Here is a 221,769-nt window from a genome sequence, read left to right as displayed (position 1 = left end):
TCGGCTACTTCGTCCTGTCGGACCAGGGCAGCGACGCCGGTGAGGAGGCCCCGGACCCGCTGGGCGTCATCGCCTACGGCCTGCTGATCGGAGCCCTCGTGCTCACGGCCGTCGCCCGGCCCTGGTCCATGGACTGGTCGGTGCTGTCGGGCACCGCGCACATGAACGGCACCCCGGTCGCTGCCGGCCTGCTGCTGGCATGGATCGTGCTGATCGCGACCGTCCTCGCCTACGTCACCGGCGTGCTGTCGGTGCGCCGGCTCTCGCCGCAGGTCGCGGGCGTCGTGGCCTGCCTGGAAGCGGTCATCGCGACCGTCCTCGCCTGGGTGCTGCTCGGCGAGCACCTCTCGGCACCGCAGATCGCGGGCGGCGCGGTCGTTCTCGTGGGCGCCTTCATCGCCCAGTCCTCCGCACCGGCCAAGCCCTCCCCGGACCCGGTGGCCGGCGGCGGCCCGGAACGCGAGTTGTCGGCCAGGGGAACGGCCGCCTAGCCGGAGCGGGTATGCGGAGAGGGGCCCACCCCCGTGCGGCCCCTCTCTCAATGATCAGCGTCAGTACGGCAGTTGGTGTCACACCCCGTGCCTGCGCGCCAGATGCGCACGCGCGGCCGCGTCACGCGGACCGCCTCGCTGCGTCAGCGCGGCCGCCACCCGCTCGTGCACCTCGGGCTTGTGGTTGGCGTACTTGAACTTCGCGCGGACGTCCACGACGTCGAGCCGTATCCCGCGCAGACCGGCGAGCATCCTGCCGTACGGCACCTCGCCCACCGCCACCCGCGCCGAGCCGCCCTCCGGCTGGAAGTGGTCGACCAGGTGGTTGAGCAGCTCGGCCTTCTCGGACGGCTCGTCCACCAGATGCGCGCGGCACCGGAGCTGGACCGCCGCGTAGTAGCTCGTCGGCGTTCCGTGCTCGGACGGTGTGCCGGGCATGGCCTGCCAGTAGCCCGGCGCGTACACGTAGTCGTCGACCACGCTCAGTACGACGTCCGGGTTCGCCTCCAGCGCCGGCCACAGCGGGTTGGGCCGGGCCAGGTGGGTGAGGACCTCGCCGCGCCCGTCGTCGTAGAGGAAGTGCAGCGGCTGGACGTACGGTGCCTCGCCGGGCAGGCCGTTGACGGCGAGCTGTCCGAAGTCGTGGACCGCAAGCCACCGCTGCCACTCGGTGTCGTCGCGTGCCGCGTCCCAGGGGTGGATCAGCATCAGCGGACCGCCAGGTAGTCGGGGAGCTCGATGCCGGGGGCCAGGTCCGCGTCGGCCTCGGGGCTGTCGTACCCCTTGCGCAGCGGGACGAGGCCGGCCCAGTGGGGGAGGGCGAGGTCCTCGGGCTCGTCGTTGACTCCGCCGGTGCGGAGCTTGGCGGAGACCTCGTCGAGGTCGAGGCGGATGACGGCGGTGGCCGCGAGCTCCTTCTTGTTCGCGGGGCGCGCGTCGGCGGCGCGGCCCGGCACGACGTGGTCGACCAGCGCGTCCAGGGCCGCCCGCTTCTCCTCCGGGTCCGTGACGTCGTGGGCGATGCCGTGGACCACGACGGAGCGGTAGTTGATCGAGTGGTGGAAGGCGGAGCGGGCCAGCACCAGCGCGTCGACGTGCGTCACCGTCAGGCAGACCGGGAGCCCCGGGTCGGCCTGTCCGGTCATCCGCAGCGGACGCGAGCCGGTCGAGCCGTGGACGTACAGCCGCTCGCCGACCCGCCCGTACAGCGTCGGCAGCACCACCGGCCGCCCGTCGCGCACGAAGCCCAGGTGGCAGACGTATCCCTCGTCGAGTATCGCGTGCACGAGTTCCCTGTCGTACGACGCCCGGTCCGCCGAGCGGGTGGGGACGGTGCGGTCGGTCGGCGTGTAGGCGGCGGGCGGCGACGTCGGCTGGGCGGTCCCCTGCATGGCGTTCTCCAGAACTCGTTGCTGCGTCTTGCGCGGCATATTGCACTAGTGCATAATCTGCTTTGTGCTAGGAGGATATCGGATCGAAGGGCGACGCGCAGCAGAGATTGCGGCGAGCGTCGAGCGCGCGGTGGGTTCGGGAGAGCTGGAGCCGGGGCAACCGCTGCCTCCCATGCGGGAGTTGGCGGTCGAGCTCGGGGTGAATCCCAACACGGTCGCGGCCGCGTACCGGATCCTGCGGGAGCGCGGGGTGATCGAGACGGCCGGGCGGCGGGGGAGCCGGGTGCGGTCGAAGCCGGCGACCACGGGCCGCGAGTACGCACGGATGGACGTGCCCGAGGGTGTGCGGGACGTGGCGAGCGGCAACCCGGACCCGGCGCTGCTGCCGCCGCTGGCGAAAGCCTTCGCGGCGGCCGCCGAGCAGGGCGACCGGGACCCCGTGCTGTACGGGGACGCCCTCATCGAGCCAGAGCTGGCCCGCATCGCCCGTGCGCGCCTGGACGCCGACGGTGTGCCGGACGGGCCGCCGGCCGTCGCGTCCGGCTCGCTGGACGCCATCGAGCGGGTGCTCGCGGCCCACCTCAAGCCCGGGGACACCGTGGCCGTCGAGGACCCCGGCTGGGGCAGCCTGCTCGACCTGATCCCGGCACTCGGACTGCGCACGGCCCCGGTCGGTGTCGACGACGAGGGGCCGCGGGCCGAGGACGTACGCCGGGCCCTGGAAGCGGGCGCCCGGGCGCTGGTCGTCACCGACCGCGCCCAGAACCCGACCGGCGCCGCGGTGACCGCCGCACGCGCGCGTGCCCTGCGGGCCGTGCTGCGGGAGCACCCGGAGACCCTGCTGATCGAGGACGACCACGGCCACGGCATCGTCGACCTGCCCCTGCACCCCCTGGCCGGCGTCACCCAGCACTGGGCCCTCGTCCGCTCGGTCGCCAAGGCCTACGGCCCCGACCTGCGCCTCGCCGTGCTCACCGGCGACCCGGTCACCGTCGATCGCGTGACCGGCCGGCACCGCCTGGGCCCCGGCTGGGTCAGCCGCATCGTCCAGCGGGCGGTGGTGCACCTGTGGACCGACGACGCCCTCGACCCTTCCGCGGTGGCGGCCGCCTACCGGGAACGCCGTGACCTGCTGATCGACGCACTCGCCGAGCGGGGCGTCGCCGCGCACGGCCGCAGCGGCATGAACGTCTGGATCCCGGTCCCCGACGAGACGGGCGCCGTCGCCCGCCTTCTGCACGCCGGCTGGGCGGTGTCCCCGGGAGCCCGCTTCCGCATGAGCGCCCCGCCCGGCATCCGCATCACGGTCTCCACACTCACACCGGAGGAGACACCCCTGTTGGCGGACGCGGTCGCCCGGGCCCTGGGACCGGCGCCCACACGTACCTACGTCTGAGCCGGCGCCGTCACCGCGGGGCCTTCGCTCACCGACGCTCCTTCCAACGCCCCCGCCGGTGGGCGCGTGGCGCGAACCCCGCGACAGCCATTCGCGAACCCCCCGCGACCGGCCACCTGGCCGCGCCGGCCACCCCGCCCGCTGTCACCGCGGGCACCCGGAACCAGACCGGCAGGCGCCGCGGCGAGCAATCCCCGCGACCGCCGCCCAGGTTGCCCCGGAGCCCGCGCGGGCCCGTGTCTCAGGGGCGACGGCGTACCCGGGTCAGTGCCGCACCCGCCAGGACGATCACCGTACCCACCGGGGTCGACCAGGTCAGGGACTCGCCGAGGACCGCCACGCCCGCGGCGGTGGCGATGACCGGGATGAAGTACGTGACCATCTGGGCCGTCGTGGGTCCGACCTCGGCTACCAGGCCGTACTGGACGAGCACGGCGAGGCCGGTGCCCAGGGCGCCCAGCGCGGCGATCGCGAGAAGGGGGAGGGCCGGGAAGCGGGTGGGGAGGGAGGTGAACAGCGGGGTCACCACGGCCAGTTGCGCGGTCGCCAGCAGCAACTGGGCGCCCGTCAGGGAGAGGTTCGAGTGGCTGGAGCCGGCCAGGGCGCGGCGGACGTAGATCCAGCCCACGGGGTAGCTCAGCGAGGCCGTCAGAGCCATCGCCGTGCCCGTGGCGTCCAGGCCGTGGAAGCCCTGCCAGGCGCCGAGGACCGTCAGGACGCCGAGGAAGCCGATGCCGAGCCCCGCGACCCGGACGCGGGTCGGCCGGTCCTCCGAGAGGGCGACCAGGGACAGGGCCATGCCCCACAGCGGCGAGGTCGCGTTGCAGATGCCCGCCAGCGTCGAGGGGATCGTCAGCTCGGAGTAGGCGAAGAGGGAGAACGGCAGAGCGTTGAGCAGGAACGCCGCGACCGCCAGATGCGCCCAGGTCCGCGCGCCCAGCGGCAACCGCTCCCGCTTGACCGCCATCGCCCCCGCGAGCACCGCCGTACCGAACACCAGCCGCCCCAGGGTGACTTGGAACGGCGCGTACCCCTGGGTGCCGACCTTGATGAGGAGGAAGCTGAAGCCCCAGATCAGGGAGAGCGTGCCGAAGCGCAGCCGCCAGTCGAGGGAGGGGCGGCGGGCGGCGGGGCGGGCGGGGGCCCGGGTGGTCGCGGTGGCGGTGGTCATGGCCGTAACGATGATGGACGGCACCTCGTAGCACAATCGAGAATTCGCGAGGAATATCTCGTAGCATCGCTTACATGTTGAACCTGGAGCGCCTGCGCACCCTCGACGCCCTCGCCCGGCACGGCTCGGTCAGCGGCGCGGCCGCGGGGCTGCACATCACGACCTCGGCCGTCTCACAGCAGATGGCCAAGCTGGAGCGGGAGGTGGGCCAGCGGCTGCTGGCCAAGAACGGCCGGGGCGTGCGGCTCACGGACGCGGGCCGGCTGCTCGCCGAACACGCGGCGCGGATCCTGTCGCAGGTCGAGCTCGCCCAGTCCGATCTGGAGGCGCAGCGCGGGCAGGTGGTCGGTGAGCTGCGGCTGGTCGCGTTCCCGACGGCCCTGCGCGGGCTCTTCCCGGCCGCCCTCGCCGCGCTGCGCGACGACCACCCGGCGCTGCGGGTGCGCTCGCGGGAGCTGGAGCCGGCGGAGGGCGTGAACGCGGTGCTCCGGGGCGACGCCGACCTCGCCGTCGTCCTGGACTGGTACAACAAGCCGCTGCCCATGCCCGACGGGCTGGCCAAGGCGCCGATCCTGGACGACCCCGTGGAGATCGCCATGCCCGCGGGACACCCGCTGGCCGGCCGGGACGACGTCGACCTGGACGACTTCAGCGAGGACGAATGGGTGGTCTGGCCGGAGGGCGAGTTCTGCCACGAATGGCTGCTCTACACCCTGCGCAGCAAGGGCATCGAGCCGCGCATCGCCCACCGAGCCGAGGAGCACCACACCCAACTCGCCCTGGTGGCCGCCGGGTTGGGGGTCTGCGTCGCGCCGCGGCTGGGCCGCGACCCGATGCCGGCCGGAGTGCGTGCCGCGCCCGTGCGGCACCGCGTGCACCGGTACGTCTACGCCGTATGGCGCGTGGACGCCGACCGCCGCCCGTCGATCCGGGCGGCGGTGGAGGCGCTGCAGGAGGCGGCGAAGAAGGCCGGCTGATCCCGACGCGCCTGCCTGTCCCCGCGCAACTCGCCTACGCGCCACCCAGCTTGCGGAAGTCCCAGGACACGATCTTCTCGGGCGTCAGCCGGATCCAGGCGTGCCGGCCGTCGTGCGGCATCTCCTCCAGGCCGAAGTTCTTGCGGGCGAACAAGGTCTCCGGGACGTCGAGTTCTGCGCGCAGTTCGCCGGTGCGCGGGAACTCGCCCACGAACTCCACGGTTCCCGACAGCTCCACGCCGCGCAGCTCGTCGTAGTCCTCGCCCGAGTCCACCACGATCGCGACCCGCGGGTCCCGGCGCAGGTCGGTCCACCGCTTGCTGCGCACCACCGAGTACAGCCAGACCGAGGTGCCGTCCCAGGCGAACCACAACGCGCTGACATGCGGGGCCCCGCCCGCCGACACGGTGGCCACCCGGCAGGTGCGCTGGCCGGTGAGGAACTCGTCCAGCTCGCCCGGCGTCATCATGATCTTGCGGCCGCGGCGCTGAGTGACGGTCATGCGTCCCCCTCTTCTCTCACGAAGTGCCAGAGGGTCCGGTGATCCTCTGACATCACGTCAGAAAAGCATGGGTCGTCTTCCGTCCATGCGCAATGGTCGCTACGCTCGCCCGCTCCAGCCGCCGGAGACGAGGGGGAACCGTGCCGTCCCGCGAACAGCTCAGCGAACTCCTCGATCCTGCCACCACCGTGCTGCTCACCGTCGAGTGCCAGCAGGGTGTCGTCGGCCCGGACAGCGCACTGCCCGAACTCGCCCTGGAGGCACGCCGGTCGGGCGTCCTCGCCAATGTGGCACGGCTCGTGTCCGCCGCCCACGCCGGCGGCGTCCAGGTCATCCACGCCATCGCCGAGCGGCGCCCCGACGGACGCGGCGCCAACCGCAACGCCCGCCTCTTCCGCGCCGCCGAACGGCTGCCCGTCCAGCAGCTGTCCGGCACCGCGGCGGTGCGGGTGGCGGCCCCCATCGAGGTCGCCGAGGAGGACCTCGTCGTACGGCGGCTGCACGGGCTGTCGCCGATCCAGGGCACCGACGTCGACCCGCTGCTGCGCAACCTCGGCTGCCGGACGCTCGTCGTGGCCGGGGTCTCGGCCAACGTGGCCGTTCCCAACACCGTCTTCGACGCGGTCAACCGCGGCTACGCGGTCGTGGTGCCCTCCGACGCCATAGCGGGAGTGCCCTCCGAGTACACCCCGGCGATGATCCGCAACACCCTCGCCCTGGTCGCCACGGTCGCGACCACGGCGGAGGTGCTGGGCTGCCTGGAAGGGCCGCGGCGGGCGCGGATCAGGCCAGCGTGATCGAGTCCCCGCTGACGGTGACGTTCTGGGCGGTGAGACCGGTGGTGGCCGGGCCCTTCTTCACGCTGCCGTCCGTCACGGAGAACTCGCTGCCGTGGCAGGGACAGACGATGACACCGTTGGAGATGCTGGAGACCGCGCAGCCCTGGTGCGGGCACTTGGTCGAGAATGCCTTGAAGGTGCCCGAGGCCGGCTGGGTGACCACCACGGACTTGTCCTTGAAGATCTTGCCGCCGCCCTCCGGGATGTCGGCGGTCTTGGCCAGGGCCGCGCCGCCGCCGGAGCCGGACGAGGCGCTCGCGCTCGCGTCGCCGCCGGCCGCGCCGCCGTTGTTCGCGTTCGCGCCGGCCTGGGTGTCCGAGGAGCTGGAGGAGTTGTCGTCGGAGGATCCGCACGCGGTCAGCGCGACGGCGAGTCCGGCGGCGCCGACCGCCGCCACGACGGTACGCCGGGCCGGCGCCGGGACGGGCTGGAGCGGTTCGCTGGTCGTCATGCTGACGGTTCCCTTCGTTGCGGGCTTTGTGGATCGTCCAGGGGTACGGCGTTCGCGCATGGGTTGTTCAGACGATGTCGAGATCTAAACGCGTTCGAGTTCAGGGCGGGGTAAACCGGAGCTGTCGGTTCGCTGTCGGCCAGTAACCTGGGGCGATGCTCAAGGAAGTGATCGCGACCCGCTTCATCACACCCCTGCGTGAGGGCGGCTCGCTGCCGGGACTCGTCGAGGCCGACGACTTCGGGACGTATGTGATGAAGTTCACCGGCGCCGGCCAAGGCCGCAAGACGCTCGTCGCGGAGGTGATCTGCGGGGAACTCGCCCGCCGGCTGGGCTTCCGGATGCCCCGCCTGGTCACGATCGGCCTCGATCCGGTGCTGGGTCTCGGTGAGCCCGAGCAGCAGGTACAGGACCTGCTGCGGGCGAGCGGCGGCACCAACCTCGGCATGGACTTCCTCTCCGGAGCCCTCGGCTTCGACCCGCTCGCCTTCGAGGTGAGCCCCGAGGAGGCCGGACGCGTCCTGTGGTTCGACGCCCTGATCAACAACGTCGACCGGTCCTGGCGCAACCCCAACCTGCTGGTCCGGCAGGGCGAGCTGTGGCTCATCGACCACGGCGCCACCATGATCTGGCACCACAACTGGCCCGGCGCCGACGCCTCCGCCGCCCGCCCCTACGACGCCTCCGATCATGCCCTCGCCCGCTTCCGCCCCGACCTCGTGGGCGCCGCCGCCGAACTCGGCCCCCGGGTCACCGAGGACCTCCTGGCCGAGGTCACCGCGCAGATCCCGGACGTCTGGCTGGCCGACGAACCCGGCTTCGGCACCCCGGACGGGCTCCGGCACGCCTACGCGCGCGTGCTGCTCGCCCGCGCCGCCGACGTCCACACGCGCGTGAGGGGAATGGAGGAGGGCAAGTGAGCGACCGCCACATCCACATGGCCGGCTCCGTGGTCGAGCGGCACATCATCCGCGGCAGCGAGGCCAACGACCGGGACGTCTTCGAGTACGCCCTGCTGCGGGTCGTGCCCCGCGTCGAACGCGGCGAGTGCATCAACGCCGGCGTGCTGCTCTACTGCCGCGCCCAGCGGTACGTCGGCGCCCGCACCCACCTCGACGAGGCGCGGCTGCTGGCCCTCGACCCGGGGGCCGACGTGGCCGGGATCCGGGCGGCGCTCGGGGCCGTCGAGCGCGTCTGCGGCGGGGGAGAGGGGGCGGGGCAGGCCGCGGGTGAGGACGCCGGACGGCGTTTCCGCTGGCTCGTCGCGCCGCGCTCGACGGTCGTCCAGCCCGGACCGGTGCACACTGGGCTCACCACCGATCCGGCGGCCGAGACCGAGCGGTTGCTCGACCTGCTGGTGAGGTAATGGATCACACCGCAGCCGCGTGACGTTGACACCGGGTGCCATGGCTTCTAGCGTCACGTGCGACGAAGGTACTAAGCGGTCGCTCACCGGGCCGCGGGTTCTCTCAAGGGCGAGGAGAAGCAGCAATGTCCACCACTGAGCAGCGGGTCGCCGTGGTCACCGGCGGAGCGCGTGGCATCGGCGCCGCCACCGCAGTACGACTGGCCGCCGAGGGTCGCGCGGTCGCCGTGATCGACCTCGACGAGGCCGCCTGCAAGGACACCGTGGAGAAGATCACCGCGGCCGGCGGCAGGGCCCTCGCGGTCGGCGCCGACGTCTCCGACGAGGCGCAGGTCGAAGCCGCGATCGCGCGCGTGGTCGAGGAGCTGGGCGCGCCGACGATCCTGGTCAACAACGCGGGCGTGCTGCGCGACAACCTGCTGTTCAAGATGAGCGTCTCCGACTGGGACACCGTCATGAACGTCCACCTGCGCGGCGCCTTCCTGATGTCGAAGGCCGTCCAGAAGCACATGGTCGACGCGGGCTTCGGCCGGATCGTCAACCTGTCCTCCTCCTCGGCGCTCGGCAACCGCGGCCAGGTCAACTACTCGGCCGCCAAGGCGGGTCTGCAGGGCTTCACCAAGACTCTCGCCAAGGAGCTCGGCAAGTTCGGCATCACCGCCAACGCCGTCGCTCCCGGCTTCATCGCCACCGAGATGACCAAGGCCACCGCCGAGCGCGTCGGCATGGGCTTCGAGGACTTCAAGGCCGCGGCCGCCACCCAGATCCCGGTCGCCCGCGTGGGCGAGCCGGACGACATCGCCAACGCCATCGCCTTCTTCACCGGCGAGGCGGCCGGGTTCGTCTCCGGCCAGGTGCTGTACGTCGCCGGCGGCCCCCTCGACTAGGTTCGACCAGGAGTAACGGACATGACTGAACTCTCCGGCAAGGTCGCCGTCGTCACCGGCGCCAGCCGCGGTATCGGCTACGGCGTCGCCGAGGCGCTCGTCGCCCGCGGCGACCGCGTGGCCATCACCGGCCGCAACGAGGACGCCCTGAAGGAGGCCGTCGAGAAGCTCGGGTCCGACCGGGTCATCGGCGTCGCCGGCAAGGCGCACGACCTGGACCACCAGACCGAGGTCGTCGAGCGCACGATGGAGGCCTTCGGCCGCGTCGACTTCCTGGTCAACAACGCCGGCACCAACCCGGTGTTCGGCCCGATCGCCGACCTCGACCTGGACGTGGCCCGCAAGGTCTTCGAGACCAACGTGATCTCCGCGCTCGGTTTCGCGCAGAAGACCTGGCACGCCTGGCAGAAGGAGAACGGCGGCGCCATCGTCAACATCGCCTCCGTCGCGGGCCTCGCGCCCTCGCCCTTCATCGCCGCCTACGGCGTCAGCAAGGCCGCGCTGATCAACCTCACCCAGCAGCTCGCGCACGAGTTCGCGCCGAAGGTGCGGGTCAACGCGATCGCCCCGGCCGTGGTGAAGACCCAGTTCGCCAAGGCCCTGTACGAGGGCCGGGAGGCGGAGGCGGCCGCCGCCTACCCGCTGGCCCGGCTCGGCGTGCCGTCCGACATCGGCGGCGCCGCCGCGTTCCTCACCTCCGAGCAGTCGGACTGGGTCACCGGCCAGACGCTCGTGGTCGACGGCGGCATCTTCCTGAACGCCGGTGTCTCCTGACAAAGGCGTTGCGATTGTAACGATCGGGCACCCGAGGGCGCCGTTTCCTTGACGGAAACGGCGCCCTCGTCGTGGTACGGGAAGGCCACGGGGAAATGACAACGTCGTCATAAAGATGCTGATCAACGGCCCTGTACGAAGCGGGTTGAACCGAAGTCGCACTGCGGTATGGTCTGCCGACCCTTGGTACGGCAGATCGAGGAGCGAGCGCGTGTTCAACCGGAACCGAGGCCTGCGGCAAACGGCGGCCATCGCATCCATATCGACCCTGGTGGCCGGGTGCGGCGTCCTCTCGTCGGACTCCTCCGACGGCACGGGACCGATCACCGTCGGGACGACGAGCGCCCCCAGCACCCTGGACCCGGCGGCGTCCTGGGACCAGTCCTGGGAACTGTTCCGCAACATCTACCAGACGCTGCTCAGCTACCCCGTCGGCGCGACCACCCCGCAGCCGGACGCCGCCGACGGCTGCCGCTTCACCGACAGTTCGAACACGACGTACAGATGCGAGCTGCGCCGGGGCCTTAAGTTCTCCGACGGACACGCCCTCGACGCCGCCGCCGTCAAGTACTCCATCGACCGCATCCGGAAGATCAACCTCAACGGCGGTCCCGCCGGGCTCCTCGGCAGCCTCGACCGGGTGCAGGCACTGGGCGACACGGAGGTCGTCTTCCACCTCAACCAGCCCGACGCCACCTTCCCCTTCGTGCTCGCCACACCCGCGATGTCCATCGTGGACCCCCAGAAGTACCCGGCCGCCGCCCTGCGCAAGGACGACAAGGTCGACGGCTCGGGGCCGTACACGCTGCAGTCGTACGAGGACGGCAAGAAGGCCGAACTCGTCCGGAACGGCAACTACAAGGGCTACGCCGACCGCAAGAACGGCGCGGTGACCATCCGCTACTACCGCGAGTCCGCCCCGATGGTCGCCGACCTGCGCAAGGGCACCCTCGATGTCGCCTTCCGCGGACTGGACGCCGACGACGTCGTCGACCTGCAGAAGCACGACGCGAACGGCAAGCTGCAGATCAACGAGGGCGCCGGCATCGAGATCAACTACCTGGTGTTCAACCCCAAGGACCGCTGGGCCGGCAACACCGCGGTCCGCAAGGCCGTCGCCCAGCTCGTCGACCGGGGCGCGATCGCGCACAAGGTCTACAAGGACACCGTCGAGCCGCTGTACTCCATGGTCCCGAAGGGGCTGACCGGCCACACCACCGACTTCTTCGACGACTTCGGCAACCCCAGCGTCACCAAGGCCCGCCAGATCCTCACCGACGCCGGCATCAAGCAGCGCGTTCCGCTCACCCTCTGGTACACCACCGACCGCTACGGCTCCTCCACGGGGCTGGAGTTCGCCGAGCTCAAGCGCCAGCTGGAGTCCTCGGGCCTGTTCACGGTCACCCTCAAGAGCCGGCCCTGGAAGACGTATGTGACCGGCTACCAGAAGGGCGAGTACCCGGTGTTCGGGCGCGGCTGGTTCCCCGACTTCCCCGACCCGGACAACTTCATCGCCCCGTTCGTCGGCGATCAGAACGCGCTCGGCACGCCCTACCCGGCGCCCGAGATCACCGGGCGGCTGCTGCCCGAGTCGCGCCGGCAGAGCGACCGCGCCGCCGTGGTGCAGGAGTTCGAGAGGGCTCAGCAGGTCCTCGTCCGCGACGCCCGGCTGCTGCCGCTGTGGCAGGGCAAGCAGTACGTCGCCGCCAGCGACGACATCTCCGGCGCGGAGCAGGCGCTGGACCCGTCGACGATCATGATGATGTGGCAGCTGTACCGCAAGACCAGCTGGTAGACGGGGTCCTTCGGCCATCGGCGGGCCGTTGTCAGTGGTCGCCTGTAGGTTCTGAGTCCTGGAAGTGACCGCACGCCGTTTTCCGCACATCGTAAGGACGTTGACGTGACCGACATCGCCATGCTGCCCGAGTCCTGGCGCGGGGTTCTGGGCGACGAACTGCAGCAGCCCTACTTCAAGGAGCTGACGGAGTTCGTCGAGGAGGAGCGGGCGCGCGGTCCCGTCTACCCGCCGCGCGAGGAGGTCTTCGCCGCGCTGGACGCCACGCCCTACGACAAGGTGAAGGTCCTCGTCCTCGGCCAGGACCCGTACCACGGCGAGGGCCAGGGCCACGGGCTGTGCTTCTCGGTCCGCCCGGGCGTCCGGATCCCGCCGTCGCTGCGCAACATCTACAAGGAGATGCACGAGGAGCTGGGCAGCCCCGTCCCGGACAACGGCTATCTGATGCCGTGGGCCGAACAGGGCGTCCTGCTGCTGAACGCGGTGCTCACGGTCCGCTCCGGCGAGGCCAACTCGCACAAGGGCAAGGGCTGGGAGAAGTTCACCGACGCGGTGATCCGCGCGGTGGCCGAGCGGCCCGACCCGGCGGTCTTCGTCCTGTGGGGCAACTACGCGCAGAAGAAGCTGCCGCTGATCGACGAGAGGCGGCACGTGGTGGTCAAGGGCGCGCACCCCTCCCCGCTGTCCGCGAAGAAGTTCTTCGGCTCGCGCCCGTTCACGCAGATCAACGAGGCGGTCGCGGCGCAGGGCCATGAGCCGATCGACTGGACCATCCCGAGCCTGGGCTGAGCACCGCCGGGCCGGTTCCGCGCCGAGCCGGCCCGGTGCCGCCTGCCCGTGATCGCCCGTGCCCGGGGTTAGCGTCGACCGGGACAGCCGACGAGTGGGCGGAGGGCGCGGTGGCCAAGGGACCGGAGCAGACGGCGTCGGACGCCGTGATGTCACGGATCGGGCAGGTCGTGATCCTGCAGCACGCGGGCGACCGCGAGGAGGCCCGGGACCGCTTCCTCGCCCTGTGGGCGGAGATCGGCGAGGACGGCGACCCGCTGCACCGCTGCACCCTGGCCCACTACCTGGCCGACGCCCAGGACGACCCGGCCGACGAACTGGCCTGGGACCTGCGGGCGTTGACGGCGGCGGAGGAGCTGACCGACGGGCGGCCCACCGAACACGAGAGCGCGCTCGCGGTACGCGCCCTCTACCCCTCGCTGCACCTCAACCTGGCGGCCGACTACGTCAAGCTCGGCCGGGGCGGCGCCGCCCGCACTCACCTCCACCGGGCCCGCACGGCCGCCGCGACCCTCGCCCACGACAGTTACGGCGACGGGGTACGGGCGGCCATCACCCGGCTGGAGCTGCGCCTCGGCGAGGACCGCCCCGGCGAGACGGGCTGGTGGGGGCCGCCCCGGCAGCGGCCCTGAGCGCACCGTGCCGGGGTCACCGCCCGTACGCCTGCCGGCAGATCACCGACTCCGGGCTGTCCGCCCGCCAGCCCCCGTACCTCTTGCCCAGGGCGCACACGTCGGCCTGGCTCTTGGGGACGGCCTTGGTCACGTCGGGGATCCCGCTGCCGGGCTGCTGCCCGTGCCTCAGCCCGGGATGCGCCGGCCGCGGGTGCGAGCGGGGTGCCGCCGGCCGGTCGACCGGTGCGGGCTCGCGCGCCGGATTCCGGTGCCGCTGAGGTGTCCTCGGCTCCGCGCTCCGGGACGGGCCGATCATCTCCAGGGCCTCCCGGGCCGGCGCCCGCACGATCTGCGGCTCCCCCTCACCGTCCGGGCGTGGGGCCGGCCGCTGGGACGGGGCCGCCGCCGGCGGGGCGGGCAGGGGTGGGCGCTGGACGGTCACACAGCCAGACAGGGCCAGGACGGCCACGGTGACCAGGAGCGTTGCGGTGGTCGTCGTTCGATGCACCCGCGCAACAATGGCGTCCGGAACGGCCCGGCGGACAGCGGATGAGCGCAGGATGCCCCGCACGGGTGATCTCCCGCCCCTTATGGCGGGCGCGGGGGCGTCCCGGCTGACGTCAGTCGCCGGTGGCGCCGTCGACGCGCTCGCGGATCAGGTCGGCGTGGCCGTTGTGCCGGGCGTACTCCTCGATCATGTGGGTGTAGATCCAGCGCAGGTTGAACTGCTCCCCGGTGCGCCTGCTGCGGCCCTTGGACAGGTCGTCCAGGCCGAAGCCCGCCGCGTTGCCGCGGGCGGCCTCGATCTCGGCCTGCCAGGTGGCGTGCGCCTCCGCCCAGGTGTCCGCCTCGGTCAGATGGAACTCGCCGTCCGGGTCCTCGTCGCTGTAGTAGATCGGCCCGGCGTCCTCGCCCACGAGGACCGAGCGGAACCAGCCGCGCTCCACCTCCGCCATGTGCCGCACCAGCCCCATCAGGGACAGCTCGGACGGCTCCACCGCGGCCGTCCTGAGCTGGGCGTCGGTCAGTCCCTCGCACTTCCAGGCCAGGGTCTGCCGGTGGTAGTCCAGCCAGCCCTCCAGCATGCTGCGCTCGTCGGCGGTGGTCGCGGGTTCACGGCGTTCGGTCGTCATGGCCGCATCCTTTCCCAACGCCCATGGACCCACCACCGAATTCCTCGACGGCTCCCGGCGCGGTCGGCCGGCATGGTCGAGGCCGATTCCACCGGGCCTGGAGCGGCGCCGTGGCCGCCGTATGCTTCCGGCAGGACCACGGCTAAGGAGAACACCCCGTGAAGGTGGGCTGCATCGGACTCGGTGACATCGCGCAGAAGGCCTATCTCCCGGTCCTCGCCTCGCTGGCCGGAGTCGAGCTGCATCTGCAGACCCGGACGCCCGCGACGCTCGACCGGGTCGGCGACGGCCTGCACCTTCCGCGGGACCACCGGCACGCGACCCTGGACGCGCTGCTCGCCCAGGACCTCGACGCCGCCTTCGTGCACGCGCCGACCGTGGCACACCCGGAGATCGTCACCCGGCTGCTGGAGGCGGGCGTGCCGACGTACGTCGACAAGCCGCTCGCCCACCAACTAGCCGACTCCGAGCGGCTGGTGGCGCTCGCCGAGCAGCGCGCCGTCAGCCTGGCCGTCGGGTTCAACCGGCGGTTCGCGCCCGGGTACGTCCAGTGCGCCGACCATCCGCGCGAGCTGATCCTGATGCAGAAGAACCGCATCGGGCTGCCGGAGGAGCCGCGCTCGATGATCCTCGACGACTTCATCCACGTCGTCGACACCCTGCGCTTCCTGGTGCCCGGTCCGGTCGACGACGTGACCGTGCGGGCCCGTGTCGAGTACGGCCTGCTCCATCACGTCGTCCTGCAGCTGTCCGGCGAGGGCTTCACCGCGCTCGGTGTGATGAACCGGCTCAGCGGTTCCGCGGAGGAGATCCTGGAGGTGTCCGGGCAGGACACCAAGCGTCAGGTGCTCAACCTCGCCGAGGTCGTCGATCACAAGGGCCAGCCCACCGTGCGCCGGCGCGGCGACTGGGTGCCGGTGGCCCGGCAGCGCGGCATCGAACAGGCCGCGCTGGCCTTCCTGGACGCGGTGCGCGCGGGCAAGGTGCTCAGCGCCCGGGACGCGCTGGCGACTCATGAACTGTGCGAGCGGGTGGTACGCGCGGTTCTGGAGCGGGCCGCCTGAGCCGTACGGCCCTCAGGCCCTCGGCCGCGCACCACAGCGCGAGGACGAGGAGGGAGCCGTGCACCGGCCAGTCGCCGTAGCGGACGTACGGGGTGACACCGTGTGCCAGCGGGATGTCGTACACCACGGCCTCGCTGTCGCTGGTCCCCGCCCACGAGCCGATCCGCTCCCCGCTCGGCCCGTACACCGCCGAGACGCCCGTCAGGGTCGCGTGCACCATCGGGCGGCCGGTCTCCGCGGCCCGCAGGGCGGCCAGCGAGGCGTGCTGCTCGGGGGCCCAACTGTGCTGGAAGGACGACGTCGAGGACTGCGCCACCAGGACGTCGGCGCCGTCCTCGGCGAGATGGCGGCTCATGTCGGGAAACGCCGACTCGAAGCAGACCATCGGGCCGACGCGAAGACCGTGACCGACGTTCATCACGACCTGTTCCGTGCCCCGCCTGCGGTCCTCGCCCGCCGCCTTGCCCACGGAGGTCGCCCAGCCGAGGAACCTGCGGGCCGGTATGTACTCGCCGAACGGCACGAGCCGCATCTTGTCGTAGCGGTCACCGGTCAGGCCGTCCGGGCCGACGAGCAGCGAACTCTTGTAGATGCCGGGCTTGTCGGAGCGGCGCGCGTCGACGTTGACGAGGATGTCCGCCCCGGTCGCGCGGGACAGCGCCGCGATCCGCCGCGCCAGGTCGGGCCGGTCGCCCAGGTCGTAGCCGACGCTGCTCTCGCCCCAGACGATCAGGTCGAGGTGCCGTCCGACGAGTTGCCGGGTCAGCTGCTCCTCGCGGGCGAAGCGCTGGTCGGCGCCCTCGATGACACCGGGCTGCACGACGGCCATCCGCACCCGGCGGTCGGCGTCGGGGCGCGGTGACCACACCCAGGCCGCGGAGGTCGCGGCGGCCGTCGCGACGATCCCGGCGACCGCCGGCACCCGGGACTCGCGCACCGACACCAGCACGGCGAGGGAGACGTTGACGGCCACCACGAGGAAGCTCAGCAGCCACACCCCGCCGACGGAGGCCAGCCGCAACACGGGCTCCACCTGCCACTGGCTGGAGCCGAGCATGCCCCACGGCCCGCCGAGCCCCTGCCAGGACCGCACCAACTCCACCATCAGCCAGCCCGACGGCAGCACGACCAGGGCGGCCAGGCCCCGCCCCGGCCCGGGCACCCCGCTCAGAAATCGCCGCACCAGCCAGCCCCACGGCGCCCACAGCGCGCCCAGGAGGGCGCCGATGACGAAGATGAACACGTTCAGGCTGGGCAACAGCCAGTGGTGCACAGCCACCATGTAGCCGAACCCGCCGGCCCAGCCGTCGTACGCGGCCCGCTTTCCCGTCGGCGCGGAGCGGATCAGCAGGATCCAGGGGACGAGAGCGACGTACGCGAACCACCACAAAGAGGGCGCGGGGAACGCGAACACGGGCAGGGCGCCGGCCAGCGCGGCGAGGGAGGAGCGCCGCCAGGGGGAGGCGAGCCATTCACCGAAGTTCCTCATGGAAGGCCTCCCTACCCACTGGTGGCTCCAGTGTGCGTCCTTTCGGTGATCCGGAACAGACGATCTGGATCGCGGGCGTGATCAGCCGGTGGTCCGCTCGGGCATGCGCCGCCACTTCTCCTGTACGACGACCTCGCGCAGCCGCCAGCCGTCGGACGTGCGCAGCAGACCGAACGCGTAGCGCCCGCCGCACACGAAGTCGGGAGCGGCCCCGTCGGCGTCGAACCGCATGGGGTTGACGTAGTCGGCCCGCACCCGCGCGGTGTCACCGGCGTCCTGGTCCAACGTCCCGAAGCGCACACGACGGTTGACGATGAGATGCTGGCGCATGGGGAACAGCCGCATGCTCTCGGCGAGCCACGCGGCGACCTTCTCCGCCTCGCCCTCGACACCGCCGGCCGAGCGGTAGTCGGCGCGTCCGTCGGGTGTGAACAGCGCCCGATACGCCCCCCAGTCGCCGTCGTCCACGGCCGCCGCGTAGTCGGTGACCACCTCGTCGACGGCCAGTCGGTCCATCACGGTCGCGAGCTCCACGCGCTGCGTCATCGGTTCAGTGTTGGGCATCGAGGAGGCCGGGCCAAGGGGCGCGAGGTGACAATCGGGCGTCGAACTCCCGCCGTTCCGCGCCTGGTTGGCCGGTCAGGGGGTCGGCGGCGGGCGTCGGGGACCGGGCTCCGCGGGGAAATACGGATGCGGGTGTCACACGGCCGTCCCTAGGCTGGCCCGACGGTGGAGACGAGGCGGCGTTCTTCCGGCCGCCGGCGGAGGGGAGACGTGCGGGGTATGACGAGTCGACTGTTCGCGATCTGCTTCAACGCCGCCCGGCCGTCGGACCTGGCGCGGTTCTGGTCCGGCGTCCTGGACTGGGAGTTGGCCGACGGTCCGGACGGCGGCGCCGAGGTACTGCCCCGTGACGGCGCCGGGTTCCGCATCCGCTTCCTGCCGAGCCGGGATCCCAAGTCCGGCCGGAACCGGGCGCACTTCGACCTGACGAGCGTCTCCCCGGAGGGGCAGCGGCAGACGGTGGCCAGAGCGCTGGAACTCGGCGCTTACCACATCGACGTGGGCCAGGGCCCGGAGGACGAGCATGTGGTGCTCGCCGATCCCCAGGGCAACGAGTTCTGTGTGATCGAGGCGGGCAACACGTTCCTCGCCGACACCGGCGTCATCGGAGCGCTGGCCTGCGACGGTACGCAGGAGGTCGGCTACTTCTGGAGCGAGGCACTGCGGTGGCCGCTGGTATGGGACCAGGATCAGGAGACGGCGGTCCAGTCGCCGAACGGCGGTACGAAGATCACCTGGGGTGGTCCTCCGGTGGCGCCGAAGACGGGCGCGAACCGGCTGTATCTCGAACTGGCCCTCCCCGCGGACGCCGACTGGGAGACGGAGCGCGACCGCCTGGTCTCGCTCGGCGCGAAGCACACCGACACCGGCGTGGGCGACGACGGCCGGATGCTGATGCTCGACCCCGACGGCAACGAGTTCTCCGTGCGAAGGTCTCGCTAGAAGGAATGCTCGGCCCTGACCGTGCCGGGGCGACCGGCGCTTCTCGGCGCCCCTCGGGTGCCCCTGGCACCTCTGGGGCGCCCATGGCGCTTCGAGACACGAACCGCCCGGCCGTGGCGCGGAACCGGGCCCCCCGTACGGCACCGTTCGACGACGGCTGGACGCTAGGCTGATCGATAATCGATCAACATCGCCCGAGGAGCTGTCATGGCACGTCCCGTCACGGTGGTCACCGGAGGCAGTAGGGGAATCGGCGCCGCGACCTGCTTGCGGCTCGCGGCGGACGGCCACGACGTGGTGATCGGGTACGTCCGCGATGCCGACGCGGCCGGGGAGGTGGCCGCGGGCGTGCGCGAGGCCGGCGGACGTGCCGTCGCGGTGCGGGTCGACGTGTCCGTCGAGGCGGACGTCGAGCGCCTCTTCGATACGGCGGAAGACGAACTCGGGCCGGTGACCGGGCTGGTGAACAACGCCGGTGTGACCGGGCTGCTGGGCCGTCTCGCCGACACGGACACGGCGACGCTGCGACAGGTCGTCGACGTCAACCTCCTCGGCACACTGCTGTGTTCACGCAGGGCCGCACAGCTGATGACGGCCCGGGGGAGCGGCGTCATCGTGAACGTGTCCTCGGGCGCCGCCACGCTCGGCAGCCCCGGCGAGTACGTGCACTACGCGGCGGCCAAGGCCGGCGTGGACGCGCTGACCCTGGGGCTGGCGAAGGAACTCGGGCCGGACGGCATCCGCGTCAACGCCGTCGCCCCCGGCGCCATCGACACCGAGATGCACGCGGCGATGGGCGATCCCGACCGGGCGCGGCGCATGGCGGCGGCGATTCCGCTGCGGCGGCCGGGACGGGCCGAGGAGATCGCCGCGGCCATCGCGTGGTTGCTGTCACCGGAGGCGTCGTACACGACGGGCGCCGTGTTGCGTGTGGCGGGCGGGCGTTGACGAGACCGGCCGGGTACGCGGCAAGAGCGGCGTGCCGCACCTCGCACCCGGCTCTCGCGCCGCAGGCCTACGCGGCCTCGATGACGTCGGCCCGGATGGCCTCCGCCCACTCGACCACCAGCAGCTCGTACTCCGTGCGCTCCTGAGCCGACAGGGAACCGCCCGCACGCAGCCAGAGCGCCCGGATCTGCTCGTTCACCTCGGCGGCAGACCGCACGGAACCAGGGGCCATGGATTTGCGGGACATGCCGACAAGCCTAGGGGCAAGCACTGACAGTGCGCTACCGGACGGCTACACATCCCGTATGTGATGGGTCACGGTTCCATGATCGCGACGCTTTTACTGACTGGGCGGTCAGTCAGCCGACTCCGCGGCGTGCGGGCTGAGCACACCCATGGTCACCAGGGCGATGATGACTATCCCGAGGGCGACCCGGTACCAGACGAACGGCATGAAGCTCTTGGTCGAGATGAACTTCATGAACCAGGCGATCACGGCGTATCCGGAGGCGAACGCGATCACCGTCGCGAACAGTGTCGGCCCCCACGACACATGGTCGCTCTCCATCGCGTCCTTGACCTCGAACAGCCCGGAGGCCAGTACCGCGGGGATCGCGAGGAGGAAGGAGTAGCGCGCCGCGGCCTCGCGCCTGTACCCCATGAACAGGCCGCCGCTGATCGTCGCTCCGGAGCGGGAGACGCCGGGGACCAGGGCCATGGACTGGCAGATGCCGTAGATCAGCCCGTCCTTCACGCCCAGGTTCTCCAGCGTCTTGCGCTGCTTGGGTGCCCGGTGCCTGCCCCCGGTCTCGTCGCGCGCCGCCAGCCGGTCCGCGACGCCTATGACCACGCCGATGGCGATCAGCATGGTCGCGGTGATCCGCAGGTCCCGGAACGGCCCCTCGATCTGGTCCTTGAACAACAGGCCGAGCACGCCGATCGGGATCGAGCCGACGATCACCAGCCAGCCCATCTGCGCGTCGTGGTCCCCCCGCCACTTCTTGCTGACCAGTGAGCGCGCCCACGCGGAGACGATCCGGCCGATGTCCCGGCGGAAGTAGATCAGCACGGCCGCCTCGGTGCCGATCTGGGTGATCGCCGTGAAGGCCGCACCGGGGTCCTTCCAGCCGGAGAAGGCCGCGGTCAGCCGCAGATGCGCGCTGGAGGAGACGGGAAGGAACTCGGTCAGCCCCTGGACGAGCCCGAGGATGAGGGATTCAAACCAAGACATGAAGGTACGGCGTCCAAGTGCTCGTCGTGGCAGGCGCGACGGAACGTCACGCCGCAGGGCGTGCTGATCACGGGTGTGCGGGGAAGCCTATCGGGGCGGCCCGCCGCGCTGGGCGACGGGTGCCCCGCCCCCGGCCGCGGGTGGTTGACCCGGCGAGGGGGCGGAGCTTACGTTTCCGGAGAGGAGAAAGCGCTTGCTGCGACGTCTCCCGGTAAGGCCGCCGTTCCCGGAGGAGTGCTGATCGCGTCCATGCCCACGCCCGACACCCATCCCCGCTCGGTGCCCTTCGCCGGTCGCCGCATCCGGGCCGCCCTCGTCGGCATCGGCGCCATCGGACGGGGCTCCCATCTGCCCGCCCTGGCCAGGCTCGCCGAGGAGGGCGAGACGGAGCTGGTGGCGGCGGTTGACATCGATGCCACGGCCGTCGAGGAGTTCAGCCGGGCGAACGGGATCCCGCACGCCTACACCGACCTGGAGCGGATGCTGCGCGAGCAGCGCCCCGACCTGGTGAGCATCTGCACCCCGCCGACCCTGCACCGCGACCAGAGCATCGCCGCGCTGCGCGCCGGGGCGTGGGTGTGGTGCGAGAAGCCGCCGGTGCCGACGCTCGCCGACTACGACGCCGTGGAGGCCGCGGAGGGCGGGGACGGCGGCCCGTACGCCTCGATCGTCTTCCAGCACCGCTTCGGTTCCGGCACCCGCCACGTACGGCGGCTGCTCGCCGAGGGAGCGGTGGGCCGGCCGCTGGTCGCGCACTGTCAGACGACCTGGTACCGGGACGCCGCCTATTACGCCGTGCCCTGGCGCGGCCGCTGGGCCACCGAGGGCGGCGGCCCGGCGATGGGCCACGGCATCCACCAGATGGACCTCCTGCTGGACCTCCTCGGGCCGTGGAGCGAGGTGCGCGCGATGGCCGGGCGCCTGGTGCACGACGTGGAGACCGAGGACGTCTCCACGGCCCTGGTCCGCTTCGAGAGCGGCGCCATGGCGACCGTCGTCAACAGCGTGCTGAGCCCCGACGAGGTCAGCCGGATCCGCGTCGACTGCGAGCGCGCCACCGTCGAGCTGACCCACCTCTACGGGCACTCCAACGCGGACTGGCGCATCACCCCGGCCCCGGACGTGCCCGGCGAGGAGGCCGCCGCCTGGCAGGACTTCGGCGCGGACGTGCCCAGCTCGCACCTGGAGCAGCTGCGGGAGCTCGTCGCGAGCATGCGGGCCGGCGAGCGGCCGCGCAGCAGTGGCACCGACGGGCGTACGAGCCTGGAGCTGATCGCCGCGCTGTACAAGTCGGCGTTCACCGACACGACCGTGAGGGCCGGCGAGATCGGCCCCGGTGACCCGTTCCACACGGCGATGCACGGCGGCGTGCCCGGCTGGGCTCCCGTCGTCGCCGTCTCCCAGGAGGTGTCCGCATGAGCGCCCTGCGCCTCGTCCACGCCCACGGCGACCGCATCACGGTCAGCGAACCGGCAACCGGTGTCGAGCTGTTGAGCTACGTCTACGCCCCGGAGGCCGCGTGGGAGGCCCCGAAGCCGTACCTCCACCCGATCCGCACCCTCGCCGGTGACGTCGTCACCGACTACCGGCCCAACGACCACCGCTGGCACAAGGGCTTGCAGCTGACCGCCTCGCACCTCTCGGGCGCCAATCTGTGGGGCGGCAACTCCTACGTCCATGGCGAGGGCTATCTCGAACTCCCCGAACGCGTCGGCTCGATGGCACACGTGGCCTTCGACGAGGTGGCCGTCCACGACGACCGGGTGGTCATCGCCGAACGGCTCACCTGGCACCCGTACAGCGGCGAGCTGTGGGCCGACGAGGAGCGCCGTGTCGAGATCCACGACGTCGACCGGGAATCCGGTTCCTGGGCGCTGACCTGGTCCAGCGCCATCACCAACCGCCGTGAGGAGCCGCTGCGGTTCGGCAGCCCGACCACCGCGGGACGCGAACTCGCGGGCTACACCGGCCTGTTCTGGCGCGGCCCGCGCGCCTTCCGGGACGGGCGGATCATCGGCCCGGACAGTGAGGGCCCCGGTCTGATGGGCGAGCAGGCGCCCTGGCTCGCGTACTCCGGAGAGCACGACGGCACCGACGGCCACGCGACCCTGGTCTTCGCGCACGCCCCCGAGAACGACCACCTCGGCAGCGCGGGCGCCCACCCCGCCCACTGGTTCGTCCGCAACGACCCGTTCGCCGCCGTGGCCCCTTCCTGGGCCTTCTACGACGAACTCGAACTCGCCCCCGGCGACACGCTCTCCCGCCGCTACCGCGTCGTCGTGGCGGACGGGGTCTGGGAGCGGGAGGAGATCGCCAAGTACCTGGAGGCGCACCCGTGGTGACCGCCGGCGGATTCACCGGACTGCCCGGAGGGGTGGCGGTGTCCCACCTGTCCGTCTACGACTGGCCCGCCGACGACGGGGTGTGCGGCGGAACCCCCCATATGCATCTGACCTGTTCGGAGGCGTACGTCGTCACCGGCGGCCGGGGCTCGGTGCAGACGCTCACGACGTCCGGGTACGAGGTCACGCCCCTCGAGCCCGGCACGGTCGCCTGGTTCACGCCGGGCGCCATCCACCGCCTGGTCAACGAGGACGAACTGCGCATCACGGTCCTGATGCAGAACAGCGGCCTGCCGGAGGCGGGGGACGCGGTCCTCACCCTGCCCCCGAAGTACCTGGCCGACCCGGAGACGTACGCCGCGGTGACGCGCATCCCGGCTCACGCTGCGGAGGAGGAACGCGAGCGGATCGCCCGGACCCGCCGCGACCTGGCCCTGGAGGGCTACCGCAGGCTGCGCGAGGCGACCGGCCCGGAGTCCCTGGCCGCCTTCCACCGCGCCGCCGCGGCCCTGGTCCGCCCCCGGCTGTCCGAGTGGCGAGAGCGCTGGCAGGCCGGCGCACAAGCGGCAGCGGCGGCCACGGGCGAGCAACTGACCCGACTGGAGAAGGGCGACGTCACCCACCTCACCGAGGCCGTCGTCCGGGCCGAACTCCCCTCGGAGTACGGCAAATTCGGGATGTGCGGTCGACTGAACGTCTACCCGGGGCCGTGACCGGGCGCCCCGATCATCCGGCGGGTAGCCTGGAGGCGTCGGCTGGGTCCAGCCTCGGGAGGCCCGATGAAGTACGTCGTGTTCTACGAGTCGGCCGACGACCTGGCCGCGAAGGCTCCCGCCCACTTCGCCGCGCACGCGGCCCGCTACCAGGAGTTCGTCGAGCGCGGTGAGCTGCTGATGATCGGCCCGTTCGCCAATCCCCAGGAAGAGGGCTCGATGGCCGTCTTCACCACGCGCGCGGCGGCCGAGGACTTCGTCGCCGGCGATCCCTTCGTCCTGCACGGCGTGGTCAGGTCCTGGCACATCCGGGAGTGGAACGAGGCCCTCGTCCCGTCCTGACCCCTGCCGGGGCTCCCGGTCCTAGGCCGCCGTCGGGCCCGAGACCGTCCAGCCCTCGGCCTGGGGGTGGGCCGTCAGGTCCTCGTGGTGGACCGGGGCGCCACAGGACTGGCAGGTGACGACGGGGATCAGTTCGTTGCCGCAGGTGTGCTCGACCACCATCGGGAGGTCGGTGCCGTTGCGGAGGTGGCGGTCGCCCCACTCCTTCAAGGTCATCAGAACCGGCTCCAGCTCCAGGCCCGCCTGCGTCGGCCGGTACTCGAAGCGCTGCGGGCGTTCGCTGTAGGCGCGCTTGGTCAGGACCCCGGCGTCGACCAGGCGGCGCAGGCGGGTGGCGAGGACGTCGCGCGGGGCGCCGATGTTGCGTACCAGCTGGTCGAAACGGCCGTTGCCCAGGCACACCTCCCGCAGGACGAGCAGGGAGTACTTCTCGCCGACGATCGCGAGCGCGTCGGCGATCGAGCAGGGGCGCGGGTCCTTGGGTGCGGCCATGCAGCCCAGTCTAGGGGAGGGTTTGATTTTCCAACTCACGGAGCTATGGTGAGTTTGGATTTCCTACTCACTGGTAGGGCTCGCTGGTGGGACTCATTGGTAGGCCTCACTGGCAGGCCCGCCTGCCGACCCTGCCGTGGAGGCCGCATCATGCGTGACGCAGTCATCGTCGAAGCCGTACGCACCCCGATCGGCAAGGGCAAGCCGGGCGGCGCCCTCGCGCACGTGCACCCCGTCGAACTCCTCGCCCACACCCTGCGCACGCTCGTCGACCGCGCCGGCGTCGACCCGGCGCTGATCGACGACGTCATCGGCGGCACCGTCGACCAGGTCGGCGAACAGGCCATGAACACCACCCGCTACGCCGTCCTGTCGGCGGGCTTCCCGGACACGGTCCCGGCGACCACCGTGGACCGCCAGTGCGGCTCCTCCCAGCAGGCCGTCCACTTCGCCGCCCAGGGCGTCATCTCCGGCGCCTACGACCTCGTCGTGGCCTGCGGGGTGGAGTCCATGAGCCGCGTGCCGATGTGGTCGAACGTGCCCTCGGGCAAGGACCCCTTCGGTCCCGGTGTCGCCGAGCGCTACCCGGAGGGCCTCGTCCCGCAGGGCATCAGCGCCGAACTGATCGCCGCCAAGTGGTCGATCGGCCGCGAGCAGATGGACACCTTCGCCGTCGCCTCCCACCGCAAGGCCGCCGACGCCTGGAACAACGGCCTCTTCGACGCCGAGGTCGCCCCCCTGGAGGGCGTCACCCGCGACGAGTGCGTGCGCCCCGGCAGCACGACCGAGGTCCTCGCCGGCCTGAATCCGGCCTACTGCGACCCCGGTTTCGCCGAGCGCTTCCCGCAGATCGAGTGGAACGTCACCGCGGGCAACGCCAGCCCCGTCAACGACGGCGCCTCCGCCGTCCTCGTCACGTCCGGCGAGACCGCGGCCCGCCTCGGCCTGCGCCCGCTCGCCCGTCTGCACAGCTTCGCCGTCACCGGCTCCGACCCCCTGCTGATGCTCACCGGTGTGATCCCGGCGACCGAGAAGGTCCTGCGCAGGGCGGACCTCACCCTCGACGACATCGACCTGTTCGAGGTCAACGAGGCGTTCTCCAGCGTCGTCCTGGCCTGGCAGCAGGAGACCGGGGCCGATCTCGCCAAGGTCAACGTGCACGGCGGCGCCATCGCCCTCGGCCACCCGCTGGGCGCGAGCGGCACCCGTCTGACGACCACGCTCGTGCACGCCATGCGCGCGCGTGGCGCCCGTTACGCCCTGCAGACCATGTGTGAGGCGGGCGGACTGGCCAACGCGATGATCCTGGAAGGCCTGTAGGAGTCAGGCCCCGCGCAGATGGTGCCGCTTGCGCCAGGCCACCACCGCCCCCGCCACCGTCGGCAGGGCGATGGCGGCCAGCGCGATCAGGAAGAGCGGCGAGGTCGGGGCCGAGGCACGGGCCCCGGCGACGACATAGGCGGCCGTGTTCGGGATCGAGCCCAGCGCGGTCGCCACCAGGAAGGGTGTCCAGCGCATACGGGAGACGGACGCGCAGTAGTTGACGCCCCAGAAGGGAAGCCCGGGGAACAGCCGCGCCGCGAGCATCGAGCGCATCCCGTGTCGGCTCAACTGGCCGTCCGCCGCCTTCAGCAACCGCCCGCGCAGCAGCGGCCGCAGGGCGTCCTGACCCAGCACCCGGCCCAGCCCGAAGGCGACCCCGGCACCCAGCACGGTACCCACCATCGACGTGGCCAGCCCGAGCGCGGAACCGAACAGCGCCCCGGCGGCCAGATTGAGCAGCGGGCGCGGTACGAACGCCACCGTGCACAGTCCGTACGCCACGGCGAACACGAGGGCTGCCGTCACGCCTCCCAACTGCGGTGGCCAGCCGTCCGCGAGCAGCCTCTGCGGCTCGAACAGCAGCACGCTCGCCCCGGCCGCGGTCAGCAGCGCGACCAGCAACGACAGCCGCGCCCAGGGCGACAGCAGCACTCTGCCGAGGCGTACGAGCGGCGGGACGGGTGCGGCGACGGCGGCCAGGGGCACCGGAACGGCGAGCTCCGCGCCGGCGGCGACCACGGGCGCGGGAACGCCGAGTTCCGTGGCGGCGGCCCGGGGAGAGGCCGTGGCGGTGCCCCCAGAGCGGGTGTGGGCATCGAGCATCCGGCGACACTAACCGACGGATGTGTGTGATCGCCGTATGGTTCGTCTTATGTGCGTCACAGACGCGGTCGCCACGGGTGTGCCGTTCAGCACACTCGCCGACACCGTGCTGGAGCGGCTCACCGCCACCTACGCGCCCGCCGCCGACCCGGAACGGGCGGCGCCCATGCGCGCGTACATGAAGGACGTGGCCCCCTTCCTGGGCCTCACCACGCCCGCGCGCCGCGCCCTGTCCCGCACCGTCGTCGCCGGTCTGCCCCGCCCCGACGAGAGCGACTGCACCGCGATCGCCCTGCGCTGCTGGCAGTTGCCCGAACGCGAGTACCACTACTTCGCCGTCGACTATCTGCGCCGCCACGCGCGCGTGTGCTCCTCGGGCTTCCTCCCGGTGGCCCGGCACCTGATCGCCACCACCTCCTGGTGGGACACCGTCGACCTGCTCGCCGCGCACGTCGTGGGCGCCCTGGTCGCTGCCGATCCCGCGCTCAAGGCGGACATGGACACGTGGATCGTCGACGACGACCTGTGGATCGCCCGCACCGCCCTGCTCCACCAGCTCCGCTACAAGGAACGCACCGACACCGAACGCCTCTTCACCTACTGCCTGCGCCAGTCCGGTCACCCCGACTTCTTCGTCCGCAAGGCGATCGGCTGGTGCCTGCGCGAGTACGCCAAGACCGACCCGGAGGCCGTACGGGCCTTCCTGGCACGCGAGCGCGGGCGGTTCGCGCCGCTGTCGGTACGGGAGGCGCTGAAGAACATCGGGGCCTGAACGCCCTTCGCGCGCGGGCGCCCTGAAAAACCATTCGACGCAGGACAGGGCGTCGGCGATGATCGATCCCATGTTCCGGCACGCCTTCCTCCTCGCAGCATCCGCAGTCGCGGATGCGCCGAAGGCTGCCGTCCTGATCCTCCTGGCCGCAGTCGACGGCGCCCGAAGCTGACCCTCTCCGGATCGTCCGGCGGACCCCGCAAGGGGAGGGTCGGCCACTTCCTGGGGTCCCGCGTTTCTTCACCGCTGAGAGGCTTCGAGGTACAGCCATGCCCAAGACGGCATACGTGCGCACCAAACCGCATCTGAACATCGGGACCATGGGCCACGTCGACCATGGCAAGACCACCCTGACCGCCGCCATCACCAAGGTGCTGGCCGAGCGCGGCACCGGCACCTTCGTGCCGTTCGACCGCATCGACCGGGCCCCGGAGGAGATCGACCGCGGCATCACCATCAACATCGCGCACGTGGAGTACGAGACCGACACCCGGCACTACGCGCACGTGGACATGCCGGGCCACGCCGACTACGTCAAGAACATGGTCACCGGGGCCGCGCAGCTCGACGGGGCGATCCTCGTCGTCTCCGCGGTCGACGGGATCATGCCGCAGACCGCCGAACACGTCCTGCTGGCCCGGCAGGTGGGCGTCGACCACATCGTCGTCGCCCTCAACAAGGCCGACGCGGGCGACGAGGAGCTCATCGACCTCGTCGAGCTGGAGGTCCGCGAACTGCTCACCGCGCAGGGGTACGGCGGCGACGCGGTGCCCGTCGTACGGGTCTCCGGGCTGAAGGCCCTGGAGGGCGACCCGCGCTGGACGGCGTCCGTCGAGGCGCTGCTCGACGCCGTGGACACGTACGTGCCCATGCCCGAGCGGTATCTGGACGCGCCGTTCCTGCTGCCCGTGGAGAACGTGCTCACCATCACCGGCCGCGGCACGGTGGTGACCGGCGCGGTCGAGCGGGGCGTCGTCCGCGTCGGCGACCGGGTCGAAGTGCTCGGCGCCGGTGTCGAGACCGTCGTCACCGGCCTGGAGACCTTCGGCAAACCGATGGAGGAGGCGCAGGCCGGGGACAACGTGGCGCTGCTGCTGCGGGGCGTGCCCCGGGACGCGGTCCGCCGGGGGCATGTCGTGGCGGCGCCGGGCAGTGTGGTGCCGGGCCGGCGCTTCTCGGCGCGGGTCTACGTGCTGTCCGCGCGCGAGGGCGGTCGTACGACGCCTGTGTCCACGGGGTACCGGCCGCAGTTCTACATCCGTACCGCGGATGTGGTGGGCGACGTCGACCTCGGTGAGGTCGCCGTCGCGCGGCCCGGTGACACGGTCACGATGACGGTCGAGCTCGGGCGCGACGTGCCCTTGGAGGCCGGGCTCGGGTTCGCCATCCGTGAGGGCGGGCGGACCGTGGGTGCCGGGACCGTGACCACCGTGGAGTGAGGACGAGGGGCGTGGGGGACTGCGGGGCCGCTGTGGCCGGCGCACAGCCCCCGCGCCCCTTCGCGGGGGCCGTCGGGCCCCACAATGAGGAGGTGACCGAACTCATCCCCGTCAGCAGGACCACCGACTTCGGTGTCGTCAAGCTCATGCCCGACGTCGATCGGGAGCGGGCCTGGCTGCTGACCGTCGACGGGGCGCCGCAGTCGTACGTGGATCTGGACGAGCCGGAACATCTGGAGTTCGAGTACGCGCGGCGGCTCGGGCATGTCCTGGACCTCGTCGCGAAACCGGGGCGTCCGCTGGATGTGCTGCATCTCGGTGGCGGCGCGCTCACGCTGCCCCGGTACCTCGCCGCCACCCGCCCCGGTTCGCGGCAGGACGTCGTCGAGGCGGACCGGGGGCTGCTGGAGCTGGTCGTGAAGCATCTGCCGCTCCCGGCCGGCGCCTCCATCGCCCCGCACGGCGCCGACGCCCGCGCCTGGCTGGAAGCGGCCCCCGCGGACTCGGCGGACGTCATCGTCGCCGACGTCTTCGGCGGCTCGCGCGTCCCGGCCCACATCACCTCCGTCACCTACGCCCGCGAGGCGGAGCGGGTGCTGCGCGGCACCGGCGTCTACCTGGCCAACCTCGCCGACTCCTCGCCGTTCGCCTTCCTGCGCTCCCAACTCGCCACGTTCGACGCGGTCTTCGAGCACCTCGTGCTGATCGCCGAACCGGCCGTCCTGCGTGGCCGCCGCTTCGGCAACGCGGTCCTCGTCGCCGCGCACCACCCCCTGGACACCGCCACCCTGACCCGCCGCACCGCCTCCGACGCGTTCCCCGCCCGGGTCGAACACGGGCCGGCCCTACGGGACTTCATCGCCGGGGCGCGCCCCGTACAGGACGAGGAGGCCGTACCCTCACCCGAGCCCCCCGACGGGGCGTTCGGTATCGGCTGAGGTGTCCGGGATCTCAGGGAGCGGCGGCCGGCCTGTCGCGCCGCTTCTGGGCGTCTCCTCGGTCGGATGGCAATTCGGTTCGGGGCTGGGGGAGTTCGTCGCTGGTGCGCGTTCCGGGCGGGACGAGGACGGCGTACCTTCACCCGAGCCCCCAACGGGGCTTTCGGTATCGGCTGAGGTGGTCGGGGTTGCGGGGAGGAGCGGCCGGCCTGTTGCGCCGCTACGGGCGCCTTCTCGGTCGGGGCGCAACTCGGGCCGGGTCGGGTGGAGTTCATCATCGGAGGCAGTTACCTCACCCGAGCCCCCCGACGGGGCGTTCGGTATCGGCTGGGGTGTCCGGGGTTTCCGGGAGGAGCGGCCGGTCGGCGCGGCGTAGGTTCCGTACGTCCGGTACCGCCAGGACCGCCGCCGTGACGACCACGATCAGCGCCGAGCAGCCCCACAACGCGGCGCTGCGCCCGAGCGCGGCCTCGGCCGGGCCGGCCAGGGCCGCGGCGAGGGGCATCAGCGCGATGGACCCGAACCAGTCGTAGGCGGAGACCCGGGAGAGCTTCTCCTCGGGTATCTCCTGGTGCAGCGCGGTCATCCAGCTCACCCCGAACACCTCCACCAGCGAGCCCGACAGGAACATCACCGCGCACAGCACCCCCACCGGCGCCGGTATCGCGAGGGCCGCCGACGGCAGGGCCATCGGGAAGACGCACAGGGTGCCGGCCAGCAGCAGTCGGCGGGGCTTCCAGCGGGTCATCAGCAGGGCGCCGGCCACCGTGCCCGCGCCGAAGAAGCCGAGGGCCAGGCCCCACGGGCCGGCTCCGCCGAGGTCGTCGCGGGCGACGAGCGGGCCGTAGACCGAGTCGGCGGCGCCGAGCACCGCGTTGGCGATCGAGAACTGCACGACGATGCCCCACAGCCAGGGCCGCCCGCTGAACTCCCGCCAGCCCTCCCGCACATCGGCGATCATCCCGCCGCCCGGCTCGCGCGGCGGGATGTGGCTGACGTCCAGGAAGGACCGCAGCGACCCGGCGACGGCGAAGGCCGCCGCGTCCGCCGCGAGCACCCAGCCCGGCCCGACCGCGGCGACCATCGCGCCCCCGAGCGCCGCCCCGCCCAGCCCCGCCCCCTGCATCGCCATCCGGAACAGCGCGAACGCGCGGCCGGCCTGCTCGCCCGTCACCGACGACATCAGCATGCCTTCGGCGGCCGGGCTGAAGAAGGCCTGGCCGGTGCCGCCGAGGGCGCTGAGCAGCATCATCTGCCACAGCCGGGGGTGACCGGCCAGGACGAGCGCCGCGAACACGGCCTGGGACAGGCAGTTGAGGGCGTTGGCCGTGACCATCACGCGATGCCGGGGCAGCCGGTCGGCCACCGCGCCGCCGATCAGCAGGAAGACCACCAGGGGCAGCGTGCGCGCGGCCGCCACCAGACCCACGTCACCGCCGTCACCGCCGGCCTCCAGCACGGCGAACGCGGAGGCGATCAGCGCACCGTTGCTGCCGAGGTTGGTGACGACCGCCGCGGCGGTCAGCAGACGGTAGTTGCGGCCGGTCCCGGCGGGTCCGCGAGGGCTGTCTGAGGCGTCGGCGGAGGTCACCGGCCGACTATCCCCGCCGTGACCCCCGCTTGCCAAACCGTTTCCGCGCCATACCGGAGGCCTCGTCGGCCACGGTCGCAGGCGTCGGGTCAGCCCCCGGTGGGCGGCTCCTTGGCCAGCCGCACCGTGCTCATGATCTTCATGACGGTCGCGTCCGGGACCTCTCCCTTGACGCCCGTCGCGCCATAGAGACTCCAGGCGACGAAGTCCCCGGCGGAGTTCTTGAAGCCGAAGGTGATGGCCTTGCCGTCACTGTCGCACTTGGACTTGCCGATCTGCGGGCTGTTCTTGGACCGGGCCCAGGCGTAGCTGCCCTCGATGCCGGAGGCCGTGGTGAACTTCTTGGCCGTCTTGTCGTAGGTGATGCTCTTCTTGTCCGGCTGCGTGTAGCCGCCGTAGACCCACCAGGGAACCTGGTTCACGGCGACCTGGTCGGTGCTCTTTGCGCCGTCCGCTCCCTTGGTGCCCACGGCGGCAAGCGCCGTGTCCTCCGTCCTGCCGTCCTTGTCGTCGTCGGAGGTGCACCACTTGGACTTGTAGTACGCCGGCGCGGACATGGTGATCAGCGGCTTGGCGCTCGCGTCCTTCTTGTCCTCGAAGCCGATGAGCATGGTCGGCGAGTCGACCTCCCAGTCGGCCGGGACGTCGAAGACGGTGCCCCACTTGGGGTTCACCACGACCTTCCAGCCCGCGACGGTCGCCTTCTCGGTGGTGCCGCCGCGTGGATCGTCGTCGGAGGCGGACTGGCTGGGCTCGGCGGACGTGGTGGGCGACTGGCTCGCCCGCCTGCCGTCGCCCGAACCGCCGTCCGCCTTGTCGTCGTTGCCGCCGCCCAGGACCAGTGCGCCGGTGACGCCCGCGGCCACGACCACGGCCGCGGCGGCCACGATCGCGACCAGCTTCGTCCTGTTGCCGCCGCCCCCGCCGCCGCTGGGCGGCTGCGGCGCGCCCACCGGTCCCGGCGCGCCCCACTGCGGCTGCTGCGGATAGGGGTTGGGCTGCTGGTATCCGGGCTGCTGGTACGGATTCGGCTGTTGGTACCCCGGCTGCTGGTACGGGTTGTGCTGCTCCTGCGGAACCGGCGGGACGGGTCCCTGGGGAGTCTGTCCCTGCGGGTTCTGCTCGCCCCCTGGCGGCTGCTGTCCTGGCCACATGGGCAGCAACCCTAGTGCCGTCCGGGACACGATTCGGTCACTGTGGCTCGTCAACGCCGTAGCAAAGGGCAGAGCGGCGCTCGTCACACCACTCTGGCCAGCCGGGCTACCCGTGGGTAACATCCGGTCATGAGCGCAGATCAGATGTCCGTCGGTGAGCTGCTGGCCGCGACGGTGCCCATGGCCCGGACCCTGAACCTCGAGTTCCTGGAGACCACGCCCGAGAAGGCGGTGGTGACCCTGCCGGACCAGGGTGAGTACCACAACCACGTGGGCGGGCCGCACGCCGGTGCGATGTTCACGCTCGGCGAGACCGCGAGCGGGGCGATCGTGCTGGCTGCCTTCGGGGACCAGCTCGCGCGGGCCGTGCCGCTGGCCGTGAGCGCGGAGATCGGGTACCGGAAGCTGGCGATGGGGGCGGTCACCGCGACCGCGACCCTCGGCCGCCCGGCCACCGACGTCGTGGCCGAACTGGACGCGGGACAGCGCCCGGAGTTCCCGGTGTCGATCGAGATCCGGCGCTCGGACGGTGCCGTCACCGGCGAGATGACCGTCGTGTGGACCCTGCGTCCCAACGGCTGAGCGCCGTCGCGGGATCCGGCCCGGGGTGTACGTCGTCCCCGGGCCCTTGCCGTGACCTCAGGCCGCGATCCGGCGGCGGCGCCCGGTGGTGGTGCCGGCCTCCAGGTCCGCGACGAACTCCTTGAGCCAGGCGACGAATTCGGGGCCCAGGTCGTCCCGGTCGCAGGCCAGCCGGACGACCGTGCGCAGATACTCGGCCTTGTCGCCGGTGTCGTAGCGCAGTCCGTCGAAGACCACCCCGTGCACCGTGCCGTCCGTTGCCAACTCCTGCAGGGCGTCGGTCAGTTGGATCTCGCCACCGCGACCGGGGCCGGTGCGCTCGAGGGTGTCGAAGACGGCCGGGTCGAGGACATAGCGGCCGATGACCGCGTAAGTGCTGGGCGCGTCCTGGCTGGACGGCTTCTCCACCAGGCCGGTGACCCGGACGACATCGTCCTCGCCGGTCGCCTCCACGGCCGCGCAGCCGTAGAGATGGATCTGCTCCGGCGGCACCTGCATCAGGGCCACCACACTGCCCGAATAGTGGTCGCGCACGTCCAGCATCCGGCTCAGCAGCGTCTCGCGCGGGTCGATGAGGTCGTCGCCGAGCAGGACGGCGAACGGCTGGTCGCCGACATGGCGGCGGGCGCACAGCACGGCGTGCCCGAGGCCGAGCGGCTCGCCCTGCCGGATGTGGTGGATGCCGGCCAGCCGGGCCGGGTCGCGCACGGCGTCCAGCCGTACGGCGTCTCCCTTGGCCGCCAGGGCCTGCTCCAGCTCGAAGGCGTTGTCGAAGTGGTCCTCGATGGCCCGCTTGTGCCGCCCGGTGACCATCAGGATGTCGTCGAGCCCGGCCGCGGCGGCCTCCTCGACGACGTACTGGATGGCCGGCTTGTCGACGACGGGCAGCATCTCCTTCGGGGTGGCCTTGGTGGCGGGAAGGAAGCGGGTGCCGAGTCCGGCGGCCGGTACGACGGCCTTGCGGACGCCGCGAACACCGCGGGCGGCGGCGGCAGCGGGGGCACTTGAAGAGTGGGGGGCGATCATGCAGCCCATGCTGGCCGACGGGGATGAGAGCCCGCCGAGAGAAACGTCGGAGCCCGCTGTGCGTCCGGTCCGACGGAGGCCCGGAGTTGAAGGTTTCGTGTGTCATTGACCCCCTGGCGTACACAACTCGGCGGGCAGGCGAACGCCCATTTCGAATGCGGGTGCGGATACCGTCGGTAACTTATCTGAAGTTGCTCATTTTTGAACTTTGGTCATCCGAACTTCTTGTTTCCTGTGCATCAATTGTGCGAAAGTGAGCGCCCTCATAGCGGTGAGTAACTGACGCCGCATAGGTATGCACCAATCAGGCACCTGCTTTCCGACGGACGTGCGCATTCCGCCTGCCGTCCTGCGGCTTGGAAGGAATTGGTTCAGTGCAATCCCCCTACCCCCCACGGCCTCCGTTCCCACCGCGCCCCGGCTCAGGGCCGGAGGAGTCCGACCGCAACCTCGTCGCGCAACTGGGCCAGGGTGTCAACGGTACGCGCGCGGGCGCGTTGCTGCTGGCCAGACACTGGCAGGCGACATATGACTACGCAGCCATATGCCTGGTCTCGACCGACGGTCCGGCGTCCATGGTCGCCGGCGCCGCGTTCCACCGGGTGCTCGGCCGGCCCGCTCCCGGCGCACTGCGGCCGCAACTGCTCCGAGCCGTCCGGGACACGGTCAAGGAGTGGGCCGCGGATGAGCGGATTTCTCTTCTGCTGCCGGAACTCCGCAAACCGACCGGAGGGCGCGGGCTGCTTGCCGCGCGCTCCGTGACGCCGGAAAGGCGACAGCTCACCGAACGGGCATTCCGTACCCTTCCCGGAGCCTCACAATGCCTGTTGTGGCACACCGAGGTGGAGGCGGAATCGATAACCATACCCGCCGGTCTGTTGGGCGTGGACGCGCCCACCGCCTCGGCCGCACTGGAGCAGGCGCGCGAGCAATTCCGCGCCGGCTGCGTACGCGCCCACCGGGAACTGGCGCCCGGCCGGGAATGCCGCTTCTACAACCGCCTCCTCGACGTCCCCATACGCCGGGGCGGCGCCCTGCTCCCGGACGTCCAGCAGCACCTGACGGAGTGCCGCTACTGCCGCCACGCCGCCGAGCAGCTCAGTCACTTCGAGAGCGGGCTCGAGGTGCTTCTCGCCGAGACCGTCCTCGGCTGGGGCGCCCAGCGCTACCTCGACTCCCGCCCCGGCCGCGGCGGGGACCGCGCGGTACGGCCCGGCCGTCCGGGCAGCGGTGGCCGGCACCGGCCCGCCGTGCCCCGCAGACACACCAAGGCCGTGGTCGTCGGGGTCGGCCTGACCGCCCTCGCCCTGCTCCTCACCGTTCTGGTCACCAAGGGCTGGTCCGACGACCACGGTGTCCCGAACGTGCGGGCCACCTGGAGCGCGGTGAGCAGCAGGTCCCTCGATCCGGCCCGGTCCGCCGGCGGCACCTCGTCCGCCGGATCACCCTCGCCCGCCTCCGCCGGGCAGTCCGTCGAGGTCGGCCGCGGCCGGCTCCGCAACCCCGCCCGTGGCCTGTGCCTCGACGCCGAGGGCGGCCGGATGGAGGCAGGGGTGGCGGCGGTGCTGGCGGCCTGTTCCTCCGCCGCGTCCCAACAGTGGTCGTACCAGGACGACGGCCTGCTGCGCAGCGACGCCGACCCGACCCTGTGCCTGGACGCCGACAAGCGCTCGCTGGTCCTCGCCGGTTGCGTCGTGCACGCGGGGAAGGTGCGCTACGACCTCACGGTGCGCGGGGAGTTGCTGCTGCGCGGCGGCGACGGACTGCTCGTCGCGGCCGGACAGGGCAGGCGCCCGGAGGTCGCCGAGCGGAACGGCTCGGCCGGGCAGCGTTGGGAGCTGGAAACCGGCGGCGACGTGCGCACCCCGGACGACCCGGCGAAGCGGCCCTCGCAGGAGCAGTCCGTGCCCGGCGCGACCCCGCCTGCGCCGCCCCCCGGCCGCGACCCGGGACCGGCGCCGCAAGACGAGCAGTACCGACCGAAGTTCGCCCAGGTCTACAGCGAGCCCCGGCCCGCCGAGCCGCCCGCCGCGATCGACCCCCCGCTCGACCAGGTCCGCACGCTGACCGCCGACACCCTGAACGCGGTCACGTCCGCCCTCGGGTCCGTCCTGAGCCGCACGGGTCCGGCCGGCCTGGGTTGAGGGAGCCGAACACCGAAGGGACAGCGGCAGTCGTTGTCCCACGGTGACGATGACGTCTCAGACTGAGACTCCTTCAACACGGTCTTCCGGCATGCTCGGGACGACGTGGCAGGGCGTGGTCCGAGGGGTGGGGACGGCATGGCGAAGCGGCCGTGGGGGCACCGAGAACGGCTCATGGCTCTGGGAGGGCTCGGCGTCCTGCTGACCGTGTGCGGTGCGGTGGCGACCATGACGGGTGCGCCGGCCGGCCCCGGAATCGCCCTTACGGGCGTGGTGCTCGGTGGCTGGGAGGCGTGCGGCCTGTGGCTGTGGAACGCCTGGCTCAAAGGAGCGACGAAGGGCACCTGACGCCGCTGACGGCGTCCACCCGCCGGACCGGACGCCGTCGGCGCCGCGTCACCTCCCGGGGTCACCCCTTCTCCGGCCCCAGCCGGATCCCGTACGCCGTTATCTTCCGGTAGATCGTCGCCCGGGAGATGCCCAGTGCCTTCGCCGCCTTCGCCTTGTCTCCGCCGTGGTCGAGGAGGGACTGGACGATCAGGTCGCGTTCCGTGGACTCCCACGCGGACAAGGGGTGTTGAGTCTGGGAGAGCAGGGACGGCGGGAGGTCGGCCTCCTCGATCCGAGGCCCTGAACAATGTGCCTGCGCGTAGCGGAGGGAGCCGTCGAGCTGCCGGACGTTCCCCGGCCACGGCGCGCGGGAGAGGGCCCGCAGCGCCCCGTCCGTGCATCGGACGCCTGTCTGGTCGCCTCCGTGGCGCCCCATCAGGAAGGTCACGAGCGCGGGGATGTCGGCCGTGCGGTGTCGCAGGGGCGGGACGGTGACCTCGGCGCCGAACCGCGCCCGTACCGCGGCGGCCGGATCGGCCTGCCGGGCCACGGCCGCGGCGTCGGCGGCCGGTGCCGCCTCGACGTCCGCGCCGGGCAGCCGAGGCCGGTCATGGGTGAACAGCGCGGCGACCCAGCCGGAGCGCCCGGCCGTGCTGCGCAGCACTCCGTCGAGCTGTCCGAGCACGCGGGCGGACAGCAGATGCAGGTGCCGCAGCACGACCGTGCCGCGGTCCTCGGCAAGGTCCTGGAAAACGGCCTGCAGCCAGGGCCCCGCGCCGCTCCTCGCGTCCACCGCGTCGTGCACGGCGATGGGCCCGGTCGGTGCGACTTGGCGGTGTACGGCCTGGACCAGCGCCTGCTTGCCCGTGCCCGCTTCGCCCTCCACCAGTGTCCAGCGTCCCAGCTCGCAGTGGCGGATCAATTGGCCGACGACGCCACGGAACACGGGGCTGGAACCGCTGATGCCGGCCAGCCGCGGCACGGGGACCACCGGGCGCGGGGCGGAGTCGACCCGCTCCGCGACCAGCCGCAGTTCGATCAGATACGCGGCCGGCTGTCCGTCGTGCGGATCACCCTCCACCCGGCGACCTCTCAGCTGCACGGTGCGCCCGTCGCTGAGGAGCATTCGCTGCTCGCGCAGCCCGGACGGCTCGGCGGCGAGTTCCCGCAGCCGCCGATGGTCGGCGGGGCCGAGCATCTCCGTCGCGGCCGCGTCGGCGAGCAGCAGACCGTCGGTGAGCGTGACCAGGGCCCTGCGCGAAGTCTGACGAGACGTCAAAAATGCTCGCAAGGCTGCTCGTTCGCGCTCCGAACCGATGTCGAGCAGGCGCTCCTCGATGTCGGCCGCGGCCTCCTGGACCAGTGCCACCATCAGCGGTGAGGCGGTGTGCTGCCAGGACGTCAGATCGATCAGACCCAGTACCCGGCCGCTGACCGGATTGCGGATGGGCGCCGCCGCGCACGACATCCGCTGCAGCCGTTCGGAGAAGTGCTCCGAGCCGAAGACCAGCGCCGTACGGCCGTCCTCGGCGGCGGTCCCGATGCCGTTGGTGCCGACGTGTTCCTCGGCGTAGCTGAAGCCGGGGGCGAGGCTGATGTCGTCGAGATGCCGGTGCAGTGCCCGGTCGCCGGTCCTGCGCTCACGCACCCGTCCCTTGGAGTCGGTCAGGATGAGGCACATCGGGGTGCCCTCCAGCGCGTCGGAGAGCCGGTCGAGGACGGGCCGGGCGGCCGTGGTGAGCCGGGAGTGCGGGTCGAAGTCGGCGTTGTAGGGGGCCTGGATGCGGTCGGCGTCCACGCCGAAGAAGCGGGAGCGCTGCCAGGAGTCGAGGATGAGCGGGCGCACCGCGGAGGACGAGACGTTTTCGCCCTGCAGGAACCGTGTCCGCTCACGTACGGGGTTGAGGTGCGGGACGAGACGGTCGAGGCCGCGCGGGGAGACGGTGTGCGACCGTCCCGTCGTCTTCGGGGGTTCCACGGATTCCACAGGTTCCATCGGCTCTGTGCCTTCTGCCGTGCGATGACTCTCGCGGTTCCGGTGTTGCCCGCACGCTAAGGCCGGGAGTCCGCCGGTGGCCATAGCCGGGTTGTGGCCACCGTCTCAACTTGAGACGCGTGGCCGCGCTGCCCGCCTCCACGATGGGCCGCACCCCGGTCACCGACGGCAGTGCGCCGCCACGAGCGCCGGGTGAACGAGGTCCCTTTCCTCCGTCCCGGCCGTGCCGGAGCCGGGGGAGTCCCATCGCTGCCGAGTCAGCCGGAGGAGTATCACCCGTGAGCCGACCTGGAGGACCACTTCGCCTCCGAGGAGATCAACGAGGGCGTGGGGTGCGGGAAGTCGTTCGCCGAGGCCTTCCCGGGGCTCGCCGACCCCGACCGCATGCAGGAGCTGCGCGCCGTACGGCACACACCGGCGCCGCCGATCTTCACGATCACGTCCAGCGGTGAGGAGATCACCGGGTCGGGCACCTCGTCGAGTTCGGGCCGGCGGTCGTAGCCGTGCAGTCGTACGGCCTTCATGACGCTTCCTCCCTGCTGCGGCTCACTTGCGTCCAGCCGGCGTAGCGAGTGGCCAGCAGGCCCTCGCAGAACTCGGTGTTGGCATCGATACCGACACCCGCGGTGCGGCTCATGCGCAGAGGTGGCGTTCCAGACCGGCGGAGGGTACGGCGCGCCCCTCGGCGTCGGTGAACAGCGGCGCCGACGCGTCCGCTGCGAGGCCGAGCAGGGCGCGCCTTCGGCGCAGCGTCACGGTCAGGCGCTCGGGCAGGTCGCCCAGGACCGCGTCGGCCAGCTGGCGGTGGGTCCAGCCGCGTTCCAGCAGCCGCTTGCCGAGGCGGGACCAGTGGCTGGACCGCGTGGCCGACTTCACCGCCGCCACGCGCGCCGAACCCGGAAACCTCTTCTTCGAGTGGTCCGTCGACACCTTCGATCCCCACCGCTTCGTCCTCCTGGAGGCCTTCGCCTCCCAGGAGGCGGGCGTCGAACACGTCAACTCCGAGCACTTCAGAGCGGCGATGGCCTGGATGCCGGACGTGGTGGCCGTGACGCCCGACATCATCAACGTCGAGACGTCCGGGCAGGGATGGGCACGGATGGCGGAGATCACGCCACGGTTGTGAATCGGCGTTCGTCGTCCGACAGCGCCCGCCCCCCGTCACCCGCCGAGTCAGTCCGCTGTGACCCCGGACGCGTCCTGTGCGCGCTGATCGTGGATGACCTGGTTGGCGATCATTTCGGGGCCGTAGGTGCTCGCCCAGCGCCGTAGCGCCGCGAGCGGGGGGACGGCGTCGCCCGTGATCTCCATGCTCGCGACCATGGTCCCGGGCGCCTCGACGGTAGGAAGACCAGTACCACCCTCGCGCCCCTGCGGATGACCTGGGATGCGGGAGAATGGGGCCATGTCGACGGCATCCGGAACCGGACTGGGCGCGATGATCCGCACATGGCGGGACCGGCTGCCCCCGTCGGCCGCCGCGCTGCCGACGGCCCGCGGGCGCCGGGCGGCCGGCCTGCGGCGCGAGGAACTGGCCGACCTCGCGGGAGTCTCGGTCGACTACATCGTGCGCCTGGAACAGGGGCGGGCCACGACACCCTCGGCGTCGGTGGTGGCGGCCCTGGCACGCGCCCTGCAGCTGTCCACCGCCGAACGCGACCACCTGTACCGGCTGGCGCAGCTCGTCCCGCCGACGGACGGCGCGATCTCCGACCATCTCCCGCCCGGCATGCAGCGCGTGCTCGCCCGGCTCGGGGACGTGCCGGTCGCCGTGTTCGCGGCGGACTGGCACCTGGTGTGGTGGAACCGCGCGTGGTCCACCCTGCTCGGCGACCCCTCCGCCTCACCGCAGCGGCTGCGCAACTTCGCCCGCGACAGGTTCCCGGTGGACGCAGGCCCAGCCCACCTCGCGCTCTGGCCGGTGACCGAGGCCGACCGCGCCGCCACCGACGCCGCCGTCGTCTCCGACCTGCGCCGGGCCACCGGCCGCTTCCCGCGGGACACCCGCCTGGCCGCGCTGATCCGTGAACTGACCGCGGGCAACAGGAAGTTCGCCGAGTTGTGGGCGACCGGAGAGGTCGCCGCGCACCGCGAGGACCACAAGAGGATCGACCACCCCTCAGTGGGGCCGGTCACGGTGGACTGCGACATCCTGACCGACGGCGACTCCGAGCTCAAGATCGTCATCATGACCGCCGTACCCGGCAGCGAGGACGAGACCAAGCTCCGGCTCACCGCCATCGCCGGCCCACCGGCCACCACGCACAACTGATCCGGCCCTTCCGTCGATCCACCGCGCCGTCTGCCCGAACCCCGTGCCTGGTACTGGCCGTCCCACCGTCGCGGAGGGCACTGATTCGCATCTCGTCACTGGCCGAGAGTGAACCGCGTCGCAGGCGCACATTCGCGCGATCGACTTGAAGGGAAACAACATGTCCGATCTTGAGCAGACCCTGCAGCGCATCGTCGACGAGAACGAGATCAGAGATCTCGTCGCCCGGTTCGTCGACACCTGCGTTCTCGGCAACCATGAGGGCTTCCGCGAACTGTGGGCCGAAGACGGCCTGTGGGAGATCGGAGCGCCGTTCAACGCTCGCGTCGAAGGCATGGAGGCGATCGTCGCCATGCTCCACAACCTGCGAGACGAGCGCACCTACTTCACGCAGTTGATCCCCACGGGCGTCATCGAGATCGACGGAGAACGGGCCAGCGCACGCTGGCCGGTTCGAGAGGTCGCTCAAGGCCCCGGGGAGACCTACTACGACAACCTGGCCATGTACGTCGACACCTTCACCAAGATCAACGGTGAGTGGAAGTTCGCCGGGCGCTCCTACAAGTACATGTGGCTGAACACGGAGCCCTTCGCGGGCACCGCGTTCGGAACACCGAGCGACGACTGACGTGCATGCCCAGGCGGGTGCCGCCCTGGTACTGGCAGTCCTACCGTCATCCAGGGCACTGGTTGTCCCTTCACCACGGTCCGAGAGTGGACGCATGACCACAACATTCATCACAGGTGCCAACAAGTCCCTCGGCCATGAGACCGCCCGTCGCTTGATCGACGCCGGTCACACGGTCCTGGTCGGCGCGCGTGATCCGGAGCGCGGCCGGGCGGCCGCCGACGCACTCGGTGCCCGGTTCGTGCAGATCGACGTGACGGACGACGCGTCGGTCGCCGCTGCCGCGGCCGACATCGCGGCTCGCGAGGGCGGCATCGACGTCCTGATCAACAACGCCGGTGTCTTCGGCCCGCACGTCCCCGCCGAGCAGCTCACGGCCGCCGACGCCAGCGCCGTGCTCGAGGTCAATGTCGTGGGGATCGTCCGGGTGACGCACGCGTTCCTGCCGCTGCTGCGCAAGTCCGGCCACCCGGTCATCGTCAACGTCTCCAGCGGCATGGGGTCGTTCTCGGCCACCCACGACCCCGAGCGTGTCGAGTCGAGGAACCTCGCGCCGCTCTACACCGCCTCGAAGGCCGCGGTAACCATGCTGACCACTCAGTACGCGAAGTCCTGGCCGGACGTGAAGGTGAACGCGGCCGACCCGGGCTACACCGCGACCGACTTCAACGGGCACAGCGGCCCGCAGACGGTGACCGAGGGCACCGACGCCATCGTCGAACTGGCCACCATCGGGGCGGACGGCCCGACCGGGACCTTCCGCGACCGTCACGGTGACCTGGCCTGGTGACACCCCGAGCCCCGGGATGTGCGCTCTGAGGGACGGCGCCCGGGTGGGCCGACCCGGTAGGCTTCCCGGCATGCGCCCCCGTGCGGCGCATGCCGGGAAGCCGGCTGTCAGGGTTCACGATCGGGGAGGAACCGGCGTTGCACGTCCAGGAGTGGCTCGACACGGTGCCCGCGGCTGCCGTCTACGCCGTGGTGGCGCTGGTCATCGGCCTCGAGAGCCTGGGTGTCCCGCTGCCGGGCGAGATCGTCCTGGTCTCCGCGGCCCTGCTGTCCTCCCAGCACTCCGGCATCAACCCGGTCGTCCTCGGCGCCTGCGCCACCCTCGGCGCGGTCATCGGCGACTCCATCGGGTACGCCATCGGCCGCAAGGGTGGCCGGCCACTGCTCGCCTGGCTCGGCAGGAAGTTCCCCAGACACTTCAGCGAGGGCCATGTCGCCACCGCCGAGCGCTCCTTCGAGAAGTGGGGCATGTGGGCCGTCTTCTTCGGCCGCTTCATCGCCCTCCTGCGCATCTTCGCCGGCCCCCTCGCCGGCGTCCTGCACATGCCGTACTGGAAGTTCCTGATCGCCAACGTCCTCGGCGGAATCTGCTGGGCGGGCGGCACCACGGCGGTCATCTACTACGTCGGCGTCGTCGCCGAGGACTGGCTGAAGCGCTTCTCGTACGTGGGTCTGGCAGCGGCCGTGCTGGTCGGTGTGGCGTCGATGCTGGTCGTACGGCGCAAGGCCAGGAAGGCGGCGGCGGAGCGGGAAGCGGCCGAGTCGGAGCCGGTCCCCGCCGCCGACTGACGTCCAGGACCGGCTGCGGCTGCCGCCGACTGACGTCCACGACGGGCTACGGCTTCTCGTGCACCTCCTGGTGCGCCTTGGCGAGTTCGGCGTAGAGCGATCCGTTCAGCGTGATCCCTTGGCGCTCCTCGTCCGTGAGGGGCCTCTTGACCTTGGCGGGCACTCCCGCCACCAGTGAACCCGGCGGCACCTGCATCCCCTGCGGCACCAGTGCCTGCGCGGCGACCAGCGACCCCTCGCCGATCACGGCGCCGTTGAGCACGGTCGCGCCCATCCCGACGAGGCAGTCGTCTCCCACGGTCGCCCCGTGCACCACCGCGTTGTGACCGACGGAGACCCGCTCCCCGACATGGACCGGGAACCCCGGGTCCGCGTGCAGGGTGCAGTTGTCCTGGATGTTGGCCTGGGCCCCGACGAAGATCCGCTCGACATCGCCCCGCAGCACGGCGCCGTACCAGACGCTCGCGCCCGCCGCCAGCGTCACGTCCCCGATCACCGACGCCGTCGGTGCGACGAAGGCCTCCCCGTCGATCCTCGGTTCCTTCCCGCCGATGCCCGTGATCAGTGCCTTGCCCGCCATCACCGCTCCACCTTCCGTCCTGATACCGGCACCGTAGGCGATGAGCGGCCGGGACGTGCTGCCGGGGCGGCACATCGCCTGTGGAGGGTGATGCCGGCCGGCCCGCGGGAGGCCGACCGTGGTGTCATGGAATTCACGACTCCGCGGCAGCGCTGGCTGGCACGGACATCACTGGTGGCCGGGGCCGCCGCGGTCGCGTTCCTCGCCGTCTACGGCGGTCTGCGGACCGTGGGCCTGCTGACCGTCGGACTGACCGGTACCGCGGTCACGTTCGTGGCCGTCTCGTGGGCGATCCGCCGGCCGGGCCCCGCCCGCCCGCTCGCCGTTCTGCTCGCCTTCGCCGCCCCCGTCTGGGTGCTGGTGGTCTACAACCGCGCCCATCTGGGCTGGGTCGTCGCCGCGACCTGGGCGCTGTGGCTGCTCGCCATCGCGACCGGCCGCGACGCCCTCGCCCGGACCGACGCGCCGCTCCCGCTGGCGGAGCGGCCGGCGCCGCCCGCCCGGCACGCCGTGTTGATCATGAATCCGAGGTCCGGGGACGGCAAGGTCGAACGCTTCCGGTTGCGTGAGAAGGCCGAGTCCCTCGGGGCACGGGTGGTGCTGCTGGAGGGCCCGGGCGAGACAGACGTCGCGGGACTCGCCCGCAAGGCCGTTGACGAGGGCGCGGACCTGCTGGGTGTCGCGGGCGGCGACGGCACCCAGGCCCTGGTCGCCGACGTCGCCGCGTCGTTCGGTATCCCGTTCCTGGTGATCCCCGCCGGCACCCGCAATCACTTCGCACTCGACCTCGGCCTGGACCTCGACGATCCGTCCGCGGCCCTGGACGCACTGCGCGACGGCGTGGAGTTGAGGGTCGACCTGGGCCGGGCCGGCGCCCGGCCCTTCGTCAACAACGTGTCGTTCGGCGCGTACGCCGAGGTCGTACGGAGTCCCGCCTACCGCGACGGCAAGACCCGGACCACCCTGGAACTCCTGCCGGACCTGCTCCTCGGCCACCCGGGTGCCGTCCTGCTCGCCCAGGCCGGCCGGACGGTCTTCACCGCACCGCAGGCCCTGCTGGTCAGCAACAACCGCTATGGCACCAGCGACATCGCCGGCCTGGGACGCCGGGCACGCCTGGACGGCGCGGAGCTGGGAGCCGTGGGCGTCGACGTGAACAGCGCCGCCCAGGCCGCCGGGCTGCTGCGCGGGCGGCGCGCCGCCGGACTGACCTGGACCACGGCCAGGCGCGTGGTCGTCGACGCCGACCGGCCCTCCCTCCGGGTCGGCGTCGACGGTGAGGCGCTGACCCTGCCCGCCCCCGTGCGCTGCGAGATCCGGCCCCGGGCGCTACGGGTACGGGTGCCTCGGCAGCGCCCGGGGAAGCGCGCGGCGCGACCGCGGTCGGCCTGGCGCCGACTCCTGCGGCTGAGCCGCCCGGCACTGCGACGCGGAAGCAGGACGCCGTGGACCCGTCCGAGCGGACCTGCCTGAGCGGACCTGTCCGAGCCCACCACCTTCGTCAGCCCGCGGCCGCCGCCTGGGACCTGCGGCTGCGGGCGATGGCCTTACCCAGTTCCCACAAGGCCAGCAGGGCGAGAGCCGGCAGCAGGGCCCAGCCGAACTGGCCCAGGGTGAGCGGTGTCGTACCGAGCAGGCGGTTGAAGACGTCCGTCTGGGTCGCAAGGACCGCGAGGACGAACTCGCCGAACATCGCCCAGTTCATCTGCCTGCTGTCGAACGTGTCCGTGGTCAGGGCCGTCTCCGTCTCGCTGCGGCACTCGACGGCGGCGACGATCAGGCACAGCGCGAACGAGGTGAAGGCGATGGAGTTGCCGACCGCGACACTGTCGAAGCGGACCTCGCCCAGCTTGATCAACGACAGCAGCCCGATCGTGATCGCCAGCCCGGCGAGAGCGACCGTGACCATCAGACCCGGCGTCATCACCGGTTCGCCGCGAGGCCGCGGTCTGCGGGACATCAGCCCGGGACTGACCCGGTCGAAGCCCAGCGCGAAGCCGAACGCCGCGTTGACGAAGAAGTGGATCCACAGCACCTGGGCCGGCGTGAACGGCTCACCGCCCGCGATGTTGAACAGGGACGCCCCCAGGAAGGTCAGCACGAACACGACCAGCAGAACCAGCACGAAGCGGATGTACTTGGTGAGGTTGTCGTAGATCTTCCGCCCCTGCTCCACCGCGAAGACGATCGTGGCGAAGTTGTCGTCGGACAGGATCAGCCGCCCGGCGTTCTTGGCCACCTCGGTGCCGGAGCCCATGGCGATCCCGATGTCCGCCGCCTTGATGGCCGGAGCGTCGTTGACGCCGTCCCCGGTCATGGCGACCACCTCGCCCTTCCTCTTCAGCGTGTCGGCGAGGAGCACCTTGTGCTCGGGGGCGACCCGGCCGATCACACCGATGCCGTCGATGCGGTCCAGCCGTTCCTGCTCGCCGAGCGCGGCGAAGTCGGAGCCGAGGACGGCCTCGCCCTCGATGCCGACCTGCTCCGCGATCGCGGCTCCCGTGACGACGTCGTCACCGGTCACCATCCGCACCCGGATGTTGGCCGCCCGCGCTCCGGCCACCGCCTTCCTGGACTCCTCGCGCGGCGGGTCCTCCATCCCGACCAGGCTGGCCACCCGCACCCCCGTGACCAGGGCGAGCAGGTCCCCGTCGGCGGCGAAGCCGGTCGGGTCGACGTCGACGGTGGCGGCGGCCATCACCCGGCGCCCCGCGCGTTCCATCCGCTCCATCTCCTCGTGGGCCCGCTTGTCGAGCTCGGAGTTCCAGGTAATGCTCGTGCCATCGCTCAGGGCCGTCGCCGCCCGTGCCATCACCGCGGGCGCGGCCCCCTTCACGAAGCACCGCACGACCGGCCTGCCTCGGCCGTCGGTCGCGGAGTGGAAGGTGGCCATCAGCTTGTACGAGGGGTCGAAGGGCAGCGTAGCCAGCCGTGGGAACCGCTCCCGGGTGGCCTCCAGGTCGAGGCCCGCCTTGTGGCACAGCACCAGCAGCGCCCCTTCAGTGGGGTCTCCCACCACCCGGCCGTCGACCAGCTTGGCGTCGTTCGCCATGAGATAGGGCAGGATCGCGTCCTCGATGCCCGAGGAACGGCCGACGGCGTGGTGGATCCGGCCCTCCAGTTCGTACCCGGAGCCCGAGACGGTGTAGCGGTCGAAGGCGTCCACGACCTCGACGGCCGTCATCTGGTTCAGCGTCAGGGTGCCGGTCTTGTCGGAGTTGATCGCCGAGGTGAAGCCCAGCGTCTCCACCGACGGGAGGTCCTTGACGATCGCGTGGTGCCGGGCGAGGTCCAGTCCGCCCAGCGACAGGATGGTCTGGGTCACCGTGGGCAGGGCCTCGGGGATGGCCGCGATCGCCAGTGACACGGCGGCGACGAACAGCGCGTCCCACGCCTCGCCGCGGGCCCGACCCAGGACGAACATCACGATCATGGTCAGACCGGCCGCGCTCGCGATCCACAGAGTCAGCCGGTCCAGTTCACGGGTCAGTGGCGAGGCCTCCCGCGGGGTGGCCGAGAGCATCCCGGAGATCTTGCCCAGTTCCGTGTCGGCGCCCGTGCCGGTGACGAGCATGACGCCACTGCCGTGGGTGACAGGGGTGTTCATGAACGCCATGTTCGTACGGTCCCCGGGCCCGAGCCCCGTACCCCGCACGATCGCGGTGTCCTTGGCGGCGGGTGTGCTCTCGCCGGTCAGCGCCGACTCGTCGATCTGCAGCGCGCTCGCGGCGACGAGCCGGCCGTCGGCGGGCACGTCGTCGCCGGCCGCGATCAGCGCGACGTCCCCGGTGACGACCTCCTCGGCCGGTATCTCCGTCTCCGTCCCGTCCCGCCGCACCCGGGCCGTCGCCTTCATCATCGACTTCAGGGCGTTCATGGCGCTCTCGGCCTTGCCCTCCTGGCGCATGCCGATGACCGCGTTCAGCACGGTCAGGACCAGCAGGAGTACGGCCGTGCCCCACTCCTGGATGGCCAGCGACACGATCGCCGAGGCGACCAGGATGATCTGCATGTAACTGCGGTACTGGTCCAGCAGACGGCGCCAGCCGGGCCGGGGCTGTTCCTCCGGCAGGGCGTTGGGACCGTCGCGGGTGAGCCGCTTCGCCGCCTCCGCGGCGCTGAGTCCGGACCGGGGGTCCACACCGAGGGCACTCGCCACGGCCTCGGGCGACTGCGCGTACCACGGCTCGGCAGTCATCGGGCCGCCCTGTTCCCCGTCCGCCGGGGAGGTCGGGGAACCCGGGGAGCTCGGGGAGGTCATTGGCCGTGCCCGCCCTTCCGCTGGGCCACCGAGGCGGCGTACGGATCGGCCGGTGCGCCGGGCGGCGCCTCGGCCTCCAGGTCCTCCTTCACCATGGACAGTTCGTGCCGGGCCTTCTCGCCGACCTCCGGGTACCGCGGGTCGATGTCGATCAGCGTGTGGGCGAGCACCGCGGCCGCGCAGATCCTGGCGAACCACTTGTGGTCGGCGGGTATGACGTACCAGGGGGCCCAGCGGGTGCTGGTGGCGGACAGCATGCGGGAGAACGCGTGCTGGTAGTCGTCCCACCAGGCCCGTTCACGGACGTCCGAGGCCGAGAACTTCCAGTTCCGTTCGGGTACGTCGATCCGCTTGAGGAAACGGGTGCGCTGCTCCTCCTTGGAGAGGTTCAGGAACAGCTTCACCACGCGGAAGCCGTTGTCGTAGAGATACCGCTCCCAGTCGTTGATCTCCCGGTAGCGCCGCCGCCACACGCCCTTGGCCTTCGCCTCCTCCGGCAGCCGCTGGCGCTCCAGCAGTTCGCTGTGCACCCGCACCACCAGCACCTCCTCGTAGTGCGAGCGGTTGAAGATGCCGATCTCACCGCGCCGGGGCAGCCGGCAGGCGTAGCGCCACAGGTAGTCGTGGTCGAGTTCCTCGTTCGAGGGCACCCGGAAGTTCGCCACGTGAACGCCCTGGGGGTTCACCCCGGTCATCACGTGCCGGATGGTGCCGTCCTTGCCGCCCGCGTCCAGGGCCTGCAGGCAGAGCAGCACCCCGTATCTGCCCTCGGCGGCCAGTCGGCGCTGGTAGTCGGCCAGCAGGGCGACGCCCGTCCGCAGCAGCTCCTGGCCTTCCTTCTTGCCGCCGATCCCGCCCTTGAAGCCGGGGTCGAAGTCGGTGGCGAGATCCACCTTCGACCCCGGCTTCACCCGCAGCGGTGCGATGAACTCGGCGATGCGCTCGGCCCGTTCGTCCGTCATGGTGGTCGCCCGGCCCGTCAGGAGGGCTCCCGGTCCCGCTCCACCACGCACAGTGCCCAGATGACGAAGGCGTACAGCGCGATCAGGGTCAGGGACCAGAACGGGTAGTAGGGGACGTCCAGGAAGTTCGCGACGATCGCCAGCGCCGCGATGCCCACGCCCAGCACGCGTGCCCAGGTCGCGACCACGACGAGGCCGAGGCCCACGACGAGGGCGACGGTTCCGACGGCCAGATGGATCCAGCCCCAGCTCGTCAGGTCGAACTGGAAGGTGTAGTTGCGGGTGTTGAGGAACACGTCGTCGTTCGCGACGGCCATGATGCCCCGCACGATGTCGAGGATGCCGCCCATGATGAGCAGGACGGCACCGAGCGCGGTCAGTCCGCTCGCGGCCTGCTGGACGCCCTCGGAGCGGTGGTGCTTCACAGCGGTGGTGGCCATGGCTGGGACCTCCGTCCCTGGATCGGCCGCCGGTCGCGGCCCTGCTCCTCCACGCCTACTCCGTCGTCACCCGTTCCGCGTCACCTTCTAAGGGTGATGCCGTCCGGCCGGAGACCGGGCACCTCGACGGTCGCACTGCTGCGGTGGGGTGAAGATCACAGCTCCTCGACCTCATAAGGGCGGCGAACGCTCAGTACGGTGACTGCGTGCCGAAGAGCAAGAACACGTTCTCATCCTGGTGGCGGAGTCTGACGCAGCGCGCCGTCCACGCGGGCTGGGCCTGGGTGCAGCGCACGGGCTCGGTGACGGCCGAGAGCCCCGGCCGCTTCCGCTTCGGCGCCCTCGGCGCGCACACCCGTCTGGCCTTCCCGCTCGGCACCGTCTTCGGTGAACCCTGGATCCACCTCGGCTCCCACTGCATCGTCGGCGAGCAGGTCACCCTGACGGCGGGTCTGATGCCCGACCTCGACCTCGGCCCCGAACCGATCCTCCGCATCGGCGACGGCGTGGTCCTGGGCCGTGGCAGCCATGTCATCGCCGACACCACGGTGACCATCGGCAGCGACTGCTACTTCGGGCCCTATGTGTACGTCACGTCAACGAACCACTCCTATGACGATCCGCACCAGCCGATAGGCAAGCAGTGGCCGCGCATGGAACCGGTGGAGATCGGCCCGGGCTGCTGGATCGGCACGAACGCCGTGATCCTGCCCGGTGCGAAGATCGGCCGGAACGTGGTCGTGGCCGCCGGCGCGGTGGTCCGCGGTGTCGTGCCCGACCATGCCGTGGTCGCGGGCGCGCCCGCCCGGGTCGTACGGCGCTGGACACCTGCCGACGGCTGGCAGCCGCCGCTCAGGACGCCCGCGCCGGTGCCGATCCCCGACGGCGTGACGCCGGAGCAGCTGTGCGCCCTCTCGGAACTGGACGACGAGGCGGTGGCGCGGCTCGCGGAACTGGACGCCGAGCCCTCCTGACTCAGCCCGTGGCCAGCAGCAGCGTGCCGACCAGGGCGAGGCCCGCGCCCGCCGCCTGGACCGCGCGGAGCCGTTCGTGGAGGACGCCGCGGGCGGCGAGGGCGGTCACCACCGGATACAGGGAGGCGAGCACGGCGGCCACCGTGACGGGACCGTGCTGGGCCGCCACCGAGTAGGTGCCGTTCGCCGCGACGTCCGCGAGCCCGACGAAGGCGAGGGCCGGCAGCGCGGCCCAGGGGAAGCGGCCACCGGGGAGAGCCTCGCCGCCCCGCTTCACGGAGACGTACAGGGCGACACCGCCCCCGAGCACGTTCGTCACGCGCTGCACGAACAGGGCGAGGAACAGGCCGGTGACGGTCGTCGACGCCTCCGCGATCAGCGCGAACACCGTGCCGAAACCGAGCGCCGCGATCAGCGTGAGCATGATCGCCCGGCGCTGCACGGCGGCGCCCCCGAGCTGCGGACCGCCCGCGAGCACCACACCGGTGACGGCGACGGCGATCCCGGCCACCTGCGTCAGACCGGGGCGCTCGCCGAGGAACAGGCCCACGCCGACGGGGACGGCAACACTCAGGGTCGCGAGCGGCGAGACGACCCCCATCGGACCCAGCGCGAGCGCCTTGTAGAAGGAGATCATCGCCACCGGCCCGGCGAGGCCCGCCGCGAAGGCGAACCACAGCCGCGGCCCGGCCTCGCTCCAACCGCCCGTGGCCACGACGATCGCGCCCAGCACGGCCGCCGCGATCGCCTGCGAGACGACGACCACCGTCAGGGCCGGGATGCGCCGGGTGAGCAGTCCGCCGCCGAAGTCGGCCAGGCCCCAGAGCAGGCTCGTGGCCAGGGCGAAGAATGCTGTCACGGCTCGCCTCGCAGTACAGTTCGGTGAACGATCGGGTGCACCTCACCGTAGTCCAGTGCGATGGACCCTGTCATTCAAGATATTGACCTCCCGGTCATCCAGGACAGTGACCTCCCGAGAATTGGACATTGGACGGAACGTGTCGGACCTCGACCTGCTGAACCAGTCGCTGGCGCGCAACGTCAAGCGCTGGCGCAATGAGCGCGGCTTCACCCTGGACGCGCTCGCCGCCCGGGCCGGCGTCAGCCGGGGCATGCTGATCCAGATCGAGCAGGCCCGCACCAACCCGAGCATCGGCACGGTCGTGAAGATCGGCGACGCCCTCGGCGTCAGCATCACCACCCTGCTCGACTACGAACAGGGCCCGAAGGTCCGGATCGTCCCGGCCGACCAGGTGGTCCGGCTCTGGCACACCGACGCCGGCAGCTACAGCCGGCTCCTCGCCGGCACCGAGGCGCCCGGACCGCTGGAGATGTGGGAGTGGCGGTTGATGCCGGGGGAGGGCAGCAGCTCGGATCCGCACCCCGCCGGCACGGTGGAGATCGCCCATGTCACCGAGGGCGAACTGACCCTCACCGTCGAGGGCGCCGAGTACCGCGTCCCGGCCGGTGCGAGCGTCACCTTCGAGGCCAACGCCCCGCACGCCTACGGCAATCAGGGCGAGGTCCCCACCCGGCTCGTGCTGGCGGTCTCCGTCCCGCCCGTCCCCTGATCGGGCACCGGTGGTCCTGTTAGCGTGCCGTCATGGACGCACCCATCGGACACTTCGACACCGCCCTCCCCGCCCCCGACGCCCTCGGCGAACTGACCACCCCGGTCGCCGCCGCCGTACGCGACTGGAGCGGCAGCGTCCCCGCCGAGCAGATCGTGTACGTCGACACCGATCCGCAGTGGGCCGACACCGCGGTCTTCGTCCAGCACTACGGGCAGGAGCTGCTGGAGAGGTCGGCGAACTGCGTGGTCGTCGCGGGCAAGCGGGGCGGCGGGACGACGCTGGCCGCGTGTGTGGTGCCGTCCACGACCCGGGTCGACGTCAACGGCGTGGTGCGCCGCCAACTCGGCGCCCGCAAGGCCTCGTTCGCGTCGATGGACACGGCCACGGGGGAGAGCGGCATGGAGTACGGCGGCATCACCCCGATCGGACTCCCCGCCGACTGGCCCCTGTTGATCGACTCGGCCGTCGTCGACCTGCCGTACGTCCTGGTGGGCAGCGGCCGCCGCAGGGGCAAACTGCTGGTCCCGGGCAAGGCCTTCGCCGAACTGCCGGGGGCCGTGGTGCTGGAGGGGCTCGGGGTGGCCTGACCTCGAGTACCTCAAACACCACGCCCCGGGCGCGCAAGGGGACGGTCCGACTTCAGGCCGCGGTGTGGTGCGCCAGCGCCCGGTGGGGGTCCTCCTCGCCCGGGGCCGGTGCCGGGTCCGCGTGGACCAGGGCCGCCGTCAGGCGCGGTACGGCGTGCAGCAGGGCGTGTTCCGCGTCGACGGTGATGCCGTGGGCCTGCCGTACCGTCGCCTCGCCGTCCACCACGACCGCCACCTCGGCGCGCAGCCGGTGCCCGATCCAGCGCAGCCGCAGCTCACCGACCCCGCGCACGCCCGGCACCTCCCGCAGCGCCTGCTCCGCCCGGTCCACCAGGGCCGGGTCGACGGCGTCCATCACCCGCCGGAACACCTCGCGCGCCGCGTCCCGCAGCACCAGCACGATCGCCGCCGTGATCGCCAACCCGACGACCGGGTCGGCCAGTTGCCACCCCAGTGCCGAGCCCCCCGCGCCCACCAGCACGGCCAGCGAGGTGAACCCGTCCGTACGGGCGTGCAGTCCGTCGGCGACGAGCGCGGCGGAGCCGATCGAACGGCCGACCCGGATCCGGTACCGCGCCACCCACTCGTTGCCCGCGAACCCGGCCAGCGCCGCCACCGCCACCGCCGGGACATGCTCCACGGGCCGCGGATCGAGCAGCCGGCCGACCGCAGCCCATGCCGCGAAGGCGGCCGACGCGGCGATCGTCAGCACGATCACGATCCCGGCGAGGTCCTCGGCCCGCCCGTAGCCGTAGGTGAAGCGCCGCGTCGCCGCCCGGCGCCCCAGTACGAAGGCGATCCCGAGCGGTAGGGCGGTCAGCGCGTCGGCGGCGTTGTGCACCGTGTCGCCGAGCAGCGCCACCGATCCGGACAGGACGACCACGACCGCCTGGACGAGCGCGGTCGCGCCGAGGACGGCGAGCGAGACCCAGAGGGCGCGCATGCCACGCAGCGAGGACTCCAGGGCGGAGTCCAGCTTGTCGGCGGTCTCGTGGGAGTGGGGGGTCAGCAGATGGCCCAGTCGGTGGCGCAGGTTCGCGCGCCGGTGAGGGCGCTCGTGGCCGTGACGGTGTTCGTGAGCGGACTCGTGGCCATGGTGGTGTGCGTGGTCATGGTCATGCGCGTGGTCGTGCCGGTCGCTCACGTCGGTTCCCTTCCGGTGTCGCGGGAGTGGACGCGGGACGCCCACGACGCCATTATGTGCGTATGAGCGCACGCATGCACCTATCAACTGCGCACGATGCGCATCCGCGCACCCCGGGCGAGGAGCAGTTCGCGCTCGCCGCCGAACTGCTCGCCCTGCTCGGCGACCGCACCCGCCTCACCCTGCTGCACGCCCTGACCTCGGGTGAGGCCGATGTCACGACCCTCACGGAGGCATGCGGCGCGGCCCGTCCCGCCGTGAGCCAGCATCTGGCGCGGCTGCGCCTGGCGGGCCTGGTGACCACGCGGAAGGAAGGGCGGCGGGTGATCTACTCACTGCCCGACGGGCATCTGCGGCGGCTGGTGGACGAGGCTCTGAACGTGGCCGACCACCGGCTCAGCGACCGGCCCCTGCACGACTGAGGCGGGTCACCGGGGGGTCGTGCCGAGGTACTGCTCGGCGAACGCGGCCGCCGCGGCGGGGGACTCGAAGAGGCGGCGCAGCCGGGCCAGGGTGGTGCCCGCACGGTAGGGGTCGCCGGACGACGTGCCGTGGTACACCTCCGACAGCCACTGCGAGAACTCCTGGTAGTCCCACACCCGGCCCAGGCAGGCGTCGGAGTAGCCGTTCAGGCCGCCCGGTTCGCCCTTGGTGAGGTACTCCACGAGGCCGTCGCCGAGCAGGAAGGCGTCGTGCAGGGCGAGGTTCATGCCCTTCGCCGCGATGGGGGCGGTGAGGTGGGCGGCGTCCCCGGCGAGGAGGAGACGGCCGAACACCATGGGTTCGACGACGTAGTTGTGCATGTCGAGAACGCGTTTCTCGATCAGCCGGCCCTCGGTCAGCGGGGGCCGGTCGGCCGCGCCGAGGCGTTTCTGCAACTCGGCCCAGACCCGCTCGTGGGACCAGGTGTCCGGGTCGTCGCCGGGCGGGCACTCCAGGTAGTAGCGAGTGACCTCCGGGCTGCGGGCCATGTGCCCGGCGAAGCCGCTCGGATGGACACCGAAGACCACGCAGTCGCTGGACGGCGGCGCCTCGGCGAGCAGCGCCAGCCAGCCGACGCCGTAGTCGTGCCGGGCGATCCGGGCCCGCCGCGGCAGTACGGTCCGCGTCACTCCGCGTGCCCCGTCGCAGCCGGCGACGAACTCACAGTGCACCAGCACCCGTTGTCCGGTCTCCGGGTCGAGGTAGGACACGGTCGGCCGGTCCGAGTCCAGGCCGTGCAGCTGGACCTCGCGCACGCCGAACCGTATGGCTCCGCCGCGCACGTCGGCGTACTCGCGCACGAGGTCGGTCACCAGCAACGGCTGCGGATACACGAAGTGGTGCTGCCCCGTCAGTTCCCGGTACGAGAAGCGGTGCCGCTGCCCCTCGAAGCGGAACTCGCACTCGGTGTGCAGCTGCGCGTGGTCCAACAGGTTCTCCGCGAGGCCCCGTTGCTCCAGCCCGCGCACCGCCCACTCCTCGATCACCCCGGCCCGGGGCCGCCGTTCGATGAACTCCCGGGTCTCGGTCTCCAGGACCAGACAGTCGACCGAGGCGGCCCGCAGGATGTTCCCGACGGTGAGACCGGCGGGCCCCGCGCCCACGATCACGACCGGAAAGCGCTGCGGGGAGGGCGAGTTGGCGTCCTGGGCGGGGAGAGTCACCCGAGCATTATGACGACGGCCCGCCGGCCACGGCAGGGGAGCCGCGGCCGGCGGGCCGGTCGGACAGGGAGGGGGCGGGTCAGTGCGCGGGCGCGTCCGTGACCACGACCTCCTCGATGCTGCGCTCGATCTCCTCCGGGCGGGAGGCGGTCGCCCGGGCCCAGTAGTAGATGCCGAGCGAGAACACGGCGATGATCAGGATGTCCCACCACAGACCGATGGCGCCGCTGCCGCCGAAGCCGCCCTCGGCGGAGATGAGGCCCAGGCCGATCAGGTAGACGGGCAGCCACTGGGCGGCCTTGAAGTCCATCCGCGGCGCGTCCGGCTGGTTGGTGGCGTTGGCCCACCAGGCGTAGCCGCCCAGCAGCAGATAGCCGAGGACGACCGCGATGCCCAGCCGCCACAGGGTGTCCCAGCCGGCCCAGTAGATGATCAGGTTGGCCACGATGAAGGACAGCGGCGAGATCACCTTGCCGGCCGGCAGCCGGTACGGGCGCTCGTGGTGCGGCAGCCGGTCGCTGAAGACGCCGTACGCGAGCGGCGCGCCCGCGTACATCAGGACGCTCGCCGAGGTGATGAAGCCGACCAGTTCCTGCCAGCTCGGGAACGGCAGGAAGCACACCACGCCGGTCACGAACGAGATGATCAGGCCGAACCAGGGCACGCCCCGCTTGTCGGTCTGGGCGAAGATCTTCGGCGCGTAGCCGTTCTTGGCCAGGCCGTAGGAGACACGGGAGGTGGCGGTGGTGTAGATCAGGCCGGTGCCGCCGGGGGAGATCACGGCGTCCGCGTACAGGATGAAGGCGAGCCAGCCGAGACCCACCAGGGTGGCGAGGCCGGCCCAGGGGCCGCTGATGCCCGGGAAGTCGAGGTGCGCCCAGCCCTTGGCGAAGGTGTGGTGCGGCAGCGCGGCGATGAACACGACCTGCAGGGCGACGTAGATCACGGCGCCGATCGCGACCGAGCCGAGGGTCGCCCGGGGCAGGTCCCGCTGCGGGTTGCGGCTCTCGCCGGCCAGCTGGATGGCCTGTTCGAAGCCGAGCAGCGCGAAGATGATGCCGCTCCCGCTGATCGCACTGAGCACGCCCTTGGCGCCGAACGGTGCGAAGCCCTCCGAGGTGAAGTTGCCCGTGTGGAAGTTGCCCACGGCGACGATGAAGATCGCGGCCAGCGGCACGGCGATCTTCCACCAGGTGGCGGCACTGTTGGTGTGCGCCAGGGCCCGTACGCCGAAGAAGTTGACCGCGACGAACACGGCCATGAGGGCGACGGCGACCACGAGACCGGAGAGCGTGAGGGTCTGGTCCTTGTGCTGCAGACCCTGCGCCCAGCTCCAGTGACCGGCGTAGCCGATCATCGCCTCGACCTCGATCGGCGCGACCGTCGCGGCCTGCAGCCAGGAGAACCAGCCGAAGGACAGGCCGGCCAGGCCGCCGAAGGCGTAGTGCGGATAGCGCGCCGTGCCGCCGGCCACGGGGAACATGCCACCGAGCTCGGCGTGCACGAGGGCCAGCAGGACGATGGCCACCGCGCCGATCAGCCACGAGATGATCGCCGCGGGCCCGGCCGCGACCACGGCCTTCTCGGCGCCGTACAGCCAGCCGGAACCGATGATCGAACCCACGGATGCCCACATCAGACCGATCAGTCCGACGTCCCGCCGCAGGCTGGTGGGACCCCTGGTGCCCTCTGCCGAGGTCTGCTCGACGCTCACCATATTTTCAGCGACCTCTCACAAGTTGAATAGAACTTTTCAGTGCGTGCGACGTCGCAGATTACGAATCACCGGCGGACAGCAGAAGACCCATGGTGAAGTTTTGACCAACGCCGGGTGCGTTCCTGGACGGCGCCTCAGCCGCTCTGTGCGCACGAAAAACCCCTGTGACCAGTGCAACTGTTCACAGGGGCGGGGTCGGGAGCCCGGGCCGGCTAGGCGAGGCGGGGTATCTCGATCGCGGGGCAGCGGTCCATGACCATGTCCAGTCCGGCGGCGCGGGCGCGCGCGTACGCGGGCTGGTCGATGACGTCGAGCTGGAACCAGACGGCCTTGGCACCCTTGGCGACCGCCTCGTCCGCGACCGCTCCGGCGAGGTCGCTGTTGACGAAGACGTCGACGACGTCCACGTCGAAGGGGATCTCGGCCAGGGAGGCGTAGCCCTGTTCGCCGTGGACCGTCTCCGCCTTGGGGTGCACCGGGACGACCCGCTTGCCGAAGCGCTGCAGCACCTGGGCGACGCCGTACGCCGCGCGCCGCTGGTTCGACGAGAGGCCCACCACCGCCCAGGTGTCGCCGAGTTCGGTGAGGATCCTGCGAACCGTTGCCTCGTCGCCGTACACCCGGGCCTCCCTGAGCCGTCGTGAAGTGCTGTCGCAGGCGACAACCGAAGCCCTCGCGTGGGCATTCCTGAACCCCGGCACGCCCTTCCACGACGGCGACGAGGAGCCGTCGAATCCCCCGCGCGTGTCCGGAATCCGCGCCGGATGCCTGCGCACGCGCGTGTGCCCGCCTACGCTCACCCCGTGCTGCGCATCACCGACGCCCGAACCCGCCAGTCCGTCGAGGCCGCCCCCGCCCGCAGGGGGCTGACCCGGATCGAGGCTCATGTACCGAGCTTCGACACCGGCGCCCTGCGCGTGCTGCTCGTCGCCGATCTGCTCGTCCGCGCGCTGGAGCTGGGCGGTACCCCGGCGTGGGGGGTGCTGACCGGCGAGCGGGAGCAGTCGGAGCTGCGGGCCGGGTCCGCCGCGCTCGGTGTGCGGCCGTTCGAGGACCGCCGGGACGTCGGTTCCGGACTCGGCGAGGGGCAGGTCGTCCATGTCGTCGCCGAGGGCGGCGCCTCCCCCGAAGGGCTCAGGGTCGTCGTCGCCCCGGTCGACCCGGAGGAGCCCGGCGTGACCGAGGGCGCCGATCCGACGGCGCTGCGCCTCGCCCTGATCTCCCGGCGCCACGGCGAACCCGTGCGGCTCGACCGCGCAGCCCTCGCCGACGCCCACGCCACCCTCGTACGCTGGCGGCACGCGGTCGCCGCCTGGGCGCGGCAGCCGTCACGGCCCGTCCCCGACGAGGCGCGCACCCGCCTCCGTACCGCATGGGAGGACGATCTGAACATCCCCGCCGTGCTCCAGGCACTGACCTGGGTGGAGACCTCCGCCGACCTGCCGGAGGGCGCCCGCTTCGAGACGTACGCCTATGCCGACCGGCTCCTCGGCCTCGAACTCACCCGCGACCTGGGGTCCCCGTCGTGATCGCGCGCGCCGGAGCCGGTCCGCTGCGCCGCCTCGTGGTGCTGCGGCACGCCAAGTCGGCCTGGCCGGACGGCGTCCCCGACCACGAGCGCCCCCTCGCGCCGCGCGGCAGACGTGACGCGCCCGCGGCCGGCCGCGCACTGGTCGAGGCGGACTGCCTGCCCGACCTCGCCCTGTGCTCCACCGCCGTACGCGCCCGCCAGACCTGGGAGCTGGCCTCGGCCCAGTGGGGCACACCGCCGCCCGTACGGCGTGACCCGCGGCTGTACGCCGCCGATGCCACCGATCTGCTGGGGGTCGTGCACGAGGTGTCGCCCGAGGTGGAGACGCTGCTGCTGATCGGGCACAACCCCGGCCTTGAGGACCTGGTCCTGGAACTCGCCGGGGACAGCCTGGACGACGCGCTGGACGAGGTACGGACGAAGTTCCCCACCTCGGCGATCGCCGTACTGGCCTGGCACGGCACCAGCTGGCGGGCCCTCGCCCCCGGCACCGCGCTGCTGACCGGGGTGATCGTGGCGCGTGGCAAGAAGGACCGCTGATCACCGGCGACGACATCGGGGGCAGGTACCAGCCTGCGCGTCGGCGCCCAGGTAGCGTCACTCGTCTACCGGAACGGGTGGGGTGGAACCGTGGTCGATGTCGTGCGTGTCATGGAGGCGCTGGCCGAGCAGGGCGTCACGGTGCTGTTCAAGGCGGATGCGGAGCGTATGCGTGACGGAGTGCGGCCGTGGACCTTCGTCGCGAGCGGTGCTCCCTTCCACCAGAACCTGCTCGTGCGTACCGATGCCGCCTCGGTGGAAGCGTGTCTGGAGATCTGCCTGCCGCAGTTGCGCGAGCGCGGACTGGTCGTCCCTGGGTGACGACCCGGTTGACTAGGCTGACCGGATGCAGGACGAGTACCGCACCGTCGCGCGCGCGGGTGTGCATGAGATCGAGGTCAACCGGTCGCGCTTTCTGTGCGCGCTCGCTCCGGCGGGCAGCGAAAAGGAGGCGCAGGACTTCATCGCCGCCGTCCGCAAGGAGCACGCGGACGCCACCCACAACTGCTGGGCCTACGTCATCGGCGCCGACGCCTCCGTCCAGAAGGCGAGCGACGACGGCGAACCGGGCGGCACCGCCGGCGTCCCCATGCTGCAGATGCTGCTGCGCCGCGAGATGCGGTACGTCGTCGCCGTCGTCACCCGCTACTACGGCGGCGTCAAACTCGGTGCGGGCGGCCTCATCAGGGCGTACGGCGGCGTGGTCGGCGAGGCCCTGGACACCCTCGGCACCCTCACCCGCCGTCGCTTCCGGCTCGCCACGGTGACCGTCGACCACCAGCGCGCCGGCAAGGTCCAGAACGACCTGCGGTCCACGGGACGCGAGGTGCGGGACGTGCGCTACGGCGAGGCGGTCACCATCGAGATCGGCCTTCCGGACGCCGACGTGGACGCCTTCCGCGCATGGCTGGCCGACGCCACGGCCGGGACGGCGGGCTTCGAACTCGGCGGAGAGGCCTACGGAGACGCCTGACGTACGTACGGGACGAAACGGCTTTAACGGATAGGAACAGTACGGTTCATGACGGGCCGATACGGGAGTAACCACCCGTGATGTCGGACCCGGCCGTTAGTCTCGGGGATCATGAGACTGCTGCACACTTCCGACTGGCATCTCGGCCGGGCGTTCCACCGGGTGAACATGCTCGGTGCCCAGGCCGAGTTCATCGGCCACCTCGTCACGGCCGTGCGCGAGCACGCCGTGGACGCCGTGGTCGTGTCGGGAGACGTGTACGACCGCGCGGTGCCGCCGCTCGCCGCGGTCGAGCTGTTCGACGACGCCCTGCACCGCCTCGCCGACCTCGGCGTGCCGACCGTGATGATCTCCGGCAACCACGACTCGGCCCGCCGCCTCGGCGTCGGCGCCGGACTCATCGGACGCGCCGGTATCCATCTGCGCACCGAGCCCGCGGCCGGCGCAACGCCGGTGGTCCTGGCGGACGAGCACGGGGACGTGGCCTTCTACGGTCTGCCCTACCTCGAACCCGCCCTGGTGAAGGAGGAGTTCGGCGTCGAGAAGGCGGGACACGAGGCGGTGCTCGCCGCCGCCATGGAGCGCGTCCGTGCCGACCTCGCCACCCGCGCGCGCGGCACGCGCTCCGTCGTCCTCGCCCACGCCTTCGTCACCGGCGGCGAGGCCAGCGACAGCGAGCGCGACATCACCGTCGGCGGGGTCGCCGCCGTACCCGCCGGTGTCTTCGACGGCGTCGACTACACGGCCCTCGGCCATCTGCACGGCTGCCAGACCATCACCGAGCGCGTCCGTTACTCCGGCTCCCCGCTGGCGTACTCCTTCTCCGAGGCCGACCACCGCAAGACGATGTGGCTCGTCGACCTCGACGCCCACGGCGCCGTCACCGCCGAGCGCATCGACTGCCCGGTGCCGCGCCCGCTGGCCCGCATGCGCGGCCCGCTGGAGGATCTGCTCGCCGACCCGGACCTCACCCGGCACGAGGACGCCTGGGTCGAGGCCACCCTGACCGACGCGGTCCGCCCCGCCGACCCCATGGCCCGGCTCACCGAGCGCTTCCCGCACACCCTGAGCCTCGTCTTCGAGCCCGAGCGGGCGCCGGACGACCCAGACGTCTCCTACGCCCGGCGCCTCGCCGGCCGCAGCGACCAGGAGATCGCCGAGGACTTCGTCGCCCATGTGCGCGGCGCCGGACCCGACGAGCGCGAACAGGCCGTGCTGCGGAACGCCTTCGACGCGGTACGCGCCGACGAGGCCGTGCGGGAGGTGGCACGGTGAGGCTGCACCGGCTGGACATCACGGCCTTCGGACCCTTCGGGGCCGCCCAGTCCGTCGACTTCGACGAACTCTCGGCCGCCGGCCTGTTCCTGCTGCACGGCCCGACCGGGGCCGGCAAGACGTCGGTTCTGGACGCCGTTTGCTACGCCCTCTACGGGACGGTCCCGGGAGCCCGCCAGAGCGGTCAGGGCCTGACCCTGCGCAGTGATCACGCGGCGACGGCCACCCGCACCGAGGTCACCCTCGAACTGACCGTCGCCGGACGCCGGTTGGCGGTCACCCGGCAGCCGCCCTGGGAGCGGCCCAAGAAGCGCGGCTCCGGCACGACGCTGGAGAAGGCGCAGAGCTGGCTGCGCGAGTACGACACCACGACGGCCGCATGGAAGGACCTCAGCCGTTCCCACCAGGAGATCGGCGAGGAGATCACCCAGCTGCTCGGTATGAGCCGCGAGCAGTTCTGCCAGGTCGTGCTGTTGCCCCAGGGCGACTTCGCCCGCTTCCTGCGCGCCGACGCCGAGGCGCGCGGCAAGCTCCTCGGCCGCCTCTTCGACACCCACCGCTTCGCCGAGGTGGAGAAGCGTCTCGCCGAGCGACGGCGTGCCGCGGAGGCCCGGGTACGCGAGGGCGACGCCGAACTGCTGGCCGACGCGCACCGCATGCAGCAGGCCGCGGGCGGTTCGATGGAACTGCCCGAACTCACGCCGGGGGAACCGGGGTTGGCGGAAGCCGTCATCGCGGCCGCCGCCGTCGCCCGCACCACCGCCCGCGAACAACTCACGATCGCCCACCTCCGCCTCACCTCCGCGGAGTCGGCCCACGCGGCAGCCGAGCGAGTGCTGGACGACGCGCGCGAACTGGACCGGCTGCAGCGTCGGTTCACCGAGGCACGCGAGCGTGCCGGGCGGCTGGAGGAGCGCGCCGACGCCCACCGGGAGGCCCAGGCGCGCATGGAACGCTCCCGCAAGGCCGAAGCGGTGGCACCGGCGCTGGACCTCCGGGAGGCCACGGACGCCGAGCACCGCAGGGCGGCGGAGGCGGAGGCACGCGCGCGTGCGCTGCTGCGGAACATCCTGGAGCCGGCGGAAGGACTCACCGACGCCGGTGCCGTCGGTCTCGCCGCCGCCGCTCGCCGTGCCGCCGAGGAACTGGGTGGTCTGGAGTCCGCGCGACGAGCCGAACAGCGGCTGGCCGAGCTGCTGAAGGAGCGGGAGGGGCTGGAGCGGCAGGAGCGGGCCGACGAGGACGTCCTGCAGGAGGCCGAGGCATGGCTCGCCGGGTGGGACCGGACGCGCACGGCACTCCGGGGTGGTGTCGAGTCCGCGCAGGAAGCCGCCACCCGGGCCGAACAGCTGGCGGTGCAGCGCGACCCCGCCCGCAGGCGCCTCGCCGCCGCCCGGCAGCGCGACCAGCTCGGCCGGGACGTCGACGACGCCCAGCGGCAGGTGCTGGCCGCCACGGAGTCCGCGCAGAAGGCGCGCGCCGAATGGCTCGATGTGAAGGAACAGCGGCTGAACGGCATCGCCGCCGAGCTGGCCGCCCAGCTCACGGACGGTGCGCCCTGCGCGGTCTGTGGCGCTGTCGAACATCCCGCGCCCGCCCGCATGGACGCCGGGCACGTCGGCCGGGAGACCGAGGAGCGTGCCCTCGCCGCCTACCAGCACGCCGACGAACAGCGCACCGAGGCCGAGCGGCGCCTGGGTGTCGTACAGCGCGCCCTGGCCGCCGCCCAGGGCGAGGCCGGCGACACCCCCACCGAGCAACTGGCCCTCCAGGCCGATGAGTTGGAGCGGCAGTACACGGAGGCCCGCGCCGGAGCCTCCGCGCTGTCCAGCGCTCACGAACAGCTGCGGCAGGCCGAGCAGGAACGCGACCGGCGTGTCTCCGCCCAGCAGGACGCCGCCGTACGCGCCGCCTCCCGGGTCGCCCGCCGGGACACCCTCGACCAGGAACGGGCCGCTCTGGAGGCGGAGTTGACGCAGGCCCGCGGTGCCGCCGGGAGCGTCGCCGCCCGCGCCGCCCAGCTCGAACGCCGGGCCGCCCTGCTCACCGACGCCGCCGACACCGCCCGCGCCGCCGAGGACACCGCCCAACGGCTCAAGGACGCGGACGCCCGGCTCGCCGACGCCGCTTTCCGGGCCGGCTTCGAGACCCCGCAGGCGGCGGCCGCCGCGCTCCTCGACGACCACGCCCACCGCGAGCTGCAACGCCGCCTGGACGCCTGGCAGTCCGAGGAGGCCGGCGTACGCGCCGTCCTCGCCGAGGCCGACACCGCGGCCGCCGCCCAGCAGCCGCCCGCCGACCTCGCCTCGGCGGAACGGGCCGCCGGGTCCGCGAGGCCGCCTCCGCGCGCGACGCGGCGGCCCGCCGCTGCACCGAACTCGACCGACTCTCCGCTCGCTCGGCCGCGGGGCTGCGCCGGCTCGCCCCGCTGCGGGAGGAGTACGACCGGGTGGCCCGTCTCGCCTCCCTCACCGCCGGCACCTCCGCGGAGAACGACCGCAAGATGCGCCTGGAGTCGTATGTGCTGGCGGCCCGCCTGGAGCAGGTCGCCGCCGCGGCGACGGTGCGGCTGCAGCGCATGTCGTCCGGCCGCTACACCCTCGTCCACTCCGACGACCGCACCGGACGCGGCCGCAGCGGTCTCGGTCTGCACGTCGTCGACGCGTGGACCGGTCGGGAGCGGGACACCTCCACGCTGTCCGGCGGCGAGACGTTCTTCGCCTCGCTCGCCCTCGCCCTCGGGCTCGCGGACGTCGTCACGGACGAGGCCGGCGGGGTCCGCCTGGACACCCTCTTCATCGACGAGGGCTTCGGCAGCCTGGACGACCAGACCCTGGACGAGGTGCTGGACGTGCTCGACTCACTGCGCGAACGAGACCGCAGCGTCGGCATCGTCAGCCATGTCGCCGACCTGCGGCGGCGTATCCACGCCCAGTTGGAGGTGGTGAAGGGCAGATCGGGGTCGACGCTGCGGCAGCGCGGTCACTGACCGAGCGCGCGGCGCGGCAGCGGCGAGGAGTACACGACGCTCGTCGTCACCGAGCCGAGGGTGCCGATCTTCCCCGACACCTCCTCCAGGTGGCGCATGGAGCGGGCGGCGACCTTGATGACGAAGCAGTCGTCGCCGGTGACATGGTGCGCCTCGAGGATCTCCGGCGTCACGGCGACCAGATCGTGGAACGGTTTGTAGTTGCCGTTGGGGTACCGCAGGCGCACGAACGCCAGGATCGGCAGCCCCAGCCGCTCCGGGTCCACCACGGCCGCGTATCCCTGGATGACACCCGCCTCCTCCAGCCGCCGCACCCGCTCGGTGACGGCGCTCGGCGACATGGAGACGGCCCGCGCCAGCTCGGCGTAGCTGGCCCGTCCCTCCCGCTGCAGGGCGTCCAGGATGCGCCAATCGGTGGCGTCCGGGGAATACGCGGTCATCTCCGATGGATAGCAGGGGAATCCCCGGCGAATCAAGGGATGCGCCGGGGAACCGCACTTCAGAGGGCGGACGTCCGCTCGTAGATTTCAGGCATGACCACCGACACCGCGAACCCCGTCCTCCGGGTCGCCCCCGCCGCCCCGGCGCAGGCCGCCGCCTACTTCCGCGCGAGCCTCGCCTTCCACGCCGACGTCTCCGACGTGGCCGCCGCGCTGGCAGCCGACGGCGGTCCCGGCTTCGTCCTCGTGGACTCCCGCTCCACCGAGTCCTGGGCCCAGGGCCACATCCCCGGCGCGCTCCACCTGCCCACCGCGCTCATCCCCGAACGGGCCGAGCTGCTCCTCGACAGGTCCGTGCCGGTCGTCGCGTACTGCTGGGGCCCGGGCTGCAACGGCGCCACCCGCGCCGCGCTCGCCCTCGCCGAACTCGGCTACCAGGTCAAGGAGATGCTCGGCGGCTTCGAGTACTGGGCGCGGGAGGGCTTCGCGTACGAGACCGGAGGGGGCGGGGAGCGCCGGGCGGCGGACCCGCTGACGGCGCCGGTGCGGGGCGGAGAGCCAGTGCTATGTCACATGCCACGGCCCGCGGCGCCGACCCCGACCGACTGCGGTTGCTGACCCCCGACCGTCCCGGGCGACTGTGACGGATGGGGGGAGTGCCCCCTCCGTGCGCGACCGCTGCGGGTGCCTCGGTGCGGGACCGCTGCGGGTGGCCCTCCGGTCGCGCCGGAGCGGGTGACCCAGTGCGTGGCTGCTGCGACCGCCCCACGAACGTGCTCGCTGTGAACGACCCCCTGCGTGCGCGGCCGCAGAGGGTGCCCCCGAGCGCGGCTGCAGCGAGTGCTCCCGAGCGCGGCTGCAGCGAGTGCTCCCGAGCGCGGCTGCAGCGAGTGCAGCCCCCGAGTGTGGCGGGTGCGAGTGACCCCAGAGCGCGACCGCCACGGGTGCCCCCTGAGCGTGCCGCGGCGGGTGACCCGGTGCACGACCGTGGCGAGTCACCGCTGAACGCGCCACGGCGGAGTGACCCCAGAGCGCGACCGCTGCCTGTGACCCCCTGCGTGGGCGACCGCTGGGGGTGCCCCCTGAGCGTGCCGCGGCGGGTGACCCGGTGCACGAGCGTGGCGAGTCACCCCTGAACGCGCCACGGCGAGTGATCCCGAGCGCGGTGGCTGCGAGTGACCCCAGAGCGCGACCGCTGCCCGTGACCCCCTGCGTGGGCGACCGCTGGGGGTGCCCCCTGAGCGTGCCGCGGCGGGTGACCCGGTGCACGACCGTGGCGAGTCACCGCTGAACGCGCCACGGCGGAGTGACCCCGAGTGCGCCGGTGCGAGTGATCCCAGAGCGCGACCGCCACGGGTGTTCCCGAGCGTGCCGCGGCGGGTGACCCGGTGCAGGACCCCGGCGCGTCACCCCCGAGCGCGCCGCGGCGAGTACCCCTGTGCGACCGCGGCGGGTGACCCCGTACGCGACCGCGGCGAGTCACCCCCCGTCGTGCCCCGGCGAGTGCCCCGCGCGCGGCCGCCGGTAGTGACCCCAGAGCGCGATCGCCGCCAGCGTCCCCGAGCGCGATCGCCGCCAGTGACCCTGCGCGTGGCCGCCGCGAGTAGCCGCTGCGGAGGCTTCGCGGATGACGAACACCGGCGATCCTCGTACACGCCCCCGGCGTGTACGGTTCTGCGCCATGGTGCGATACGCGGATCCCGGAACGCTGGAGTGGGTCGAGTCGGGCGGGGGCCCGCTCATAGCCGTGCCGGAGACGGTGCTGCCGTTCTGGGCGGGCGCCGACGGCGAGGAGGCCGCCTCCGACTACGACCGCGCCTGCGAGGTCGACGGCGTGGTGGGACTGCTCCGGGTCGGTGACTCGGCCGCCCTCGTCCTCGGCGATGAACCGGCCTCGACCGCCTATCTGCCCGAGCACGCGGCCTTCGTGCGCTGGTGCGCCGCCAACTCCGAGGACGAACTCCTGGCCGGCGTCCCGGCCGCCCTCGCCACCGCGGACTGGAAGGACGAGGTGAGCTGGGACGTGCCGGGCACCGTCGTCCTGTTCGACTCCGCCTGGCCGGGCAGCGAGACGGAGCGGACGGAGAGCCTGAAGGTCGCACTCGAACCGGGCCGCTACGCGGTCCGCGCGGCCAACGTCCAGCCGGGGCCCGAGACCTGGCTGGGCCTCGTACAACTGCGGCGGATCGAGAAGGGCTGACAGCGGCGGCCCAAATCCACGTGCGGTCCGCGGGCAACGTCCGGATCATGGTGGCCCATGCCCCCACTTCCGCAGCCCGCCCCCGAAGACCTGCGCCGTGACCCCCTGCCGCTGCACGGCCGCACCGCCCTGGTCACCGGCGCCAGCAGACGCGACGGCATCGGACATGCCGTCGCCCGGCGGCTGGCGGCGTACGGCGCGAGCGTCTATCTCCACCACCACGTGCCGCACGACGCAGCCATGCCCTGGGGCGCCGACCGGCCCGAGGACGTCCTCGCCTCCGTGCGCTCCGCGCTCGGCGATCCCGAGGCGCGGGTCCTCGCGGGCCCCGGCGACCTCACCGACCCCGCCGCGCCCGCCGAGTTGATCGCGACGGCGGCGTGCGCGCTCGGCGGTCGGCTCGACATCCTCGTCGCCAACCACGCCCTCAGCGGCAGCGACGGCACCCTCGACACGATCGACGCCGCGATGCTGGACGCGCACTGGGCGGTCGACACCCGTTCCGTGCTGCTCCTCGTCCAGGCGTACGCCCGTCTGCGGGGTCAACTCCCCCCGCGCACACCCGGCGGACGCGTCGTGATGATGACCTCCGGGCAGGACCTCGCGGGCGGTATGCCCGGCGAGATCGCCTACGCCCTGCAGAAGGGCGCGCTCGCCTCCGTCACCCGCTCCCTGTCGACGACGCTCGCCGAGCACGCGATCACGGTGAACACCGTCAACCCCGGCCCCGTGGACACCGGTTACGCGACCGGCGAGGTCCACGAGGCCGTCGCCGCCCGCTTCCCAGCCGGCCGCTGGGGCTTGCCCGACGACCCGGCCCGCCTCATCGCGTGGCTGGCCACGGACGAGGCGGACTGGATCACCGGTGAGGTCGTCAACTCGGAAGGGGGCTGGCGGCGTTGATCACAGACCGGCCAGCTCGTCCACCAGGTCGTCAAGGCCCAGCGAGCCCTGCGAGAGCGCTGCCATGTGCCAGGTCTTGAGGTCGAAGGCGTCGCCCTTGCGCTCACGCGCCTTCTCCCGGCCCAGCAGCCAGGCGCGTTCGCCCAGCTTGTAGCCGATGGCCTGGCCCGGCATGGACAGGTAGCGGGTCAGCTCGCTCTCCACGAAGTCCGCGGGACGGCTGCTGTGCGAGCCGAAGAACTCCTGCGCCAGCGCGGGCGTCCAGCGCTCCCCGGGGTGGAAGGGGGAGTCGCCCGGGATTGTCAGCTCCAGGTGCATGCCGATGTCGATGATCACACGGGCGGCCCGCATCATCTGCGCGTCCAGGTAACCGAGCCGGCGCTCCGGGTCGGTGAGGAAGCCCAGCTCGTCCATCAGCCGCTCCGCGTACAGCGCCCAGCCCTCGGCGTTGGCGCTGACCATGCCCACGCCGGCCTGGTAGCGGGAGAGGTCCGCGGCGACGTGCTTCCACTGCGCCAGCTGGAGGTGGTGACCGGGCACGCCCTCGTGGTACCAGGTGGACACCAGGTCGTAGACGGGGAAGCGGGTCTGGCCCATGGTGGGCAGCCAGGTGCACCCGGGGCGTGTGAAGTCGTCCGACGGAGGCGTGTAGTACGGCGCCGCCGCGCTGCCGGGAGGGGCGATCCGGGACTCGACCCGCCGTACCCGTTCGGCCAGGTCGAAGTGGGTGCCGTCCAGCTTCTCGATCGCCTCGTCCATCAGGGACTGCAGCCAGCGCTGGACCTCCTCGACGCCCTCGATGTGCGTGCCGTGCCGATCCAGGTGGGCGAGTGCCACCCATGGGGTCTCGGCGCCGGGCAGGATCTTCTCGGCCTCGGTCCGCATCTCGCCCAGCAGCCGGTGGTACTCGGACCAGCCGTACGCGTACGCCTCGTCGAGGTCGAGGTCGGTGCCGTTGAAGTAGCGGACCCAGCGGGCGTACCGCTCGCGGCCCACCACGTCCGGCGCGCCCTCGACCGCCGGGGCGTACACGTCCCGTACCCAGTCGCGCAGGGCGACGACGGCCTCGTCGGCCGATCGGGCCGCCGCGTCCAGCTCGGACCGGAGTGCCTCGGGCCCCGAGGCCGCGTACTGCTCGAACCAGCCGTGCCCCGCGCCGTCCGCGTCGGCCCACTGGCCGAGCTGCTGGACGAAGGTGGCGGTGGCCCGGGGTCCGCCGTACAGCTTCTTCTCCAGCCCGAGGGCCAGGGACTCGCGGTAGCCCGCCAGCGCGGCCGGCACCGCGCGCAGCCGCTCGGCGATCGCGGCCCAGTCCTCCTGCGACTGCGCCGGCGTCACGGTGAACACCTGCCGGACCGCGTGCGCGGGGGAGCTGAGGTTGCTGACGGCGCGCAGGCCCTCCTCGGCCTCGTGCACGGCGAGCCCGGCGGTCAGCCGCTCGCGCAGCAGACGCGCGCACCGGCGCTCGATGTCACTGTCCGCGCCGGGCAGCCGCTCCGCCTCGGCGAGCCGGAGCAGGGTCGTGCGCGACAGCTCCGCCTGGGCCTCCTCACCCGCGGGCGACAGGTCGGGCAGCCTGCTGGAACTCTCCTTCACGCCGAGGAAGGTGCCGGTGATCGGATCGAGGGCGACGAGGTCGTCGACGTAGGCGTCGGCGACCTCACGGGGCAGCGGGCTCTTGATCTCAGACATGGGCCCATCCTCGTACGACGGCCCGCCGCACGTCACCCCGATTGAGCCGACGGCGAAGGCGGGAGCAGGGGCCCGCAGTCCCACTGCTGGAAGATCAACCGCGTCTCCACGCGCGCCACTTCGCGACGTGCCGTGAACTCGTCCAGCACCAGTCGCTGCAGATCCGCCATGTCGGCGACGGCGACATGGACCAGATAGTCGTCGGGCCCGGTCAGATGGAAGACGGTACGGGACTCCGGCAGCGCCCTGATCCGCTCCACGAACGGCCCCACCAACTCCCGCCGATGCGGCCTGACCTGCACCGACAGCAGAGCCTCCAGCCCCCGCCCCAGCTTGGCCGGATCGAGCCGCAGCTGATGCCCGAGGATCACGCCCGCCCGGCGCAGCCGGGTCACCCGGTCCAGACACGTCGACGGCGCCACCCCGACCTGTGCGGCGAGATCGCGGTACGTGGTCCGTGCGTCGTTCTGCAACAAGCGCAGCAGATGCAGGTCCACCGGATCCAGTACGACGGATTCACCCATCGCCCGAACGTAGCACGGGTTTCTCCCCGCACCTGCCGCCCGATGTTCACCCTTCCCTGCATGGACTCCACGAGAGCACTGGCCACCGAGGCCGTCCACGCCGGCCGCGACGACCTCGCCCGGCAGGGCCTGCACGCCCCGCCCATCGACCTGTCGACCACTTACCCGTCGTACGACAGCCGTGGTGAGGCCGCCCGCATCGACGCCTTCGCCACCACCGGCGCCGAACCGGAGGGCCCGCCCGTCTACGGCCGCCTCGGCAATCCCACCGTGGCCCGCTTCGAGACGGCCCTGGCCCGTCTGGAGGGCACCGAGTCCGCGGTCGCCTTCGCCAGCGGCATGGCCGCGCTCAGCGCCGTCCTTCTCGTACGGGCGTCGATGGGCCTGCGCCACGTGGTCGCCGTACGACCCCTGTACGGCTGCAGCGACCATCTGCTGACCGCCGGCCTGCTCGGCACCGAGGTGACCTGGACCGACCCGGCCGGCATCACGGACGCCCTGCGCCCCGACACCGGACTGGTCATGGTCGAGACCCCGGCCAACCCGACCCTGGCCGAGGTCGACCTGCGGGCCGTGGCCCACTCCTGCGGCTCGGTCCCCCTCCTGGTCGACAACACCTTCGCCACTCCGGTCCTGCAGCGCCCCGCCGGACAGGGCGCCCGACTGGTCCTGCACAGCGCCACCAAGTACCTGGGCGGCCACGGCGATGTGCTGGCGGGCGTGGTGGCCTGCGACGAGGAGTTCGCCGGCCGCCTCCGCCAGATCCGCTTCGCCACCGGCGGCGTTCTCCACCCCCTCGCGGGCTACCTCCTCCTCCGCGGCCTCGCCACCCTGCCGGTCCGCGTCCACGCGGCCTCCGCCACCGCCGCCGAACTGACCCGCCGCCTCACCGCCGACCCCCGCGTCACCCGCGTCCACTACCCTCGCGTCGGCGGCGCGATGATCGCCTTCGAAACCACGACCGACCCCCACGAGGTGATATCCGCGGTCCGCCTGATCACCCCCGCGGTAAGCCTCGGCAGCGTGGACACCCTGATCCAACACCCGGCTTCCATCAGCCACCGGATAGTGGACGAGAAGGACAGACGACACGCAGGCGTGAGCGACCACCTCCTGCGCATGTCAGTAGGCCTGGAGGATGTGGAGGATCTGTGGCTGGACTTGAATCAGGCGTTGGGGCAGCGCCCCGTCAGGGGCGCGGGGCCGTGTCGACATGCGGCTCCGCCGCGGGGCGCGACCAGCCACAACTCACCCGCAGACGCCACCCAACCAGGACCCCCTACGGCGCCTCGGCCTGCGTAACCAACGCCGCATCCACATCCAGCCGAGCCGTGATCACCAGCGTCCCCTCCTCAATCTGATAATCAAGAGGAACCCCCAACCCCCGCATGGCAGCGACCATCCCCGTATTGGACGCCTGCGTCACGGCATACACACTCTCGCACCCCGCAGCCAACGCCATCCCCACCAGCCTGCGCAGCAACTCCGCTCCGACTCCACGCCGCTGCCACTTGTCCTCCACCAGCAACGCGACCTCGGTCTCGTCGCCGTCCCACAACAGGTGTCCGAGCCCGACGATGCGCCCGGACGCGGTCTGCACGGCCAGCGTCCGGCCGAACCGCGGGTTCAGCAGGTGGTTCAGATAGCGGTCCGCGTCCCCGACCGGCCCGTGGTACCGCAGCCCGAGCGTCCGCGCCGAGCACCGCTCGTGCATCTCCTTCGCGGCCTCCAGATCCCGCGTGTCCGCCCGCCGTACGGTGATGTCGTTGCCCTCGGGCAGCGTCAACACGTCGTGACTGTGGGGCAGGCGGGGACCGAGCCGAGCGTCCAGTTCCACCAGCGCCCGCGCCCGCGCGAACTCGGTCGGGGTGAACGGCAGGTACGGCCGCTCCACGGTGATCACTCCACCCTCCGGCGCCCGCAGCCGCATCACGGTGTCCTCGAGCACGCCCTCCGCCGGCACGCCCTCCGGTGCCCGCCCGCCGCCGACCGGCACGGCGGGCGTCTGCCGGATGGTGCACCGGCCCACCAACTGCCGGAGCGCCAGCGGCAGTTCGGCCGCGTCCAGGGCGGTGCGGGCGGCCAGGCCCAGCACCCGGGTCGGTGCGTCCACCAGGTCATGGGCGTCGGCCCGCTCGATCCACGTGTCCGCGCCGCCGGCCGCCGCGACCACTCGGGTGAGCTCGGACGCCTCCAACTCGCCGGGGGCCCGCAGCAGGAACTCGTCCACCGTGCCCTCGGCCAGCGGATGTGTCTGCAGGCTCAGGATGTCCACTTGTCGTCCGGCCAGTGCCGTGCACAGCGAGGCCAGCGATCCGGGTTCGTCCTTCACGGTCGTGCGCATACGCCACAGCACACCGGCGCGGGGCCCGGCCTGCTGCTCGGGCGGCAGCGACCGGGCGCCGGTATCACTTGTCGGGGGTGCGTGACCGTGGCGGCGTGACCACCAACTGTGGAACACCGTGGCAAGGCCGACGAGGTTCTTCCGCTTCGCACGCGTCACATCAGATATTTCTTGACTCATACAGCCACTGTGAAGGAAACGTGTTGCGTGATCACGAACGCACTGTGACTGATGGGTAAAGCGTACTTATGTACCTTTTGGTTGAATCTTTTCCTTCGTCAGGGCCGCGCGCCGAGGGATGATGCCGGAACGCGGCCCTGGAACGAGATCACGGGAGTTACTGGCCGACCCGGCCCGGCTGCAGCGTTCGCGTGAACAGCACCGTGCCGTCGTACTCGCGCAGACGCACCGTCAACTCCCCGCTGTCGCCGTCGATGTCGACCTCGCCGAAGAACTGGTAGCCCTCGGCGGGTGACACGTTCGAGGCGGTCGGCGCCTTGACGAACACCCGGTCGGGGCCGAACGTGCCGTCCAGCGCGTTGGCCGGGAAGGCGCCGGCGTTGAGCGGGCCCGAGACGAACTCCCAGAACGGCTCGAAGTCCTTGAACGCGGCCCGCGAGGGGTCGTAGTGCTGGGCCGAGGTGTGGTGGACGTCCGCCGTCAGCCACACCGTGCCGGTGATCCGCCGGTGCTTGATGTACCGCAGCAGCTCGGCGATCTGCAGCTCGCGGCCGAGCGGCGCTCCCGGGTCGCCCTGGGCGACCGCCTCGAAGTTCGGCTTGCCCTCGACCGGGTCGGGTACGACGAGGCCGAGCGGCATGTCGTTGGCGATGACCTTCCACACCGCGCGGGACTTCGCCAGTTCGCGCTTGAGCCACTCCAGCTGCTCACGGCCGAGGATGCCGATCGGATCGGTGGTCTGGTTGTCGGGCGAGTTGGCGTTGCGGTAGGTGCGCATGTCGAGCACGAACACGTCCAGCAGCGGACCGTGGCTGACCTTGCGGTAGATCCGGCCGTCCGGGCGGCCGCTGATGGTGGAGATGGGGAAGTACTCGGAGAACGCCTGCCGCGAGCGCACGGCCAGGTCGTCGAGCTTCGTGCCGGCCGGGTAGGGGGTGCCGTTGCCGATGACCTCGCCCGGGTACCAGTTGTTGCGGACCTCGTGGTCGTCCCACTGGATGATGTTGGGCACCTGGGCGTTGAACCGGCGCAGGGCCGCGTCCAGCAGGTTGTAGCGGAAGTTGCCCCGGTAGTCGGCGAGGGTGGTCGCGACGTGCGACTTCTCCTCGGTGGTGACGTTCCGGTAGACGCTGCCGTCGGGCAGCGCCTGCGTGGCGGAGATGACGCCGTCGGCGTAGATGTTGTCACCGCTGCACAGGAAGAAGTCCGGGGCGACCTTGGCCATGGCGTCGAAGATGCGGTAGCCGCCGATGGACTCGTTGATGCCCCAGCCCTGGCCCGCGAGGTCGCCGGACCACACGAACCTGACGCCCTTGCGGCGCTTGACGGGCGCCGTCCGGAAGGTGCCGGTGACGGGTTCGCCGGTGCGGCGCGGGTCCTCGGGGTCGGCGAGCAGCACCCGGTAGTGGATCTGCTCGCCCGCGGGGAGCCCGTGCAGCCGGGTCGTGCCGGTGAAGTCCGAACCCTCGTCCAGCAGCGGACCGTGCCATCGGCGCGGGTTGCGGAACGACTCGGTCGCGGACGTCTCGACGATCATCCGCGCGGGTAGGTCGGAACGCACCCACACCAGCCCGGAGTCGGTGGTCACGTCTCCCGCCTGCACACCCCAGCTCGCCTTCGGCCGCCCCGACAGGGCGAACGCCGGCGCCGCGCCGAGGGCGGTGGGCAGGGTCAGGGCCGCCGACGCGGCGAGTGAGCCGCGCAGCACGCTGCGGCGGGCGGGGAACGGGCGGTGCGACATGGATGCGCCTCCAGGGACGGGATCCGGCCAGTGTTGCGGTCCCACACCTACTGGGGCGCCGCAGCGCACACGCAAACCACAAGTGAACAACTGACCGCGGGCGTCCGCGAATCGCTTACTCAGCCATCAGCCTCACACCCGCTCGGATTCGAGCGGGAGACAGATGGGCGTATCCCAGGACGAGTCGCACGGCTTCGTCGTCGTCCTGTCCGGCAGGCGCGTGCGTGTAGTCCGTCAGCGGCCGTACGGCGACACCGGCTTCGGCCACACGCGCGAGGAAGCGTTCCTCGGGGCCGTAGCGGGGCGGGAGCGCCGCGATGACGTGCAGTCCGGCGGCGATGCCCGACACCTCCGATCCCGGGAGGTGCTCCGCCAGCGCGGCGACGAGCGCGTCCCGCCGCTCGCGGTAGGCGCGCTGGCAGCGGCGCAGCTGGCGGTCGTAGTCGCCGCGCTCCACGAACCTGGCGAACAGCGCCTGGTCCAGGGTGGGATGGCCGAGGTCCATGGTGCGTTTGCGCTCGACGACCTCGTCGGCCAGCGACTCCGGCACGAGCAGCCAGCCGAGCCGCAGCCCCGGGGCGAGCGACTTGCTGACCGACCCCGTGTAGGCCACCCGCTCCGGGTCGAGGCCCTGCAGGGCGCCGACGGGGGCGCGGTCGTAGCGGAAGTCGCCGTCGTAGTCGTCCTCCAGCACGAGTCCGTCCACCGAGCGTGCCCAGTCGAGCAGTTCGGCCCGGCGGCGCGCCGAGTAGGCGATGCCCGTGGGGAACTGGTGCGAGGGGGTCGTCACCACGGCCCGCACGCCCGACTCGCGCAGCGCACCGAGGCGGAGCCCCTCGTCGTCCAGGGGAACGGGCACGGCGGTGACGCCGGCCGCGGTGTACAGGGCGTCGTGCTGGGGGCTTCCGGGGTTCTCGACGCCCACCGTGCGCAACCCGCGCGCGTGCAGCGCGAATCCGAGCAGCGTCGTCGCCTGCGCCACTCCGGAGACGACCACGATCCGCTCCGGGTCCGCCACCACGCCCCGGCGGCGCGCGAGCAGTTCCGCCAGCGCCGTACGCAGTCGGGGCAGCCCGCGCGGATCGGGATAGCCGAGATCCTGGTGGGGCAGCTCGGCCAGCACACCGCGCTGCGCCGCGGCCCAGGCCGCGCGGGGGAAGAGAGACAGATCCGGTGTGCCGGGCACGAAGTCGGCCTCCGTGCCGGGCGACCGGGGCGCGAGGTCACGCGCGCGTGGCCGGGCCGTCCGTACGGCGCCGCTCACCCAGGTGCCGGCACCCCGGCCGCTGCGCAGGTACCCCTCCGCCGTCAACTGCTCGTACGCCTCGGTGACCAGCCCCCGAGACACGGCGAGGTCGGCGGCGAGCTCCCGGCTCGACGGCAACCGTGTCCCGGGCGCCAGCCGTCCCGACCGCACGGCCTCCCGCAGCGCCGCCTGCAGGGAACGGCCACGCGTGCGTGCCGGGGCCGAGGCGGCCGACAGCAGCAGCTCCCAGGCGGGGGAGACGGCGGCCTCCGCCGTGCCGTCCGGATTGGTCCCCGATGGCCTCATGGATGTGGACCTTAAACCAGACCGCCCGGCTCCCTAGCGTCGCCACCATGAACGCCACCACCGCCCGCGGAGCCCTCCTCGCCGCCCTCGCCTGTGTGCTCGTCGGCGGTTCCTTCACCGCCAACAGCGTCCTCGGCCACTACCCGTACGCGGGCGGGCAGTTCCTGCGCTACGGGGCGGCCTGTCTGCTCCTCGTCCCGCTGGCCGGCGCGGACGCGACAGGGCGGCTGCGGACGCTGGCCGTCCGCCAGTGGGTGCGGCTCGTGGCACTGGCCGCCATCGGCATGGTCGGCTTCAACCTGGCCGTCATCGCCGCCGAACGCAGCGCGGAACCTGCGGTGCCCGGCGTTCTCGTGGGCTGCGCGCCGGCGATCGTCGCCGTCCTGGTCCCGCTCCTGGCGGGACGGCGGCCCCGGCGCCGGGTGCTGTACGGGGCGTCGCTGGTCGCCCTCGGTGCCTTCACCGTCCAGGGATGGGGCCGTACGGACGCGGCCGGCCTCGCCTTCTCGGGCTGCGCGCTCGTCGGCGAGGTCGGATTCGCGGTCCTGGCGGTGCCCGTGCTGCGGGTGCTGGGACCCCGGCTGTTGTCGGCCACCGTGTGCGGGCTCGCCGCGGCCGAGTCGGCGGTGGTCGGACTCCTGCTGGACGGCACGGCGTGGTTGCGCCGCCCCGACGGCGCCCAGGCCGCCGCGCTGGTGTGGCAGGCGGCGGTCGTCACCGTCGTCGGCTTCGTGTGCTGGTACATGGGCATGCAGCGCATCGGCGTCGAGCGCGCCACGCTGTTCTCCGGCCTGATCCCGGTCGCCGCCGCCTGCACCGCCCCGCTTGTCGGAACGGGCGCCTACGGGCCCGCCCAGGCCGTGGGCAGCGCCCTCGTGGGCGCCGGAGTCGCCCTCGGATCCGGGGCGTTGACCCGGGGGCGGACGGGGTCAGCGGCTGCCGTCGAGGAGGACGCGGGCGACCAATGCCGGGTCGTCGTTCATCGGGCAGTGCCCGCAGCCGGGCAGTCGCACCAGCCGCGCCTTGGGGATGATCTGCTTGGCGCGCACGCCCTGCCGGCGCACGAGCAGCATGTCCCGGGTGCCCCAGGCAACAGTGACGGGAATCGTGGGGATGTCGTCCCTGAACAGGACGGTGGCACCGGACTTGAGGGTGGCGTCGAACCCGGTGGCTCCGGCCAGCGCGAGCGTCTCGGCGACCACGGCCTCCGGTGAACGGCGGCCGGGGCGGGCGTAGATGGTGCTCGTCAGCATCGTGCGGCCGGCCGCCGACCGGGACAGCCGCTCGACCAGCGGCAGCGGCAGACGTTGCGCGATACGGCGCATCGCGAGCAGGACCCCGAAGGCGTACCGCCGCTCGGCCTCCGACCAGAACCCGGCGGGGGAGAGGGTGGTGACGGACCGTACGAGCTGCTCGCGGCCGAGTTCCAGGGCGAGCAGGCCGCCGAGCGAGTTGCCCGCCACATGGGGCCGGTCCAGCTCCAGCGCCTCGCAGAACGCGCCGAACACGGCCGTGGTCGTGGGCAGGTCGTAGTCCAGCCCCTCCGGCAGCCCCGGGGAGGCGCCGAAGCCGGGCAGGTCGACGGCGATCACGTCGCGCTCGGTGGCCAGGATGTCCACCACCGGGTCCCAGGCCTGCCGGTGGTGACCGATGCCGTGCAGCAGGAGCAGCGGCGCACCGCGGCCCACGCGCGTGTAGGCGACGGTCACGGGCTGCGGGCCGCGTGGGGAAGGGACCTTGAAGGAGACGGTGGCGGACATGGGTGCTCCTCGACTGGGGCTCGCTCGGTGCTCGCTGACGGACGCGCTGTAGACAGCTTGTCAGCAATTGCTACCGACGGGTAGCCCCCGGAGACCGCCCACCGGGCTCGAACGTTCCGGCCTCAATGCCCCCTGCGCACCTCCAGGTTGAAGTCGGCGTGCCCGGTGTGCCGGAACAGGTCGAGCCACAGGGGCAGGAACATCTCCACACCGCGTGCCGAGCGGATGCCGCCCAGGTCGAGCACACGGTGCGCCGGCCACCCGAACTCGCCGAGCATGCCGGTCACCTGCTCCTTGGCGCCCGCGTCGTCCCCGCACACGAAGACCTGGTGCTCACCGGGCACCAGCGAGGGCTCCACCATCACCTTGCAGTTGACCGTGTTCAGCGACTTCACCACGCGCGCGTGCGGGAACGCCCGCTGGATCTGCTCGCCCACGCTGTCCGACCCCACGGGGTCGAGCCGCACCTGCCCGTCCTCGAACGCCAGCGGGTTGGTCACGTCGACGACCACCTTGCCGTCCAGGTTCTCCGCCCCGGCCGCCTCCAGCGCGGCGAGCGCCACCCGTCCGCCCACGGCGACCACGACCACCTCGGCCGACGAGGCCGCCTCCGCGAACGTGCCGGCCCGCGCCCCCGCACCGGCGCTCCGCGCCCACTCCAGGGCGGCCGGATTGTCCTTCGTACGGGACCCCAGCGTCACCTCGTGGCCGAGCTCCGCCAGCTTGCCGCCGAGCGTCCGGCCCACGTCGCCCGTGCCCAGAACCGCGTACCGCATGGCCGCCTCCGTCCGTCCGGACCGCCGACCGCCTCGGCGGCTCGCGGTCAATTCTGCTCCGGGATCTCCTCCGGGACACGCGTATTTCCGCTGGACATGTCCGCACGCGTCGCATGGGATGGGGGCCGTGACGACCGACACCGCGACCGATGTCTTCGAAGAGCACCGGCCCGTCCTGCTGGGCGTCGCCTACCGCATGCTCGGCCGGGTGGCCGACGCGGAGGACGTGGTCCAGGAGGCATGGCTGCGCTGGTCCGGCACGGACCGCGGCGAGGTGCGCGAGCCGCGCGCGTATCTGGTGCGGATCACCACCCGCCTGGCCATCGACCGGCTCCGCCAGGTTAAGGCGCGGGGCGAGACGTACGTCGGCCCGTGGCTGCCCGAGCCGTACGTGACCGACTTCGGGGCAACCGTCCCCGACACCGCCGAGCGGGCCGTGCTCGCCGACTCCGTCTCCCTGGCCGTCCTGGTCGTCCTGGAGTCGCTGTCCCCGCTGGAGCGCGCCGTCTTCGTCCTCAGGGAGGCCTTCGGCTACCCCTACGCCGACATCGCGGCCATGCTCGACCGCGGTGAACCGGCGGTACGGCAGCTCGCCGGGCGGGCCCGCAAGCACGTGGAGGAGCGGCGGCCCCGCTACGAGGTCGATCCGGAGCGGCGCCGAGAGCTCACCGAGCGGTTCCTCGCCGCCGCCGGGGAGGGTGACCTGGACGGGCTCCTGGCGCTGCTCGCGCCCGACGTACGGCTGGTGGGCGACAGCGGCGGGAAGGCGCGGGCGCCGCTGCGGGTGCTGGAGAGCGCGGACAAGGTGGGCCGCTTCCTCGTCGGCGCCGCGGCGAAGGGTGTACCGGATCCTTCGTTCCGCATCATGGAACTCAACGGCGGTCCCGCGATCGTGGCGATGTCCGCCGGCAAGCCCGACAGCGTCTTCCAGCTGGACGTCTTCGAGGGCCGTGTCCAAGCGGTGTACATCGTGCGCAACCCCGACAAGTTGCGGTCGCTGCCCCTCGATTAGGCAACCGCTCTCTATCCGGGCCCTATGGGATCGAGGATTGGTCTTGACCAAGGGTTTGGGCCGCCCTATGGTCGCAGAGAAGTGCAACAACCTTTAATAAACAAGGGCGCTAAAACGCCGCCGGACCACGGCGATTGCGGAGGACAGGGTGGGGACCACGCAGCTGGAATCGGTGCCGGAACCGAAGTACTGGCATCTCAGGACCGTGCTCAGTGAGGCACTGGACTCCGAGTTCACCGTCGGTGAGATCCTGCCGAACGAGCGCGACCTGGCCGCCCGCTTCGGCGTCGCCCGCGCGACGCTCCGCCAAGCCCTGGAGCAGCTCGAACTGGAGGGCAGGCTGCAGCGCCGCCGTGGGGTCGGTACGACCGTCGCCCCGCCGCGCGTGGGAGTCGCCGTGGGGACGGAGCAGCACGCCTGGCCGGGGGCCGCCGGTGACGTCTGGCAGGCCGTCGACTGCGCCCGGGCCGCCGCGCCGGCCGCCGTCGCCGCCGCGCTGGAGACCGGGCCGGAGGAGGCCGTGCACACGGTGCGCCGCTCCCGGGTCTCGCACGGCCAGCCCGTCGCCGCCGAACTGCTCTACGTCCCCGCCTCCTCGGTGCCGGACCTCTCCGCCATAGACGCCCCCTCCGGACCCGCACGCGCGCGTGCGGTGCTGCGTGAGCTACAGCGGCTGGAGCTGGAGGGGCAGGAGAGCTCGGTCGAGCTGGGCTCCGCGCGCGCGGACGACGCGAAGGAGCTGGACCGGCTGCCGGGGGCGCCCGTCCTGGTCGTCACCACCCGCTACCTCGCGCAGGGCCGCATCGCCGCGTACTCCGTCGCCACGTACCGCGCCGACACCTGCCGGCTGACGTTCGGCGACTCGGGCAACGTGGAGATCCACCAGGATCCCGAACGCCAGGCGTCCTGACCCCACCCCACTGACACACGCCGTGCGCCCCGCAACTACGCCGGGGGCACGGCGTTTCCGCGCGGGGCGCACGGCGTCGTGGGGCGCGGGGCGCGGGGCGTGAGGTTGGGAACCGAGGGCCGGGGCGTGCGGGGTGGGTCGCGTAGCTCGGGGGCACGCGGGCGTTGCGCTCGCGTTCAGTGCCTTCGGGCATGGTGCTTGCGGCTCGGCGCCGCCCTTGAGCGGCAAAAGGCCGGGGCGTCGCCCCAGTCGGCGTCTGACGCGGCGTGGCCGCCCTGAGCCGTACGGCACTGCGGCTGGCGCGCCTCCTGGTGCCACTGCCGCTGCAGCTGGGATGCCTGTTGCTGGCGCTGCTGGCGCTGCTGGCGCTGCTGGCGCTGCTGGCGCTGCTGGCGCTGCTGGCGCTGCTGGCGCTGCTGGCGCTGCTGGCGGTGCTGGCGGTGCTGGCGCTGCTGGCGGTGCTGTTGCTCCCGCTGCGGCGCCCCGTGCTGCCGGAGTTCAGTGCCTCAGGGCATCCGCAGGTCGGTCACGGGCCCAGGGCCTTGCCCGGGCCGGGGCCGCGGCGGGCTGTTGCTGTGGCCTCTACCGCGAAGAGCTGTTCCTCCACGTGGTCGAGGGCCAGACGGAGGGCTCCTGTCGCCACCGCGGCCTCACCCAGGAGGGAGAGGGTCACCTTGGGGGGACGGAGGCAGTAGCGGGCCAGTTCGCGGCGCAGGGGATCCAGGACGCCGTCGAGGCCGGCCGCCCATCCGCCGATGACGACGAGTTCCGGGTCGAGGGCGAGGACCAGGGCGGCGACGTCGTGGACGAGGCGCTGGATGAAGCGTTCGACAGCGGCACGGGCCCGCTGGTCGCCCTCCCGGGCCTGGGCGAAGACCTCGGCGACGGCCTGCTCGTCGAGCGGGTGGAGGGGCTCGTCGGTCGTGGACAGCAGCGTTTCCGGCGTGGCCTCACGGCCCAGCAGATGCAGAGCGCCGATCTCCCCGGCCGCCCCGCCGAACCCCCGGTGCAGCTGCCCCCCGATCAGTGAACCGGCCCCCGGGCTCAGCCCCGCCAGCACGAACACCACGTCGTCGGACTCGGTGGCCGCACCCTTCCAGTGCTCGGCGACCGCCGCCGCGTTCGCGTCGTTCTCCACCAGCACCGGACAGTTGAAGGACCGGCTCAGCCGCTCCCCGAGGTGCAGCCCCGTCCACTCGGGCAGCGCGGCACTCAGCCGTACCGTGCCGTCGCCCTCGACGATCCCCGGTGAGGCGACCCCCACCGCCCGCAGCGAGCTGCGCGGCACGCCCGCCCGGCGCAGCAGCTCGGCCACCGCGGTACGCAGCCGCTCCAGACGCTCCTCGGCCGGTGCCGACTCGTCGACGTCCTTCGAGACCGCGCCCAGCACCCGCCCGTCCAGGTCGGCGAGGAGCGCCGCCACGCGGTGGGAGCCGATGTCCAGGCCCAGCAGATGTCCTGCCTCCGCCCGGAAACGGTACCGGCGCGCGGGCCGCCCCTGACGCCGGACCACGCTCTCGTCCGCGGCCTTCTCGACGACGTACCCCGCCTCGATCAACCCTTCGACGACGCCCTCGACGGTCGGCCGGGACAACCCGGTCACCCGGGTGATCTCGGTGAGCGTCGCGCAGTCCGTGGCGCGCAGCGCGTGCAGCACCACCGCGGAGTTGATCCTTCGCAGCAGCGAGGGATCCCCGCCGGTCAGCCGCTCCACGGTCCGTCCTCCCAGCTCGTGCGCGTGTTGGCCGGATCGTACTCGTCACGGCGAAACCCGGCGAGTGCCGGTGTCCCACGGGCCCCGTCAGCCCGGCGCCACGAACCCCGACTCGTACGCGGCGATCACGGCCTGGGTGCGGTCCCGTGCCCCCAACTTCGCCAGGACGGCGCTGACATGCGACTTCACCGTCTCCGTGCCGACTACCAGCCGGGCGGCGATCTCGGCGTTCGACAGCCCCCGGGCCATCAGCCGCAGCACCTCCGCCTCCCGCTCGGTCAGCCGCGCCCGCTCCAGCACCGCCCGTGCCTCCCGGTTCCCGTCGGCGTCACCGTGGGCGGCGGCCAGCCGCCGTACCGAGGCCGGGAACAGCAGCGACTCGCCCTCGGCGACCAGCCGCACCGCGTGCACGATCTCGGCCGGCCGCGCCCGTTTCAGCAGGAACCCATCGGCTCCGGCGCGCAGCGCCGCGTACACGTACTCGTCGTTCTCGAAGGTCGTCACGACGACGATCTTCGGCGGGTCGTCGACCGTGCGCAGTACCGCACGCGTGGCCTCGATCCCGTCCATCAGCGGCATCCGCACGTCCATGGCGACCACGTCGGGCCGCAGCCGACGTACCAGCGGGATCACCGCCGCGCCGTCGGCCGCCTCTCCCACCACCTCGATGTCGGGCTGCGCCTCCAGCACGGCCCGCAGACCGGCGCGGACGAGGGGTTCGTCGTCGACGAGGAGAACGGTCACCGGCATCCGGCCAGCCTAGATCAACTGAGTGGCAGCTCCACCCGTACCCGCCAGTCGCCCTCGTCGGGCCCGGTGCGCGCACGGCCGCCGAGCAGCGCCGCGCGCTCGCGTATCCCGCGCAGGCCGCTGCCCCGGCCCGGACCGGACACACCGGCGGGCAGCGGATTGCGGATCTCCAGGGCGAGCATCCCGTCCGTGACCTCGACGCGCACGCGCACGGGGACGGCGCCCGCGTGCCGCAGCACGTTGGTCAGGGCCTCCTGGAGGATGCGGTAGCCCTCGCGGGAGACGGGGCCCGGTACCGACTCCAGCGGACCGCGGACATCGGCGTCGACCTTGGCGCCGGACCCGCGCGCGGACTCCAGCAGCCGGTCCGCCTCCGCCAGCGTGGGCCTGCTGCTCACCGGCCGCTCCGCCTCCCGCAGCACCGCGAGCACCCGCTCCAGGTCCTCCAGCGCGGCGCGCCCGGTGTCCTCGATGGCGGCGAGCGCCCGGCCGGTGAACTCCGGGTCGCCCGCGGCACGGGCAGCGCCCGCCTGGACGACGGCCACCGTGAGGGCGTGCCCGATGGAGTCGTGCAGTTCGCGCGCGATGCGGTTGCGCTCCAGGAGTTGCTCGGTGCGCGCCTCCAGGGCCTCAAGACGCTCGGCCGCGGAGGGGCCGAGGAGCCGGCGTGCGACGGCGGTGACGACCTCCCCCAGGCCGACGACGACTCCGTACAGGGCGACGAGCGGCACGGGCGCCAACAGGGCGTACGCCCAGTGGGGTTGGGCCTGGTCGAGGACCGGGATGTCGTCGGGGACGCGTCCGCGGACCGTCTCGACCAGCTGGTAGGTGAGTATCGGCAGCCAGACGCAGGCGAACGCCACTGGTACTCCCAGCGCCATCCGCACTTCCAGCCACAGCACCGTGCGCAGCCGGTCCCGCCACGTCGTCGCCGGGCCCACCGCGATCCCCGGGTCCTGCTCACCGGGCGTCAGCAGCAGCCGCGCCTGCACGCCCTCGCCGATGCGCACCGCCGGAACGAGACCGACCGGGACCAGCACGGCCGCCGGTACCCACCACCTCGACATGTCGACGTACAGCCACACGCTGACGACCAGCATCGGCACCCACAGGTGCAGCAGGCGGGTGTACGTCGTCCCCCGGAGCAACGGGCGCAGAAAGCGGGCCATTTCGGCATCGTGCCAGCCGCCACCGACACCGGACCTCCCCCGGGCGGGGGAGACGAACACCACCGGCGGGGGAGGTGACCGCCCCGTCCCGGCGGCCACGCTGCTGCCATGACCAGCATCGACGTCCACGACCTCACCAAGGATCACGGCACCCGGCGCGCCGTCGACCACCTCACCTTCCGCGTCCGCCCCGGCCGGGTCACCGGCTTCCTCGGCCCCAACGGCGCCGGAAAGTCCACCACCATGCGGCTGGTCCTCGGCCTTGACCACCCCACGTCGGGCACCGCCACCATCGGCGGCTGCCGCTACACCGAACTGGGCGAACCCCTGCGCCACGTCGGCGCCCTGCTGGACGCGCGGGCCGCGCACGGCTCCCGCACCGGACGCGACCATCTGCGTGTCCTGGCGGCCAGCAACCGCATCCCGGGGCGACGGGCCGACGAGGTGCTGGAGGAGACGGGGCTGGCACCGGTCGCCGGGCGCCGGGTGCGGACGTACTCGCTCGGCATGCGGCAGCGCCTCGGCATCGCGGCCGCCCTGCTCGGCGACCCCGCCGTGGTTCTGCTCGACGAACCAGCCAACGGCCTCGACCCCGAAGGCATCATCTGGATCCGCGCGTTGCTGCGCCGGCTCGCGAAGGAGGGCCGTACGGTCCTGGTCTCCAGCCATCTCATGAACGAGACCGCGTCCTTCGCCGACCACCTCGTGGTCCTCGGACGCGGACGACTGCTCGCGGACACCCCCATGCGGGAGTTCATCGACACGCGCGTGCGGCCCCGGGTGCGGATCCGCACGACCGACGCCAGGGCACTCACCACCGCCCTCGCGCACCACGGCCACGAAGCCGTCGAGCACGGGGAGGGGCACTGGACGGTGGAGCACGCGCGCGTGGACGACATCGGCCGTCTCCTCTCCGCCGCCGGCGTCCCGATCCTCGAACTGGCGGCGGAGGAGGGCACCTTGGAGCAGGCCTATCTGGACCTGACCGGGACCGAAGCCGAGTTCACCGCACCAACCAAGGAGGCCTGACCATGGCGTTCACACCCGTGCTCCACTCGGAGTGGCTGAAGATCCGTACGCGCCGGTCGCTCGTCGCCGCTCTGTGCGCCGTCCTGCCGGCCACCGCCCTCCTTGCCGCGCTCGCCGCCACCGACAGCGACGGGGCCGACTTCGACCCGCTGTTCTCGGTGTTCTTCGGTGTCAACTTCGGACAGATCGCCGCGATCGCCTTCGGTACGACGGCGGTGGCGGCCGAGTTCCAGGGCGGCGCGCTGCACGCCACGCTGGCCGCGGTGCCGTGGCGGGGGCGGTGGTTCGCGGCCAAGGCCGTCGCCGTCGCCGTTCCCGTGCTGGGGGTGGGGCTGGTCACCGGTGGTGTGAGCCTGGTGGTCGGGGAGGCGGCGCTGGGGGCGGAGGCGGACGGGCTGACGTGGAGCGAAGAAGTGCGCGGAGTCGTCGGCTGTGCGGTTTATCTGACGCTGATGGCTCTGCTGGCGGCCGGCCTGACCGCCGTGCTGCGCAGCGGTGTCGCGGCACTGAGCGTCCTGATCCCGTTCCTGCTCATCGTCTCGTTCGTGGTCGGGGACATGTCCGGCACGGTGGCGGACGTCCTGCCGGACCGGGCGGGCCAGGCGGTTCTCCACGCCGACGGCGACGGTTTCCCCGGGCCGTGGGGCGGGCCGGCGCTGACGGCGTTGTGGGCGACGGTCGCGCTGGTGGCGGGAGCGTGGAGCGTTCGACGCCGGGACGCCTGACGCCTCACCAATTGTCAGTGGTGGCGGCAATACTGGATCACATGGACATCGTGAGGGACCTCGCCGTGCTCGACCTGCTGTGTGTCCAGGACTTCCCCACGGAACACGGCAGTACGGAGGTGGGGTGCGGCGGGCCCGGATACTTCGTGGTCCCGTTAGGGCCGGTCACCTGGCCGAGCCCGGAGGACCTGTACGCCTACGAGGTGGCGATGATCCAGCGGCTGAACGAACGGCTGGGCGGCAACAAGCACTGGGGGGCCACGACGCTCAGGGAACGCCTCATACGCGGCGAGGAGATAGCCCAGCCGTGGGCGAAGCTCGGCGTACTGGCGGACGACCTGCGCACCTGGCCGGCCGGCCGGACCGGGCGATGGATCACCCTGACCGTCTCCGACCGGGAGGATGCCGACTCGGCCCGACTGCTCGCCGCGGTCACCGACGCCGAAGCCCCCTGACCGGCTGACCCTCCGCCGCCACCCGGAGCCTCGCGAACTCCTCGGCCATCGTCTGCGCCGTCCAATGCGCGTTCAGCCCGCTCGGATTCGGCAGCACCCACACGCGCGTGTCCCCGATCATCCGGTCCTGCGGCCCCACCCGGGCCTTGCGGTCGTCGAAGGCCGCGCGGTACGCCGTCACCCCCACCACCGCCAGCCAGCGGGGCCGCAGCCGCGCCACCTTCAGCGCCAACTGCCGCCCGCCCTCCCGGTACTCCTCCGCGCTCAACTCGTCCGCCCGCGCGGTCGCCCGCGCCACGACGTTCGTGATGCCGAGCCCGTACGACAGCAACTCCCCCTGCTCCGCGGGCTTCAGCAGCCGGGGCGTGAAGCCCGACAGGTGCAGCACCGGCCAGAAGCGGTTGCCGGGGCGGGCGAAGTGATGGCCCGTCGCCGCCGTCATCAGACCGGGGTTGATGCCGCAGAACAGGACATGGAGGCCGTCCGCGACCACGTCCGGGACGAGACGGTCGCGCGCGGCCTGAAGTTCCTCCTGGGTGAAGCGGGTCAGAGGATCGCCCCCGGCGTGTAGCCCGCGGCCTCCGGGTGCTGCTTGACGATCTCCTCGACGCGGCCGACGACCGCGGCGACCTGGGCGGCCGCGGCGCCGGTGAAGGACAGCTTGTCGGCCATCAGCGTGTCCAGCTGGGCGCGGTCGAGGGGGATGCGCTCGTCGGCGGCCAGCTTGTCGAGCAGTTCGTTGCGCTCGGCGCCCTGCTCGCGCATCGCCAGCGCGGAGGCGACGGCGTTCTCCTTGATGGCCTCGTGCGCGACCTCGCGGCCCACACCGGCACGCACCGCGCCCATGAGGACCTTGGTCGTGGCGAGGAAGGGAAGGTAGCGGTCCAGCTCGCGCGCGACCACGGCGGGGAACGCGCCGAACTCGTCCAGGACCGTCAGGAACGTCTCCAGCAGCCCGTCCAGCGCGAAGAACGCGTCCGGGAGGGCCACCCGGCGCACCACCGAGCAGGAGACGTCTCCCTCGTTCCACTGGTCGCCCGCCAGCTCGCCGGTCATGGAGGCGTAGCCGCGCAGGACGACCATGAGGCCGTTGACGCGCTCGCAGGACCGCGTGTTCATCTTGTGCGGCATCGCGGAGGAGCCGACCTGGCCCGGCTTGAAACCCTCGGTCACCAGTTCGTGCCCGGCCATCAGCCGGATCGTCTTGGCCAGCGAGGAGGGAGCGGCGGCCAGCTGGACGAGGGCGGTGACGACCTCGTAGTCCAGTGAGCGCGGGTAGACCTGGCCGACCGAGGTGAACGCCTGCGAGAAGCCGAGGTGTCCGGCGATCCGGTTCTCCAGCTCGGCGAGCTTGGCCGCGTCGCCGCCCAGCAGGTCCAGCATGTCCTGCGCCGTGCCGACGGGGCCCTTGATGCCGCGCAGCGGGTAACGGCCCAGCAGCTCCTCGACCCTGCCGTACGCCACGAGCAGTTCGTCGGCGGCCGTCGCGAACCGCTTGCCCAGCGTGGTGGCCTGCGCGGCGACGTTGTGCGAGCGGCCGGCCATGACCAGCTCGCCGTACTCGCCGGCCAGCTTGCCCAGGCGGGCGAGGACGGCCACGGTGCGGTCGCGCATCAGCTCCAGCGACAGCCGGATCTGCAGCTGCTCCACGTTCTCCGTGAGGTCGCGGGAGGTCATGCCCTTGTGCACGTGCTCGTGCCCGGCGAGGTCGTTGAACTCCTCGATCCGCGCCTTCACGTCGTGCCGCGTGACCTTCTCGCGCTCGGCGATGGAGGCCAGGTCGACGGTGTCGAGGACGCGCTCGTAGTCGGCGATCGCCGCGTCCGGCACCTCGATGCCGAGGTCCTTCTGGGCCCGCAGCACGGCGAGCCAGAGCTGCCGCTCCAGCTTCACCTTCTGCTCGGGCGACCAGAGCGTGGCGAGCTCGGCGGAGGCGTAGCGTCCGGCGAGGACGTTCGGGATGCGGGGCTTGGCGGGAGCGGAAGTCACGTGGATGGATTCTACTGGCGATTCGTGCAGGCCAGCGCCGCGGCCCGGTTCGTCGGATGCTACGAGACCGGCGTCACGGTGCGGCGTCGGCGAGTTCCGCCAGCACGTCCGCGTGGTACAGCTCGGGCGCGCACCAGCAGGCCAGCGTGCGGCCGTGCAGCTCCGGCACCAGGTCCAGCAGCTCGGGACGCTCCAGCAGATACGCCCGGTACATCGCCATCACCTCCGCGCGGGTGCCGTCCCGGCGGCGCTCGGAGGTGTCGTACGCGAAGGGGTTGGAGAGCGGGTGCCGGGGCAGGTCCCAGCCGCCCAGGGTCCAGCGGCGGCCGACGTAGACGACGCCCTCGGGGGCGAGTTCCAGCCGGGGGCCGAAGTCGTGGATGCGGCCCCTGAGGTTGATCACTCGCGTCACCATGAGCGTCTAGGCCACCGGGCCCTCGTAGGGCAGCAGGTCCGGGCGCTTGGCGGGGCGGCCGTCGCCCGAGGAGCGGCCCGTCAGGCGGCGGCCGATCCACGGCAGCAGGTGCTGCCGGGCGAACCGCGCGTCCGCGATGCGCCGGGCGAGCCAGCCGGGCGGCACGGTGGCCGGCACCGGCGTGCGCCACTCGGTGTCCTCGGGGTCGTAGCCGAGCCCTTGCCAGACCGCCTCGGCGACCCTGCGGTGCCCCTCGGCCGTCAGGTGCAGCCGGTCCACGTCCCACAGCCGTGGATCGCTCAGCGAGGGCGCCCCGTACAGGTCGACGACCAGGGCGCCGTGCCGTGCCGCCAGCTCCTCGACGGTGGCGAACAACTCCTCCATGCGCGGCCGGAACCGCTCCAGGACCGGGCCCTGCCGGCCGGGGCTGCGCATCAGCACCAGCTGCTCGCAGGACGGCGCCAGCCGCTCCACCGCCTCCGTCAGCAGCCCTTGGACGCGGCCCATGTCGCACTTGGGCCGCAGGGTGTCGTTGAGGCCGCCGACCAGGGTGATCACATCGGGCCGCATGGCCGCCGCCACGTCGACCTGCTCCTCGACGATCTGCCCGATCAGCTTGCCGCGCACGGCGAGGTTGGCGTACCGGAAACCGGGGGTCACGGCGGCCATCCGGCCGGCCAGGAGATCGGCCCAGCCCCGGTAGGAGCCGTCCGGGAGGAGGTCCGACATGCCCTCGGTGAAGGAGTCGCCGACCGCGACGAGGCTGGTGTATGTGGGGTTCTTCTGCATGGCGGATGAGATGGTAACCCGTTTGCCATACCCGCCGGTCGGTCGGCCTCCCGGTGCCCGTGGTCAGGCGGGCTGTCCGAACAGCTCCCGCAGCACGTCCTCCATGGTCACCAGCCCCTCCAGCCGCCCGTCGTCACCGAGCACGGCGGCGAGATGGGTACGGCTGCCGCGCATCGCCGTCAGGACGTCGTCCAGCGGGGTGGCCGCCCGCACGCGCGCGATGGGCCGCATGTCCCGTACCCGGAACGGCACGTCCCGGCCGGCGGCGTCCAGGGCGTCCTTCACATGCAGATAGCCGACGATCCGGCGGCCCTCGTCGACGACCGGGAAGCGCGAGAATCCCGACTCGGCCGACAGCCGCTCCAACTCCTCCGGAGTGACCCCAACGCGCGCGTAGACGACGCGTTCCAGCGGCAGGACGACATCGCGCACCGGACGCCGGCCCAGTTCCAGGGCGTCGTTCAGCCGCTCCAGCGCACGGTCGTCGATCAGACCCGCCGCGCCCGAGTCCTGCACGATGCGGGCCAGCTCGGCGTCCGAGAAGGTCGCCGCGACCTCGTCCCTGGCCTCCACCCGCAGCAGCCTCAGCAGGGTGTTGGCCAAGGCGTTGACCGTGAAGATCACCGGACGCAGGGCGCGGGACAGGGCGACCAGCGGCGGCCCGAGCAGCAGCGCGCTGCGCACCGGCTCCGCGAGCGCGACGTTCTTCGGCACCATCTCGCCGAGCAGCATGTGCAGATAGGTCGCCAGGGAGAGCGCGATCACGAAGGACACCGCGTGCCCCGCGCCCTTGGACACGCCCACGGCGTGGAACACCGGCTCAAGCAGATGCGCGATGGCCGGCTCGGCGACGACACCGAGGACCAGGGTGCACAGCGTGATGCCGAGCTGGGCCGCCGCCAGCAGCGCGGACACGTGCTCCAGACCCCACAGCACGCTCCTGGCCCGCCGGTCGCCCTCCTCGGCGTGGGGTTCGATCTGGCTGCGGCGTACCGAGATCAGCGCGAACTCGGCGCCGACGAAGAAGGCGTTGACGACGAGCGTCAGAAGTCCGATCAGCAGCTGTACGGCGGTCACTTCCCACCCTCCTCGACGGTTCGGTCGGCGCTGTCGTCGAACGGCGCGTGCATCAGCACCCGCGCGGCCCGGCGCCCCGAGGCGTCCACCACGTCCAGCCGCCATCCGGCGACGTCGACGGTGTCGCCGGTGGCCGGGATGCGGCCGAGCTCGCTCGCGACGAGGCCGGCCAGCGTCTCGTACGGTCCCTCGGGCGCCCGGAGTCCGACCCGGGCGAGCTGGTCGACGCGGGCGGAGCCGTCGGCCGAGTACAGGGCTCGGCCGTCGTCGTCGCTGCCCGCCGGGGCGAGGTCGGGTGTCTCGTGCGGGTCGTGCTCGTCGCGCACCTCGCCGACGACCTCCTCTACGATGTCCTCCAGGGTGGCCACGCCGGCGGTGCCGCCGTACTCGTCGATCACGACGGCCATGGTCCGCTTGCCGGACAGCCGGTCGAGCAGCCGGTCGACGGTGAGTGTCTCCGGGACGAGCAGCGGCTCGCGCATGATCTCGGAGACGGGTACGCGCGGACGACGGTCGGCGGGTATCGCCAGCACGTCCTTGATGTGCGCGATGCCGACGACCGAGTCGAGGCCGCCGCGGTGGACGGGGAAGCGGGACAGCCCGGTCGCGCGGGTCGCGTTGGCCACGTCCTCAGAGGTGGCCTGGGCGTCCAGGGCGATGACCTGCACGCGCGGGGTCATCACGTTCTCCGCCGTCAGGTCGGCGAGGTTCAGGGTCCGTACGAACAGCTCCGCGGTGTCCGCTTCCAGGGCCCCTTCCCGCGCGGAGTGCCGGGCCAGCGCGGCCAGCTCCTGAGGGCCGCGCGCCGAGGCGAGCTCCTCGGCGGGCTCCAGGCCGAAGCGGCGCACCACGCGGTTGGCCGTGTTGTTGAGGTGGGTGATGAAGGGCCGGAAGGCCGCGCTGAACCAGCGCTGGGCGTTGCCCACCCGCTTGGCCATGGCCAGCGGCGAGGAGATGGCCCAGTTCTTCGGCACCAGCTCGCCGACGACCATCAGGAAGAGGGTCGACAGCGCCGTACCGAGCACCAGGGCGATCGAGTCGGCCGCGGAGCGCGACAGGCCCAGCGACTGGATCGGGCCCGCGATCAGTTTGGCGATGGACGGTTCGGCGAGCATGCCGACGACCAGGTTGGTGACGGTGATGCCGAGCTGGGCGCCGGAGAGCTGGAACGTCAGGTTCCGTACGGCCTTCAGGGCGCCCGAGGCGCCCCGCTCGCCGCGCTCCACGGCCCGCTCCAGTTCGCCCCGGTCGACCGTGGTCAGGGAGAACTCGGCCGCGACGAAGGCGCCGCAGGCGAGCGAGAGCAGGATCGCCACCAGCAGCAGGAGCACTTCGGTCATCGGGTCACCTCCGTCCCATCGTCGGGCAGGGCGGGGAGGATCGCGCGATGTCGGACACGGCGCGTGCTACTGGGGGGCTCGCCCATGGGCGGACGCTCACACCTTTCATGCAGGACCGGGTGGTCCCCGATGCGGGGACCGAAGGGTCCTCCCATGGTAAAGGATGGGCAAAGTGTGTCAGTCGGCGAAGGGCTTCACCCAGCGCCGCCACTGCTCCTGCGGCTCGTACCCGGCCGCGCGCCAGGCGTGGTGCGCCGTCCCGTTGCGGACCAGCACCATCGCGTCCCCGCGCCGCCCGCCGAGCCGAACGAACCGCTCCTCGGCCGCCGCCAGCAACGCCGAGCCGATGCCCTGCCGGCGCCGCCGCGGATGCACCGCCAGCCGGTACAGATGGCAGCGCCAGCCGTCGAAACCCGCGATGACGGTGCCGACCAGTTCGCCGTCCTGCTCGGCCAGGATCAGCGCCTCGGGGTCACGGCCGACCAGCCGCTCCACGCCGTCCCGGTCGTCGCTGATGCTGGTGCCCTCGGCGGCCGTCTTCCAGAAGGCGAGGACGGTGTCGAGGTCGTCGGATGTCGCGGCCCGTGTGCGCGGTTCAGTCATACGGCGATTCCAGCACCGGCGGCCTGCCGGGACACGGAATTCCAGCATCCGGACGCTCAACGCCCGCGCGGCCGTGCCATGGTCCAGCACCTGGGCGACGATCTCGTCCACGGTGCCCACCAGCGGGATCGGCGGCTCCAGCGACTCTTCCAGGGTCGCGTCGGGCACGACGCGGGGCCGATCAGGCCGATGCCGAAGCGGCACGTGCGGGGGATGACCTCGCCTCGTCGTCAGGACGGAGGCTCCTTCAGTCATGGGCGATGGCCGCCAGCACGTTCATGCGCGACGCACGCAGCGCGGGCAGCAGGGCCGCCACGACACCCACCACCGCCGAGCCGATCACCACCGCGACGATCGTGCCCCAGGGGATCGCCAGTGCCTTCATGCCCTGCAGCGCCAGCACCTGCTGGGTGCACACGCCCCACACCAGACCGAGCGCGAGCCCGAGCACCGCGCCGAAGACCGCGATCACCACCGACTCCAGCCGGATCATCCGCCGCAACTGGCGCCGGGCGAGCCCGATGGCACGCAGCAGCCCGATCTCCCGGGTGCGCTCCACCACCGACAGGGCGAGGGTGTTGACCACGCCGAGCACCGCGATGATGATCGCCAGTCCGAGCAGCGCGTACACCAGGTAGAGCAGCACGGCGATCTGGTCGTGGATCAGCTTCTTGTAGTCGGCCTGGTCGCGGACCTGGACCTGCGGATAGGGCTTGAGCGTGGTCTCCAGGTTCCTGCGCAGCTGGTCGGCACTGGTGCCGGCGGCCTTGTCGACGTAGAGCACGGTGTCCTGCCCGCCCGGCACGTACTTCTCCACCGTGGCGATGCCGAAGTACAGCCCGCCCTGGGTGCCGAACCCGCTGGAGCCCTCCTGGTTGGTCAGGGCGCCGACCCGGACCCGGGTTGTCTGCCGGCCGGGGAACTCGACGGCCAGCACGCTGCCCAGACGTACGTGGTGGTCGTCGGCGAACTTCGCGTCCATGGCGATGCCGCCGTCGGCCAGCGCGGACGCCGTGTCGCCCTGGGTGTAGGTGATGTGCGCGACGTCGTCGAGTCTCGGGTCGAAGCCCGCGGCCGTGGTCTCGACCCGTTTGCCGTCCGGCAGCCGTACCGCGACGGCCGTGAAGCGCTCCCGGACGACGAGACGGACGCCGTCCGTCGCCCGTACCTTGTCGGTGATCTCCTGGTTGAACGGCATGAAGTTGCTGTTCTGCACCATGAAGTCGGCGCCGAGCGTCTTGTCGATCTGCCGGTCGAAGGACTTGGACATCGAGGCGCTGGCCACCGACATCCCGCCCACCAGGGCGAGGCCCACCATGAGCGCGGCCGCGGTGGCCCCGGTACGGCGGGGATTGCGCAGGGCGTTGCGCTGGCTCATCCGGCCGACCGAGCCGAACAGCGCGGGGAAGGCACCGCCCAGCACCCGGATCATCGGCCGGACCAGAAGCGGCCCGGCGATCACGGTCGCGATGAGCGTCAGGACCACGCCGAGCCCCAGCAGGGAGGCCGCCGAGGCGGTCTTCGAGGACGCGGCGCAGCCCGCCAGCGCGGCCACCCCGAGCACCCCGACGACGGACCCGGCCACGGCACGCACCTTCAGGGGGCGCCCGACGCCCGCCACTTCGGCGTCCGCCAGTGCCGCCATCGGGGACACGCCGGCGGCGCGCCGTGCCGGGAGGTAGGCCGCGACGAAGGTGACGCCGACCCCGACGACGTACGCGGCGACCGGTGTCGCCCAGCCGACGACCATCTCGGCCGTCGTGAGGTTCATGCCGAAGGTGGCCATCAGCTTGATCAGCCCGGCGGCGAGCCCGATCCCGGCCGCCAGGCCCAGTGTCGAGCCGACCAGGCCCAGCAGCACCGCCTCGGTGAGCACGGAGCGGCGCACCTGCCGCCGGTCGGCCCCCAGGGCACGCAGCAGCCCGAGTTCACGGGTGCGCTGGGCGATCAGCATGGAGAAGGTGTTGACGATCAGGAAGACGCCGACCAGGACCGCGATGCCCGCGAAGCCGAGCATCACGTACTTGATGACGTCGAGGAATCCGCCCAGCTGCGCCGCCGAGGACTTGGCCTGCTCACCCGCCGTCCGTACGTCGTAGTCGCGGGTGCCGGTCACGGCGGTGACGCGCCGCTTGAGCTGGGGGTCGGTCACGCCCTTCGCGGCGAACACGGAGATGCTCGTGGCCCGGTCGGGTGAGCCGAGCAGCTTGGCGGCGGCCACCCGGGGATCGAGGTAGACCAGGGCGGCCCCCGGGTTGGTGGTGGTGAAGGTGGCGATCCCGACCACCCGGACGCGGAAGGTGCCCGGCTGGGCCATCACGGTGAGCGGGTCGCCGATCCGCACGTGCCTCTTGTCGGCGGTGTCCGCGTCGAGCAGCGCCTCGCCCGCGCCGCGCGGGGCATGACCGGAGGTCAGCCGCACGGGGCTGCGGTCGGTCAGGTACCAGTCCGTGGCGATGGTGGGTGCGCCGGTGGTGGGGCCCACCGACTTGTCGTGCCGGTCGACGATCGTGACGTTCTGGACGCCCACCTCCGCGTGGGTCGACCTGACGCCGTCGACCCGCGTCAGCCGCCGCGCCAGCTCTGCGGGCACGGTCCGGGTCTCGCCGGTGGGCACGGAGGACTTCAGGTCCTCCTTGGGCGAGACGGTGACGTCGGCGGCGGTGGAGTGGAAGAGCCGGTCGAACGTGCGGGTCACCGTGTCCGAGAAGATCAGGCTGCCCGCGACGAAGGCCACGGACAGGATGATCGCGAGCGCCGAGAGCAGCAGCCGGCCCTTGTGCGCGAGGAAGCTCCGCAGCGTCGCCCTGAGCACCGGCCTACTCCCGTCCGTCCGTGTCCGCGCCCTCGTCCTTGTCGCCGACCTGGCTGCGGATGACGTCGAACCGCTTCATCCGCTCCAGTACGGCCTCCGCCGTGGGTCGCTCCATCTCGTCCACGATGCGCCCGTCGCCGAGGAAGAGCACCAGGTCGGAGTGGGCGGCGGCCCCCGGGTCATGGGTGACCATGACGACGGTCTGCCCCAGCTCGTCGACGGCCTGGCGCAGAAAGGCGAGCACCTCCAGGCCGGCCCGCGAGTCCAGGTTGCCGGTCGGCTCGTCGGCGAAGATCAGCTCGGGCCGCGAGGCCAGCGCCCGTGCGCAGGCCACACGCTGCTGCTGGCCGCCGGACAGCTGCGAGGGCCGGTGCTTGAGCCGGTCCCGCAGACCGAGGGTGTCGATGACCTGGTCCAGCCACTTCTCGTCCGGCTTCTTGCCGGCGATGTCCATGGGCAGGGTGATGTTCTCGGCCGCGTTGAGCGTCGGGATGAGGTTGAACGACTGGAACATGAACCCGATCCGGTCCCGCCTCAGCCGGGTCAGCTCGCGCTCCTTCAGCCCCGTGATCTCGGTGTCACCGAGCCACACCTGACCCGCCGAGACCGTGTCCAGGCCCGCGAGGCAGTGCATCAGCGTGGACTTGCCCGAGCCCGATGGGCCCATGACGGCGGTGAAGCGGCCGCGTGCGATGTCCACGTCCACCGAGTCCAGGGCCAGCACCGTCGTCTCGCCCGAGCCGTACGCCTTGGTCAGCCCGCGGGCGCGGGCCGCGATCCCGTCGGCCGGCGCCTGGCCGGGGGCGTGCTCCGCAGCAGATGTGGACAAGGCCGCTTCCTCCTCAGGACGTGCCGACTCCCGCGTCCCGGCCGAGCGTAGTGTGATCCCGCCCACACCCGGTATCCCCCTTGCGGTCGGGCCGGTCTCCACCCCAGGTCGTGCCCCCGGTACCGGTGTAAGGGGCATCCTCCACCCTGGGCAGGAGGGCACGTGCCTCTTGCCGCGCTAGCGCCTCGGCGCTAGCTTCGAGGTATGGCGAAGACGCAACTGAACGTGAGAGTGGACGAGGGCACCGCCCGCGCCGCCCGCGAGCGCGCCCTGGCCCGCGGGATGAGCGTCAACCGCTACATAGAGGAACTGGTCAGACAGGACACCGGCGAAGTGGGGCACACCTTCGTCGAGGCCGCGGCCGACTTCATGAAGCAGTACGAGTCGGTCTTCGCGGACGAGTTCGGCGGGGAGAACGAGGGCACGCGCGAAGGTCGCCGCTGATCCCTTGAGCAACCTCAGAATCGACCTCGCCTGGCTTCTCATGCTCGCCGAACAGAACACACCGGGGGATCCCCAGGTCACCGACTGGGGCGCCCTCGTCGCGGCCGTCGCCCGCCACGAGGCGGAGATATTCGACGTGCCCGTCTACGACAGCCCGCACGCGCGCGCCGCCTCCCTGCTCCAACTCCTCATCCACGTCCCGGCGCTGGAGCGTTCCAACGCCCTGTTCGCCTCGGCCGTCGCCTACGCCTATCTCGTCGCCAGCGGCCTGAAGGTGGCCACCTCGCCCGTGCAGGTCCGCGAACTGGCCCGGCTGGTCAAGAGCGGCGAGGCGACGGTGTACGACATCGCCGCCGAGCTGCGCCAGTGGACGGTCTGATCACGTGTCCGCGGCCGCTTCCCCGGCCGCCGGCCGCCAGGCCGTGCCCAGCACGCAGTACGAGGTGGGCAGGGTCGGTCCGGACTCCGGCATCAGCAGCCGCCGGTAGGGGCCGAGTTCGAACCCGGCGGCGCGCAGGGCGGCGACCGGGTCGCGGGCGAGGTGACAGCCGCCGTTGAGCGGCGGCCACAGCGTGCGGTCCAGGAGCCGCTGGGTGAGGGTCATCGCCGGACCGCCACCCCGGCCGTGCTCGAAGAACCGCACGACTCCACCGGGCCGCAGCACCCGCCGTACCTCGCCCAGCGCCCTGGGCACGTCCCGCACGCTGCACAGCACCAGCGAGACCACCGCCGCGTCGAAGGCCTCGCTCTTGACCGGCAGCGCCTCCGCGGTGGCCGGCACGACGTCGACCGGCACCTCGGCGCGCAGGGCGTTCTCGACCGCCAACTGCCGCAGACTGCGCTCCGGTTCGAGCGCGACCACCTCCGACACGGTGCTCGGATAGTGCGCGAAGTTGAGCCCGTTCCCCGCGCCGATCTCGATGACGCGGCCCGAGAGCCCCGCCAGCAGCCGGTCACGGATCGCGCCCATCCCCATTCGGGTCTCGGCCAAGACACTGACCCGGACGTAGTAGCGGGCGAACAGCGGGTGGTGCACGGGATCCCGGGCCGCCTTCACGGAGCCGGAGCCGGGGGACCGTAGTGGCATGGGGACCTCCTCCGCAGGACGGGCCTTGGGGCGATTGTCCCCCGAACGGGCCCGATACACCCCTCTGTGGCCGGTCACCGGACGAAGTCGCGGCCCGGTCCCCTACGGCTGGGGCGCCTCCCGCGTCCGGAACGCCTCAGCGTCCCAGGTGCCGTCCAGCCGTGACGCGAGCCAACCCGGTGCCTGCGCGCGGAAGTCGGCCGGTGCGAGGGAGCCGGCCCCCATGGGGAGGGCGCCCAGCAGCGGGGCTCCGGCGACGTCCGGCAGGTCGGTGATGTTGCAGCGCATCGCCAGATCGGGGGAGTCCGGCCAGCCGCCGATGACGACCCCCAGCAACTCCACGCTCCGGCGCCGCAGTTCATGCGCCGTCAGTTCCGTGGTGTTGAGGGTGCCGAGAGCGGCCGTCGCCACCACCAGCACCGGAGCCCGCAGCAGTTGCGCCGCGTCCGCCAGGGTCCCGCCCGCCTCGTCGAACCGCACGAGCAGTCCGCCGGCGCCTTCCACCAGCACCAGATCGTGCTCGGCGGCCAGCTTGGCGGCGGCCTCCGCGATGTCCTGCGGACGCACCGGCGTCATCCCGGCCCGCCGCGCGGCCGTGGCCGGTGCCAACGGCTCGGGAAAGCGGGCCAGTTCGGTAGCCGTCACATCGCCCGCCAGCCGGGCCACCTCGTCCGCGTCCCCGCGCTCGTCCGGCCGTACCCCCGTCTGCGCGGCCTTCAGCACCGCCACCGAGCGGTCGGCGGCGACCGCGGCGGCGGCGACCGCGGCCGTCGTGATCGTCTTGCCGACCTCGGTCCCCGTGCCCGTGATCACCAGTACCGGCATCTCAACCCTCCCGCGCCGCCGCGCACACGGCGCGCGCGATCCGTGCCACGTCCGCGTCCCCGGTGACGTACGGCGGCATCGTGTAGACCAGGTCGCGGAAGGGCCGCAGCCACACGCCCTCGCGCACGGCCGCCTCCGTGGCGGCCTTCATGTCGACGGCGTGGTCCAGTTGCACGACCCCGATGGCGCCCAGGACCCGTACGTCCCGCACCCCCGGAAGCTCACGCGCCGGTTCCAGCCCTTCCCGCAGCCCCGCCTCGATGCGCTTGACCTCCGCGAGCCAGTCCTGGCCGAGCAGCAGCCCGATCGAGGCGCAGGCGACGGAGGCGGCCAGCGGGTTGCCCATGAAGGTCGGCCCGTGGGCGAGTACCGGGACTTCGCCCCGCGAGATGCCGTCGGCGACCCGCGCGGTGCACAGGGTCGCCGCCATGGTCAGGTAGCCGCCGGTCAGCGCCTTGCCGACACACATCACGTCCGGCGTGACGGCCGCGTGCTCCGCCGCGAACAGGGCGCCCGTCCGGCCGAAACCGGTCGCGATCTCGTCGAAGACCAGCAGCACGTCGTGCGCGTCGCACGCCTCGCGCAGCACCCGCAGATAGGTGGGGGAGTGGAACCGCATCCCGCCCGCGCCCTGCACCACCGGCTCGACGATGACGGCGGCGAGCTCGTCGGCGTGCTCGGCGATGGCGGAGCGCAGCTTCTCGGCGTACGCCTCCTCGTACTCGGCCGGGGGCGCGTCGACGAACACCTGGCGCGGCAGCACCCCGGTCCACAGCTCGTGCATCCCGCCCTCGGGATCGCACACCGACATCGGCTGCCAGGTGTCGCCGTGGTAGCCGCCGCGCCAGGTCAGCAGCCGCTGTTTCGCGGGCCGCCCGAGGGAACGCCAGTACTGCAGGCACATCTTGACCGCCACCTCGACCGACACCGAGCCGGAGTCGGCGAGGAAGACATGCTCCAGACCGTCAGGAGACATGTCGACAAGTAGCTTCGCGAGGCGTACCGCGGGCTCGTGGGTGAGCCCGCCGAACATCACATGGCTCATCCGGCCGAGCTGCTCGCGCGCGGCCTCGTTGAGCACCGGGTGGTTGTAGCCGTGGATCGCCGACCACCAGGACGACATGCCGTCGACCAGCTCGCCCGAGCCGTCCGCCATCCGCAGCCGCACCCCGCTCGCCGACTCCACGACGAGCGGTTCGGCCCGGCCGGGCATCGGCCCGTAGGGATGCCACACGTGCCGCCGGTCCAGCTCCAGCAGCTCGGGGACGGGCAGGTCAGGCATTGGGCGCGAGGTCCGTTCCGGCACCGCGGCGGCGCACGGCGACCAGGTCGGTGCGGGGCTCGGCCGCGACCGCCGCCGTACCGCACACCCCGCCGGCCTCGTGCGAGCCGCACCCGGCGCCGTCGTGGGAGCCGCAGCCCGCGCTCTCGTGCGAGCCGCAGCCGCCGCCGGCCGTCACCCGGTGCTCCGGCAGGGTCACCTGGTCGGTGCCCTCCACCTCGAACCCGGCGTCCGCGATCATCTCCAGGTCGGCCTGGCCGGCCTGGCCCTCGGTGGTCAGGTAGTCGCCGAGGAAGATCGAGTTGGCCAGGTGCAGGGCGAGCGGCTGCTGGGTGCGCAGATGGACCTCGCGGCCGCCCGCGATGCGCACCTCGATGTCCGGGCAGACGAACCGCACCATCGCCAGGATGCGCAGACAGCGCTGCGGGGTGAGGTGCCACTCCTTGGCCAGCGGGGTGCCCTCGACCGGGATCAGGAAGTTGACCGGAACGGAGTCCGGGTCCAGCTCGCGCAGTGAGAACACGACGTCGACCAGGTCCTCGTCGCTCTCGCCCATCCCGGCGATCAGGCCCGAGCAGGCCGACAGACCGGCCGCGTGCGCCTTGGTCACGGTGTCGACGCGGTCGGCGTAGGTGTGCGTGGTCGTGATGTCCCCGTACGTCGACTCCGAGGTGTTGAGGTTGTGGTTGTAGGCGTCCGCGCCCGCCTCGCGCAGCCGCTCGGCCTGGCCGTCGGAGAGCAGACCCAGGCAGGCGCACACCTCGACGCCCTCGTTCTGGTCCTTGATCGCCTTGATGGTGCCCGCGACCCGGTCGATGTCCCGGTCGGTCGGACCGCGCCCGGACGCCACCAGGCACACCCGCTTGGCGCCGCCCGCCAGGCCGGCCGCCGCGGCCTTGGAGGCCTCGTCCGGCTTGAGCCAGGTGTACTTGAGGATGCCCGTGTCGGACCCGAGGCGCTGGGAGCAGTAGGAGCAGTCCTCGGGACACAAGCCGGACTTGAGGTTGACGAGGTAATTCAGTTTCACCCGCCGGCCGAACCAGTGCCGGCGCACCTTTCCGGCCGCGGCTACCACGTCGAGCAGGTCGTCGTCGGAAGTGGCGAGGACGGCCAGAGCTTCCTCGCGGGTCGGCAGCTCGCGCCGAAGCCCCTTGTCCACCAGCGTGTTCAGCAGGTCCATGAGAGCCGATCCTGTCTTACCGACCCGTCCCGGGCCAAGGAGAGATTGAACAAGAGCCGCACTTCGCCGTGTGTGGATTGCCACACCATGGGGTGCGGCCGGTGCGATTAGTGTCTGTTCACTGCCTACAAAATCCCCGGAGGAGCCATGGCGTTCGGCTGGATCGACGAGCAGGCGGAGCTGCGCCGCCGCGCCGGACTCGTACGGACCCTGCGGCCACGTCCGGCCGACTCGCCGCTGCTGGACCTCGCGAGCAACGACTACCTGGGGCTGGCCCATCACCCCGAGGTCGCAGAGGGGGCGGCCGCGGCGGCGCGCACCTGGGGCGGCGGCTCGACCGGCTCCCGGCTCGTCACCGGCACCACGGAACTGCACACCGAGCTGGAGCGGGAGCTGGCCGGGTTCTGCGGTTTCGAGGCGGCGCTGGTCTTCTCCTCCGGCTACGCGGCCAATCTCGCCGCCGTCACCGCGCTGGCCCCGCACGGCTCGCTGATCGTCTCCGACGCGGGCAACCACGCCTCGCTGATCGACGGCTGCCGACTGGCCCGGGGCGTCACCCAGGTGGTGCCGCACTCCGACCCGGAGGCGGTGCGCAAGGCGCTGCGGACGGGTGAGGGCCCCGCGGTCGTCGTGTCCGACACGGTGTTCTCCGTCGACGGCGACGCCGCCCCGCTGGCCGCGTACGCCGCCGCGTGCCGGGAGCGCGGTGCCGGTCTGGTGGTCGACGACGCCCACGGACTCGGCGTCCTGGGCGACGGCGGCCGGGGTGCCGCGCAGGCGGCGGGCCTGGCGGGCGCCGAGGACGTGGTGGTCACGGTCACGCTGTCCAAGTCGCTCGGCAGCCAGGGCGGAGCGGTCCTCGGCCCGGCCCGGGTCATCGACCATCTGGTCAACGCGGCCCGGACGTTCATCTTCGACACGGGCCTCGCCCCCGCGGCGGCGGGCGCGGCACTTGCGGCGCTGAGGCTGCTGCGCGGTGAGCCGGAGCGGGCGGCACGGGCCCGTGAGGTGGCCGCCGAACTGCACGCACGGCTGACCTCCGCGGGTCATGAGGCCGTACGTCCCGACGCCGCGGTCGTCTCGGTGCGCGCGACGTCCCCGGAGGGGGCCGTGCGGTGGGCGGCCGACTGCCGTACGGCAGGCCTCGCCGTGGGCTGCTTCCGTCCTCCTTCCGTGCCCGACGGCATCTCCCGGCTCAGGCTCACCGCCCGCGCGGACCTCTCCGAGGCGCAGGTGGAACACGCTGTACGGGTGATCGGGGAAACGCGACCATGAGTCGGCGTGACACGGCCGAGCCTCATCCGATCAAAACCGATCAGAAACTGTTCAGTAGGTGATTACGGCCGGAACGCGGCGGTGAACTCCGCCCAGCTCTCGGGGGAGAAGAGCAGCGCGGGTCCGGCCGGGTCCTTGGAGTCGCGCACCGCGAGCAGGCCGGCCGCCGGGCCGGAGCGCGGCAGTGCCGTCTCGACGCAGTTGTTCGCTCCCGTGCTGTAGCTGCTGCGCAGCCATCGCACGCCGTGCAGGTCGGTGCTGGTGGGAAGGGTCCGAGGCAGTGCGGTCATGGGTGCCTCCTTACGCGCCGTCATCCAGACCGGCGAGGTAATCCAACGAGTCCTCGGGCGAAAGGGCGTGGATCCGAAGGGTGTTGAAGGCCTCCGTATAGGCCTGGAGGTCTTCTTTCCGTTCGAGGTAGAGGCTACTCGTCAAGTGGTCGAGAACAACCACATCCAGATCAGAAGTGCTCGAAAATGAGAAGATTACGAAAGGCCCGGTGATGCCCACATGGGCCCCGGCCGTGAACGGCAGTACCTGGAGCCGCACTTGGGGCAGCCGCGCCGCCTCCATCAGCCGCTGCCGCTGGCGGGCCATGACGTCCGGGCCGCCGATCTCCCGGTGCAGCACCGCCTCGTCGAGGATCGCGCTCAGCTCCAGTGGCGGATCCGACCTGAGCACGTCCTGCCGGGCCAGCCGCACCTCCACCAGCGCGTCCAGCCGTTCGTCGTCCAGACCGCCGACGGCGGCCCGGGTCACCGCCCGCGCGTACTCGGGCGTCTGCAACAGCCCCGGCACGACCGAGGTCTCCAGGGTGCGCATCGCGCTCGCCTGGGACTCCAGACTGATGAAGTCGCGGTAGGTCGGCGGGAGCACCCCCCGGTAGGCGTGCCACCAGTGATGCCGGCCCGCGCCCTCGTCGGACCCCGCCAAGACCAGCAGCAACTCCCGAAGTTGGGAGTCGGCGACACCGTAGGCGTCCAGGAGTAACCGCACATCGGCCGGTTTCACCCCGCTGGAGCCGGTCTCGATACGGCTCACCTTCGACTGGTGCCAGCCCACCAGCCGGGCCGCCTCACCGCTGGTGAGCCCCGCGCTCGTGCGCAACGATCGCAGTTCGGTGCCCAGCTTCCGACGGCGCACCGCGGGACCGTGCAGCATGCGCTACTCCTTACTCCTTCCGGGCCACCCAAATACGGTCTCTCGTCGCAGAGTTCACCGCTTTGAGCGACAGATATATGCATATCTTGGTGGATCGGCACCGTGACCGGCGCGGTAATGGCAGTCTGGCGAAGAAGCACCAGTCCGGGACCGTACTCGAACCATCCGCTCCGTGTCGGACTCCGGTCCCGTGGGAAAGGGACGACGTCGTCATGGCAGACCATCTGGAAGCATCCGTCACTCTGCCGAGCGAGCCGGCCTCGGTCTCCGCGGCCCGCGGCTATGTCGTCACGACCCTGGCGGAGTGGGGGCTGGCCGCCGAAACGGAGATCGCCGACACCATCCGCCTGATCGTCTCCGAACTCGCCACCAACGCCGTACAGCACACCTTCGGTCAGTCCCCCACCTTCACGGTGGACATCCGCCTCGACCGTGACGAACACCTGTGGATCGGGGTCACGGACAGCCATCCGCGCTTCCCCAAGCGGCTGCCGGCCGCCGTGCAGCAGGACAACGGCCGCGGCATGGTGATCATCCGCTGGCTGGCCGCCGAGTGCGGCGGCAGACTGCTGGTCCGGCCCACCAGGGAGGGCGGCAAGACGGTCTCCATCGAGCTCCCGTGGACCGTACCGGCGCAGCCCGTCACGGCGGGGCAGCAGGAGCCGTAGAACCCCCCGGCGGCGTCTCCACGGCCGGTCCTTACAGCCCCGGCTCCCTCTACGAGCGGTGCGCCATCTCCCGGTCCTCCGCGTCCTCGGTCCCCGCCGCCAGGGGCCGCGAGCCGGTCTGCGAGCGCGCGGCCCGACGCACCAGACGCGGCAGCAGCCCCCACAGCCCCACGCACACCAGCAGGGTCGCCGCTCCCGCCGCCAGCCCGCCGGTCAGGTCCGTGGTCACGTCCACCACCAGCAGGACCGATCCGGTGAACGCGAGAACGAGCACCCTCATGCCGACGGTCGCCAGTCGTGAGGAGACCTGCACGATCAGCGGCTTCGCGCCCTTCTGGAAGAGCGAGCGGTGCAGCGCTGCCGGGGCGGTGAACAGCGCGGCGGCGAGGACCGCCAGCAGCAGCGTGGTGACGTACGTGGCGCGCTGGAAGGCGTCGAGGGAGGTGAAGCGCTGGGTGAAGGCCAGGCTGAGCAGGAAGGCGAAGAGGATCTGCACGCCGGTCTGGGTGACGCGCAGCTCCTGCAGCAGCTCGACGAAGTTGCGGTCGGCGCGCTCCAGCGGGGTCTCGTTGCGCGCGGACGGATGGTGGTGGTCCATCGGGTACGGGTAACCACTCCGGCCCCCGTCAGGCCCGTGGGGCGGCGTCGGGTCAGGTCCGCCGCCGCCCCACGGGAGAGTCAGCTGACCCGGCCGTACCAGACGCTCTTGGTCCAGATCTTCTGCAGCCTCACCACGTCCCCGGTCTTGGGGGCGTGCCAGATCTTCCCCTTCCCGGCGTAGATGCCCACGTGGTAGACGTTCGACCCCGAGTGGAAGAACACGAGGTCTCCGGCCTTGCGGCTCTTCGCGGAGATGTGGTGGGTCTTGTTGTACTGCTGGGCCGCCGTACGGGGCAGCTTCTTGCCCGCAGCCTTGTACGAGTACAGCGTGAGGCCCGAGCAGTCGAAGCGGCGAGGTCCGGTGGCGCCCCACTTGTACGGGGAACCCTTTTTGGACGCCGCTACCTGAAGCGCCTTCGTCGCCGGCGTCGCGGCCGCGGCGTCGGATGCGACGCCCGGGATCACGACGGAGCCGCCCACGGCGGCCAGGGTGAGAGCCGAGGCCGTACCGGCCCGGACCATCAGCGACGGGACACGATTGAGCGCAGTCATGCGCAACCCTTCGTCAGCCGCCTGTGAAGGATGACCTGTCGGATTCGGGCTGGCGAAGTTGCCCGGCCGCTGACGCGGCTTCACCCCAAGGGCTGCTCGGGCTCGGTCATGGCGTGACCGTCCCGGCGACCCGTCGTGCCTGGGTCCTCCACTCCTGCCGATCCACTTCCTGTCGACCGGTCATCCGGGCGGCGGCAGGACTCGGCGTCCGCCCGGACCGCCCCGCCGCTGTGGCGGGGGCTTGTCGTCAGACAGGGATCTTGACTCACGGATGTCCGAAAATCCCAATGGAATCGGGGGTTTGTGTTGTTACTCACCACTCACCCGTTCGGGTGGACACCCCTGTGTTCGAGGCGGGGTAGACGACCCCGAGGAGGCTCGGACCAGGCATGGAATGTCCCATTCCGCCCTGAGGCTACGCGCGTTGCGCAACTGGAACGGTCGCGAAAAAGGATCCGCGTCTACTCCAAAGGGGGGTACGCCTTTTGGTCCGTTTCAACCCCGGTGCGGACGCCCCGCGACCCGGCCGGGGCGTCCGCACTCCTGGGGGCACGTCAACTGGCGGAGTCCGGCGGCACGGTGACGCGGGCCGTGCGCCGCTCCCCGTCCAGCACCCGAAGCGCCCGCCCCAGCGTCTCGGCGTGCAGCTCCGTCTCGCCGCGCTGGTGCATCAGGGCGAGCGCGTCGCGCAGTTCGGCCGCCTTGGCCACCAGCGCCTGGGCGGCACGCAGTCCGCGGTAGGTGTCCCCGTGGTGCGCCGGGTTGATCCGGCCCAGCAGGTCGACGACGTCGAGATAACGGTCGATCAGCTCGCCCTCCGCGCGGGTGAGCGCGGGCAGCGGAGGGAGTTCGGGTGGCAGCACCGGCCGCTCACCGCCCGCTGGGCGGCGCGAGGGTGTCCTTGCGGCTGGGGATGATCCGGTCCACCAGTCCGTACGCCAGGGCGCCCGGGGCGTCGAGGATCTTGTCCCGCTCGATGTCCGCGCTCACCTGCTCCGGGCTGCGCCCGGTGTGCCGCACCAGCATCTCCTCCAGCCGGGCCCGCGTCCGGGTCAACTCCGCGGCCTGGATGGCCAGATCGCTGGCCTGACCCTGCACCGGTTCGTAGAGCGCCGGCTGGTGGAGCACCACCCGGGCGCCCGGCAGCGCGGCGCGCTTGCCCGGGGTGCCGGCCGCCAGCAGCACGGCGGCGGACGAACCGGCCTGGCCCAGGCAGACCGTCTCCACGTCGCAGCCGACGTACTGGATCGTGTCGTAGATCGCCGACATCGCGGTGAACGAGCCGCCCGGGGAGTTGATGTACAGCGCGATGTCCCGGTCCGGGTCCTGGTACTCGAGGTGCATGAACTGCGCCATCACGTCGTTCGCCGAGGTGTCGTCGATCTGCGTTCCGAGAAAGACGATCCGCTCCTCCAGCAGCTTCGAGTACGGATCCATCGTCCTGTGCCCGGAGCTCGTGCGTTCGGTGAACTCGGGCAGGACGTAACGGGCGGACGGTCGGGTCATGGCATACCCCTCCTCGCGGCAGAGCGATCTCTCGCCGAGCTGTCTCTGTAAAAAATGTACAGGATGTACGTGACGTTATGATGGGGGTATGGCCTACGAGATTCCGGTGACGCAAGCCAGGGCTGAACTCGCCGACCTGATCAACCGGGTGGTGTACGGCGGTGAGCGCGTCGTCGTGACACGGCACGGCAAACCCCTCGTCGCCCTGGTCTCCGCCGCCGACCTGGAGCGGCTCGACGCGCTCGACCAACCCGCCGACGAGCAGGTGATCAGCGCGGTCTCCTCGGTGCGCGAGGTGACGTCCGCTCCCCGCGAACAACAGCGCTTCGGCATCGCCGCGCACCACCGGGGGCCGGGCGCCTCCTAGGGCACACGAAAGACCGTGCGCCCCGTCCGCTACGGCGGGGCGCACGGCCGGTTCCGGGGTGCGCGGTCAGCCCACCGGGGCGAGCTCCCGCCCGGCGGCCGCCTCGGTGGCAGGGGTGCGCTTCCCGAGCGCGCTGCCGAGCAGCACGGCGCCCAGACCCAGCGCGGCCCACAAGGCCAGGGTCAGCGCGGGACCGGTCGCCGCCGCGCCGTCGAAGTACGACACCGAGCGCAACAGGGTCGCGCCGGCGCCCGGCGGCAGCCACTGGCCGATCATGCCCACCGGCTCGGGCAGCAGCCGCGGCGCCGAGGCCGCGCCCGAGAACGGGTTGCCGAGCAGCATCACCACCCCCGCGCCCAGTGCGATGCCGGCCTGCCCGAGCAGCGCCGAGAGTCCCGCGACCGCGGCGCTCACGGCCAGCGTCGCGAGAGCCAGCACACCGGCCTCCGTCCACCAGTCCCCGGTCAGCACCCCGAGCCAGCTGTGCGCGATGCCGGCCGCCGCCGCGCCCACCAGGGCGGCGGCACCGACCAGCGCGGCCACGGCACGGACGCCGCGCAGGCCCAGCAGGCTCACCACTGCGCCGGCCGCGATCCCGGCCAGGGCGAGCGGCAGCACGCTGGAGTTCAGGACCGCGCCACGCGGGTCCTTCGCCGGGGTGGGAACCACGTCCACGGTCCGGATCGGGGTGCCCGCCGGTGCCTGCCGGGCCACCGCCTGCTGCAGCAGCTGCGCGACGACCGGGCTCGCGGCCGAGGCGGTCAGCAGCTCCGGGCCCCGGGGGGTGACGGCGACCGCTCCGTATACGGTCCGGTCCTCCACCGCGCGACGGGCGGCGGCCTCGTCGGCGTAGTGGTGGATCTCGAACGCCCCCTTGTGCCGCGTCAGTTGCTGCTCGACCTGGGCCGTGGCCGCGGCCGGTCCGGCCACGCCGAGCGGCAGGTCGCGCGGCGCGGTGCGGGCGGCCGGCCAGGCGAAGGCCCACAGGGCGAGGGCGGCGAGGACCGGGACGAGCACGACGACCGCAATCAGGCGGCGGACGGGGGGCCTGGTGCGGGTGGCGGACATGGGGGCACCTTTCGGAGTCTGCAAAAAGAAGGATCGTTCGTTTTAGCGGCACCACCACCGTCTCTCCGCCGCGTTCTCTTGTCAAGAAGGAATGTTCGTTTTACTTTGGAGCCATGGCCCGCGTATCCCAGGAACACCTCGACGCCCGCCGCCGGCAGATCCTCGACGGCGCGGCGCGCTGCTTCGCGCGCAACGGCTTCCACGCCACGTCCATGCAGGACGTGCTGAAGGAGGTCGACCTGTCCGCCGGGGCCGTGTACCGCTACTTCAGCGGCAAGGAGGAGCTGATCGCCGCGATCGTGCGCGAGGTGCTCGCCCAGGTGCGCGGGGGCTTCGAGGAGGCCGCCCGCAGCAGCCCGCCCCCGCCGCCCGACCTCCTCGTGACGTCGGTCCTCGGCCGCGTCCTGGCCGCCAAGGAGGACCTGACCGTGGACGGCCGGCCCGCGTTCCCGGGACTGGTCATCCAGGTGTGGGCGGAGACTCTGCGCAACGACGACCTGGCGGTCGTGCTGCGCGAGGGCTACGGCGCCGTCCAGGAAACCTGGTCGCGGATCGTCGCCGCCTACCAGGAGGCCGGGATCATGCGGTCGGACGTTTCCCCCGACCATGTGACCCGCACGATGATGGCCACCGCGATGGGCTTCATCGCCCAGCAGGCCCTGTTCGGCCCGGCGCCCGCCGAGATCCTGGGGGACGGTCTACGGGCGTTGACGAGCGTGCGGGATCACAGCGCGGTTAACGTGCCTGAAACGCGGTCCAACTAGCCTGCCGATCCACGCCACCAGGGACTTTGCCCCGTGGCTGCGGCGACCGGGCCCCGCACGGGCCCGGAGCGAGGACTGTGAGGTGGGACGTGCAACTGACCCCGCACGAGCAAGAGAGGCTGCTCATCCACGTGGCGGCCGACGTGGCCGAGAAGCGCCGGGCGCGCGGCCTGAAGCTCAACCACCCCGAGGCGGTCGCCCTCATCACGTCGCACATCCTCGAAGGCGCGCGCGACGGCCGCACCGTCGCCGAACTCATGGCCTCCGGGCGCAAACTCCTCACCCGCGACGACGTCATGGAGGGCATCCCCGAGATGATCCACGACGTCCAGGTCGAGGCCACCTTCCCGGACGGCACCAAGCTCGTCACCGTCCACGACCCGATCGTCTGACGGGGAGGGCCGCCATGATTCCCGGAGAGATCCTCTTCGCCGAGGACCCGATCGTCTACAACGAGGGCCGCGAGGTCACCCGGCTGACCGTCCTCAACGCCGCCGACCGCCCCGTCCAGGTCGGCTCCCACTACCACTTCGCCGAGGCCAACCCCGGCCTGGAGTTCGACCGCGCCGCCGCGCACGGCAGGCGTCTGAACATCGCCGCCGGTACGGCCGTGCGCTTCGAACCCGGCATCCCCGTGGACGTCGAACTCGTCCCGATCAGCGGCGCTCGGATCGTTCCCGGCCTGCGCGGGCAGACCGGAGGTGCCCTCGATGCCTGAGATCTCCCGTGCCGCGTACGCCGACCTGTTCGGCCCCACCACCGGCGACCGCATCCGGCTCGCCGACACCGATCTGGTCGTCGAGATCGAGGAGGATCGTTCCGGCGGTCCCGGACTCGCCGGTGACGAGGCGGTGTTCGGCGGCGGCAAGGTCATCCGCGAGTCCATGGGCCAGTCCCGAGCCACGCGCGCGGAGGGCACACCGGACACCGTCATCACCGGCGCGGTGATCGTCGACCACTGGGGCATCGTCAAGGCCGACGTCGGCATCCGCGACGGCCGGATCACCGGGATCGGCAAGGCGGGCAACCCCGACACCATGGACGGGGTCCACCCGGACCTGGTCATCGGCCCGGAGACCGAGGTCATCGCGGGCAACGGGCGGATCCTGACGGCAGGCGCGGTCGACGCGCATGTCCACTTCATCTGCCCGCAGATCGCCGACGAGGCGCTGTCCGCCGGCATCACGACCCTGGTGGGCGGCGGCACGGGCCCGGCCGAGGGTTCGAAGGCGACGACGGTCACACCCGGACCGTGGCATCTGGCGCGCATGCTGGAGGCGATGGAGCAGTACCCGCTCAACATCGGCTTCCTCGGCAAGGGCAACACCGTCTCGCACGAGGCGATGCTGTCGCAGATCCGGGGCGGCGCGCTGGGCCTGAAGCTGCACGAGGACTGGGGTTCGACCCCGGCCGTCATCGACGCCTCGCTGACGGTGGCGGACCGCACCGGCATCCAGGTCGCCATCCACACCGACACCCTCAACGAGGCCGGTTTCGTCGGCGACACGCTGGCCGCGATCAACGGCCGCGGCATCCACGCCTACCACACCGAGGGCGCGGGCGGCGGGCACGCGCCGGACATCATGACCGTGGTCTCCGAGCCGCACGTACTGCCGAGTTCGACGAACCCGACCCGCCCCTACACCGTCAACACCGCCGAGGAACACCTCGACATGCTGATGGTGTGCCATCACCTCAACCCGGCGGTCCCGGAGGACCTGGCCTTCGCCGAGTCGCGGATCCGGCCCTCGACCATCGGCGCCGAGGACATCCTGCACGACCTGGGCGCCATCTCCATCATCTCCTCCGACTCCCAGGCCATGGGCCGGGTCGGCGAGATCGTCCTGCGCACCTGGCAGACGGCGCACGTGATGAAGCGGCGCCGGGGCGCGCTGCCCGGCGACGGACGGGCGGACAACCACCGGGTACGGCGCTATGTCGCCAAGTACACGATCAACCCCGCGCTCGCCCAGGGACTGGCCCGGGAGATCGGCTCCGTGGAGAGCGGGAAGCTCGCCGACCTGGTGCTGTGGGAACCCGCGTTCTTCGGGGTCAAGCCGCATCTCGTGCTCAAGGGCGGACAGATCGCGTACGCGCAGATGGGCGACGCGAACGCGTCCATCCCGACGCCTCAGCCGATCCTGCCCCGGCCGATGTACGGCGCGATCGGGCGGGCCCCCGCCGCCAACTCCTTCAACTTCGTGGCGCCGTTGGCGATCGAGGACGGGCTGCCGGAGCGGCTGCAGCTGGGCAAGCGGTTCGTCGCCATCGAGTCGACGCGGGGGGTGACCAAGGCGGACATGCGGGAGAACGACGCGCGGCCGCGGGTGAGGGTCGATCCCGACAGCTTCGCCGTGCACATCGACGGCGAACTCGTCGAGGCGACTCCGGCCGCCGAACTGCCCATGGCCCAGCGTTACTTCCTGTTCTGATGTCCAGGGCCGCACTACTGGTTCTGGCCGACGGGCGGTTCCCCGCCGGAGGGCACGCGCACTCCGGCGGGGCGGAGGCGGCCGTGAAGGCGGGGCGGGTCACCGGCGCCGCGAGCCTGGAGGACTTCTGCCGGGGGCGCCTGCACACGGCGGGGCTGGTCGCCGCCGCCCTGGCCGCCGCCGCCGTCCTCGGCGTGGCCCCGGGCGAGCTGGACGCGGCGGCGGACGCGCGGACGCCTTCCCCCGCCCTGCGCCTCGCCGCGCGCAGACTCGGCCGACAGCTGATGCGCGCCGCCCGGGCGACCTGGCCCTCGGACGAACTCGACGCCGTCGCACGGCAGTTCCCCAAGGGCGCACATCAGCCCGTGGTGCTGGGGCTCGCCGCTCGGGCGGCCGGACTGGAGCCCGTCGACGCCGCCTACTGCGCGGCCTACGAGAGTGTGAGCGGGCCGGCGAGCGCGACGGTGCGGTTGCTGAGCCTCAACCCCTTCGACGCGACCGGAGTCCTCGCCCGACTGGCACCCGAACTCGACCTGGTCGTCGACCGGGCGGCGGAGGCCGCTCGGCGGGTGGTCGACGACGGGGCCGACGCGCTGCCGGCGAGCTCGGCGCCCCTGCTGGAGATCGGTGCCGAGGCACACGCGGCCTGGGCTGTGCGCCTGTTCGCTTCGTAACCGCCGAGTTCGCCTCGCGGCCCGCCCTTCATCCCCGTACCCCCGTTTCCCCCATATCCCCCCTGGAGCCGTACCCATGCACCTCGACCACTCCCACGACGGTCCCTCCGCCGTCAGCGCCGACGCCCGCCGGCCCGACGGAGCGCGCCGTGCTCTGCGGATCGGGCTCGGTGGGCCCGTCGGATCCGGGAAGACGGCGACCGTGGCCGCCCTCTGCCGCGCGCTGCGCGACGAGCTGTCCCTCGCCGTCGTCACCAACGACATCTACACCCGCGAGGACGCCGAGTTCCTGCTCCGGGAGGCCGTGTTGCCGCCCGAGCGGATCAGCGCCGTGGAGACGGGCGCCTGCCCGCACACCGCCATCCGGGACGACATCTCCGCCAACCTGGAGGCCGTCGAGGACCTCGAGGACGAGGTGGGTCCGCTCGATCTCATCCTGGTCGAGTCCGGTGGGGACAACCTCACCGCGACCTTCTCCAAGGGGCTCGTGGACGCGCAGATCTTCGTGATCGACGTCGCGGGCGGGGACGACATCCCGCGCAAGGGCGGGCCGGGTGTCACCACCGCCGACCTGCTCGTCGTCAACAAGACCGATCTCGCGCCGTACGTGGGCTCCGATCTGGAGCGGATGGCCGCGGACGCCAAGGCGCAGCGGGTCGAACTGCCGGTGGTGTTCCAGTCGTTGAGAAGCGAGGCGGGCGTCGGGGACGTCGCCGCCTGGGTGCGGGGGCAGCTCGCCGCGTGGTCGGCGTGAGCGTGAGCGGGGTACGGGCCACCGCTCGGATCGTCGCGCGGGCCGACGGCAGGGGCGGTACGTCGTTGCCGGTGCTGGAGGGGGAGGGGCCGCTGGCGTTGCGGCGGACCCGGGGCAGCGGCAGCGAGGCGCGCGTCATGCTCGTCGGGGCGATGAGCGGGCCGCTCGGGGGAGACCACTTCACCGTGGAGGCGGACGTCGAGGAAGGCGCGCGGCTTCGCGTCCAGTCGGCCGCGGCCACCATCGCCCTGCCGGGGCAGGCGAAGGGCGAGGCGCGCTACGACGTGCGGCTCAGGGTGGCCGACGGGGCGGAACTTCAGTGGCTGCCCGAGCAGTTGATCTCCGCGGGCGGGAGCGAGCTGCGGGTCGGGACACGCGTCGAGGTCGGGACCGGGGGGCGGCTCGTGCTGCGGGAGGAGCAGGTGCTCGGGCGGGTGGGGGAGGAACCCGGGCGGTCCAGCAGCCGTCTCACGGTGCGGGTCGGGGGGCGGGTGGTACTCGATCAGGAACTGGCCTGCGGACCCGGGGCGCCGGGAGGATGGGACGGCCCGGCCGTGCTGGGCGGGCACCGGGCCGTGGGGCAACTGGTCGTAGTGCGGCCGGAGTTCGAGGCGCGGCCGGTACCGGCGCGGGTGCTGGGGGAGGGGGCCGTTGTCGCACCGCTCGCCGGGCCCGCCGTACTGGTGAGTGCCGTGGCCGGGGACGCGCTGCGGTTGCGGCGGGTGCTGGACGAGGCGCTGGGCCTGGTGGCCTGAGTATCCGCTCAGCGGGACACCCGTCCCCGGTTATCGGAATGGTAAAGAAGGTCAACGACCCCTGTTCCCAGGCAGCTCACAGCCGCGAGGATCCCCCTGTCAATCGAATAGATGTAGGGGGAGGACCTCACTTGAGGGTTTTCAGACCGAACAGGCGGACGACGGTGCTCGGTTCGGCCGGAGCGCTCGTCACGGCGACGCTCATGGCCGGCGCGGTCGTGGCGCCCACCGCGAGCGCGAGCGCACAGTACGGCCAGGACCGGGAGGCCAAGGGCGCCGCCATCGCCGCCGCGCGGGCCGCCAAGGCCGGCATCGACTGGCAGGACTGCCCCGCCGACTGGGGCTTCGCCAAGCCCATCCAGTGCGGCTGGGTCAGCGTCCCGCTCGACTACGCGCACCCGTACGGCAAGCAGCTCAAGCTCGCGGTCGACCACATCGGCAACACGGGGACCAAGGAGGAGCGCCAGGGCGCCCTCGTCTACAACCCCGGCGGTCCCGGCGGCTCCGGCATGCGCTTCCCGACCCGCGTCACCAACAAGAACCCCGTGTGGGCCAATGTGGCCAAGGCCTACGACTTCGTGGGCTTCGACCCGCGCGGCGTCGGCCACTCCGCGCCCATCTCCTGCGAGGACCCGCAGGAGTTCGTCAAGGCGCCCAAGGCCGACCCGGTGCCGGACAGCGAGGCCGACAAGCTGGCCCAGCGCAAGCTGGCCGCCGAGTACGCCAAGGGCTGCGCCGAACGCACCGGCAAGGCGATGCTGGCGCAGATGACCACGCCGAACACCGTGCGCGACCTGGACGTCATCCGCGCCGCGCTCGGCGAGAAGAAGCTCAACTACCTGGGCGTCTCCTACGGCACCTACATCGGCGCCGTCTACGGCACGCTCTTCCCGGGCCACGTGCGCCGCATGGTCGTGGACAGCGTCGTCAACCCCTCGCGCGAGAAGATCTGGTACCAGGCCAACCTGGACCAGGACGTCGCCTTCGAGGGTCGCTGGAAGGACTGGGAGGACTGGGTCGCCGCCAACGACGCCGCCTTCCACCTCGGCACCACCCGTGCCGCGGTCCAGGCGAAGTGGCTCCAGCTGCGCGCCACCGCCAAGGCGAACCCGATCGGCGGGGTCGTCGGCCCGGCCGAGCTGATCTCCTTCTTCCAGAGCGCCCCGTACTACGACTCCTCGTGGGTGCCGGTCGCGACGGTGTTCAGCAAGTACTTCGCCGGCGACACCCAGGCGCTCGTCGACGCGGCCGCCCCGGACATGTCCGACACCGCGGGCAACATCACCTCGGAGAACGGCAACGCCGTCTACACGGCCGTCGAGTGCACCGACGCCAAGTGGCCCACCAGCTGGAAGAAGTGGGACCGCGACAACACCGCGCTCAACAAGAACTACCCGTTCATGACCTGGGCCAACGCCTGGATGAACCTGCCGTGCGCCACCTGGCCGGTCAAGCAGCAGACCCCGGTGAACGTGAAGACCCACAAGGGTCTGCCGCAGGTCATGATCGTGCAGTCCACGCGTGACGCCGCCACCCCCTACGACGGCGCCGTCGAACTGCACCAGCGGTTCAAGGGCTCCCGCCTGATCACCGAGAAGGACGCGGGCTCGCACGGTGTGACCGGCCTGGTCAACCCCTGCATCAACCAGCGGGTGGACGCCTACCTGCTGAGCGGCAAGCTGGACGCCGCGGACGTCACGTGCACCCCGCACGCGACGCCCAAGCCGTAACCGGCAGCTGTACGACGTGAGGGGCGGCCGGAACACTCCGGCCGCCCCTCACCCGTGCTCGACGCGTCTCACCCCAGCGGCATGCGCGGGAACCGGCGCTCCTTGTCCGCGGCCCCGTCGGCCTCGGTCTGCTGCGCCTTGACGACGGCCGCGTACTCGTCGACGTACTCCTGCTCGGAGAGCGTCAGGATCGCGTACATGATCTCGTCGGTGATGGCCCGCAGGATCGCCTTCTCGTTCTCCATGCCGGCGTAGCGGGAGAAGTCCAGGGGCTTGCCGAAGCGGATGACGACGGGGTGGAGGTTGGGGATGACCTTGCCGGGCGGCTGGGCCTCGAAGGTGCCGATCATCGCGCAGGGGATCACCGGCACCTGGGCCCTCAGAGCCATCACCGCGACCCCCACCTTGCCCTTGTAGAGGCGGCCGTCGTGCGAGCGGGTGCCCTCCGGGTAGATGCCGAGCAGCTCACCCTTGCGCAGCACCCCCAGGCCCTCGCGGATGGCCGCCTGGCCCGCCTCCTTGCCGGTGCGGTCGACCGGGATCTGGCCGGCGCTGCGGAAGAAGGCCGCCGTCAGCCGGCCCTTGATGCCGGGGCCGGTGAAGTACTCCTTCTTCGCCAGGAAGGTGATGCGGCGCTTGAGCATGGCCGGCATCAGAAAGTGGTCCGAGAAGGACAGGTGGTTGCCGGCGACGATGGCCGGGCCCGAGTCCGGGACGTGTTCGAGTCCCTCTATGCGAGGCCGGAAGACCAGTCTCAGCAGAGGTCCCAGCAACACGTATTTGAGCACGTAGTAGAACAAGGGGTCGCTCCTCACTCCGGCGGATCGCCTCAGCCGCCGAGTTCTGGCAGGTCAACCGGCGTGTTGTGGGGTTGCCAGTGTAGAGGAGCGGGGGCTACAGGGGCAGGCCGTGGAGGACGTCCGTGACACGTGCGGGATCTTCGGGACCGAGGTGGCCGGAATCGGGGAAATCGTGCACCGTGAAACGGTTGTGCGGGGTGAGCGCGTCGGCCTCCGCGACCATGCGGTCCTGCAGGGCCGTCGCCACCGTCCTGTCCTTGCCGAACCGCAGGTAGGTACGCGGGATCCGCCCCCAGGCGCCCGCGCGTCCCACCGCCCGGTCGCCGTACGCCGTCATCGACTCGTCGGTCTGCATGCCGTCGAGCACCCGCAGAAACCCGGCGTCCGAGTAATTGGCGCAGATCATCTCCTTGAACACGGCGAGCTCCCGGCGGTCCGCGGTACGCCAGTTGAGGCGCAGCACGCCCAACGTCCCCGGATCGCCCGCCATTCGGAGCGGGGTGATGGCCTGCTGTCCCTCGGGCGAGGACGCGCAGTCGTCGAGGGAGGGCATGCTGCGGCTCGGGCAGAAGGCGGCCATGTAGCAGATGCGGGCGAGGAGTTCGGGCACGGCGTCGGCGACCCGGCTCACCGAGAGCCCGCCCATGCTGTGTCCGACGAGCACCACGGGCCCGCCGAGCCGCGCGGCCCGCCGTACCGCCTGGGTCACCCGGCGTTCGAAGTCGTCCAGCGAGAGCGCGGCGACCGGTGAGGGTTCCGTCGCCAGCGCCCGCAGGTCCTGGGTCTGGTAGGCCCTCGGGATGAACTTCTCGGTGCCGTGCAGGGGCTGGTCCACCGCGACGACCCGGTGACCGCGCAGCGTCAGTTCCCGTCCGATCGCGGTCCAGAAGGCGCCGGCACTGTGCGTTCCGTGGACCAGGACGTACGTCCGCACGCCCGCCCTGCCGGTCGCCCGGGCCGTCCCGCTGCCCAGGCCCGTCGCGAGGGCTCCGCCCCCGGCCGCCACCGCGAGCCCCCGCAGCGCGCGCCGACGGGACGGCGAACTGCTGTGCGTGGCCGGTGTGTTGAGGTTCTCGTTGGCTGTCATGGCTACGACGCTACGAACGCCCGCGCCGCCCCACCATCGCCCTGTCCACCCGGTCGGGGGTGTACATGGCGACACCGTCGCCCCTCACAGCCGCACGATGACCAGAGCGGTGTCGTCGGTCGCGCCCCCCGGCGGCAGCAGCTCCAGCAGCACCGAGTCCGCGAGGCGTTCCGGGTCCTCCTCGCGGTGTTTGCGGAGGGAGTCGGCGAGGCGGGCCAGGCCGGTGTCGATGTCCTCGCGTCTGCGTTCGACGAGGCCGTCGGTGTACAGGACGAGGGTGGCGCCGTGGTCGTAGGTCGTGTGGGCCTCCGGCCGGGGGAACGGGTCGGGGCGGGCGTCCAGCGGTGGATCGGTCGCCTGGTCGAGGAACTCCACGCGGCCGTCGGCGTGGACGAGCACCGGCGGCGGATGGCCCGCGCTGCTGTAGGTGATCGTGTGGGCGTCGAAGTCGATGAACGTCGTGACGACGGTCGCGGACTCGGCGCCGTCGACCACGTGCGCGTACCGGCCCAGGACGTTGAGGGCCTCGGCGGGCCCGACGGCCACCCGGGACGCCGCGCTCAGCGCGCTGCGCAGCTGGCCCATGACCCCGGCGGCCGCGAGTCCGTGCCCGACGACGTCGCCCACCGCCACGCCGACGCGGTTGCCGCCGACGAGATCGACGAGGTCGTACCAGTCCCCGCACACGTTCAGCGCGCCGACCGCGGGCCGGTAGCGCACGGCGGCGGCGTGATGGCCGACCTGCCGGTGGGCGGGCAGCATCGCCTCCTGCAGGGCGAGGGCGACCTCGCGCTCACGGGCGTGGGCCTGGCGCAGCCGTTCGTTGAGTTCCTGCAGTTCGCGGGCGCGGGTGTACAGCTCGGCCTCCAGGACGCGGGCCCTGGTGCCACTGGGGCCGCCGCGGGCCTTGATCAGCTCGGTGACCTCCTCGACCCGGTGCACCAGCAGCACCGCCTTGCCGCCGGGGCCGAGCACCGGCGCGTTGACCGGGCTCCAGTAGCGCTCCTCCCACTGCCCGGACCGGTCGGGATCCTCGACGTCGTAGCGCTGGAGCGCCATGGTGTCCCGTTCGCGCGTGTCGAGCACGCGCTGCAGCGAGGCGGCCAGGTTGCGCATGCCGGTCGCCCCGTCGTCGTTGGGGTTGTCCGGGAAGACGTCGAACAGATAACGGCCGACGACCTGCGCGCGGGTGCGCCCGGCGTTGCGCAGGAACTCCTCGTTGGCGTCGGCGTAGACCAGTTCGGGCGTCAGGAGCGCCACCATCCCCGGCAGGCACTGGAACACCGCCGCATAGTCGATCTCGGCCTGGTTCATGGCGTCCGCCTCACTGCCGGGTTTGGGCTATTTTCACACGTCCGGTGATGCTTGGGTCAGGGACTGCTCGGCCCAGATGACCTTCCCCTCGGGCACGAAGCGGGTGCCCCAGCGCTGGGAGAACTGGGAGACCAGCAGCAGTCCCCGGCCGCCCTCGTCGGTGGTGCGCGGATGACGCAGATGCGGGGCCGTGGCCCCGCCGTCGGAGACCTCGCAGATCAGGGCGCGCTCGCGGATCAGCCGTAGCCGGATCGGTCCCTCCGCGTGCCGGATGGCGTTGGTGACCAGCTCGCTCACCACGAGTTCCGTGGTGAAGACCAGGTCGTCCAGGCCCCACTCGGCCAGCTGCCGGGCGGCCTCCTTGCGGGCGGCGGCCACGATCGCCGGGTCGCCGGGCAGGTCCCAGTCGGCGACCTGGTCGGCGCCCAGCAGGCGGGTGTGCGCCATCAGCAGGGCCACGTCGTCGTGCGGGCGGACGGGGACCAGCGCGTCGACCACGGCCCGGCAGGTCAGGTCGAGCGAGGCGGCGCGCCGGGCGAGCGCCAGACGCAGCCGGTCGCGGTCGGGATCCACCGCCCAGTCGCGCTCCTCACGGGCCAGCAGCCCGTCGGTGTGCAGGGCGAGGACACTGCCCTCGGCCAGCGCCAGCTCGACGGCCTCGAAGGGCGGGCCGCCCGCGCCGAGCGGCGAACCCTGCGGCAGGTCCACGAACGTGACCGAGCCGTCGGGCAGTACGACGGCGGGCGCGGGATGGCCCGCCGCGGCCATGGTGCACTGCCCGTCGACGGGGTCGTAGACGACGTACACGCACCCGGCGCCCACGGCCTGGAGGCCGGCAGCCCCCGGCTCGTCCCCCTCCTCCCGGGCGGTGCTCGCCACCAGGTCGTCGAGGTGCGCGAGGACCTCCTCCGGCGGCAGGTCCAGCGCCGCCAGGGTCCGTACGGCGGTCCGCAGCCGTCCCATCGCGGCGGCGGCGTCGATGCCGTGGCCCGGCACCTCGCCCACGACCAGGGCGACCCGGGCGCCGGAGAGCTGGATGAGGTCGTACCAGTCGCCGCCGAGCCCGGTCAGTTCGTCGGCCGGCCGGTAGCAGGCGGCCACCTCCACCGCGTCCTGCTCGGGCAGCCGGTGCGGCAGCAGGCTGCGCTGGAGGACCAGGGCCGCGTCCCGCTCGCGGGTGTAACGGCGGGCGTTGTCCACGCAGACGGCCGCCCGTGACACCAGGTCCTCGGCCAGACTCAGGTCGTCCTCGTCGAAGGGCTCCTGCCGGCCCCGCCGGAAGAAGCTGGTGACGCCGAGGGTGACGCCCCGCGCCCGGACCGGCACGATCATCACGCTGTGCAGACCCAGGTCGAGGAAGGTGGCCGAGCGGTCGCCCGCTGTGTCGGTGGCCCACTCCTTGGCCAGCGGGTCCAGCCGCTCCTCGCGCCAGGAGACGCCCGTGGCCAGCGAGCGGACCGGCGGCGAACCGGCGAGGTAGGTGGCGACCTCCCCGATCGCGACGACGGCCTCCGGAACGCCCGGGTTCACCGACTGCTGGCCGGCCCTGCGCAACGACACCCGCTGCTGGTCGCCGAGCGGCCCCGGAGCGCGTTCCGCGCCGCGCAGCACCCACTCCAGCAGGTCCACGGCGACGAAGTCGGCAAGCTCCGGCACGGCCACGTCCGCCAGCTCCTGGGCGGTCCGGGTGATGTCCAGGGTGCGGCCGATGTGCTCGCCTGCCCGGTCGAGCAGGGCGAGCCGCTGCCGGGCGCGGTGTTTGTCGGTGATGTCGACGACGGTGTAGTAGACGCCCATCGGATGGCCGCCGTCGTCCTCGAGACGGGTGAACGACATCATGTGCGCCGTCTCCCGGTGCGGCGCCGAGCGCACCTGGCCGACGTGCTCGTATCCGACCACCGGCCGGCCGGTCTCCAGCACGCGCCGCATCTGCGCCTCGATGGCCTCGGAGTCGATGCCCGGCTGGATCTCCGCCAGCCGCCGCCCCAGCCGGTCCCGGGCCGAACCGCCGCCGAACTGCTCCAGCGCCGCGTTCGACCAGACGCAGCGCAGGTTCACGTCGACGATCGCTATGCCGACGGGGGAGCCGGTCACCATCTGCTCCAGCACCGTACGGCTCATGTCCCAGCCGCGTGCCCCGGCGGCCACGTCGGAGAGCAGGACCAGCCAGCGGGCCGCGCCGCCGGGTTCCACCGCGGGAGTGATGCGCACCATGACCCGGACCGCCCGGCCGCCCTTGCGCCGGACCGTCAGCAGCCCGGCCCACCCGCCGTCCCTGCGGCACCGCTCGGCCAGCTCGGGCATCCGCTCGGCGTCCTCCGTGGCCAGCAGACCGCCGACGCCGGTGCCCACCACCTCGGCGGCCGAGTACGCCAGCAGCCGCTGGGCGTCCCGGGTCCAGCTGCGCACCACGCCGTCCGAGTCGATCAGCAGGGGCGCGGCATCGGCCACGTCGAACCGCTGACCGGCGACATGCTGCTCCTCGTGAGTGCCCACGGCCGACCTCTCTGTCGCTGAGAGTGGTCTACCACCTCTTGACTCAATCTTCACCCTTCGGGCATCAGGGACGCGCCAAGGGTGGGGGTGGCCGGACCACCCCCACCGGGGTCAGGGACCCAGCACCCTCTCCAGGGCGCCGAGCGCGCCCGTCAGCTCCTCCGCCGTGATCGTCAGCGGTGGCGCCAGCCGGATCGTCGAGCCGTGGGTGTCCTTGACCAGGATCCCCTCGCGCTGGAGGCGTTCGCTGATCTCACGGCCGGTGCCGATGGCCGGGTCGATGTCGACGCCCGCCCACAGGCCCCGGGCACGGAACCCGGTGACGCCCTTGCCGACGAGCCCGGCCAGCCCGCCGCGCAGGACCACGCCGAGCTCGGCCGCCCGGCGCTGGAACTCGCCGGTCTCCAGCAGCTCGACCACGGCCGTGCCGACCGCCGCGGCGAGCGGGTTGCCGCCGAACGTCGAGCCGTGTTCGCCCGGCCGCAGCACGCCGAGCACGTCCCGGCGGGCGACCACCGCGGACACCGGCACGATGCCGCCGCCCAGGGCCTTGCCCAGCAGCAGCACGTCCGGCACGACCGACTCGTGCTCCACGGCGAGGGTGCGGCCGGTGCGGCCGAGACCCGACTGGATCTCGTCCGCGACGAACAGGCAGCCCTTGCGCCGGGTCAGCTCGCGCACACCGGTGAGGTAGCCGTCGTCCGGGATGACCACGCCCGCCTCGCCCTGGATGGGCTCGATGAGCACGGCGGCCGTCGTGTCGTCGACCGCCGCCTCCAGCGCGGCCAGGTCGTTGTACGGCACGATCCGGAAGCCGGGCGTGAAGGGGCCGAAGCCCGCGCGTGCCGTCTCGTCCGTGGAGAAGCTGACGATCGTGGTCGTACGGCCGTGGAAGTTCTCCGCGGCGACCACGATCGTCGCCCTGTCGGCGGGGACGCCCTTGACCTCGTACGCCCACTTGCGGGCCACCTTGATGCCGGACTCGACCGCCTCGGCGCCGGTGTTCATCGGCAGCACCATGTCCAGGCCGGTCAACTCGGCCAGCCGCTCGGCGAATTCGGCCAGCTTGTCGTTGTGGAAGGCGCGGGAGGTCAGCGTCAGACGGTCCAGCTGGCGGTGCGCGGCCTCGATCAACGCCGGGTGGCGATGGCCGAAGTTGAGGGCCGAGTAGCCGGCCAGCATGTCCAGGTAGCGGCGGCCCTCGACGTCCTCGACCCAGGTGCCCTCGGCACGGGCGACGACCACGGGCAGCGGGTGGTAGTTGTGCGCCAGGACCGGTTCCTCGGCGCGGATCAGGTCGGCGGACGAACGCGTGGTCACGGGAGCGGTCATGAACGGATCTCCTGAGTGCAGCACTTGATGCCGCCGCCTGCCTTGCGGAACTCGGACAGGTCGACGGGCACGGGGACATAGCCGCGGTCGGCGAGGGAGGCGGCCAGGGACTCGGCCTGGGGCGCGATGAAGACGTTCCTGCCGTCGGAGACGGAGTTGAGGCCGAAGTGCAGCGCGTCGTCGAGGGTGGCGTGCACCGCGTTCGGGTACAGCCGCGCCAGCACCTCGCGGCTGCCCGGGGAGAACGCCTCCGGGTAGTACGCCACGTTGTTGCCCTCGGCGGAGTCGTCCAGGACGAACAGCGCCGTGTCCAGGTGGTAGAAGCGCGGGTCCACCAGCGTCAGGCTGATCACCGGGTGGCCGAAGAACTCCTGCACCTCGCGGTGCGCCTCGCGGGTCGTACGGAAGCCGGTGCCGGCCAGCATGTACCGGCCCGTCCACACCAGGTCGCCCTCGCCCTCGCAGACGGACTCGGGGCGGTGGACGGCGAAGCCGGCCGCCTTGAACCAGGTGTCGTAGTACGTGGACTCCGGGCGCCGCTGGGGCGCGTGGAAGAGGGAGCCGAAGACGCGGCCGTCCACGACGACCGCCGAGTTCGCGGCGAAGACCATGTCCGGCAGGCCGGGGGCCGGCTCCACGGAGTCGACGGTGTGGCCGTGGGTCCGGTAGGCGCTGATCAGAGCCTGCCACTGGGCCCGGGCCAGGTCCACGTCGACGCGGACATCGGGTTGCATCCAGGGGTTGATCGCGTACTGCACGGCGAAGTGTCTGGGTTCGCAGACGAGGTACCGCCGCCGGCGCGGCACACGGGAGTCGGACACAGAGGGGTTCCTCCGCTTCCTGGGGTGTCGACTGAGGGTTGACACCAAGGTAGGAAGTGACGGAGAGGGGCGACAAGCAACGAGAATTGCGTGTTCGCGCAGGAATGCTGCGTCTTCGAGCGGTATCACGCAGTCCTGCTGCGTACTCGGATGTTTATTCGGGTGTTTATTCGGGTGCCGGCTGTGTTGCCCCGGCCTCCGGGGATTCCGGGAGGAGATGCGACAGCACCATCACGCTGATCGTCTTGCGGATGAAGGGCTCCGTACGGATGCGCTCCAGCACCTCCTCGAAGTGGTCCACGTCCCGGGCCCGGACATGCAGCAGGGCGTCCGCACCGCCGGTCACCGTCATGGCCGCGGTGATCTCCGGATGGTTGCGGACCACCTCCGCCAGCCGCCGCGGCGGCGCCGCGCCCTCGCAGTAGACCTCGACGTACGCCTCCGTGCGCCAGCCCAGCGCCGCGGGCTGGACGGTGGCGGTGAACCCGGTGATCACGCCCGTCTCGCGCAGCCGGTCCACGCGCCGCTTCACCGCCGTGGACGACAGTCCGACCGCCGCGCCGATCTCGGCGAAGGACGTCCTGGCGTTCGCCATCAGTGCCGTGACGATCTTCCGGTCGGTGTCGTCGAAGGGGGCCGGACCGCTGTTCATGTCGGCACTGTATCCAGCGCGAACGTCCACTTCCCGGAACATGTCCAGGCGTCGGGATTCCACCTACACTCCGGGTTCATGCTGCGTGCCCTCGCCGTCGACGACGAACGCCCCTCGCTGGAGGAACTGCTGTACCTGCTGAACGCGGATCCCCGCATCGGCAGCGCGGAGGGAGCGGGCGACGCGACCGAGGCGCTGCGCCGCATCAACCGGGCGCTCCAGTCGGGGCCGGGCGGGCCCGAGGCGATCGACGTGGTCTTCCTCGACATCCAGATGCCCGGCCTGGACGGCCTGGACCTGGCGCGGCTGCTGAGCGGGTTCGCCAAGCCGCCGCACATCGTGTTCGTCACCGCCCACGAGGACTTCGCGGTGCAGGCCTTCGACCTCGAGGCCGTCGACTACGTCCTCAAGCCCGTCCGCAAGGAGCGCCTCGCCGAGGCGGTCCGCCGGGCCGCCGAACTCACCGGCAACACCCCGCGCATCCGCGTCCACGAGCCCGACCCCGACCAGATACCGGTCGAACTCGGCGGCGTCACCCGCTTCGTGGCGGTCGACGACATCACCCATGTCGAGGCCCAGGGCGACTACGCCCGCCTGCACACCGACAAGGGCAGCCACCTCGTACGGATCCCGCTGTCCACCCTGGAGGACCGCTGGCGCACCCGCGGCTTCGTCCGCATCCACCGCCGCCATCTGGTCGCCCTGCGTCATGTCGGCGAACTCCGCCTGGACGCGGGCACGGTGAGCGTCCTGGTGGGCGGCGAGGAACTGCAGGTCAGCCGGCGTCACGCGCGTGAGCTGCGGGACCTGCTGATGAGGAGGCCCTGAGCATGCCCCACCAGGACCCCGCCGAACGGCGCGTCGTCGACACCGGACCGCCCCGGCGCACCCGCCGCGCCTCCGGCTACTACCGCCCGCGCACCGAGATCGACGAGCAGACCACCCTCGGCCACACCTACGTCCGCTCCCTCATGCGCTCCCAACTCCGCGCAGGCCTCGCGGTGTTCGCGGTCCTCGGCCTGCTGATCGGCCCACTGCCGCTGGTGTTCAACGCCATGCCGGACGCCCATCGCCTCGAATGGGCCGTCCTCGGCTTCTGCCTGTACGCCCCGCTGGTCCTGCTCGCCCTCTGGTACGTCCGCCGCGCCGAACGCAACGAACGGGACTTCGTGCGGCTCGTCGAGGACCGCTGAAGCGGCAGCACCATGAACTCCAGCTACGCCGTCCCGGCCGTCGCCCTCGTCGTCGTGGCGACCGTCCTCGTCGGCGCCTTCGGCCTGCGCATCTCCCGCACCACCTCCGACTTCTACGTCGCCTCCCGCACCGTCGGCCCCCGCCTCAACGCGGCCGCCATCAGCGGCGAGTACCTCTCCGCCGCCTCCTTCCTGGGTATCGCGGGCCTGGTCCTCGTCCAGGGCCCCGACATGCTCTGGTACCCGGTCGGCTACACCGCCGGCTACCTGGTCCTGCTGCTGTTCGTCGCCGCCCCGCTGCGCCGCTCCGGCGCCTACACCCTGCCCGACTTCGCCGAGGCGCGGCTCGGCTCGCCCGGCGTGCGGCGGCTGGCCGGTGCCTTCGTCGTCGGGGTGGGCTGGCTGTATCTGCTGCCCCAACTCCAGGGCGCCGGGCTGACGTTGACGGTCCTCACCGCAGCCCCCGACTCGCTCGGCGGACTGATCGTGGCCCTCGTCGTGGTGGCCACGGTCGCCGCCGGCGGCATGCGCAGCATCACCTTCGTCCAGGCCTTCCAGTACTGGCTGAAGCTCACCGCCCTGCTCGTCCCCGCCCTCTTCCTCGCGGTCGCCTGGCAGGGCGACGGATCCCCCAGCCACGCCTTCGAGGAACCGGCGACCTTCCGCGAACAGCGCCTCGTACGCGTCGACGACAGCCTCGACCTCAAACTGGCCGCCCCCCTGACGGTCACCGTGACCGGCACGGTCGACGGCCGCGCCCACGACGGCCGACGCCTCGAACTCCCCGCCGGAACGCACCACATCGCGAAGGGCACCCGGCTGAGCTTCGCCAAGGGCACCGCCGTCCCGACCGCCGACCCCGCCACCAACGGCGGCATGTCCACCTCTCTCGCCATGGGCCGCCAGGAACGGCCGCTGTACGCAACGTACGGACTGATACTCGCCACCTTCCTCGGCACGATGGGCCTGCCCCATGTGGTCGTCCGCTTCTACACCAGCCCGCACGGCGTCGCCGCCCGCCGCACCACGGTGGCCGTCCTCGGCCTGATCGGCGCGTTCTACCTGCTGCCACCCCTGTACGGCGCCCTCGGCCGGCTCTACACGCCCGAACTCGTCCTCACCGGCGACGCGGACGCGGCCGTACTGCTGCTGCCGGACCGCATGATCGGCGGCGTCGGCGGCGATCTGCTCGGCGCGCTGGTGGCGGGCGGGGCCTTCGCCGCGTTCCTGTCCACGGCGTCCGGGCTGACCATGGCCGTCGCGGGCGTCCTCACCCAGGACGTCCTGCCCTCGCGCGGGGTACGGCACTTCCGGCTCGGCACGGTGCTCGCCATGGCCGTGCCACTGGCCGCCAGCGTCCTGGTGGGCGGGCTGCCGGTGGCGGACGCGGTGGGGCTGGCCTTCGCGGTGTCCGCCTCCTCCTTCTGCCCGCTGCTGGTGCTCGGCATCTGGTGGCGGCGGCTGACCCCGCCGGGCGCGGCGGCCGGGATGCTGGCCGGGGGCGGCTCGGCGTTCGTGGCGGTCGCGGCGACGATGGCGGACGTGCCCGGCAGGGGCCCCGCGCACGCTCTGCTGGCCTGGCCCGCACTCTGGTCGGTGCCGCTGGGCTTCCTCACCATGGTGCTGGTGTCCCTGGCCACCCCGGGCCGGGTACCGGCCGGGACGGAGGCGATCCTGGCGCGGTTCCATCTGCCGGAGGAACTGCGGGCGGAGGTGAAGGCGTGAGCGGCCGGACGGACAGGGCGACTGCCACGACGCTCCCCGCCCGCCCCGGCGAAGGCTCGCGCGGGCGGGCTGGGCGGGTGGTTGTGCTGGCTGTGCCCGGGCGTGGGGGTGATGGCTTGTGCGGTCGCGTCGGGTGGGTGGTTGTGGTGGCCGTCCCCGCACGCGCCGGCGAAGGCTCGCGCGGGCGGGCCGGGCGGGTGGTTGTGCTGGCTGTGCCCGGGTGTGGCGGTGATGGCTTGTGCGGTCGCGTCGGGTGGGTGGTTGTGGTGGCCGTCCCCGCCTGCCCCGGCGAAGGCTCGCGCGGGCGGGCTGGGCGGGTGGTTGTGGTGGCTGTGCCCGGGTGTGGTGGTGATGGCTTGCGCGGGCGGGGCGTCGATGTGCCGTCCCGGCGAGCGGAGGTGACCGCATGAGTGGCTTCCTGGCCGGTCTGTGCGTGGCCGTTCTCCCGTTGCTGGCCGCCGGGTTCTGGCTCGGGCGGCGTACCGCGCGGCCCGACAGCCTCGGCGATCTCGGCACCCCGGTCGAGCACGCCACCTTCCAGACCCTGCACACCGCCTCGCTCGCCGCGCCGCCGCTGCGGGCCGGGCTGACCGAGGAGACGGCGCGCAAGTCGGCCCGTCGGCTGCGCACCCTGCTCGGCACGGACGCGCTGTGCCTGACCGACCGCGAGCGGGTCCTGGTCTGGGACGGCGTCGGCGCCCACCACCGCGGCGAGATCATGGAACGCCTCTCCGGCGTCCTGGAGACCGGCCGCGGCGAGGCCTTCCGCCTCAGGTGCGAGACGCCGGACTGCCCGGTGCGCTGGGCGGTCGTGGCGCCCTTCACCGTCGACGACCGGGTGCACGGCGCACTCGTCGCCTGCGCCCCGCGCGAGTCCGCCGTCCTGGTCCGAGCCGCCGGCGAGGTCGCCCGCTGGGTGAGCGTCCAACTCGAGCTGGCGGACCTCGACCAGTCCCGCACCCGGCTGATCGAGGCCGAGATCAAGGCACTTCGGGCCCAGATCTCCCCGCACTTCATCTTCAACTCGCTCGCGGTGATCGCCTCGTTCGTGCGCACCGACCCCGAGCGCGCCCGCGAACTCCTCCTCGAATTCGCCGACTTCACCCGCTACTCGTTCCGCAGGCACGGCGACTTCACCACCCTCGCCGACGAACTCCACGCCATCGACCACTACTTGGCGCTGGTCCGGGCCCGCTTCGGCGACCGACTCTCCGTCACCTTGCAGATCGCCCCGGAAGTCCTGCCGGTCACCCTGCCGTTCCTGTGCCTGCAGCCGCTCGTCGAGAACGCCGTCAAGCACGGCCTGGAGGGCAAGGCCGCGACCGCCGGGGGCAAGTGCCACATCAGCATCACCGCCCAGGACGCCGGCGCCGAGGCGTTGGTCGTCATCGAGGACGACGGCGTCGGCATGGACCCGGTCCTGCTGCGCCGCATCCTCGCCGGCGAGGTCAGCCCCTCGGGCGGCATCGGGCTGTCCAACGTCGACGACCGGCTCCGCCAGGTGTACGGCGACGACTACGGGCTCGTGATCGAGACCGCGGTCGGCGCGGGCATGAAGGTCACCGCCCGGCTGCCGAAGTACCAGCCGGGCGTCCACCCCGCGGGCCGGATCACCCAGGAGTTCTCGGGGGAGTTCTCCGGGGACTGAGGCTAGGTCCCGCTGCGGGTGGCGATCATTCCGAGGGTGAGCAGTCCCAGCACGACCCAGCCGAACCACAGCCAGCCGTTGCTGCCGAGCGCCACCGTGTAGGCGGTCACCACGACCAGACCGCCGACGGTGAGCACCCCCATCGTCTTCGTAGAACCGTCCGTGGAACCGGGCATCGCGACACCCTCCTCAGGATTCGTCCCCCTCCATGGTGCCCCCGTTCTGCCTGCGAACGGTGCACACGACGAAATGCGTGCCCGATTTCCAGGGCCCCTCACTGGTCCAGGACCCCGAGGCGTACACCGACGGATCGAAGCCGTAGTCCCGCGGCGGCACGTCCTTGGCGCACACCGCGTCCGACTCCGTACGCGCCTCGGCGTACGTGACGTCCCTTCCCAACCGGGTGAAACCGAGCACCTGTTCGTCATGTGGGTCCTTGCAGGAGACCAGCCGGGCGTCCCTGTTGGAGCGGGTCAGGAGGCAGTCCCGGCGCTGCATGGTCGCCGTGTCAGCGAACGCGAGGCCCGGCTTCCGGTGTGCGCCGAGCGGCCCGTAGACCGGCCCGTGCGCGCCCAACACCAGACAGGCGATCCGGCGCCGCGCGGCCTCGAAACCGGCGCCGGTCGGCACGACGGCGACCGTACGGACGTCCGCCAGCCCCTCCCGGATCTCCTGCGTCCGCTCCTCGCACCGCGCCGGTCCCAGCGTGCGCGCCTCGTCCGCCGAGGCGGCCGCCACGAACGCCATCACCTGCCCGTCCGGCGCCTGGTCCCGGCAACTGGGATCGAGCGTCAGCCGGGGCGTGCCCCGAAAGCGCACCGCGTCGGGCCAGTCGGCGAGCACGCAGTCACCGTCCTTCAGGGGCCGGGTGAGCCCGACCGCCGTACCGTAGGGGGCCGCCTTCCCGCCGTCGTCCTGTGTCTGGCGGGCCATGGCGTACCAGACGCCGCCCAGGGCCAGCACCAGCCCCACGGACGCGGCGAGCAGGGCGCGCAGGACGCGGGGCAGTTCGCGGCGCCGGTGGGCGGGCACCCGCGCCGAGACCGGCCCGAAGCCGGCCGGGCCGGGACTGGGCGGGGGAGCGGTGGCCCCGGCCCACGGCGGCTGCGAGCCGAGGTCGGTCCGGGTCCGGGCGTACGGCTCGGCCTGCGGCGTCACGATCCCCGACAGTGCCGCCTCCGCCTCGGCCGCCGCCGCCCGTCGCCCCGGGTCCTTCTCCAGCAGACCCCGCAGGACGGGCCCCAGCGCGCCGGCGCGCACGGCGGGCCGCGGCTCCTCCATGACCACCGCGGTCACCTCGGCGAGGTGCGACGCGCGCTCGAAGGGAGCCCGGCCCTCGACGCCGTAGTAGAGCGTGCAGCCCAGCGAGAACAGGTCGGCCGCAGGGGTCGGCGGACCGCCCGTCGCCCGCTCGGGCGCCAGATAACCCGACGTCCCCACCAGCACGGACGCCAGCGTGTACCGCGTCTCGCCGCCGTCCGGCCGCACCGAGATGCCGTAGTCCGTCAGCAGGACGCGGCCGTACGGCGCCCCGGTGCGGTCCGGCGCCAGCAGGATGTTCGCCGGTTTCACGTCCCGGTGCATCACGCCCCGCTCGTGCCCGGCGGTCAGCGCGTCGAGCACGGCCAGGCCGATCCGGGCGCACTCCGCCGGGGCGAGCGGTCCGCGCGTCTCGACCAGTTCCTTGAGGTCGACGGCGCCCGTCACGTACTCCATGACGATCCACGGCAGCCCCTCGTGCTCCAGCACGTCGTGCACGGTCACCACATGCGGGTGGCCGCGCAGTCCGGCCGCGTGCCGGGCCTCCGCCCGGGCCCGGGCCACCCGCGCCTCGCGTTCCTCACCCACGGGGTCCGGATCGCGGAACACGATCTCCTTGAGCGCGACCTCGCAGGCGAGTCTCTGGTCGTGGGCGAGCCACACATGGCCCATGCCGCCGCTGCCGAGCCGGTTCAGCAGCAGATAACGGCCGGCGATGATCCGGCCCACTCCCGACGTCGGTGATCCTGAATGCATCCGGTGACTCCCGGGTTCTGCGGAGGCGCTACGTGATCGCGCCCGAGGCGGACCCGGAGGACCCGGGCCCACTCGGGCCGGGCGCGCTGCTCGTCGGCCCACTGGTGGCCGGGGCGCTGACGGTCGCGGGCGCCGGCGGTGCGCTGCTGGTGACCGGTTTTCCGGGCGGTGGCGGCGCGCTGGTGGTCATCGGGCCGCTGGGCGGAGGCGGCGCGACGGTCGTCGCGGGCTTGCTGCTCGGTGGCCCGGCGCTGGTGGTCGCGGGCTTGCCGGTCGTCCGTCCTGTGCCGGCCGTCGATGGCGGTGCGCTCGACGGCGGCGATGAGGAACTCGGCGGCGGCTGCGAGCTGGGCGGTGCGCTCGACGGCGGTGGTGGGGCGGAGGACGAGCCGGGCCCGGTGCTCGATCCGGACGACGGAGGCGACGGAGGTGACGGATGAGGCCCGACCGATCCCGAGGAACCAGACGGCGGAGGCACCGGGGGAGTGCTCGGTCCCACGGACGTGCTCCCCGACGGACTCCCCCCTGCCGTGCTCAGCGTCACGTACTGCCCGAACCGCAGCTCGGTGCCCGCCGGAGGGTCGGATGCCGTGACCCGGGCGTCGTCGGCGGGCAGCGCCTTGCCGGTGTACCCGGCCGCAAGCCCCTTGGCGGCCAGCTCACGGCTCGCCCGTCCGAAGGTCGTCCCGGTGAGATCCGGCACCGCTCGACGGCTGCCCGCGTCGAAGGCCTTGTCGCGCGTTCCCGTCGTGCCGACCGGCCGGTCGATGCCCCGGTTCGGATCGCCGACGTCGACCAGGGCGAGCCGCTCCATTTTCCTCGGTGCGGGCCGTACGGCCACCACGGAGGAACGTGTGAATCCCTTCCACTTCCGGTTGCCGTTCTCGAACTTGACCGAAATGCGATTCGTGTCATGGATGAAGGGCCGCAGCGGATTTCCGCACGAACATTTCACGGCGGGCGCCCCCTGCTGATCGACGAGGATGGCGATTCCGGCCTGCAGCAAGGAGTCGAAGGGAACAGCATTTCCCTTCCTGTAGTCGTGATTCCGCACGAGTGTGTCGTGACGCAGGAGAACAGGAGTGAGCCGGTCCAGATATCCCGGGATCCGGTCCGTGGAAATACCCAGCGCCGTCGCCCACGCCTGCGCCTTCCGATGATTGCCGGGAGCCATGAGGAACGCCTTGAGCTTCCGGACGTCACAGATGGTCGGCCTGCGTGTGCCTCCGTACAGCCCGGGCGTGTCCCCCTGTTGCAGACTGCCGCGAACGACCTGCGGCCGAAGCGCCTCGTCGTGCCCCAGGCCGCCGCTCTCGTCGAAGAAAGGCGCGAGAGACGGAACTCCCGCGGCCACCGCCCGTACCAGCGTCAGCGGCGTGCTTCGATCACATCCACTGAGCACCAGTACGAATACGAGCAGGACGGCCATCCGGCGAACCGCCGATTTCCCGGCCCTGTGCATAAATGCGCGAAGTGTCATCACCGCTCCCCCCGGCGGTTTTCCCCCTGCGCATCATGCTACTGAAAGGCGCCGAATGACGAACCCTTTCAACGCCCGCGTGCGTTCAATGAGGCCAGATAGGCGTTGTAGGCCTCGAGTTCCTTGTCGCCGTCGCGGTCGGCGGCCCGGTCCTGGCGCTTGGCCTGCCGCTGCTCCGAGCTGTACCACTGGAACAGCAGGGCGAGCAGCACCAGCACCGAGGGAACCTCGCTGAACGCCCAGGCGATGCCGCCGGCCGCGGTCTGGTCGGAGAGCGCGTCGATGCCGAGGGAGGCGGGCGGGTTCTTGAACGTCTCCACCATCGGCGTCGACGCCATCATCAGCGCGATGCCGAAGAACGCGTGGAACGGCATGCCGGCGAACAGCTCCAGCATCCGCATGAGGTGGCCCGGCCGCTGCGGCCCGGGGTCCACGCCGATGATCGGCCAGAAGAACACGACGCCCACGGCCAGGAAGTGCACCATCATCGCGATGTGCCCCGCCCTCGACCCCATCAGGAAGTCGAACAGCGGTGTGAAGTACAGCCCGTACAGGCTCGCGATGAACAGCGGGATGGTGAACGCCGGGTGCGTGATGATCCGCATGTACCGGCTGTGCAGCAGCATCAGCAGCAGCTCACGGGGCCCCTTGCGGCCCTTGCCCGCGGTCGGCAGTGCGCGCAGGGCGAGGGTGACGGGGGCGCCGAGCAGGATCAGGATGGGCGACAGCATGCTGATGATCATGTGCTGCACCATGTGCACGCTGAACATGACCATGCCGTAGTCGTTCAGCCGGGTGCACATCACCAGACCGACGGTCAGCACACCGATGACGTACGACACCGTCCGTCCCGGCGACCACTTGTCGCCGCGGCGCCGCAGCCGTACGACCCCCCACCCGTACAGCGCGAGTCCCGCCAGGCAGGCGACGAGGAAGAACGGATCGGCGGACCACTCCAGCCCCCGCCCCAGCGTGAACGGCGGCAGATCCATGGTCATGCCGTGCCCGCTGTGATCCATCGGACGGCTCCTGATTCGTGGGGGTTGTGCATGTGTGTCCCCCACAGACTAGAACCGCCCCCGGCCGCGCCTGCGACCGGGGGCGACCGCTCGGGACCGTACGGGCTCAGTGGGACGCTAGAGAACGCACTCGGCCTCGTCGTAGCGCTCGGCGGGCACCGTCTTGAGGGTCTCCACCGCCTCCGCCAGCGGCACCATCACGATGTCCGTGCCGCGCAGCGCGGTCATCCTGCCGAACTCACCGCGGTGCACGGCCTCCACGGCGTGCCAGCCGAAGCGGGTGGCGAGCACGCGGTCGTACGCCGTCGGCGTGCCGCCGCGCTGGACGTGGCCCAGGATGACCGGCCGGGCCTCCTTCCCCAGCCGCTCCTCCAGCTCGATGGACAGCTGGCGGGCGATCCCGGCGAACCGCTCGTGGCCGTAGACGTCCTTGCCGCCCTCGTCGAAGTCCATCGTGCCGGCCTTGGGCTTGGCGCCCTCCGCCGCGACGACGATCGCGAAGCGCTTGCCCGCCTCGAACCGCTCGCCGACCCGCCTGGCCAGCTCCTCGATGTCGAAGGGCCGCTCGGGCACGACGATGGCGTGCGCGCCGGCCGCCATGCCGGAGTGCAGCGCGATCCAGCCGGTGTGCCGCCCCATGACCTCCACGACCAGCACCCGCTGGTGCGACTCTGCGGTGGTCTTGAGCCGGTCCAGCGCCTCGGTCGCCACCCCCACGGCCGTGTCGAAGCCGAAGGTGACGTCCGTGACCGCGATGTCGTTGTCGATGGTCTTGGGCACACCGACGATCGGCAGCCCGCTGTCGTACATCAGCCGGGCGGCCTTGAGCGTGCCCTCGCCGCCGATCGGGATGATCGCGTCGAGGCCGAGCTCCTCGACATGCCCCTTCGCCCGCTCCACGCCGTCGCGCAAGTGCGAGGGCTGGACCCGGGAGGAGCCGAGGATCGTGCCGCCGCGCGCCAGGATGCCGCCCACCGCGTCGAGGTCGAGCTTGAGGTAGTCGCACTCCAGGAGGCCCTTCCAGCCGTCCCGGAAGCCGATGACCTCGTCGCCGTGGTCGGCCACGGCTCGGTGCACGACGGATCGGATGACCGCGTTCAGGCCGGGGCAGTCGCCGCCGGACGTGAGGACACCAATACGCATAGCCCGAAAGACCTTCTCACCGTGTAAACGTGGGCCGGGACCGGACCACGTCGTCCGGTTCGATCCCCGCCACCCTAGCGGCAGGAGGGGGCGGGGCCGTACCGTCCGTCCGCCTGCTGGACGGCCTCGCTCACCTGTGCGGAGTCATCGTCAGACGGGCCGGTAAAGACGGGCTTGAGGACAGGTGTACGGCAGCTCAGGCGGGCTGCTGCGCCGCCGCGATGCGCTCGCCGCGCAGCGCCTCGTACCACCGGTCGTCGGTCGGCGGCAGCGCGTTGACGTCGAGCGCCAGCTTCAGCAGCAGGTCGGCGATGAGCGGGTTGCGTGCCAGCACCGGCCCGTGCATGTAGGTGCCGAAGACCGTGTCGTTGTAGGCGCCCTCCGTGCCGTCCCCCGTGCCGTTGCCGTTGCCCAGGCGCACGTTCGCGAAGGGGCGGGCGGTCGGGCCGAGGTGGGTGACGCCCTGGTGGTTCTCGAAGCCGGTCAGCTGGGGCAGGCCCAGGCGCGGGTCGATGTCGGCGAGCACGTCACCGACGCACCGCTCACCCTCGCCGCGCACGGACACCACGTCCAGCAGCCCGAGGCCGGGCTCGCGCTGGCCGAGGTCGTTGATGAACTCGTGGCCGAGGATCTGGTAGCCGGCGCAGACGGAGAAGACGATCGCGCCGTTCTCCACCGCCCGGTGCAGGCCCCCGTCCCGGCGCAGCCGCTCGGCCGCGAGCCGCTGCGGACGGTCCTCGCCGCCGCCGATCAGGTAGATGTCCCCGGAGGTCGGGATCGGCTGGTCGCTGCGCACGTCGAGCCGGGCCACGTCGAGGCCGCGCTGGCGGGCCCGGCGCTCCACGACGAGGACGTTGCCCTGGTCGCCGTAGGTGCTGAGCAGGTCGGGGTAGATCCAGACGACCCGCAGGCTGTTGTCACTCACTGATGTCCCCTGAGTTGTCAGTTGCCGACGCGGCGGCGCAGGTCCTGGAAGGCGGTGTAGTTGGCGATGACCTCGATGCGGCCCGGCGGGCTCATCTGCACGGCCTGGTCGAGGTTCTCGCAGACCTGGAAGTGCTGGTTGGCGACCTCCAGGCGCACCGCGAGGTCCAGCTTGCGGTCGCCGATCACACAGATCGGGTGGCCGGTCAGCCGGGTGTAGTCGACGTCCCAGAGCCAGGAGGTGTCGGTGCCGTCGGCGCCGCGGGCGTTCACCGAGAGGATCACCGGGGTGGGCGGAGGATCGATCAGGCTGAACGTTTCGAGCCAGCCCGCCGGGTTCTTCGCCAGCAGCAGCCGCAGGTCACGGCCCAGGAACTGGACCACGTCATAGCGGCCGGCGACGGCCTGCACCTGGTACATGCGTTCCAGGGCGACCTGCGGCGGCACTCCGAAGACGGCGGCCACGGCGGCCGAGGAGGCGGCGTTGGCCTTGTTGGCGCGGCCGGGCAGCTGGAGGTGGATCGGCCAGGCGGAGCCGTGCGGGTCGAGGACGTGGTCACCGGACAGGGCCCAGCTCGGCGTCGGGCGGCGGAAGCCGCACTCCCCGCAGAACCAGTCGTCGCCGGGCCGCTGCATCACACCACCGCAGGACGGGCAGGACCAGGCGTCGTCCTTCCACATCTGCCCGGCGGCGACCCAGATCACGTTGGGCGAGGAGGAGGCGGCCCACACCACCAGCGGGTCGTCCGCGTTGGCGACGACGACGGACTTCGAACCGGCCAGCCCCTCGCGCCAGTTCTCCGCCAGCATCCGGGTCTCGGCGGCGCGGTCGAGCTGGTCGCGGGAGAGGTTCAGCAGCGCGATGCACTTGGGGGCGGTGTCCCGGGCCACGCCCGCGAGGTACTTCTCGTCGACTTCGATCACGGCGTACTTGGCGTCCGAGCCGCCCGCGAGGGCGGAGGTGATGCCGGCGGGCATGTTGGCGCCGAGGGCGTTGGAGACGACGGGGCCGGCGGCCCGCAGCGCCTCCGCGATGAGCCGGGTGGTGGTGGTCTTTCCATTGGTCGCCGAGACCAGGACGACGTCCAGGCTCTGGGCGAGCCGGGCGAGGAGGTCGGGGTCGAGCTTGAGCGCGACCCGGCCACCGATCACCGAACCGCTGCCGCGCCCGGCGGCACGCGATGCGGCCGCGACCGCCTTGCCCGCGGTCACGGCCAGCTTGGCCCGCGGCGTGAGCGGGTCCGAGTTGCCTGCCATCAGTTCTCGATCCTCCTTGCGTACGCGCCGCGCCTGAAGCCTCTGAGTCTTACGGCAACGTGGTGTGGACCTCAGCCTATCGAGATCTGTTCACGCTCCCGAACCGCCGTACCCTTGCGGCCATGCGAAACGGCTCCATCCCGGGCACCCGCGGGCGTGTCCGGCCCCTCACCCTGCTGGGGGACCCGGTCCTGCACGCCCCGTGCGCCGAGGTCACCGACTTCGGCCCCCAACTGGCCCTGCTCGTGGAGGACTTGTTCGCGACGATGTACGCGGCGCGGGGGGTGGGCCTGGCGGCCAACCAGGTTGGTGAATCTTTGCGCGTGTTCGTGTACGACTGCCCCGACGACGAGGAGATCCGGCATGTGGGCCATGTGGTCAACCCCCGTCTCGTCGAGGCCGACGGGGTGGTGCTGCGGGGCCCCGAGGGCTGTCTGTCCCTGCCGGGCCTGGAGGCCGGCACCGAACGTCACGACCACGCTGTGGTCGAGGGGTTCACGGTGACCGGGGATCCGGTCACCGTGCACGGCACGGGTTTCTTTGCGAGGTGTTTGCAGCACGAGACGGATCACCTGGAAGGCCGCGTCTACGTGGACCGCCTCACCGGGTGGCGCAGACGCAAGGTGCTCCGCCGGGCGGCCAAGGCCTCCTGGAGCGGCCGGGGCTAGAACCCGGGGCTGCCCACCCGGTCGCCGGCCGCCGCGAGCCGTCCCCACAGCAGGTCGGCCAGGCAGCGCACCAACTCGGCCCGTGAGCAGGGGCGTTCGCCCAGCCACCAGTCGCCGGCCGCGTGCATCATGCCGACGATGCCGTGGCCCCACACGCGGGCGAGCTGCTGGCTCTCCGGTCCGAGGTCCAGCCGGTCCTCGATGACCTGGGCCAGTTCCTCGCCCATCCTGCGCAGCAGCGGCGCCGAGTGCTTGCCCACGTCGAAGCCCTGCTCCGCCGCCGTACCGCCCTCCGCGGGATGCATCAGGAACCGGTACACCTGGGGCCGCGCCTCGATCGCCGCGAGGTAGGTGTCCAGGGTTGCCTCCACCCGCTCGCGCCGCTCGGCCGGCGCGTCGAGCGCCGCCCGCAGTGAGTCGAGCAGCGCGTCGGTGTGCCGCTTGGCCAGCGCCGCGTACAGTCCCCCCTTGTCGCCGAAGTGCCGGTAGAGAATCGGCTTCGTGATGCCCGCCTCCGCCGCGATGGCGTTCATCGAGGCCTGCGGGCCGTCGCGCAGCACCACCCGGTCCGCGGCCTCCAGCAGCTCGCGCCGACGGCGGTCGGCGGACCGCTGCTGGTCGGTCCGCTGTGTGGTGTCCATGAGCTCTCCCCACCCGTGCTTAATCGGTAACGCCAGCGCAAACTAACACTCAGCATGCCCTCTGCATCGAACTGGCTGCCGAGGCGTCATCGGGAGTTGACTTTTCCTACCCGTCGGTAACAGACTGGTGTTACCGCTAGTAACACATAAGTGCGCCGCCGCTGGAGGGGACATGGCCGAGTTCACCATGGAGCTCAACGACGAACAGAAGGAGGTCCGGGACTGGCTGCACGGCTTCGCCGCCGACGTCATCCGCCCCGCGGCCGCCGAATGGGACGAGCGTGAGGAGACTCCCTGGCCGGTCATCCAGGAGGCCGCGAAGGTCGGCATCTACTCCCTCGACTTCTATGCCCAGCAGTACTTCGACCCCACCGGCCTGGGCATTCCGATGGCCATGGAGGAGCTCTTCTGGGGCGACGCGGGCATCGCCCTGTCGATCGTAGGCACAGGTCTGGCCGCCGTGGGCGTTCTCGCCAACGGAACCGAGGAACAGATCGGCACCTGGATCCCGCAGATGTACGGCGACGCCAATGACGTCAAGGTCGCCGCGTTCTGCTCCTCCGAGCCCGACGCCGGCTCCGACGTGGCCTCCATGCGCACGCGTGCCGTCTACGACGAGGCCAAGGACGAGTGGGTGATCAACGGCACGAAGACCTGGGCGACCAACGGCGGTATCGCCAACGTCCACGTCGTCGTCGCGTCCGTCGACCCGGACCTGGGCTCCAAGGGCCACGCGTCCTTCATCATCCCGCCGAACACGCCGGGGCTGACCCAGGGCCAGAAGTTCAAGAAGCACGGCATCCGTGCCTCGCACACCGCCGAGGTCGTCCTCGACAACGTTCGCGTGCCCGGCTCCTGCCTGCTCGGCGGCAAGGAGAAGCTCGACCAGCGGCTGGCGCGGGCCCGGGAGAAGGCCAAGCAGGGCGGGGAGCGTGTGAAGAACGCGGCGATGGCCACGTTCGAAGCGAGCCGCCCCGCGGTGGGTGCCATGGCGGTCGGCACCGCCCGGGCGGCGTATGAGGTGGCTCTCGACTACGCCAAGACGCGTGAGCAGTTCGGTCGGCCGATCATCGACAACCAGGGGGTCGCCTTCCAGCTCGCCGACATGCGTACGTCCGTCGACGCGGCCCGTCTGCTGGTCTGGCGCGCCTCCTGGATGGCGATCAACGGCAAGCAGTTCACGGCCGCCGAGGGCTCGATGTCCAAGCTGTTCGCGAGCGAGACGGCGAAGAAGGTCACGGCCCAGGCGATCCAGATCCTGGGCGGCAACGGCTACACGCGGGAGTACCCGGTGGAGCGGATGCACCGGGACGCGGCCATCTACACGATCTTCGAGGGGACGAGCGAGATCCAGCGGCTGGTGATCGCGCGCACCTTGTCGGGGATGCCGATCCGGTAGCGCCGTGGGGGGTGCGGTGCGTTGCCGACCGGTCGTTCGCTGTGACTCGTCGCGCCCGCGCGGCGGAGCCGCATCTCGGCACGGCCCCGCGCCCCTTTGGGGCGCTTGTGCCAAGGTCTGGGGAGAAGTCCCGTATCCGGACCGACGGAGGAATGCGATGGCGCGTACGGCCTCGGAACTCCTGGCCACCACCACCGCCCAGCTGGCTCCCGACCCGCGCTCCAATCCACTGATCCCCCTGATCGCCCGGGGGGAGGCCTCCCGGGACGTCCTCGGGACCCTGGCCCTCGAACAGCACTGGGTGATCCCTGCCGACCGCGCCGCGTTCCTGCATCTGGCCGCACGGGCGCGGGAGGAACCGGAGGCCGCCGCCTTCTTCACGATGCTGGCCGAGGGCGAGTCCCTGGCGGCGGAGCGCCTGAAGCCCTTCGCGCGGGCCTGCGGCATCGACGAGAGCCGCACCCGTTCCTACGCTCCCCTGCCGGGCTGCCAGGCCTACCCCGCCTTCGTCGCCTGGCTGGCTCTCAACGCCTCCCCGACGGACGTTGTCCTGGCCATCACCGCCAACTTCTCGGCCTGGGGCGGCTATTGCGCCACGGTCGCCGAGTCCCTGCGCACCTGGTACGGCTTCACCGCGGACGACTGCGCCTTCTTCGACTTCTTCGCGCAGCCGGCTCCGGAGCTGGACGAGAGGGCGAGGGCGGCCGTCCAGGAGGGACTGGACACGGGGATCCTCGACGAGGAAGCGGCTCACGGGTACGGCCGCCTGCTCCAGAGCTACGAGGCGATGTTCTGGGCCACGCTGCACGGGGTGGCCTGAAGGGTCACGGGGCGCCCCCGCTGCTGTGCGCGATGCACGCCACGTCGATGCGGTCGGCGAGCTTGGCCAGCTCGATGGTCAGAGCCGCCACGGTGTCCTCGTCGAGCCCGCCCTCCCCGGCCTCGACGAGGTGCAGCCACCGCCCGCCCACGGTCCGCAACAACTTGCTGACGTCGGCCGCGGCCACCTGCAGGGTCCCGCGGTCGTCGACGATCAGAGGCAGAGTCACTTCGCGGTTCACACCGGGGATGTTAGCCGCGCAAGCGTCACGCTCCGTGCCAAACCGTCGTGATGTTGCAGAACTCCCGGATTCCGTGCCCGGACAGCTCACGCCCGTACCCGGACCGCTTGACCCCGCCGAACGGGAACGCCGGATGGGAGGCGGTCATGCCGTTGAAGAACACACCGCCGGCCTCCAGGTCCCGTACGAACCGGTCGACCTCGGCCTCGTCCCGCGTCCACACGTTCGAACTCAGGCCGAACGGCGAGTCGTTGGCGATCAGAACGGCCTCGTCCAGGTCGGCGGCACGGTACAGCGTGGCGACCGGCCCGAAAGCCTCCTCCCGGTGGATCCGCATCTCGCGGGTGATCCCGGCGAGCACGGTCGGCGGGTAGTACCAGCCGGGCAGCTCCGGCCTGCGCAGCCGGTGGCCGCCGCACAGCGCCTCGGCCCCGCTGCGCTTGGCGTCCTCGACCAGTTCCTCCAGGTCGGCCCGCCCCTGCTCGCTCGACAGCGGCCCGACCTCGGTGTCCTCCTCCATCGGGTCGCCGACCTTGAGCGCCTTCATGCCCTCGACGAACCGCTCGGCGAACCGGTCGTACACGTCCGTGTGCACGATGAACCGCTTGGCGGCGATGCAGGACTGCCCGTTGTTCTGCACCCGCGCGGTCACCGCGATCCGCGCGGCGCGGTCGATGTCGGCCGACGGCATCACGACGTACGGGTCGCTGCCACCCAGCTCCAGCACCGTCTTCTTGATCATCTCGCCGGACGTGGACGCGACCGCCCGCCCGGCGGGCTCACTGCCCGTGAGCGTGGCCGCCTTGACGCGGTCGTCGCGCAGGATGTCGTCGACCGCGGCGGAGCCGATGAGCAGGGTCTGGAAGCAGCCCTCGGGGTAGCCTGCCTGATGGAAGAGGTCCTCCAGGAACAGCGCGGTCTGCGGGACGTTGGAGGCGTGCTTGAGCAGGCCCACGTTGCCCGCCATCAGAGCGGGCGCGGCGAACCGGACGACCTGCCAGAGCGGGAAGTTCCACGGCATGACGGCGAGGACGGGGCCGAGGGGCCGGTAGCGGACCCGCACCCGTGACGCGCCCGAGTCCTTGACGTCGGAGTCGGAGGGCTCCTCGTCGGCGAGCAGTTCCTCGGCGTGCTCGGCGTACCAGCGCATCGCCTTGGCGCACTTGGCCACCTCGGCGCGGGCCTGCTTGATCGGCTTGCCCATCTCGGTGGTCATCACACGGCCGACGTCCTGCTGCATCCCGTCGAGCAGCTCGGCGGCCCGGTTCAGCAGACGGGCCCGCTCGGCGAAGGTCGTCGTCCGGTACGTACGGAACGTCGCCTCCGCGAGCTGGAGCCGGCGGTCGATCTCCTCCTCGCCCATGGCCTCGTACGTCTTGAGCGTCTCGCCGTTCGCCGGGTTCACCGTCGCGATGGGCATGGCTGACCTCCCTGGGGCGGCTTGGTGTTACGACCTTCCCGCGCCACGCGGGCGACCGCAACGCGTGTGCGTCCTCAGGGCGAGTGCTCCGCCAGGCGGTCGAGAAACGCGGACTGGGCCTTGACGATCACCTCGCGGGCCCGGTCCAGGGTGAGCCACTCCACGCGGTCCAGTTCCGGGAACTCCTGGTTACGTCCGGACTTCGGGGGCCACTCCATCGTGAAGGTGCCGGGGCTGATGGTCGCCGGGTCGAGGTCGGCCTCGACCGCCCACGCCGTGACGATCTTGCCGTTGGTCTGGCGCACCTCACCGAGCGGTACGGCCTCGCCGTCCGGCGGTTCGAGGCCCAGTTCCTCGCGGAACTCCCGGCGGGCCGCGTCCCAGGCGGGTTCGTCGGGTTCGTACTCGCCCTTGGGGACGCTCCACGCCCCGGCGTCGCGCCTGGCGAAGAACGGTCCGCCCATATGGCCCAATAACACCTCCAGGCCGTGATCGGTGTGCCGGTACAACAGCAGACCCGCGCTGCGCTTGCCCGTCGTCACGGCTGCACCTCCGGGTGGGCGGCGAGGAGTGTCTCCACGGTGTCGGCGTCCTCGGGGCGCTTGTCCTCGCGGTAGCGGACCACGCGGGCGAAGCGCAGGGTGACGCCGGCCGGATAGCGGGTGGACCGCTGCAGACCGTCGTAGGCGATCTCGACCACGAGTTCGGGGCGTACGGTCACCACGTGGTCGTTCTCCGCCACGGCGATCTCGCGCAGTCGCTCGGTCTGCCAGGTCAGCATCGCGTCGGTCATGCCCTTGAAGGTCTTGCCGAGCATGGCGAATCCGCCGTCCGCCGCGCGGGCGCCCAGGTGCAGGTTGGAGAGCTTGCCGGTGCGCCGGCCGTGGCCCCACTCGGCGGCCAGCACGACGAGGTCCAGGGTGTGCACGGGCTTGACCTTCAGCCAGGACGCGCCGCGCCGGCCCGCGCTGTAGGGGGCGTCGAGGGCCTTGACCACCACGCCCTCGTGGCCGCGCTCGAGGGTCTCGGCGAGGAAGTCCTCGCCCGCGCCCGTGTCCTCGGGCCCGGCGACCACGACACGCCGTACCCGCATCGGCTCGGGGACCAGCCGGGCCAGCTCGGCGTGCCGCTCGGCGAAGGGCAGGTCGAGCAGGTCGCGGTCGTCCACGGAGAGGGCGTCGAAGAAGACGGGGGAGACGGGGACGGACTTGGCGGCCGTGGCCACGTCCACACGCGAGCCGACGCGTCCCGCGGTCTCCTGGAAGGTGCGGGGCCGCCCGTCCGCGTCGAAGGAGATGACCTCGCCGTCCAGGACGAAACGATTCCCCCGCAGCCGCAGCGCGGCGCCGGTCACCTCGGGCAGACGGTCGGTGATGTCGTCGAGGGTGCGGGTGTAGATCCGTACGCTGTCGCCGGTGCGGTGGACCTGGACGCGAATGCCGTCCAGCTTCTCCTCGACGGCGCAGGCGCCGAGCTTCTCGACCGCCTCGGTCACCGAGGAGGCGGTGTGCGCCAGCATCGGCAGCACGGGACGGCCGACGGTGAGCCGGAACTGCTCCAGGGCCCCGGGTCCGTCCGCGAGCAGCGTCCGCGCGACGGTCTGGAGCGAGCCCGCGAGCATCACCGCCCGGCGCACGTCCGCCGGCGGCGCCCCGGTCGCCTCCGCCAGCCCCTCGACGGCGACGGCGTCCAGGGCGCCCTGCCGTACCTCTCCGGTGAGCAGGCCGAACAGGAAGCGCTGTTCCGCCGCGGTCGCCGCGCCCATCAGCGCACCGACCAGCCGGGTCCGTTCGGCCTGGGAGCCGGAGCCGGAGACCTTGCCGAGCTCGGTGAGACGGGCGTCGACCTCGCGGACGGTGAGCGTGGGGTCGGCGGCGGGGGCGACCGGACGGCTGAGCACCTTCCAGCCGACACCGAGCCGCCCCTGGGGCAGCCGTCCCGCCAGATACGGGATCACGATCGGTACGTCGTCCGCCTCGGCGTCCCGGAACAGCTCGGCGAGCAGAGCGATCTTCCGGGACCGCGCGGAGGTGGCGGCGACCTCCTGGGACACATGGGCCAGCCGGGCAAGCAGCATGCTGCCATGGTGCATCGCGCTCGCCCGGGTTACACCCGGGCGAGGGGGTGTACGTCGGGCGCGGGTGCGTTGCGGCTGCTCGCGTCCGCGCGACGGAGCCGCCGGGCCGTGCTTCAGAGCGCTGCGTCCAGGTCCGCCATCAGCAGTTCCCCGTTGATGGTGGCGCCGACCCGGTAGCCGCGGCTCGCCGCGTTGACCACCTGCTCGGCGAAACCGGAGGCGTTGCCCGCCGCCCACAGGCCCGGCACGCTCGTCTTGCCCCGTTCGTCGATCACGGGGTAGGCGCCGAAGGGCGTCTCGCCCATCTCGGCGCCCAGCCGCTCCAGCAGTCCGGTCTGCGGGACGGGGCGGGGCGCGACGAAGAGCACCGACCGGTCGTGGACCGTCCCGTCCGCGAGCCGCACGCCGGTCAGCCGGTCGTCCTCGACGACGAGACCCGCGACCGCGCCCGGGACGACCTCGACGCCGGCCGCGCCGAGGCGGCGCAGATCGTCGTCCGAGAGTTCTGACTCGGCGACCGTGTGCAGGAAGAACGTCACGTTCTTCGACCACTGCGACACCATCAGCGCCTGGTGGGCGCTCATCGGGGTCGTGGCGAGCACGCCGAAGGCCTGGTCGCGGACCTCCCAGCCGTGGCAGTACGGGCAGTGCAGCACGTCCCGGCCGAAGCGTTCCACGACCCCGGGCACGGTGGGCAGCTCGTCCTTCAGGCCGGTGGCGACGACCAGGGCCCGCGCGGCGACGGTACGGCCGCTCTCCAGGGCCACCTCGAAGCCCTCGCCCCGCGAGGCGTCCACCGCGCGGTCGCGGACCAGTTCGACGCCGTACCGGGAGATCTCCTCGCGGCCGATGGCCAGGAACTCGGCGGGCGGCATGCCGTCGCGGGAGAGATAGCCCTGCATATGGGCGGCGGGCGCGTTACGGGGTTCGCCGGCGTCGACGACCAGGGTGCGGCGCCGGGCGCGGCCCAGGACCAGTGCGGCGGAGAGCCCGGCCGCACCGCCGCCGACGACGACCACTTCGTACTTCTCGGTCATGGGTGACCACCTCCGACCCCGACGGTCGCCCGAGCACTGCCGCATTGACAAACCTGTTTGCCGAAACTGCAATGACTGCATGAATGACTCCACGAGCGACGACACCGACGAGGTCCTGGCCGAGGTCGGGCCCCGGCTGAGGCGGATCCGCAAGGAGCGCGGCGCCACGCTCGCCGGGCTCTCGGCGGCCACCGGCATCTCGGTGAGCACGCTGTCCCGGCTGGAGTCCGGGCTGCGCAGGCCGAGCCTGGAGCTGCTGCTGCCGATCGCGCGGGCGCACCAGGTGCCCCTGGACGAGCTGGTCGGGGCCCCGCCGGTCGGCGATCCACGGGTGCGGGCCAAGCCGCTGGAGCGCGGCGGGCACACCTTCTGGCCGCTCAGCAGGCAGCCCGGCGGGCTGCAGGCGTACAAGATCCTCACCTCGCCCGGCAGACGCGAGCCGGATCCGCGCACGCACGAGGGCTATGAGTGGCTGTACGTGCTCTCCGGGCGGCTGCGCCTGGTGCTGGGCGAGCACGACCTGGTGCTCGGGCCGGGCGAGGTGGCCGAGTTCGACACCCGGGTGCCGCACTGGTTCGGGTCGACGGGGGAGGGGCCGGTGGAGTGCCTGAGCCTGTTCGGTCCGCAGGGGGAGCGGATGCATGTGCGGGCGCGGCCGAAGCGGTCGTAGGTCCGCGGGGTCGGTCCGCGGTGACTTGACACCCTCGGCGGGCATCCTGCCGTCGGGCAGTTCGCCGCGCAGCACCGCCGCCCCCGCGTCGATGATGTCGCCGATGTCGAAGCCCGCCGTGTCTGCCGCGACTTCCCGCGGCGCCGATGATCGGCTCCCACAGGCGCGCCGCACCGCGACGTCCCCCACCGCCGATGGTGCGGCGTCAGGCCGCGGGCGGGACGACGATGACCTTGCCGTGCACCGCGCCGTCGGCGGCCCGGGCGTGCAGGGCCGGCAGGTCGGCCAGCGGCACCCGTTCGGCGACGTCGATGTGCAGGTGTCCGCCGTCGGTGAGGGTCACCAGGTGTGCCAGCTGCTGCGCGTCGCTGCGGACGAACAGGTCGACGCCGCGTACGTCGCGCTCCTCGTCGGAAGGCGCGGGCATCCACACCGTGGTGTTCACCAGGACTCCGCCGGGGCGGATCAGGCCGGGGAGCGCGGCCAGCTGCGCCGGGTCGACGGGGGCGAGGTTGAGGACGACGTCGACCGGCTCGGTCACCGCGGTGGTCACCTCCGTGGAGGTGTGGTCGACGACCTCGTCGGCGCCCGCCGTCCTGACCTGCTCGCCGCTGCGGGGGCCGGCTGTGGCGATGACGTGGGCGCCGGCGTTCTTGGCCAGCTGCACGGCGTAGCCGCCGACGGCTCCGCCGGCGCCGTTGACCAGCACCCGCTGTCCCGCCGTCAGCTTGCCGTGGTCGAACAGCGCCTGCCATGCGGTGAGGCCCACCAGCGGCAGGGCGGCGGCGTCGGGCAGCGGGACGCTCTTGGGGGCCGGTGTGAGGATGTCGGCCGGGGCGAGGACGTACTGGGCGGCGGCGCCGGGCTTGTCCATGGGCAGGAAGCCGATGACGTCGTCGCCGACCGCGATGCCGTCCACGCCCTCGCCCAGCGCGTCGATGGTGCCGGCGACGTCGATGCCGGGGGTGTGCGGCAGGACCACCGGGATGGGGCCCTGCATGAAGCCGCCGCGGATGTTGCCGTCGACGGGGTTGAACGAGGTCGCGGCCACCCGGATGCGGACCTGACCGGGCCCGGGGACGGGCAGGTCCACGTCCTCGTAGCGCAGGACGCCGGGGTCGCCGTACTCGTGGAAACGCACAGCCTTCATTTCGGTTCTCACCTTCACTGCGATCCGATGTGCTTCGAATTCGAAGCAACTGCCGCCGACGATACATCTGCTTCGAATTCGAAGCAAGTGGTGTGTCGGCAACCACGACCGTGGGCACGGGGTGGGCACGGGCGCCGGTCAGGCGTCTGCGCATGCCCTCGGTGCCGGTGCAGCTCTGCCATCTCGACCTCGGCGGGCCACTCTCACCGGGGAGGACCGAGGATGATGTTGCCGGACAGTTCCGCGGCCTCGGCCAGCAGCTGTGGGGAGATCTCGAACCCCTCCGGGCGTGGTTCGCGAAGGTCACGGCCGGCGTGGCGGAACATCTTCTCCAGCCCTCCGGGCGTCGAGATGAGCAGGAGATCCGCCTTCTCGGAGGTGATGCGGTAACCGTGCGGAACGCGCCGGGGCAGGAAGACGATGCCGCCCTCCCGCAACTCGTGCTCCACGTCGTCGGCCCACACCAGCGCCGAACCGGAGAGGAGCAGGAAGACCTCGTCCTCGTTGTTGTGGACGTGGTACGGCGGCGCCTCACCCTTGCCGACGTCGAAGCGGCCGACGGTCAGCTGCCCGCCGGTCGCCTCGGCGTCGAGCAGGACACTGAAGACGCTGCCGGCGATCCACTCGAGCTGCTGCTGGTCCTCGCGTTGGGCAAGGTAGGGGATGCTCATGGCCGGTCCTCGGGTTCCGTGGGCGGCGGCGCCGTCCTCCTGTTCGCAACCCTGTGTCGCACCGCTGCCCGATCTGAAGGGGCAGCGGTGCTCAGTGGGGTCCACCGCTGCCCACACCGGACGCTCCACTCTCTTCGAATTCGAAGCAGTACACTCCGGTCATGCCTGAATCGCCGCCGTCGCTCGACCCCGAACAGCTGGGCGCCTACTTCTCCCTCATCGAGGTGGCCAGCCTGCTCCGGCACGCGGTCGATCAGCAGCTGCGCGAGAGCGGCGATCTCAGTTACGTGCAGTTCCAGCTGCTGGCCCGCCTCGGCGACTCACCCACGGGCAGCCACCGCATGACCGATCTGGCCGACGGCGTCGTCTACAGCCGCAGCGGCCTGACCTACCAGGTGGGTCTGCTGGAGAAGGACGGCCTGGTCGTCCGGGCTCCTTCGCCGGACGACGAGCGCGGCGTCACCGTCACCATCACCGACGCCGGGCGCGCGCTGCTCGGCAAGGTGCTGCCGGGACACATCGAGGTGGTCAACGGCCTTCTCTTCGAGCCGCTTTCGCGCGACGACGTCAAGGCGCTCGCCGGCCTGCTGGCGCCGGTGCGCGACCACATGCGCTCGACACCGCCCCGCTCGGCCGCGCCTCGCCGCCGCAAGGATCTCCGAAGCTGACGCAACCAGGAAGGAGCCCGGATTGGGAGCGGCGGGACTGGCGGGGCGGCTGGCCGCGGCACGAGCCGGAGCGCTGGTGGGGAGGGAGCCGGAGCGGGCGCTGCTCGACCGGATGCTGTCGGGCGCGGCGGACGCCCCGCTCGTGGCGTACCTGCACGGCCCCGGCGGCATCGGCAAGTCCTCGCTGGTGCGCTACGCCGCCCGGCAGGCCGAACTGGCCGGCCGCCGCGTGGTGCACGTGGACGGACGGTTCCTCGACGCCGATCCGCGCCGGCTCGAGGAGGCGGCGGCCCCGGCGTGCGCCGAAGCCGGCGCGGTGCTGCTCATCGACACCTTCGAGCAGTGCCAGCCACTCGAGGCATGGCTGCGCGAGACCTTTCTGCCGCGGCTCGCCGACCATACGGTCGTGGTCGTGGCCGGCAGGGTCGCCCCCGACCCCGAATGGTCACTGGACCCCGGATGGGCGCAGCTGTTCACCGCACTGGCCGTACGGCCGCTCGACGCCGCCCAGTCCCACGCCCTGCTCGCCGCCCGGGGGGTGCCCGCCGAACAGCGCGGCGCGTTCGTCGCCTTCGCCGGAGGCAGTCCGCTCGCCCTCTCGCTCGCGGCCTGGGTGCCCCCGGCCGCACCCGGCACACCCTGGGAGCCGACCGGTGACGTCCTGACGACCCTGGTCGAACGGCTCGTGGGCGACCTGCCCAGCGCCGTCCACCGGCGCGCCCTCGAGGTCGTCGCACAGGCCTACGTCACCCGCGAACCCCTGCTGCGCGCGGTGCTGGGAGACGAGGACACCGACGTGGTGTTCTCCTGGCTGCGCCAACTGCCCTACATCGAGGCCACTCCAGAGGGGCTGCACCCGCATGACGCGGTGCGGGCGACCCTCGAGGCCGACCTGCGCTGGCGGGACCCCGAGCGCTACGACGACGTACGCGTCCGTATCTCCCTCGCCGGCCTGCGGGCCGTGCGCGCCGCCGCCCCCGACGACGCGCTGCTGCGGGTCGCGGAGTGGATGTTCCTCTTCCGCCACCGGGGCGGACCGGACGACCTGTACAACTACCGGACGCATCCGCACATCGAGGACACTCCGCTCCGGCCCGAGGACGTGTCCGGCGTGCTGCGCATGGCCGAGGAGGCGGAGGGCCCGGCATCGGCGGCGGCGGTCGAGCACTGGGTGCGCCGCCAGCCGGAGGCCTTCCGCGTCCACCGCCATGCGGGCTCGTCCGCACCCGTGTCCTTCATGGCCATTCTGCGGCTGGACGCACCGCTGCCCGAGGACTGTGCCGAGGACCCGGTGATCGCGGCCGTCTGGGAGCTGGTGGAGACCGCCGCTCCGCTGCGGGCGGGCGAACACCTGGGCATCCGCCGCTTCGCGGTGCAGTCCGGCGGGAACCAGCGGCCGTCGCCCCTGATGGAACTCATCAGCCGGCGCGCCATCGGTGAGGAGATGAGGACCCACGGGCGCGCGGTGACCTTCACGGTCTTCGAGGACGCCGACCGGTGGGGGCGCTACCTCGCCGAGGCAGGGATGCCGGAGGTCGCGGCGGTGGACGTCGGAGGGCGGCGACAGCATGTCTTCGGCCGGGACTGGCGACGGCAGACGATGGAGCACTGGGTGCAGCACCGGGCCCGTGCGGTGGTCACCCCTGTGGCGACCTGGCCCTCGACCGTCGCCAGGAGCGGGCCGGGCGACCAGTCGGCGCGTGCCGCGTTCGCGGAAGCCGTGCTGGAGGCGCTGCGCACCTGGCACACGCCCCGGGCGTTCGCGACCAGTGTTCTGCTGAACTCCCATCTCGTGCCGCCGGGTTCGGCCGACCCGGCCGCCGACCTGCGCCGCGCCATCGTCACCGCCCTCGACGCGCTGCAGACCGACCCCGCGGGCGTCAAGGCCCACGAGGCCCTCACCGCCACCTACGTCACCGCCTGCCGCACCCACAAGGCCGCCGCCCGACGGCTCGGGGTGCCCTACGGCACCTACCGGCGCCACCTCGCCCTGGCCAAGGAACGCCTCATCGAACAACTCCTGCGGCAACCGTCCGCGCCACCGGACCTCACCGCGGACTCCCGTGGACAGCGCTGAGAACCGTTGAGAGGTGTGGTGCGGCCCAGCGGACCGGCTGCCGTCGGGGCGCCAGACGCTGCGTCACATACCTCTGGTGGCGCTCAGATCGAGGGCGATGTCCGTGAGCATGTCCTCCTGGCCGCCCACCAGACCGGGTCGGCCGACCTCGACGAGGATCGTCCGTGTGTCCAGGCCGTGGCGGGCGGCCGCGGTTTCGGCGTGGCGCAGGAAGCTGGAGTAGGCGCCCGCGTACCCGAGGGTGAGCGTCTCGCGGTCGACTCGCACCGGCCGGTCAACTTCCGACGACCTCGCGTCGGCGGTGACAGCGGGCTCCCCACACGCTCTCGGCGCTCTGCTGCACGCGCAGCCCGACCACCACACCCCGGCCCTGACCCCGGGCCCCTCCGACCGGTATGTCCACTCGGCGCACGAGGCCACCGAGCGCGACGCGCCGGCGGCCGACCGCGATCACATGCTCCCCGGCCTCCTGCGCCCCGGCTTTCCCCTGCGCTCCCATCGATCCTCTGAGGGCGGTGGGACGGGGCCGTGGCGCGGGCCACTGAGCGGTTTGGCCGGAGGCGGTTCCCAGGTTGGCAAGCGACCGCTTAGTATGCGAGTGACCAGGTCGGACGACGCAGTCGACGCAGTCCCGTGGAGGCACCGCATGCAGGCATGGCAAGTGCACGAGAACGGCGAGCCGGGTGAGGTGATGCGCCTCGCGGAGGTGGCGCCGCCCACGCCCGGCGAGGGCCAGGTGCTGCTGAAGGTGCGTGCCGCCAACATCAACTTCCCGGACGTGCTGATGGCCCGCGGCCAGTACCAGGTCCGCCCGCCGCTGCCCTTCACACCGGGCGTGGAGATCTGCGGCGAGACCGAGGACGGGCGCCGCGTGATCGCGAACCCCGCGCTGCCGTACGGCGGCTTCGCCGAGTACGCCGTCGCGGACGCCGCCGCCGTACTGACCGCCCCGGACTCGCTGGACGACGCCGAGGCCGCCGCGCTGCACATCGGCTACCAGACGGGCTGGTTCGGTCTGCACCGCCGGGCGCACCTGGAGGCCGGGGAGACGCTGCTGGTCCACGCTGCCGCAGGAGGGGTCGGCAGCGCGGCCGTACAGCTCGGCAAGGCCGCCGGGGCGCGGGTCATCGGTGTCGTGGGCGGTGCCGAAAAGGCCGTGGTGGCCCGGGAGCTGGGATGTGACGTCGTCATCGACCGGCGCGGTGAGGACGTCGTGGGCGCGGTCAAGGAGGCCACCGGGGGCCGGGGCGTCGACGTGATCTACGACCCGGTCGGCGGCGAGGCCTACACGCAGTCGACCAAGGTCGTCGCCTTCGAGGGCCGGATCGTCGTCGTCGGCTTCGCCAGCGGGAACATCCCCGCGCCCGGACTCAACCACGCGCTGGTGAAGAACTACTCGATCCTCGGTCTGCACTGGGGCCTGTACAACACCAAGAACCCCGAGCTGGTCCAGCACTGCCACGAACAGCTCACCGAACTCGCCGCCCGGGGCGCCATCAAGCCGCTGGTCAGCGAGCGGGTGCCGCTGCAGGAGGGCGCGGCGGCCGTGCAGCGCGTCGCCGACGGTGTGACCACCGGCCGGGTGGTCGTCCTCCCGTCGCTGGAGAAGGGAGCCGCCGCATGACCGACGCAGCCGAACTGCGGCGCCGCACACGGGAGTTGCTGGCCACGTATCCGCCGGCCGGCACCGACCGCCTGGACTTCCTCAGGGCCCGCTTCGACGCGGGGCTGGCCTGGGTGCACTACCCCGAAGGCCTCGGTGGCCTGGGTGCGCCCCGGTCCCTGCAAACCGTCGTGGACGCCGAGCTGGAGGCCGCCGGGGCTCCCGACAACGATCCCCGGCGCATCGGCATCGGGCTGGGCATGGCCGCGCCGACCATCCTGAAGTACGGGACCGCGGAGCAGAAGCGGCGCTACCTGCGGCCCCTGTGGGTGGGGGAGGAGGTCTGGTGCCAGCTCTTCAGCGAGCCGGGCGCCGGTTCCGACCTGGCCGCGCTCGGCACCAGGGCCGTCCGAGAGGGCGACTACTGGGTGGTCAACGGGCAGAAGGTGTGGACGTCCAGCGCCCATCTCGCCCGCTGGGCCATCCTCATCGCCCGCACCGACCCGGACGTGCCCAAGCACGCGGGCATCACGTACTTCATCTGCGACATGACCGACCCCGGCGTCGAGGTCCGCCCGCTGCGACAGATCACCGGCGAGGCGGAGTTCAACGAGGTCTTCCTGACCGACGTCCGCATCCCGGACTCCCGGCGCCTCGGCGAGGTCGGCGACGGCTGGCGGGTCGCGCAGACCACGCTGAACAACGAGCGCGTCGCCATCGGCGGTATGCGGCTGCCCCGCGAGGGCGGCATGATCGGCCCCGTCTCGAGGACCTGGCGCGAGCGGCCCGAGCTGCGCACCCACGACCTGCACCAGCGGCTGCTGAAGCTCTGGGTCGAGTCCGAGGTCTCCCGCCTCACCGCCGAGCGCCTGCGTCAGCAACTGGTCGCCGGCCAGCCCGGCCCCGAGGGCGCCGGCATGAAGCTCGCCTTCGCCCGCCTCAATCAGGAGATCAGCGGCCTGGAGGTCGAACTCCTCGGCGAGGAGGGTCTGTTGTACGACGACTGGACCATGCGGCGCCCGGAGCTGGTGGACTTCACGGGCCGCGAGGCCGGCTACCGCTATCTGCGCTCCAAGGGCAACAGCATCGAGGGTGGGACCAGCGAGGTCCTGCTGAACATCGTCGCCGAGCGGGTCCTGGGCCTGCCCGCCGAGCCGCGCACCGACAAGGACGTCGCCTGGAAGGACCTCGCCCGATGACCGACCTGCTGTACTCGGAGGAGGAAGAGGCGCTGCGGGCGGCCGTACGGGACCTGCTCGCCGACCACTGCGACGCCCCGGGCGTCATCGCCCGCACCGAGTCCGACGCCCCGCACGACCTCGCCGCGTGGAAGGCCCTCGCCGACGGCATGGGCCTCGCGGGCCTGCTGGTGCCCGAGGCGCAGGGCGGCCAGGGCGCCACGCACCGCGAAGTCGCCGTGGTCCTTGAGGAGTTGGGTCGCGCGGTCGCCCCCGTGCCGTACCTCGGCAGCGCCGTCGTCGCCACCGAGGCCCTGCTGGAGTGCGGGGACGAGGACTTGCTCGGCCGGCTGGCCTCAGGACGGGCCATCGGGGTGCTCGCGGTCGGACTGCACCGCGCTCCCGGCACCGCGTTTCCCGCCGTACGGCTGGAAGGCGGCGCCCTGCACGGGGAGTTGACCGGCATCGCGGACGCCGTCGTGGCGGACGTACTGCTGGTGCCGGCCGAGGACGGCGGGCTGTACGCGGTGGAGGCCGCCGACGCCACCGTCACCCCGCAGGTGTCCCTGGATCTCACCCGGCCGCTGGCCACCGTCACCCTCGACGGCGCCCGGGGCCGACGCCTCGGCGACGCCGGACCCAGCGTCCGGCGGGCGCTGCGGGCCGGTGCCGGACTGCTCGCCTCCGAGCAACTCGGGCTCACGGAATGGACGTTGACGGAGACCGTGCGCTACCTGAAGGAGCGCAAGCAGTTCAACCGGCCCGTCGGCGGCTTCCAGGCGCTCAAGCACCGGCTCGCCCAGCTGTGGCTGGAGGTCGCGAGCCTGCGTGCCGCGGCCCGCAACGCGGCCGACGCGCTCGCCACCGGCGAGGACACCGACCTCGCGGTGGCCGTCGCCCAGGCCTACGCGTCGCCCGTCGCCGTCCACGCCGCCGAGGAGGCGCTGCAGTTGCACGCCGGCATCGGCATGACCTGGGAACACCCCGTCCACCTCTACCTCAAGCGGGCCAAGGCCGACTCGATCGCCTACGGCACGGCCGGCGCCCACCGCGGCGCGGTGGCCGAACTCGTCGACCTGCAGGCCCCCTGACGGTCACTTGGTGAAGCCCGCCCCACCTGGGGCGGGCTTCTTCGTGTGCCCGTGCCGAAGGAGTGAACGGGCGACGGCAGTCCGGCCAACTCCTGGCATGTACAGGTTCATAGGGTGCCAACGCGCCTCATACTCCCTGTGGTTCCGACCCGCCCCACAGGGAGGCAGAACATGGCCCTCGTCACCCGCCGCAGAGCCCTCACCACCTTCGGCGCCACGGTCGCCGCCGTGCTCGCCCCGCCGGCCGGCAGCGCGTTCGCGGACGGACGCAAGCACACCAAGCGCCCGTTGTGGCGCGCCCACGCCCACAACGACTACGAGCACCCGCGCCCCCTCTTCGACGCGCTCGACCACCGGTTCGGCAGCGTCGAGGCCGACATCTTCCTCGTCGGCGACCAGCTGCTGATCGGGCACACGGTCGACGACCTCGACCCGACCCGCACCCTGGAGTCCCTCTACCTCGACCCGCTGGCCCGCATCGTCAAGGCCAACCACGGTACCGTGTACCGGGGTTGGCACCGGCCGCTGCAGCTGCTCATCGACATCAAGACCGAGGGCTCCTCGACCTACCTCGAACTCGACCGCCATCTCCAGCGCTACAAGCACCTGTTCACGACCTACGCCCACGGCCGTGTCCACGCCGGCGCCGTCACCAACGTCATCTCCGGCGACCGGGCCGCCCGTATCCCCATGGAGGCGCAGAGCGTGCGCCGCGCCTTCTACGACGGCCGCCTCACCGACCTCGGCACCTCGGCACCCGCCTCCTTCGTCCCGCTGATCAGCGACAACTGGCAGCTCAACTTCACCTGGCTGGGCGTGGGCGCCTTCCCCGAGGCCGAGCGGCAGAAGCTGCGCGGCATCATCGGCCAGGTGCACAAGGCCGGGCAGACGGTGCGGTTCTGGAACACCCCCGACGTGGCCGGGCCCGCCCGGGACGCGCTGTGGACCGAACTGCTCGCCGCCGGCGTCGACTACTTCAACACCGACGACCTCGCCGGACTGGAGTCCTTCCTGGACGCCCACAAGGCGAACTGAGAACCACACGTTCGGAGGACAGGTCAGCCGCCCGGACGAACCCCCCGCTACGCCACACTTGCGGCCGAAAGCCGTGAACCGCACGTGCGGCGTGGCGGAGGAGGTTGACGATGGCGATTTCCATCTCTGTGGTGCTGCTGTTCCTGATCCTGGCGGTGATCTTCCTGCGCAGCGGTGGGCTGAAGTTCTCGCACGCCCTGGTCTGCGTGCTGCTGGGCTTCTTCCTGGCCGGGACCAGCATGGCGCCCACCATCCACAGCGGCCTCACCGCGACCGCCGACATCGTCAGCGGCCTGCACCCGTGAGGCCGTGCGCGGTCACCGCGTGACGAAGACCCCGATGCCGTTGGGGACCGGGCGCTCCGCGTCGCCGGACGGATGATTGCGTACGGTCACCCCGCTCGCGCCCGGTGCCCGGGCGACCAGGGTGGTCGAGCCGCCGCCGTCCAGGCTGAAGGCGTCCACCGAGCCCAACGCCCGCATCTCGGCCGCGACTTCGGCGATCGTCAGGCCCTTGCGGTACTGGGGCGCACCGTCGAGTGCGAACAGCAGGACCCGTCTGCCGCCGTCCGCGATGCCGACGGCCGTCCGCACGGCCGCAGTGCCGTTGTCCAGCCCGGCCAGCGGCCGTCCGTCCCTGAGCACCGGGTAGCCGCCGAGGGCGAAGCGGTACGGGATCCTGGAGGTGGCCGCGACCAGACGGTGCGTCACCTTCACCCGCTCGCCCTTCACGAGCCTGCGCAGTCGGTCCGCGCCCGTCTCCCGGCCGAGGAGGACCGTGGTGCCCGTCGCGATCGCGCCGGCACCCGGCGTGGCCGACGTCGACACCACCCGGCCGTGCCGGACCGTCACCTCGTAGGTGTCCTTGCTGCACGCGGCCGCCCGGTCGGTGTCCGTGCCGCAGGTGGCACGCAGCCGGGAGACGTCTCCCCACTCCGAGGTGAACGCGCCGACCGAGTTCACCGGCAGCGCGAACTGGTTGAACCCGCCGAGCGGCAGGCGCCCCACCGGTGTGCGGACCGTTCCCTGGAGGGCCAGGTGGTCCAGCCGGGCCCTGCGGTCGATGCCCACCCCGAGCACGTCCTCGGTGCTGGTGCCGGGCGGCAGCGCCGGGCCGAAGCGCTGGCCGTCCGGCACGGACGCCTTCAGCGGGTGACCGTTCGCGATCGCCGGTCCGTCCGTGGAGCCGGTGGCCTCGACCCCCGGGTGCTGGGTCTCGGTGATGTTGAAGAAGTCGCCGTTGACGCCCGCGACCGCGCGCTGGGCGTCGGCGAGCCGGGAGACGGGCGCCCGGGCGGCCACCGCACCGGGGTGCAGCAGGTCGAGCCGGACGTGCGGGTCGCGCAGGTCGACCGTCACCAGATGGGCATGGGTGAGCCCCTTCGACCCCTGGACGTCGAACTGCCGGTAGGTGACGCCCTTCGCCATCGCGGTGACGGCGGGTACGCCGCTGGCCGGTGCCGCCCCCACCAGGGCGGCACCGGCCAGCGCGCCGAATGCCGTGAGAAGAGCGAGTACGGATCTGTTGGATCTGCCTGCCGGTAAACGCTTCTGACGATGCGTCACACTGCCCCCTGAGGTCTCGTCAACTGTCCCGGACACCAAGGGAAGTGCAGCAGAAGACGGAGACCCGCGGGGTGGCTAGGCGTCGACTACACGAGAACGGGTGAGAAAACGCACCCCCTCGGGTGCCTCCAGCGAGAAACCGCTGCCACGGCCCGCCACGACGTCCACGATCAGCCGGGTGTGGCTCCAGACCTCGTACTGGCTTCGCGCCATCCAGAACGTCACCGGCTCCGGCACGCCCTCGACCTCGAGCTCCGCCAGCAGCACGTCCGATCCGCCGGTGCGGAACTCGCCGTCGGGGTAGCACATGGGCGCGCTGCCGTCGCAACAGCCGCCGGACTGGTGGAACATCAGCGGTCCGTGCGTGGCCCGCAGCCGGCGCAGCAGGTCGGCGGCCGCGGGAGTGAGCTCGACACGCGGGGTCTCCTCGTCCATGGCGCCAGGGCAGCACGCCCGACGTTGCGAGAGGGTTGCACACCCTCTCCACGGACCGGCAAGGTCGCGCATGAAACGGGCGGACCGCCGCCCCCATCCCGTCGTCGACCGGCCCCTCGGGCTCCCGGAGGCTGAGGGGCGGTGACGGCTCAGGCCGGCTGGGGCGTGAGGCGGGCGTGGCCCCTGCGGTCGTAATAGCGGGTCATGGCGAAGCCGAAGAGCAGGGCGAGGGCCACGCCGATGGCGATCATGATCCAGGAGCGGGTCAGGCCGGCGTCACCGCGGGCGTCGAAGTAGAGGATGGCGCGCACTCCGTCGCTGAGCTGGCGCATGGGCTCGAAGTGGGAGAGGAAGCGGTAGAAGCCGGGGACGGCCTGCAGGGGGACGGTGGCTCCGGAGGACGGCAGGCCCAGCACGATGAAGACGAACATGGAGACCAGCTGACCGACCCCGCCGAACGCGGCGTTGATGGCCTGCACGCCGAGGCCGACGGCGAGGGAGGCGCAGTAGGAGTAGATCCACAGCAGGGGGAGGTGGCTCGCGTCCATGTCCAGGATGGTGATCGTCGCGAGCATGATCAGGGAGACGGTGAGGACCGTGATGCCCGCGGTCATGGCCATCTTCAGCAGCAGCGTCTGCGTGCGGTTGATCGGGACCGTGGGCAGCCGGGTGTGCCAGGGGCCGATCTCGTTGTCGGCGTAGCCGAGGGAGGTGTCGACGGCGTTGCTGATGACGTTGCCGCCGATGAAGCCGGCCAGCACCAGCAGCAGGGTGTAGTAGAAGGCGCTCAGGCCCAGGCCGCTGTGGCTGCCGAGGGGATGGCCGACCTGGGTGACGACGTTGACCGGGTCGGCCAGCAGCAGCTTGGTCGTGGAGTTGGCCCGCGCGTCCGCCCGGGTGAGCTGCTTGCCGATGGTCTGTGACGCCTGGTGCGCGGCCTGCGTGGTGATCTGACTGGCGAGGGAGGAACCCAGGCTGCCCTTGCCGGGGTTGGTCAGCACCGTCATCGCGGGCCGCTCGGTGGCGTCGCTGGTGGCGAGCGCGGTGACGGAGTCCGTGAAGTTCGCGGGGATGACCAGGGCGCCGTACACCTTCCCGGAGTCGAGCTGGTCCTGCGCCTGGGCGAGGGTCAGGGTGCGCCACGCCGCCTTGTCGCTGGAGGTGTCGGAGGTGATGGCGGCGGCGATCTGCGTGCCCGCGTTCTGCTGCTGACCGGCCGGGGGTCTGCCCGTGTCGCCGTTGACCAGGGCGATGGGCAGATGGCGCAGATCGCGCTGCGGGTCGACGATGCCGCCCATGTAGAGCAGGGACAGCAACAGGGCGAGCAGCCCGGTCAGAAGGGTGGGCATCAGCCACAGCTTGGGGCGGCCCAGCAGGGTGACGGCACGGGCCGGGGGACTGGGGTCGGCCATGGCTCTCCGTAGGTCGTGGGGACGGGGGCATCCACCGCACATCTGCGCATCCCAGAGCCTACGGACGGCGAGGGGCAGACGAACGCAACCTGTCCGAACGGCCCTGAACCGGTCGGAGCCCCCGCACGTACCTCTCAGGCAACCCACAGGACGGCCGCACCCTCCTACCGGTTGACGTAGTGGGCGACACACCCGAGGAGTGTCCGTTGGACGGCATCGAGTCCTCCCCTCCCGAACCGCGCGCGGTCTCCCGCCGCAGGTTCATGGTCTACTCCCTGTCCGCCGCCACCCTCACCGTCGCCGCCCCGCTCGCCTGCGACGCCTCCAGGGCGCAGGGCTCCGAGCCCGCCGGCGCGGTGGCCACCGGTGACGACGACGAGATGCTGGTCCTGGAGGTCACCAAGGCGAACCGGGTGGTCGTACGGCTGCCCCGGGTCGAGGTCGGCCAAGGCGTCACCACCGCCGTCGCCATGATGATCGCCGAGGAGCTGGACGCCCGCCTCGACGACGTCGACATCCCCCTCGCGGACGCCCGCACCAAGGGCAACCAGTCCACCGGCGGCTCCAGTTCCGTCCGATCGCTGTACGACCCCGCACGCCGGCTCGCCGCCACGGCCCGCGCCAGACTGGTGACCGCGGCCGCGCACCGCTGGCACCTGCCCGCCCGCACCCTGCACACCCGGGACACCATGGTCTTCGCCCCCGACGGCCGTAAGGCGAGCTTCGGCTCGCTCAGCGCGGACGCGGCCCGGATCCGCCGTACCGAGGTTTCCGCCCGGCCCCGCCCGGCCGCCCGGCACAAGGTGATCGGCCGGCCGACGAGCCGGATCGACGCCCGGGACATCGTCACCGGAAAGGCCACGTTCACCGGAGACCTGGCCGTGGCCGGGGCGAAGCCGACCGTGGTGGCCAGGCCGCCGACGCTCGGCGGCCGGGTCGTCTCGGTCGACGACCGGGCGGCGCGCGCCCTGTCGGGCGTCCACGCCGTGGTGCGGGTGCCCGGCGGGATCGCCGTGGTCGCCGAGTCCTTCCACCACGCCTTCACCGCCCGGGACGCCCTGAAGATCAGGTGGGCGCCGGGCCCGATGGCCTCGCTGTCCGACGCCGGCATCCGCTCCCGGCTGCGGGCCGCGCTCCCCGCGCTGGGCTCACCGCCGCGCGGATCGACGCAGGTGCAGGGGGAGTTCGAGTTCGCGTTCGTCAGCCACGCGCCGATGGAGGTGCTGACCGCGATCGCGGACGTGCGCGCCCACCGGGCGGAGCTGTGGTTCTCCACGCAGACCCCGATGGAGGCGCGCGACACCATCGCGTCCGCCGTCGGACTGCCCGTCTCGGCCGTCACGGTGCATGTGATCCGCGGCGGCGGCTCGTTCGGGCGGCGGCTGACCTTCGACGCGGCGATCGAGGCGGCCCTGATCTCGAAGGCCGCCAAGCGGCCCGTCAAGCTGATGTGGAGCCGCAACGACGACACCCGGCACGGCAGGATGCGCCCCGCGAGCCACCACCGCATCCGCGCCAGCCACCAGGGCGGCCGGGTGATCGCCTTCGCCCACGCGATGGCCTCGGTCAACGAGTCGTCCGGGAAGAGCGGGGTGGACCGGGCATCCTTCGTACGGCGCGCGTCCGGACCCGCGCCCAGCGACTCCGGGCTGTACAACTTCGGCCGCCTGTCCGGGGATTCGGGCGGGGTCGACCTCCCGATCCCGCTCGGCGCCTGGCGGTCGGTCGACTCCGGAACCGCGCGCACCGCGGAGGAGATCCTCGTCGACGAGATCGCCGCGAGCCTCGGCCAGGACGCGGTCGCCTTCCGCCGTACGACCCTGCGCAGCAGGTCCGTCCGGGCCGTGCTGGACAAGGTCGCCCGGGCCGGGGGCTGGGGGCGGCCCCTGCCCGCCGGGCACGGGCAGGGCGTGGCCGTGCACGAGGAGTACGGCTCCTGCGTGGCCTGCCTCGCGGAGATCGACGCGACCGACCCACGGCAGCCCCGGGTGACCCGGGTGGTGATGGCCGCCGACGTCGGCACGGTGATCAATCCCCGGGGCCTGGAGGCCCAGCTCATGGGCACGGCGATCGACGGGATCTCCACGGTGCTGTCGGCCGGCCTGCACATCGACCGGGGTGCCGTGCGCGAGGGCAGCTTCGCCGACTTCCACTGGGCCCGGCAGCGCCACGCCCCGCTGCACTTCGAGGCGCACGTCATGCCGTCCACGGCGGACCCGGGAGGCGCCGGGGAGCTGGGGGTGCCGGCCGCCTCCGGGGCCGTCGCCAACGCCTACGCCCGCGCGACCGGCACCAAGCCGCGCCGCTTCCCGCTGAGCTTCTGAGAAGGACCCGATGCCCTCCTACTCCTTCACCCTCAACGGCGAGAAGGTCACCGTCGAGGCCCCCGCCGACATGCCCCTGCTGTGGGTGCTGCGCGACCTGCTGCACGTCACCGGCCCCAAGTACGGCTGCGGAGTCGGCGTCTGCCGCGCCTGCACCAGCCACCTCGACGGAGACGAGATCCAGCCCTGCGTCGTCAAGGTCGAGGACTGCGCGGGCCGGAAGGTCACCACCATCGAGGGCCTGGCCGACGGCGCCACCCTGCATCCCGTGCAGCAGGCGTGGCTGGAGCGCGACGTCGCCCAGTGCGGCTTCTGCCAGCCGGGCCAGATCATGGCCGCGGTCGCCCTGCTGAAGCGGACACCCCACCCCACGGACGCCGACATCGACGGCATCGAGAACGTCTGCCGGTGCGGCACCTACAGCCGGATCCGGGAGGCCATCGAGAAGGCCGCGGCGGAGATCAACACGGCGACGCCGAAAATCACCCCCTGAGTGGCCCGGCTCACATGGCCAGGGAGGCATGTCACCGACACCATGGGGGACGTCATCGGCAGGCTGAAGGGAGCGGCGATGTTCCGCAAGGTGCTGGTCGCCAACCGTGGTGAGATCGCGATCAGGGCATTCCGTGCCGGCTACGAGCTGGGTGCCCGGACGGTCGCCGTCTTCCCGCACGAGGACCGCAACTCGCTGCACCGGCTGAAAGCCGACGAGGCGTACGAGATCGGCCAGCCCGGCCATCCCGTACGGGCCTATCTGTCGGTGGAGGAGATCGTCCGCGCGGCCCGCAAGGCCGGCGCCGACGCCGTTTACCCCGGCTACGGCTTCCTGTCGGAGAACCCCGAGCTGGCCAAGGCCTGCGAGGACGCGGGCATCACCTTCGTCGGGCCCAGCGCGCAGATCCTGGAGCTGACCGGCAACAAGGCCCGTGCCGTGGCCGCCGCCCGCGCGGCCGGCGTCCCGGTGCTCGGCTCCTCCCAGCCCTCCAACGACGTCGACGAACTGGTGGGCGCGGCCGAGGAGATCGGCTTCCCGGTGTTCGTGAAGGCCGTCGCCGGCGGTGGCGGGCGTGGCATGCGCCGGGTCGAGGACCCGGCCGCGTTGCGCGAGTCCATCGAGGCCGCCTCCCGTGAGGCCGCGTCCGCGTTCGGCGACCCGACCGTCTTCCTGGAGAAGGCGGTCGTCGACCCCCGCCACATCGAGGTGCAGATCCTCGCCGACGGCGAGGGCAATGTCATCCACCTCTTCGAGCGCGACTGTTCCCTCCAGCGGCGTCACCAGAAGGTCATCGAGCTGGCCCCGGCGCCCAACCTGGACCCGGCCCTGCGCGACCGCATCTGCGCCGACGCCGTCCGCTTCGCCCGCGAGATCGGCTACCGCAACGCCGGCACCGTCGAGTTCCTGCTCGACCGGGACGGCAACCACGTCTTCATCGAGATGAACCCGCGTATCCAGGTCGAGCACACGGTCACCGAGGAGGTCACCGACGTCGACCTGGTCCAGGCCCAGCTGCGCATCGCCTCCGGCCAGACCCTCGCCGACCTCGGTCTGTCCCAGGAGACGGTGAAGCTGCACGGCGCGGCCCTGCAGTGCCGTATCACCACCGAGGACCCCGCCAACGGCTTCCGCCCGGACACCGGCCGGATCAGCGCCTACCGCTCGCCCGGCGGCTCCGGCATCCGTCTGGACGGCGGAACCACCCACGCCGGTACGGAGATCAGCGCGCACTTCGACTCCATGCTGGTGAAACTCACCTGCCGGGGCCGGGACTTCAAGGCCGCCGTCGGGCGGGCCCGGCGGGCCGTCGCCGAGTTCCGTATCCGGGGTGTGGCCACCAACATCCCCTTCCTGCAAGCGGTGTTGGACGACCCGGACTTCCAGGCGGGACGGGTGACGACCTCGTTCATCGAGGAGCGCCCGCATCTGCTGACGGCGCGTTCCTCGGCCGACCGGGGCACCAAGCTGCTGACCTACCTCGCCGACGTCACGGTCAACAAGCCGCACGGCGAGCGCCCCGAGCTGATCGAGCCGGTCACCAAGCTGCCCCCGCTGCCCGAGGGCGAGCCGCGCGCGGGCTCCCGGCAGAATCTCGTCGAACTCGGCCCGGAGGGCTTCGCCCGCTGGCTGCGCGAGTCGCCGACCATCGGCATCACCGACACCACCTTCCGCGACGCCCACCAGTCCCTGCTCGCCACCCGGGTGCGCACCAAGGACCTGCTCGCCGTGGCGCCCGTCGTCGCCCGCACCCTGCCCGAGCTTCTCTCCCTGGAGTGCTGGGGCGGTGCCACCTACGACGTCGCCCTGCGCTTCCTCGCCGAGGACCCCTGGGAGCGGCTGGCCGCCCTGCGCGAGGCCGTGCCGAACATCTGTCTGCAGATGCTGCTGCGCGGCCGCAACACCGTCGGCTACACCCCGTACCCGACCGAGGTGACCGACGCCTTCGTACAGGAGGCCGCCGCCACCGGCATCGACATCTTCCGCATCTTCGACGCCCTCAACGACGTCGGCCAGATGCGCCCCGCCATCGACGCCGTGCGCGAGACCGGCACCGCGATCGCCGAGGTCGCCCTCTGCTACACCTCGGACCTGTCCGACCCCAACGAGCGCCTGTACACGCTCGACTACTACCTGCGCCTCGCCGAGCAGATCGTCGAGGCCGGCGCCCATGTCCTGGCGGTCAAGGACATGGCCGGCCTGCTGCGCGCCCCGGCCGCCGCCAAGCTCGTCTCGGCGCTGCGCCGCGAGTTCGACCTGCCGGTGCACCTGCACACCCACGACACGGCGGGCGGCCAGCTCGGCACCTACCTCGCCGCGATCCAGGCGGGCGCGGACGCCGTGGACGGCGCGGTCGCGTCCATGGCCGGTACGACCTCCCAGCCCTCCCTGTCGGCGATCGTCGCCGCGACCGACCACTCCGACCGGCCCACCGGCCTGGACCTGCAGGCGGTCGGCGACCTGGAGCCGTACTGGGAGAGCGTCCGTAAGGTCTACGCCCCCTTCGAGGCGGGCCTCGCCTCCCCGACCGGGCGCGTCTACCACCACGAGATCCCGGGCGGGCAGCTCTCCAACCTGCGCACCCAGGCCGTCGCGCTGGGCCTCGGCGACCGCTTCGAGGACATCGAGGACCTGTACGCGGCCGCCGACCGCATCCTGGGCCGGCTGGTCAAGGTCACCCCGTCCTCCAAGGTGGTCGGCGACCTCGCGCTGCACCTGGTCGGCGCCGGGGTCACCCCCGAGGACTTCGAGGCGGCCCCCAACCGCTACGACATCCCCGACTCGGTCATCGGCTTCCTGCGCGGTGAGCTGGGCACCCCGCCCGGCGGCTGGCCCGAGCCGTTCCGCAGCAAGGCGCTCGAGGGGCGCGGCCCGGCCAAGCCCGTGCAGCAGCTGACGCCGGAAGACCGCGAGGGCCTGGCCAAGGAGCCCCGCGCCACCCTCAACCGCCTCCTGTTCCCCGGTCCGACCCGCGAGTACGAGGCCCACCGCGCCGCCTACGGCGACACCAGCGTCCTGGACAGCAAGGACTTCTTCTACGGCCTGCGCCCGGGCAAGGAGTACTCCGTCGACCTGGAACCCGGCGTGCGGCTCCTGATCGAGCTGGAGGCGGTCGGCGAGGCCGACGAGCGCGGTATGCGCACGGTGATGTCGACCCTGAACGGCCAGCTCCGCCCGATCCAGGTGCGGGACACGGCCGCCGCCTCCGACATCCCGGTCACCGAGAAGGCCGACCGGGGCAACGCCGGCCATGTCGCCGCGCCGTTCGCCGGTGTGGTCACCCTCGCGGTCGTCGAGGGCGACGAGGTGGACGCCGGGGCGACCGTGGCCACCATCGAGGCGATGAAGATGGAGGCCGCGATCACCGCCACCAGGGCGGGCCGCGTGACCCGCCTCGCCATCAACCGGATCCAGCAGGTGGAGGGCGGCGACCTGCTGGTCGAGATCGGCTGAACCCCTTCTCACAGACGATTCCGGCGGCCGTATCGGGAAACCCGGTACGGCCCATCGGAACCGCCGGAGAGGGCGCCATGACTGCTGCCGACACCGCACGCTACGACGACCAGGACGACACCCCCCTGACGGGGTACGCCGTGCTCGCCGGCACCTTCGCGACGGGCCTCGCGGCCTTCACCGCTGCGGTACGGGCACGCGGCGTACGGCCGCCCCGGGACGTGCCTCCGTGGGACGTCGCCCTGATGGGAGCGGCCACCTACAAGGCCTCCAGGCTGCTGGCCAACGACAAGATCACCAGCTTTGTGCGGGCACCGTTCACCGAGCGCAAGGGGGACGGCGAGGCCGCGGAGGTCATGGACGAGCCGCGCGGCAAGGGGGTGCGCCGGGCCGTGGGCGACCTGGTGTCCTGCCCGTTCTGCGTCTCGGTCTGGGCGGCCGGCGCCCTGGTCTGCGGGTACACCACCGTCCCCCGGGCCACCCGGCTGGTCTGCGCGGGCCTGGGCGCGGTGACCCTGGCGGACTGGCTGCAGTACGCCTGGACCTGGACCCAGCAGAGCGTCGAGTGAGGACCGCGGTGTCCCAAAGTCGCCCCGAGGCGCCATCCGCACGGTGAGGGCGACGGCGGTGGGTACCCGGCACCGACCCGTTACGGAGGTCAAACGGCAGTCGGCGGAGGTCCCGGCGTCCTGGAGGACTTCTTACGAGTCACTGGTCGGCCCGGGGGCGACGGTGCTGCGCGCCGCCGAGGCCATGGCTCCGACCCACGCGCACCCTGGCACCGAGTCCGCGGCGAGGAACCTCACCCCGGGCCCCGTCGCCGCGGTCATCGACCGCACCCGCGACGCCGTCCGCAAGGCGATGGGCAAGGACGGCTGACCTCAGGTGTTCAGCGAGCGGTGACCAAGGCGTCCAGGCCGAGGTCGTCGCCGCTGATGTCGGCGAGCCACGGGTCGTGGACGTACTCGAAGCGGCGGGTGTCGGTGTCGAGCAGACCGATGCTCCCGGGGGTGACCTGCTGCCGCGGGTTGATCGGCGCACCGCTTCTGCCGTCGGCCTTCGGGCGCACCAGCTGGGCGAGGGCGTACGAGGTCGTCGGGCCGTACATGCGCGGCCCGTTGGGGTGGTGGTAGTGGCCGCTGACGTGCAGGGGCGGCCGTAGATGCTCGATGAGCCGGGTCAGCTTGGGGGAGCCCTGGACGGTGCCGCGCCACTCGGACATGCCGTAGGGGCCGTCGTGGGTGATCAGGAGGTCCACGCTGCCCGGTTCGGCGTCCATCAGCAGGGCGTACGCGTCGGAGTCGAAGTCCATCGCCTCCGACTCGATCAGTCCGAGGAAGGCGGTGCGCAGTCCGGCGATCTCGACGACATTGCCGCAGGCGACATGGTGGTAGGCGCCGAGCGGGTCCACCGGAGTCATGGTCGACAGGCTGTCGTGGTGCAGGGCGGCGAGCCACTCGTGGTCCTCGTGGTTGCCGCTGACGAAGTGGAACGCGGGAACCTGGTCCAGCGCCCGGCGTACCGCGTCGGCCAGTCGGGGTGATGGATCGAGCAGCCGGAAGAAGTCGCTCTGCGCCGGCTGGTCCGCGCCGAACCGCCGACTGGCCTCGTCCCACCGTTCCGGCGCGGGAAACGCGCCCAGGTCGCCGACCTGGATCAGCGCGTCGAGCCGGATCCCGCGCCGCTTCTGCATCAGCACCGCGGCGCCCAGTGCGTGCAGCACGCATCCGTGCACGTCCCCGAAGAACGCGACCTTCAAGTGCCGCTCCCTTGTCGTGGTTGTGTCTCTGGTCTTTGTTGTCGCATCCGTCGAGCCTCGCGGGCGGGGGGCGGACGGGCAAGCGGATATCCACTCCAGGGAGGGTGGCCGGCGCGGGTGATCGTATGATGGTGGCCGGATCGCTCAAACGAACATTCCCGGGGCGGAGGCCGTATGCGTGAGCCGGTCGATCTCAGGCGGCGGCGGATCCTCGCCGCGGTGCAGGCACGCGGTACGGCACGGGTCGCCGACCTCGCCGCCGAACTGCAGGTGTCGGTGGTGACCGTCCGCCGGGACGTCGAGGAGCTGACCCGCGAGGGCAGGCTGAGGCGCGGCCACGGTGTGGTCCGCTCCACCCTGCCCGCCCAGGAGCTGCCCGAGCGCGCCGCCGGTGAGGGCGACACCGTGGCCGTGGTGGTGCCCGAGCGCCACTCCTACCTCTACGAGACCCTGCACGGCGCCCGCACCGTCCTGGACGCCGCCGGTCTGCGGGTCGCCCTGCACATCGCCCCGCAAGTGCCCGGCGCCGAACGCCCCCAGGTGGAGCGGGCGCTCGCCGACGGGGCCCGCGCGGTGCTGCTCGCGCCCCGCTGGCGCAGCCCCGCGGCGGAGGAGGACGACTACCGCTGGCTCGCCGCGCTGGACGTGCCGACCGTGCTGATGGAGCGCCGCCCGCCGAAGGGCAGCGCCCTGCACGCCATGGACTCGGTCTGCTCCGATCACTGGTACGGCGCCCACCTCGCCGTCGAGCACCTGGTCGGCCTCGGCCACCGGCGCCTGGTCCTCGCGACCCGCGACGACAGCCCCACCGCCCGCACCCTGCGCGCCGCGCTCACCGAGATCGCCGGCGATCACCCCCTGGTAGAGGAGTGGGCCTGGGCGCTGAGTTCCTCCCGCGGCGCCCTCGGCCAGCAGCCCACCGATGTGACGGACCTGGCCGCGCTGTTGCGCAAGGCGGGCGCGACGGCCGCCGTCCTGCACGGCGACGTGGACGCGCTGATGCTGGTGCAGCAGCTCGCCGAGAACGGTGTGCGCGTCCCCGAGGACTGCTCGGTCGTCGCCTACGACGACGTGGTGGCCGGTCTGGGCAGCCCGCCGCTGACGGCGGTGTCACCGCCCAAGGGCGAGGTCGGCCGGGTGGCCGCGGAGCTGCTGCTGCGGCGCCTGGACGCCACCCGCGGAGAGGGGACGCGCTCGGTGCAGCGCGTCGAACTGCTGCCGACCCTCATGGTGCGCGGTTCGACGCGGGCCCTGTGACACGGGGGCCGCGTCGAGCCGTACTCCGCCGGATGAGCGTTTGACCGCTTTATTTTCTTCTGATCGATCTATTGACCGTTTCTCGTGGGCCACGGAGGATTCCGGTGACTCGAACAGGTCGTGCCCACCCGGGCACGCAGGAGCCTCGGGAGGCCCGATGCCTGGTCGACGCAGCCGTCGATCCGTGCTCGCCGCGATGGCCGCCCTGCCGCTGACCGGTGCCGTGAGCGCCTGCAGCGGACAGGGCGCCACCTCGGCGGGCAGCACCAGCGGGACCACGCGCATCACCTTCTGGTCCGCCCTGCGGGGCAGCCAGCAGGTGGTGGACGCGTTCAACCGCACCCACGACCGTGTCCAGGTCGACTTCCAGCAGATCCCGTCCGGCACCCAGGGCGGCTACGCCAAGCTCTCCAACGCCGCCCGGGCCGGCAACGCGCCGGACGTGGCCACCATCGAGTACCCGCAGATACCCGGCTTCGCCATCGACGGCGTCGCCCGCGACATCAGCGGCATGATCAGCGACACCCTCAAGGCCAAGCTCCTGCCGCAGGCCCTCGGCCTCACCACCTTCCAGGGCCGCACCTTCAGCGTCCCGCTGGACGTCGAGCCGATGGTCATGCACTACCGCACCGACCTGTTCGAGCGGTACGGCCTCCATGTCCCGCGCACCTGGGACGAGTTCGCCGAACTCGCGCACACGGTCAAACGCAAGGCGCCCGAACGCCGGCTGGCGCTGTTCCCCACCGACAGCCTCGCCACCCCTTTCGCGGCGTACTGCTGGCAGGCCGGGGCCCAGTGGTTCGACACGTCCCACGGTGCCTGGAACGTCTCCCTCGCCGACGCGCCCACCCGGCGTGTGGCGTCGTACTGGCAGAGACTCATGGACGAGGACGTCGTGTTCGTCAACGCCATGGACAGCCGCCAGTACGACGCGCAGGTCGCCGATGGGCTGGTGCTGACCCGGCTCACCGGCGCCTGGGACGCCGGCGCGCAGATGAAGGCGCAGCCCGGACTGAAGGGCAAGTGGCGGATCGCGCCGCTGCCGCAGTGGGACGAGAGCCACCCGGCCATCGGCACCCACGGCGGCTCCACCTTCGCCGTCACCAAGGACAGCCGGCACCCCGAGGCCGCCATGGAGTTCATCGAGTGGCAGGTCTCCCACCCGGACGCCCTGCGCGCCCGGCTCTCCAGCGGCGCGAGCAGCCAGTACCCGGCGGTGCCCGGCCTGGTCCCCGTCGACCGCAAGGCCTTCGACCGCTCGTACTACGGCGGACAGGACATCTACACCCTCTACGACCAGGAGGCCCGCAAGATCCGCGACGGCTGGGTGTGGGGCCCGCGGATGACCGCCACCGGCAAGGTGATGCAGGACGGCTTCGCCCGCGTCGGCGGCGGTCAGGGCAGCCTCATCGACGCGGTGCGCGCGGCCCAGGACGGCACGATGCCCGACCTGAAGGCCCTGGGCCTGTCCACCACCCAGCACACCACCTGAGCGACCGACAAGGCACACCGCCCGGATCCGAGCGACCGGCAAGGCATCCCGCACCCACCTGAGCCGCCCGAAAGGCAGGTGAACCCCGTGGCCGCGACCACCCAGCACGCCCCGCCCGCCGCACTCCCCGGCACCGCGCCGGCCCCCGCCCACCGCACCCGCAAGGCGGCCCGGCGCCGTCAACTCGGTGCCTGTGGCGTCCTGATGGCGCCCTTCTTCGCCCTGCTGGTGACCGTCTTCCTGATCCCCGTCGGCACCGCCGTCTACCTCAGCTTCTACGGCGACGACCACCCGGGCCTCGGCTTCGGCACCGCCCGCACCATCTTCGTCGGGTTCCGCAGCTACACGGCCGTCCTGACCGACCCGACGTTCCTGTCCGGGCTCGGCACGGTCGCCCTGTACTGCCTGATCTACATCCCGCTCATGGTGATCGGCTCCCTGGTCCTGGCGCTGCTGCTGGACTCCGGCGTCGTACGGCTGCGGGCCTCGGCCCAGCTCGGCCTGTTCCTGCCGCACGCCGTGCCCGGCATCATCGCCGCCCTGATCTGGCTCTACCTGTACACGCCCGGCATCAGCCCGGTCGTCGAACTGTTCGCCAAGGCCGACATCACGGTCGACTTCCTGGGGCTGCACACCGTGCTCCCGTCGATCGTGAACATTGCCCTGTGGAGCAACCTCGGCTACAACATGGTGGTCTTCTACGCCGCCCTGCAGGCCGTGCCCCGCGAGGTGATCGAGGCGTCCGTCGTCGACGGCGCGGGACCCGTGCGCACGGCACTGCAGGTCAAGACCCCGCTGGTGCGCGCCTCGGTGGTCATGGTCGCCATGTTCACCCTGATCTGGGGCCTGCAGCTGTTCACCGAGCCGATGCTGCTCAGCCAGTCCTCCCCGATGATCAGCTCCCGCTTCTCGCCGAGCATGTACATCTACGACGCCGCCTTCACCCGCAACAACTACAGCCTGGCCGCCGCCGCCTCGGTCGTCCTGCTGCTGTGCACCATCGCCCTGTCCTACGCCGTCACCCGCTGGACCAGCCGGCTCGACCGCACGGAGGAGGCCCGATGAGCGCCGCCGACACCACCCTGCTGCGTCCGAGGATGCTGGGCCGGGCCACCGTCAACGTCGTGGTCGCCCTCTCCGTCCTCTACACCCTGCTGCCCGTGCTCTGGCTGGTGCTCGCCGCCGGCAAGACCCGCGACGCGTTGTTCGGCAGCAACATCCTGTCCCTGAAGGACTTCTCCTTCGGCCAGAACCTGTACGACCTGTTCGCCATGGACGGCGGCCAGTACGGCCGCTGGTACCTCAACAGCCTGCTGTACGCCGTCCTCGGCGCAGCGCTGGGCGCTCTGGTGAGCGTGGCCTGCGGCTACGCCTTCGACAAGTACCGCTTCCGGCACAAGGAGAAGCTGTTCGGGCTGGTCCTGGCGGCCGTCATGGTCCCGCAGACCGTCCTCGCCCTGCCGCTGTACCTGATGGCCTCCGGCACCGGGCTCGTCAACACCTTCTGGGCGGTGTTCATCCCGGTCCTGTTCAATCCCTTCGGCGTCTACCTCGGCCGCATCTTCAGCCAGGGCTACGTCCCCGACGAGGTCCTGGAGGCCGCACGCATCGACGGTGCGGGGGAGCTGACCACGTACGCCCGGGTGGCGCTGCGCATGCTCGGTCCCGGCCTGGTGACCGTCTTTCTCTTCCAGCTCACCGCCATCTGGAACAACTTCTTCCTCCCCATGGTGATGCTCTCCAACCAGGACCTGTATCCCGTCAGCCTCGGCCTGTACACGTGGAACAGTCAGGCCACCGTCGAGCCCGACTACTACCCGGTGGTGATCATGGGCTCCCTGCTGGCCGTCCTCCCGCTCATCCTCGCCTTCGTCCTGCTGCAGCGCTTCTGGCGCAGCGGACTGACGGCGGGCTCCGTCAAGTAGTCCGGCTCGCTGAGGAGTTCACGCACCCCCATGACCGACTCGACGTTCCGTCCGCGCGCCGCCCTCGCCATGTCCCGGGACGCGGCCGCGGCCGTCCTCGACCCCGAGTCCCTCGAAGCCCTCGCCGCGATCTGCGACCTCGCCCCACCCCCGGCGCTCGACGACCTCACCACCCCGCGCGCCCGCGAAATCCTCGCCGACGCCGACCTGTTGATCACCGGCTGGGGCTGCCCGCCGCTGGACGCGGCCGCGCTGGCGGCGGCCCCCCGGCTGCGTGCGGTGGTCCACACCGCGGGCAGCGTCCGCGCGCACATCACCGAGGCCTGCTGGGAGCGCGGCATCGAGGTCTCCTCGGCCGCCGCCGCCAACGCCCTGCCGGTCGCCGAGTACACCCTCGCCATGATCCTGCTGACCGGCAAACACGTCCTGGAGCGTGCCCGCGAGTACCACGCCACGCGGGTCCGCGCCCCCTGGCTGAGCACCCCGCGCACCGTCGGCAACCACCGCCGTACCGTCGGCATCCTCTCCGCCTCCCTCACCGGCCGCCGCGTGATGGAGCTGCTGCGCTCCCACGACCTCGACGTCCTCCTGCACGACCCCTACGTCACCGACGCCGATGCCGCCGAACTCGGCGCCACCCGCGTCGGCTTGGAGGAGCTGTTCGTGCGCAGTGACACCGTCAGCGTGCACACTCCGCTGCTGCCCGCCACCCGCGGCCTGGTCAGCCGCACCCTGATCGACGCGATGCGCCCCGGCTCCGTCCTGATCAACACCGCACGCGGCGCGGTCATCGACCAGGACGCCCTCACCGGCGCCGCCCGGGCCGGCCGCATCCGTGCCGTCCTCGACGTCACCGACCCCGAAGTCCTGCCGCCCGAACATCCGTTGTGGGACTGCGACAACGTACTCATCACCCCGCACCTGGCCGGCTCCCAGGGCAATGAATGGGGCCGCCTGGCCGAACTCGCCGTCGCCGAGACGGCCCGCTGGGCCGCGGGCGCCGGTTTCCTGCATCCCGTACGACGCGAAAGGCTGGCGTACACGGCATGACCCTTCCCTTCCCACTTCCCCCGGAGGACCGGGAGTCGAGCCCGTACACCGGATACACCCGCGCCCACTGGGAGGCGGTGGCCGACGGTCTGCTGGCCGCCGCCTGGCGCTGGAGCACCCCGGGCAGCGCGCTGCTCGACCTGCCCGGACGGCCCTCCCGCTCGGGCGTGCGCTCCGACGGTCTGGAGGGCTATGCGCGTACCTTCCTGGCCGCCGCCTTCCGCGTCGCCGGGGCGGACGGCGCCGACCCGCACGGGTGGCTGGAGCGCTACGCGAGCGGACTCACCGCCGGCACCCGCACCCCCGGCCGCGACGACACCGAGTCCTGGCCGCTCATCCTGGACCACCACGTTCAGGGCCAGCCCATGGTCGAGTCGGGGTCGATCGCGCTCGGCCTGCGTCTGACCGCGCCCTGGCTGTGGAAGAACCTCGACGCCGACGTCCAGGACCGCGCCGAGGAATGGCTGCGCGGGGCCCTGCGGCACACGCCGGCGCCGAACAACTGGTACCTCTTCCCCTACACCGTCGCCGGGTTCCTGGAGTCGGTGGGCCGCGGCGATGCCGAGACGGCCGCCGTACGGCAGCGCGCACGGGACCTTCTGGAGGGCTGGTACGTCGGCGACGGCTGGTACACCGACGGTGACGCCCGCGCCTTCGACCACTACAACGGCTGGGCCCTGCACCTGTATCCGGTCCTGGACGCGCATCTCGCCGGCGCGGACGACGGCGTGTACGGCGCCCGCCTGCGCGAACACCTCGACGCCTTCTCCCTGTTCTTCGCCGCGAACGGTGCCCCGCTGCACTACGGGCGCTCACTGACCTACCGCTTCGCCGCCTCGGCCGCCGTCGGCCTCGGCGCCGTCACCGGCCACACCCCGCTCAGCCCGGGCACCTCCCGCCGCCTGATCAGCGGCAGCCTGCGTCACTTCCTTCACCGGGGCGCCGTCACCGAGGACGGACTGCTGAGCCTGGGCTGGTACGGCCCGCACGAGGCGACCCTGCAGACCTACTCCGGCCCCTCCTCGCCGTACTGGGCCTCGAAGGCCTTCGTCGCCCTGCTCGCCCCGCCGAACCATCCCCTGTGGACCGCCCCCGAGGAGCTCGCGCCGGTCGAGTCGGCCGACCGTGTCCTCGCCCTGCCGGCACCCGGGCTGCTGCTCCAGTCGAGCCGCGCCGACGGGATCGTACGACTGCACAACCACGGCACCGACCATGTACGGCCTCATGAGGGCGACTCGGCGGACGCGGACGATCCGCACTACGGGCGGCTGGCGTACTCGACGCACACGGGACCGACGGCGAAGGGCAATGCCGCCGACAACCACCTGTCCGTCGAGGTGGGCGGCCGGGGGAGCGTCCGGTGCCGCGTCCATCCGCTGGGTGCGGGCGGTGATGCCGGCTGGGGCTGGGCCGCCTCCTGGCACCGACCGGTCTACACCGCCGGCCCGCCGATGGTGCCCGGGCTGCGGGTGGAGAGCGTGACGGTGGCCCGGGGGCCGTACGAACTCCGCATCCACCGTGTCATTGGCGCGCCCGCCGACTCCCGTGTCACGCAGACCGGTTGGGCCACCGGCCCGGACGAATCCCTCGTCTCGGCCCTGCACGCCCTGCACGGCTGGGACGAGGAGCCCACTCTGATCCGCGCCCCCCAGGGAACGGCCTACACCCCATGGGCCCAGGTCCCTCGCCTGTCCGGCCGCTCGGGCGGCACGACCGTCCATGTGTCCCTCGCCGCCCTCACCACGGAGCCGGTCGCGCTGTCGGAAGCCGTTTCCGGTGTGCAGGCCGGCGACTCCCGGGTGGAGGTCACCTGGGCGCGGGACGGGGCACGGACACGGGTGGAGTGGGAGCCGCTCCGGGTGTCGCTCGTGGACTAGGGGTCGACGGGGAGGTGCGGTGTCGCCCGCCCGGTGAATGCCCGCCCCAACCATGTCCGCTCCGCGCCGGTCTCAGGGGGGCGTCCGTGGCCGGAGGCCCGGGCGGTGAGACGACGGACCGTGGAAGAGGCAGTGGACATGCGCAGACGCCCGCTACGTGCCCTTGTCGTGGGGCTCCTGCTCGCCGTGGCCGCCCTGGCAGGGATCTGGCAGTGGGCGGCGGGAAGGGCGACGCCCGGCGGGGTGAGCGTGGCGGCGGCCACCGTGGGCCCCGGCAGGGCCGCCGACATCTGCGGTGACGGCTACGAGCTCACGAGCCACGCGAGCTCACCAGCCACGCGTCGCCGAGCTGCGTGAAGCGTCGCAGTGCGTTGCTACGGCGCGGTGGGCTGCTGCGGGGAGCGGAGTACCAGCAGGGTGATCTCGCTGGGGGCGAAGACGCGGAACGGAGGGCCCCAGAAGCCGGTGCCGCGACTGGTGTAGAGGAGGGTGCGGGGGCCGTGGTGGGTGAGGCCGGCGAGGGCGGGCTGGTCGAGGCGGACCAGGTGGTGGAAGGGCCAGATCTGGCCGCCGTGGGTGTGGCCGGAGAGCTGGAGGTCGATGCCGGCTGCTGCCGCCCGGTCGACGAACTTGGGCTGGTGGGCCAGGAGCAGGACGGGCAGGTCGGGGTCGGCGCCGTCCAGTGCTCCGGCGAGGTGCGCGCGGTGGCCGGCCAGGCCCGAGGACTCGGCGGTGACGTCGTCGACGCCGGCGACCACGAGGGTGTCGCCTCCGCGTTCGAGCAGCAGATGGCGGTTGCGCAGCGGCTCCCAGCCCAGTTCGTCCATCAGGTCGACCCAGCCCTGGGCCTCGCTGTAGTACTCGTGGTTGCCGGTGACGTACACACGGGCCCGAGTGGCCTTCACGGAGCCGAGGGGGACGGCCTGGGCGCGGCGGCGTTCGGCCGTGCCGTCCGCGATGTCGCCGGTGTGGCAGACCACGTCGGCTTCCAGGGCGTTCACCGTCTCGCACACCCGAGCCGACCAGCGGGCGCGATCGAGTGGGCCGTAGTGGGTGTCGGTGATCAGGACGACCCGGAGCCCGTCCAACCCGGCACCCAGCCGCGGGAGTCGCACGTCGAGTCGGCGCACGCGTGGCACGCGGCGGGCCTCGGCGTACCCCCACGCGAGCAGGACGGCGGTCACGGCGAGGACGGCCCAGGTGACGATTCGGGCCCGGTCCTGGCTCTCGCCGACGCCCGCCACGGTCAGGGCGAGCCGCAGGAGGATGCCCAGCAGCACCGACCAGGTGAACAGGACCCAGCTGCTGCCCAGCAGGCTGTCCCCGACGATCGCCATCCGGTCCTGCTGGCGCCGGCCGTGGCCGCGCACCATCGCCAGCGGCATACCGACCAGGCCGAGGGCGAACAAGGCGGTGCCGGCCAGCGTGACGGGCAGCGGCCAGTGCTGGCCGCCGTACAGGAGCACCCAGCACGGCACGGTCCACAGCAGGACCGGGGCGATCAGGGGTAGGGAGCGCATCAGGCGGTGCAGTCCGCTCCGCCGCGGTGCCTGCGCCTCGCCCTCGACGGGCCGGGTCTCGCTGGTGTCGGTCACGCTTCCCCTCCTGACCGGGCTGCCCTTTCACGCACTGTATCCGGTCGACCTCGGCAGGAGCCGCGATCGGGGTGGCGCAGCCTCGGGCACGCGCGACCGCCGTCCCATGGGCAGGATGCCGCTCGTGCCCAGGGCCGTCGATCCTTGCCAGAAGCCCGTCCGTACCGGCCGCAGGCCTGGCACAACCGTGACATGCGGCGGCCCGCCGTGGCCGCCGCCGTACGATGGGCGAGCGCTTGCGTGAACGGGTCGGAACTGAAGGCGGCACGCATGACCATGGGCGACGGCGTGGGCCGGCAGTGCTGGTCGGCCGACGCGCACACCTGGAGGAGCCGAGCCGCCCATGTGGGCGCCATGTCGGGCGTCGGCATGGCGCACACGATCATCGTGAGGTAGCAGGATGGCTCCATGACGACGGCACTCACCGCTGCCTGGGCACGTATCCGATCGGCTCTGGACGCCCACGCCCCTTCGACGGCACATGCTGTCCGAACGGCGGCGGCCATGGGTGACGTATCTGAGGCTCAGTCCGTGATGGGGCAGACGTTCCCTGATGCGGTGAGGGATCAACTGTCGCTTTTCGACGGGGCGGAGCCGAATCCAGTCACAGGCGTTCTGCTGCCGCCCTTGTACATCCCCGTCGGCCTCCAGCGCATGCAGATGCTGTGGCAGCGCAAGCGTGCCGCCTCAGTCACTCCGCCCGGCGGGGAAGAGGACACGGGCGTTGCCGGAGAGCCTTGTCGGGGATTTCATCCGCTCCTCGTACCTATCGGCGACGACACGACGGGAGACCTGCTGGTGGTGGACAACAGGCCCGGCGATCTGCGCGGGAGTGTTCTGGCCTGGAGCAGGGATGACGGCGTCTTCGGGGCGCCCATCTGGCACAGCGTGACCGACATGTGGACTGATGTGGCGGGTGCGCTGGAGACCGGATCTGTTCAAGGCGCCCAATATGACGGCGATCCTCATGTGACCCGCAACGGGTGTGCCGCAGTGTTCACCGCTGATGGAATTCTTGAGTGGGAGTTCTAGCGAGGCCAGGCCTGTTCCCGCCCAAGACTGGGGCAATAAGTGAAATCGCCGGAGGAGAAGCCAAGTTGGTCCGCCCCTGGTCCGGATCTTGATGGCGGGGGCCGCGCTGGGCGTCGATGCCGCGTGTCCCTGGGGCACCACATGGCTCCCCGCAGGCAGGTCCGGCTGTCGTTCCTCGGCTGAGCGGCGCGGCATTTGAGGCCCCGACGGTGCGCCCCGTGCTAGCGTTGCGCCTTTGCTGTGTCGCTGTGTCGGCGCTCCGTTGAGTGTCTCTGGTCGGCGGCCGCGTCCCCGCCGCGCCTTCCTCGGTACGGTCCCTTCGGAGGAAGGCTCTCTGTGAGCGAATCAACACGTGCCGATGCCCGGCAGCAGGACGATGTGTCCGAGGCGTCGGGCGCGACTTCGGCAATACCCACGGCTGCCGCGTCCTTCGCCCAGCTGGGGTTGCCGGCCGCGGCTTTGCGGGCGCTCGACGAGCAGGGTGTGACTGTGCCCTTCCCCATCCAGGCGGCGGCGCTGCCGAATGCGCTCGCGGGACGGGACGTCCTGGGCCGGGGCCGCACAGGATCCGGCAAGACGCTCGCCTTCGGCCTGGGGATGCTCGCCCGGACGGCCGGGCAGCGCGCGCAGCCGAAAGAGCCGCTGGCGCTCGTCCTGGTGCCCACCAGGGAGCTGGCGCAGCAGGTCGGTGAGGCGCTCACCCCGTACGCCGAGGCACTGCGGCTGCGGCTCGCGACCGTGGTGGGCGGAGTGTCCATCGGACGGCAGGCCGCGGCCCTGCGGGACGGCGCCGAGATCGTCGTCGCCACACCCGGTCGGCTGCACGACCTCATCGAGCGCAAGGGATGCCGACTGGGACGGGTGCGCATCACGGTCCTGGACGAGGCCGACCAGATGTGTGACATGGGGTTCCTGCCGCAGGTCACAGAGATCCTGGACCAGGTGCGTCCCGACGGGCAGCGCATGCTGTTCTCCGCCACCCTCGACCACGACGTCGACCAGCTCGTGCGGGACTACCTGCGCGATCCCGCCGTCCACTCCGTGGATCCCTCCTCCAGCGCGGTCTCCGCGATCGAGCACCACGTCTTCGTCGTGCACGGCCCGGACCGATACGCCGTCACCACGGAGATCGCTGCTCGGGACGGCCGCGTCCTGCTGTTCCTGGACACCAAGCACGGCGTCGACCAGCTCACCCGGCATCTGCGGGCCAACGGCGTAACCGCCGCCGCCCTGCACAGCGGGAAGTCCCAGCCGCAGCGCACCCGGACCCTGGCCCAGTTCAAGAACGGGCAGATCACGGCGCTGGTGTCGACGAACGTCGCCGCACGCGGCCTGCACGTCGACGACCTCGACCTTGTGGTCAACGTCGACCCGGCCAACGACCCGAAGGACTATCTGCACCGCGCGGGCCGCACGGCCCGGGCGGGGCGCTCCGGCACCGTCGTGACACTCGTCCTGTCGGGACAGCGCCGCGAGACGAGCCAGGTCATGGCGGATGCCGACGTCGTCCCCAAGGTCACCAAAGTCCGGTCCGGCGAGGCGGAGCTAAGCCGGATCACCGGCGCCAAGGCTCCCTCCGGTAAGTCTCTCGACGGCGGGCCTGCCGTACCGCGCCCCAAGATCCACAACGTCCCGTTCGGGGGCCTCGGCGGCACGAAGGACGCGAGGAACAGCTCCGGTGGCAGGCCGTCGCGCAAGAGCAGCGAGGCCCGCAAGCTCGCGGAGGCCCGTAAGGCGGCCCGGGTGCGGCGCGGCGGCTGAGCCGGCTTCGCGAGCTGCCGGCGGTGTCTTCGTCCACGCTGGTGGACGGATACGCCGACCGGAGATCGGTCGGGGTGGGGTCGAACCGGCGGCCGACCCGCGCCTTTGTGAACGGCTCCGCGCAGAGGTCGAGGCTGCCCGCAGAGCCGGCGGTTTCCACACGGCTCCGGTCGTGGGCGCCGATCCCGACGCGGAGGCGCTCCGGCCGGCCACCGCGTACATTCCCGGACGCACGCTCGCCGAGCTCATCGAGCGTCAAGTCCCATGAGGGAAGAGCAGTTGAGGTCTCCTGGGGCACAGCGCTGGCCGAGGCACTCCAAGCCGTCCACGCCTGCGGGCTCGTACACCGGGATCTGAAGCCGGACAAAATCATCATGGCCGACGACGGCCCACGCGTCCTCGATTTCGGCATGGCGCGGACGTGGAGTCCATCCGGCTGACCGCCACCGGGGCGGCCTTCGGCACTTCCGGAACCTCGCGCCCGAGCAGGCTCAAGGTGACGAGGTCGGCGATGGGCAAGCAGTCACCGGGAGCGGTGCGGGAACGCCTGCGCGAGCGGCCGACCCGCCGCACGAAGGCACTCCCCGGTGCGAAATACTCTCCCGATGAGTTCACGCACTTCCCCGGTCAGCCAGCCGATCACGATACGGAGGGCCGTCGCGCGGGATGCCAAACGGCTCACGCGGCTCGTGCGCGGCTCAGGCGCCTACGAGGGCAAGTACGCAGCCGCAGTCGCGGGCTACCGGGTGAGTCCTGATTACATCGAGGCCCACCGTGCCTTCGTGGCCGTCGGCGCCGACGAGTATGAAGGCCGGGTCCTCGGGTTCTACTCGCTCGTCCTTGCTCCGCCGGAGCTCGACCTGCTGTTCGTCGCCGACGACGTGCAAGGACGGGGTATTGGACGGCTGCTCGTCGAACACATGCAGTCCGAGGCCCGTGCCGCCGGGCTCGACCGTCTCAAGGTCGTCTCGCATGTTCCCGCCGAGGACTTCTACCACCGTGTCGGTGCGGTGCGGACCGGGACCGCGTTCGCGAACCCGCCCGCCGTGCCGTGGGACCGTCCCGAATTCGAGTTTCGCATTCCTCCGGAATGACGCGTGCCGGTCCGCGGGGCACCGGCTTCGCCTGCGTGGTGGCCGGCATGCCAACGGACCGGACTACGGACTGCTGGCCGGGGTCTACAGCCGCGACAGCGCGAGGCGTTCCGGGTGGCCAGGCGGCTGGAGATCGGGATGGTGTTCGTCAACAACTACGTCCGCGGCATTCTCGGCGCCCGTCGGAGGCACCAAGCACAGCGGCCACGGGCGCGAGTACGCCCCCGAAACCTCGAACGCCGGAGGGCGTGAATCCCTTACGGCGGCCGCAGAAGTGGTGCGGGCGGCAAGCGAGCCTGCTCTGAAGCGGATGGGGGCGGATCCCCGGTGCGAGCCGGCTGCCACTGTGCGCCCGCACGCTGCGCGGCGAGCCGAGGAAGTGGTCCTGAACTGGACTCTTCCACGGCTCGATCAGGCTGACACCGGCCGCGGCCGGAACCGGGACCGTACTGCCGGGCTGTGGCTCAGGCGTCGATGATGACGGGGATGATGAGGGGCTTGCGGCGGTGGGTGCGGAACGCCCAGTTCGCGACGGCGCGGGCGAGGAGCTGTTCGAGTTGGCGCGCGTCCCCGACGCCTTCCTCGGCCGCGGTGGCCAGGGTCTTCTCGATGACGGGGATGACCGGCTCGAAGGTGGTCTCGTCGTGGACGAAGCCCCGGGCCAGGAAGTCGGGGGCCTCGGCGAGGGCGCCGGTGTCCGCGTCGACGATCGCCACCACCGTGACCACGCCTTCGGCGGCGAGGGTGAGGCGGTCCTTGAGGGACGCCTCGGTGGCACCGCCGACTTCCATGCCGTCCACGTAGACGTTGCCGGCGGGGACCTTGCCGGTGATGGACGCGCGCCCGTCGACCAGGTCGACGACGACGCCGTCCTCGGCGATGACGACCCGGTCGGGGTCGACACCGGTGCGGATGGCGAGGTCGCCGTTGGCCCGCAGGTGGCGCCATTCGCCGTGCACGGGCATGACGTTGCGGGGTTTGACGATGTTGTAGCAGTAGACGAGTTCCCCGGCGCTGGCATGCCCGGAGACATGCACCTTGGCGTTGCCCTTGTGGACCACGTGGGCGCCCCACCGAGTGAGTCCGTTGATCACCCGGTAGATGGCGTTCTCGTTGCCGGGGATGAGGGAACTGGCGAGCAGGACGGTGTCGTCCTTGCCGATGCGGATCATGTGGTCGCGGTTGGCCATCCGTGACAGCGCGGCCATCGGTTCGCCCTGGGAGCCGGTGCACACCAGAGTGATCTTGTGGTCCGGGAGCTTCTCCAGCTCCTTGGTGTTCACGACCAGACCGGAGGGGACCTTCAGATAGCCCAGGTCACGGGCGATGCCCATATTGCGGACCATCGACCGGCCGACGAAGGCGACCTTGCGGCCGTGCTGGTGGGCGGCGTCCAGGACCTGCTGGATGCGGTGTACGTGGCTGGCGAAGCTGGAGACGATGACCCGGCGCGGCGCGGTGCGCATCACCTGCTCGATCGCCGGGTTCAGCTCACGCTCGGAGGTGGTGAAGCCAGGTACTTCCGCGTTGGTGGAGTCGGTGAGGAACAGGTCCACGCCCTCCTCGCCGAGGCGGGCGAAGGCGCGCAGATCGGTGATGCGGTCGTCGAGAGGGAACTGGTCCATCTTGAAGTCGCCGGTGTGCAGCACCATCCCGGCCCGGGTGCGGACAGCGACCGCGAGGCTGTCGGGGATGGAGTGGTTGACCGCCACGAACTCGCAGTCGAAGGGCCCGAAGCCACGCCGGTCGCCCTCCCGCACCCGCACCGTGCGCGGCCGGATGCCGTGTTCCTTGAGCTTGGCCTCCAGGAACGCCAGCGTCAGCTTGGAGCCGACGACGGGAATGTCGGACCGCTCGCGCAGCAGGTAGGGCACGCCGCCGATGTGGTCCTCGTGGCCGTGGGTGAGGACCATGCCCACGATGTCGTCCAGGCGGTCCCGGATCGAGGTGAAGTCCGGCAGGATCACGTCCACGCCGGGCTGGGTCTCCTCGGGGAACAGCACGCCGCAGTCGACGATGAGCAGCTTGCCCGCGTGCTCGAAGACGGTCATGTTGCGGCCGATCTCACCCAGGCCGCCCAGGGCGATGACCCGCAGCCCTCCTTCGGGAAGGGGCGGTGCGGCTTTCAGCTCGGGGTGCGGATGACTCATGCCCCCGACGGTACCCGGAGAGTGGCCCGGGGTGATCCATTGCCGGTGCGATCTCCTTTCCCGACGGAGCGGGAGGCCCGCAGCGGGCGCCTCGGCACGATCGGATCACGTCGGCGGCCGGAACAGGCAGGGGTGAAACGGCCGAACCATCCACGACTGGCCCGGGATTGATTCCCATGGGTGTCAGACAGTAGCAAGAAGGCTCCATTTGATCACAGACTGTAGCCGTTGTTTCGGGTTGCCTGGAGCACGATGATGTCTCCAGGCAACCGACGTCAGGCTCTAGAAGAACCCAAGCTTCCGCGGGCTGTATGAAACCAGCAGGTTCTTCGTCTGCTGGTAGTGCTCCAGCATCATCTTGTGGGTCTCGCGGCCGATGCCCGACCCCTTGTAGCCGCCGAACGCCGCGTGTGCCGGGTAGGCGTGGTAGCAGTTCGTCCAGACGCGGCCCGCCTGGATCGCGCGGCCGGCGCGGTAGGCGGTGTTGACGTCCCGTGTCCACACGCCCGCCCCGAGGCCGTACAGCGTGTCGTTGGCGATCTTGATGGCGTCGTCGAAGTCGTCGAAGGACGTCACCGAGACGACCGGCCCGAAGATCTCCTCCTGGAAGATCCGCATACGGTTGTGGCCCTCGAAGATGGTCGGCTGGACGTAATAGCCGCCCTTCAACTCGCCGTCGTGCTCGATGCGCTCGCCGCCGGTGAGCACCTTGGCGCCCTCCTGCCGGCCGATGTCGAGGTAGGAGAGGATCTTCTCCAGCTGGTCGTTGGAGGCCTGCGCGCCGATCATCGTGTCCGTGTCGAGCGGGTGGCCGGTCTTGATGAGCTGGGTGCGGGCCACCGCCGCCTCCATGAACTCGGCGTAGTGGCCCCGCTGGACCAGCGCCCGCGACGGGCAGGTGCAGACCTCGCCCTGGTTGAGGGCGAACATCGTGAAGCCCTCGAGCGCCTTGTCCCGGAAGTCGTCGTCAGCGCCCCAGACGTCCTCGAAGAAGATGTTCGGGGACTTGCCGCCGAGTTCCAGCGTGACGGGGGTGATGTTCTCGGAGGCGTACTGCATGATCAGCCGACCGGTCGTGGTCTCACCGGTGAACGCCACCTTCGCCACCCGCGGGCTGGACGCCAGCGGCTTGCCCGCCTCCACGCCGAAGCCGTTGACGATGTTCACCACACCCGGCGGCAGCAGGTCGGCGACCAGGCTCATCCAGTAGTGGATGGACGCCGGGGTCTGCTCGGCCGGCTTGAGCACGACCGCGTTGCCCGCGGCCAGCGCCGGCGCCAGTTTCCAGGTCGCCATCAGGATCGGGAAGTTCCACGGGATGATCTGCGCGACCACACCGAGCGGCTCGTGGAAGTGGTAGGCCACCGTGTCGTCGTCGACCTCGCCGAGCGAGCCCTCCTGCGCCCGGATCGCGCCCGCGAAGTAGCGGAAGTGGTCGATGGCCAGCGGGATGTCGGCGGCCAGCGTCTCGCGCACCGGCTTGCCGTTCTCCCAGCTCTCGGCGACCGCGAGCCGTTCGAGGTTGGCCTCCATCCGGTCGGCGATCTTCAGCAGGATGTCGGAGCGCTCGGTCACCGACGTACGGCCCCAGGCCGGCGCCGCCGCGTGCGCCGCGTCGAGCGCCCGCTCCACGTCCTCCGCCGTGCCCCGCGCGATCTCGGTGAACGGCAGCCCGTTCACCGGCGACGGGTTCTCGAAGTACTGCCCGCGGGCCGGCGGTACGTACTCGCCCCCGATGAAGTGGTCGTAGCGCGCCTGGTAGGAGACGATCGCGCCCTCGGTGCCGGGCGCAGCGTAACGGGTCATGCGGTGGGCCTCCTTCAGAAGCGCTGCCCGCCGTTGGGCAGCTTTCGCCAGGAGGCTAGGAACGCCTACGTTGCAACCACGTTGCCGTGCGCGGGACGGTGGCGCCGATGGTCATGACGGCCGGCCCGGGCGGCGGACGGCGACTCCGGTCCAGTGGGCCGGTGCCCCCAGCTCGGACTCCAGTGCCGCGAGGCGCGAACGGACCGCCGGCGTGGGCCGCAACGCCGCCAGCGCCCGCCACACCTCCAGATCGTCCTCGCCCCAGGGCGCGTGCGCCCAGTCCGCCAGCAGGTCGGGATCGCGGCGGGCGATCAGCGCCGAGCGCAGACCGTCGGCGAGGCGGTGCCTGAGCCGCACCACCGCCGGGGCCTGGGAACCCGGCAGCAGCGGACCGCCGTAGCCCTTGGCGGCCGCCGTGATCGCGCCCGTCTCCAGACGCCGCTCGACGACGGCGACATCGGACTCCACCGGCACGGTCAGCCGGTACGGCCGCGAACCCAGCAGAGCCGGGCCCAGTACCCGGCGCAGCCGCGCCATCTCGGCACGCAGCGTCACCGGTGTCACCGACTCGTCCTCGTACAGCGCGCACAGCAGCTCGTCCCCGGTCAGCCCCTCGGGGTGCCGGGACAGCAGGACGAGGATCTCGCTGTGCCGCCGGCTGAGCCTGATCCGTCGCCCTTCCACGAGGAGTTGGGCCTCGTCCCGGCCGAGGGCCGTCAGCTCCGGCGTGCCGTCGGCGGACCGCTCGGGGACGAGCAGCGCCAGCTGGGACTCCGCGGCCCGCGCGACCGCCTGTACGAACCCCAGGCTGTGCGGATGCGCGAGCCCGTCCCCGCCGGTGATGTCCACGGCGCCGAGCACCCGCCCGGTGCGCGGATCGTGCACCGGCGCCGCCGCGCACGTCCACGGCTGCACGCGCCGGCTGAAGTGCTCGGCCGCGAACACCTGCACCGGCCGGTCGACGGCGACCGCGGTGCCCGGCGCGTTGGTGCCCATCGCCGACTCCGCCCAGCGGGCACCCGGCACGAAGTTCATCCGTCCCGCCCGCTGCCTGGTCGTCGAATGCCCCTCCACCCACAGCAGCCTGCCGTGCGCGTCGCACACCGCCAGCAGATGCTCGCCGTCGGCGGCGAAGGTACCCAGCAGCTCCCGGAACAGGGGCATCACCCGCGCCAGCGGATGCTCGGCCCGGTAGGCGCCGAGATCACCGTCGACGAGCTCCACGTTCGCCGTGCCGTCGGGTCCCACCCCGGCCCGCGCGGAACGTCGCCACGACTCGGCCACCACCGAACGCACCGGGCGGGTCACCGTGCCCGCCTCGGTGAACGTCTCGTGCGCACGGCGCAGCATCCGCGCGTGCTCGGCAGGGTCGGCCCCCGGCTCCAGGGCCACCCACGGATCGGTCAACTGGGCCTCCCCGGCTGGTGATGCGGTTGGGGACATCGTCACTCCCCGTGCGCGCCCGGACAACCGTTTCGACCGCGCTCACCTCGAACGGTGGCCCCGTCGCACGGTCAGGCGAAGTTGACCAGTCTGATGTAGCGCGACCAGTCCCAGTTCGGCCCGGGATCCGTGTGGTCCGTCCCCGGCACCTCGTAGTGACCGATGATGTGCGCCCGGTCCTTGGGGATGCCGTACTTGTCGCAGACCCGCGCCGTCAGCCGGGCCGACTGCTCGTAGAGGGCGTCGGTGAAGTATGCCGGTTTGTCCACCCACCCTTCGTGTTCGATACCGATACTGCGGGTGTTGTAGTCCCAGTTCCCCGCGTGCCAGGCGACGTCGGCCTCGCGCACGCACTGCGCCACATGGCCGTCGGCCGACCGAACCAGGTAGTGCGCGGACACGTTCTTCTGCGCGTTCTCGAAAATGGCGAGCGTGTCGGAGTAGGCCTCCTGCGTGACGTGGATGACCACGTAGTCCAGCGGATAGGACGAGGGGCGGTCGGAGACCGTGTAGTTGGCGGTGTTCGCCGGCTGCCACTCGGCGGACGGGTAGTCGGGCGCCTGGACCTGGGCGTCGGCCTGCGGGTCGGGAAGCAGCGCGTAGGGAACGGCGGCGAGGGCGGCGCCCTTCAGGAACCGTCGCCGTGTGGTGCTGGGTCTTGCTCGCTCCATGGAGCCGTGCCTTTCGGACGTGGGGGGTGACGAGTAGACGTTGGCGGTGACGAGTAGACGTAGGAGGTGAAAGAGAAGGGGTGCGACGAGGACGAGGAGACGTGCGAACCGGACAGGGAGCCGGCCGCTCAGCGCCGCAGGGCCGCCGCGGTCTCGCGCAGCCGGTCGTGCATTCCGCGATGGGTCTCGCGCGCGGGCAGCCACTGCTTGCGGATCTTGGCCACGCACGTGTAGTTGGTGTCGCACACGTTGGCCAACGGCGACTCGACGGCCTGGGTTGCGAACTGGTACGCGTCCAGCTCACTGAACCCGTAGTCACGCACCAGCCACTGCACCAGGTCGAGCTGGGATATCCGGAACGCGTCCTCCAACGGGCGTGCGGAACCCGTCGAGATGATGTGCGTGTCCGACTCGATGCGCGGCCACGGCGTGGCGAGCCCCTTCAGCAGTTCGACGATCACCACGGTGTTCATCGCGCACTCGACGGCGACCCCACAGGTCTCTCCCTCGCCCTGCCGGGCGTGTCCGTCACCCAGACTGAGCAACGCGCCCTCCACGTTCACCCCGAAGTAGGCCGTCACCCCGGCCCGCATCTCGGGCGTGTCCATGTTCCCGCCGTGCGCGTCCGGCACCAGGGCCGAGCGGACCTCCAGGTTGGCCGGGGCCACGCCCACCGTGCCGTGCATCGGGTCGATGGGCAGCTCCGCCTCGATGTCGCTGTCGTGGGCCCGGAACAGCGCCGTGCGCCGGGTCCGGTCGAGCTGCCAGATCCACACGGTCTCCGGCAGCGGTGGCTGCAGGGTGGCCGTGGTGTGCGTGGAGGTGAGCGCGCCGAACAGGGGGACCGTGGTCGACGCGGCCCAGTCGCGGGCCGGTTCGATCGACACGAAGTGCACGGCGACCGTGTCGCCCGGCTCGGCGCCCTCCACGTGGAAGGGACCGGTCTGCGGGTTGAGGAACGGGAACTCGCACACCTCGGACACCAGGTCCTTCTCGGACCGCACCCGCCCGGCGAAGCAGTCCTCCGTGTACAGGTCCAGCACCGTGCCGGGCGCGATCCGCGCCACGGGCGGTGCGCCACCGAACGTCCAGGCGTACTCGCCCGGTTCGGGCCGGACGGTCAGGATCCTCGGGTCGTTCATCGCTGTGCTGCTCCGTTCTGCGAGGTGCCGGTGAGGGCAGGTTCGTCCAGGTGGACCCGGGCGGTCTCGGCTATGCGCTCGGGATGCCGTCGCAACAGCACGGCCAGCACCACGAGCCCCGCGGCCATCCACGCCCCGACGATCGGACCTGCGTACGACACCGGGGCCGTCAGCTCGGTGACGAAGTCGAAGACGGGCAGTCCTGCCGCGGTCAGCAGCGCCGGCACGAAGGCGACGATGCCGAGCAGCGGCAGCAGCAGATGCCTTGTCGGCTTCAGCGCCTGACGCCTGCGGCGCAGGAAGTATCCGGCACAGGCGAGGTTCACGACGATGTACACGCCGATCACGACCGTCACGATCACCGTGGCCAGCAGGAGGAAGGCCGTCACCGGGTCGTAGCCGAGCCCCAGTCCCAGCGCCGCGCCGACCGCCACCACGCTCTGCACGGCGATCCCGGCGACGGGGGAGCGGTGGCGGGGATGGAGCGCCGTGAACATCCGGGGCAGCACCCGGATCCGGGCCAGGGCGAAGGCCGTGCGCGTGGAGACGTTGGAGCACGCGTTGGCGTTGGCGATCGTGGAGTTGACCACGGCGAGGAAGACCAGCACCCAGAACAGGCCGAAGGACGCCCTGGCCACTCCCTCCCAGGACGCCTCGCCGGACGCGCCGAACCTGGCGAACCGGTCCGGCCCGAAGTACACCGTCATGGCGTAAGTGGTGACGACGTAGAACAGTCCGATCGCGAGCGCCGCGCCGAGGACCGCGCGATGCATCGTCCGGCGCGGATCCCGGGTCTCCTCGGCGAGCGGCGCCGCGGCCTCGAACCCGGCGAAGGCCAGCACCGTGTACACCGATCCCGCGAAGACCCCGCTGACCCCGCCGTATCCGTCGGCCGCGTGGGACGTGCCGAACACCGACAGGGTGTTGTGCCCTCCCGCCTTGCCGATCAGCCAGAGGGCGAAGACCAGGAAGACGAGGATCTCGAAGACACCGAGGACCGTGCCGAAGCGGGCCGAGGCGCGCACGCCGAGGTATCCGGCCGCGGCGATGATCGCGGCCCCCGCGAGCGCCCACGGCCACCACAGGTCCGCCGGATACGAGGGCCACTCGTCGTGCAGCGTGCCCGCCGTGGTGAACCCGAGCTGCAGGAGCAGCAGCGGTGGCACCAGGGATTCCACGAACACATAGCCCCAGCCGACGAGGAAGCCCACGGCGGGATGCAGGCCCTGCGCCGCGTACGTGGCCACCGAGCCCGCGGCCGGCAGTTCCCGCGCCAGCTCGGCCACGCAGGACGCGGTGAACAGACAGGCCACCAGCGCGATCAGCACCGCCAGCGGCAGACTTCCGCCCGCGAAGGCCGCGCCGGACGGGATGGACGCGGCGACCGCCGCGGCCGGTGCCATGGCCGTGATGCTCTGGAACAGCACCTCGCGCAGCCCGATCGCGTCCCGCCTGAGACCCGCCGTCACATGCCCCGCCGTCACATCCCCCGCCATGTGAATCCCCCTCAATTCACGCCGACACGCGGGCCGTCCGCCGATCCGGCGGTTGCGCCTCGCGTGAATCACGGTACGGCGCTTGCGGGTTGGGCAGAAGGGCGCGGTGTGCTTCGGTGGACGGGGGTCCGTATGTGGAAAACTCCGTCACCCGGACAGGTGATCAGCGGCGTGGGCGAGGGCCATGGCGGCCCGGTTCGGCAGGTCTCAGTTCCGCTCGGCCACGGCGGCGGGGTCGTCGAGGACCGCTCGTACCACCGAGTGCGCTGCCCCCAGCAACGGCCCCTCCGGGCCCAGCCGTGACACCGACACGGGACAGGCCGGCCCCGCGGTGCGCCGGTCCAGCTCGGCCTCCAGTGACGGCAGCAGCCACGGCGCCAGGCCCGCCAGCGCGCCGCCCAGCACCACGCTCTCCGGGTCCAGCAGATTGACCGCGCCGGTCAGCGCGATGCCCAGCGCCTTGCCCGCGTCGCGCAGCGCCCGCCGTACCGCCGCGTCCCCCTCGGCGGCCCGGCCCGCGAGGAGCCCCACCCGGTCCTCGCCCGGCTCCAGTCCCGCGGCCCGCAGCACCGCCTCCTCACCGGCGTACTGCTCCAGACACCCCCGCCCGCCGCACGCACACCTGGGCCCCTCCGGACGCACCGGCACATGCCCCAGTTCGCCGGCGAAACCCCGCGTCCCGCGCAGCAGCCCGCCGGCCACGACCACCGCCGCGCCGATGCCGATCTCCGCCGAGACGTGCAGGAAGTCCCCTCCAGTCCCCTCGCCGAGCCAGAGTTCGGCGAGCGCGCCGAAGTTGGCCTCGTTGTCGACGGTCAGCGGGAAGTCCGCCGGGAGCAGGGCGCCGAGGTCGGTCTCGTGCCAGTCCAGGTTCGGGGCGCGGACGACGGTGCGGGCGTCGCGGGCGACCAGGCCGGGGACGGCCACCGCGAGCCCCGCGGGCCACAGTCCCTCGCCCTCGGCCTCGGCGACGACCTGGCGCAGCAACTCGGTGAGCTCGTCGATCACGGGTTCGGGGGAGCGGCCGCGGTTCGCGCCGTGGCGTATCGCCCGGGCCCGCACCTGTCCGCGCAGGTCGACCGCGCACACCGCGAGATGGTCCACGCCGATCTCGGCGCCGATCCCGGCGGGGCCGTGCCCGCTGACGGCGAGCGCGGAGCCGGGCCGCCCCACCCGGCCGGGCCGCCCAGGGCCCAGCTCCTCCAGCAGGCCTGAGCGTATGAGTTCGTCGACGAGGGTCGACACGGCGGCCCGGGTCAGCCCGATCCGGGAGGCGACGGCGGCCCGGGAGAGCTGTCCCTCGGCGTTGACGGCGTGCATGACCCGGGCGAGATTGCGCCGGCGCATGCCCTGCTGGGTGTCCGGCAGCACCCGGCCGGGTCCGGACGGGTGCGTCTCGTGCAGCGGTGCGGTCATGCCCCCGTCCTCAACGGCTTTCGGTGCTCCGCTCCAGCAGCGGGGCCGCGTCGGAGAGTACCCCGGCGATCCTGGCCAGCGTCTCCTCGTCCCGTTGCACGGGTTCCAGCACCGGGCCCGCGGCGGTGTTCCAGCGCCGGGCGACCGCGGCCGGATCCTCGCCGGTCAGCAGGCCCGCCGCCTGTGCCGCGGCGCCGAGCGCGACCAGTTCCCTGGCCTCGGGCACCTGCACCGCGCGGCCCGACAGCCGCCGTACGGTCTGCTGCCAGGCCGCGCCCCGGGCGCCGCCGCCGATCAGCAGGAGCGGAGCCGAGCGGTCCGCGTCCGCGTCCAGGACCAGGTCGAGTGCGCCGAGCAGCGAGTGCACGGCGCCGTCGTAGGCGGCCTGCAGCAACTGGCCGGCGGTCGTGTCGTGGCGCAGGCCGTGCAGCAGGCCCGAGGCGGACGGCAGGTTCGGGGTGCGCTCGCCGTCCAGGTAGGGCAGGAGGGTGATGCCGGTGGCGGGTTCCACGGCCTCGCGGTCCAGGCCCAGCAGGGTCGCGACCCGGTCGACCGCGAGGGTGCAGTTCAGTGTGCAGGCCAGCGGCAGCCAGTCGCCGTGCGCGTCGGCGAAGCCCGCCACCGTGCCGGTCGGGTCGGCCGGGCGCCGCCTGGAGACGGCGTACACCGTGCCCGACGTGCCGAGACTGAGCACCGGCGTGCCGGGGCGCAGACCCAGGCCCAGTGCGGCGGCCGCGTTGTCGCCGGTACCGGGGGCGACCAGGGTGCCCTTGGAGAACGGCAGGTCGTGACTGTCGCGCACGGTGCCGGCCACCTCGCCGGGCCGCACCACCCGGGGCAGCAGCGCCGGGTCGAGTCCCACGTGCGCCAGGGTCTCCTCGTCGTACGCCTCCGTGCCCGAGGCCCACCAGCCGGTGCCGGAGGCGTCCCCCCGGTCGGTCGTGCCCTGGCCGGTCAGACGTTCGGTGAGGTAGTCGTGGGGCAGGCGCACGGCCTTGGTGGCACGCACCGCCTCCGGTTCGTTCTCCGCCAGCCAGGCCCACTTCGTGACCGTGAACGACGGGCCGGGCACGCTGCCGGTGCGCTCCGCCCACGCCTTCGGGCCGCCCAGGTCCTCGATCAGACGGCGGGCCTGCGGCGCCGAACGGACGTCGTTCCACAGCAGCGCCGGACGCACGGGCTCGCCCCGCTCGTCCAGGGTGACCAGGCCGTGCTGCTGTCCGCCCACCGACACCGCGGCCGCCTCGTGCGCCGCGTCGCCGCACTGGCGCAGCGCCTCGGACAGGGCGTCCCACCACTGGCGCGGGTCGCTCTCCCGGCCCGCTCCGGAGGAGACGGTGTGCGGTGCCTGGCCGCTCGCGACGACCTGCCCCGTGGCCGCGTCGACGACGAGCACCTTGGTGGACTGGGTGGACGTGTCCACGCCGACGACGAGCGGACCCTCGGCTGCTGACATCGGGCTCTCCCTTTTTTCCGCGGCTCAGCGGGGATGTTCCGGCACACACACCCTGCACCTCTTCCCAGGGCTGCCTCCGCATACTAATTTGTAAACGGCCATGACGAAATAGGCGTGAGCAAGCGTCGCAATCAAGCAAGGAGCCGCGGCATGAGCTACCAGCCCACCCCCGAGGACAGGTTCACCTTCGGCCTGTGGACCGTCGGCTGGCAGGGAAGGGACCCGTTCGGCGACGCCACGCGGCGTGCCCTCGACCCGGTCGAGACCGTGCAGCGCCTGAGCGAGCTCGGCGCCCACGGAGTCACCTTCCACGACGACGACCTGATCCCCTTCGGATCCTCCGACACCGAGCGCGAGTCGCACATCAAGCGCTTCCGCCAGGCCCTCGACGCCACCGGCATGACCGTGCCGATGGCCACCACCAACCTCTTCACGCACCCCGTCTTCAAGGACGGCGCGTTCACCGCCAACGACCGTGACGTGCGCCGCTACGCCCTGCGCAAGACCATCCGCAACATCGACCTCGCGGTCGAGCTCGGCGCGAAGACCTACGTCGCCTGGGGCGGCCGCGAGGGCGCCGAGTCCGGCGCCGCGAAGGACGTCCGGGCCGCCCTGGACCGCATGAAGGAGGCCTTCGACCTCCTCGGCGAGTACGTCACCGCCCAGGGCTACGACCTGCGCTTCGCGATCGAGCCCAAGCCGAACGAGCCGCGCGGCGACATCCTGCTGCCCACCGTCGGCCACGCCCTGGCCTTCATCGAGCGCCTGGAGCGCCCGGAGCTGTACGGCGTCAACCCCGAGGTCGGCCACGAGCAGATGGCCGGCCTGAACTTCCCGCACGGCATCGCGCAGGCCCTGTGGGCGGGCAAGCTCTTCCACATCGACCTCAACGGTCAGTCCGGCATCAAGTACGACCAGGACCTGCGCTTCGGCGCCGGTGACCTGCGAGCCGCGTTCTGGCTGGTCGACCTCCTGGAGAGCGCCGGCTACGACGGCCCGCGCCACTTCGACTTCAAGCCGCCGCGGACAGAGGACCTCGACGGCGTGTGGGCCTCGGCCGCCGGCTGCATGCGCAACTACCTCATCCTCAAGGAGCGCGCGGCCGCGTTCCGCGCCGACCCGGAGGTGCAGGAGGCGCTGCGGGCCTCGCGCCTGGACCAGCTCGCCGAGCCGACCGCGGCCGAGGGGCTGCAGGCCCTGCTCGCCGACCCGAGCGCCTTCGAGGAGTTCGACGTCGAGGCGGCCGCCGCTCGCGGGATGGCCTTCGAGCGGCTCGACCAGCTGGCGATGGATCACCTGCTGGGCGCGCGCGGCTGAGCACCGGCACACACGCGTGCGGGTGCTCGGCGATCTCCGTGGCTGAGCGATCTCCGTACGGAATGTTTCGGAATCATGCGGTCCACCGCATGGATCCGTATCAAGTTCCGTACGGGGGTCGCCGCGCGCCCGGCTCACGGCGACTCTGGAAGGTATGGCCATGCCGCCCGTACCGCCTCAGCCACCCGGGCCGCCGGGTGGCGGCTTCGGATCACCCTCGGACCCTCCCGGCTCCGGCCACCATGCGGGAGGGGGCTATGGGGCCGGAGGGGGCTACGGCCCTCCTCCGGGCAACGAGCCGCCCACCTACACGGATTGGCAGCCTCCGCCCCTGCCGCCCAGAAGGCGCCGGAGCCCGCTGCTGGTGCTCCTGGCCGGTGTCGCGGCGGTGGCGGTCGTGGTCGTCATCGTGCTGATGGCCACCGGCCGCCATGACTCGCCGGACAAGAAGTCACCGGCCGGCAGCGGCAGTTCCAGTCCCTCCCCGTCCCGGTCGCTGGGCATCCCGACCGCATTGCCGAGCGAGCTGCCGTCGAAGCTGCCCAGCGAACTGCCGAGCGGAATCCCGAGCGGTCTGGAGTCGCTGATCCCCTCGCTCGGGGATGTGGACCTGCCCTGACCTCAGACGCCGTGCGGCAGCCGCACGTACACCACCGTGGTCTCGACACCGCTGTCGACCAGCCGGCCCTGCGCGTCGAACGCGCCCGCGCCGTCGGTCATCCCGAAGTCGTTGTCGTTGATCAGGGCGAGCGTGTCGTGATCCACGCGCGCGACGCCCTCGATCTTCCCCGGCACTCCGGTGACCTTGCCCAGGTCGACGACCAGCCGCTTGTCGAGCACCGGGACGCCGGCGGCCGCCGGATCGGCGAGCTGCTCCAGGGAGGGCGAGGTCGTGTCGTCGTCGTAGGGGCCGCCGAGAATGTTCGCCTTGCGCCCCAGCTTCACCAGCTGCAGCCGCGCGGCCTTGTCCGTGCGCTCCTCGACCAGCAGCCGGTCGCCGCCCACGGCGACCACCGAGGAGATCTTCAGCTCCGAGGTGTCGTCCTCGCTCGGGTCGACGACGTCGACCGGATCGAAGCGGTAGGCGTACTCGCCGGTGACCGCCTTCTTCTTCGGCGAGAACCGCAGCAGGCGCGTGGTGCGCGACGCCTCGCCCGCGGCCGTGTCGGGCAGCGACAGCGGGCTCTGCAGTGCGATCACCAGGTCGCCGCCGGACAGCTGTGCGAGCCCCTCGAAACCTCGGTTGGTCTTCCGGTGCAGCAGGACGGCGGGCAGCGCCTCCACCACCGGGTAGTCGGCCCCTGTGAGGTTCAGGCCCGTGGGGACGTAGCGGGTGAGCACCTTCCCGTGCGCGGAGACGTGCACGAGCGAGGGGCTGTACTCGTCGATCAGCCAGAACGTCCCGTCCGCGGCCCGCACGATGCCCTCGGTGTCCAGCCCGTTCGGGTTGTACGACAGCGGGCTCTTGGCGTCGTAGGAGTACGGCGCCTCGTCGCGCCCCTGCTGGTTCGACAGCCCGGTGACGGCCTTCCCGGAGGACGTCGTGATCGGGATCGCGTCCAGAACCTTCACGGTGTCGCCACTCACCCGGATCCTCACGATCGCCGGATCGAAGCCGGGGACGGGAAAGGTGCGGCGCTTGGTGCCGCTGACCTTGATCTGTCCGTTGGGCCCCCGGTCGGTCACCGTCCAGAACTCGCCCGTGTGGCCCGCCGGACAGATGTCGCTGCCGATCCCGCCCAGGTCGATGCCGTGGTCGTCGCCCACCGAACGGGGCAGCAGCGCGTTGCTGAACGCCCCCAGCGGAATGTCCCCGAGCGTTGCCGTGCGGACGACACGCGCGTCCTTCTGCGCCGGTGCGCTCACGGCCGGAGCGGCCGTCACGAGGGCGGCGATCAAGGCGAGTGGAACGCCCACCGTGACGGGGCGTCGAACGCGGAGCCGACCGGTGGCGTGCGGGGACATCGGGCCTCCTCAGGGGCAACTTCGGTGACAGCGGCCAGATTTGGCGGCAAGGGCGAACGCGTCACGAAGGCACGGTGAACTGCATGCGTCCACTGTCCGAGCACACAGACCTCACTCAGGCGTCGTCGTCCTCTGGAGCCGACTCCACAGAGGCCAGCGCTGTCGCCGGATTCCAGGACGGCCCGCCGGCCGGTGCCCAGCGACCGCGCTCCTTGCGGTACGGCCACCACTGGCCGTCCCGTCCGAGGCGCAGCTGGACCGGTGAGCCCAGCACCGTCCAGCGGTTGCCGCTCGACCGCACCGACGGTTGCTCGCCGTCGTCCCAGGCCGACTCCAGAGCGGCACGCGCGCGTGCGAGAGTTTCCCCCGTCACGGCCCACTCCTCCTCCAGCACGGCAAGCGCGGCCGCACCGCCGAGACCCCACGCCCGCGTGGCCTGCTCCAACCCCGCCCGGTCACGCCCCGATCCGGCCGCCAGGCGATCCATGACCTGCTGTTCCGGCGTCCCCAGGGCAAGGCGTACCGCGTCCTGAGCCAACGTCAACTCAGCTTCGGGGTGGAAGGGTTCAGGGGTGAGCGCCTCGGCCAGCAATCGGTGGGCTTCCACGGCGGTGCGGGCGGCCAGGTATTGGACGGCGCCCGGATCCACGCCGGGTGCGGGCGGGGCCTCGGTGTCCAGGGACGGGGGCCTGCCGGGCTCGGCGGGAAGGTCCGCCAAGGCGGGCAGCGGGGGCAGGAGATCGCCCGCGGTGTACGCCTCGGCGGCGTCCACCCCCTCCGGCCCCGCGACCGGAGCCTGACGGCTCTGGAGGCCCTCCAGCAGGGCCTGTTCGCCCCGTCCGCGCATCAGCAGCAGGACGAAGGGATCCTGGTCCAGCAGTCGCGCCAGCTGGTAGCAGAGGGCCGCCGTGTGCGCGCAGTGGTCCCAGGCTCCGCAGTCGCACTCCGGTTCCAGGTCGCCGAGGCCGGGCAGCAGGTCGACGCCCGCCGTCGCCGCGTCCTCGACGAGGTGGGGCGGCATCTCGCGGTCCAGCAGCGCGGCCACGTGCCCGCCCCGCTCGACCGCCATGCCCAGAAAACGGTCCCACTGCCCGCTGTTCAGCTCCTCCAGCAGCACATCCGCCCTGTGCGCCGTACCGTCGCGTCCCCTGACCACGGCCGTGACCCGTCCCGGGCGCACGGACATCGCGCCCACGGCACCGGTGCGGGCGAGCCGGCGCCCCGCTTCCAGCTGCCGGGCGTCCAGGGCCGTGTCCTCCAGCGCCTTCAGCCAGGCCCGGCCCCACCACGTCTGCGCGAAACCTCGCCCATGCGCGGGCGGAAGGGAGGCGAACGTACGCGCCCCGTCGTCGTGGTGATCGCTCATCGCGTGCCCCCTCGCAATTCCACCAGGTCGGCCAGTTCCGCGTCCGTCAGCTCCGTCAGGGCCGCCTCGCCGGAGCCCAGCACCGCGTCGGCCAGCCTCTGCTTGCGGGCGAGCATGTCGGCGATGCGGTCCTCGACGGTTCCCTCCGCGATCAGCCTGTGCACCTGCACCGGGCGGCTCTGGCCGAGGCGGTGGGCGCGGTCGGTGGCCTGGGCCTCGACGGCGGGGTTCCACCAGCGGTCGTAGTGCACGACGTGCTCGGCCCGGGTGAGGTTCAGCCCGGTGCCCGCCGCCTTCAACGACAGCAGGAACACCGGAACTTCACCGTCCTGGAAACGCCGCACCATCGCCTCACGTTCCTCGACCGGCGTCCCCCCGTGCAGGAACTGCGCGGTGATGCCACGGGCCGTCAGATGCCGCTCAAGCAGTCGCGCCATGCGCACGTACTGGGTGAAGACCAGAACGCTCGCCCCCTCGGAGAGGATCGTGTCGAGCAGTTCGTCCAGCAGCTCAAGCTTCCCGGAGCGGCCGGCGATCCTGGGCCGCTCCTCTTTGAGGAACTGCGCCGGGTGGTTGCAGATCTGCTTCAGCCCCGTCAGCAGCTTCACGATCAGTCCGCGCCGGGCCATGGCGCCGGCCCCGGAGATCTCCGCGAGCGTCTCGCGCACCACCGCCTCGTAGAGGGCGGCCTGTTCGGGGGACAGGGACACCGTGCGGTCGGTCTCCGTCTTCGGCGGGAGTTCCGGTGCGATCCCCGGATCCGACTTGCGGCGGCGCAGCAGGAACGGCCGTACCAGCCGCGCGAGCCGCTCCGCGGTAGCGGGATCACGCCCGCCCTCGACCGCCCGCGCATACCGGGTGCGGAAGGTGCCGAGGCGGCCCAGCAGCCCCGGGGTCGTCCAGTCGACGATCGCCCACAGCTCCGACAGGTTGTTCTCCACCGGAGTGCCGGTGAGCGCCACGCGCGCGCGTGCGCCGATGGAACGCAGCTCGCGCGCGGTCGCCGAGTACGGGTTCTTCACGTGCTGCGCCTCGTCGGCCACCACCAGGCCCCAGGACACGTCCGCCAGGCGGGTCGCGTCCAGGCGCATCGTGCCGTAGGTGGTGAGTACGAACTCCCCGTCGTCCAGGGCGTCGAGGTCGCGCTGCGGACCGTGGAAGCGGCGTACGCGCGTACCGGGCGCGAACCTCTCGATCTCCCGCTGCCAGTTGCCCAGCAAGGATGTCGGACACACCACGAGGGTGGGCCCGGCGGTGGCGGCGTCGGACTGGCGGTGCAGATGCAGCGCGATCAGAGTGATCGTCTTGCCGAGGCCCATGTCGTCGGCCAGGCAGCAGCCCAGCCCCAGGGAGGTCATCCGGGCCAGCCAGCTCAGGCCTCGCCGTTGGTACTCCCGCAGCGTCGCGGCCAGCGCGGCGGGCTGGTCGACAGGCTCCTGCGCCTCCGGTGCCATCAGCCGCTCTCGCAGGACCGCCAGCCACCCCGTGGGCTGTACGTCGACCCGGCGGCCGTCGACCTCCGTGGAACCCGTCAGCGCGGCACCCAGGGCGTCGACGGGTGTGATCTTGCGATCCTCCAGGGCACGGGCCCGGCGTACCTCCTGCGGGTCGACCAGGACCCACCGGTCGCGCAGCCGTACGACGGGCCGGTCGGCCTCGGCGAGCCGGTCCAGTTCCTCACGGGTGAGCCTGTCCCCACCCAGTGCGAACCACCAGTCCAAAGCGACAAGCGCGCCCGTGGACAGGAACGACGGAGTGCCGGAGGCGGTCCTGGGCGCGTCCTCGGGCGGGCCGATCACCGCGCGGGCCGTCAGGTCGCGGGTGAGCTCCTTCGGCCAGTGCACCTCCACACCAACCACGGCGAGAGCTCGCGCGCCCACGCCCAGGAGCTCGGTGACGTCCTCGTCGGCGAGGTCGAGGGTGCCCGGCACACTGGTCGCGAGGAGCGGCGTGAGCGGCGGCCAGGCCCTGCAAGCGCGGCGGAGCGCGAGAAGGGCGTCCATCCGCGCGTGAGGGCCGAAACCGGCGGCCGTGTTCGCCGAGTCGTCCCAGATGTCGGCGGCATCCGCGACGAGTCGGGGGTCGCTCACGCTGTGCGCCTGCACCACGGCCCGGAAGGTGATCGCCCGCTCCTCGTCCGCCGGTCCAGCGATCCCGGGCGTCTCGACGCGCAGGGACAGCCGTACGCCCGCGTCGTGCCCGGCGGCGACCTCGGCGGCCCAGGGGCGTTGCTCGGGCAGGCACTGGGGTTCCTGAGCCGCGTACGCGGGGCCACCGGTCACCAGTGGGGCGGCGGGGGAGCGGGGCAGGGCGTCGGCCACCGCGTCCAGGAAGGCTCGCAGCAGTTGCTCCGGCGCGGGCAGCCGCGGTGGTGCGCTGCCGTCCAACGGCACGGCGTGTGCCTCCGGCGGCATGGCGGCGGCGAGTTCCCGGACACGGTCGAGGTCCGCCACGGACAGGGGGCCGACGCGCCAGGCGTCGTGGTCGCCGGGCGACAGCCCGGGAAGCAGCAGCCCTCGTGCCAGGAACTGCAGGGCCAGTACGGCGGCCGTGCCCCAGAACGCGGGTGCCCGGTGTCCGTGCGCGCGGGCGCGCGCACGCGTGAGGACCGGCAGCGCCGCCCGCAGCGGCAGCAGGAGGGCGGGCACCTCGGCCGGTTCCACGCTCTCGCCGCCGGGCCGGATGACCGTCAGGTTTCCGAGGGAGCCGGCAGCCATGAGCGGTGGGACACCGCCGTCGGGCCTCCAGAAGGCCACCGTGCCGCTTCGGGCCGGATCGCCCGGCACGAACACGGCACCGCAGCGGGCCAGTTCGGAAGTCTCTGCCGGTGTTGCCGCGAGGTTCTTCTGCACAGCTGACCGTACTCCTCAAATTTGACTACTGCTTTCGGCGCCGCCGAGGGTACAGCATTCGGCCGGCCTTCGACATGAGCCGACGGGACGGCCCACCGCGCTCCCGGCATGCCGAGGTGTCGTCAACCCCCCTGCGCCACAGGGGCTGCCCCCCGCCCGTACCCGGGGGGCCGCCTCATGGCCGCGGCAGCAGCCCACTACGTACGTTTCCTCAGGTCAGCCCGTTGCCGAGGGAGCCGGAGACCCCGACATGCCCGAGCCCACCACAGCAGTCGCCGAACCACTGCGCAAGGCGCGGGACGCGCCGACCGGAAGCGAGTTCGCACCCCTCCTGCGCACGGTCAAGGAGCAGGGACTTCTGGAACGGCGCCTGGGCTGGTACGCGCTCGGCATCGCCGTCAACGCGCTGGCGCTGGCCGGCGTCGTCGCGGGCGTCGTCCTCGTCGGCGACACCTGGTGGTCGCTGCTGCTGGCGCCTCTGCTCGCCCTGTTCTCCGCCCGCACGGCCTTCCTGGGCCACGACGCCGGCCATTACCAGATCACCGGTGACAGAAGGGCCGCCCGTGCGATCGGACTGATCCACGGCAACCTGCTGCTGGGCATGAGCTACGCCTGGTGGAACGACAAGCACAACCGCCACCACGCCAACCCCAACCACGTCGACAAGGATCCGGACGTCGTCGCCGACGTCCTGGTCTTCACCGGAGAGCAGGCCAGGGACCGATCCGGTTTCCGGCGCTGGCTGACCCGCAACCAGGCCTGGCTCTTCTTCCCGCTCACGCTTCTCGAAGGCGTCGCTCTGAAGGTGCACGGCTTCCGGTATCTGCGCCGGCAGCCCGCCGGCCGGGGCGCCGTGGAAGGCGCCCTCCTGGCCCTGCACGTCGCCGGGTACGCGACACTGCTGCTGACCTCGCTGTCGCCGGGCAAGGCACTCGCGTTCGCCGCCCTTCACCAGGCGCTGTTCGGCCTGCACCTCGGGATGGCTTTCGCCCCCAATCACAAGGGCATGGAGATGCCCGCCCCGGACGGCGAGCGCTGGGGCCATCTACGTCGGCAGGTGCTCACCTCACGCAACGTCCGCGGCGGCCCCCTGACCGACTGGTTTCTCGGTGGCCTCAACTACCAGATCGAGCACCATCTCTTCCCCAGCATGCCCCGGCCCCATTTGCGCCTCGCCCGGCCTCTGGTGCGGGCGCGCTGCCGGGAGTTGGGTATTCCCTATGCGGAGACCGGGCTCGTCGACTCCTATCGGCAGGCCCTGCGTCACCTGCACGAGGTCGGGGAGCCCCTCAGGACGTGATGTCCCCGGGGGCTCTCAGGGACGACTCGGGGTCGCGGCTCAGGGACGTCTCAGGGTCGCGACTCGGAACCGTGGGAAGCGCGGGCCCGTTTTCAGGACAGAGAGCGGCAGTGGCCGCGAAGGAGGCGACGTACATGTCGAAGAACGCGAAGATCGCCGTGGGGGGTGTGGCGGTCGGAATCATCCTGCTGTTCTGGCTGCCCTGGTGGGTGTCGCTCCTGATAGTCCTGGGAGTCCCGGCCGCCGCCTACCTCACCCTGGACCCCTCCCAGCGGCGCAGGCTGCGCCGCGTCACCCGCAAGGAGCTCGGTCGCTGAGGCACTACCGCGCGAGAGCGTCCCGGTCGTCCAGCGCGCACGAGTCGACCACATCGCCGCTCGCGGGCCGCGCCACGGTGTGGTCCGCGGGCGGCCGCACGCCCTCCTCCACCCAGGAGACCAGCGCGTCGAACGCCGACCGGTAGCACGGCAGGATCGGCCGCAGCCGGTCCGGATGGGTGTCGTACAGCCCGTCGACATGCGTGCCGCCCTCGATCGTGTAGGAGCGGTGCAGTGCGCCCCGCCCGCGCGCGTCGACCAAGCGCGCGTACACGTCCGAGTCGGCGGCCTTGGGCAACAGGGCGTCCAGGTCGCCGTGCAGCGTGATCAACGGCCTGCCGATGCGCCCGGTCAGCGCCACCCTGGCCACGGCGCGACGGACGGCGGCGGGGCGAGACGTGTAGTCGTAGCGGGCGTCGCTCGGGCAGGGGGCCAGGATCTGCTCGGCCGTGCCACCGGCGGACGGACCGGGGCAGCCGGGGTCGTAGGCCGGGTCGAACTCGGCGCGATAGATCTTCTGGGTGACCCCCCAGTAGGCGTTCTCGTGGTAGGGCCACAGGAACTCCGAACCGCGCGCGAAACCCACCGCGTACATGTCCTCGTCCCGCGCCGAGCCCAGCATCCGCGCCACCGCGGTGGGCAGCGAGGTCAGCAGGTTCGGACCGTCGGCGCTCCACAGGGCGCCCTCCCAGTCCACACCGCCGTCATACAGCTCCGGATGGTGCTCCAGCTGCCAGCGGGTGAGATAGCCGCCGTTGGAGATGCCGGTGATGTACGTGCGGCGCGGGGCGTGCCCGTAGCGCTGGGCCACCGCACGCCTGGCCGCCCGGGTGAGCTGGGTGGTGCGCGCGTTCCATTCGGCGACGGCGTCGCCGGGCCGGGTGCCGTCGCGATAGAAGTCGGCACCGCTGTTGCCCTTGTCGGTGGCCGCGTACGCGTATCCCCGGGCGATCACCTGGTCGGAGATCGCCGTGTCCGTCGCGTACTGCCGGCGGGTGCCCGGGGCGCCGGTGACCACCAGGCCGCCGTTCCAGTGGTCCGGCAGCCGGATCACGAACTGCGCGTCGTGCCGCCAGCCGTGGGTGGTGTTGAAGTGCGAGGAGTCCGGGAAGTAGCCGTCGATCTGTGTCCCGGGTACCCCGGAGGGGGTGATGGTGCCCTTGGCCGTCAGTCCCGCCTGGTCGGCCATGTCGGTGTATCGCGTGCCGGCCAGCCCGGTCGTCGTGAGATCCGGCAGACAGGCGCCGCGCTGGAAGGCCGCACCGGGCACCTGGACGCGCTCCTGCCCGGCGCAGTGCCCGTCACCGACGGACATGGCCGTGGCGGGAGCCGGCGAGGTCAGGGCCGCCGCCACCAGTGTGGCGGCGGCGAGCGGAATGGCACGGGACGGACGCATGACGGCCTCCAGGGCAGCACGGGAGGAAGGGCGTCCCGGCAGGGCGGGGCGCCCATGGCTGCCTCATGCTGCGATCCGTGCCGTGCGGCATCCATGGGGTGGGAGCACACGGAACGGAGCCGCGACATGGGTGCTGGAAACAGACGGGCGGTGAATCGTGGTGCGGGTGGGCTCAACTCGGGCGGACCGCCATCTTGTCGAGCGCTTCGAGGAGTCCGGGAAGTTCCGGCCCACGGCCCACCGGCAGCACCTCGCCGGGCTCCGCGTCCAGCAGCACGAACGCGATGTCGTCGGTCCTGGCCACCAGCGACCAGCCGGGACCGTCGGCCCGCAGGGTGCGTGCGTCGCCCGAGGCGAAGGACGACCGGACCCGCCCGAGCGGCGGCGGCGAGTCCACGTACGCGCGTGCCTCGGCGAGCACACGGCGGATGCCGCTGTGGCCCTTGCCCTTCTCGTCGTCCTCGCTCCGGACGGCCGTGCCGCTCTCCGCCGCCTTCTCACCGCCCGCGGAGCGGGCAGTGGTCCCCGTCTCCTGCGCCGTCCCGGCGGCGGCCGCATCCGGGCGGGGGGCGAAGTCGGCGTCGTCGATCTGCTCCCGCCACAGAGCCCATTGCAGCGCGATCTCGTCCGCGCCCAGGCGCCGCTGAGCCGGGCCCCAGGTCGCCGTGTCCGGCGGCGACAGCGGCGGACCGTCCGCAGTCTCGGGATCCGGATCATGCGGTGCGGGCACGCCGGGAGCAGCTACGGCGACCGCCAGGGGCCAGCCCGGCAGAGCGGCGACGACCGAACGTTCGTCTGGCGACAGGTCGTACTCCATGCCGCAGTCCCAGGACGCGATGGCGACGGCGACCAGGGAGACGTCGTCCACGACGACCGTCCACCGGGCGCCGTCCCCGTCCTGGCCCAACACCAGGCCGTATCCGTCGGCGAGCGGCGCGAGGCCGAGCGCCGCGCAGGCCTCCGGATAGTCGTCGCCCAGCACGCTCGGAAACTTCGCCGGCGTCAGCAGTACCGCCGTGAGCACATAGAGCGCCTCGTCCGCGGCGGCGACGGCGTCCTCGTCCGTCCCGGCCATCCCAGCCTCCCCATTCGGTTCGTCCAACGGCGCGCACCCTAATGCGCGTGGAAGCTCCTTGTCACGACTGGCAAGCCCACCCGGAGCTGCTGTTTTCCGGCTGGACGGGGCGAATCGACCATCCGTCGTGGCGCGCGTCAGGTCGCCGGAAGCCCCAGCAGCGTACGCGCCACGGTCCGCGGCGACTCCTCGCGCTCCCGCGCCAGCGCGATGACGGCCCTGCACGCCAGCTCGTTGACCCCGAAGGACAGCGCCTCCGGCGACACCCAGCCGGCCGCCTCGTCGATGCGGTCCTGGTCGTCCTCCGCGCAGGCCGAGACATACGCGGCGGCCGCTTCGAAAAGATTGTGTGTACGTTTGTCCCGGCCGTGGTTCATCTCCGCCCGCACCGCGGTGAGGAATCTGGCACAGGACTTGCGCACCCTGCCCAACATGCTGACCACCTTCCCCCTGCGTGGTTGCCCTCGCTGATCGTCCATCTCCTGCCATTCAACGTAGGGTTGGAGTTCCGGCGGCAGAAGGGGGACGGCCCGGTGAACCGCTTCGAACGGCTCGAACAGATCCGGCGCCTGGATCCGTACCGGGACGCCTCCGAGATCTACCGGCTCAGCGCGGCCTACGAGTTCCCGTGGGACTTCACCCGCTCCCTCGAACTGGCCCTCTACCGCACCTATGCGGTACCCAGCATCGGGCGGCTCCTGGCGGAGACGGCGGAGCTGACGGAGCGCTCGCAGAAGCGGTACGACGACACCACGCTGCTCCTGGACGCCGTCGTCGAGCACGGCTTCGCCGGCGAACAGGGCCGCACCGCCATCCGCAGGATCAACCAGATGCACCGCGCCTACGACATCGGCGACGACGACATGCGCTACGTCCTGTGCACCTTCGTCGTCATGCCCAAGCGGTGGATCGACGCCTACGGCTGGCGCCGGCTGTCGCGGCACGAGACCGTGGCCGCCGCCGAGCACTACCGCACCCTGGGGCGGCACATGGGCATCAAGGACATCCCCGGGTCCTACGAGGAGTTCGAGGCCTGTCTCGACGCCTACGAGGAGGCCCACTTCGCCTGGGACGAGAACGCGCGCCGTGTCTCGGACGCCACCCTGGCCCTGATGGCCTCCTGGTACCCGCGCCCCCTCGCACCCCTCCTGCGCACCGTCACGCTCTCCCTGCTCGACGACCACCTCCTGCGGGCCTTCCGCTACCCGCCTCCGGGCGCCGTCACGCGCGCGTGCGTACGCCATGCGGTACGCGCGCGTGGCCGCCTCATCCGGCTGCTGCCGCCGCGCAGGGCACCCCACTACGCGCGCCAGAACCGGGAGGTCAGGGGCTACCCGACCGGCTATGAGCTGGACCAGTTGGGCACGCGCCCCGTTCCCGGCCTCGGAGGATGCCCGGTGCGGCGCCAGGAGGGGTCATCAGCCGAGTGAGGGGATGGTGTCCCGCAGCCGGCTCAGCTGCTTCTCGGCACGCAGCGGCCGGTCACCTTCGTGGAAGAAGCTCGCCGGCTCCGCCAGGAAGGCCGGCCGACGGCGCAGCACGGCCGACTGAGCGGGGGCGTCGTCGAGGTGGCACAGGAAGCCGACCACGGTGAACCACCGGGTCGCCATCGTGCCGGCGCACCGGCGGCCGGAGCTGGTCTCCCGGCTCGTCCTCAGCGAGGCCAACCTCGACGCCTTCCCGCCGCCCTCCGCGGGCAGCAGCGGCATCGCCTCCTACCAGGAGGAGGAATGCGTCGACGGCGCCAACGCGCGCGTGTTGGAGAAGGTGGGTCCGCTGTCGGCGGCCACCATGCGCCTGGCCAACCCGCATGCCCTGCACCGCACGGCCGTCGCCTTCGGCACGGATCGACTCTCGTGATGCGCGACATCCTCGAACGGCTGCCGGTCGACCGCGTCTCTGTGCAGGGCGAGCTGAGTGGTGAACTCGCGGGCAGAAAGGACCTGGAGGCGGGGAGCGTACGCGGGGTGACCGTGCCGGGCGCCGGTCCCAACGTCATGTTCGACAACCCCGACGCCTTCGTGGCGGTGGTCGCTGGCCGGTTGTGACGGTCAGTCCACGCGCACGGCCAGGGCGAGGAAGCGGCTGTCCTCATCGACGTACGAGGTCATCCGCCAGCCCGAACCGGCCAGCAGAGGGCCGAAGTTGGGCTCGGCGCGCAGGTCGTCCGGGGTGATCTGGCGGCCCTGGCGGGCCGCGAGCGCGGCGCGGCCGATGGGATGGAACAGCGCGAGCGTGCCGCCGGGACGCGTCACGCGCCGCAACTCCCGCAGATTCTCGCCCGGCTGAGGAAGGTGCGCGATCAGCCCCGCGGCGAACACCGCGTCCAGCGAGGCCGACCGCAGCGGCAGCGCGGCCACGTCAGCGAGCAGCAGCCGCCCGTCACGGTCCCTGCCGGCCCGTACGGCGGCCTGGAGCATCTCCGGTGTCAGATCGGCTCCCACGACCACCCCCGAGGCCCCCACGGCGGCACGCAGCGGCGTCAGTGCCCTTCCGGTGCCGCAGCCCGCGTCGAGCACCCGGTCGCCCTCGCGCAGCCCGAGCTCGGCCACCGCCGCCGCGTAGGCGGGACCGTCGTCGGGGAACCTGCCGTCCCAGCCGGCGGCACGGGTACCGAAGAACTCCTGGACGTGTGTGTGGTCCTCGCTCATGTTCCGCATGATCCCGCACCGACAGGGATGACGCCGCTGCGCACACGTTCGAGCGCGACGCGGTCGCTCAGCTACCTCTCAGCGTCATATTCCAACACCTTTCGAAATGCGCCCCCTTTGTGCACCCGTCACCGGGCTACCGTCCCGAGGCCATGGGACACCTGGACCACGCCACCTTCGGCTGGCTGACCCCCGTGCTGTCGTACGTGATGGCCTGCATAGGCGCCGCGCTCGGACTGCGCTGCACCGTCCGCGCCCTCGGCGCCACCGGCCGCTCGCGCCGCAACTGGCTGATCACCGCCGCATCCGCGATCGGCACCGGCATCTGGACCATGCACTTCGTGGCCATGCTCGGTTTCGGCGTGAGCGGCACCGACATCCGCTACGACGTGCCGCTCACCATCGCGAGCCTGCTCGTCGCCGTCCTGGTCGTGTGCGCCGGTGTCTTCGCCGTCGGCTACAGCCGGGACCGCAACCGGGCGCTGTTCCTCGGCGGACTCACCACCGGACTCGGCGTCGCGATCATGCACTACCTGGGCATGGCGGCGGTACGGCTGCACGGACAGGTCAGCTACGACCCGGCCCTCGTCGGCCTCTCCGTACTGATCGCCGTCGTCGCGGCGACCGCGGCCCTGTGGGCGGCACTCAACATCAAGTCGCCCGTCGCCGTCACCGTCGCCTCCCTGATCATGGGCGCCGCCGTGAGCAGCATGCACTACACCGGGATGTTCGCGGTGAGCGTCCGGGTCACCCCCTCGAGCCAGCCCCTGCCCGGGGCCACGGCGATGCAGTTCATCTTCCCCCTCGCCGTCGGCCTCGGGTCCTACCTGTTCCTGACCTCTGCCTTCGTCGCGCTGTCACCGACGACGGGGGAGCGCGAGGCCTCCGCCTCGGCGCAACGGCCGGTAGAGAGCGTCCCCGGCTAGCGCCGGATCCGGCGCCGACGGCACGCCCACGAACCACTCCTGAGCGAGGAGTCCATGCGTACACCCCGTAGGAGCCCCACCACCGGCGCCGAGGCGCCGCCCTCGCCTCCCGTGCGCGGCCGTCGCGCCCACGCGGGACCGCCGGCCGACGAAGGCACGGAGGAACACCTCGGCGCGGTGCCGCAGGATCCGCCCACGCGCGCGGGGCAGTGGCGAATACGCCCCCGCACGGTTCGTGCCAAGATCGTCTGCCTGCTGATGGTGCCGGTCGTCTCGCTGCTCGCCCTGTGGGCCTACGCCACCGTCACGACCGCCCAGGACGTCTCCCGGCTGCGTCAGTTGCAACGTGTCGACGCCGAGATCCGCTCACCCGTCGGCACGGCCGTCGCCGCGCTGCAGGCGGAACGAACGGCCGCCCTGGGCTACGCCTCCGCCCCGTCCGCGGGGCAGAGCGGCGACTACAGGAAACTCACCGAGCGCACCGACGAAGCCGTGGCCAGGCTGCGCCTCGGTGACGACGACACCGTCGCCGACAGCACCGAGCTGCCTCCCGGGGTGGCCCGGCGGCTGCGGGCCTTCGTCACGGGCGCCGAGCAGCTGCGTGCCCTGCGCAGCCAGGTGCTCGACCGCCGCGCCGACTGGGCTGAAACGTACCGCCAGTACACCAGGACCGTCGCCGACGCCTTCGCGGTGGACGGGGCGCTCACCGGCATCCAGGACGCCGACCTCGGCTCCGACGCGCGCGTACTGCTCGAGTTCTCCCGCGCGGGCGAGTCACTGGCCCAGGAGGACGCGATCCTCGCCGGTGCGCGCCCTGCCGAGGGCCTGAGCGGGCAACGGCTGCGTCTGTTCACCGGTGCCGCGCAGACCCGGCGCACCCTCACCGAGGCCGCCGTCGCCGACCTGAGCGGCTCCGAGCGCGACGCCTGGCACACTCTCGCCGCGGACAGCGCCTACACCGCCCTCGGCGACGCGGAGGACCGCATCGTCGACGGCACCCCGGGCCCGCTGCAGGCGGCGGCACCGGAGGACACCTGGGACAAGGCACACACGCGTGTGCAGGACGGCATGCGCACCATCGAGGCCGACGCAGGACACGGAGTCGCCGAGCGCGCCGACCCGTTCACGCGCGGACTGCTCACTCCGGCCGGCGCCGCCGTCCTCTTCGGCCTGGCAGCCGTGGCCGCCTCGCTCGTCATCTCCGTACGCATCGGCCGCGGTCTCGTCGTCGAACTGGTCAGCCTGCGCAACAGCGCCCTCGAGATCGCCCGCCGCAACCTGCCCGAGGCGATGCGCAGGCTGCGGGCCGGCGAGGAGATCGACGTCGAGGCCGAGGCCCCGCCGGGACCACCCGCCGAGGACGAGACCGGACAGGTCGCCGAGGCGCTCGGCACGGTGCACCGCGCCGCCCTGCGGGCCGCTGTCGAACGCGCGGAGCTCGCCAGCGGCATCTCCGGGGTGTTCGTCAACCTCGCCCGCCGCAGCCAGATCCTCGTCCACCGCCAGCTCAGCCTCCTGGACAGCATGGAGCGCCGCTCCGACGACCCCAACGAACTCAGCGACCTGTTCCGCCTCGACCACCTCACCACCCGTATGCGGCGCCACGCCGAGAGCCTGATCATCCTCTCCGGCGCCGCACCCGGCCGGGCCTGGCGCATGCCGGTCTCCCTGACCAACGTGGTGCGCGCGGCCGTGTCCGAGGTCGAGGACTACGCGCGCGTGGAGGTGCGCCAGCTCCCCGAGGCGTCCGTCATCGGCGCGGCCGTCGCCGACCTCACCCATCTGCTCGCCGAACTCGTCGAGAACGCCGCCCAGTTCTCGCCACCCCACACGCGTGTGCGTGTCACCGGCGAACCCGTCGGCAACGGCTACGTCGTCGAGGTGGAGGACCGGGGCCTGGGCATGGGCGGCGAGACCCTCGCCGAGGCCAACCGCCGCATCGAACAGTCCGAGGCACTCGACCTCTTCGACAGCGACCGGCTCGGCCTGTTCGTGGTCAGCCGGCTCGCCGCCCGCCACGGCATCAAGGTGCACCTGCGCACCTCCCCCTACGGAGGCACCACCGCGGTGGTCCTGCTGCCCACCGCCCTCCTGCACGGCGGCGCGGCGGAACGTTCCCCCCGCAGGGCCGCCGCCGAGGCGGAACGCCCCGAGGAACGCGAGTACGCGCGCGTACCCGGCGCCGAACGGCAGGAGTCCGTACCGGCCCTGGCCGAGCGGCCCGCCCTCGCGGCCCCCGCAGCGGCCGCGTGGGACAGGGCGGCCGAACCCCCACCCCCCGGAGTCACCACCTTGCGGCTGCACCGACCCCAGGACGACGCCGAGGACACCGACGACCTGCCCCGCCGGGTACGCCAGGCCAGCCTCGTCCCCCAACTGCGCGAGCGACGCACCGAGAAACCGGCCACCCAGAACTCCGGCCCCCGCCACGAGGACCGGCGCACCCCCGAGGTCGTGCGCGACCGCATGGCGGCCTACCGCGACGGCTGGGCGCGCGGTGGCGGCAGGCAGCCCGGCCGCGGTGCCACACCCGACCACACAGCGCGCAGCGACAGCAGCGAAGGAGATCGCGCATGATCCAGGACCCGAACACGAGGGCAGACATGGGGGTCCCCCCGCTCGAGCGAAGCCGGGAGTGGGGAAAGTCCGGCGAACTCGACTGGCTGCTGGACGACCTGGTGCTGCGCATGACCGAGGTGCGGCACGCGGTGGTCCTGTCCAACGACGGACTCGCCGTGGGCGCGTCCACCGATCTGCGCCGCGAGGACGCCGAACACCTCGCCGCGGTCGCCTCAGGCTTTCACAGCCTGGCCAAGGGGGCGGGACGGCACTTCGGCGCGGGCGGGGTGCGCCAGACCATGGTGGAGATGGACGACGGCTTCCTGTTCGTGGCCGCGGCAGGCGACGGCTCCTGCCTCGCCGTGCTCACCGCCGTGACCGCCGACATCGGCCTGGTCGCCTACGAGATGGCCCGGCTGGTCAAACGGGTCGGCGAGCACCTGTACACGGCGCCGCGCGTCGCCGCGCGGCCCCCCGCCGCCGGTTGACGCGAGAGGCGGTCCGCGCGACATGAGCGACGACAGGACCGGCGCCGGGCAGCAGCAGCCGGGCAGCCAGTGGTACGACGGCGAGGCCGGGCCTCTCGTACGGCCGTACGCCATGACCGGCGGACGCACCAGGCCGGGCCCCACGGGGGTCCGCTTCGACCTGATCGCCCTGGTCACTCTGGACGCCGGTGCCCCCGGCCTCGACGAGGCGGGCGGCCTCGGCCCGGAGCACCGGGCCCTGCTCGACCTGTGCCGCACCGAGACCCAGTCGGTCGCCGAGCTCGCCGCGGGAGCCGATCTGCCCGTCGGCGTGGTCCGGGTGCTTCTGGGCGACCTGCTCGAACGCGGCTGCGTCACCGTCAGCCGCCCGGTACCGCCCGCCCAGCTTCCCGACGAACGGATTCTGCGCGAGGTGATCGAGGGGCTGCGGGCGCTGTAGACGACAGTTCACAACCACCCGGGCACGGACGGTCCCGACTTGTGCACCCACCCGGACATCGAACAGGTACCGGTCGGTCGCATCGGGCAAAAAGCGGTCCAATCCCACGGAGAAGGGATGCAGTTGTCATGATGCTGATTTCGACCGATGCCGACCGTTGCCGGCACTCCCGAGAGAAGTGATCCATGGTCTCCGAGCACTCCGACGCCGACGGCGGCGAGACGGCCGCGCTGGCGCTGAAGATACTGGTCGCCGGCGGATTCGGCGTGGGCAAGACCACCCTGGTGGGCGCGGTCAGCGAGATCCGGCCGCTGCGCACGGAGGAGCTGCTCAGCGAGGCCGGGCAGTGCGTGGACGACACCGACGGCGTGGACCAGAAGGTCACGACCACCGTCGCCATGGACTTCGGCCGCATCACCATCCGTTCCGGCCTGTCGCTCTACCTCTTCGGCACCCCGGGCCAGGACCGCTTCTGGTTCCTGTGGGACGAGCTGTCACAGGGTGCCCTCGGTGCCGTGGTCCTCGCCGACACCCGGCGCCTCGAGGACTGCTTCCCCGCTGTGGACTACTTCGAGCACCGGCACATCCCGTTCGTGGTGGCCGTCAACTGCTTCTCCGGAGCCCGCCGTTACAACGCACAGGACGTCTCACGCGCCCTCGACCTCGACCAGGGGACTCCGGTGGTGCTCTGCGACGCCCGGGACCGTGACTCCGGGAAGGAGGTGCTGATCCGGCTCGTCGAGTACGCCGGGCGGATGCACACCGCCCGGCTGCTGGACTCGGTCGGCTGACCGGACGTCAGCTCGCGACGGCCTTCTCCGCCAGGACCTTGTCGATCGTGACGCGCACGAGGAGTTCGCCCGGCACGCCGTTGCGCGCCCCGAACTCCTCGGCCCGGTCCTCGCCCATGTAGCGCGCGCCGATGCGGGTGGCCCAGTACCGCACCTCCTCGAGGTCCTCCGAGATGTGGGCGCGCCCTTGCAGCACGACGAAGTCGTACGGCGGCCGGTCGGCGTCCACACACAGCGCCGCCCGCCCGTCCCGGGCCAGGTTCCGCCCCTTCACGCTGGTCTTGGCGGTGTTGAACACCAGGTCGTCGCCGTCCAGGACGAACCAGATGGGCGTCACGTGCGGACTCCCGTCGGCCCGGACGGTCGACAGTTTCGCGGTGCGGGTGCCGTCAGAGACGAACGCCCGCCATTCCTCATCGGTCATCTTCTGTGCCATGCCCCTATCCTCCTTGCCCGCGGGCGCAATGGTGGGGAAGGCTGACGGGAGATCCTCCGGCCAGGGGGAGTCGTCACACGGGGAGATCCGGAACATGGCGCAGAACCAGACACTTGGCTGGCTGCTGGACGACCTGACCGAGCGCGTCGAACATGTGCGACATGCGCTGGTCCTGTCCAACGACGGGCTGGTGACGGGAGCGAGCACGGGACTTCGGCGGGAGGACGCCGAGCATCTGGCGGCCGTCTCGTCCGGGCTGCACAGCCTGGCCAAGGGCTCGGGACGCCACTTCGGCGCGGGCAGTGTACGCCAGACGATGGTCGAGTTCGACGACGCGGTGCTGTTCGTCACCGCCGCCGGCACCGGCAGCTGTCTGTGCGTCCTCAGCGCCGCGGAGGCCGACATCGGGCAGATCGCCTACGAGATGACCCTGCTCGTCAACCGCGTCGGCGAACACCTCGACGTGGAGGCCCGACAGCCCGACAGATCCCCGTTCCCGGAGGACTGACCTGCTGGTTCTCCCTCCCCTGTGGAGTTGTCCACAGGCCGGCCACGAGATCCGCCCCAGCGGCTACGGTTTTTCCGAGGCCGCACGAACGGCGGCGGCCACCTATTCCACGGGGGAGGGATCATGTCGGGCAACATCGTCACACCATCGACCGCCCAGGCGTACACGCCCAGCCGCGCCGCGCGAGAACTGGGGCTGAAACGAGGCGAGTTCGACCTCGCGGCCGATCTCGGACTCGTCCGCACCGTCCCCGACGAGGGTGGGGGCGGACGGCGCGTCACCCGAGCCGAGATCGACCGGCTGCACGCCGAGGACGGTTTTCCCGAGACACTGCTGAAACGCGTCGAGCTCGTCGGCACCACCGTGGGCGCGGCGCTGCTGGAGGTCTCCTCCGGCAGGTTCACCCGACTTGCCCGGCTGGGCATGATCGTGCCGGTGCGGTTCTATCTCAACCGCTATCGGGCCGTGGTCTGGCTCTATCTGGCCGACGAGCTACGGCAGTTCGCGGCCGACGAGGACAACGCGCCCTTCCTGAGCGGCCGTACGCCTGCTGATCTGCGCCGGAAGCTGGATGAGGGCATGGACGCGCGTCGGCGCAACTGGCGCGGTCGCCGGCTCGGGTTCCTGATCCGGCAGGCCGCGGGCCATCCCTGGGCCAGGGCGGCGGCCGTCGCCTCGATGCTCGACCCCGTCCAGGTCGCGGACATCGTCAAGGACCCGTACGAGCATGCCCACTTGAGCCGGTTCCTGCCCAAGCCCGCGCCCTACGGCGCCCCCGGCTCCCCTTCCGCACAGCTCGCCGAGCGGATCCTGAAGGCCGACGAACCGGACGAGGTCGGCTGGTTCCGAGCCGACCTCGCGCACGCACTGGACATCGCCCGCACACAGCACCCGGCGCCACGGCCGCGGCAGGCGCCCGCAGCGGCGGAGGATCCGACGCGGCCGGCTCCCCAGACGCGGGAGGAACGGATGCACCCAGTACCACCGGCGGCGGAGCCGGCCCCGCCCGCCGTCGACGCCGGCGAGCGCTCCCGGGGGCTGCTCGGCTGGCTGCGCCGGAGAAACTCCTGACCTACAGCGGCCGGAACAGGCCCTCCTGGACCACGGACACCAGCAGGCGTCCCTCCACGTCGTAGATCCGCCCACGGGCCAGGCCGCGGCCGCCCGTCATGATCGGCGACTCCTGGTCGTACAGGAACCACTCGTCCGCGCGAAACGGCCGGTGGAACCACATGGCGTGGTCCAGCGACGCGATGTCGAAGCTCCGCGGACCCCACAGGGGTTGGACCGGGATGCGCACGGCGTCCAGCAGGGTCATGTCGCTGGCGTAGGTCAGCGCGCAAGTGTGCACGACCGGGTCGTCGCCCAGCGGTCCGACCGCGCGCATCCACACGGCACTGCGCGGCTCGGCGTCCTTGATCTCCTGCGGGGTCCAGCGCAGACGGTCCACGTAGCGGATGTCGAAGGGCTGACGGCGCGCCATGCGCTCCAGCTGCTCCGGCAGCGCACCGTGGTGTTCCTGGATCTCCTGCACGACCGTCGGCAGGGACTCCGGGTCCGGGACCTTGCGGGCCGGTGGCAGTTGGTGCTCGAAGGGACCTTCTTCAGGCTTGTGAAAGGAGGCGGTGAGATTGAAGATCGTGCGGCCCTGCTGCACGGCGGTGACCCGGCGTGTGGTGAACGACCTGCCGTCGCGGACCCGCTCGACCTGGTACACGATCGGCACGCCAGGCCGGCCCGGGCGCAGGAAGTACGCGTGCAGCGAGTGCACGGGGCGGTCGTCGTCCGTGGTGCGGGCGGCGGCGACCAGCGCCTGGCCCGCCACCTGGCCGCCGAAGACCCGTTGCAGGGACTCGTGGGGGCTCAGGCCACGGAAGATGTTGACCTCGATCTGCTCCAGGTCGAGCAGGTCGACCAGTCTCTCGGCCGGGTTCGTCATGGGTGCGTCGCTCCTTGGCTCACAGCTGTCCGACGTCGGTGACACGGACGACCGCACGGCCCTCCGCGTCGGAGGCCGCGAGGTCGATCTCCGCGCTGATGCCCCAGTCGTGGTCGTCGTTCGGGTCGTCGAAGATCTGCCGGACCCGCCAGAGACCGTTCTGCGGCTCCTCCTGGATCACCAGCAGCTTGGGGCCGCGGGCGTCGGGGCCGGTGCCGAGGTCGTCGTACTCGTCCCAGTACTTGTCCATCGCCTCGCCCCACGCCTCCGCGTCCCAGCCGGAGTCGGCGTCCATCTCGCCCAGTTCCTCCACCTGGTCCAGGGCGGCGAGCTCGACGCGGCGGAACAGGGCGTTGCGGACCAGGACGCGGAAGGCGCGCGCGTTGGCGGTGACGGGCTTGACCTCGTCCGCCTTCTCCTGGGCCTCCTCGGCGGTCATCTCCTCCGGGTTCGCCAGCTGCTCCCACTCGTCCAGCAGGCTGGAGTCGACCTGGCGGACCATCTCGCCGAGCCACTCGATGAGGTCCTGCAGGTCCTCGGACTTCAGGTCGTCGGGGATGTTGTGGTCAAGGGTCTTGTAGGCGCTGGCGAGGTAGCGCAGCACGATGCCCTCGGTGCGGGCCAGTTCGTAGAAGGACACCAACTCCGTGAAGGACATCGCCCGTTCGTACATGTCGCGGATGACGGACTTCGGCGACAGCGGATGGTCGCCGACCCACGGATGGCTCTTGCGGTACGTGTTGTACGCGTGGAAGAGCAGTTCCTCCAGGGGCTTGGGGTAGCTGATGTCCTGGAGACGTTCCATGCGCTCCTCGTACTCGACGCCGTCCGCCTTCATCGCGGCCACGGCCTCGCCCTTCGCCTTGTTCAGCTGGGCGACGAGGATATGCCGGGGGTCGTCCAGCGTCGACTCGACGACGGAGACCATGTCCAGGGCGTAGGACGGCGACTCGGGGTCGAGGAGTTCGAACGCGGCGAGCGCGAAGGTGGACAGCGGCTGGTTGAGCGCGAAGTCCTGCTGAAGGTCCACGGTGAGACGGACGATGCGGCCGCTGGCGTCCGGCGTGTCGAGCTTCTCGACGATGCCGCCGTCCAGCAGCGAGCGGTAGATCGCGATGGCCCGGCGGATGTGCCGCAGCTGCTGCTTGCGCGGCTCGTGGTTGTCCTCCAGCAGATGGCGCATCGCCTCGAAGGCGTTGCCCGGGCGGGCGATCACCGACAGCAGCATCGTGTGCGTCACCCGGAACCGCGAGGTCAGCGGCTCCGGCTCGGAGGCGATGAGCTTCTCGAAGGTGTTCTCCGTCCACCCGACGAAGCCCTCCGGCGCCTTCTTGCGCACGACCTTGCGACGCTTCTTCGGGTCGTCGCCCGCCTTCGCGAGGGCCTTCTCGTTCTCGATGACGTGCTCGGGCGCCTGCGCGACGACGAAGCCCGCCGTGTCGAAGCCGGCCCGTCCGGCCCGGCCCGCGATCTGGTGGAACTCGCGCGCCCGCAGTGTGCGCACCCGGTTGCCGTCGTACTTGGTCAGCGCCGTGAACAGCACGGTGCGGATGGGGACGTTGACGCCCACGCCGAGGGTGTCGGTACCGCAGATGACCTTCAGCAGGCCGGCCTGGGCGAGCTTCTCCACCAGTCGCCGGTACTTGGGCAGCATGCCGGCGTGGTGGACGCCGATGCCGTGCCGGACGTAGCGGGAGAGGTTGCGGCCGAACTTGGTGGTGAAGCGGAAGTTGCCGATCAGCTCGGCGATCTGCTCCTTCTCCTCCTTCGAGCACATGTTGATGCTCATCAGCGCCTGCGCCCGCTCCACGGCCTGGGCCTGTGTGAAGTGCACGATGTAGACCGGCGCCTGCCTGGTCTCCAGCAGGTCGGTGAGGGTCTCGGTGAGCGGGGTGAGCCGGTACTCGTAGGAGAGGGGCACCGGGCGGGTGGCCGAGCGGACCACCGACGTGGGGCGGCCGGTGCGGCGCGTGAGGTCCTTCTCGAAGAAGGACACGTCGCCGAGCGTCGCCGACATCAGGATGAACTGGGCCTGCGGGAGTTCCAGGATCGGGATCTGCCAGGCCCAGCCGCGGTCGCCCTCCGCGTAGAAGTGGAACTCGTCCATGACCACCTGGCCGACGTCCGCGTCCTTGCCGTCGCGCAGCGCGATCGACGCCAGCACCTCGGCGGTGCAGCAGATGACGGGTGCGTCGGCGTTGACGGACGCGTCGCCGGTCAGCATGCCCACATTCTCGGTGCCGAACATCTTGCACAGCTCGAAGAACTTCTCCGAGACCAGCGCCTTGATCGGCGCCGTGTAGAAAGTGACCTCGTCGCGGGCCAGCGCGGCGAAGTGGGCGCCCGCCGCGATCATGCTCTTGCCGGAGCCGGTGGGCGTCGACACGATTACGTTCGCGCCGGAGACCACCTCGATCAGCGCCTCCTCCTGGTGGGGGTAGAGCGTCAGACCGCGCTCCTGGGCCCACGAGTCGAAGGCTTCGTAGAGGGCGTCGGGGTCGGCGGTCGAAGGAAGCTGATCGATGAGTGTCACGGACCCATCTTGCCTGGCGTCCTCCTCCATAGGGGAATCGGATGCGAGGTCGAAGATCACGACCAGTACGCTGTGTCGCCGACGGAGCGTCAGCGCACCCGGTCAACTGGACAGCGGCACACGAGGAATGGGGCGAGGAACGGCCATGATGGGACCAGCACACTCACTGTCGGGCGCCGCGGCCTGGCTCGGCGTCGGTGCCGCGGCCGCCGCGGCGGGACACTCGATGCCCTGGCCGGTCCTCCTGGTCGGTGCCCTGATCTGCGCCGGAGCGGCCCTCGCCCCGGACCTCGACCACAAGGCGGCCACCATCTCGAGGGCGTTCGGTCCCCTCTCGCGCGGGCTGTGCGAGATCGTCGACAAGCTCTCCTACGCCGTCTACAAGGCGACGAGAAAGCAGGGCGACCCGCGCCGGTCCGGCGGCCACCGCACGCTCACCCACACCTGGCTGTGGGCGGTCCTGATCGGTGCGGGTACGGCGGCCGCGGCCGTGACGGGTGGCCGTTGGGCGGTCCTCGCCATCCTCTTCGTCCACATGGTGCTGGCCATCGAGGGCCTGCTGTGGCGGGCGGCCCGCGGCTCCAGCAGCGATGTCCTGGTGTGGCTGCTGGCGGCGACCAGCGCCTGGATCCTCGCCGGGATACTCGACAAGCCGGGCAACGGCTCGGACTGGCTGTTCACGCAGCCGGGCCAGCAGTACCTGTGGCTGGGGCTGCCGATCGTGCTGGGGGCGATAGTGCACGACATCGGCGACGCCCTGACCGTCTCCGGCTGCCCGATCCTGTGGCCGATCCCGGTGGGCCGCAAGCGCTGGTACCCGGTGGGCCCGCCCAAGGTCATGCGGTTCCGGGCGGGCAGCTGGGTCGAGCTGAAGGTGCTGATGCCGGCGTTCATGCTGCTGGGCGGGGTGGGCTGCGCGGCGGCACTGAACTTCATCTGAGCAGGCCCCGAAAACCGGCCCCACCTCGGCCGGCCCGGTCAGCCCCGCCACCGCTGGGCCGGGAACACCCCGGGCAGCGGGCGGCCGCTCAGGTCCCCTGGCCCGCGCCCGAGCCGTAGCGGCGTTCGAACTGGGCGATGCGGCCCTCCGAGTCCACGGTGCGGGCCTTGCCGGTGTAGAAGGGGTGGCTCTCCGAGGAGATCTCCACGTCCACCACCGGGTAGGTCTCGCCGTCGTCCCACTCGATGGTCTGGTCGCTGCTCGCGGTGGACCGGGTGAGGAAGGCGTAGCCGGCGGCGCGGTCGCGGAAGACGACGGGGTGGTAGTCGGGGTGCTTGTCCTGCTGCATGCCTGCTCCTTGCCGTCAGCGGTAAAGGTGGATCAGCCGGACAGCGCGTCGCCGTCGACGATGTGCATGGCGGCTTCCTCGGCGGAGGCCGCCGCGCCGTCGATGCCGACGTCGGTGGCGACCAGCGTGCTCTCCTCGTCCTCGTGCGCGCCCTCGTCGGGGGCCACGAGCCGGCCGGAGCGGACCGCGCCGACCTCGTTGTCCAGGAGTTCCCCGTCGGTGCCGTCGCAGTCGCCCAGACCGTCGCCCTCGCTGTTGGTGAGGTCGGGCAGTTCCTCGGCGAGCCGCTGGTCCAGCGTCTCCCCGACCCGCCGTTCGGCGGCCGTCACACCGAGGTGCTCCACGGCCCAGGGCCGCTCCGGAGGGGACCAGCCGCGGTCGAGGGGGTCGTCCACACCGTCGTACTCCAGGGTGTCCTCGGAGTCGAGCAGCCCCGTGTCCTCACGCTGGTCGTCTCCGTCGGGCTGGTAGACGTCGTCTCCCCATCCGTCGGCGCTGTTCACGAGTACCTCCAGGTGGTGGGGACCGGCCCTCACCACGCCGGGTGTCGCCACCGGGCGCGGGGCACAGGCTGTGCCGGGGACGCGTCCACGGTCCCCGGGCACTCCCCGAGCCGGTGCCGATATCCAGACTTCCACCCCCGTTCGGCACCGCGCAACGGCACGGGGCGAGGAGGCGCCGGGGACGGTGAGGAAGGCCCGTGGGCCTGCGCGCCGGTGGCCGTCGGGTCCGTGCCCACGGGCGCGGGCTCACCGTGCGTCCCATGGGCCCACTCGGTTCCGGCGTCTCCCGGCTCACCGGTGCGGCCCATGGGCCCACTCGGTTCCCGCGCCTCCCGGCTCACCCCTGCGCCGCACCGTGCCTCCCGGCTCACCCCTGCGCCGCACCGGCCCGCCCGGTCCTGCGGCTCGGGGCCCGCCCGGCCCTGGGGCTCCGGGCCCGCCCGGCCCGCCCGGTCCTGTGGCTCCGGGCCCACCCCGCCCCGCAGCTCCCGGCCACCCGTCCCCGCAGCTCCCGGCCACCCGTCCCCGCGCCTCCCCGCCCACCCGGGCCAGCAGCTTCCGGGCCGCCCTGTCCCGCAGCTCCCGGCCCACCCCGCCCCGCAGCTCCCGGCCACCCGTCCCCGCGGCTCCCGGATCATCCGTGCCAGGAGTGCCACAGTGCCGCGTACGCGCCCTCGGCGGCGACCAGCTCGTCGTGGCTGCCCAGTTCGCTGATGCGGCCGTTCTCCACGACGGCGATGACATCGGCGTCGTGGGCGGTGTGCAGGCGGTGGGCGATGGCGACGACGGTGCGGCCGTCGAGGACCCGGGCGAGGGAGCGTTCGAGGTGACGTGCCGCTCGCGGGTCCAGCAGTGAGGTCGCCTCGTCCAGGACCAGCGTGTGCGGGTCGGCCAGCACCAGCCGGGCCAGCGCGATCTGCTGGGCCTGGGCCGGGGTGAGCGCGGTCCCGCCCGAGCCGACCTCGGTGTCCAGGCCGTCGTCCAGAGCCCGCGCCCAGCCGTCGGCGTCGACCGCCCCGAGGGCCGCCCACAGCTCGGCGTCCACCGCGTCGGTCCGGGCGAGCAGCAGGTTGTCGCGCAGGGAGCCCACGAAGACGTGGTGCTCCTGGTTGACCAGGGCCACATGGGAGCGGACGCGTTCGGCGGGCATCCGCGACAGTTCCGCGCCGCCGAGGGTGATGCGGCCGTCCCGGGGCGCGTAGATCCCGGCGAGCAGCCGGCCCAGGGTGGACTTGCCCGCGCCCGAGGGGCCGACCAGCGCCAGCCGGGTGCCCGGGGCGACCTCCAGGGAGACCTGGCGCAGCACGTCCACCCCCTCGCGGTAGCCGAAGCGCACCCGCTCGGCGCGCACGTCCCGTCCGTCGGGTGCCAGGGACTCCTCCCCGGCGCCCGGTTCGATGTCCCGCACACCCACCAGCCGGGCCAGCGACACCTGGGCCACCTGCAGCTCGTCGTACCAGCGCAGGATGAGGTTGACCGGGTCCACGAGCATCTGGGCGATCAGGGCGCCCGTCGTCAGCTGGCCGACCCCGATCCAGCCATGGAGCACGAACACGCCGCCGATCATCAGCACCGAGGCGAGCACGGTGGCGTGGGTGAGGTTGATGACCGGGAAGAGGACCGAGCGCAGCCACAGCGTGTAGCGCTCCCAGGCCGTCCACTCCCTGACCCGGCGCTCCGACAGCTCGGTCCGGCGGTCGCCGAGGCGGTGGGCCTCGACGGTGCGTCCGGCGTCCACGGTCTCGGCGAGGGCGGCGGCCACGGCGGCGTATCCCGCCGCCTCGGAGCGGTAGGCGGACGGTGCCCGCTTGTAGTACCAGCGGCAGCCGACCACCAGCAGCGGCACGGCCACCAGCACGGCCGGAGCCAGCGGCGGCACCGTGACCACGAGACCGCCGAGCAGCAGCACCACCCACACCACGCCGATCGCGAGCTGCGGTACGGCCTCGCGCATCGCGTTGGCCAGCCGGTCGATGTCGGTCGTGATCCGGGACAGCAGATCGCCGGTGCCGGCCCGTTCCAGGACGCCCGGGGGCAGTCCGACCGACCGGACGAGGAAGTCCTCGCGCAGGTCGGCCAGCATCCGTTCGCCGAGCATCGCCCCGCGCAGCCGCACCTCGCGCACGAACACCGCCTGGACCGCCAGCGCGAGCGTGAACAGCGACAGGACGAGCGGCAGATGAAGCTCCCGCGCGCCGTCCGACACCCGCTGCACGAGGTCGCCGAGCAGCCACGGGCCCACCAACGAGGCGACCACGGACGCCGTGTTGACGCCGATCAGGACCAGGAAGGCACGCCGGTGCCGACGGAACAGCTCGGCCACATAAGCGCGTACGGTCGCGGGGGCGCCGACCGGCAGGGTGTTCGCCGTCTTCGGGGCCGCCGGGTCGTAGGCCGGTGGCGCCACGCCGATCATGCTGTCTCCTCGATCTCTTCGAGTTCCTTCAGTACGCCGCTCAGCACGGCCTCGTCTTCGGTCTCCCGGGTCACCACGGCCCGGTAGCGGGGCTCGTCGTGGACCAGTTCGCGGTGCACGCCGACCGCCACGACCTGGCCCTCGTACACCAGCACCACTCGGTCCGCGTGGTCCAGGAGCAGCGGCGAGGAGGTGAACACCACTGTCGTGCGCCCCTCCCGCAGCCCGCGTACGCCCTGCGCGATCCGCGCCTCGGTGTGCGAGTCGACGGCCGAGGTCGGCTCGTCCAGCACCAGCACCTCCGGGTCGGTGATCAGCGACCGGGCCAGCGCGAGCCGCTGCCGCTGGCCGCCGGACAGCGACCGTCCGCGCTCGGTGATCCGCGTGTCCATGGGGTCCTCGGCGTCCAGCGACGCCTGGGCCAGCGCCTCCAGCACGTCCTCGCACTGCGCGGCCGCCAGCGCGTCCTGGGCGCTGACGTTCCCCGAGGCGGGCACGTCGAGCAGTTCCCGCAGCGAACCGGACAGCAGGACGGGGTCCTTGTCCTGGACGAGTACGGCCGTGCGGGCCGTGTCCAGCGGCAGCTCGTCGAGGGGCACCCCGCCCAGCAGGACGGACGTGTCCTGGTCCGCCGGGTGGCCGCCCAGTCGTTCGGCGAGCAGGCCCGCCGCGTCCGGGTCGCCGCACACCACCGCGGTGAGCCGGCCGGCGGGGGCCAGCAGACCGGTCGCGGGGTCGTACAGATCCCCGCTCGGCAGGTCGGCGCCGCGCACGCCCTCGGCGTCCGTGGCCCGCTCCAGCGACAGCACCCGCGCGGCCCGCTTGGCCGAGGGGCGGGAGAAGGAGTAGGCCATGGCGATCTCGTGGAAGTGCTGGAGCGGATAGCTCAGCACCATCACCGAGCTGTAGACGGTGACCAGTTCGCCGATACTGATGCGGCCCCGCTGGGCCAGATGGACGCCGTACCAGACCACGACGATCATCAGTACGCCCGGCAGCAGGACCTGGACGGCGGCGATCAGGGACCACATGCGGGCGCTGCGCACGGCGGCGTGGCGGACCTCCTGGGAGGCACGGCGGTAGCGGTCGAGGAACAGGTCCTCGCCACCGATGCCGCGCAGCACGCGCAGACCGGCGACTGTGTCCGAGGCCAGCTCGGTGGCGCGGCCGGCCTTCTCGCGCTGGAAGTCGGCCCGCCGGGTGGCCCGGGGCAGCAGCGGCAGGACGGCGAGTGCCACCACCGGCAGGCCCACGGCGACGACCACGCCGAGTGCCGGCTGGTAGAGCAGGAGGGCGACGCAGACCACGACCACGGTGAGGGCCGCCGCGGTGAACCGGGAGACGGCCTCCACGAACCAGCCGATCTTCTCCACGTCACCGGTGGAGACGGCCACGACCTCACCGGCCGCCACGCGCCGGGTCAGCGCGGAGCCCAGTACGGCCGCCTTGCGGGCGAGCAGCTGCTGCACCCGGGCGGCGGCGGTGATCCAGTTGGTGACGGCCGTGCGGTGCAGGAAGGTGTCGCCCAGCGCGATGCAGAAAGCGCACAGCGCCAGCAGCCCGCCCGTCAGGGCCAGCCGGGTGCCCGAACGGTCCACCACGGCCTGCACACTGAGGCCCACACAGAACGGCAGCGCGGAGACCGCCACGAAGTGCAACAGCCCCCAGGCGAGCGACTTGACCTGGCCGCCCAGCTGATTGCGGCCCAGCCACCACAGGAATCGGGGACCCGAACGCGCGTCCGGAACGCCCGGATCGGGATAGGGAAGGTCTTGAATCTGCATGACGACTGACGTCCCGGTGGCTCGTGTCAGGGGGGTGGAGGGAACCGCTCACGGCGGCAGCAAACCGTGACAGGTTCGCCTCGCAGCGTGGTCGCTGGCAAACAGTTTTCCGCC

216 protein-coding genes, 7 pseudogenes and 1 riboswitch (1 of these 224 running past the window's edge) are annotated in these 221,769 nt (G+C 71.9%); of the genes and pseudogenes, 111 read left to right on the top strand and 112 right to left on the bottom strand.

Annotated features, from left to right (window positions below):
• Positions 1 to 491: the 3' portion of an EamA family transporter gene (locus ABZ453_RS05195; protein WP_358604446.1), read on the top strand. 514 nt of this gene lie to the left of the window's left edge; only the last 491 of its 1,005 coding nucleotides appear in the window; its start codon lies off the left edge, out of view; its stop codon occupies positions 489 to 491.
• A gap of 78 nt (positions 492 to 569) precedes the next feature.
• Here the strand turns inward: ABZ453_RS05195 and ABZ453_RS05190 are convergent, their stop codons facing one another.
• Together ABZ453_RS05190 and ABZ453_RS05185 are read right to left on the bottom strand one after the other, a co-directional pair.
• Complete coding sequence (locus ABZ453_RS05190) at positions 570 to 1,199, bottom strand: FMN-binding negative transcriptional regulator (RefSeq protein WP_359011699.1); 630 nt, start codon at positions 1,197 to 1,199, stop codon at positions 570 to 572.
• A complete protein-coding gene (locus ABZ453_RS05185; protein WP_359011766.1) occupies positions 1,199 to 1,882 on the bottom strand; it encodes a pyridoxamine 5'-phosphate oxidase family protein in 684 nt (227 codons plus the stop codon). The genes ABZ453_RS05190 and ABZ453_RS05185 overlap by 1 nt, the downstream gene beginning before the upstream one ends.
• A gap of 64 nt (positions 1,883 to 1,946) precedes the next feature.
• On the opposite strand from ABZ453_RS05185, the gene ABZ453_RS05180 reads away from it, so the two are divergent.
• On the top strand, positions 1,947 to 3,278 hold the full coding sequence (locus ABZ453_RS05180) for an aminotransferase class I/II-fold pyridoxal phosphate-dependent enzyme (RefSeq protein ID WP_359011697.1): 1,332 nt from the start codon (positions 1,947 to 1,949) through the stop codon (positions 3,276 to 3,278).
• A gap of 241 nt (positions 3,279 to 3,519) precedes the next feature.
• Here ABZ453_RS05180 and ABZ453_RS05175 read toward each other — a convergent pair whose 3' ends face one another.
• On the bottom strand, positions 3,520 to 4,449 hold the full coding sequence (locus ABZ453_RS05175) for a DMT family transporter (protein WP_359011695.1): 930 nt from the start codon (positions 4,447 to 4,449) through the stop codon (positions 3,520 to 3,522).
• 74 nt (positions 4,450 to 4,523) lie between these two features.
• Here ABZ453_RS05175 and ABZ453_RS05170 point away from each other — a divergent pair, with 74 nt between their 5' ends.
• Positions 4,524 to 5,426, top strand: a complete 903-nt coding sequence (locus ABZ453_RS05170) for a LysR family transcriptional regulator (RefSeq protein WP_359011693.1) — start codon at positions 4,524 to 4,526, stop codon at positions 5,424 to 5,426.
• A 34-nt stretch (positions 5,427 to 5,460) separates the two neighbouring features.
• Here ABZ453_RS05170 and ABZ453_RS05165 read toward each other — a convergent pair whose 3' ends face one another.
• Entirely contained in the window at positions 5,461 to 5,928 is a 468-nt protein-coding gene (locus ABZ453_RS05165) for a pyridoxamine 5'-phosphate oxidase family protein (protein ID WP_359011691.1), read from the bottom strand.
• A 140-nt stretch (positions 5,929 to 6,068) separates the two neighbouring features.
• Between ABZ453_RS05165 and ABZ453_RS05160 the strand changes: the two genes are divergently transcribed.
• Positions 6,069 to 6,725, top strand: coding sequence for a cysteine hydrolase (locus tag ABZ453_RS05160; RefSeq protein WP_359011689.1), 657 nt, complete (start codon positions 6,069 to 6,071; stop codon positions 6,723 to 6,725).
• Here the strand turns inward: ABZ453_RS05160 and ABZ453_RS05155 are convergent.
• Positions 6,712 to 7,218, bottom strand: coding sequence for a Rieske (2Fe-2S) protein (locus ABZ453_RS05155; RefSeq protein ID WP_359011687.1), 507 nt, complete (start codon positions 7,216 to 7,218; stop codon positions 6,712 to 6,714). The genes ABZ453_RS05160 and ABZ453_RS05155 overlap by 14 nt on opposite strands.
• Before the next feature lie 155 nt (positions 7,219 to 7,373).
• On the opposite strand from ABZ453_RS05155, the gene ABZ453_RS05150 reads away from it, so the two are divergent.
• The 7 genes from ABZ453_RS05150 to ABZ453_RS05120 all read left to right on the top strand — a co-directional run bounded on the left by ABZ453_RS05150 (position 7,374) and on the right by ABZ453_RS05120 (position 13,461).
• Positions 7,374 to 8,138 carry a HipA family kinase gene (locus tag ABZ453_RS05150; RefSeq protein ID WP_359011685.1) on the top strand — a complete coding sequence of 255 codons (765 nt, stop codon included), beginning with the start codon at positions 7,374 to 7,376 and terminating at the stop codon, positions 8,136 to 8,138.
• Positions 8,135 to 8,584, top strand: coding sequence for a DUF3037 domain-containing protein (locus ABZ453_RS05145; RefSeq protein ID WP_359011683.1), 450 nt, complete (start codon positions 8,135 to 8,137; stop codon positions 8,582 to 8,584). Before ABZ453_RS05150 ends, ABZ453_RS05145 begins: the two co-directional genes overlap by 4 nt.
• Before the next feature lie 125 nt (positions 8,585 to 8,709).
• Entirely contained in the window at positions 8,710 to 9,471 is a 762-nt protein-coding gene (gene fabG, locus ABZ453_RS05140) for a 3-oxoacyl-ACP reductase FabG (protein ID WP_208784614.1), read from the top strand.
• A 21-nt stretch (positions 9,472 to 9,492) separates the two neighbouring features.
• Positions 9,493 to 10,245, top strand: a complete 753-nt coding sequence (locus ABZ453_RS05135; protein ID WP_208784612.1) for an SDR family oxidoreductase — start codon at positions 9,493 to 9,495, stop codon at positions 10,243 to 10,245.
• 211 nt (positions 10,246 to 10,456) lie between these two features.
• Positions 10,457 to 12,040: an ABC transporter substrate-binding protein gene (locus tag ABZ453_RS05130; protein WP_359011680.1), complete on the top strand. Its 1,584-nt coding sequence runs from the start codon at positions 10,457 to 10,459 to the stop codon at positions 12,038 to 12,040.
• Between the two features lie 105 nt (positions 12,041 to 12,145).
• Positions 12,146 to 12,829 (top strand): uracil-DNA glycosylase, encoded by a 684-nt coding sequence (gene ung / locus ABZ453_RS05125; protein ID WP_359011679.1) that lies wholly within the window; start codon positions 12,146 to 12,148, stop codon positions 12,827 to 12,829.
• A 110-nt stretch (positions 12,830 to 12,939) separates the two neighbouring features.
• Positions 12,940 to 13,461: a hypothetical protein gene (locus ABZ453_RS05120; RefSeq protein WP_359011677.1), complete on the top strand. Its 522-nt coding sequence runs from the start codon at positions 12,940 to 12,942 to the stop codon at positions 13,459 to 13,461.
• Positions 13,462 to 13,477: 16 nt separating this feature from the next.
• On the opposite strand, the gene ABZ453_RS05115 is transcribed toward ABZ453_RS05120, so the two are convergent.
• Positions 13,478 to 13,951 carry a hypothetical protein gene (locus tag ABZ453_RS05115; protein ID WP_359011675.1) on the bottom strand — a complete coding sequence of 158 codons (474 nt, stop codon included), beginning with the start codon at positions 13,949 to 13,951 and terminating at the stop codon, positions 13,478 to 13,480.
• A 112-nt stretch (positions 13,952 to 14,063) separates the two neighbouring features.
• Complete coding sequence (locus tag ABZ453_RS05110) at positions 14,064 to 14,576, bottom strand: DinB family protein (RefSeq protein WP_356768017.1); 513 nt, start codon at positions 14,574 to 14,576, stop codon at positions 14,064 to 14,066.
• 158 nt (positions 14,577 to 14,734) lie between these two features.
• Here ABZ453_RS05110 and ABZ453_RS05105 point away from each other — a divergent pair, with 158 nt between their 5' ends.
• Positions 14,735 to 15,640, top strand: a complete 906-nt coding sequence (locus ABZ453_RS05105) for a Gfo/Idh/MocA family oxidoreductase (RefSeq protein WP_359011673.1) — start codon at positions 14,735 to 14,737, stop codon at positions 15,638 to 15,640.
• Here ABZ453_RS05105 and lnt read toward each other — a convergent pair.
• The gene (gene lnt, locus ABZ453_RS05100; protein WP_359011671.1) at positions 15,564 to 17,129 is read right to left on the bottom strand and encodes an apolipoprotein N-acyltransferase; all 1,566 of its coding nucleotides are present in this window, start codon (positions 17,127 to 17,129) and stop codon (positions 15,564 to 15,566) included. The genes ABZ453_RS05105 and lnt overlap by 77 nt on opposite strands.
• 81 nt (positions 17,130 to 17,210) lie before the next feature.
• On the bottom strand, positions 17,211 to 17,675 hold the full coding sequence (locus ABZ453_RS05095; protein WP_359011669.1) for a nuclear transport factor 2 family protein: 465 nt from the start codon (positions 17,673 to 17,675) through the stop codon (positions 17,211 to 17,213).
• Between the two features lie 237 nt (positions 17,676 to 17,912).
• On the opposite strand from ABZ453_RS05095, the gene ABZ453_RS05090 reads away from it, so the two are divergent.
• Together ABZ453_RS05090 and ABZ453_RS05085 are read left to right on the top strand one after the other, a co-directional pair.
• Entirely contained in the window at positions 17,913 to 18,635 is a 723-nt protein-coding gene (locus tag ABZ453_RS05090; RefSeq protein WP_359011667.1) for a VOC family protein, read from the top strand.
• Between the two features lie 207 nt (positions 18,636 to 18,842).
• Positions 18,843 to 19,583: an SDR family oxidoreductase gene (locus tag ABZ453_RS05085; protein ID WP_359011665.1), complete on the top strand. Its 741-nt coding sequence runs from the start codon at positions 18,843 to 18,845 to the stop codon at positions 19,581 to 19,583.
• 67 nt (positions 19,584 to 19,650) lie between these two features.
• On the opposite strand, the gene ABZ453_RS05080 is transcribed toward ABZ453_RS05085, so the two are convergent.
• Positions 19,651 to 19,830 (bottom strand): hypothetical protein, encoded by a 180-nt coding sequence (locus ABZ453_RS05080; protein WP_359011663.1) that lies wholly within the window; start codon positions 19,828 to 19,830, stop codon positions 19,651 to 19,653.
• 108 nt (positions 19,831 to 19,938) lie between these two features.
• Positions 19,939 to 20,814 (bottom strand): undecaprenyl-diphosphate phosphatase, encoded by an 876-nt coding sequence (locus ABZ453_RS05075; protein ID WP_359011661.1) that lies wholly within the window; start codon positions 20,812 to 20,814, stop codon positions 19,939 to 19,941.
• Positions 20,815 to 21,063: 249 nt separating this feature from the next.
• On the opposite strand from ABZ453_RS05075, the gene ABZ453_RS05070 reads away from it, so the two are divergent.
• From ABZ453_RS05070 to ABZ453_RS05055, 4 genes are all read left to right on the top strand, one after another.
• Entirely contained in the window at positions 21,064 to 22,233 is a 1,170-nt protein-coding gene (locus tag ABZ453_RS05070) for a Gfo/Idh/MocA family oxidoreductase (protein WP_359011659.1), read from the top strand.
• Positions 22,230 to 23,156, top strand: coding sequence for a PmoA family protein (locus ABZ453_RS05065; RefSeq protein WP_359011657.1), 927 nt, complete (start codon positions 22,230 to 22,232; stop codon positions 23,154 to 23,156). The genes ABZ453_RS05070 and ABZ453_RS05065 overlap by 4 nt, the downstream gene beginning before the upstream one ends.
• On the top strand, positions 23,150 to 23,869 hold the full coding sequence (locus tag ABZ453_RS05060) for a cupin domain-containing protein (RefSeq protein ID WP_359011655.1): 720 nt from the start codon (positions 23,150 to 23,152) through the stop codon (positions 23,867 to 23,869). Before ABZ453_RS05065 ends, ABZ453_RS05060 begins: the two co-directional genes overlap by 7 nt.
• Before the next feature lie 66 nt (positions 23,870 to 23,935).
• A complete protein-coding gene (locus tag ABZ453_RS05055) occupies positions 23,936 to 24,211 on the top strand; it encodes a YciI family protein (RefSeq protein WP_359011653.1) in 276 nt (91 codons plus the stop codon).
• 21 nt (positions 24,212 to 24,232) lie between these two features.
• Here ABZ453_RS05055 and ABZ453_RS05050 read toward each other — a convergent pair whose 3' ends face one another.
• Positions 24,233 to 24,703 carry a helix-turn-helix domain-containing protein gene (locus ABZ453_RS05050; RefSeq protein WP_356767727.1) on the bottom strand — a complete coding sequence of 157 codons (471 nt, stop codon included), beginning with the start codon at positions 24,701 to 24,703 and terminating at the stop codon, positions 24,233 to 24,235.
• 150 nt (positions 24,704 to 24,853) lie between these two features.
• Between ABZ453_RS05050 and ABZ453_RS05045 the strand changes: the two genes are divergently transcribed.
• Positions 24,854 to 26,023, top strand: coding sequence for a thiolase family protein (locus ABZ453_RS05045; protein WP_359011651.1), 1,170 nt, complete (start codon positions 24,854 to 24,856; stop codon positions 26,021 to 26,023).
• A 3-nt stretch (positions 26,024 to 26,026) separates the two neighbouring features.
• Here ABZ453_RS05045 and ABZ453_RS05040 read toward each other — a convergent pair whose 3' ends face one another.
• Entirely contained in the window at positions 26,027 to 26,848 is an 822-nt protein-coding gene (locus tag ABZ453_RS05040) for a TVP38/TMEM64 family protein (RefSeq protein ID WP_359011649.1), read from the bottom strand.
• 49 nt (positions 26,849 to 26,897) lie between these two features.
• Between ABZ453_RS05040 and ABZ453_RS05035 the strand changes: the two genes are divergently transcribed.
• The 3 genes from ABZ453_RS05035 to ABZ453_RS05025 all read left to right on the top strand — a co-directional run bounded on the left by ABZ453_RS05035 (position 26,898) and on the right by ABZ453_RS05025 (position 29,997).
• Positions 26,898 to 27,620, top strand: coding sequence for a DNA alkylation repair protein (locus ABZ453_RS05035; protein ID WP_359011647.1), 723 nt, complete (start codon positions 26,898 to 26,900; stop codon positions 27,618 to 27,620).
• 269 nt (positions 27,621 to 27,889) lie between these two features.
• Positions 27,890 to 29,059 carry an elongation factor Tu gene (gene tuf / locus ABZ453_RS05030; protein WP_356767718.1) on the top strand — a complete coding sequence of 390 codons (1,170 nt, stop codon included), beginning with the start codon at positions 27,890 to 27,892 and terminating at the stop codon, positions 29,057 to 29,059.
• A gap of 92 nt (positions 29,060 to 29,151) precedes the next feature.
• Complete coding sequence (locus ABZ453_RS05025; protein WP_359011644.1) at positions 29,152 to 29,997, top strand: fused MFS/spermidine synthase; 846 nt, start codon at positions 29,152 to 29,154, stop codon at positions 29,995 to 29,997.
• 292 nt (positions 29,998 to 30,289) lie between these two features.
• Here the strand turns inward: ABZ453_RS05025 and ABZ453_RS05020 are convergent, their stop codons facing one another.
• Both ABZ453_RS05020 and ABZ453_RS05015 read right to left on the bottom strand, forming a co-directional pair.
• Positions 30,290 to 31,588: an MFS transporter gene (locus ABZ453_RS05020; protein ID WP_359011643.1), complete on the bottom strand. Its 1,299-nt coding sequence runs from the start codon at positions 31,586 to 31,588 to the stop codon at positions 30,290 to 30,292.
• Positions 31,589 to 31,677: 89 nt separating this feature from the next.
• Positions 31,678 to 32,742: a hypothetical protein gene (locus ABZ453_RS05015; RefSeq protein ID WP_359011641.1), complete on the bottom strand. Its 1,065-nt coding sequence runs from the start codon at positions 32,740 to 32,742 to the stop codon at positions 31,678 to 31,680.
• A gap of 129 nt (positions 32,743 to 32,871) precedes the next feature.
• Here ABZ453_RS05015 and ABZ453_RS05010 point away from each other — a divergent pair, with 129 nt between their 5' ends.
• A complete protein-coding gene (locus ABZ453_RS05010) occupies positions 32,872 to 33,324 on the top strand; it encodes a DUF4442 domain-containing protein (protein WP_207929937.1) in 453 nt (150 codons plus the stop codon).
• Positions 33,325 to 33,381: 57 nt separating this feature from the next.
• Here ABZ453_RS05010 and galU read toward each other — a convergent pair whose 3' ends face one another.
• On the bottom strand, positions 33,382 to 34,350 hold the full coding sequence (gene galU / locus ABZ453_RS05005; RefSeq protein ID WP_359011639.1) for a UTP--glucose-1-phosphate uridylyltransferase GalU: 969 nt from the start codon (positions 34,348 to 34,350) through the stop codon (positions 33,382 to 33,384).
• A 374-nt stretch (positions 34,351 to 34,724) separates the two neighbouring features.
• Here galU and ABZ453_RS05000 point away from each other — a divergent pair, with 374 nt between their 5' ends.
• Both ABZ453_RS05000 and ABZ453_RS04995 read left to right on the top strand, forming a co-directional pair.
• Positions 34,725 to 36,494: an RICIN domain-containing protein gene (locus tag ABZ453_RS05000; protein WP_359011637.1), complete on the top strand. Its 1,770-nt coding sequence runs from the start codon at positions 34,725 to 34,727 to the stop codon at positions 36,492 to 36,494.
• 174 nt (positions 36,495 to 36,668) lie between these two features.
• Positions 36,669 to 36,842: a hypothetical protein gene (locus ABZ453_RS04995; RefSeq protein WP_359011635.1), complete on the top strand. Its 174-nt coding sequence runs from the start codon at positions 36,669 to 36,671 to the stop codon at positions 36,840 to 36,842.
• 61 nt (positions 36,843 to 36,903) lie between these two features.
• Here ABZ453_RS04995 and ABZ453_RS04990 read toward each other — a convergent pair whose 3' ends face one another.
• The 3 genes from ABZ453_RS04990 to ABZ453_RS04980 form a co-directional block, all read right to left on the bottom strand.
• A complete protein-coding gene (locus ABZ453_RS04990; RefSeq protein ID WP_359011633.1) occupies positions 36,904 to 38,820 on the bottom strand; it encodes a GAF domain-containing protein in 1,917 nt (638 codons plus the stop codon).
• Positions 38,821 to 39,092: 272 nt separating this feature from the next.
• On the bottom strand, positions 39,093 to 39,344 hold the full coding sequence (locus ABZ453_RS04985; protein ID WP_359011631.1) for a hypothetical protein: 252 nt from the start codon (positions 39,342 to 39,344) through the stop codon (positions 39,093 to 39,095).
• A 109-nt stretch (positions 39,345 to 39,453) separates the two neighbouring features.
• The gene (locus ABZ453_RS04980) at positions 39,454 to 39,696 is read right to left on the bottom strand and encodes a hypothetical protein (protein ID WP_359011629.1); all 243 of its coding nucleotides are present in this window, start codon (positions 39,694 to 39,696) and stop codon (positions 39,454 to 39,456) included.
• Between ABZ453_RS04980 and ABZ453_RS04975 the strand changes: the two genes are divergently transcribed.
• Complete coding sequence (locus ABZ453_RS04975) at positions 39,683 to 39,946, top strand: putative quinol monooxygenase (RefSeq protein ID WP_359011627.1); 264 nt, start codon at positions 39,683 to 39,685, stop codon at positions 39,944 to 39,946. The two genes, ABZ453_RS04980 and ABZ453_RS04975, sit on opposite strands and share 14 nt — an antisense overlap.
• A gap of 47 nt (positions 39,947 to 39,993) precedes the next feature.
• On the opposite strand, the gene ABZ453_RS04970 is transcribed toward ABZ453_RS04975, so the two are convergent.
• Positions 39,994 to 40,131 (bottom strand): hypothetical protein, encoded by a 138-nt coding sequence (locus ABZ453_RS04970; RefSeq protein WP_359011625.1) that lies wholly within the window; start codon positions 40,129 to 40,131, stop codon positions 39,994 to 39,996.
• Between the two features lie 94 nt (positions 40,132 to 40,225).
• Between ABZ453_RS04970 and ABZ453_RS04965 the strand changes: the two genes are divergently transcribed.
• From ABZ453_RS04965 to ABZ453_RS04950, 4 genes are all read left to right on the top strand, one after another.
• Entirely contained in the window at positions 40,226 to 41,092 is an 867-nt protein-coding gene (locus ABZ453_RS04965; protein ID WP_359011623.1) for a helix-turn-helix transcriptional regulator, read from the top strand.
• Positions 41,093 to 41,252: 160 nt separating this feature from the next.
• Positions 41,253 to 41,720, top strand: a complete 468-nt coding sequence (locus ABZ453_RS04960; RefSeq protein WP_359011621.1) for a nuclear transport factor 2 family protein — start codon at positions 41,253 to 41,255, stop codon at positions 41,718 to 41,720.
• A 94-nt stretch (positions 41,721 to 41,814) separates the two neighbouring features.
• The gene (locus tag ABZ453_RS04955; protein ID WP_359011619.1) at positions 41,815 to 42,510 is read left to right on the top strand and encodes an SDR family NAD(P)-dependent oxidoreductase; all 696 of its coding nucleotides are present in this window, start codon (positions 41,815 to 41,817) and stop codon (positions 42,508 to 42,510) included.
• 137 nt (positions 42,511 to 42,647) lie between these two features.
• The gene (locus tag ABZ453_RS04950; protein WP_359011617.1) at positions 42,648 to 43,298 is read left to right on the top strand and encodes a DedA family protein; all 651 of its coding nucleotides are present in this window, start codon (positions 42,648 to 42,650) and stop codon (positions 43,296 to 43,298) included.
• A gap of 46 nt (positions 43,299 to 43,344) precedes the next feature.
• On the opposite strand, the gene ABZ453_RS04945 is transcribed toward ABZ453_RS04950, so the two are convergent.
• On the bottom strand, positions 43,345 to 43,878 hold the full coding sequence (locus ABZ453_RS04945) for a gamma carbonic anhydrase family protein (RefSeq protein ID WP_356767697.1): 534 nt from the start codon (positions 43,876 to 43,878) through the stop codon (positions 43,345 to 43,347).
• Between the two features lie 126 nt (positions 43,879 to 44,004).
• On the opposite strand from ABZ453_RS04945, the gene ABZ453_RS04940 reads away from it, so the two are divergent.
• Complete coding sequence (locus ABZ453_RS04940) at positions 44,005 to 45,351, top strand: diacylglycerol kinase family protein (protein WP_359011614.1); 1,347 nt, start codon at positions 44,005 to 44,007, stop codon at positions 45,349 to 45,351.
• A 28-nt stretch (positions 45,352 to 45,379) separates the two neighbouring features.
• On the opposite strand, the gene ABZ453_RS04935 is transcribed toward ABZ453_RS04940, so the two are convergent.
• The 3 genes from ABZ453_RS04935 to ABZ453_RS04925 are packed head-to-tail and all read right to left on the bottom strand — an operon-like array spanning position 45,380 to position 49,541.
• On the bottom strand, positions 45,380 to 48,076 hold the full coding sequence (locus ABZ453_RS04935; protein WP_359011612.1) for an HAD-IC family P-type ATPase: 2,697 nt from the start codon (positions 48,074 to 48,076) through the stop codon (positions 45,380 to 45,382).
• 59 nt (positions 48,077 to 48,135) lie between these two features.
• Positions 48,136 to 49,101, bottom strand: a complete 966-nt coding sequence (locus tag ABZ453_RS04930; protein WP_359011610.1) for a polyphosphate kinase 2 family protein — start codon at positions 49,099 to 49,101, stop codon at positions 48,136 to 48,138.
• A gap of 17 nt (positions 49,102 to 49,118) precedes the next feature.
• Complete coding sequence (locus ABZ453_RS04925; protein ID WP_358604539.1) at positions 49,119 to 49,541, bottom strand: hypothetical protein; 423 nt, start codon at positions 49,539 to 49,541, stop codon at positions 49,119 to 49,121.
• A 206-nt stretch (positions 49,542 to 49,747) separates the two neighbouring features.
• Here ABZ453_RS04925 and ABZ453_RS04920 point away from each other — a divergent pair, with 206 nt between their 5' ends.
• Positions 49,748 to 50,515, top strand: coding sequence for an acyltransferase (locus ABZ453_RS04920; RefSeq protein WP_359011608.1), 768 nt, complete (start codon positions 49,748 to 49,750; stop codon positions 50,513 to 50,515).
• Between the two features lies 1 nt (position 50,516).
• On the opposite strand, the gene ABZ453_RS04915 is transcribed toward ABZ453_RS04920, so the two are convergent.
• Positions 50,517 to 51,374 (bottom strand): DMT family transporter, encoded by an 858-nt coding sequence (locus ABZ453_RS04915; protein ID WP_359011606.1) that lies wholly within the window; start codon positions 51,372 to 51,374, stop codon positions 50,517 to 50,519.
• Positions 51,375 to 51,513: 139 nt separating this feature from the next.
• On the opposite strand from ABZ453_RS04915, the gene ABZ453_RS04910 reads away from it, so the two are divergent.
• Both ABZ453_RS04910 and ABZ453_RS04905 read left to right on the top strand, forming a co-directional pair.
• The gene (locus tag ABZ453_RS04910) at positions 51,514 to 52,086 is read left to right on the top strand and encodes an XRE family transcriptional regulator (protein WP_133047545.1); all 573 of its coding nucleotides are present in this window, start codon (positions 51,514 to 51,516) and stop codon (positions 52,084 to 52,086) included.
• A gap of 32 nt (positions 52,087 to 52,118) precedes the next feature.
• Positions 52,119 to 52,676 carry a YbaK/EbsC family protein gene (locus ABZ453_RS04905; protein ID WP_359011604.1) on the top strand — a complete coding sequence of 186 codons (558 nt, stop codon included), beginning with the start codon at positions 52,119 to 52,121 and terminating at the stop codon, positions 52,674 to 52,676.
• 52 nt (positions 52,677 to 52,728) lie between these two features.
• Here the strand turns inward: ABZ453_RS04905 and ABZ453_RS04900 are convergent, their stop codons facing one another.
• Positions 52,729 to 53,820 carry a cation diffusion facilitator family transporter gene (locus tag ABZ453_RS04900; protein WP_359011602.1) on the bottom strand — a complete coding sequence of 364 codons (1,092 nt, stop codon included), beginning with the start codon at positions 53,818 to 53,820 and terminating at the stop codon, positions 52,729 to 52,731.
• Positions 53,821 to 53,882: 62 nt separating this feature from the next.
• Between ABZ453_RS04900 and ABZ453_RS04895 the strand changes: the two genes are divergently transcribed.
• Complete coding sequence (locus ABZ453_RS04895; protein ID WP_165955046.1) at positions 53,883 to 54,242, top strand: metalloregulator ArsR/SmtB family transcription factor; 360 nt, start codon at positions 53,883 to 53,885, stop codon at positions 54,240 to 54,242.
• Positions 54,243 to 54,248: 6 nt separating this feature from the next.
• On the opposite strand, the gene ABZ453_RS04890 is transcribed toward ABZ453_RS04895, so the two are convergent.
• From ABZ453_RS04890 to ABZ453_RS04880, 3 genes are all read right to left on the bottom strand, one after another.
• Positions 54,249 to 55,466, bottom strand: a complete 1,218-nt coding sequence (locus tag ABZ453_RS04890; protein WP_359011599.1) for a 4-hydroxybenzoate 3-monooxygenase — start codon at positions 55,464 to 55,466, stop codon at positions 54,249 to 54,251.
• Positions 55,467 to 55,545: 79 nt separating this feature from the next.
• Entirely contained in the window at positions 55,546 to 57,183 is a 1,638-nt protein-coding gene (locus tag ABZ453_RS04885) for an APC family permease (RefSeq protein WP_359011597.1), read from the bottom strand.
• A gap of 212 nt (positions 57,184 to 57,395) precedes the next feature.
• Entirely contained in the window at positions 57,396 to 57,803 is a 408-nt protein-coding gene (locus ABZ453_RS04880; protein ID WP_359011595.1) for a CoA-binding protein, read from the bottom strand.
• Positions 57,804 to 57,947: 144 nt separating this feature from the next.
• Here ABZ453_RS04880 and ABZ453_RS04875 point away from each other — a divergent pair, with 144 nt between their 5' ends.
• The 6 genes and pseudogenes from ABZ453_RS04875 (at position 57,948) to ABZ453_RS04850 (ending at position 64,491) form a co-directional block, all read left to right on the top strand.
• Entirely contained in the window at positions 57,948 to 58,712 is a 765-nt protein-coding gene (locus ABZ453_RS04875) for a hypothetical protein (protein ID WP_359011593.1), read from the top strand.
• Entirely contained in the window at positions 58,709 to 59,254 is a 546-nt protein-coding gene (locus ABZ453_RS04870) for a histidine phosphatase family protein (RefSeq protein WP_359011591.1), read from the top strand. The genes ABZ453_RS04875 and ABZ453_RS04870 overlap by 4 nt, the downstream gene beginning before the upstream one ends.
• A 90-nt stretch (positions 59,255 to 59,344) precedes the next feature.
• Positions 59,345 to 59,575 carry a hypothetical protein gene (locus ABZ453_RS04865; RefSeq protein ID WP_359011589.1) on the top strand — a complete coding sequence of 77 codons (231 nt, stop codon included), beginning with the start codon at positions 59,345 to 59,347 and terminating at the stop codon, positions 59,573 to 59,575.
• A 25-nt stretch (positions 59,576 to 59,600) separates the two neighbouring features.
• A complete protein-coding gene (locus tag ABZ453_RS04860) occupies positions 59,601 to 60,227 on the top strand; it encodes a YigZ family protein (RefSeq protein WP_359011587.1) in 627 nt (208 codons plus the stop codon).
• Positions 60,228 to 60,338: 111 nt separating this feature from the next.
• On the top strand, positions 60,339 to 61,502 hold the full coding sequence (locus tag ABZ453_RS04855) for an exonuclease SbcCD subunit D (protein WP_359011585.1): 1,164 nt from the start codon (positions 60,339 to 60,341) through the stop codon (positions 61,500 to 61,502).
• Positions 61,499 to 64,491 (top strand): annotated as a pseudogene (locus ABZ453_RS04850) (SMC family ATPase). The gene ABZ453_RS04855 and the pseudogene ABZ453_RS04850 overlap by 4 nt, the downstream one beginning before the upstream one ends.
• Here ABZ453_RS04850 and ABZ453_RS04845 read toward each other — a convergent pair.
• Positions 64,485 to 64,931, bottom strand: coding sequence for an Lrp/AsnC family transcriptional regulator (locus ABZ453_RS04845; RefSeq protein ID WP_359011583.1), 447 nt, complete (start codon positions 64,929 to 64,931; stop codon positions 64,485 to 64,487). The pseudogene ABZ453_RS04850 and the gene ABZ453_RS04845 overlap by 7 nt on opposite strands.
• A 93-nt stretch (positions 64,932 to 65,024) precedes the next feature.
• Between ABZ453_RS04845 and ABZ453_RS04840 the strand changes: the two genes are divergently transcribed.
• The 3 genes from ABZ453_RS04840 (at position 65,025) to ABZ453_RS04830 (ending at position 68,034) form a co-directional block, all read left to right on the top strand.
• Positions 65,025 to 65,549, top strand: a complete 525-nt coding sequence (locus ABZ453_RS04840; RefSeq protein ID WP_359011581.1) for a rhodanese-like domain-containing protein — start codon at positions 65,025 to 65,027, stop codon at positions 65,547 to 65,549.
• Between the two features lie 1,063 nt (positions 65,550 to 66,612).
• Positions 66,613 to 67,131, top strand: coding sequence for an immunity 21 family protein (locus ABZ453_RS04835; protein WP_359011579.1), 519 nt, complete (start codon positions 66,613 to 66,615; stop codon positions 67,129 to 67,131).
• 57 nt (positions 67,132 to 67,188) lie between these two features.
• Positions 67,189 to 68,034 (top strand): SDR family oxidoreductase, encoded by an 846-nt coding sequence (locus ABZ453_RS04830; RefSeq protein ID WP_359011577.1) that lies wholly within the window; start codon positions 67,189 to 67,191, stop codon positions 68,032 to 68,034.
• Here ABZ453_RS04830 and ABZ453_RS04825 read toward each other — a convergent pair whose 3' ends face one another.
• Positions 68,035 to 69,726 carry a DUF885 domain-containing protein gene (locus ABZ453_RS04825; protein WP_359011575.1) on the bottom strand — a complete coding sequence of 564 codons (1,692 nt, stop codon included), beginning with the start codon at positions 69,724 to 69,726 and terminating at the stop codon, positions 68,035 to 68,037.
• Positions 69,727 to 69,758: 32 nt separating this feature from the next.
• A complete protein-coding gene (locus ABZ453_RS04820) occupies positions 69,759 to 70,250 on the bottom strand; it encodes an Lrp/AsnC family transcriptional regulator (RefSeq protein ID WP_133047562.1) in 492 nt (163 codons plus the stop codon).
• A gap of 60 nt (positions 70,251 to 70,310) precedes the next feature.
• On the opposite strand from ABZ453_RS04820, the gene ABZ453_RS04815 reads away from it, so the two are divergent.
• Complete coding sequence (locus ABZ453_RS04815; RefSeq protein WP_359011572.1) at positions 70,311 to 71,552, top strand: PLP-dependent transferase; 1,242 nt, start codon at positions 70,311 to 70,313, stop codon at positions 71,550 to 71,552.
• On the opposite strand, the gene ABZ453_RS04810 is transcribed toward ABZ453_RS04815, so the two are convergent.
• The 3 genes from ABZ453_RS04810 to ABZ453_RS04800 all read right to left on the bottom strand — a co-directional run bounded on the left by ABZ453_RS04810 (position 71,530) and on the right by ABZ453_RS04800 (position 76,067).
• Positions 71,530 to 72,774: a GNAT family N-acetyltransferase gene (locus ABZ453_RS04810; RefSeq protein ID WP_359011570.1), complete on the bottom strand. Its 1,245-nt coding sequence runs from the start codon at positions 72,772 to 72,774 to the stop codon at positions 71,530 to 71,532. The two genes, ABZ453_RS04815 and ABZ453_RS04810, sit on opposite strands and share 23 nt — an antisense overlap.
• 157 nt (positions 72,775 to 72,931) lie before the next feature.
• Positions 72,932 to 74,515, bottom strand: coding sequence for an alkaline phosphatase D family protein (locus ABZ453_RS04805; RefSeq protein ID WP_359011568.1), 1,584 nt, complete (start codon positions 74,513 to 74,515; stop codon positions 72,932 to 72,934).
• Between the two features lie 115 nt (positions 74,516 to 74,630).
• Positions 74,631 to 76,067 (bottom strand): PLP-dependent aminotransferase family protein, encoded by a 1,437-nt coding sequence (locus ABZ453_RS04800; protein ID WP_359011566.1) that lies wholly within the window; start codon positions 76,065 to 76,067, stop codon positions 74,631 to 74,633.
• Between ABZ453_RS04800 and ABZ453_RS04795 the strand changes: the two are divergent.
• Positions 76,058 to 76,951, top strand: a pseudogene (locus ABZ453_RS04795) (DMT family transporter); the annotation flags it as partial. The gene ABZ453_RS04800 and the pseudogene ABZ453_RS04795 overlap by 10 nt on opposite strands.
• 45 nt (positions 76,952 to 76,996) lie before the next feature.
• Here the strand turns inward: ABZ453_RS04795 and ABZ453_RS04790 are convergent.
• Positions 76,997 to 77,827 carry an alpha/beta fold hydrolase gene (locus tag ABZ453_RS04790; protein ID WP_208779003.1) on the bottom strand — a complete coding sequence of 277 codons (831 nt, stop codon included), beginning with the start codon at positions 77,825 to 77,827 and terminating at the stop codon, positions 76,997 to 76,999.
• 122 nt (positions 77,828 to 77,949) lie between these two features.
• Positions 77,950 to 78,603 (bottom strand): NAD(P)-binding domain-containing protein, encoded by a 654-nt coding sequence (locus ABZ453_RS04785; RefSeq protein WP_359011564.1) that lies wholly within the window; start codon positions 78,601 to 78,603, stop codon positions 77,950 to 77,952.
• 127 nt (positions 78,604 to 78,730) lie between these two features.
• On the opposite strand from ABZ453_RS04785, the gene ABZ453_RS04780 reads away from it, so the two are divergent.
• The gene (locus ABZ453_RS04780; protein ID WP_359011562.1) at positions 78,731 to 79,615 is read left to right on the top strand and encodes an RNA polymerase sigma-70 factor; all 885 of its coding nucleotides are present in this window, start codon (positions 78,731 to 78,733) and stop codon (positions 79,613 to 79,615) included.
• Positions 79,616 to 79,763: 148 nt separating this feature from the next.
• Positions 79,764 to 80,525: a GntR family transcriptional regulator gene (locus ABZ453_RS04775; RefSeq protein WP_359011560.1), complete on the top strand. Its 762-nt coding sequence runs from the start codon at positions 79,764 to 79,766 to the stop codon at positions 80,523 to 80,525.
• 526 nt (positions 80,526 to 81,051) lie between these two features.
• Here ABZ453_RS04775 and ABZ453_RS04770 read toward each other — a convergent pair.
• The 3 genes from ABZ453_RS04770 to ABZ453_RS04760 form a co-directional block, all read right to left on the bottom strand.
• A complete protein-coding gene (locus tag ABZ453_RS04770; protein ID WP_359011558.1) occupies positions 81,052 to 82,239 on the bottom strand; it encodes an ROK family transcriptional regulator in 1,188 nt (395 codons plus the stop codon).
• 87 nt (positions 82,240 to 82,326) lie between these two features.
• A complete protein-coding gene (locus ABZ453_RS04765; protein WP_359011556.1) occupies positions 82,327 to 82,989 on the bottom strand; it encodes a response regulator transcription factor in 663 nt (220 codons plus the stop codon).
• Positions 82,990 to 83,003: 14 nt separating this feature from the next.
• Positions 83,004 to 84,158, bottom strand: a complete 1,155-nt coding sequence (locus tag ABZ453_RS04760; protein WP_359011554.1) for a histidine kinase — start codon at positions 84,156 to 84,158, stop codon at positions 83,004 to 83,006.
• A 108-nt stretch (positions 84,159 to 84,266) separates the two neighbouring features.
• On the opposite strand from ABZ453_RS04760, the gene ABZ453_RS04755 reads away from it, so the two are divergent.
• Genes ABZ453_RS04755 through ABZ453_RS04745 form a run of 3 tightly spaced genes read left to right on the top strand, consistent with a single transcriptional unit; the run spans position 84,267 to position 86,367 of the window.
• On the top strand, positions 84,267 to 85,187 hold the full coding sequence (locus tag ABZ453_RS04755) for an ATP-binding cassette domain-containing protein (RefSeq protein WP_359011552.1): 921 nt from the start codon (positions 84,267 to 84,269) through the stop codon (positions 85,185 to 85,187).
• A 2-nt stretch (positions 85,188 to 85,189) separates the two neighbouring features.
• A complete protein-coding gene (locus tag ABZ453_RS04750) occupies positions 85,190 to 85,912 on the top strand; it encodes an ABC transporter permease (RefSeq protein WP_359011549.1) in 723 nt (240 codons plus the stop codon).
• 41 nt (positions 85,913 to 85,953) lie between these two features.
• On the top strand, positions 85,954 to 86,367 hold the full coding sequence (locus ABZ453_RS04745; RefSeq protein ID WP_359011547.1) for a hypothetical protein: 414 nt from the start codon (positions 85,954 to 85,956) through the stop codon (positions 86,365 to 86,367).
• Here the strand turns inward: ABZ453_RS04745 and mug are convergent.
• From mug to ABZ453_RS04700, 9 genes are all read right to left on the bottom strand, one after another.
• Positions 86,345 to 86,917, bottom strand: coding sequence for a G/U mismatch-specific DNA glycosylase (gene mug, locus ABZ453_RS04740; protein ID WP_359011764.1), 573 nt, complete (start codon positions 86,915 to 86,917; stop codon positions 86,345 to 86,347). The genes ABZ453_RS04745 and mug overlap by 23 nt on opposite strands.
• Entirely contained in the window at positions 86,914 to 88,356 is a 1,443-nt protein-coding gene (gene purB, locus ABZ453_RS04735) for an adenylosuccinate lyase (protein WP_359011545.1), read from the bottom strand. Before purB ends, mug begins: the two co-directional genes overlap by 4 nt.
• Before the next feature lie 73 nt (positions 88,357 to 88,429).
• Complete coding sequence (locus ABZ453_RS04730) at positions 88,430 to 88,771, bottom strand: DUF4326 domain-containing protein (protein ID WP_359011543.1); 342 nt, start codon at positions 88,769 to 88,771, stop codon at positions 88,430 to 88,432.
• A 6-nt stretch (positions 88,772 to 88,777) separates the two neighbouring features.
• The gene (locus ABZ453_RS04725) at positions 88,778 to 89,560 is read right to left on the bottom strand and encodes an SGNH/GDSL hydrolase family protein (RefSeq protein ID WP_359011541.1); all 783 of its coding nucleotides are present in this window, start codon (positions 89,558 to 89,560) and stop codon (positions 88,778 to 88,780) included.
• Between the two features lie 63 nt (positions 89,561 to 89,623).
• The gene (locus ABZ453_RS04720; protein WP_359011539.1) at positions 89,624 to 90,637 is read right to left on the bottom strand and encodes a hemolysin family protein; all 1,014 of its coding nucleotides are present in this window, start codon (positions 90,635 to 90,637) and stop codon (positions 89,624 to 89,626) included.
• Positions 90,634 to 91,977 carry a hemolysin family protein gene (locus tag ABZ453_RS04715; RefSeq protein ID WP_359011537.1) on the bottom strand — a complete coding sequence of 448 codons (1,344 nt, stop codon included), beginning with the start codon at positions 91,975 to 91,977 and terminating at the stop codon, positions 90,634 to 90,636. Before ABZ453_RS04715 ends, ABZ453_RS04720 begins: the two co-directional genes overlap by 4 nt.
• A 177-nt stretch (positions 91,978 to 92,154) precedes the next feature.
• Complete coding sequence (locus ABZ453_RS04710; RefSeq protein WP_359011762.1) at positions 92,155 to 92,580, bottom strand: GNAT family N-acetyltransferase; 426 nt, start codon at positions 92,578 to 92,580, stop codon at positions 92,155 to 92,157.
• 247 nt (positions 92,581 to 92,827) lie between these two features.
• Complete coding sequence (locus ABZ453_RS04705) at positions 92,828 to 95,395, bottom strand: FtsX-like permease family protein (protein ID WP_359011535.1); 2,568 nt, start codon at positions 95,393 to 95,395, stop codon at positions 92,828 to 92,830.
• Between the two features lie 4 nt (positions 95,396 to 95,399).
• On the bottom strand, positions 95,400 to 96,224 hold the full coding sequence (locus ABZ453_RS04700; protein ID WP_359011533.1) for an ABC transporter ATP-binding protein: 825 nt from the start codon (positions 96,222 to 96,224) through the stop codon (positions 95,400 to 95,402).
• Between the two features lie 204 nt (positions 96,225 to 96,428).
• On the opposite strand from ABZ453_RS04700, the gene ABZ453_RS04695 reads away from it, so the two are divergent.
• Both ABZ453_RS04695 and ABZ453_RS04690 read left to right on the top strand, forming a co-directional pair.
• Positions 96,429 to 96,668, top strand: coding sequence for a toxin-antitoxin system HicB family antitoxin (locus ABZ453_RS04695; protein WP_133047585.1), 240 nt, complete (start codon positions 96,429 to 96,431; stop codon positions 96,666 to 96,668).
• A gap of 4 nt (positions 96,669 to 96,672) precedes the next feature.
• Complete coding sequence (locus tag ABZ453_RS04690; RefSeq protein ID WP_133047586.1) at positions 96,673 to 97,047, top strand: fic family toxin-antitoxin system, toxin component; 375 nt, start codon at positions 96,673 to 96,675, stop codon at positions 97,045 to 97,047.
• On the opposite strand, the gene ABZ453_RS04685 is transcribed toward ABZ453_RS04690, so the two are convergent.
• The 4 genes from ABZ453_RS04685 to bioB all read right to left on the bottom strand — a co-directional run bounded on the left by ABZ453_RS04685 (position 97,048) and on the right by bioB (position 101,042).
• Complete coding sequence (locus ABZ453_RS04685) at positions 97,048 to 97,755, bottom strand: class I SAM-dependent methyltransferase (protein WP_359011530.1); 708 nt, start codon at positions 97,753 to 97,755, stop codon at positions 97,048 to 97,050.
• Positions 97,756 to 97,857: 102 nt separating this feature from the next.
• A complete protein-coding gene (bioD, locus tag ABZ453_RS04680) occupies positions 97,858 to 98,580 on the bottom strand; it encodes a dethiobiotin synthase (RefSeq protein ID WP_359011528.1) in 723 nt (240 codons plus the stop codon).
• Position 98,581: 1 nt separating this feature from the next.
• Positions 98,582 to 99,862 (bottom strand): adenosylmethionine--8-amino-7-oxononanoate transaminase, encoded by a 1,281-nt coding sequence (locus ABZ453_RS04675; protein ID WP_359011526.1) that lies wholly within the window; start codon positions 99,860 to 99,862, stop codon positions 98,582 to 98,584.
• Positions 99,855 to 101,042 carry a biotin synthase BioB gene (bioB, locus tag ABZ453_RS04670; RefSeq protein ID WP_359011524.1) on the bottom strand — a complete coding sequence of 396 codons (1,188 nt, stop codon included), beginning with the start codon at positions 101,040 to 101,042 and terminating at the stop codon, positions 99,855 to 99,857. Before bioB ends, ABZ453_RS04675 begins: the two co-directional genes overlap by 8 nt.
• A gap of 147 nt (positions 101,043 to 101,189) precedes the next feature.
• Between bioB and ABZ453_RS04665 the strand changes: the two genes are divergently transcribed.
• Complete coding sequence (locus ABZ453_RS04665; RefSeq protein ID WP_359011522.1) at positions 101,190 to 102,317, top strand: 8-amino-7-oxononanoate synthase; 1,128 nt, start codon at positions 101,190 to 101,192, stop codon at positions 102,315 to 102,317.
• A 62-nt stretch (positions 102,318 to 102,379) separates the two neighbouring features.
• Here the strand turns inward: ABZ453_RS04665 and ABZ453_RS04660 are convergent, their stop codons facing one another.
• Complete coding sequence (locus ABZ453_RS04660) at positions 102,380 to 102,607, bottom strand: DUF397 domain-containing protein (RefSeq protein ID WP_359011520.1); 228 nt, start codon at positions 102,605 to 102,607, stop codon at positions 102,380 to 102,382.
• A gap of 10 nt (positions 102,608 to 102,617) precedes the next feature.
• A complete protein-coding gene (locus ABZ453_RS04655) occupies positions 102,618 to 103,478 on the bottom strand; it encodes a helix-turn-helix transcriptional regulator (protein WP_359011518.1) in 861 nt (286 codons plus the stop codon).
• A 212-nt stretch (positions 103,479 to 103,690) separates the two neighbouring features.
• Here ABZ453_RS04655 and ABZ453_RS04650 point away from each other — a divergent pair, with 212 nt between their 5' ends.
• The gene (locus tag ABZ453_RS04650) at positions 103,691 to 104,146 is read left to right on the top strand and encodes an ATP-binding protein (RefSeq protein ID WP_359011516.1); all 456 of its coding nucleotides are present in this window, start codon (positions 103,691 to 103,693) and stop codon (positions 104,144 to 104,146) included.
• Positions 104,147 to 104,195: 49 nt separating this feature from the next.
• Here the strand turns inward: ABZ453_RS04650 and ABZ453_RS04645 are convergent, their stop codons facing one another.
• From ABZ453_RS04645 to ABZ453_RS04630, 4 genes are all read right to left on the bottom strand, one after another.
• Entirely contained in the window at positions 104,196 to 104,744 is a 549-nt protein-coding gene (locus tag ABZ453_RS04645; RefSeq protein ID WP_359011514.1) for a DUF6328 family protein, read from the bottom strand.
• 80 nt (positions 104,745 to 104,824) lie between these two features.
• Positions 104,825 to 105,298 (bottom strand): C40 family peptidase, encoded by a 474-nt coding sequence (locus tag ABZ453_RS04640; protein WP_133047596.1) that lies wholly within the window; start codon positions 105,296 to 105,298, stop codon positions 104,825 to 104,827.
• Positions 105,299 to 105,301: 3 nt separating this feature from the next.
• Positions 105,302 to 105,515: riboswitch (cyclic di-AMP (ydaO/yuaA leader) on the bottom strand.
• Positions 105,516 to 105,852: 337 nt separating this feature from the next.
• Entirely contained in the window at positions 105,853 to 106,161 is a 309-nt protein-coding gene (locus ABZ453_RS04635) for a hypothetical protein (RefSeq protein WP_240864825.1), read from the bottom strand.
• 7 nt (positions 106,162 to 106,168) lie between these two features.
• Positions 106,169 to 106,804, bottom strand: a complete 636-nt coding sequence (locus ABZ453_RS04630; protein ID WP_359011512.1) for an ATP-dependent Clp protease proteolytic subunit — start codon at positions 106,802 to 106,804, stop codon at positions 106,169 to 106,171.
• Positions 106,805 to 106,892: 88 nt separating this feature from the next.
• Between ABZ453_RS04630 and ABZ453_RS04625 the strand changes: the two genes are divergently transcribed.
• The gene (locus tag ABZ453_RS04625) at positions 106,893 to 107,171 is read left to right on the top strand and encodes a type II toxin-antitoxin system Phd/YefM family antitoxin (protein ID WP_133047599.1); all 279 of its coding nucleotides are present in this window, start codon (positions 106,893 to 106,895) and stop codon (positions 107,169 to 107,171) included.
• Between the two features lie 66 nt (positions 107,172 to 107,237).
• Here the strand turns inward: ABZ453_RS04625 and ABZ453_RS04620 are convergent, their stop codons facing one another.
• Positions 107,238 to 108,239, bottom strand: coding sequence for an ABC transporter permease (locus ABZ453_RS04620; RefSeq protein ID WP_359011509.1), 1,002 nt, complete (start codon positions 108,237 to 108,239; stop codon positions 107,238 to 107,240).
• A 113-nt stretch (positions 108,240 to 108,352) separates the two neighbouring features.
• Between ABZ453_RS04620 and ABZ453_RS04615 the strand changes: the two genes are divergently transcribed.
• From ABZ453_RS04615 to ABZ453_RS04580, 8 genes are all read left to right on the top strand, one after another.
• Positions 108,353 to 109,003 carry a TetR/AcrR family transcriptional regulator gene (locus ABZ453_RS04615; RefSeq protein WP_359011507.1) on the top strand — a complete coding sequence of 217 codons (651 nt, stop codon included), beginning with the start codon at positions 108,353 to 108,355 and terminating at the stop codon, positions 109,001 to 109,003.
• Between the two features lie 89 nt (positions 109,004 to 109,092).
• The gene (locus ABZ453_RS04610) at positions 109,093 to 109,395 is read left to right on the top strand and encodes an urease subunit gamma (protein WP_010355509.1); all 303 of its coding nucleotides are present in this window, start codon (positions 109,093 to 109,095) and stop codon (positions 109,393 to 109,395) included.
• A 14-nt stretch (positions 109,396 to 109,409) separates the two neighbouring features.
• Complete coding sequence (locus tag ABZ453_RS04605) at positions 109,410 to 109,721, top strand: urease subunit beta (protein ID WP_133047602.1); 312 nt, start codon at positions 109,410 to 109,412, stop codon at positions 109,719 to 109,721.
• Complete coding sequence (locus tag ABZ453_RS04600) at positions 109,714 to 111,435, top strand: urease subunit alpha (protein WP_359011504.1); 1,722 nt, start codon at positions 109,714 to 109,716, stop codon at positions 111,433 to 111,435. Before ABZ453_RS04605 ends, ABZ453_RS04600 begins: the two co-directional genes overlap by 8 nt.
• Positions 111,435 to 112,109, top strand: a complete 675-nt coding sequence (locus tag ABZ453_RS04595; protein WP_359011502.1) for an urease accessory UreF family protein — start codon at positions 111,435 to 111,437, stop codon at positions 112,107 to 112,109. The genes ABZ453_RS04600 and ABZ453_RS04595 overlap by 1 nt, the downstream gene beginning before the upstream one ends.
• Positions 112,110 to 112,185: 76 nt before the next feature.
• Entirely contained in the window at positions 112,186 to 112,863 is a 678-nt protein-coding gene (ureG, locus tag ABZ453_RS04590) for an urease accessory protein UreG (RefSeq protein ID WP_359011500.1), read from the top strand.
• Positions 112,860 to 113,618: an urease accessory protein UreD gene (locus ABZ453_RS04585; RefSeq protein ID WP_359011498.1), complete on the top strand. Its 759-nt coding sequence runs from the start codon at positions 112,860 to 112,862 to the stop codon at positions 113,616 to 113,618. The genes ureG and ABZ453_RS04585 overlap by 4 nt, the downstream gene beginning before the upstream one ends.
• Positions 113,619 to 113,749: 131 nt before the next feature.
• Positions 113,750 to 115,348 carry an alpha/beta hydrolase gene (locus ABZ453_RS04580; protein WP_359011496.1) on the top strand — a complete coding sequence of 533 codons (1,599 nt, stop codon included), beginning with the start codon at positions 113,750 to 113,752 and terminating at the stop codon, positions 115,346 to 115,348.
• A gap of 68 nt (positions 115,349 to 115,416) precedes the next feature.
• Here ABZ453_RS04580 and ABZ453_RS04575 read toward each other — a convergent pair whose 3' ends face one another.
• The 7 genes from ABZ453_RS04575 to ABZ453_RS04545 all read right to left on the bottom strand — a co-directional run bounded on the left by ABZ453_RS04575 (position 115,417) and on the right by ABZ453_RS04545 (position 123,850).
• On the bottom strand, positions 115,417 to 116,148 hold the full coding sequence (locus ABZ453_RS04575) for a lysophospholipid acyltransferase family protein (RefSeq protein ID WP_359011494.1): 732 nt from the start codon (positions 116,146 to 116,148) through the stop codon (positions 115,417 to 115,419).
• 94 nt (positions 116,149 to 116,242) lie between these two features.
• Complete coding sequence (locus tag ABZ453_RS04570) at positions 116,243 to 117,235, bottom strand: alpha/beta fold hydrolase (protein WP_359011492.1); 993 nt, start codon at positions 117,233 to 117,235, stop codon at positions 116,243 to 116,245.
• Between the two features lie 84 nt (positions 117,236 to 117,319).
• Entirely contained in the window at positions 117,320 to 118,549 is a 1,230-nt protein-coding gene (locus ABZ453_RS04565; RefSeq protein ID WP_359011490.1) for a SpoIIE family protein phosphatase, read from the bottom strand.
• 33 nt (positions 118,550 to 118,582) lie between these two features.
• Positions 118,583 to 121,045: a SpoIIE family protein phosphatase gene (locus tag ABZ453_RS04560; RefSeq protein ID WP_359011487.1), complete on the bottom strand. Its 2,463-nt coding sequence runs from the start codon at positions 121,043 to 121,045 to the stop codon at positions 118,583 to 118,585.
• A 111-nt stretch (positions 121,046 to 121,156) separates the two neighbouring features.
• Positions 121,157 to 122,377: an ornithine--oxo-acid transaminase gene (gene rocD / locus ABZ453_RS04555; protein ID WP_359011485.1), complete on the bottom strand. Its 1,221-nt coding sequence runs from the start codon at positions 122,375 to 122,377 to the stop codon at positions 121,157 to 121,159.
• On the bottom strand, positions 122,374 to 123,198 hold the full coding sequence (gene ddaH / locus ABZ453_RS04550) for a dimethylargininase (protein ID WP_359011483.1): 825 nt from the start codon (positions 123,196 to 123,198) through the stop codon (positions 122,374 to 122,376). The genes rocD and ddaH overlap by 4 nt, the downstream gene beginning before the upstream one ends.
• A gap of 166 nt (positions 123,199 to 123,364) precedes the next feature.
• The gene (locus ABZ453_RS04545) at positions 123,365 to 123,850 is read right to left on the bottom strand and encodes an Lrp/AsnC family transcriptional regulator (protein ID WP_133047614.1); all 486 of its coding nucleotides are present in this window, start codon (positions 123,848 to 123,850) and stop codon (positions 123,365 to 123,367) included.
• 78 nt (positions 123,851 to 123,928) lie between these two features.
• Here ABZ453_RS04545 and ABZ453_RS04540 point away from each other — a divergent pair, with 78 nt between their 5' ends.
• The 4 genes from ABZ453_RS04540 to ABZ453_RS04525 all read left to right on the top strand — a co-directional run bounded on the left by ABZ453_RS04540 (position 123,929) and on the right by ABZ453_RS04525 (position 128,416).
• Positions 123,929 to 124,678 (top strand): LytTR family DNA-binding domain-containing protein, encoded by a 750-nt coding sequence (locus ABZ453_RS04540; RefSeq protein WP_359011480.1) that lies wholly within the window; start codon positions 123,929 to 123,931, stop codon positions 124,676 to 124,678.
• A 2-nt stretch (positions 124,679 to 124,680) separates the two neighbouring features.
• A complete protein-coding gene (locus ABZ453_RS04535; RefSeq protein WP_359011478.1) occupies positions 124,681 to 125,043 on the top strand; it encodes a hypothetical protein in 363 nt (120 codons plus the stop codon).
• 12 nt (positions 125,044 to 125,055) lie between these two features.
• Positions 125,056 to 126,768 carry a cation acetate symporter gene (locus ABZ453_RS04530; protein ID WP_359011476.1) on the top strand — a complete coding sequence of 571 codons (1,713 nt, stop codon included), beginning with the start codon at positions 125,056 to 125,058 and terminating at the stop codon, positions 126,766 to 126,768.
• A gap of 406 nt (positions 126,769 to 127,174) precedes the next feature.
• Positions 127,175 to 128,416, top strand: a complete 1,242-nt coding sequence (locus ABZ453_RS04525) for a histidine kinase (protein WP_359011474.1) — start codon at positions 127,175 to 127,177, stop codon at positions 128,414 to 128,416.
• Positions 128,417 to 128,418: 2 nt separating this feature from the next.
• Here the strand turns inward: ABZ453_RS04525 and ABZ453_RS04520 are convergent, their stop codons facing one another.
• Together ABZ453_RS04520 and ABZ453_RS04515 are read right to left on the bottom strand one after the other, a co-directional pair.
• Positions 128,419 to 128,592 carry a hypothetical protein gene (locus ABZ453_RS04520; RefSeq protein ID WP_133047619.1) on the bottom strand — a complete coding sequence of 58 codons (174 nt, stop codon included), beginning with the start codon at positions 128,590 to 128,592 and terminating at the stop codon, positions 128,419 to 128,421.
• 13 nt (positions 128,593 to 128,605) lie between these two features.
• The gene (locus tag ABZ453_RS04515; RefSeq protein WP_359011471.1) at positions 128,606 to 130,432 is read right to left on the bottom strand and encodes a protein kinase; all 1,827 of its coding nucleotides are present in this window, start codon (positions 130,430 to 130,432) and stop codon (positions 128,606 to 128,608) included.
• A 32-nt stretch (positions 130,433 to 130,464) separates the two neighbouring features.
• Here ABZ453_RS04515 and ABZ453_RS04510 point away from each other — a divergent pair, with 32 nt between their 5' ends.
• On the top strand, positions 130,465 to 130,872 hold the full coding sequence (locus tag ABZ453_RS04510; protein ID WP_359011776.1) for a hypothetical protein: 408 nt from the start codon (positions 130,465 to 130,467) through the stop codon (positions 130,870 to 130,872).
• A 101-nt stretch (positions 130,873 to 130,973) separates the two neighbouring features.
• On the opposite strand, the pseudogene ABZ453_RS04505 reads toward ABZ453_RS04510, so the two are convergent.
• From ABZ453_RS04505 to ABZ453_RS04485, 5 genes and pseudogenes are all read right to left on the bottom strand, one after another.
• Positions 130,974 to 131,861 (bottom strand): annotated as a pseudogene (locus ABZ453_RS04505) (PASTA domain-containing protein); the annotation flags it as partial.
• Between the two features lie 119 nt (positions 131,862 to 131,980).
• Positions 131,981 to 132,931: a cytochrome c oxidase assembly protein gene (locus ABZ453_RS04500; RefSeq protein WP_359011469.1), complete on the bottom strand. Its 951-nt coding sequence runs from the start codon at positions 132,929 to 132,931 to the stop codon at positions 131,981 to 131,983.
• A gap of 117 nt (positions 132,932 to 133,048) precedes the next feature.
• Positions 133,049 to 134,074 (bottom strand): 6-phosphofructokinase, encoded by a 1,026-nt coding sequence (locus tag ABZ453_RS04495; RefSeq protein WP_133047623.1) that lies wholly within the window; start codon positions 134,072 to 134,074, stop codon positions 133,049 to 133,051.
• 196 nt (positions 134,075 to 134,270) lie between these two features.
• Positions 134,271 to 134,999, bottom strand: a complete 729-nt coding sequence (locus ABZ453_RS04490) for a glutamine amidotransferase (RefSeq protein WP_133047624.1) — start codon at positions 134,997 to 134,999, stop codon at positions 134,271 to 134,273.
• A gap of 17 nt (positions 135,000 to 135,016) precedes the next feature.
• A complete protein-coding gene (locus ABZ453_RS04485; protein ID WP_359011467.1) occupies positions 135,017 to 136,255 on the bottom strand; it encodes a MurT ligase domain-containing protein in 1,239 nt (412 codons plus the stop codon).
• Between the two features lie 122 nt (positions 136,256 to 136,377).
• On the opposite strand from ABZ453_RS04485, the gene def reads away from it, so the two are divergent.
• Positions 136,378 to 136,923 (top strand): peptide deformylase, encoded by a 546-nt coding sequence (gene def, locus ABZ453_RS04480; RefSeq protein ID WP_356771847.1) that lies wholly within the window; start codon positions 136,378 to 136,380, stop codon positions 136,921 to 136,923.
• Here def and ABZ453_RS04475 read toward each other — a convergent pair.
• Entirely contained in the window at positions 136,920 to 137,564 is a 645-nt protein-coding gene (locus ABZ453_RS04475) for a TetR family transcriptional regulator (protein ID WP_359011464.1), read from the bottom strand. The two genes, def and ABZ453_RS04475, sit on opposite strands and share 4 nt — an antisense overlap.
• 172 nt (positions 137,565 to 137,736) lie before the next feature.
• Between ABZ453_RS04475 and ABZ453_RS04470 the strand changes: the two genes are divergently transcribed.
• On the top strand, positions 137,737 to 138,963 hold the full coding sequence (locus ABZ453_RS04470) for an acyl-CoA dehydrogenase family protein (protein WP_356771851.1): 1,227 nt from the start codon (positions 137,737 to 137,739) through the stop codon (positions 138,961 to 138,963).
• Between the two features lie 157 nt (positions 138,964 to 139,120).
• A complete protein-coding gene (locus ABZ453_RS04465; RefSeq protein ID WP_359011462.1) occupies positions 139,121 to 139,783 on the top strand; it encodes a transcriptional regulator in 663 nt (220 codons plus the stop codon).
• A gap of 4 nt (positions 139,784 to 139,787) precedes the next feature.
• On the opposite strand, the gene ABZ453_RS04460 is transcribed toward ABZ453_RS04465, so the two are convergent.
• From ABZ453_RS04460 to ABZ453_RS04440, 5 genes are all read right to left on the bottom strand, one after another.
• Positions 139,788 to 140,024 (bottom strand): DUF6213 family protein, encoded by a 237-nt coding sequence (locus tag ABZ453_RS04460; RefSeq protein WP_133047630.1) that lies wholly within the window; start codon positions 140,022 to 140,024, stop codon positions 139,788 to 139,790.
• A 25-nt stretch (positions 140,025 to 140,049) separates the two neighbouring features.
• Complete coding sequence (locus ABZ453_RS04455) at positions 140,050 to 141,444, bottom strand: NADP-dependent succinic semialdehyde dehydrogenase (RefSeq protein ID WP_359011459.1); 1,395 nt, start codon at positions 141,442 to 141,444, stop codon at positions 140,050 to 140,052.
• A gap of 74 nt (positions 141,445 to 141,518) precedes the next feature.
• Positions 141,519 to 141,986, bottom strand: a complete 468-nt coding sequence (locus ABZ453_RS04450) for an NUDIX domain-containing protein (protein WP_359011457.1) — start codon at positions 141,984 to 141,986, stop codon at positions 141,519 to 141,521.
• A complete protein-coding gene (locus ABZ453_RS04445; RefSeq protein ID WP_359011455.1) occupies positions 141,983 to 143,521 on the bottom strand; it encodes an ATP-dependent DNA ligase in 1,539 nt (512 codons plus the stop codon). The genes ABZ453_RS04450 and ABZ453_RS04445 overlap by 4 nt, the downstream gene beginning before the upstream one ends.
• Before the next feature lie 113 nt (positions 143,522 to 143,634).
• Positions 143,635 to 144,558, bottom strand: a complete 924-nt coding sequence (locus tag ABZ453_RS04440; RefSeq protein ID WP_359011453.1) for an NAD(P)/FAD-dependent oxidoreductase — start codon at positions 144,556 to 144,558, stop codon at positions 143,635 to 143,637.
• Between the two features lie 79 nt (positions 144,559 to 144,637).
• On the opposite strand from ABZ453_RS04440, the gene ABZ453_RS04435 reads away from it, so the two are divergent.
• Positions 144,638 to 145,228: an XRE family transcriptional regulator gene (locus ABZ453_RS04435; RefSeq protein ID WP_359011451.1), complete on the top strand. Its 591-nt coding sequence runs from the start codon at positions 144,638 to 144,640 to the stop codon at positions 145,226 to 145,228.
• Positions 145,229 to 145,433: 205 nt separating this feature from the next.
• Here the strand turns inward: ABZ453_RS04435 and ABZ453_RS04430 are convergent, their stop codons facing one another.
• Positions 145,434 to 146,378 carry an NADP-dependent oxidoreductase gene (locus tag ABZ453_RS04430; protein WP_359011449.1) on the bottom strand — a complete coding sequence of 315 codons (945 nt, stop codon included), beginning with the start codon at positions 146,376 to 146,378 and terminating at the stop codon, positions 145,434 to 145,436.
• Between the two features lie 203 nt (positions 146,379 to 146,581).
• The gene (locus ABZ453_RS04425; protein WP_359011447.1) at positions 146,582 to 147,049 is read right to left on the bottom strand and encodes a cupin domain-containing protein; all 468 of its coding nucleotides are present in this window, start codon (positions 147,047 to 147,049) and stop codon (positions 146,582 to 146,584) included.
• Between the two features lie 161 nt (positions 147,050 to 147,210).
• On the opposite strand from ABZ453_RS04425, the gene ABZ453_RS04420 reads away from it, so the two are divergent.
• Entirely contained in the window at positions 147,211 to 147,717 is a 507-nt protein-coding gene (locus tag ABZ453_RS04420; protein ID WP_359011445.1) for a MarR family transcriptional regulator, read from the top strand.
• 22 nt (positions 147,718 to 147,739) lie between these two features.
• A complete protein-coding gene (locus ABZ453_RS04415) occupies positions 147,740 to 149,794 on the top strand; it encodes an ATP-binding protein (RefSeq protein ID WP_359011443.1) in 2,055 nt (684 codons plus the stop codon).
• Positions 149,795 to 149,857: 63 nt separating this feature from the next.
• On the opposite strand, the pseudogene ABZ453_RS04410 reads toward ABZ453_RS04415, so the two are convergent.
• A pseudogene (locus ABZ453_RS04410) lies at positions 149,858 to 150,070 on the bottom strand (4-hydroxy-2-oxovalerate aldolase); the annotation flags it as partial.
• A complete protein-coding gene (locus ABZ453_RS04405) occupies positions 150,069 to 150,293 on the bottom strand; it encodes a hypothetical protein (RefSeq protein ID WP_359011774.1) in 225 nt (74 codons plus the stop codon). The pseudogene ABZ453_RS04410 and the gene ABZ453_RS04405, both read right to left, overlap by 2 nt.
• Before the next feature lie 147 nt (positions 150,294 to 150,440).
• Here ABZ453_RS04405 and ABZ453_RS04400 point away from each other — a divergent pair, with 147 nt between their 5' ends.
• From ABZ453_RS04400 to ABZ453_RS04380, 5 genes are all read left to right on the top strand, one after another.
• Entirely contained in the window at positions 150,441 to 151,418 is a 978-nt protein-coding gene (locus ABZ453_RS04400) for an NADPH:quinone oxidoreductase family protein (protein WP_359011441.1), read from the top strand.
• Positions 151,415 to 152,596, top strand: a complete 1,182-nt coding sequence (locus ABZ453_RS04395; protein ID WP_359011439.1) for an acyl-CoA dehydrogenase family protein — start codon at positions 151,415 to 151,417, stop codon at positions 152,594 to 152,596. Before ABZ453_RS04400 ends, ABZ453_RS04395 begins: the two co-directional genes overlap by 4 nt.
• Positions 152,593 to 153,666: an acyl-CoA dehydrogenase family protein gene (locus ABZ453_RS04390; protein WP_359011437.1), complete on the top strand. Its 1,074-nt coding sequence runs from the start codon at positions 152,593 to 152,595 to the stop codon at positions 153,664 to 153,666. The genes ABZ453_RS04395 and ABZ453_RS04390 overlap by 4 nt, the downstream gene beginning before the upstream one ends.
• A gap of 171 nt (positions 153,667 to 153,837) precedes the next feature.
• Positions 153,838 to 154,701, top strand: coding sequence for a phosphatidylinositol-specific phospholipase C/glycerophosphodiester phosphodiesterase family protein (locus ABZ453_RS04385; protein WP_359011435.1), 864 nt, complete (start codon positions 153,838 to 153,840; stop codon positions 154,699 to 154,701).
• Between the two features lie 110 nt (positions 154,702 to 154,811).
• On the top strand, positions 154,812 to 155,006 hold the full coding sequence (locus ABZ453_RS04380; RefSeq protein WP_359011433.1) for a hypothetical protein: 195 nt from the start codon (positions 154,812 to 154,814) through the stop codon (positions 155,004 to 155,006).
• Between the two features lie 12 nt (positions 155,007 to 155,018).
• Here ABZ453_RS04380 and ABZ453_RS04375 read toward each other — a convergent pair whose 3' ends face one another.
• The 3 genes from ABZ453_RS04375 to ABZ453_RS04365 form a co-directional block, all read right to left on the bottom strand.
• Entirely contained in the window at positions 155,019 to 156,170 is a 1,152-nt protein-coding gene (locus tag ABZ453_RS04375; RefSeq protein WP_359011431.1) for a phosphodiester glycosidase family protein, read from the bottom strand.
• A gap of 171 nt (positions 156,171 to 156,341) precedes the next feature.
• Positions 156,342 to 156,701, bottom strand: coding sequence for a DUF779 domain-containing protein (locus ABZ453_RS04370; protein WP_359011429.1), 360 nt, complete (start codon positions 156,699 to 156,701; stop codon positions 156,342 to 156,344).
• Between the two features lie 149 nt (positions 156,702 to 156,850).
• Positions 156,851 to 158,113, bottom strand: a complete 1,263-nt coding sequence (locus tag ABZ453_RS04365) for a DUF3533 domain-containing protein (protein WP_359011427.1) — start codon at positions 158,111 to 158,113, stop codon at positions 156,851 to 156,853.
• A gap of 263 nt (positions 158,114 to 158,376) precedes the next feature.
• On the opposite strand from ABZ453_RS04365, the gene ABZ453_RS04360 reads away from it, so the two are divergent.
• The 5 genes and pseudogenes from ABZ453_RS04360 to ABZ453_RS04340 all read left to right on the top strand — a co-directional run.
• A complete protein-coding gene (locus ABZ453_RS04360; protein WP_359011760.1) occupies positions 158,377 to 160,437 on the top strand; it encodes a molybdopterin cofactor-binding domain-containing protein in 2,061 nt (686 codons plus the stop codon).
• A 10-nt stretch (positions 160,438 to 160,447) separates the two neighbouring features.
• Entirely contained in the window at positions 160,448 to 160,930 is a 483-nt protein-coding gene (locus ABZ453_RS04355; RefSeq protein ID WP_359011425.1) for a (2Fe-2S)-binding protein, read from the top strand.
• A 78-nt stretch (positions 160,931 to 161,008) separates the two neighbouring features.
• Positions 161,009 to 164,383 carry a pyruvate carboxylase gene (locus tag ABZ453_RS04350; RefSeq protein WP_359011758.1) on the top strand — a complete coding sequence of 1,125 codons (3,375 nt, stop codon included), beginning with the start codon at positions 161,009 to 161,011 and terminating at the stop codon, positions 164,381 to 164,383.
• A 77-nt stretch (positions 164,384 to 164,460) separates the two neighbouring features.
• Positions 164,461 to 164,952: a DUF1360 domain-containing protein gene (locus ABZ453_RS04345; protein WP_359011423.1), complete on the top strand. Its 492-nt coding sequence runs from the start codon at positions 164,461 to 164,463 to the stop codon at positions 164,950 to 164,952.
• Between the two features lie 166 nt (positions 164,953 to 165,118).
• Positions 165,119 to 165,262, top strand: a pseudogene (locus tag ABZ453_RS04340) (hemerythrin domain-containing protein); the annotation flags it as partial.
• A gap of 10 nt (positions 165,263 to 165,272) precedes the next feature.
• Here ABZ453_RS04340 and ABZ453_RS04335 read toward each other — a convergent pair.
• Entirely contained in the window at positions 165,273 to 166,142 is an 870-nt protein-coding gene (locus tag ABZ453_RS04335) for a metallophosphoesterase (protein ID WP_359011421.1), read from the bottom strand.
• A gap of 174 nt (positions 166,143 to 166,316) precedes the next feature.
• Here ABZ453_RS04335 and ABZ453_RS04330 point away from each other — a divergent pair, with 174 nt between their 5' ends.
• From ABZ453_RS04330 to ABZ453_RS04300, 7 genes are all read left to right on the top strand, one after another.
• A complete protein-coding gene (locus tag ABZ453_RS04330; protein WP_359011419.1) occupies positions 166,317 to 167,399 on the top strand; it encodes a substrate-binding domain-containing protein in 1,083 nt (360 codons plus the stop codon).
• Positions 167,400 to 167,556: 157 nt separating this feature from the next.
• Positions 167,557 to 168,891: a sugar ABC transporter substrate-binding protein gene (locus tag ABZ453_RS04325; RefSeq protein ID WP_359011417.1), complete on the top strand. Its 1,335-nt coding sequence runs from the start codon at positions 167,557 to 167,559 to the stop codon at positions 168,889 to 168,891.
• Between the two features lie 87 nt (positions 168,892 to 168,978).
• Positions 168,979 to 169,956: a sugar ABC transporter permease gene (locus ABZ453_RS04320; protein WP_359011415.1), complete on the top strand. Its 978-nt coding sequence runs from the start codon at positions 168,979 to 168,981 to the stop codon at positions 169,954 to 169,956.
• Entirely contained in the window at positions 169,953 to 170,816 is an 864-nt protein-coding gene (locus ABZ453_RS04315) for a carbohydrate ABC transporter permease (RefSeq protein WP_359011413.1), read from the top strand. The genes ABZ453_RS04320 and ABZ453_RS04315 overlap by 4 nt, the downstream gene beginning before the upstream one ends.
• A gap of 30 nt (positions 170,817 to 170,846) precedes the next feature.
• Positions 170,847 to 171,866, top strand: a complete 1,020-nt coding sequence (locus tag ABZ453_RS04310; protein WP_359011411.1) for a hydroxyacid dehydrogenase — start codon at positions 170,847 to 170,849, stop codon at positions 171,864 to 171,866.
• Complete coding sequence (locus tag ABZ453_RS04305; RefSeq protein ID WP_359011409.1) at positions 171,863 to 173,743, top strand: DUF2264 domain-containing protein; 1,881 nt, start codon at positions 171,863 to 171,865, stop codon at positions 173,741 to 173,743. The genes ABZ453_RS04310 and ABZ453_RS04305 overlap by 4 nt, the downstream gene beginning before the upstream one ends.
• A gap of 138 nt (positions 173,744 to 173,881) precedes the next feature.
• The gene (locus ABZ453_RS04300) at positions 173,882 to 174,100 is read left to right on the top strand and encodes a hypothetical protein (RefSeq protein WP_359011407.1); all 219 of its coding nucleotides are present in this window, start codon (positions 173,882 to 173,884) and stop codon (positions 174,098 to 174,100) included.
• Between the two features lie 17 nt (positions 174,101 to 174,117).
• Here ABZ453_RS04300 and ABZ453_RS04295 read toward each other — a convergent pair whose 3' ends face one another.
• The gene (locus ABZ453_RS04295) at positions 174,118 to 175,338 is read right to left on the bottom strand and encodes a metallophosphoesterase (RefSeq protein ID WP_359011405.1); all 1,221 of its coding nucleotides are present in this window, start codon (positions 175,336 to 175,338) and stop codon (positions 174,118 to 174,120) included.
• 240 nt (positions 175,339 to 175,578) lie between these two features.
• Here ABZ453_RS04295 and ABZ453_RS04290 point away from each other — a divergent pair, with 240 nt between their 5' ends.
• From ABZ453_RS04290 to ABZ453_RS04270, 5 genes are all read left to right on the top strand, one after another.
• The gene (locus tag ABZ453_RS04290) at positions 175,579 to 175,734 is read left to right on the top strand and encodes a hypothetical protein (RefSeq protein WP_359011403.1); all 156 of its coding nucleotides are present in this window, start codon (positions 175,579 to 175,581) and stop codon (positions 175,732 to 175,734) included.
• A gap of 12 nt (positions 175,735 to 175,746) precedes the next feature.
• Positions 175,747 to 176,370, top strand: a complete 624-nt coding sequence (locus ABZ453_RS04285) for an SMI1/KNR4 family protein (RefSeq protein ID WP_359011401.1) — start codon at positions 175,747 to 175,749, stop codon at positions 176,368 to 176,370.
• 336 nt (positions 176,371 to 176,706) lie between these two features.
• On the top strand, positions 176,707 to 178,131 hold the full coding sequence (locus ABZ453_RS04280; RefSeq protein WP_359011399.1) for a DEAD/DEAH box helicase: 1,425 nt from the start codon (positions 176,707 to 176,709) through the stop codon (positions 178,129 to 178,131).
• A 23-nt stretch (positions 178,132 to 178,154) separates the two neighbouring features.
• A complete protein-coding gene (locus tag ABZ453_RS04275; RefSeq protein WP_359011397.1) occupies positions 178,155 to 178,571 on the top strand; it encodes a hypothetical protein in 417 nt (138 codons plus the stop codon).
• A gap of 165 nt (positions 178,572 to 178,736) precedes the next feature.
• Positions 178,737 to 179,225 carry a GNAT family N-acetyltransferase gene (locus ABZ453_RS04270; RefSeq protein WP_359011395.1) on the top strand — a complete coding sequence of 163 codons (489 nt, stop codon included), beginning with the start codon at positions 178,737 to 178,739 and terminating at the stop codon, positions 179,223 to 179,225.
• A gap of 464 nt (positions 179,226 to 179,689) precedes the next feature.
• On the opposite strand, the gene ABZ453_RS04265 is transcribed toward ABZ453_RS04270, so the two are convergent.
• From ABZ453_RS04265 to xylB, 8 genes are all read right to left on the bottom strand, one after another.
• Positions 179,690 to 181,375 carry a ribonuclease J gene (locus ABZ453_RS04265; RefSeq protein ID WP_359011393.1) on the bottom strand — a complete coding sequence of 562 codons (1,686 nt, stop codon included), beginning with the start codon at positions 181,373 to 181,375 and terminating at the stop codon, positions 179,690 to 179,692.
• 282 nt (positions 181,376 to 181,657) lie between these two features.
• A complete protein-coding gene (gene adh / locus ABZ453_RS04260) occupies positions 181,658 to 183,181 on the bottom strand; it encodes an aldehyde dehydrogenase (protein WP_359011391.1) in 1,524 nt (507 codons plus the stop codon).
• A 111-nt stretch (positions 183,182 to 183,292) separates the two neighbouring features.
• Positions 183,293 to 184,624: a GAF domain-containing protein gene (locus ABZ453_RS04255; protein ID WP_359011389.1), complete on the bottom strand. Its 1,332-nt coding sequence runs from the start codon at positions 184,622 to 184,624 to the stop codon at positions 183,293 to 183,295.
• A 71-nt stretch (positions 184,625 to 184,695) separates the two neighbouring features.
• A complete protein-coding gene (locus ABZ453_RS04250) occupies positions 184,696 to 185,295 on the bottom strand; it encodes an N-acetylmuramoyl-L-alanine amidase (protein WP_359011387.1) in 600 nt (199 codons plus the stop codon).
• A 128-nt stretch (positions 185,296 to 185,423) separates the two neighbouring features.
• The gene (locus ABZ453_RS04245; RefSeq protein WP_359011385.1) at positions 185,424 to 186,437 is read right to left on the bottom strand and encodes an acetamidase/formamidase family protein; all 1,014 of its coding nucleotides are present in this window, start codon (positions 186,435 to 186,437) and stop codon (positions 185,424 to 185,426) included.
• On the bottom strand, positions 186,434 to 187,933 hold the full coding sequence (locus tag ABZ453_RS04240; protein ID WP_359011383.1) for an APC family permease: 1,500 nt from the start codon (positions 187,931 to 187,933) through the stop codon (positions 186,434 to 186,436). Before ABZ453_RS04240 ends, ABZ453_RS04245 begins: the two co-directional genes overlap by 4 nt.
• A gap of 207 nt (positions 187,934 to 188,140) precedes the next feature.
• Positions 188,141 to 189,349, bottom strand: a complete 1,209-nt coding sequence (locus ABZ453_RS04235; protein ID WP_359011381.1) for an ROK family transcriptional regulator — start codon at positions 189,347 to 189,349, stop codon at positions 188,141 to 188,143.
• 10 nt (positions 189,350 to 189,359) lie between these two features.
• The gene (gene xylB / locus ABZ453_RS04230; RefSeq protein WP_359011379.1) at positions 189,360 to 190,805 is read right to left on the bottom strand and encodes a xylulokinase; all 1,446 of its coding nucleotides are present in this window, start codon (positions 190,803 to 190,805) and stop codon (positions 189,360 to 189,362) included.
• 150 nt (positions 190,806 to 190,955) lie between these two features.
• Between xylB and xylA the strand changes: the two genes are divergently transcribed.
• Complete coding sequence (gene xylA, locus ABZ453_RS04225; RefSeq protein ID WP_359011377.1) at positions 190,956 to 192,122, top strand: xylose isomerase; 1,167 nt, start codon at positions 190,956 to 190,958, stop codon at positions 192,120 to 192,122.
• A gap of 364 nt (positions 192,123 to 192,486) precedes the next feature.
• The gene (locus tag ABZ453_RS04220; protein WP_359011375.1) at positions 192,487 to 192,741 is read left to right on the top strand and encodes a hypothetical protein; all 255 of its coding nucleotides are present in this window, start codon (positions 192,487 to 192,489) and stop codon (positions 192,739 to 192,741) included.
• Between the two features lie 2 nt (positions 192,742 to 192,743).
• Here the strand turns inward: ABZ453_RS04220 and ABZ453_RS04215 are convergent, their stop codons facing one another.
• The 3 genes from ABZ453_RS04215 to ABZ453_RS04205 all read right to left on the bottom strand — a co-directional run bounded on the left by ABZ453_RS04215 (position 192,744) and on the right by ABZ453_RS04205 (position 198,305).
• Positions 192,744 to 194,087 carry an esterase-like activity of phytase family protein gene (locus ABZ453_RS04215; protein WP_359011373.1) on the bottom strand — a complete coding sequence of 448 codons (1,344 nt, stop codon included), beginning with the start codon at positions 194,085 to 194,087 and terminating at the stop codon, positions 192,744 to 192,746.
• Between the two features lie 115 nt (positions 194,088 to 194,202).
• Entirely contained in the window at positions 194,203 to 195,453 is a 1,251-nt protein-coding gene (locus tag ABZ453_RS04210; RefSeq protein ID WP_359011371.1) for an SWF or SNF family helicase, read from the bottom strand.
• Positions 195,450 to 198,305 (bottom strand): DEAD/DEAH box helicase, encoded by a 2,856-nt coding sequence (locus ABZ453_RS04205; RefSeq protein ID WP_359011369.1) that lies wholly within the window; start codon positions 198,303 to 198,305, stop codon positions 195,450 to 195,452. Before ABZ453_RS04205 ends, ABZ453_RS04210 begins: the two co-directional genes overlap by 4 nt.
• A gap of 250 nt (positions 198,306 to 198,555) precedes the next feature.
• Between ABZ453_RS04205 and ABZ453_RS04200 the strand changes: the two genes are divergently transcribed.
• Positions 198,556 to 199,605 (top strand): acyl-CoA desaturase, encoded by a 1,050-nt coding sequence (locus tag ABZ453_RS04200; RefSeq protein WP_359011367.1) that lies wholly within the window; start codon positions 198,556 to 198,558, stop codon positions 199,603 to 199,605.
• 134 nt (positions 199,606 to 199,739) lie between these two features.
• Positions 199,740 to 199,922, top strand: coding sequence for a hypothetical protein (locus ABZ453_RS04195; protein ID WP_133046917.1), 183 nt, complete (start codon positions 199,740 to 199,742; stop codon positions 199,920 to 199,922).
• A gap of 4 nt (positions 199,923 to 199,926) precedes the next feature.
• Here ABZ453_RS04195 and ABZ453_RS04190 read toward each other — a convergent pair whose 3' ends face one another.
• From ABZ453_RS04190 to ABZ453_RS04180, 3 genes are all read right to left on the bottom strand, one after another.
• A complete protein-coding gene (locus ABZ453_RS04190; protein ID WP_359011365.1) occupies positions 199,927 to 201,318 on the bottom strand; it encodes a tannase/feruloyl esterase family alpha/beta hydrolase in 1,392 nt (463 codons plus the stop codon).
• 172 nt (positions 201,319 to 201,490) lie between these two features.
• Entirely contained in the window at positions 201,491 to 202,393 is a 903-nt protein-coding gene (locus ABZ453_RS04185) for a hypothetical protein (protein WP_359011363.1), read from the bottom strand.
• 137 nt (positions 202,394 to 202,530) lie between these two features.
• Complete coding sequence (locus ABZ453_RS04180) at positions 202,531 to 202,827, bottom strand: hypothetical protein (protein WP_359011361.1); 297 nt, start codon at positions 202,825 to 202,827, stop codon at positions 202,531 to 202,533.
• 99 nt (positions 202,828 to 202,926) lie between these two features.
• On the opposite strand from ABZ453_RS04180, the gene ABZ453_RS04175 reads away from it, so the two are divergent.
• Positions 202,927 to 203,823 carry an oxygenase MpaB family protein gene (locus tag ABZ453_RS04175; RefSeq protein WP_359011359.1) on the top strand — a complete coding sequence of 299 codons (897 nt, stop codon included), beginning with the start codon at positions 202,927 to 202,929 and terminating at the stop codon, positions 203,821 to 203,823.
• 30 nt (positions 203,824 to 203,853) lie between these two features.
• Here the strand turns inward: ABZ453_RS04175 and ABZ453_RS04170 are convergent.
• A pseudogene (locus ABZ453_RS04170) lies at positions 203,854 to 203,994 on the bottom strand (PadR family transcriptional regulator); the annotation flags it as partial.
• A gap of 1 nt (position 203,995) precedes the next feature.
• Between ABZ453_RS04170 and ABZ453_RS04165 the strand changes: the two are divergent.
• A pseudogene (locus ABZ453_RS04165) lies at positions 203,996 to 204,441 on the top strand (alpha/beta hydrolase); the annotation flags it as partial.
• Positions 204,442 to 204,444: 3 nt separating this feature from the next.
• Here the strand turns inward: ABZ453_RS04165 and ABZ453_RS04160 are convergent.
• On the bottom strand, positions 204,445 to 205,044 hold the full coding sequence (locus tag ABZ453_RS04160; RefSeq protein WP_359011357.1) for a class I SAM-dependent methyltransferase: 600 nt from the start codon (positions 205,042 to 205,044) through the stop codon (positions 204,445 to 204,447).
• Positions 205,045 to 205,196: 152 nt separating this feature from the next.
• Here ABZ453_RS04160 and ABZ453_RS04155 point away from each other — a divergent pair, with 152 nt between their 5' ends.
• From ABZ453_RS04155 to ABZ453_RS04135, 5 genes are all read left to right on the top strand, one after another.
• Entirely contained in the window at positions 205,197 to 205,970 is a 774-nt protein-coding gene (locus ABZ453_RS04155; protein WP_359011355.1) for an MHYT domain-containing protein, read from the top strand.
• A gap of 54 nt (positions 205,971 to 206,024) precedes the next feature.
• Complete coding sequence (locus tag ABZ453_RS04150; protein WP_359011354.1) at positions 206,025 to 208,547, top strand: nitrate- and nitrite sensing domain-containing protein; 2,523 nt, start codon at positions 206,025 to 206,027, stop codon at positions 208,545 to 208,547.
• 26 nt (positions 208,548 to 208,573) lie between these two features.
• Positions 208,574 to 209,017, top strand: coding sequence for a roadblock/LC7 domain-containing protein (locus ABZ453_RS04145; RefSeq protein WP_359011757.1), 444 nt, complete (start codon positions 208,574 to 208,576; stop codon positions 209,015 to 209,017).
• 22 nt (positions 209,018 to 209,039) lie between these two features.
• Complete coding sequence (locus ABZ453_RS04140; RefSeq protein ID WP_359011352.1) at positions 209,040 to 209,456, top strand: DUF742 domain-containing protein; 417 nt, start codon at positions 209,040 to 209,042, stop codon at positions 209,454 to 209,456.
• A 185-nt stretch (positions 209,457 to 209,641) separates the two neighbouring features.
• A complete protein-coding gene (locus tag ABZ453_RS04135; RefSeq protein WP_359011350.1) occupies positions 209,642 to 210,247 on the top strand; it encodes an ATP/GTP-binding protein in 606 nt (201 codons plus the stop codon).
• A gap of 7 nt (positions 210,248 to 210,254) precedes the next feature.
• Here the strand turns inward: ABZ453_RS04135 and ABZ453_RS04130 are convergent, their stop codons facing one another.
• The gene (locus ABZ453_RS04130; protein ID WP_359011348.1) at positions 210,255 to 210,683 is read right to left on the bottom strand and encodes a PPOX class F420-dependent oxidoreductase; all 429 of its coding nucleotides are present in this window, start codon (positions 210,681 to 210,683) and stop codon (positions 210,255 to 210,257) included.
• A gap of 94 nt (positions 210,684 to 210,777) precedes the next feature.
• Here ABZ453_RS04130 and ABZ453_RS04125 point away from each other — a divergent pair, with 94 nt between their 5' ends.
• Positions 210,778 to 211,191 carry a roadblock/LC7 domain-containing protein gene (locus tag ABZ453_RS04125; protein WP_359011346.1) on the top strand — a complete coding sequence of 138 codons (414 nt, stop codon included), beginning with the start codon at positions 210,778 to 210,780 and terminating at the stop codon, positions 211,189 to 211,191.
• A 123-nt stretch (positions 211,192 to 211,314) separates the two neighbouring features.
• Positions 211,315 to 212,262 carry a DUF6397 family protein gene (locus tag ABZ453_RS04120; protein ID WP_359011344.1) on the top strand — a complete coding sequence of 316 codons (948 nt, stop codon included), beginning with the start codon at positions 211,315 to 211,317 and terminating at the stop codon, positions 212,260 to 212,262.
• Between the two features lies 1 nt (position 212,263).
• On the opposite strand, the gene ABZ453_RS04115 is transcribed toward ABZ453_RS04120, so the two are convergent.
• Together ABZ453_RS04115 and ABZ453_RS04110 are read right to left on the bottom strand one after the other, a co-directional pair.
• The gene (locus tag ABZ453_RS04115) at positions 212,264 to 213,130 is read right to left on the bottom strand and encodes an acyl-CoA thioesterase II (protein ID WP_359011342.1); all 867 of its coding nucleotides are present in this window, start codon (positions 213,128 to 213,130) and stop codon (positions 212,264 to 212,266) included.
• 19 nt (positions 213,131 to 213,149) lie between these two features.
• Positions 213,150 to 215,663 carry a DUF3516 domain-containing protein gene (locus ABZ453_RS04110; RefSeq protein WP_359011340.1) on the bottom strand — a complete coding sequence of 838 codons (2,514 nt, stop codon included), beginning with the start codon at positions 215,661 to 215,663 and terminating at the stop codon, positions 213,150 to 213,152.
• 145 nt (positions 215,664 to 215,808) lie between these two features.
• On the opposite strand from ABZ453_RS04110, the gene ABZ453_RS04105 reads away from it, so the two are divergent.
• The gene (locus ABZ453_RS04105; protein WP_359011338.1) at positions 215,809 to 216,603 is read left to right on the top strand and encodes a metal-dependent hydrolase; all 795 of its coding nucleotides are present in this window, start codon (positions 215,809 to 215,811) and stop codon (positions 216,601 to 216,603) included.
• Positions 216,604 to 216,691: 88 nt separating this feature from the next.
• Here ABZ453_RS04105 and ABZ453_RS04100 read toward each other — a convergent pair whose 3' ends face one another.
• The 4 genes from ABZ453_RS04100 to ABZ453_RS04085 all read right to left on the bottom strand — a co-directional run bounded on the left by ABZ453_RS04100 (position 216,692) and on the right by ABZ453_RS04085 (position 221,655).
• The gene (locus ABZ453_RS04100) at positions 216,692 to 216,952 is read right to left on the bottom strand and encodes a type B 50S ribosomal protein L31 (protein ID WP_133046901.1); all 261 of its coding nucleotides are present in this window, start codon (positions 216,950 to 216,952) and stop codon (positions 216,692 to 216,694) included.
• A 32-nt stretch (positions 216,953 to 216,984) separates the two neighbouring features.
• Positions 216,985 to 217,455 (bottom strand): DUF5709 domain-containing protein, encoded by a 471-nt coding sequence (locus ABZ453_RS04095; RefSeq protein ID WP_359011335.1) that lies wholly within the window; start codon positions 217,453 to 217,455, stop codon positions 216,985 to 216,987.
• Positions 217,456 to 218,089: 634 nt separating this feature from the next.
• Positions 218,090 to 219,871, bottom strand: coding sequence for an ABC transporter ATP-binding protein (locus tag ABZ453_RS04090; RefSeq protein WP_359011333.1), 1,782 nt, complete (start codon positions 219,869 to 219,871; stop codon positions 218,090 to 218,092).
• Positions 219,868 to 221,655: an ABC transporter ATP-binding protein gene (locus ABZ453_RS04085; protein WP_359011331.1), complete on the bottom strand. Its 1,788-nt coding sequence runs from the start codon at positions 221,653 to 221,655 to the stop codon at positions 219,868 to 219,870. The genes ABZ453_RS04090 and ABZ453_RS04085 overlap by 4 nt, the downstream gene beginning before the upstream one ends.
• Positions 221,656 to 221,769 lie beyond the last annotated feature (114 nt).

The sequence above is a fragment of the Streptomyces sp. NPDC005799 genome, from assembly GCF_040630525.1.
Taxonomy (GTDB): Bacteria; Actinomycetota; Actinomycetes; order Streptomycetales; family Streptomycetaceae; genus Streptomyces; species Streptomyces griseorubiginosus_B.
The sequence above is the reverse complement of the archived record's forward strand: the minus strand, read 5'-3'. Positions and strand labels throughout refer to the sequence as shown.

What these genes read in the sequence shown, in the direction of transcription:
- ABZ453_RS04365 (WP_359011427.1), bottom strand. Translation starts at nt 158,113, where the DNA reads ATGGCCGACCCCAGTCCCCCGGCCCGTGCCGTCACCCTGCTGGGCCGC.
- ABZ453_RS04535 (WP_359011478.1), top strand. Translation starts at nt 124,681, where the DNA reads ATGCCCCACCAGGACCCCGCCGAACGGCGCGTCGTCGACACCGGACCG.
- ABZ453_RS04805 (WP_359011568.1), bottom strand. Translation starts at nt 74,515, where the DNA reads ATGTCGCACCGCCCGTTCCCCGCCCGCCGCAGCGTGCTGCGCGGCTCA.
- ABZ453_RS04495 (WP_133047623.1), bottom strand. Translation starts at nt 134,074, where the DNA reads ATGCGTATTGGTGTCCTCACGTCCGGCGGCGACTGCCCCGGCCTGAAC.
- ABZ453_RS05085 (WP_359011665.1), top strand. Translation starts at nt 18,843, where the DNA reads ATGGCACGTCCCGTCACGGTGGTCACCGGAGGCAGTAGGGGAATCGGC.
- ABZ453_RS04895 (WP_165955046.1), top strand. Translation starts at nt 53,883, where the DNA reads ATGAGCGCACGCATGCACCTATCAACTGCGCACGATGCGCATCCGCGC.
- ABZ453_RS04265 (WP_359011393.1), bottom strand. Translation starts at nt 181,375, where the DNA reads ATGAGTCATCCGCACCCCGAGCTGAAAGCCGCACCGCCCCTTCCCGAA.
- ABZ453_RS04930 (WP_359011610.1), bottom strand. Translation starts at nt 49,101, where the DNA reads ATGACGGACGAACGGGCCGAGCGCATCGCCGAGTTCATCGCACCGCTG.
- ABZ453_RS04935 (WP_359011612.1), bottom strand. Translation starts at nt 48,076, where the DNA reads ATGACTGCCGAGCCGTGGTACGCGCAGTCGCCCGAGGCCGTGGCGAGT.
- ABZ453_RS04355 (WP_359011425.1), top strand. Translation starts at nt 160,448, where the DNA reads ATGCCCTCCTACTCCTTCACCCTCAACGGCGAGAAGGTCACCGTCGAG.
- ABZ453_RS04940 (WP_359011614.1), top strand. Translation starts at nt 44,005, where the DNA reads ATGGAATTCACGACTCCGCGGCAGCGCTGGCTGGCACGGACATCACTG.
- ABZ453_RS04150 (WP_359011354.1), top strand. Translation starts at nt 206,025, where the DNA reads ATGCGTACACCCCGTAGGAGCCCCACCACCGGCGCCGAGGCGCCGCCC.
- ABZ453_RS04465 (WP_359011462.1), top strand. Translation starts at nt 139,121, where the DNA reads ATGGCGCGTACGGCCTCGGAACTCCTGGCCACCACCACCGCCCAGCTG.
- ABZ453_RS04965 (WP_359011623.1), top strand. Translation starts at nt 40,226, where the DNA reads ATGTCGACGGCATCCGGAACCGGACTGGGCGCGATGATCCGCACATGG.
- ABZ453_RS05095 (WP_359011669.1), bottom strand. Translation starts at nt 17,675, where the DNA reads ATGACGCAGCGCGTGGAGCTCGCGACCGTGATGGACCGACTGGCCGTC.
- ABZ453_RS04750 (WP_359011549.1), top strand. Translation starts at nt 85,190, where the DNA reads ATGGCGTTCACACCCGTGCTCCACTCGGAGTGGCTGAAGATCCGTACG.
- ABZ453_RS04420 (WP_359011445.1), top strand. Translation starts at nt 147,211, where the DNA reads ATGCCTGAATCGCCGCCGTCGCTCGACCCCGAACAGCTGGGCGCCTAC.
- ABZ453_RS04800 (WP_359011566.1), bottom strand. Translation starts at nt 76,067, where the DNA reads ATGAGGCCATCGGGGACCAATCCGGACGGCACGGCGGAGGCCGCCGTC.
- ABZ453_RS04835 (WP_359011579.1), top strand. Translation starts at nt 66,613, where the DNA reads ATGGTGCGATACGCGGATCCCGGAACGCTGGAGTGGGTCGAGTCGGGC.
- ABZ453_RS04090 (WP_359011333.1), bottom strand. Translation starts at nt 219,871, where the DNA reads ATGATCGGCGTGGCGCCACCGGCCTACGACCCGGCGGCCCCGAAGACG.
- galU (WP_359011639.1), bottom strand. Translation starts at nt 34,350, where the DNA reads ATGATCGCCCCCCACTCTTCAAGTGCCCCCGCTGCCGCCGCCGCCCGC.
- ABZ453_RS04570 (WP_359011492.1), bottom strand. Translation starts at nt 117,235, where the DNA reads ATGACAGCCAACGAGAACCTCAACACACCGGCCACGCACAGCAGTTCG.
- ABZ453_RS04435 (WP_359011451.1), top strand. Translation starts at nt 144,638, where the DNA reads ATGAATGACTCCACGAGCGACGACACCGACGAGGTCCTGGCCGAGGTC.
- ABZ453_RS04530 (WP_359011476.1), top strand. Translation starts at nt 125,056, where the DNA reads ATGAACTCCAGCTACGCCGTCCCGGCCGTCGCCCTCGTCGTCGTGGCG.
- ABZ453_RS04380 (WP_359011433.1), top strand. Translation starts at nt 154,812, where the DNA reads ATGGCGATTTCCATCTCTGTGGTGCTGCTGTTCCTGATCCTGGCGGTG.
- rocD (WP_359011485.1), bottom strand. Translation starts at nt 122,377, where the DNA reads ATGACCGCTCCCGTGACCACGCGTTCGTCCGCCGACCTGATCCGCGCC.
- ABZ453_RS04125 (WP_359011346.1), top strand. Translation starts at nt 210,778, where the DNA reads ATGGCGCAGAACCAGACACTTGGCTGGCTGCTGGACGACCTGACCGAG.
- ABZ453_RS04215 (WP_359011373.1), bottom strand. Translation starts at nt 194,087, where the DNA reads ATGTCCCCGCACGCCACCGGTCGGCTCCGCGTTCGACGCCCCGTCACG.
- ABZ453_RS04605 (WP_133047602.1), top strand. Translation starts at nt 109,410, where the DNA reads ATGATTCCCGGAGAGATCCTCTTCGCCGAGGACCCGATCGTCTACAAC.
- ABZ453_RS04765 (WP_359011556.1), bottom strand. Translation starts at nt 82,989, where the DNA reads ATGCCGGTGACCGTTCTCCTCGTCGACGACGAACCCCTCGTCCGCGCC.
- ABZ453_RS04995 (WP_359011635.1), top strand. Translation starts at nt 36,669, where the DNA reads ATGGCTCTGGGAGGGCTCGGCGTCCTGCTGACCGTGTGCGGTGCGGTG.
- ABZ453_RS05010 (WP_207929937.1), top strand. Translation starts at nt 32,872, where the DNA reads ATGAGCGCAGATCAGATGTCCGTCGGTGAGCTGCTGGCCGCGACGGTG.
- ABZ453_RS04105 (WP_359011338.1), top strand. Translation starts at nt 215,809, where the DNA reads ATGATGGGACCAGCACACTCACTGTCGGGCGCCGCGGCCTGGCTCGGC.
- ABZ453_RS04755 (WP_359011552.1), top strand. Translation starts at nt 84,267, where the DNA reads ATGACCAGCATCGACGTCCACGACCTCACCAAGGATCACGGCACCCGG.
- ABZ453_RS04875 (WP_359011593.1), top strand. Translation starts at nt 57,948, where the DNA reads ATGCCTGCGCACGCGCGTGTGCCCGCCTACGCTCACCCCGTGCTGCGC.
- ABZ453_RS05065 (WP_359011657.1), top strand. Translation starts at nt 22,230, where the DNA reads ATGAGCGCCCTGCGCCTCGTCCACGCCCACGGCGACCGCATCACGGTC.
- ABZ453_RS04860 (WP_359011587.1), top strand. Translation starts at nt 59,601, where the DNA reads ATGCAGGACGAGTACCGCACCGTCGCGCGCGCGGGTGTGCATGAGATC.
- xylA (WP_359011377.1), top strand. Translation starts at nt 190,956, where the DNA reads ATGAGCTACCAGCCCACCCCCGAGGACAGGTTCACCTTCGGCCTGTGG.
- ABZ453_RS04130 (WP_359011348.1), bottom strand. Translation starts at nt 210,683, where the DNA reads ATGGCACAGAAGATGACCGATGAGGAATGGCGGGCGTTCGTCTCTGAC.
- ABZ453_RS04400 (WP_359011441.1), top strand. Translation starts at nt 150,441, where the DNA reads ATGCAGGCATGGCAAGTGCACGAGAACGGCGAGCCGGGTGAGGTGATG.
- ABZ453_RS04785 (WP_359011564.1), bottom strand. Translation starts at nt 78,603, where the DNA reads ATGCGGTACGCGGTTCTGGGCACGGGCGACGTGGGCCGGACGCTCGGC.
- ABZ453_RS05070 (WP_359011659.1), top strand. Translation starts at nt 21,064, where the DNA reads ATGCCCACGCCCGACACCCATCCCCGCTCGGTGCCCTTCGCCGGTCGC.
- xylB (WP_359011379.1), bottom strand. Translation starts at nt 190,805, where the DNA reads ATGTCAGCAGCCGAGGGTCCGCTCGTCGTCGGCGTGGACACGTCCACC.
- ABZ453_RS04250 (WP_359011387.1), bottom strand. Translation starts at nt 185,295, where the DNA reads ATGGAGCGAGCAAGACCCAGCACCACACGGCGACGGTTCCTGAAGGGC.
- ABZ453_RS04810 (WP_359011570.1), bottom strand. Translation starts at nt 72,774, where the DNA reads ATGAGTCAAGAAATATCTGATGTGACGCGTGCGAAGCGGAAGAACCTC.
- ABZ453_RS05080 (WP_359011663.1), bottom strand. Translation starts at nt 19,830, where the DNA reads ATGTCCCGCAAATCCATGGCCCCTGGTTCCGTGCGGTCTGCCGCCGAG.
- ABZ453_RS04445 (WP_359011455.1), bottom strand. Translation starts at nt 143,521, where the DNA reads ATGCTGCTTGCCCGGCTGGCCCATGTGTCCCAGGAGGTCGCCGCCACC.
- ABZ453_RS04475 (WP_359011464.1), bottom strand. Translation starts at nt 137,564, where the DNA reads ATGGACACCACACAGCGGACCGACCAGCAGCGGTCCGCCGACCGCCGT.
- ABZ453_RS05190 (WP_359011699.1), bottom strand. Translation starts at nt 1,199, where the DNA reads ATGCTGATCCACCCCTGGGACGCGGCACGCGACGACACCGAGTGGCAG.
- ABZ453_RS04210 (WP_359011371.1), bottom strand. Translation starts at nt 195,453, where the DNA reads ATGAGCGATCACCACGACGACGGGGCGCGTACGTTCGCCTCCCTTCCG.
- ABZ453_RS04645 (WP_359011514.1), bottom strand. Translation starts at nt 104,744, where the DNA reads ATGGACCACCACCATCCGTCCGCGCGCAACGAGACCCCGCTGGAGCGC.
- ABZ453_RS05055 (WP_359011653.1), top strand. Translation starts at nt 23,936, where the DNA reads ATGAAGTACGTCGTGTTCTACGAGTCGGCCGACGACCTGGCCGCGAAG.
- ABZ453_RS04520 (WP_133047619.1), bottom strand. Translation starts at nt 128,592, where the DNA reads ATGCCCGGTTCCACGGACGGTTCTACGAAGACGATGGGGGTGCTCACC.
- ABZ453_RS04600 (WP_359011504.1), top strand. Translation starts at nt 109,714, where the DNA reads ATGCCTGAGATCTCCCGTGCCGCGTACGCCGACCTGTTCGGCCCCACC.
- ABZ453_RS04905 (WP_359011604.1), top strand. Translation starts at nt 52,119, where the DNA reads ATGGACGCACCCATCGGACACTTCGACACCGCCCTCCCCGCCCCCGAC.
- ABZ453_RS04830 (WP_359011577.1), top strand. Translation starts at nt 67,189, where the DNA reads ATGCCCCCACTTCCGCAGCCCGCCCCCGAAGACCTGCGCCGTGACCCC.
- ABZ453_RS04325 (WP_359011417.1), top strand. Translation starts at nt 167,557, where the DNA reads ATGCCTGGTCGACGCAGCCGTCGATCCGTGCTCGCCGCGATGGCCGCC.
- ABZ453_RS04760 (WP_359011554.1), bottom strand. Translation starts at nt 84,158, where the DNA reads ATGGCCCGCTTTCTGCGCCCGTTGCTCCGGGGGACGACGTACACCCGC.
- ABZ453_RS04970 (WP_359011625.1), bottom strand. Translation starts at nt 40,131, where the DNA reads ATGGAGATCACGGGCGACGCCGTCCCCCCGCTCGCGGCGCTACGGCGC.
- ABZ453_RS04845 (WP_359011583.1), bottom strand. Translation starts at nt 64,931, where the DNA reads ATGACCGCGTATTCCCCGGACGCCACCGATTGGCGCATCCTGGACGCC.
- ABZ453_RS04300 (WP_359011407.1), top strand. Translation starts at nt 173,882, where the DNA reads ATGCGCAGACGCCCGCTACGTGCCCTTGTCGTGGGGCTCCTGCTCGCC.
- ABZ453_RS04855 (WP_359011585.1), top strand. Translation starts at nt 60,339, where the DNA reads ATGAGACTGCTGCACACTTCCGACTGGCATCTCGGCCGGGCGTTCCAC.
- ABZ453_RS04430 (WP_359011449.1), bottom strand. Translation starts at nt 146,378, where the DNA reads ATGAAGGCTGTGCGTTTCCACGAGTACGGCGACCCCGGCGTCCTGCGC.
- ABZ453_RS04620 (WP_359011509.1), bottom strand. Translation starts at nt 108,239, where the DNA reads ATGTCCGCCACCCGCACCAGGCCCCCCGTCCGCCGCCTGATTGCGGTC.
- ABZ453_RS04675 (WP_359011526.1), bottom strand. Translation starts at nt 99,862, where the DNA reads ATGCCTGACCTGCCCGTCCCCGAGCTGCTGGAGCTGGACCGGCGGCAC.
- ABZ453_RS04390 (WP_359011437.1), top strand. Translation starts at nt 152,593, where the DNA reads ATGACCGACCTGCTGTACTCGGAGGAGGAAGAGGCGCTGCGGGCGGCC.
- ABZ453_RS04185 (WP_359011363.1), bottom strand. Translation starts at nt 202,393, where the DNA reads ATGGCCGGGACGGACGAGGACGCCGTCGCCGCCGCGGACGAGGCGCTC.
- ABZ453_RS04195 (WP_133046917.1), top strand. Translation starts at nt 199,740, where the DNA reads ATGTCGAAGAACGCGAAGATCGCCGTGGGGGGTGTGGCGGTCGGAATC.
- ABZ453_RS04565 (WP_359011490.1), bottom strand. Translation starts at nt 118,549, where the DNA reads ATGAACCAGGCCGAGATCGACTATGCGGCGGTGTTCCAGTGCCTGCCG.
- ABZ453_RS04385 (WP_359011435.1), top strand. Translation starts at nt 153,838, where the DNA reads ATGGCCCTCGTCACCCGCCGCAGAGCCCTCACCACCTTCGGCGCCACG.
- ABZ453_RS05185 (WP_359011766.1), bottom strand. Translation starts at nt 1,882, where the DNA reads ATGCAGGGGACCGCCCAGCCGACGTCGCCGCCCGCCGCCTACACGCCG.
- ABZ453_RS04180 (WP_359011361.1), bottom strand. Translation starts at nt 202,827, where the DNA reads ATGTTGGGCAGGGTGCGCAAGTCCTGTGCCAGATTCCTCACCGCGGTG.
- ABZ453_RS05075 (WP_359011661.1), bottom strand. Translation starts at nt 20,814, where the DNA reads ATGTCTTGGTTTGAATCCCTCATCCTCGGGCTCGTCCAGGGGCTGACC.
- ABZ453_RS04885 (WP_359011597.1), bottom strand. Translation starts at nt 57,183, where the DNA reads ATGGTGAGCGTCGAGCAGACCTCGGCAGAGGGCACCAGGGGTCCCACC.
- ABZ453_RS04815 (WP_359011572.1), top strand. Translation starts at nt 70,311, where the DNA reads ATGGACTCCACGAGAGCACTGGCCACCGAGGCCGTCCACGCCGGCCGC.
- ABZ453_RS04285 (WP_359011401.1), top strand. Translation starts at nt 175,747, where the DNA reads ATGACGACGGCACTCACCGCTGCCTGGGCACGTATCCGATCGGCTCTG.
- ABZ453_RS04515 (WP_359011471.1), bottom strand. Translation starts at nt 130,432, where the DNA reads ATGCATTCAGGATCACCGACGTCGGGAGTGGGCCGGATCATCGCCGGC.
- ABZ453_RS04360 (WP_359011760.1), top strand. Translation starts at nt 158,377, where the DNA reads ATGGTCTACTCCCTGTCCGCCGCCACCCTCACCGTCGCCGCCCCGCTC.
- ABZ453_RS04660 (WP_359011520.1), bottom strand. Translation starts at nt 102,607, where the DNA reads ATGACCGCACTGCCTCGGACCCTTCCCACCAGCACCGACCTGCACGGC.
- ABZ453_RS04100 (WP_133046901.1), bottom strand. Translation starts at nt 216,952, where the DNA reads ATGCAGCAGGACAAGCACCCCGACTACCACCCCGTCGTCTTCCGCGAC.
- ABZ453_RS04405 (WP_359011774.1), bottom strand. Translation starts at nt 150,293, where the DNA reads ATGGGAGCGCAGGGGAAAGCCGGGGCGCAGGAGGCCGGGGAGCATGTG.
- ABZ453_RS04695 (WP_133047585.1), top strand. Translation starts at nt 96,429, where the DNA reads ATGGCGAAGACGCAACTGAACGTGAGAGTGGACGAGGGCACCGCCCGC.
- ABZ453_RS04710 (WP_359011762.1), bottom strand. Translation starts at nt 92,580, where the DNA reads ATGACTGAACCGCGCACACGGGCCGCGACATCCGACGACCTCGACACC.
- ABZ453_RS04485 (WP_359011467.1), bottom strand. Translation starts at nt 136,255, where the DNA reads ATGGCAGGCAACTCGGACCCGCTCACGCCGCGGGCCAAGCTGGCCGTG.
- ABZ453_RS04455 (WP_359011459.1), bottom strand. Translation starts at nt 141,444, where the DNA reads ATGCCCATCGCGACGGTGAACCCGGCGAACGGCGAGACGCTCAAGACG.
- ABZ453_RS04545 (WP_133047614.1), bottom strand. Translation starts at nt 123,850, where the DNA reads ATGAACAGCGGTCCGGCCCCCTTCGACGACACCGACCGGAAGATCGTC.
- ABZ453_RS04630 (WP_359011512.1), bottom strand. Translation starts at nt 106,804, where the DNA reads ATGACCCGACCGTCCGCCCGTTACGTCCTGCCCGAGTTCACCGAACGC.
- ABZ453_RS04155 (WP_359011355.1), top strand. Translation starts at nt 205,197, where the DNA reads ATGGGACACCTGGACCACGCCACCTTCGGCTGGCTGACCCCCGTGCTG.
- ABZ453_RS04990 (WP_359011633.1), bottom strand. Translation starts at nt 38,820, where the DNA reads ATGGAACCTGTGGAATCCGTGGAACCCCCGAAGACGACGGGACGGTCG.
- ABZ453_RS04745 (WP_359011547.1), top strand. Translation starts at nt 85,954, where the DNA reads ATGGACATCGTGAGGGACCTCGCCGTGCTCGACCTGCTGTGTGTCCAG.
- ABZ453_RS04985 (WP_359011631.1), bottom strand. Translation starts at nt 39,344, where the DNA reads ATGAAGGCCGTACGACTGCACGGCTACGACCGCCGGCCCGAACTCGAC.
- ABZ453_RS04240 (WP_359011383.1), bottom strand. Translation starts at nt 187,933, where the DNA reads ATGGCGGGGGATGTGACGGCGGGGCATGTGACGGCGGGTCTCAGGCGG.
- ABZ453_RS04190 (WP_359011365.1), bottom strand. Translation starts at nt 201,318, where the DNA reads ATGCGTCCGTCCCGTGCCATTCCGCTCGCCGCCGCCACACTGGTGGCG.
- ABZ453_RS04115 (WP_359011342.1), bottom strand. Translation starts at nt 213,130, where the DNA reads ATGACGAACCCGGCCGAGAGACTGGTCGACCTGCTCGACCTGGAGCAG.
- ABZ453_RS04135 (WP_359011350.1), top strand. Translation starts at nt 209,642, where the DNA reads ATGGTCTCCGAGCACTCCGACGCCGACGGCGGCGAGACGGCCGCGCTG.
- ABZ453_RS04255 (WP_359011389.1), bottom strand. Translation starts at nt 184,624, where the DNA reads ATGTCCCCAACCGCATCACCAGCCGGGGAGGCCCAGTTGACCGATCCG.
- ABZ453_RS04440 (WP_359011453.1), bottom strand. Translation starts at nt 144,558, where the DNA reads ATGACCGAGAAGTACGAAGTGGTCGTCGTCGGCGGCGGTGCGGCCGGG.
- ABZ453_RS05155 (WP_359011687.1), bottom strand. Translation starts at nt 7,218, where the DNA reads ATGACGACCAGCGAACCGCTCCAGCCCGTCCCGGCGCCGGCCCGGCGT.
- ABZ453_RS04925 (WP_358604539.1), bottom strand. Translation starts at nt 49,541, where the DNA reads ATGGCCACCACCGCTGTGAAGCACCACCGCTCCGAGGGCGTCCAGCAG.
- ABZ453_RS04615 (WP_359011507.1), top strand. Translation starts at nt 108,353, where the DNA reads ATGGCCCGCGTATCCCAGGAACACCTCGACGCCCGCCGCCGGCAGATC.
- ABZ453_RS04350 (WP_359011758.1), top strand. Translation starts at nt 161,009, where the DNA reads ATGTTCCGCAAGGTGCTGGTCGCCAACCGTGGTGAGATCGCGATCAGG.
- ABZ453_RS04960 (WP_359011621.1), top strand. Translation starts at nt 41,253, where the DNA reads ATGTCCGATCTTGAGCAGACCCTGCAGCGCATCGTCGACGAGAACGAG.
- def (WP_356771847.1), top strand. Translation starts at nt 136,378, where the DNA reads ATGCGAAACGGCTCCATCCCGGGCACCCGCGGGCGTGTCCGGCCCCTC.
- ABZ453_RS04825 (WP_359011575.1), bottom strand. Translation starts at nt 69,726, where the DNA reads ATGTCTGAGATCAAGAGCCCGCTGCCCCGTGAGGTCGCCGACGCCTAC.
- ABZ453_RS04395 (WP_359011439.1), top strand. Translation starts at nt 151,415, where the DNA reads ATGACCGACGCAGCCGAACTGCGGCGCCGCACACGGGAGTTGCTGGCC.
- adh (WP_359011391.1), bottom strand. Translation starts at nt 183,181, where the DNA reads ATGACCCGTTACGCTGCGCCCGGCACCGAGGGCGCGATCGTCTCCTAC.
- fabG (WP_208784614.1), top strand. Translation starts at nt 8,710, where the DNA reads ATGTCCACCACTGAGCAGCGGGTCGCCGTGGTCACCGGCGGAGCGCGT.
- ABZ453_RS04540 (WP_359011480.1), top strand. Translation starts at nt 123,929, where the DNA reads ATGCTGCGTGCCCTCGCCGTCGACGACGAACGCCCCTCGCTGGAGGAA.
- ABZ453_RS04305 (WP_359011409.1), top strand. Translation starts at nt 171,863, where the DNA reads ATGACCCTTCCCTTCCCACTTCCCCCGGAGGACCGGGAGTCGAGCCCG.
- ABZ453_RS04330 (WP_359011419.1), top strand. Translation starts at nt 166,317, where the DNA reads ATGCGTGAGCCGGTCGATCTCAGGCGGCGGCGGATCCTCGCCGCGGTG.
- ABZ453_RS04715 (WP_359011537.1), bottom strand. Translation starts at nt 91,977, where the DNA reads ATGACCGAAGTGCTCCTGCTGCTGGTGGCGATCCTGCTCTCGCTCGCC.
- ABZ453_RS04315 (WP_359011413.1), top strand. Translation starts at nt 169,953, where the DNA reads ATGAGCGCCGCCGACACCACCCTGCTGCGTCCGAGGATGCTGGGCCGG.
- ABZ453_RS04625 (WP_133047599.1), top strand. Translation starts at nt 106,893, where the DNA reads ATGGCCTACGAGATTCCGGTGACGCAAGCCAGGGCTGAACTCGCCGAC.
- ABZ453_RS04730 (WP_359011543.1), bottom strand. Translation starts at nt 88,771, where the DNA reads ATGGTGACGCGAGTGATCAACCTCAGGGGCCGCATCCACGACTTCGGC.
- ABZ453_RS04140 (WP_359011352.1), top strand. Translation starts at nt 209,040, where the DNA reads ATGAGCGACGACAGGACCGGCGCCGGGCAGCAGCAGCCGGGCAGCCAG.
- ABZ453_RS04595 (WP_359011502.1), top strand. Translation starts at nt 111,435, where the DNA reads ATGTCCAGGGCCGCACTACTGGTTCTGGCCGACGGGCGGTTCCCCGCC.
- ABZ453_RS04840 (WP_359011581.1), top strand. Translation starts at nt 65,025, where the DNA reads ATGACCACCGACACCGCGAACCCCGTCCTCCGGGTCGCCCCCGCCGCC.
- ABZ453_RS05170 (WP_359011693.1), top strand. Translation starts at nt 4,524, where the DNA reads ATGTTGAACCTGGAGCGCCTGCGCACCCTCGACGCCCTCGCCCGGCAC.
- ABZ453_RS04790 (WP_208779003.1), bottom strand. Translation starts at nt 77,827, where the DNA reads ATGTCCGCCACCGTCTCCTTCAAGGTCCCTTCCCCACGCGGCCCGCAG.
- ABZ453_RS04725 (WP_359011541.1), bottom strand. Translation starts at nt 89,560, where the DNA reads ATGCAGAAGAACCCCACATACACCAGCCTCGTCGCGGTCGGCGACTCC.
- ABZ453_RS05045 (WP_359011651.1), top strand. Translation starts at nt 24,854, where the DNA reads ATGCGTGACGCAGTCATCGTCGAAGCCGTACGCACCCCGATCGGCAAG.
- ABZ453_RS05150 (WP_359011685.1), top strand. Translation starts at nt 7,374, where the DNA reads ATGCTCAAGGAAGTGATCGCGACCCGCTTCATCACACCCCTGCGTGAG.
- ABZ453_RS04370 (WP_359011429.1), bottom strand. Translation starts at nt 156,701, where the DNA reads ATGGACGAGGAGACCCCGCGTGTCGAGCTCACTCCCGCGGCCGCCGAC.
- ABZ453_RS04820 (WP_133047562.1), bottom strand. Translation starts at nt 70,250, where the DNA reads ATGGGTGAATCCGTCGTACTGGATCCGGTGGACCTGCATCTGCTGCGC.
- ABZ453_RS04655 (WP_359011518.1), bottom strand. Translation starts at nt 103,478, where the DNA reads ATGCTGCACGGTCCCGCGGTGCGCCGTCGGAAGCTGGGCACCGAACTG.
- ABZ453_RS05165 (WP_359011691.1), bottom strand. Translation starts at nt 5,928, where the DNA reads ATGACCGTCACTCAGCGCCGCGGCCGCAAGATCATGATGACGCCGGGC.
- ABZ453_RS04310 (WP_359011411.1), top strand. Translation starts at nt 170,847, where the DNA reads ATGACCGACTCGACGTTCCGTCCGCGCGCCGCCCTCGCCATGTCCCGG.
- ABZ453_RS04640 (WP_133047596.1), bottom strand. Translation starts at nt 105,298, where the DNA reads ATGACTGCGCTCAATCGTGTCCCGTCGCTGATGGTCCGGGCCGGTACG.
- ABZ453_RS04145 (WP_359011757.1), top strand. Translation starts at nt 208,574, where the DNA reads ATGGGGGTCCCCCCGCTCGAGCGAAGCCGGGAGTGGGGAAAGTCCGGC.
- ABZ453_RS04245 (WP_359011385.1), bottom strand. Translation starts at nt 186,437, where the DNA reads ATGAACGACCCGAGGATCCTGACCGTCCGGCCCGAACCGGGCGAGTAC.
- ABZ453_RS05175 (WP_359011695.1), bottom strand. Translation starts at nt 4,449, where the DNA reads ATGACCACCGCCACCGCGACCACCCGGGCCCCCGCCCGCCCCGCCGCC.
- ABZ453_RS04270 (WP_359011395.1), top strand. Translation starts at nt 178,737, where the DNA reads ATGAGTTCACGCACTTCCCCGGTCAGCCAGCCGATCACGATACGGAGG.
- ABZ453_RS04650 (WP_359011516.1), top strand. Translation starts at nt 103,691, where the DNA reads ATGGCAGACCATCTGGAAGCATCCGTCACTCTGCCGAGCGAGCCGGCC.
- ABZ453_RS05050 (WP_356767727.1), bottom strand. Translation starts at nt 24,703, where the DNA reads ATGGCCGCACCCAAGGACCCGCGCCCCTGCTCGATCGCCGACGCGCTC.
- ABZ453_RS04525 (WP_359011474.1), top strand. Translation starts at nt 127,175, where the DNA reads ATGAGTGGCTTCCTGGCCGGTCTGTGCGTGGCCGTTCTCCCGTTGCTG.
- tuf (WP_356767718.1), top strand. Translation starts at nt 27,890, where the DNA reads ATGCCCAAGACGGCATACGTGCGCACCAAACCGCATCTGAACATCGGG.
- ABZ453_RS04425 (WP_359011447.1), bottom strand. Translation starts at nt 147,049, where the DNA reads ATGAGCATCCCCTACCTTGCCCAACGCGAGGACCAGCAGCAGCTCGAG.
- ABZ453_RS04120 (WP_359011344.1), top strand. Translation starts at nt 211,315, where the DNA reads ATGTCGGGCAACATCGTCACACCATCGACCGCCCAGGCGTACACGCCC.
- ABZ453_RS04085 (WP_359011331.1), bottom strand. Translation starts at nt 221,655, where the DNA reads ATGCAGATTCAAGACCTTCCCTATCCCGATCCGGGCGTTCCGGACGCG.
- ABZ453_RS04665 (WP_359011522.1), top strand. Translation starts at nt 101,190, where the DNA reads ATGGCGTTCGGCTGGATCGACGAGCAGGCGGAGCTGCGCCGCCGCGCC.
- ureG (WP_359011500.1), top strand. Translation starts at nt 112,186, where the DNA reads ATGCACCTCGACCACTCCCACGACGGTCCCTCCGCCGTCAGCGCCGAC.
- ABZ453_RS05135 (WP_208784612.1), top strand. Translation starts at nt 9,493, where the DNA reads ATGACTGAACTCTCCGGCAAGGTCGCCGTCGTCACCGGCGCCAGCCGC.
- ABZ453_RS04945 (WP_356767697.1), bottom strand. Translation starts at nt 43,878, where the DNA reads ATGGCGGGCAAGGCACTGATCACGGGCATCGGCGGGAAGGAACCGAGG.
- ABZ453_RS05040 (WP_359011649.1), bottom strand. Translation starts at nt 26,848, where the DNA reads ATGCTCGATGCCCACACCCGCTCTGGGGGCACCGCCACGGCCTCTCCC.
- ABZ453_RS04500 (WP_359011469.1), bottom strand. Translation starts at nt 132,931, where the DNA reads ATGGATCACAGCGGGCACGGCATGACCATGGATCTGCCGCCGTTCACG.
- ABZ453_RS04200 (WP_359011367.1), top strand. Translation starts at nt 198,556, where the DNA reads ATGCCCGAGCCCACCACAGCAGTCGCCGAACCACTGCGCAAGGCGCGG.
- ABZ453_RS05090 (WP_359011667.1), top strand. Translation starts at nt 17,913, where the DNA reads ATGACGAGTCGACTGTTCGCGATCTGCTTCAACGCCGCCCGGCCGTCG.
- bioB (WP_359011524.1), bottom strand. Translation starts at nt 101,042, where the DNA reads ATGGACCTGCTGAACACGCTGGTGGACAAGGGGCTTCGGCGCGAGCTG.
- ABZ453_RS04160 (WP_359011357.1), bottom strand. Translation starts at nt 205,044, where the DNA reads ATGAGCGAGGACCACACACACGTCCAGGAGTTCTTCGGTACCCGTGCC.
- ABZ453_RS04685 (WP_359011530.1), bottom strand. Translation starts at nt 97,755, where the DNA reads ATGCCACTACGGTCCCCCGGCTCCGGCTCCGTGAAGGCGGCCCGGGAT.
- ABZ453_RS04470 (WP_356771851.1), top strand. Translation starts at nt 137,737, where the DNA reads ATGGCCGAGTTCACCATGGAGCTCAACGACGAACAGAAGGAGGTCCGG.
- lnt (WP_359011671.1), bottom strand. Translation starts at nt 17,129, where the DNA reads ATGAGGAACTTCGGTGAATGGCTCGCCTCCCCCTGGCGGCGCTCCTCC.
- bioD (WP_359011528.1), bottom strand. Translation starts at nt 98,580, where the DNA reads ATGCCGGTACTGGTGATCACGGGCACGGGGACCGAGGTCGGCAAGACG.
- ABZ453_RS05035 (WP_359011647.1), top strand. Translation starts at nt 26,898, where the DNA reads ATGTGCGTCACAGACGCGGTCGCCACGGGTGTGCCGTTCAGCACACTC.
- ABZ453_RS04955 (WP_359011619.1), top strand. Translation starts at nt 41,815, where the DNA reads ATGACCACAACATTCATCACAGGTGCCAACAAGTCCCTCGGCCATGAG.
- ABZ453_RS05110 (WP_356768017.1), bottom strand. Translation starts at nt 14,576, where the DNA reads ATGACGACCGAACGCCGTGAACCCGCGACCACCGCCGACGAGCGCAGC.
- ABZ453_RS04235 (WP_359011381.1), bottom strand. Translation starts at nt 189,349, where the DNA reads ATGACCGCACCGCTGCACGAGACGCACCCGTCCGGACCCGGCCGGGTG.
- ABZ453_RS04345 (WP_359011423.1), top strand. Translation starts at nt 164,461, where the DNA reads ATGACTGCTGCCGACACCGCACGCTACGACGACCAGGACGACACCCCC.
- ABZ453_RS05015 (WP_359011641.1), bottom strand. Translation starts at nt 32,742, where the DNA reads ATGTGGCCAGGACAGCAGCCGCCAGGGGGCGAGCAGAACCCGCAGGGA.